At 51.2% G+C, this 230,686-nt stretch carries 223 protein-coding genes, 5 tRNA genes and 5 pseudogenes (2 of these 233 running past the window's edge); 156 read left to right on the forward strand and 77 right to left on the reverse strand.

Going from position 1 to position 230,686, the window contains the following annotated elements:
- The 7 genes and pseudogenes from PUR_RS05355 to PUR_RS05385 all read left to right on the forward strand — a co-directional run.
- A protein-coding gene (locus PUR_RS05355) for a discoidin domain-containing protein (RefSeq protein ID WP_442953766.1) crosses the window boundary here: on the forward strand, positions 1-1,580 show its 3' portion. Its footprint begins 1,087 nt before the window's first position; only the last 1,580 of its 2,667 coding nucleotides appear in the window; its start codon lies off the left edge, out of view; its stop codon occupies positions 1,578-1,580.
- A 62-nt stretch (positions 1,581-1,642) separates the two neighbouring features.
- Positions 1,643-2,812 (forward strand): annotated as a pseudogene (locus tag PUR_RS05360) (potassium/proton antiporter); the annotation flags it as partial.
- A 114-nt stretch (positions 2,813-2,926) separates the two neighbouring features.
- On the forward strand, positions 2,927-3,928 hold the full coding sequence (locus PUR_RS05365) for a LacI family DNA-binding transcriptional regulator (protein ID WP_179034350.1): 1,002 nt from the start codon (positions 2,927-2,929) through the stop codon (positions 3,926-3,928).
- Between the two features lie 111 nt (positions 3,929-4,039).
- Complete coding sequence (locus PUR_RS05370; RefSeq protein ID WP_179034351.1) at positions 4,040-4,498, forward strand: RpiB/LacA/LacB family sugar-phosphate isomerase; 459 nt, start codon at positions 4,040-4,042, stop codon at positions 4,496-4,498.
- Positions 4,499-4,655: 157 nt separating this feature from the next.
- Positions 4,656-5,942, forward strand: coding sequence for an MFS transporter (locus PUR_RS05375; protein ID WP_179034352.1), 1,287 nt, complete (start codon positions 4,656-4,658; stop codon positions 5,940-5,942).
- 43 nt (positions 5,943-5,985) lie between these two features.
- Positions 5,986-6,930, forward strand: a complete 945-nt coding sequence (gene rbsK / locus PUR_RS05380; protein ID WP_179034353.1) for a ribokinase — start codon at positions 5,986-5,988, stop codon at positions 6,928-6,930.
- A 278-nt stretch (positions 6,931-7,208) separates the two neighbouring features.
- A complete protein-coding gene (locus PUR_RS05385) occupies positions 7,209-7,664 on the forward strand; it encodes a Dps family protein (protein ID WP_269474701.1) in 456 nt (151 codons plus the stop codon).
- A 137-nt stretch (positions 7,665-7,801) separates the two neighbouring features.
- Here PUR_RS05385 and PUR_RS05390 read toward each other — a convergent pair whose 3' ends face one another.
- Both PUR_RS05390 and PUR_RS05395 read right to left on the reverse strand, forming a co-directional pair.
- On the reverse strand, positions 7,802-8,506 hold the full coding sequence (locus PUR_RS05390; RefSeq protein ID WP_179034354.1) for an AIM24 family protein: 705 nt from the start codon (positions 8,504-8,506) through the stop codon (positions 7,802-7,804).
- A 51-nt stretch (positions 8,507-8,557) separates the two neighbouring features.
- Positions 8,558-9,043, reverse strand: a complete 486-nt coding sequence (locus PUR_RS05395) for a hypothetical protein (protein WP_179034355.1) — start codon at positions 9,041-9,043, stop codon at positions 8,558-8,560.
- A gap of 169 nt (positions 9,044-9,212) precedes the next feature.
- On the opposite strand from PUR_RS05395, the gene PUR_RS05400 reads away from it, so the two are divergent.
- From PUR_RS05400 to modB, 10 genes are all read left to right on the forward strand, one after another.
- Positions 9,213-9,914, forward strand: a complete 702-nt coding sequence (locus tag PUR_RS05400; RefSeq protein WP_179034356.1) for a M50 family metallopeptidase — start codon at positions 9,213-9,215, stop codon at positions 9,912-9,914.
- 175 nt (positions 9,915-10,089) lie between these two features.
- Positions 10,090-10,791, forward strand: a complete 702-nt coding sequence (locus PUR_RS05405; RefSeq protein WP_179034357.1) for a hypothetical protein — start codon at positions 10,090-10,092, stop codon at positions 10,789-10,791.
- 223 nt (positions 10,792-11,014) lie between these two features.
- Entirely contained in the window at positions 11,015-11,977 is a 963-nt protein-coding gene (locus PUR_RS05410; RefSeq protein ID WP_179034358.1) for a helix-turn-helix transcriptional regulator, read from the forward strand.
- Positions 11,978-12,405: 428 nt separating this feature from the next.
- Complete coding sequence (locus tag PUR_RS05415; RefSeq protein WP_269474702.1) at positions 12,406-13,395, forward strand: ABC transporter ATP-binding protein; 990 nt, start codon at positions 12,406-12,408, stop codon at positions 13,393-13,395.
- Positions 13,392-14,384, forward strand: a complete 993-nt coding sequence (locus PUR_RS05420; RefSeq protein ID WP_179034359.1) for an ABC transporter ATP-binding protein — start codon at positions 13,392-13,394, stop codon at positions 14,382-14,384. Before PUR_RS05415 ends, PUR_RS05420 begins: the two co-directional genes overlap by 4 nt.
- Before the next feature lie 132 nt (positions 14,385-14,516).
- Positions 14,517-16,172, forward strand: a complete 1,656-nt coding sequence (locus PUR_RS05425) for an ABC transporter substrate-binding protein (protein WP_179034360.1) — start codon at positions 14,517-14,519, stop codon at positions 16,170-16,172.
- Between the two features lie 69 nt (positions 16,173-16,241).
- A complete protein-coding gene (locus tag PUR_RS05430; RefSeq protein WP_179034361.1) occupies positions 16,242-17,246 on the forward strand; it encodes an ABC transporter permease in 1,005 nt (334 codons plus the stop codon).
- A gap of 12 nt (positions 17,247-17,258) precedes the next feature.
- Entirely contained in the window at positions 17,259-18,152 is an 894-nt protein-coding gene (gene nikC / locus PUR_RS05435; RefSeq protein WP_179034362.1) for a nickel transporter permease, read from the forward strand.
- Positions 18,153-18,464: 312 nt separating this feature from the next.
- Positions 18,465-19,241 (forward strand): molybdate ABC transporter substrate-binding protein, encoded by a 777-nt coding sequence (gene modA, locus PUR_RS05440; RefSeq protein WP_179034363.1) that lies wholly within the window; start codon positions 18,465-18,467, stop codon positions 19,239-19,241.
- 26 nt (positions 19,242-19,267) lie between these two features.
- Positions 19,268-19,930: a molybdate ABC transporter permease subunit gene (gene modB, locus PUR_RS05445; RefSeq protein ID WP_179034364.1), complete on the forward strand. Its 663-nt coding sequence runs from the start codon at positions 19,268-19,270 to the stop codon at positions 19,928-19,930.
- A gap of 130 nt (positions 19,931-20,060) precedes the next feature.
- Here modB and PUR_RS05450 read toward each other — a convergent pair whose 3' ends face one another.
- Together PUR_RS05450 and PUR_RS05455 are read right to left on the reverse strand one after the other, a co-directional pair.
- Entirely contained in the window at positions 20,061-21,038 is a 978-nt protein-coding gene (locus PUR_RS05450) for a helix-turn-helix transcriptional regulator (RefSeq protein WP_179034365.1), read from the reverse strand.
- A 189-nt stretch (positions 21,039-21,227) separates the two neighbouring features.
- A complete protein-coding gene (locus PUR_RS05455; protein WP_124696813.1) occupies positions 21,228-21,431 on the reverse strand; it encodes a TOBE domain-containing protein in 204 nt (67 codons plus the stop codon).
- 362 nt (positions 21,432-21,793) lie between these two features.
- Here PUR_RS05455 and PUR_RS05460 point away from each other — a divergent pair, with 362 nt between their 5' ends.
- Positions 21,794-23,209 carry a deoxyguanosinetriphosphate triphosphohydrolase family protein gene (locus PUR_RS05460; RefSeq protein WP_179034366.1) on the forward strand — a complete coding sequence of 472 codons (1,416 nt, stop codon included), beginning with the start codon at positions 21,794-21,796 and terminating at the stop codon, positions 23,207-23,209.
- 107 nt (positions 23,210-23,316) lie between these two features.
- Positions 23,317-24,255, forward strand: a complete 939-nt coding sequence (locus PUR_RS05465) for a TRM11 family SAM-dependent methyltransferase (RefSeq protein ID WP_179034367.1) — start codon at positions 23,317-23,319, stop codon at positions 24,253-24,255.
- Here the strand turns inward: PUR_RS05465 and PUR_RS05470 are convergent.
- Positions 24,252-25,208, reverse strand: coding sequence for a D-2-hydroxyacid dehydrogenase (locus PUR_RS05470; RefSeq protein ID WP_179034368.1), 957 nt, complete (start codon positions 25,206-25,208; stop codon positions 24,252-24,254). The genes PUR_RS05465 and PUR_RS05470 overlap by 4 nt on opposite strands.
- Before the next feature lie 89 nt (positions 25,209-25,297).
- Here PUR_RS05470 and thpR point away from each other — a divergent pair, with 89 nt between their 5' ends.
- From thpR to PUR_RS05485, 3 genes are all read left to right on the forward strand, one after another.
- Entirely contained in the window at positions 25,298-25,909 is a 612-nt protein-coding gene (gene thpR, locus PUR_RS05475; RefSeq protein ID WP_179034369.1) for an RNA 2',3'-cyclic phosphodiesterase, read from the forward strand.
- Positions 25,910-25,991: 82 nt separating this feature from the next.
- A complete protein-coding gene (locus tag PUR_RS05480) occupies positions 25,992-26,942 on the forward strand; it encodes a cell wall hydrolase (RefSeq protein WP_232101729.1) in 951 nt (316 codons plus the stop codon).
- Between the two features lie 55 nt (positions 26,943-26,997).
- On the forward strand, positions 26,998-27,681 hold the full coding sequence (locus PUR_RS05485) for a metal-dependent hydrolase (RefSeq protein WP_179034370.1): 684 nt from the start codon (positions 26,998-27,000) through the stop codon (positions 27,679-27,681).
- Positions 27,682-27,877: 196 nt separating this feature from the next.
- Here PUR_RS05485 and PUR_RS05490 read toward each other — a convergent pair whose 3' ends face one another.
- Positions 27,878-29,065, reverse strand: a complete 1,188-nt coding sequence (locus PUR_RS05490; protein ID WP_179034371.1) for an MGDG synthase family glycosyltransferase — start codon at positions 29,063-29,065, stop codon at positions 27,878-27,880.
- Between the two features lie 280 nt (positions 29,066-29,345).
- Between PUR_RS05490 and PUR_RS05495 the strand changes: the two genes are divergently transcribed.
- The 5 genes from PUR_RS05495 (at position 29,346) to PUR_RS05515 (ending at position 39,413) form a co-directional block, all read left to right on the forward strand.
- A complete protein-coding gene (locus tag PUR_RS05495) occupies positions 29,346-29,930 on the forward strand; it encodes a TetR/AcrR family transcriptional regulator (protein WP_179037762.1) in 585 nt (194 codons plus the stop codon).
- 184 nt (positions 29,931-30,114) lie between these two features.
- Positions 30,115-32,469, forward strand: coding sequence for a YhgE/Pip domain-containing protein (locus PUR_RS05500; protein ID WP_179034372.1), 2,355 nt, complete (start codon positions 30,115-30,117; stop codon positions 32,467-32,469).
- A gap of 346 nt (positions 32,470-32,815) precedes the next feature.
- Positions 32,816-37,411: a glutamate synthase large subunit gene (gene gltB / locus PUR_RS05505; protein WP_179034373.1), complete on the forward strand. Its 4,596-nt coding sequence runs from the start codon at positions 32,816-32,818 to the stop codon at positions 37,409-37,411.
- A 297-nt stretch (positions 37,412-37,708) separates the two neighbouring features.
- On the forward strand, positions 37,709-38,638 hold the full coding sequence (locus PUR_RS05510) for an ABC transporter ATP-binding protein (protein ID WP_179034374.1): 930 nt from the start codon (positions 37,709-37,711) through the stop codon (positions 38,636-38,638).
- Entirely contained in the window at positions 38,631-39,413 is a 783-nt protein-coding gene (locus PUR_RS05515) for an ABC transporter permease (protein WP_179034375.1), read from the forward strand. Before PUR_RS05510 ends, PUR_RS05515 begins: the two co-directional genes overlap by 8 nt.
- A gap of 52 nt (positions 39,414-39,465) precedes the next feature.
- Here PUR_RS05515 and PUR_RS05520 read toward each other — a convergent pair whose 3' ends face one another.
- Both PUR_RS05520 and PUR_RS26280 read right to left on the reverse strand, forming a co-directional pair.
- A complete protein-coding gene (locus tag PUR_RS05520; RefSeq protein WP_179034376.1) occupies positions 39,466-39,909 on the reverse strand; it encodes a bactofilin family protein in 444 nt (147 codons plus the stop codon).
- Positions 39,910-39,944: 35 nt separating this feature from the next.
- Positions 39,945-41,081 (reverse strand): M23 family metallopeptidase, encoded by a 1,137-nt coding sequence (locus tag PUR_RS26280; RefSeq protein ID WP_269474703.1) that lies wholly within the window; start codon positions 41,079-41,081, stop codon positions 39,945-39,947.
- 203 nt (positions 41,082-41,284) lie between these two features.
- On the opposite strand from PUR_RS26280, the gene cls reads away from it, so the two are divergent.
- Both cls and PUR_RS05535 read left to right on the forward strand, forming a co-directional pair.
- Complete coding sequence (gene cls, locus PUR_RS05530; protein WP_179034377.1) at positions 41,285-42,715, forward strand: cardiolipin synthase; 1,431 nt, start codon at positions 41,285-41,287, stop codon at positions 42,713-42,715.
- Between the two features lie 125 nt (positions 42,716-42,840).
- Entirely contained in the window at positions 42,841-43,749 is a 909-nt protein-coding gene (locus tag PUR_RS05535; RefSeq protein ID WP_179034378.1) for a YitT family protein, read from the forward strand.
- Positions 43,750-43,847: 98 nt separating this feature from the next.
- Here the strand turns inward: PUR_RS05535 and ligD are convergent, their stop codons facing one another.
- Genes ligD through ku form a run of 3 tightly spaced genes read right to left on the reverse strand, consistent with a single transcriptional unit; the run spans position 43,848 to position 46,722 of the window.
- The gene (gene ligD / locus PUR_RS05540) at positions 43,848-44,732 is read right to left on the reverse strand and encodes a non-homologous end-joining DNA ligase (protein WP_179034379.1); all 885 of its coding nucleotides are present in this window, start codon (positions 44,730-44,732) and stop codon (positions 43,848-43,850) included.
- 37 nt (positions 44,733-44,769) lie between these two features.
- Positions 44,770-45,714, reverse strand: coding sequence for an ATP-dependent DNA ligase (locus tag PUR_RS05545; protein ID WP_179034380.1), 945 nt, complete (start codon positions 45,712-45,714; stop codon positions 44,770-44,772).
- Between the two features lie 9 nt (positions 45,715-45,723).
- Positions 45,724-46,722, reverse strand: a complete 999-nt coding sequence (gene ku, locus PUR_RS05550; RefSeq protein ID WP_179034381.1) for a non-homologous end joining protein Ku — start codon at positions 46,720-46,722, stop codon at positions 45,724-45,726.
- A 195-nt stretch (positions 46,723-46,917) separates the two neighbouring features.
- On the opposite strand from ku, the gene PUR_RS05555 reads away from it, so the two are divergent.
- Both PUR_RS05555 and PUR_RS05560 read left to right on the forward strand, forming a co-directional pair.
- Complete coding sequence (locus PUR_RS05555; protein ID WP_179034382.1) at positions 46,918-47,127, forward strand: hypothetical protein; 210 nt, start codon at positions 46,918-46,920, stop codon at positions 47,125-47,127.
- A 32-nt stretch (positions 47,128-47,159) separates the two neighbouring features.
- Positions 47,160-47,351 (forward strand): H-type small acid-soluble spore protein, encoded by a 192-nt coding sequence (locus PUR_RS05560; RefSeq protein ID WP_179034383.1) that lies wholly within the window; start codon positions 47,160-47,162, stop codon positions 47,349-47,351.
- 179 nt (positions 47,352-47,530) lie between these two features.
- On the opposite strand, the gene PUR_RS05565 is transcribed toward PUR_RS05560, so the two are convergent.
- From PUR_RS05565 to PUR_RS26490, 3 genes and pseudogenes are all read right to left on the reverse strand, one after another.
- The gene (locus PUR_RS05565; RefSeq protein ID WP_179034384.1) at positions 47,531-47,650 is read right to left on the reverse strand and encodes a MerR family DNA-binding transcriptional regulator; all 120 of its coding nucleotides are present in this window, start codon (positions 47,648-47,650) and stop codon (positions 47,531-47,533) included.
- Between the two features lie 23 nt (positions 47,651-47,673).
- Positions 47,674-48,957 carry an MFS transporter gene (locus PUR_RS05570; protein WP_179034385.1) on the reverse strand — a complete coding sequence of 428 codons (1,284 nt, stop codon included), beginning with the start codon at positions 48,955-48,957 and terminating at the stop codon, positions 47,674-47,676.
- 82 nt (positions 48,958-49,039) lie between these two features.
- Positions 49,040-49,153: pseudogene (locus tag PUR_RS26490) on the reverse strand (helix-turn-helix domain-containing protein); the annotation flags it as partial.
- An 85-nt stretch (positions 49,154-49,238) separates the two neighbouring features.
- Between PUR_RS26490 and PUR_RS05580 the strand changes: the two are divergent.
- From PUR_RS05580 to PUR_RS05610, 7 genes and pseudogenes are all read left to right on the forward strand, one after another.
- Positions 49,239-50,234, forward strand: coding sequence for a DMT family transporter (locus tag PUR_RS05580; RefSeq protein WP_179034387.1), 996 nt, complete (start codon positions 49,239-49,241; stop codon positions 50,232-50,234).
- 118 nt (positions 50,235-50,352) lie between these two features.
- Positions 50,353-50,835: a tRNA (adenosine(37)-N6)-threonylcarbamoyltransferase complex ATPase subunit type 1 TsaE gene (gene tsaE, locus PUR_RS05585; protein WP_179034388.1), complete on the forward strand. Its 483-nt coding sequence runs from the start codon at positions 50,353-50,355 to the stop codon at positions 50,833-50,835.
- A gap of 6 nt (positions 50,836-50,841) precedes the next feature.
- Positions 50,842-51,675 (forward strand): tRNA (adenosine(37)-N6)-threonylcarbamoyltransferase complex dimerization subunit type 1 TsaB, encoded by an 834-nt coding sequence (tsaB, locus tag PUR_RS05590; protein WP_179034389.1) that lies wholly within the window; start codon positions 50,842-50,844, stop codon positions 51,673-51,675.
- The gene (gene rimI / locus PUR_RS05595) at positions 51,672-52,166 is read left to right on the forward strand and encodes a ribosomal protein S18-alanine N-acetyltransferase (RefSeq protein ID WP_124696837.1); all 495 of its coding nucleotides are present in this window, start codon (positions 51,672-51,674) and stop codon (positions 52,164-52,166) included. The genes tsaB and rimI overlap by 4 nt, the downstream gene beginning before the upstream one ends.
- A 37-nt stretch (positions 52,167-52,203) precedes the next feature.
- Positions 52,204-53,253 (forward strand): tRNA (adenosine(37)-N6)-threonylcarbamoyltransferase complex transferase subunit TsaD, encoded by a 1,050-nt coding sequence (gene tsaD, locus PUR_RS05600; RefSeq protein WP_179034390.1) that lies wholly within the window; start codon positions 52,204-52,206, stop codon positions 53,251-53,253.
- Between the two features lie 477 nt (positions 53,254-53,730).
- The gene (locus PUR_RS05605) at positions 53,731-53,973 is read left to right on the forward strand and encodes a hypothetical protein (protein WP_179034391.1); all 243 of its coding nucleotides are present in this window, start codon (positions 53,731-53,733) and stop codon (positions 53,971-53,973) included.
- A gap of 317 nt (positions 53,974-54,290) precedes the next feature.
- Positions 54,291-55,457, forward strand: a pseudogene (locus PUR_RS05610) (2-isopropylmalate synthase); the annotation flags it as partial.
- Between the two features lie 496 nt (positions 55,458-55,953).
- Here the strand turns inward: PUR_RS05610 and PUR_RS05615 are convergent.
- Positions 55,954-57,912 (reverse strand): ABC-F family ATP-binding cassette domain-containing protein, encoded by a 1,959-nt coding sequence (locus PUR_RS05615; RefSeq protein ID WP_179034392.1) that lies wholly within the window; start codon positions 57,910-57,912, stop codon positions 55,954-55,956.
- A gap of 314 nt (positions 57,913-58,226) precedes the next feature.
- Between PUR_RS05615 and PUR_RS05620 the strand changes: the two genes are divergently transcribed.
- From PUR_RS05620 to PUR_RS05760, 29 genes are all read left to right on the forward strand, one after another.
- Positions 58,227-58,871: a 5-formyltetrahydrofolate cyclo-ligase gene (locus PUR_RS05620; RefSeq protein ID WP_232101850.1), complete on the forward strand. Its 645-nt coding sequence runs from the start codon at positions 58,227-58,229 to the stop codon at positions 58,869-58,871.
- Positions 58,862-59,338 (forward strand): cyclic pyranopterin monophosphate synthase MoaC, encoded by a 477-nt coding sequence (gene moaC / locus PUR_RS05625; protein WP_179034394.1) that lies wholly within the window; start codon positions 58,862-58,864, stop codon positions 59,336-59,338. Before PUR_RS05620 ends, moaC begins: the two co-directional genes overlap by 10 nt.
- A 42-nt stretch (positions 59,339-59,380) precedes the next feature.
- Positions 59,381-59,866 carry a MogA/MoaB family molybdenum cofactor biosynthesis protein gene (locus PUR_RS05630; protein ID WP_179034395.1) on the forward strand — a complete coding sequence of 162 codons (486 nt, stop codon included), beginning with the start codon at positions 59,381-59,383 and terminating at the stop codon, positions 59,864-59,866.
- Positions 59,867-60,056: 190 nt separating this feature from the next.
- On the forward strand, positions 60,057-60,290 hold the full coding sequence (gene tatA / locus PUR_RS05635) for a twin-arginine translocase TatA/TatE family subunit (protein WP_179034396.1): 234 nt from the start codon (positions 60,057-60,059) through the stop codon (positions 60,288-60,290).
- A gap of 131 nt (positions 60,291-60,421) precedes the next feature.
- Positions 60,422-61,171, forward strand: coding sequence for a twin-arginine translocase subunit TatC (gene tatC, locus PUR_RS05640; RefSeq protein WP_179037764.1), 750 nt, complete (start codon positions 60,422-60,424; stop codon positions 61,169-61,171).
- A gap of 422 nt (positions 61,172-61,593) precedes the next feature.
- Positions 61,594-61,875, forward strand: a complete 282-nt coding sequence (groES, locus tag PUR_RS05645) for a co-chaperone GroES (protein WP_025688079.1) — start codon at positions 61,594-61,596, stop codon at positions 61,873-61,875.
- A gap of 65 nt (positions 61,876-61,940) precedes the next feature.
- On the forward strand, positions 61,941-63,569 hold the full coding sequence (groL, locus tag PUR_RS05650; protein ID WP_179034397.1) for a chaperonin GroEL: 1,629 nt from the start codon (positions 61,941-61,943) through the stop codon (positions 63,567-63,569).
- Between the two features lie 503 nt (positions 63,570-64,072).
- Positions 64,073-64,753 (forward strand): GntR family transcriptional regulator, encoded by a 681-nt coding sequence (locus tag PUR_RS05655; RefSeq protein WP_232101730.1) that lies wholly within the window; start codon positions 64,073-64,075, stop codon positions 64,751-64,753.
- A gap of 5 nt (positions 64,754-64,758) precedes the next feature.
- Positions 64,759-65,973, forward strand: a complete 1,215-nt coding sequence (locus tag PUR_RS05660) for a trans-sulfuration enzyme family protein (RefSeq protein ID WP_179034398.1) — start codon at positions 64,759-64,761, stop codon at positions 65,971-65,973.
- 26 nt (positions 65,974-65,999) lie between these two features.
- Complete coding sequence (locus tag PUR_RS05665; RefSeq protein WP_442953829.1) at positions 66,000-67,151, forward strand: amidohydrolase; 1,152 nt, start codon at positions 66,000-66,002, stop codon at positions 67,149-67,151.
- 34 nt (positions 67,152-67,185) lie between these two features.
- Positions 67,186-68,229: a methionine ABC transporter ATP-binding protein gene (locus tag PUR_RS05670; protein ID WP_179034400.1), complete on the forward strand. Its 1,044-nt coding sequence runs from the start codon at positions 67,186-67,188 to the stop codon at positions 68,227-68,229.
- On the forward strand, positions 68,204-68,863 hold the full coding sequence (locus PUR_RS05675) for a methionine ABC transporter permease (protein ID WP_179034401.1): 660 nt from the start codon (positions 68,204-68,206) through the stop codon (positions 68,861-68,863). The genes PUR_RS05670 and PUR_RS05675 overlap by 26 nt, the downstream gene beginning before the upstream one ends.
- 29 nt (positions 68,864-68,892) lie before the next feature.
- Entirely contained in the window at positions 68,893-69,927 is a 1,035-nt protein-coding gene (locus PUR_RS05680) for a uroporphyrinogen decarboxylase family protein (RefSeq protein ID WP_179034402.1), read from the forward strand.
- Entirely contained in the window at positions 69,924-70,769 is an 846-nt protein-coding gene (locus PUR_RS05685) for a MetQ/NlpA family ABC transporter substrate-binding protein (RefSeq protein WP_179034403.1), read from the forward strand. The genes PUR_RS05680 and PUR_RS05685 overlap by 4 nt, the downstream gene beginning before the upstream one ends.
- 20 nt (positions 70,770-70,789) lie before the next feature.
- On the forward strand, positions 70,790-71,593 hold the full coding sequence (proC, locus tag PUR_RS05690) for a pyrroline-5-carboxylate reductase (protein WP_179037766.1): 804 nt from the start codon (positions 70,790-70,792) through the stop codon (positions 71,591-71,593).
- A gap of 3 nt (positions 71,594-71,596) precedes the next feature.
- Positions 71,597-72,361, forward strand: coding sequence for a VOC family protein (locus PUR_RS05695; RefSeq protein ID WP_179034404.1), 765 nt, complete (start codon positions 71,597-71,599; stop codon positions 72,359-72,361).
- 343 nt (positions 72,362-72,704) lie between these two features.
- Positions 72,705-72,968, forward strand: a complete 264-nt coding sequence (locus PUR_RS05700) for a hypothetical protein (protein WP_179034405.1) — start codon at positions 72,705-72,707, stop codon at positions 72,966-72,968.
- The gene (locus PUR_RS05705; protein WP_179034406.1) at positions 72,913-73,539 is read left to right on the forward strand and encodes a glycoside hydrolase family 66 protein; all 627 of its coding nucleotides are present in this window, start codon (positions 72,913-72,915) and stop codon (positions 73,537-73,539) included. Before PUR_RS05700 ends, PUR_RS05705 begins: the two co-directional genes overlap by 56 nt.
- Before the next feature lie 95 nt (positions 73,540-73,634).
- Positions 73,635-73,796 carry a hypothetical protein gene (locus PUR_RS05710; RefSeq protein ID WP_179034407.1) on the forward strand — a complete coding sequence of 54 codons (162 nt, stop codon included), beginning with the start codon at positions 73,635-73,637 and terminating at the stop codon, positions 73,794-73,796.
- 224 nt (positions 73,797-74,020) lie between these two features.
- Complete coding sequence (locus PUR_RS05715) at positions 74,021-74,731, forward strand: hypothetical protein (RefSeq protein WP_179034408.1); 711 nt, start codon at positions 74,021-74,023, stop codon at positions 74,729-74,731.
- Positions 74,679-75,209 (forward strand): accessory gene regulator B family protein, encoded by a 531-nt coding sequence (locus PUR_RS05720; protein ID WP_179034409.1) that lies wholly within the window; start codon positions 74,679-74,681, stop codon positions 75,207-75,209. The genes PUR_RS05715 and PUR_RS05720 overlap by 53 nt, the downstream gene beginning before the upstream one ends.
- Positions 75,206-75,331 (forward strand): hypothetical protein, encoded by a 126-nt coding sequence (locus tag PUR_RS26285; protein ID WP_269474704.1) that lies wholly within the window; start codon positions 75,206-75,208, stop codon positions 75,329-75,331. Before PUR_RS05720 ends, PUR_RS26285 begins: the two co-directional genes overlap by 4 nt.
- A gap of 4 nt (positions 75,332-75,335) precedes the next feature.
- On the forward strand, positions 75,336-76,073 hold the full coding sequence (locus tag PUR_RS05725) for a hypothetical protein (RefSeq protein WP_179034410.1): 738 nt from the start codon (positions 75,336-75,338) through the stop codon (positions 76,071-76,073).
- A gap of 295 nt (positions 76,074-76,368) precedes the next feature.
- Positions 76,369-76,749 (forward strand): LytTR family transcriptional regulator DNA-binding domain-containing protein, encoded by a 381-nt coding sequence (locus tag PUR_RS05730; RefSeq protein ID WP_179034411.1) that lies wholly within the window; start codon positions 76,369-76,371, stop codon positions 76,747-76,749.
- Positions 76,750-76,946: 197 nt separating this feature from the next.
- Entirely contained in the window at positions 76,947-77,573 is a 627-nt protein-coding gene (locus PUR_RS05735) for a nitroreductase family protein (RefSeq protein ID WP_179034412.1), read from the forward strand.
- Between the two features lie 217 nt (positions 77,574-77,790).
- Positions 77,791-78,627 (forward strand): endonuclease/exonuclease/phosphatase family protein, encoded by an 837-nt coding sequence (locus tag PUR_RS05745; protein ID WP_179034414.1) that lies wholly within the window; start codon positions 77,791-77,793, stop codon positions 78,625-78,627.
- A 38-nt stretch (positions 78,628-78,665) separates the two neighbouring features.
- Positions 78,666-79,772, forward strand: coding sequence for an extracellular solute-binding protein (locus tag PUR_RS05750; RefSeq protein ID WP_179034415.1), 1,107 nt, complete (start codon positions 78,666-78,668; stop codon positions 79,770-79,772).
- Between the two features lie 4 nt (positions 79,773-79,776).
- Complete coding sequence (locus PUR_RS05755) at positions 79,777-80,787, forward strand: ABC transporter ATP-binding protein (RefSeq protein WP_179034416.1); 1,011 nt, start codon at positions 79,777-79,779, stop codon at positions 80,785-80,787.
- A 43-nt stretch (positions 80,788-80,830) separates the two neighbouring features.
- Complete coding sequence (locus PUR_RS05760; RefSeq protein WP_442953830.1) at positions 80,831-82,492, forward strand: ABC transporter permease; 1,662 nt, start codon at positions 80,831-80,833, stop codon at positions 82,490-82,492.
- Positions 82,493-82,598: 106 nt separating this feature from the next.
- Here the strand turns inward: PUR_RS05760 and PUR_RS05765 are convergent, their stop codons facing one another.
- From PUR_RS05765 to PUR_RS05775, 3 genes are all read right to left on the reverse strand, one after another.
- Positions 82,599-83,903 carry an ABC transporter substrate-binding protein gene (locus tag PUR_RS05765; protein WP_179034418.1) on the reverse strand — a complete coding sequence of 435 codons (1,305 nt, stop codon included), beginning with the start codon at positions 83,901-83,903 and terminating at the stop codon, positions 82,599-82,601.
- A gap of 110 nt (positions 83,904-84,013) precedes the next feature.
- Positions 84,014-84,850 (reverse strand): carbohydrate ABC transporter permease, encoded by an 837-nt coding sequence (locus PUR_RS05770; protein WP_179034419.1) that lies wholly within the window; start codon positions 84,848-84,850, stop codon positions 84,014-84,016.
- Complete coding sequence (locus PUR_RS05775) at positions 84,850-85,797, reverse strand: carbohydrate ABC transporter permease (RefSeq protein WP_179034420.1); 948 nt, start codon at positions 85,795-85,797, stop codon at positions 84,850-84,852. The genes PUR_RS05770 and PUR_RS05775 overlap by 1 nt, the downstream gene beginning before the upstream one ends.
- 149 nt (positions 85,798-85,946) lie before the next feature.
- Here PUR_RS05775 and PUR_RS05780 point away from each other — a divergent pair, with 149 nt between their 5' ends.
- From PUR_RS05780 to PUR_RS05790, 3 genes are read left to right on the forward strand one after another with little or no spacing between them, the layout of a single operon-like run.
- Positions 85,947-87,788, forward strand: a complete 1,842-nt coding sequence (locus tag PUR_RS05780) for a sensor histidine kinase (protein ID WP_179034421.1) — start codon at positions 85,947-85,949, stop codon at positions 87,786-87,788.
- A complete protein-coding gene (locus PUR_RS05785; RefSeq protein WP_179034422.1) occupies positions 87,785-89,398 on the forward strand; it encodes a response regulator in 1,614 nt (537 codons plus the stop codon). The genes PUR_RS05780 and PUR_RS05785 overlap by 4 nt, the downstream gene beginning before the upstream one ends.
- Before the next feature lie 49 nt (positions 89,399-89,447).
- Complete coding sequence (locus PUR_RS05790; protein ID WP_179034423.1) at positions 89,448-90,203, forward strand: class I SAM-dependent methyltransferase; 756 nt, start codon at positions 89,448-89,450, stop codon at positions 90,201-90,203.
- 81 nt (positions 90,204-90,284) lie between these two features.
- Here the strand turns inward: PUR_RS05790 and PUR_RS05795 are convergent, their stop codons facing one another.
- From PUR_RS05795 to PUR_RS05805, 3 genes are all read right to left on the reverse strand, one after another.
- Complete coding sequence (locus tag PUR_RS05795) at positions 90,285-91,274, reverse strand: aldo/keto reductase (protein ID WP_179034424.1); 990 nt, start codon at positions 91,272-91,274, stop codon at positions 90,285-90,287.
- 119 nt (positions 91,275-91,393) lie between these two features.
- Positions 91,394-92,236, reverse strand: coding sequence for an AraC family transcriptional regulator (locus PUR_RS05800; protein WP_179034425.1), 843 nt, complete (start codon positions 92,234-92,236; stop codon positions 91,394-91,396).
- 163 nt (positions 92,237-92,399) lie between these two features.
- Positions 92,400-92,711, reverse strand: coding sequence for a (2Fe-2S) ferredoxin domain-containing protein (locus PUR_RS05805; RefSeq protein WP_179034426.1), 312 nt, complete (start codon positions 92,709-92,711; stop codon positions 92,400-92,402).
- Positions 92,712-93,056: 345 nt separating this feature from the next.
- Between PUR_RS05805 and PUR_RS26495 the strand changes: the two genes are divergently transcribed.
- Positions 93,057-94,196, forward strand: coding sequence for a YsnF/AvaK domain-containing protein (locus PUR_RS26495; RefSeq protein WP_179034427.1), 1,140 nt, complete (start codon positions 93,057-93,059; stop codon positions 94,194-94,196).
- Positions 94,197-94,359: 163 nt separating this feature from the next.
- Complete coding sequence (locus PUR_RS05815) at positions 94,360-94,908, forward strand: GNAT family N-acetyltransferase (protein ID WP_179034428.1); 549 nt, start codon at positions 94,360-94,362, stop codon at positions 94,906-94,908.
- 136 nt (positions 94,909-95,044) lie between these two features.
- Here PUR_RS05815 and glpX read toward each other — a convergent pair whose 3' ends face one another.
- From glpX to PUR_RS05835, 4 genes are all read right to left on the reverse strand, one after another.
- Positions 95,045-96,037 carry a class II fructose-bisphosphatase gene (gene glpX / locus PUR_RS05820; protein ID WP_179034429.1) on the reverse strand — a complete coding sequence of 331 codons (993 nt, stop codon included), beginning with the start codon at positions 96,035-96,037 and terminating at the stop codon, positions 95,045-95,047.
- Positions 96,038-96,259: 222 nt separating this feature from the next.
- A complete protein-coding gene (locus PUR_RS05825) occupies positions 96,260-97,060 on the reverse strand; it encodes a pyruvate, water dikinase regulatory protein (RefSeq protein WP_179034430.1) in 801 nt (266 codons plus the stop codon).
- Between the two features lie 19 nt (positions 97,061-97,079).
- Entirely contained in the window at positions 97,080-97,736 is a 657-nt protein-coding gene (locus PUR_RS05830) for a helix-turn-helix transcriptional regulator (RefSeq protein WP_179034431.1), read from the reverse strand.
- A gap of 190 nt (positions 97,737-97,926) precedes the next feature.
- Positions 97,927-98,913 (reverse strand): DMT family transporter, encoded by a 987-nt coding sequence (locus PUR_RS05835; RefSeq protein WP_179034432.1) that lies wholly within the window; start codon positions 98,911-98,913, stop codon positions 97,927-97,929.
- 144 nt (positions 98,914-99,057) lie between these two features.
- Here PUR_RS05835 and PUR_RS05840 point away from each other — a divergent pair, with 144 nt between their 5' ends.
- The 3 genes from PUR_RS05840 (at position 99,058) to PUR_RS05850 (ending at position 104,285) form a co-directional block, all read left to right on the forward strand.
- Positions 99,058-100,485 (forward strand): aminotransferase-like domain-containing protein, encoded by a 1,428-nt coding sequence (locus PUR_RS05840; protein WP_179034433.1) that lies wholly within the window; start codon positions 99,058-99,060, stop codon positions 100,483-100,485.
- A 237-nt stretch (positions 100,486-100,722) separates the two neighbouring features.
- Positions 100,723-103,401, forward strand: a complete 2,679-nt coding sequence (gene ppdK / locus PUR_RS05845; RefSeq protein ID WP_179034434.1) for a pyruvate, phosphate dikinase — start codon at positions 100,723-100,725, stop codon at positions 103,399-103,401.
- Positions 103,402-103,460: 59 nt separating this feature from the next.
- Positions 103,461-104,285, forward strand: a complete 825-nt coding sequence (locus PUR_RS05850; RefSeq protein ID WP_179037767.1) for a pyruvate, water dikinase regulatory protein — start codon at positions 103,461-103,463, stop codon at positions 104,283-104,285.
- Positions 104,286-104,424: 139 nt separating this feature from the next.
- Here PUR_RS05850 and PUR_RS05855 read toward each other — a convergent pair whose 3' ends face one another.
- From PUR_RS05855 to PUR_RS05905, 11 genes are all read right to left on the reverse strand, one after another.
- Positions 104,425-105,831, reverse strand: a complete 1,407-nt coding sequence (locus tag PUR_RS05855; protein ID WP_179034435.1) for a ferrous iron transporter B — start codon at positions 105,829-105,831, stop codon at positions 104,425-104,427.
- Positions 105,809-106,540: a FeoB small GTPase domain-containing protein gene (locus PUR_RS05860; RefSeq protein WP_179034436.1), complete on the reverse strand. Its 732-nt coding sequence runs from the start codon at positions 106,538-106,540 to the stop codon at positions 105,809-105,811. The genes PUR_RS05855 and PUR_RS05860 overlap by 23 nt, the downstream gene beginning before the upstream one ends.
- Positions 106,537-106,791, reverse strand: a complete 255-nt coding sequence (locus PUR_RS05865) for a FeoA family protein (RefSeq protein WP_179037768.1) — start codon at positions 106,789-106,791, stop codon at positions 106,537-106,539. The genes PUR_RS05860 and PUR_RS05865 overlap by 4 nt, the downstream gene beginning before the upstream one ends.
- A 256-nt stretch (positions 106,792-107,047) precedes the next feature.
- Positions 107,048-108,148 carry a GerAB/ArcD/ProY family transporter gene (locus PUR_RS05870; protein WP_232101731.1) on the reverse strand — a complete coding sequence of 367 codons (1,101 nt, stop codon included), beginning with the start codon at positions 108,146-108,148 and terminating at the stop codon, positions 107,048-107,050.
- Positions 108,149-108,152: 4 nt separating this feature from the next.
- Positions 108,153-108,386, reverse strand: a complete 234-nt coding sequence (locus PUR_RS05875) for a hypothetical protein (protein WP_179034437.1) — start codon at positions 108,384-108,386, stop codon at positions 108,153-108,155.
- A 10-nt stretch (positions 108,387-108,396) separates the two neighbouring features.
- Complete coding sequence (locus PUR_RS05880) at positions 108,397-109,653, reverse strand: Ger(x)C family spore germination protein (protein WP_179034438.1); 1,257 nt, start codon at positions 109,651-109,653, stop codon at positions 108,397-108,399.
- Positions 109,650-110,753 (reverse strand): GerAB/ArcD/ProY family transporter, encoded by a 1,104-nt coding sequence (locus PUR_RS05885; protein ID WP_179034439.1) that lies wholly within the window; start codon positions 110,751-110,753, stop codon positions 109,650-109,652. Before PUR_RS05885 ends, PUR_RS05880 begins: the two co-directional genes overlap by 4 nt.
- Complete coding sequence (locus tag PUR_RS05890; protein ID WP_179034440.1) at positions 110,750-112,351, reverse strand: spore germination protein; 1,602 nt, start codon at positions 112,349-112,351, stop codon at positions 110,750-110,752. The genes PUR_RS05885 and PUR_RS05890 overlap by 4 nt, the downstream gene beginning before the upstream one ends.
- A gap of 139 nt (positions 112,352-112,490) precedes the next feature.
- Entirely contained in the window at positions 112,491-113,231 is a 741-nt protein-coding gene (locus tag PUR_RS05895) for a glycerophosphodiester phosphodiesterase (RefSeq protein ID WP_179034441.1), read from the reverse strand.
- A 110-nt stretch (positions 113,232-113,341) separates the two neighbouring features.
- Positions 113,342-115,030 carry a glycoside hydrolase family 13 protein gene (locus tag PUR_RS05900; protein ID WP_179034442.1) on the reverse strand — a complete coding sequence of 563 codons (1,689 nt, stop codon included), beginning with the start codon at positions 115,028-115,030 and terminating at the stop codon, positions 113,342-113,344.
- A gap of 24 nt (positions 115,031-115,054) precedes the next feature.
- Positions 115,055-116,059, reverse strand: a complete 1,005-nt coding sequence (locus PUR_RS05905; protein WP_179034443.1) for a LacI family DNA-binding transcriptional regulator — start codon at positions 116,057-116,059, stop codon at positions 115,055-115,057.
- Positions 116,060-116,462: 403 nt separating this feature from the next.
- Between PUR_RS05905 and PUR_RS05910 the strand changes: the two genes are divergently transcribed.
- On the forward strand, positions 116,463-122,420 hold the full coding sequence (locus PUR_RS05910; protein ID WP_179034444.1) for a glycoside hydrolase family 66 protein: 5,958 nt from the start codon (positions 116,463-116,465) through the stop codon (positions 122,418-122,420).
- A gap of 149 nt (positions 122,421-122,569) precedes the next feature.
- On the opposite strand, the gene PUR_RS05915 is transcribed toward PUR_RS05910, so the two are convergent.
- Both PUR_RS05915 and PUR_RS05920 read right to left on the reverse strand, forming a co-directional pair.
- Complete coding sequence (locus PUR_RS05915) at positions 122,570-123,574, reverse strand: LacI family DNA-binding transcriptional regulator (RefSeq protein WP_179034445.1); 1,005 nt, start codon at positions 123,572-123,574, stop codon at positions 122,570-122,572.
- 222 nt (positions 123,575-123,796) lie between these two features.
- Positions 123,797-124,783 carry a phosphotransferase enzyme family protein gene (locus PUR_RS05920; protein ID WP_232101732.1) on the reverse strand — a complete coding sequence of 329 codons (987 nt, stop codon included), beginning with the start codon at positions 124,781-124,783 and terminating at the stop codon, positions 123,797-123,799.
- 351 nt (positions 124,784-125,134) lie between these two features.
- On the opposite strand from PUR_RS05920, the gene PUR_RS05925 reads away from it, so the two are divergent.
- Positions 125,135-125,650 (forward strand): pilus assembly protein, encoded by a 516-nt coding sequence (locus PUR_RS05925; RefSeq protein ID WP_179034447.1) that lies wholly within the window; start codon positions 125,135-125,137, stop codon positions 125,648-125,650.
- A 250-nt stretch (positions 125,651-125,900) separates the two neighbouring features.
- Here the strand turns inward: PUR_RS05925 and PUR_RS05930 are convergent, their stop codons facing one another.
- Positions 125,901-126,317: an AbrB/MazE/SpoVT family DNA-binding domain-containing protein gene (locus PUR_RS05930; protein WP_179034448.1), complete on the reverse strand. Its 417-nt coding sequence runs from the start codon at positions 126,315-126,317 to the stop codon at positions 125,901-125,903.
- A gap of 380 nt (positions 126,318-126,697) precedes the next feature.
- On the opposite strand from PUR_RS05930, the gene PUR_RS05935 reads away from it, so the two are divergent.
- The 6 genes from PUR_RS05935 (at position 126,698) to PUR_RS05960 (ending at position 135,371) form a co-directional block, all read left to right on the forward strand.
- On the forward strand, positions 126,698-127,666 hold the full coding sequence (locus PUR_RS05935; RefSeq protein ID WP_179034449.1) for a LacI family DNA-binding transcriptional regulator: 969 nt from the start codon (positions 126,698-126,700) through the stop codon (positions 127,664-127,666).
- Positions 127,667-127,837: 171 nt separating this feature from the next.
- Positions 127,838-128,740, forward strand: a complete 903-nt coding sequence (locus PUR_RS05940; RefSeq protein ID WP_197970141.1) for an ABC transporter permease — start codon at positions 127,838-127,840, stop codon at positions 128,738-128,740.
- Positions 128,741-128,755: 15 nt separating this feature from the next.
- On the forward strand, positions 128,756-129,646 hold the full coding sequence (locus tag PUR_RS05945) for a carbohydrate ABC transporter permease (RefSeq protein ID WP_179034450.1): 891 nt from the start codon (positions 128,756-128,758) through the stop codon (positions 129,644-129,646).
- 117 nt (positions 129,647-129,763) lie between these two features.
- A complete protein-coding gene (locus PUR_RS05950; protein WP_232101733.1) occupies positions 129,764-131,422 on the forward strand; it encodes an extracellular solute-binding protein in 1,659 nt (552 codons plus the stop codon).
- Positions 131,423-131,621: 199 nt separating this feature from the next.
- Positions 131,622-133,868, forward strand: coding sequence for a GH32 C-terminal domain-containing protein (locus PUR_RS05955; protein WP_179034451.1), 2,247 nt, complete (start codon positions 131,622-131,624; stop codon positions 133,866-133,868).
- Positions 133,869-133,892: 24 nt separating this feature from the next.
- Positions 133,893-135,371: a glycoside hydrolase family 32 protein gene (locus PUR_RS05960; protein WP_232101734.1), complete on the forward strand. Its 1,479-nt coding sequence runs from the start codon at positions 133,893-133,895 to the stop codon at positions 135,369-135,371.
- A 156-nt stretch (positions 135,372-135,527) separates the two neighbouring features.
- Here PUR_RS05960 and PUR_RS05965 read toward each other — a convergent pair whose 3' ends face one another.
- The 5 genes from PUR_RS05965 to PUR_RS05985 all read right to left on the reverse strand — a co-directional run bounded on the left by PUR_RS05965 (position 135,528) and on the right by PUR_RS05985 (position 138,245).
- Complete coding sequence (locus tag PUR_RS05965) at positions 135,528-135,776, reverse strand: glutaredoxin family protein (RefSeq protein WP_179034452.1); 249 nt, start codon at positions 135,774-135,776, stop codon at positions 135,528-135,530.
- Positions 135,773-136,099 (reverse strand): bacillithiol system redox-active protein YtxJ, encoded by a 327-nt coding sequence (gene ytxJ / locus PUR_RS05970; RefSeq protein WP_179034453.1) that lies wholly within the window; start codon positions 136,097-136,099, stop codon positions 135,773-135,775. The genes PUR_RS05965 and ytxJ overlap by 4 nt, the downstream gene beginning before the upstream one ends.
- 92 nt (positions 136,100-136,191) lie before the next feature.
- Positions 136,192-136,704 carry a GNAT family N-acetyltransferase gene (locus PUR_RS05975; RefSeq protein ID WP_179034454.1) on the reverse strand — a complete coding sequence of 171 codons (513 nt, stop codon included), beginning with the start codon at positions 136,702-136,704 and terminating at the stop codon, positions 136,192-136,194.
- 243 nt (positions 136,705-136,947) lie between these two features.
- Positions 136,948-137,481, reverse strand: a complete 534-nt coding sequence (locus tag PUR_RS26375) for a hypothetical protein (RefSeq protein WP_332107934.1) — start codon at positions 137,479-137,481, stop codon at positions 136,948-136,950.
- A gap of 83 nt (positions 137,482-137,564) precedes the next feature.
- Positions 137,565-138,245, reverse strand: coding sequence for a GntR family transcriptional regulator (locus tag PUR_RS05985; RefSeq protein ID WP_179034455.1), 681 nt, complete (start codon positions 138,243-138,245; stop codon positions 137,565-137,567).
- Between the two features lie 177 nt (positions 138,246-138,422).
- Here PUR_RS05985 and dpaL point away from each other — a divergent pair, with 177 nt between their 5' ends.
- The 6 genes from dpaL (at position 138,423) to PUR_RS06015 (ending at position 143,866) form a co-directional block, all read left to right on the forward strand.
- Entirely contained in the window at positions 138,423-139,631 is a 1,209-nt protein-coding gene (gene dpaL, locus PUR_RS05990) for a diaminopropionate ammonia-lyase (RefSeq protein ID WP_179034456.1), read from the forward strand.
- Between the two features lie 19 nt (positions 139,632-139,650).
- Positions 139,651-140,895: a Zn-dependent hydrolase gene (locus tag PUR_RS05995; protein WP_179034457.1), complete on the forward strand. Its 1,245-nt coding sequence runs from the start codon at positions 139,651-139,653 to the stop codon at positions 140,893-140,895.
- 52 nt (positions 140,896-140,947) lie between these two features.
- Positions 140,948-141,475: a M20/M25/M40 family metallo-hydrolase gene (locus PUR_RS06000; RefSeq protein WP_197970128.1), complete on the forward strand. Its 528-nt coding sequence runs from the start codon at positions 140,948-140,950 to the stop codon at positions 141,473-141,475.
- A 30-nt stretch (positions 141,476-141,505) separates the two neighbouring features.
- Positions 141,506-142,252, forward strand: coding sequence for an SAM-dependent methyltransferase (locus tag PUR_RS06005; RefSeq protein WP_442953775.1), 747 nt, complete (start codon positions 141,506-141,508; stop codon positions 142,250-142,252).
- A gap of 139 nt (positions 142,253-142,391) precedes the next feature.
- Positions 142,392-143,300: a L,D-transpeptidase family protein gene (locus PUR_RS06010; protein WP_442953776.1), complete on the forward strand. Its 909-nt coding sequence runs from the start codon at positions 142,392-142,394 to the stop codon at positions 143,298-143,300.
- Between the two features lie 152 nt (positions 143,301-143,452).
- On the forward strand, positions 143,453-143,866 hold the full coding sequence (locus PUR_RS06015; protein WP_179034458.1) for an RDD family protein: 414 nt from the start codon (positions 143,453-143,455) through the stop codon (positions 143,864-143,866).
- Between the two features lie 4 nt (positions 143,867-143,870).
- Here the strand turns inward: PUR_RS06015 and PUR_RS06020 are convergent, their stop codons facing one another.
- Positions 143,871-144,698: an ATP-grasp domain-containing protein gene (locus PUR_RS06020; RefSeq protein ID WP_179034459.1), complete on the reverse strand. Its 828-nt coding sequence runs from the start codon at positions 144,696-144,698 to the stop codon at positions 143,871-143,873.
- Between the two features lie 199 nt (positions 144,699-144,897).
- Here PUR_RS06020 and PUR_RS06025 point away from each other — a divergent pair, with 199 nt between their 5' ends.
- A complete protein-coding gene (locus tag PUR_RS06025) occupies positions 144,898-145,959 on the forward strand; it encodes a Gfo/Idh/MocA family protein (protein ID WP_179034460.1) in 1,062 nt (353 codons plus the stop codon).
- A gap of 435 nt (positions 145,960-146,394) precedes the next feature.
- Positions 146,395-148,230, forward strand: coding sequence for a ribosomal protection-like ABC-F family protein (gene abc-f / locus PUR_RS06030; RefSeq protein WP_179034461.1), 1,836 nt, complete (start codon positions 146,395-146,397; stop codon positions 148,228-148,230).
- A 312-nt stretch (positions 148,231-148,542) separates the two neighbouring features.
- Here abc-f and PUR_RS06035 read toward each other — a convergent pair whose 3' ends face one another.
- The 3 genes from PUR_RS06035 to PUR_RS06045 are packed head-to-tail and all read right to left on the reverse strand — an operon-like array spanning position 148,543 to position 150,190.
- Complete coding sequence (locus tag PUR_RS06035; protein WP_179034462.1) at positions 148,543-148,938, reverse strand: FMN-binding protein; 396 nt, start codon at positions 148,936-148,938, stop codon at positions 148,543-148,545.
- A 33-nt stretch (positions 148,939-148,971) separates the two neighbouring features.
- Positions 148,972-149,547: a flavodoxin family protein gene (locus PUR_RS06040; protein ID WP_179034463.1), complete on the reverse strand. Its 576-nt coding sequence runs from the start codon at positions 149,545-149,547 to the stop codon at positions 148,972-148,974.
- On the reverse strand, positions 149,519-150,190 hold the full coding sequence (locus PUR_RS06045) for a TetR/AcrR family transcriptional regulator (RefSeq protein WP_179034464.1): 672 nt from the start codon (positions 150,188-150,190) through the stop codon (positions 149,519-149,521). The genes PUR_RS06040 and PUR_RS06045 overlap by 29 nt, the downstream gene beginning before the upstream one ends.
- Before the next feature lie 536 nt (positions 150,191-150,726).
- Here PUR_RS06045 and PUR_RS06050 point away from each other — a divergent pair.
- Positions 150,727-151,314 (forward strand): histidine phosphatase family protein, encoded by a 588-nt coding sequence (locus PUR_RS06050; RefSeq protein WP_179034465.1) that lies wholly within the window; start codon positions 150,727-150,729, stop codon positions 151,312-151,314.
- A gap of 55 nt (positions 151,315-151,369) precedes the next feature.
- Here the strand turns inward: PUR_RS06050 and PUR_RS06055 are convergent, their stop codons facing one another.
- Positions 151,370-151,798 (reverse strand): PH domain-containing protein, encoded by a 429-nt coding sequence (locus PUR_RS06055; protein ID WP_179034466.1) that lies wholly within the window; start codon positions 151,796-151,798, stop codon positions 151,370-151,372.
- A 109-nt stretch (positions 151,799-151,907) separates the two neighbouring features.
- On the reverse strand, positions 151,908-152,378 hold the full coding sequence (locus PUR_RS06060) for a GNAT family N-acetyltransferase (RefSeq protein WP_179034467.1): 471 nt from the start codon (positions 152,376-152,378) through the stop codon (positions 151,908-151,910).
- Positions 152,379-152,405: 27 nt separating this feature from the next.
- Between PUR_RS06060 and PUR_RS06065 the strand changes: the two are divergent.
- Positions 152,406-152,813: pseudogene (locus PUR_RS06065) on the forward strand (IS1634 family transposase); the annotation flags it as partial.
- 276 nt (positions 152,814-153,089) lie between these two features.
- Here PUR_RS06065 and PUR_RS06070 read toward each other — a convergent pair.
- Both PUR_RS06070 and PUR_RS06075 read right to left on the reverse strand, forming a co-directional pair.
- A complete protein-coding gene (locus PUR_RS06070; RefSeq protein WP_269474705.1) occupies positions 153,090-154,484 on the reverse strand; it encodes a tyrosine-type recombinase/integrase in 1,395 nt (464 codons plus the stop codon).
- A protein-coding gene (locus PUR_RS06075; RefSeq protein ID WP_179034470.1) for an IS5 family transposase occupies positions 154,484-155,259 on the reverse strand; the annotation gives its coding sequence in 2 pieces (ribosomal slippage) (positions 154,484-154,932 and positions 154,932-155,259; 777 coding nt in all). The genes PUR_RS06070 and PUR_RS06075 overlap by 1 nt, the downstream gene beginning before the upstream one ends.
- 359 nt (positions 155,260-155,618) lie before the next feature.
- Here PUR_RS06075 and PUR_RS06080 point away from each other — a divergent pair.
- The 7 genes and pseudogenes from PUR_RS06080 to PUR_RS06110 all read left to right on the forward strand — a co-directional run.
- Positions 155,619-155,780, forward strand: a pseudogene (locus PUR_RS06080) (transposase); the annotation flags it as partial.
- Positions 155,781-156,406: 626 nt separating this feature from the next.
- Positions 156,407-157,093, forward strand: coding sequence for a YjgB family protein (locus tag PUR_RS06085; protein ID WP_179034472.1), 687 nt, complete (start codon positions 156,407-156,409; stop codon positions 157,091-157,093).
- A 256-nt stretch (positions 157,094-157,349) separates the two neighbouring features.
- Entirely contained in the window at positions 157,350-157,802 is a 453-nt protein-coding gene (locus PUR_RS06090) for a MarR family winged helix-turn-helix transcriptional regulator (RefSeq protein ID WP_179037775.1), read from the forward strand.
- A gap of 225 nt (positions 157,803-158,027) precedes the next feature.
- A complete protein-coding gene (locus PUR_RS06095) occupies positions 158,028-158,429 on the forward strand; it encodes a DoxX family protein (protein ID WP_179034473.1) in 402 nt (133 codons plus the stop codon).
- A gap of 258 nt (positions 158,430-158,687) precedes the next feature.
- Positions 158,688-159,845, forward strand: coding sequence for a winged helix-turn-helix domain-containing protein (locus PUR_RS06100; RefSeq protein WP_179034474.1), 1,158 nt, complete (start codon positions 158,688-158,690; stop codon positions 159,843-159,845).
- 138 nt (positions 159,846-159,983) lie between these two features.
- Complete coding sequence (locus PUR_RS06105; protein ID WP_179034475.1) at positions 159,984-161,351, forward strand: MFS transporter; 1,368 nt, start codon at positions 159,984-159,986, stop codon at positions 161,349-161,351.
- Positions 161,352-161,476: 125 nt separating this feature from the next.
- Positions 161,477-162,700, forward strand: a complete 1,224-nt coding sequence (locus tag PUR_RS06110) for a glycosyltransferase family 8 protein (RefSeq protein ID WP_179034476.1) — start codon at positions 161,477-161,479, stop codon at positions 162,698-162,700.
- Positions 162,701-162,829: 129 nt separating this feature from the next.
- Here PUR_RS06110 and PUR_RS06115 read toward each other — a convergent pair whose 3' ends face one another.
- Genes PUR_RS06115 through PUR_RS06135 form a run of 5 tightly spaced genes read right to left on the reverse strand, consistent with a single transcriptional unit; the run spans position 162,830 to position 165,148 of the window.
- Complete coding sequence (locus PUR_RS06115) at positions 162,830-163,126, reverse strand: spore coat protein (protein WP_179034477.1); 297 nt, start codon at positions 163,124-163,126, stop codon at positions 162,830-162,832.
- Positions 163,127-163,130: 4 nt separating this feature from the next.
- The gene (locus PUR_RS06120) at positions 163,131-163,337 is read right to left on the reverse strand and encodes a hypothetical protein (RefSeq protein WP_025333609.1); all 207 of its coding nucleotides are present in this window, start codon (positions 163,335-163,337) and stop codon (positions 163,131-163,133) included.
- A 32-nt stretch (positions 163,338-163,369) separates the two neighbouring features.
- Positions 163,370-164,506 carry a zinc-dependent alcohol dehydrogenase gene (locus PUR_RS06125; RefSeq protein WP_179034478.1) on the reverse strand — a complete coding sequence of 379 codons (1,137 nt, stop codon included), beginning with the start codon at positions 164,504-164,506 and terminating at the stop codon, positions 163,370-163,372.
- Complete coding sequence (locus tag PUR_RS06130; RefSeq protein ID WP_179034479.1) at positions 164,503-164,889, reverse strand: spore coat protein; 387 nt, start codon at positions 164,887-164,889, stop codon at positions 164,503-164,505. The genes PUR_RS06125 and PUR_RS06130 overlap by 4 nt, the downstream gene beginning before the upstream one ends.
- Before the next feature lie 13 nt (positions 164,890-164,902).
- Complete coding sequence (locus PUR_RS06135) at positions 164,903-165,148, reverse strand: spore gernimation protein GerQ (protein ID WP_124695360.1); 246 nt, start codon at positions 165,146-165,148, stop codon at positions 164,903-164,905.
- A 235-nt stretch (positions 165,149-165,383) separates the two neighbouring features.
- On the opposite strand from PUR_RS06135, the gene PUR_RS06140 reads away from it, so the two are divergent.
- Together PUR_RS06140 and PUR_RS06145 are read left to right on the forward strand one after the other, a co-directional pair.
- Positions 165,384-165,962: a sigma-70 family RNA polymerase sigma factor gene (locus tag PUR_RS06140; protein ID WP_179034480.1), complete on the forward strand. Its 579-nt coding sequence runs from the start codon at positions 165,384-165,386 to the stop codon at positions 165,960-165,962.
- Positions 165,952-166,926 (forward strand): hypothetical protein, encoded by a 975-nt coding sequence (locus PUR_RS06145; RefSeq protein WP_179034481.1) that lies wholly within the window; start codon positions 165,952-165,954, stop codon positions 166,924-166,926. The genes PUR_RS06140 and PUR_RS06145 overlap by 11 nt, the downstream gene beginning before the upstream one ends.
- Before the next feature lie 59 nt (positions 166,927-166,985).
- Here PUR_RS06145 and PUR_RS06150 read toward each other — a convergent pair whose 3' ends face one another.
- Entirely contained in the window at positions 166,986-170,255 is a 3,270-nt protein-coding gene (locus PUR_RS06150) for a DEAD/DEAH box helicase (RefSeq protein WP_179034482.1), read from the reverse strand.
- Between the two features lie 86 nt (positions 170,256-170,341).
- Positions 170,342-171,082 carry an SDR family NAD(P)-dependent oxidoreductase gene (locus tag PUR_RS06155; RefSeq protein WP_179034483.1) on the reverse strand — a complete coding sequence of 247 codons (741 nt, stop codon included), beginning with the start codon at positions 171,080-171,082 and terminating at the stop codon, positions 170,342-170,344.
- Between the two features lie 94 nt (positions 171,083-171,176).
- On the opposite strand from PUR_RS06155, the gene PUR_RS06160 reads away from it, so the two are divergent.
- Positions 171,177-171,656, forward strand: coding sequence for a LysR family transcriptional regulator substrate-binding protein (locus tag PUR_RS06160; RefSeq protein ID WP_269474706.1), 480 nt, complete (start codon positions 171,177-171,179; stop codon positions 171,654-171,656).
- Positions 171,657-171,839: 183 nt separating this feature from the next.
- On the forward strand, positions 171,840-172,451 hold the full coding sequence (locus PUR_RS06165; RefSeq protein WP_179034485.1) for a hypothetical protein: 612 nt from the start codon (positions 171,840-171,842) through the stop codon (positions 172,449-172,451).
- A gap of 170 nt (positions 172,452-172,621) precedes the next feature.
- On the opposite strand, the gene PUR_RS06170 is transcribed toward PUR_RS06165, so the two are convergent.
- A complete protein-coding gene (locus PUR_RS06170; protein ID WP_179034486.1) occupies positions 172,622-173,536 on the reverse strand; it encodes a phosphatidate cytidylyltransferase in 915 nt (304 codons plus the stop codon).
- 98 nt (positions 173,537-173,634) lie between these two features.
- Between PUR_RS06170 and PUR_RS06175 the strand changes: the two genes are divergently transcribed.
- A complete protein-coding gene (locus PUR_RS06175) occupies positions 173,635-174,177 on the forward strand; it encodes a hypothetical protein (protein ID WP_179034487.1) in 543 nt (180 codons plus the stop codon).
- A gap of 51 nt (positions 174,178-174,228) precedes the next feature.
- Positions 174,229-174,705, forward strand: coding sequence for a DinB family protein (locus PUR_RS06180; RefSeq protein ID WP_179034488.1), 477 nt, complete (start codon positions 174,229-174,231; stop codon positions 174,703-174,705).
- A gap of 49 nt (positions 174,706-174,754) precedes the next feature.
- On the opposite strand, the gene tlp is transcribed toward PUR_RS06180, so the two are convergent.
- Positions 174,755-174,979 (reverse strand): small acid-soluble spore protein Tlp, encoded by a 225-nt coding sequence (tlp, locus tag PUR_RS06185; protein ID WP_179034489.1) that lies wholly within the window; start codon positions 174,977-174,979, stop codon positions 174,755-174,757.
- 162 nt (positions 174,980-175,141) lie between these two features.
- On the opposite strand from tlp, the gene PUR_RS06190 reads away from it, so the two are divergent.
- From PUR_RS06190 to PUR_RS06210, 6 genes are all read left to right on the forward strand, one after another.
- The gene (locus PUR_RS06190; protein ID WP_179034490.1) at positions 175,142-175,948 is read left to right on the forward strand and encodes an alpha/beta hydrolase; all 807 of its coding nucleotides are present in this window, start codon (positions 175,142-175,144) and stop codon (positions 175,946-175,948) included.
- Positions 175,949-176,169: 221 nt separating this feature from the next.
- Positions 176,170-176,871, forward strand: a complete 702-nt coding sequence (locus PUR_RS06195; protein ID WP_179034491.1) for a DMT family transporter — start codon at positions 176,170-176,172, stop codon at positions 176,869-176,871.
- Positions 176,872-177,205: 334 nt separating this feature from the next.
- On the forward strand, positions 177,206-178,372 hold the full coding sequence (locus PUR_RS06200; RefSeq protein WP_179034492.1) for an acyltransferase family protein: 1,167 nt from the start codon (positions 177,206-177,208) through the stop codon (positions 178,370-178,372).
- Positions 178,373-178,758: 386 nt separating this feature from the next.
- Positions 178,759-179,226 carry a hypothetical protein gene (locus tag PUR_RS06205; protein WP_179034493.1) on the forward strand — a complete coding sequence of 156 codons (468 nt, stop codon included), beginning with the start codon at positions 178,759-178,761 and terminating at the stop codon, positions 179,224-179,226.
- A 269-nt stretch (positions 179,227-179,495) separates the two neighbouring features.
- Positions 179,496-179,681, forward strand: coding sequence for a hypothetical protein (locus tag PUR_RS25955; protein WP_232101736.1), 186 nt, complete (start codon positions 179,496-179,498; stop codon positions 179,679-179,681).
- Positions 179,630-179,968, forward strand: a complete 339-nt coding sequence (locus tag PUR_RS06210; RefSeq protein WP_232101853.1) for an IS110 family transposase — start codon at positions 179,630-179,632, stop codon at positions 179,966-179,968. The genes PUR_RS25955 and PUR_RS06210 overlap by 52 nt, the downstream gene beginning before the upstream one ends.
- A gap of 16 nt (positions 179,969-179,984) precedes the next feature.
- Here the strand turns inward: PUR_RS06210 and PUR_RS06215 are convergent, their stop codons facing one another.
- Positions 179,985-181,019 (reverse strand): IS630 family transposase, encoded by a 1,035-nt coding sequence (locus PUR_RS06215; RefSeq protein ID WP_179034494.1) that lies wholly within the window; start codon positions 181,017-181,019, stop codon positions 179,985-179,987.
- Between the two features lie 419 nt (positions 181,020-181,438).
- Here PUR_RS06215 and PUR_RS25960 point away from each other — a divergent pair, with 419 nt between their 5' ends.
- Complete coding sequence (locus tag PUR_RS25960) at positions 181,439-181,840, forward strand: transposase (RefSeq protein WP_232101737.1); 402 nt, start codon at positions 181,439-181,441, stop codon at positions 181,838-181,840.
- Positions 181,841-182,008: 168 nt separating this feature from the next.
- Here PUR_RS25960 and PUR_RS06225 read toward each other — a convergent pair whose 3' ends face one another.
- On the reverse strand, positions 182,009-183,052 hold the full coding sequence (locus tag PUR_RS06225) for a zinc-binding alcohol dehydrogenase family protein (protein WP_179034495.1): 1,044 nt from the start codon (positions 183,050-183,052) through the stop codon (positions 182,009-182,011).
- Between the two features lie 123 nt (positions 183,053-183,175).
- On the opposite strand from PUR_RS06225, the gene PUR_RS06230 reads away from it, so the two are divergent.
- The 4 genes from PUR_RS06230 (at position 183,176) to PUR_RS06245 (ending at position 186,643) form a co-directional block, all read left to right on the forward strand.
- Positions 183,176-183,559, forward strand: a complete 384-nt coding sequence (locus PUR_RS06230) for a winged helix-turn-helix transcriptional regulator (RefSeq protein ID WP_179034496.1) — start codon at positions 183,176-183,178, stop codon at positions 183,557-183,559.
- A 100-nt stretch (positions 183,560-183,659) separates the two neighbouring features.
- Positions 183,660-184,937, forward strand: a complete 1,278-nt coding sequence (locus tag PUR_RS06235) for a B12-binding domain-containing radical SAM protein (RefSeq protein WP_179034497.1) — start codon at positions 183,660-183,662, stop codon at positions 184,935-184,937.
- A gap of 355 nt (positions 184,938-185,292) precedes the next feature.
- Complete coding sequence (locus tag PUR_RS06240) at positions 185,293-185,877, forward strand: sigma-70 family RNA polymerase sigma factor (protein ID WP_179034498.1); 585 nt, start codon at positions 185,293-185,295, stop codon at positions 185,875-185,877.
- Positions 185,867-186,643, forward strand: a complete 777-nt coding sequence (locus PUR_RS06245; RefSeq protein ID WP_179034499.1) for a DUF3600 domain-containing protein — start codon at positions 185,867-185,869, stop codon at positions 186,641-186,643. Before PUR_RS06240 ends, PUR_RS06245 begins: the two co-directional genes overlap by 11 nt.
- A gap of 88 nt (positions 186,644-186,731) precedes the next feature.
- Here PUR_RS06245 and PUR_RS06250 read toward each other — a convergent pair whose 3' ends face one another.
- Positions 186,732-187,310: a TetR/AcrR family transcriptional regulator gene (locus PUR_RS06250; protein ID WP_179034500.1), complete on the reverse strand. Its 579-nt coding sequence runs from the start codon at positions 187,308-187,310 to the stop codon at positions 186,732-186,734.
- Between the two features lie 166 nt (positions 187,311-187,476).
- Between PUR_RS06250 and PUR_RS06255 the strand changes: the two genes are divergently transcribed.
- The 7 genes from PUR_RS06255 (at position 187,477) to PUR_RS06285 (ending at position 196,523) form a co-directional block, all read left to right on the forward strand.
- Positions 187,477-188,712, forward strand: coding sequence for an MFS transporter (locus PUR_RS06255; protein WP_179034501.1), 1,236 nt, complete (start codon positions 187,477-187,479; stop codon positions 188,710-188,712).
- Between the two features lie 637 nt (positions 188,713-189,349).
- Complete coding sequence (locus PUR_RS06260; protein ID WP_179034502.1) at positions 189,350-190,234, forward strand: Abi family protein; 885 nt, start codon at positions 189,350-189,352, stop codon at positions 190,232-190,234.
- A 568-nt stretch (positions 190,235-190,802) separates the two neighbouring features.
- Positions 190,803-191,888, forward strand: coding sequence for an outer membrane lipoprotein-sorting protein (locus PUR_RS06265; RefSeq protein ID WP_179034503.1), 1,086 nt, complete (start codon positions 190,803-190,805; stop codon positions 191,886-191,888).
- Between the two features lie 194 nt (positions 191,889-192,082).
- The gene (gene alr, locus PUR_RS06270; RefSeq protein ID WP_179034504.1) at positions 192,083-193,285 is read left to right on the forward strand and encodes an alanine racemase; all 1,203 of its coding nucleotides are present in this window, start codon (positions 192,083-192,085) and stop codon (positions 193,283-193,285) included.
- A 190-nt stretch (positions 193,286-193,475) separates the two neighbouring features.
- The gene (locus tag PUR_RS06275) at positions 193,476-193,757 is read left to right on the forward strand and encodes a CopG family ribbon-helix-helix protein (RefSeq protein WP_025333624.1); all 282 of its coding nucleotides are present in this window, start codon (positions 193,476-193,478) and stop codon (positions 193,755-193,757) included.
- 3 nt (positions 193,758-193,760) lie between these two features.
- Positions 193,761-194,111, forward strand: a complete 351-nt coding sequence (locus tag PUR_RS06280) for a type II toxin-antitoxin system PemK/MazF family toxin (protein WP_025333625.1) — start codon at positions 193,761-193,763, stop codon at positions 194,109-194,111.
- A gap of 222 nt (positions 194,112-194,333) precedes the next feature.
- On the forward strand, positions 194,334-196,523 hold the full coding sequence (locus PUR_RS06285) for a Tex family protein (RefSeq protein WP_179037776.1): 2,190 nt from the start codon (positions 194,334-194,336) through the stop codon (positions 196,521-196,523).
- Positions 196,524-196,679: 156 nt separating this feature from the next.
- Here PUR_RS06285 and PUR_RS06290 read toward each other — a convergent pair whose 3' ends face one another.
- The gene (locus tag PUR_RS06290; RefSeq protein WP_179034505.1) at positions 196,680-197,657 is read right to left on the reverse strand and encodes an S-layer homology domain-containing protein; all 978 of its coding nucleotides are present in this window, start codon (positions 197,655-197,657) and stop codon (positions 196,680-196,682) included.
- Positions 197,658-197,987: 330 nt separating this feature from the next.
- Between PUR_RS06290 and rpiB the strand changes: the two genes are divergently transcribed.
- Positions 197,988-198,458 (forward strand): ribose 5-phosphate isomerase B, encoded by a 471-nt coding sequence (rpiB, locus tag PUR_RS06295; protein WP_179034506.1) that lies wholly within the window; start codon positions 197,988-197,990, stop codon positions 198,456-198,458.
- A 164-nt stretch (positions 198,459-198,622) separates the two neighbouring features.
- On the opposite strand, the gene PUR_RS06300 is transcribed toward rpiB, so the two are convergent.
- A complete protein-coding gene (locus PUR_RS06300) occupies positions 198,623-198,928 on the reverse strand; it encodes a hypothetical protein (RefSeq protein ID WP_179034507.1) in 306 nt (101 codons plus the stop codon).
- Positions 198,929-199,092: 164 nt separating this feature from the next.
- Here PUR_RS06300 and PUR_RS06305 point away from each other — a divergent pair, with 164 nt between their 5' ends.
- The gene (locus tag PUR_RS06305) at positions 199,093-199,767 is read left to right on the forward strand and encodes a DUF2642 domain-containing protein (RefSeq protein ID WP_179034508.1); all 675 of its coding nucleotides are present in this window, start codon (positions 199,093-199,095) and stop codon (positions 199,765-199,767) included.
- Between the two features lie 113 nt (positions 199,768-199,880).
- Here the strand turns inward: PUR_RS06305 and PUR_RS06310 are convergent, their stop codons facing one another.
- Positions 199,881-201,236: an arsenic transporter gene (locus PUR_RS06310; RefSeq protein ID WP_179034509.1), complete on the reverse strand. Its 1,356-nt coding sequence runs from the start codon at positions 201,234-201,236 to the stop codon at positions 199,881-199,883.
- 285 nt (positions 201,237-201,521) lie between these two features.
- On the opposite strand from PUR_RS06310, the gene PUR_RS06315 reads away from it, so the two are divergent.
- From PUR_RS06315 to PUR_RS06325, 3 genes are all read left to right on the forward strand, one after another.
- Entirely contained in the window at positions 201,522-202,268 is a 747-nt protein-coding gene (locus tag PUR_RS06315; RefSeq protein ID WP_179034510.1) for a DeoR/GlpR family DNA-binding transcription regulator, read from the forward strand.
- Between the two features lie 3 nt (positions 202,269-202,271).
- On the forward strand, positions 202,272-203,183 hold the full coding sequence (gene pfkB, locus PUR_RS06320; protein WP_179034511.1) for a 1-phosphofructokinase: 912 nt from the start codon (positions 202,272-202,274) through the stop codon (positions 203,181-203,183).
- A 70-nt stretch (positions 203,184-203,253) separates the two neighbouring features.
- Positions 203,254-205,218, forward strand: coding sequence for a PTS fructose transporter subunit IIABC (locus tag PUR_RS06325; protein ID WP_179034512.1), 1,965 nt, complete (start codon positions 203,254-203,256; stop codon positions 205,216-205,218).
- A gap of 239 nt (positions 205,219-205,457) precedes the next feature.
- On the opposite strand, the gene PUR_RS06330 is transcribed toward PUR_RS06325, so the two are convergent.
- Positions 205,458-206,009, reverse strand: coding sequence for a CGNR zinc finger domain-containing protein (locus PUR_RS06330; protein ID WP_179034513.1), 552 nt, complete (start codon positions 206,007-206,009; stop codon positions 205,458-205,460).
- A gap of 149 nt (positions 206,010-206,158) precedes the next feature.
- Between PUR_RS06330 and PUR_RS06335 the strand changes: the two genes are divergently transcribed.
- Positions 206,159-206,653: a DinB family protein gene (locus PUR_RS06335; RefSeq protein WP_179034514.1), complete on the forward strand. Its 495-nt coding sequence runs from the start codon at positions 206,159-206,161 to the stop codon at positions 206,651-206,653.
- Between the two features lie 228 nt (positions 206,654-206,881).
- Here PUR_RS06335 and cmpA read toward each other — a convergent pair whose 3' ends face one another.
- Both cmpA and PUR_RS06345 read right to left on the reverse strand, forming a co-directional pair.
- Entirely contained in the window at positions 206,882-206,998 is a 117-nt protein-coding gene (gene cmpA, locus PUR_RS06340; RefSeq protein WP_090834029.1) for a cortex morphogenetic protein CmpA, read from the reverse strand.
- A 113-nt stretch (positions 206,999-207,111) separates the two neighbouring features.
- Complete coding sequence (locus PUR_RS06345; protein ID WP_179037777.1) at positions 207,112-207,468, reverse strand: hydrolase/acyltransferase; 357 nt, start codon at positions 207,466-207,468, stop codon at positions 207,112-207,114.
- Positions 207,469-207,592: 124 nt separating this feature from the next.
- On the opposite strand from PUR_RS06345, the gene PUR_RS06350 reads away from it, so the two are divergent.
- Positions 207,593-208,081, forward strand: coding sequence for a SprT family protein (locus PUR_RS06350; RefSeq protein ID WP_179037778.1), 489 nt, complete (start codon positions 207,593-207,595; stop codon positions 208,079-208,081).
- A 47-nt stretch (positions 208,082-208,128) separates the two neighbouring features.
- Here PUR_RS06350 and PUR_RS06355 read toward each other — a convergent pair whose 3' ends face one another.
- A complete protein-coding gene (locus tag PUR_RS06355) occupies positions 208,129-208,560 on the reverse strand; it encodes an Lrp/AsnC family transcriptional regulator (RefSeq protein WP_442953779.1) in 432 nt (143 codons plus the stop codon).
- A gap of 126 nt (positions 208,561-208,686) precedes the next feature.
- On the opposite strand from PUR_RS06355, the gene PUR_RS06360 reads away from it, so the two are divergent.
- From PUR_RS06360 to PUR_RS06410, 11 genes are all read left to right on the forward strand, one after another.
- Entirely contained in the window at positions 208,687-209,439 is a 753-nt protein-coding gene (locus tag PUR_RS06360; protein ID WP_179034515.1) for an MBL fold metallo-hydrolase, read from the forward strand.
- Between the two features lie 91 nt (positions 209,440-209,530).
- A tRNA-Asn gene (locus tag PUR_RS06365) sits at positions 209,531-209,606 on the forward strand.
- Between the two features lie 7 nt (positions 209,607-209,613).
- Positions 209,614-209,705, forward strand: a tRNA-Ser gene (locus PUR_RS06370).
- A gap of 540 nt (positions 209,706-210,245) precedes the next feature.
- Entirely contained in the window at positions 210,246-211,151 is a 906-nt protein-coding gene (locus tag PUR_RS06375) for a branched-chain amino acid ABC transporter permease (protein ID WP_179037780.1), read from the forward strand.
- A 21-nt stretch (positions 211,152-211,172) separates the two neighbouring features.
- Positions 211,173-212,132, forward strand: a complete 960-nt coding sequence (locus PUR_RS06380) for a branched-chain amino acid ABC transporter permease (protein ID WP_179037781.1) — start codon at positions 211,173-211,175, stop codon at positions 212,130-212,132.
- Positions 212,101-212,883 (forward strand): ABC transporter ATP-binding protein, encoded by a 783-nt coding sequence (locus PUR_RS06385; RefSeq protein WP_179034516.1) that lies wholly within the window; start codon positions 212,101-212,103, stop codon positions 212,881-212,883. The genes PUR_RS06380 and PUR_RS06385 overlap by 32 nt, the downstream gene beginning before the upstream one ends.
- A 5-nt stretch (positions 212,884-212,888) precedes the next feature.
- On the forward strand, positions 212,889-213,590 hold the full coding sequence (locus PUR_RS06390) for an ABC transporter ATP-binding protein (protein ID WP_025333645.1): 702 nt from the start codon (positions 212,889-212,891) through the stop codon (positions 213,588-213,590).
- Positions 213,591-213,661: 71 nt separating this feature from the next.
- Positions 213,662-214,861: an ABC transporter substrate-binding protein gene (locus PUR_RS06395; RefSeq protein ID WP_179034517.1), complete on the forward strand. Its 1,200-nt coding sequence runs from the start codon at positions 213,662-213,664 to the stop codon at positions 214,859-214,861.
- A 169-nt stretch (positions 214,862-215,030) separates the two neighbouring features.
- Positions 215,031-216,164, forward strand: a complete 1,134-nt coding sequence (gene ald / locus PUR_RS06400; RefSeq protein ID WP_179034518.1) for an alanine dehydrogenase — start codon at positions 215,031-215,033, stop codon at positions 216,162-216,164.
- 154 nt (positions 216,165-216,318) lie between these two features.
- A tRNA-Glu gene (locus PUR_RS06405) sits at positions 216,319-216,393 on the forward strand.
- A 3-nt stretch (positions 216,394-216,396) separates the two neighbouring features.
- Positions 216,397-216,479: transfer RNA gene (locus tag PUR_RS06410), tRNA-Leu, on the forward strand.
- A gap of 98 nt (positions 216,480-216,577) precedes the next feature.
- Here the strand turns inward: PUR_RS06410 and PUR_RS06415 are convergent.
- Positions 216,578-217,204 (reverse strand): PAS domain-containing protein, encoded by a 627-nt coding sequence (locus PUR_RS06415; RefSeq protein WP_179034519.1) that lies wholly within the window; start codon positions 217,202-217,204, stop codon positions 216,578-216,580.
- Positions 217,205-217,265: 61 nt separating this feature from the next.
- Positions 217,266-217,487: an XRE family transcriptional regulator gene (locus tag PUR_RS06420; protein ID WP_179034520.1), complete on the reverse strand. Its 222-nt coding sequence runs from the start codon at positions 217,485-217,487 to the stop codon at positions 217,266-217,268.
- 146 nt (positions 217,488-217,633) lie between these two features.
- On the opposite strand from PUR_RS06420, the gene PUR_RS06425 reads away from it, so the two are divergent.
- From PUR_RS06425 to srlD, 9 genes are all read left to right on the forward strand, one after another.
- Positions 217,634-218,002, forward strand: a complete 369-nt coding sequence (locus PUR_RS06425) for a helix-turn-helix domain-containing protein (RefSeq protein ID WP_124695405.1) — start codon at positions 217,634-217,636, stop codon at positions 218,000-218,002.
- A 69-nt stretch (positions 218,003-218,071) separates the two neighbouring features.
- A tRNA-Leu gene (locus PUR_RS06430) sits at positions 218,072-218,154 on the forward strand.
- 157 nt (positions 218,155-218,311) lie between these two features.
- Positions 218,312-219,244 (forward strand): cysteine synthase A, encoded by a 933-nt coding sequence (cysK, locus tag PUR_RS06435; RefSeq protein ID WP_179034521.1) that lies wholly within the window; start codon positions 218,312-218,314, stop codon positions 219,242-219,244.
- 237 nt (positions 219,245-219,481) lie between these two features.
- The gene (locus PUR_RS06440) at positions 219,482-220,459 is read left to right on the forward strand and encodes a sugar-binding transcriptional regulator (RefSeq protein ID WP_179034522.1); all 978 of its coding nucleotides are present in this window, start codon (positions 219,482-219,484) and stop codon (positions 220,457-220,459) included.
- Between the two features lie 15 nt (positions 220,460-220,474).
- Positions 220,475-220,897 carry a transcriptional regulator GutM gene (locus tag PUR_RS06445; protein WP_232101738.1) on the forward strand — a complete coding sequence of 141 codons (423 nt, stop codon included), beginning with the start codon at positions 220,475-220,477 and terminating at the stop codon, positions 220,895-220,897.
- Between the two features lie 17 nt (positions 220,898-220,914).
- Positions 220,915-221,460, forward strand: coding sequence for a PTS glucitol/sorbitol transporter subunit IIC (gene srlA, locus PUR_RS06450; RefSeq protein WP_124695409.1), 546 nt, complete (start codon positions 220,915-220,917; stop codon positions 221,458-221,460).
- A gap of 12 nt (positions 221,461-221,472) precedes the next feature.
- Complete coding sequence (srlE, locus tag PUR_RS06455; protein WP_179034523.1) at positions 221,473-222,477, forward strand: PTS glucitol/sorbitol transporter subunit IIB; 1,005 nt, start codon at positions 221,473-221,475, stop codon at positions 222,475-222,477.
- Between the two features lie 23 nt (positions 222,478-222,500).
- Positions 222,501-222,866, forward strand: coding sequence for a PTS glucitol/sorbitol transporter subunit IIA (locus PUR_RS06460; protein WP_179034524.1), 366 nt, complete (start codon positions 222,501-222,503; stop codon positions 222,864-222,866).
- 27 nt (positions 222,867-222,893) lie between these two features.
- Positions 222,894-223,673: a sorbitol-6-phosphate dehydrogenase gene (srlD, locus tag PUR_RS06465; protein ID WP_179034525.1), complete on the forward strand. Its 780-nt coding sequence runs from the start codon at positions 222,894-222,896 to the stop codon at positions 223,671-223,673.
- Between the two features lie 113 nt (positions 223,674-223,786).
- Here the strand turns inward: srlD and PUR_RS06470 are convergent, their stop codons facing one another.
- Entirely contained in the window at positions 223,787-224,266 is a 480-nt protein-coding gene (locus PUR_RS06470; RefSeq protein ID WP_179034526.1) for a glutathione peroxidase, read from the reverse strand.
- 185 nt (positions 224,267-224,451) lie between these two features.
- On the opposite strand from PUR_RS06470, the gene PUR_RS06475 reads away from it, so the two are divergent.
- Positions 224,452-224,886 (forward strand): organic hydroperoxide resistance protein, encoded by a 435-nt coding sequence (locus PUR_RS06475; protein ID WP_179034527.1) that lies wholly within the window; start codon positions 224,452-224,454, stop codon positions 224,884-224,886.
- 107 nt (positions 224,887-224,993) lie between these two features.
- Here PUR_RS06475 and PUR_RS06480 read toward each other — a convergent pair whose 3' ends face one another.
- From PUR_RS06480 to PUR_RS06490, 3 genes are read right to left on the reverse strand one after another with little or no spacing between them, the layout of a single operon-like run.
- Positions 224,994-226,121, reverse strand: coding sequence for an ABC transporter substrate-binding protein (locus PUR_RS06480; RefSeq protein ID WP_179034528.1), 1,128 nt, complete (start codon positions 226,119-226,121; stop codon positions 224,994-224,996).
- Between the two features lie 37 nt (positions 226,122-226,158).
- Positions 226,159-226,971 carry an ABC transporter ATP-binding protein gene (locus PUR_RS06485; RefSeq protein ID WP_179034529.1) on the reverse strand — a complete coding sequence of 271 codons (813 nt, stop codon included), beginning with the start codon at positions 226,969-226,971 and terminating at the stop codon, positions 226,159-226,161.
- The gene (locus tag PUR_RS06490) at positions 226,968-228,041 is read right to left on the reverse strand and encodes a FecCD family ABC transporter permease (RefSeq protein ID WP_197970129.1); all 1,074 of its coding nucleotides are present in this window, start codon (positions 228,039-228,041) and stop codon (positions 226,968-226,970) included. The genes PUR_RS06485 and PUR_RS06490 overlap by 4 nt, the downstream gene beginning before the upstream one ends.
- A 333-nt stretch (positions 228,042-228,374) precedes the next feature.
- Between PUR_RS06490 and PUR_RS06495 the strand changes: the two genes are divergently transcribed.
- The 4 genes from PUR_RS06495 to PUR_RS06510 form a co-directional block, all read left to right on the forward strand.
- Positions 228,375-228,653 carry a hypothetical protein gene (locus PUR_RS06495; protein ID WP_179034530.1) on the forward strand — a complete coding sequence of 93 codons (279 nt, stop codon included), beginning with the start codon at positions 228,375-228,377 and terminating at the stop codon, positions 228,651-228,653.
- A gap of 139 nt (positions 228,654-228,792) precedes the next feature.
- Positions 228,793-229,230: a thiol-disulfide oxidoreductase DCC family protein gene (locus tag PUR_RS06500; RefSeq protein ID WP_179037784.1), complete on the forward strand. Its 438-nt coding sequence runs from the start codon at positions 228,793-228,795 to the stop codon at positions 229,228-229,230.
- Between the two features lie 221 nt (positions 229,231-229,451).
- Positions 229,452-230,615, forward strand: coding sequence for a P-loop NTPase family protein (locus PUR_RS06505; RefSeq protein WP_179034531.1), 1,164 nt, complete (start codon positions 229,452-229,454; stop codon positions 230,613-230,615).
- A protein-coding gene (locus tag PUR_RS06510) for a TadA family conjugal transfer-associated ATPase (RefSeq protein WP_179034532.1) crosses the window boundary here: on the forward strand, positions 230,612-230,686 show its 5' portion. It continues 1,194 nt past the right edge of the window; the window shows 75 of its 1,269 coding nt (coding positions 1-75); it begins with the start codon at positions 230,612-230,614; its stop codon lies beyond the right edge, outside the window. The genes PUR_RS06505 and PUR_RS06510 overlap by 4 nt, the downstream gene beginning before the upstream one ends.

Below are 230,686 nucleotides of genomic sequence, written 5' to 3' on the forward strand. Positions count from 1 at the left end.
GCAAACAAATCGCGCCCCATCTCAAGACGGTTGCTCCCGGCTGGGCGTATTGGCCGACATACAAGGAAGATTCCTGCGGAAACCAGAGGGGAGACGTCAAGCAATGCGGCGATCCGGACGGCTGGGAACGCGATTCGGCGCAGCGGCTGGAGCTGGAGAAGGTTACCGATCTGACGAACGGACATTCTTACGGAGACTCTTACGTCGCCAAGAACGGCGGCAGCTTTACCGAGAACCTGAAGACGTTCCAAGGCTCGAATGACGGACTTCCCAAAAAAATGCTGGTCTCAGAGTTCGGCACCTCCGACACCCATGTGGACGATTATCATTATGGGGCGAAGGAGCGAACGTCAGCGGTATTCGACCGGATTATGAGAGCCCATATTGGTTATGCGGATATGTTCGTGCAGCACGCCGCCTTTTTCTACAACTTCAGTCTGTTTCAGTTCAAAAACGTCAATCTGAAAACTCATGATCCGGCCAAGACGGAGATTTACTACACGAAAGAAGGCGAGGATTCCCGCGTCCGCATCATGCGCAGAATGAGCTTGGCCTATGCGACTCACGGCGCTCCGCTTACCTACAGTCTTCTGAACAAAAGCATGCTCGCCGATAAGCTGGTATACGTCCGGGCCGTGGATACATCCAAGCTGGCTCCGCTCGCGGGGAGCAACGCGACCTCGAACAAAGTGCTGGTGAACTTCGTCAACTTCGAGAACACGCCGCAGACCGTAAGCGTCAAAGTCAACATGCCCAAGCAAACGGCGTACGAGGGAGAACGTTTCGGAGACGGCGACACGTATGAAGAAGCGCGCCGCTATGTGACCGGGCTGCAAGCAGGACCTGATCTTACCTTTACGGAAACGCTGGCTCCGGGAGAAGCGGTTCAATATATTTTGCAGCCTTCCTCGGCAGTAGGAGAAGCAGCGCCCAAAAGCCTGACTGCCACCGCCGTCAGAGGGACCTCCGTACAGTTGAACTGGCTGGAATCTCCCGGAACCGGCTATGATGTGCTCCGCGCGGAGGGTGCGGAAAGTGAACTGAAACAGATCGCCTCTAAGATTACAACCACTTCTTACACCGACCGTGCGCTGAAAGAGGGAGTTCTTTACACTTACGGGGTGCGGGTAACGGGCAAAACGCTGCTGTCGGCGAAGGCGCAAATTACGGCTACCGGACTTGTGCCGCTGGACCGGACCGGGTGGCAGGTCTCGGACAATATGAATCAGAGCCCAAAAAAGCGTTTTTATATGATCGACGGAGATCCAAGTACCCGGTGGGATAGCGGGAAAAATATGACTTCCGGCGAAACGATTCAGATTGACATGGGAACCTCACATACCATGGAGGCCGTCCAAATGGACACCTCCAAGTCGCCTTACGATTATCCGAGGGTGTACACCATTTATGTATCGGAAGATGCGCAAAACTGGCAGCAGATTGCTTCGGGCAGGGGAAGAAAGGACAACAACATGTATCCTTTTGCTCCGGCAAGGGGGAGGTATATCAGAATCGTTCAGACCGGAGCCGGCGGGAATTTCTGGTCCATCCATGAATTGCAAATATATTCGAGAGAGTAGGCGAAGACGCCGGAGCTTGAATTGGCGGTGCCGATATTCCTGGAAAGGGCGTGATCGACAAGATGACCCATCAGGCCGATTCCATCATTATGCTGCTGGCTGCCCTCATGCTGGTAGGGGTGTTGTCAACCAAATTTTCTTCGCGTTTCGGGTTGCCGTCTCTGGTCCTGTTTATCGCCGTCGGTATGATTCTCAGCCGATTTGTATACTACAATAATGTGCCATTAACTCAGTTTGCGGGCCTGTTCGCCCTCGTCGTCATTTTGTTTGAGGGCGGCATGCAGACACGTTTCAAGGATATAAGGCCGGTTATCGGTCCCTCTTTGGCGCTTTCCACCTTGGGTGTGCTGGTGACAACCGCCGTAGTAGGGCTGTTCGCCACATGGGTCCTGGATGTTTCCTGGGCGGAAGGGCTGTTGTTCGGGGCCATCGTCGGATCGACGGATGCTGCGGCGGTCTTCTCCGTGCTGGGCGGCAAAAATATTGACAAGCGTTTAACTTCGACGCTGGAGGCGGAGTCGGGCAGCAACGACCCGATGGCGGTCTTTCTTACCGTGTCGCTGATCGAATGGATACACCAGCCGGATACCGCGGTATGGAGTCTGCTGCTGTCTTTTATATGGGAGATGGGGATCGGCCTGTTCGTAGGCCTGGCGATGGGCAAAATCACCGTTCAGGCAATCAACCGGATCAACCTGGATTCCTCCGGGCTTTATCCCGTTATGGCCTTCGGGTTTGCAGTGCTGACCTATGGCTCGGCCGCTCTGCTGCACAGCAGCGGTTTGCTTGCGGTATATACGATGGGGCTTGTCCTCGGAAATTCCGAGCTTACCTATCACCGTACGATCATGAGCTTCAATCACGGATTTGGCTGGATGATGCAAATTTTCATGTTCATTCTGCTCGGCTTGCTGGTGTTCCCCCAGGAACTGGCGAATATCGCCTGGGAGGGGCTGCTGCTATCGTTTATTTTGATGCTGGTGGCAAGGCCGGTCGGCGTATTTTTAAGCCTTATCTTCTTTAAATACTCCATTCCCGAAAAAACGCTCATCTCCTGGGCAGGATTGCGGGGTGCCATTCCGATCGTTCTCGCCATGTACCCTCTGCTGGCCGGGCTAGAGCACGGCAGGATGTTCTTTAACGTAGTCTTTTTCGTCGTATTGACTTCGGCCGTCATTCAGGGAACGACCATCTCGCCGCTCGCAATGAAGCTTAAGCTGGCCGGTTCACAAGCGAAAGGCCCTCGTTGACGGAACAGGCGAAATATTCATATTGACAAAATAAAGATTGCTGGTATTATGGAAATGTAAGCGGTTAAACGATTAACAGAGAGTTGGAAGAGATGCGTGAAAGCGACACTAAAAGAAGTTGCAAAGTTAGCCGGGGTATCCACCGCCACCGTCTCCAATGTTATCAATGAAACGAAATATGTAAGCGACGAAGTGAAGAAGCAGGTTTTTGCCGCGATGAAGGAACTGAGCTATGTTCCGAATGATGTGGCTAAAAGTCTTCGGGTTAAAGAATCGCGGCTGATCGGATTAATGATTTCGGATATTACCAATCCTTTTTTCTCATTGGTTGTAAGAGGCATTGAAGATACGCTGGCCAAGGAAGGCTACAATGTTCTGCTATGCAATACCGATTCCAATATCGATAAGGAAAAAGAATACTTAAAGGTTCTGCTTGGCAAGAGAATCGACGGATTAATTGTGTCTTCTTCAGGCGATACCGAGCAATTTTTCAGAGAAATGGCCGATATCGATGTTCCGCTTGTTTTTCTGAACCGCTGCCCGGCTCCGTTAATTTCGGATGTCGTCACAACGGATAATGTCAAAGGGGCTTATCTTGCGACTGAGCATTTAATTGGACACGGCTACCGCAGAATCGGAATCATTACGGGACCTCTTTACATAAGCACTGGAAGAGACCGTTTAAAGGGATTCAAGCAGGCGATGAACGAGTACGGTTTGGAAGTGGATAATAAATTGATTAAAGAAGGTCTTTTCAATGTGCAAAGCGGATACAGTTTAATGAGGGATTTCATGAGCGAGAGCATGAAGCCCGAAGCTGTATTCATATCAAATAATTTCATGACGCTTGGCGCCTATCATTTCTTTCATGATGCCGGCATAAGCGTGCCGGGCGATTTGGCCGTTGTCGGTTTTGATGATCCCGATTGGGCCCGGATCGCCAATCCCCCGTTAACCGCAATCCGGCAGCCGGACTACGAGCAGGGGGAGCGTGTCGCTCAGCTGATTATGCAAAGAATTAAAACCGGAAACCAGAGCGAGCCACAAGAGATTTATTTAAATCCTTCACTCATAGCTAGGAAGTCTTGTGGATGTTGAACCAAGGGAGGAATGAGTATGGACGGATAAGGCTTCCTTAAGGAACAAAGATGATTAATTTTTATGATCAGTTAAACGATTAACTAAAAAATTCGGGGAGATGAAGAATAAATGAATATAGCAGTAGGCGGCGACCATGCAGGTTTCTCTTTGAAAAGCAGCATTATAAGCGCTATACAATCGTTGGGCCATGAAGTTACGGATTATGGCTGTTATGATGAAAATCCTATTGATTTTCCCGATATTACACGGGAGGTATGCGGGGTAGTCCTTGAAGGAAAAGCGGATAGAGCCGTATTGGTATGCGGAACAGGCGTTGGGGCCAGTATAGCGGCGAATAAAATACCCGGAATACGCGCGGCGGTATGCCATGACATCCATTCCGCACATCAATCCGTCGAACATGATGATGTTAATGTGATGTGCATCGGCGCCAAAATCGTCGGCCCGTGGTTGGCCGCGGATCTTGTTGAGCATTTTTTGAAAGCGGAGTTCAGTACGGATGAGGACTGCCGAAGACGTGTTCAGAAGCTTCACGATATGGAAAAGACGCTTTTCACCGGCAAGTAGTTAATCGTTTAACTGGCTGTTTCAAAGAGAATGCGATCCGGCGGTTTTCAATTATAATATATAAATGGGAACGGAATAGGATGCGGTTTTTTAAAACCATATTTGTAAGCGCTTTTAATTAATTGGAGATTACAGAAATACAAGGGAGGACTTCAATATGGTTTATCCAAGCATACCCGCTCAGCGGTGGAAGCGAATCATTCCGATTGCCTTCTTAATGTATACCATAGCCTTTCTGGACCGGAACAATATCAGCTTCGCCTTCTTTGGAATGGAGAAGGATCTAGGCATCGGCTCAACCTATGCCGGACTTGCGGCAGGCGTGTTTTTCTTCGGGTACATGTTTCTTCAGGTGCCGGGCGCACTGCTGGCCCAAAAATGGAGCGCCAAAAAATTCATCATGATTTCGCTCCTGGTTTGGGGCCTCTTATCCGTAATGACGGGTTTTGTTCAGAACTTATCGCAGCTGTTGATCATAAGATTTCTTCTGGGCTTTGCCGAGGGCGGCGTTTCACCGGCAACGATGATCCTGCTGACCAAGTGGTTTCCTTTAAGCGAAAGAGCAAGGGCGAACGGTTACTGGTACCTGTGTATTCCTGCGGCATCGATCATCGCGGCTCCTCTGTCCGGTGTGATTCTTACTTATTTGGACTGGAGATGGTTGTTTATACTTGAAGGTCTGCCGCCGATTATTTTTGCACTCATATGGTGGTTCTTTATTGATGAATCGCCGAGCAAGGCGAAGTGGATATCGAGAGAAGAACGCGAATACCTGGAGAAGACACTGGAAAGTGAAAAACAGGAGATTAAGAAAACGACAGGCAGCTTTAAGGAGGCCATCAAAAACCGGAACGTGATTGTGCTGCTGCTCGTATTCTGCCTGCTGCAAATCGGGTTTTACGGGTTTGGACTCTGGCTGCCGAAATTGATTAAGTCGGTTTCCGACGGAAGCATGATGAAAACGAGTCTCCTTACGGCCATCCCTTGGATTTGCGCGATGTTCGGTTCAATCCTGAACTCCCGGCACTCCGATAAGACGAGAGACTATAAATGGCACATCGCAATCCCGATTTTATCCGGCGGCATCTGTTTGCTGATTTCCATTCTGGCCGGCAGCAGTCATCCTGTCCTGTCGATTGCTTTTCTGAGTCTGTGTCTGGGCTTCATGTTCTGCTATGGCGTCTACTGGTCGGCCGTCACCTCATATTTAACCGATTCCGTATTATCCGTTGCAGTCGGCACGTTCAATGCGATTGGAAATCTGGGCGGTTTCATCGGCCCGTATATTGTCGGCTACCTGATCTCCACCACGGGCAGCTTCATCATGGGAGAAGTATTCTTGGTTGTCTGTCTGGTGTCATCGGGCTTGCTGGCTATGCTGCTTAAGACAAAAGCGACGAAAGAGATACCAGTCTCGACAAACCCGGCGGAAATTAACGCTTAAACAGGGACTGGTCATAAAAGAAAGGAACGGCGGTGAGAATCGGATGGGCGATATTCTTGTAGTAGGCAGCATTAATATGGATATCATTAACAAAGTGGAAAGGCATCCGTCAGTCGGCGAAACCATCTCTGCACTGGAGACGGAGACCGGACCCGGCGGAAAAGGGGCGAATCAGGCGGTTGCCGCATCCCGAATGGGAAGTCAAGTCACCCTGGCAGGCGCAGTCGGAACCGACTCCTACGGCGAGGAACTGTTGGCCTTGCTAAATGGCGAGAACGTGAATACGGAACGGATCATCGTAAAGGAAGGTTTAACGGGGCTGGCGTTTATAACGGTTAACGGCGCGGGCCATAATCATATTATCGTGTCGCCGGGGGCCAATGGGAAATTAAGCGAGGCCGATCTGCTGCCGCTCATGCCGGAACTGAATCAGGCAAAGGCACTAATCGTGCAAAACGAAATCCCATGGGCGGTTTCCGTCTACATTATCAAAGAAGCGCGGGCCAGAAATGTGAAAGTCTTGGCCAATCCGGCGCCCGTTGAGCATTTTCCGGTGACGATCCTTCCCTCCATTGATCTTCTGATTGTAAATCAGCATGAAACGGAAGCGCTTACAGGATTACAGGCCAAGGATCGCGCACAGGCGGTTCAGGCCGCGCAGCGCCTTCTCGATCTGGGCGGAAATGCTGTAGTACTGACTTTGGGTGAACAAGGGGTCATTTACTTGGACCGGAACGGTGAGTATTTTAGGGAAGCGCTCCAAGTTAACGCGGTCGATACGACAGCGGCGGGAGATACCTTCATCGGCGCGCTGGCCTCATCCATTGTTAAAGGTAAAACAACCCAGGAAGCGGTCGATTGGGCATGCGCAGCAGCAGCGATATGTGTGACGCGCAAAGGAGCCATACCATCTATACCTTATTGGGAGGAGGTTCGGGCTCTTATCGAAGAAGCCAATGCCATAGAGCGCGGGCAATCGGTAAAATAAATGAAAACCGGCAAACTTTTCACGGTATTCATATAAAGGATGACGAAAGAAAGGGGGTTCCTCACGGGGCCCCTTTTCCTGTTGCCGCCTGTAAGGCAACAGGAAAAGGGAAACGGGTGTGACCGAATTAACAGTTCCTTCCAAGATAATCGTGGTAAAATATGCACCAATTAAATACGGTTAACGGATTGCAAAACGGAGAGATCTATGTTAAATTAAATATAGATTTAGAATAAGTCTAAATATTAAAATATTTTAAAGACCGGGAGGAATGAATCATGAGTACTGATCTGAAAACTCAAACCGAACTGCATGCCACATTGAACCGTCAAACTGCCAACTGGACACTGCTGGGAATTAAGCTTCATCATTACCACTGGTTTGTTACCGGTACGGACTTCTTCACGCTTCACAGCCAATTCGAAGAGTATTATAACGAAGCTGCTGAATATGTGGATACTGTGGCGGAACGTCTGCTGGCGATCGGCGGCAAGCCCGCTTCCACAATGAAAGAATATTTGGCTCTGTCCAGCCTGCAGGAAGCGACCGGCGGCGAGAGCGCCAAGGAAATGGTGGCGGCTCTGGCCAAAGATTACGCGCTTCTCGCACAAGAGCTGAGCGCCGGCATTACACTGGCAGAGGAGTCCGGCGATCAACCGACAGGCGATCTGTTCATCGGTATCCGGACAAGTGTCGAGAAGCATGTATGGATGCTGAACGCTTACCTCGGCTAAGAACGTATAACGGCCGGCTTCGCGCTGGAAGATTCAAGTATTCCCCAGCATCTTAACAGCGCCAAATGGCCGGTTCCAGTCATGATTCTGACTGGAACCGGCCATTTTGTTTTGCCGCCGCTCTTTTGCGGAGGCGGTTACTTGATGAATACGCCGCCGAAGGGAAGAACTTCCCTCAGGAACCGCTTGAGAATGCCGTCCTCATGGTTCTCCTGTTCAAACCTGCGGTTCTGCCGGCCGGCCTGAAAGAGGACAGGCCCGCTGCCGGTCATTTTCCAGTGATAGCTCATATGCTGGCTGGCCAGATGATTTCCGTAGACGGTCAGTTCCAGCCGGGCATTCTCTGGATAAGCGATCACACTGCCCGCATCGACATACAAAGGCTCCACCGGGTCCAGAGATGCTTCGCATACGGTTCCTTCCGTCAGAATGCCGATGCTGCCGTTGCCGGAGAATTTGACCTTGACGATATCCCGGGTCACGATCATATTTTTTACGCTAAGGACACGGGTCTGCATAGCGATTCCTTTACTGTAATAGAACAGGTGCTTGAAGTCATAGAGCAGGTCGTCCTTGCCCTCCAGCTTAACCGTTTTGACCCGGTAACCCGGCGGCAGCGCCGCCGTGAACCGGCATGGACCGGTCATATCCGCCCGGATCAGCTTGCGTTTGCGGTACATTCCCTTTACATCCATAAACCGGTCGGCCCGTCCGGATGAAGGCCCTTGATAGGCTATGATCTGCTGCGGATGCAGCACATGAATTTCCTCATTCTCCTCCAGCGTGAACGTCAAAGCCTGGCCGCTTGAGGAGTTTCCTTTCTCTTGGACTTCCGCGTTCACCGTGTCGCACTCCTTCCTAATCGTCTAGGCATCCTTCGCCGGACCTGTGTATTAACGCATTCTGTCTCCTCTGCTGGAACGGCTGCGCATGCTGAGGCGGATGACCCTGGTCAGTATAAAATAACCCGCAATCAGTCCGAGCCCTGTAAGTACGGTCACTTTAAGACGGTGCACATAGCTTTCACGGGCGGCGCGCTCGTCTCTCAGCTCATCGACTAACGCGGTAAGCTGCCGATTCTGTTCTTGCAGAGCTGCATTTTCGCTGCGGTACGTTTGCAGTTGATTTTGAGTTTGATCCAGCTGATCTATAGTTTGTCCAAGCTGATCCTTCGTCTGCTCCAGCTCGTTTACAGTCTGATGATAGCTTTCCTGCAGCTCGTCAACCTGATCCGGCAGCTCGGAGAATTGCTCCAGCCCGCGGTACAAATCGCTGAATACATTTGCTTGGGCGGCTGATGCCGGAAGGGTATAAAAAATGGAAGCCATCAAAATAAAGGCGGCCATCAGGCGCGGCAGCGAGGGAAACTTTGATTTCATAAGTTGATCACCGCCTGACATGTAATTAGGTTTCTTCTATACTACTATACTGATTATAACATGTCAGCATCCGGGCAGATTGCGGCAAAAGACGCCCTCCGCCCATCGTTTTGTTGTAGGGAAGCGGTATTTGCCTTATACTTTGGACCTGTAAAGGGGTTGATCTCATTTGAACAATTGGCTGAAGACCATTTTGTTTCTGGCCGGTTCGGCCCTGCTGACAAGATGGATTCCTTTTTCCAGCCTGTTTCGAAATCTGGATACGATGATCCACGAATTCGGCCATGCGCTCGTTACACTGCTCCTGTCGGGGCAGGTGCTGCGGATTGAATTGTACGCAGATCACAGCGGGGTTACTTACTCGGCCGTTCAGGCGGGATTCCGCTCGGTATTGGTGTCGCTCGCAGGTTATCCTTCCGCTTCGCTGTTTGCGCTTCTGCTCTTTTATTTGTATGCAAGAGGCCGCAAGGAATGGGGACTTATATTGGCGGCCGGCATTGCGCTTGTGATGCTTGTGCTCTATGTGCGGAGCGGCTTTGGCATGCTATGGCTGGCTGGATTTGCCGGGCTTAATATCGTCATGCTGTTCCTTGGAAAAGGGGTCCGGAAGTTCTACTATCTGCTTCTGGCTTTTCTGACGCTGGAGGAATCCGTTGCCGGCACGCTCTATTTGGTTTCGGCAGCCCTCTATTCGCCATCGCGGGCGGGCGATGCCGCCAATCTGGCCCATCTTACCGGAATGCCGGCTGTGATTTGGGCGGCTTTGTTTTTTCTCTTTGCGCTGCTTTGCGCCAAGCGGGCGCTGGGTTCGTTTTTTCGATCCGCGCGTCCTGGGCGGGAAAGAGAAAACCTTCAGGGAAGAATGAAATAATTCAATGCATTTATGCAATTTATAGCGGTTGCTCTCCAAGAGCGGTTTACTTTCGGGTGAATTTGCTCTTTTTTTGTCGATAATATCAAACCGAACATACATTCCATGACAAGGAGCTGTCCGCCAATATTGGTACATTATATAGAAGACCCAAAAAAAGAAAGAGGTGGAAATCATGCATGCCAGCATTCAACCGGTTTACACGTGGAGCCGCGATTGCATTTTTTCCGGCAAATCGCAAAAAGCCATTCTGCTCATCGAATGGCGCGGCACCGCACAGCCGATTACCGGGCGGAAGAAGTCTCATACAGTGGCCGCGCGAGATATTGAGCTGCAAATATGGCTTGAGCCCCATGTCAACCTGACCGGGTTGCACGGCTGCCGTAAGGCGGACAGCGGAGACCGGGCGCTCCTCCTCCCGCTGGGGACAATCCGTGCCGGGCAGACTAAGTATATCGCTCTGGATTTTGATTTGGAACCCCGAGCGGCCGGGCGGTATGAAATGCTCTGGCTCCAGTGGCGGTACCGGCAGAAGACAGGTGAACGCGGATGCGAACTGCCTGTACAGAAGCTGACGCTGGAATACAGCCGCCACACCGGATGCATGGATGAGGTCTGCTCTTTTTACGTGGAGAAGCACAGGGAACTGCTGATGGTGGAGGAGTCCATTGCGGAAGCTCTGTCTCTGAGCGCTGACGGGCGGCAGACTGAAGCCCGGGAGAAGCTGCGGCGTCATGCGGACAAGCTGCTGCTGCTGGCTGTACGTTCCGGAGATACCGATCTTACGCGGGAAGCCGAGTCGCTCTATATGCAGAGCGAACGGAAGACGAGTCCATGCTTGGAAGAAAACAGCCCATCCCAATATGCAAGCGGTTGAATTGATAATGAATATAGGGATTAATACCTAATATTTTATTGAGTCTTTATACTTATTATTTTTAGGGATAAACTTAGAAATACACTATTATTTGTGTTAAAATAGTAAAATAGTTCTATTACATATCCCATTATATGGAATTTTATTGATTGGTATAGTGCATATATCCGAATCTGGCTTAAAGACGAATTTATTTTACTAATGTTGGCAAGGAGTAGTTAATATGACAGACCGATTAATTCGTCTGATGCGTGTTATTACGCTCGTTCAGGCCAAGCCCGGCATTCTGGCGCGCGAACTGGCTGAGCGCTGCGGCACCAGTGAGAGAACGATTTATCGGGATATGGATGCCTTGAGCGCCATGCATATTCCAATTACCCATATGGGCCACGGGAAGGGATATGCTTTTATCGGTAATTTTGCGCTGTATCCCCTGGATTGGTCATCGAAAGAAGCGGCCGCTTTTTCGCAGCTTCGCGTCAATATAGATAAGATTAAACCTTGGCTGCCCGAAGGCTTCGAGAGCGCCTATGAAAAGCTGATGGCGGCCGAATATAAATACAGAGCGGATAGGGAAGAGAATATGGAAAGCGCCAAAACAGAAGCCGGTTCTTTCTGGCTGGAGCGGTACGATGCCGGGACGGAACAGCCCCATTTGATTCATATTCTGAACGCTGTGCTGAAACAAAAAAGCATTCGCGTCGATTACTGCGATAATTCACAAGAGGAGAACGGACTTGAGATCGATCCGTACTACCTGGTTCCGCTGGACAATCGTTTTCATCTCATCGGTTACTGTCACAGCTTCAAGGGCATTCGCAGCTTTCACACCCATGATCTGACGAATGTTAAACTGCTGGACAGGGCTTTTTCCAAAGAACCGTTCAATTTGCAGGCGTTCACGAAGCAGAAGTGGTCCGTGGAGGAAGACAGCCTCCGGGTGGAGTTCAAGGTTAGATTTTCTGACAGTGCACTGGAAGAAATCAAACGGGGCAAGCCGGAAATCGCACCTGTAAAAATGAAACCCCAGGGCAAATACGCCTGTTTTGAAGTGTCGCTTGAGCGGGACAGGGAGTTCATTGAATGGGTGGCAAATTTTAAAGAGGAAGCGGAAATTATCGAGCCCTCCCATTACCGGGAGGTTTTCCGCTATCGAATTGAGAAGTGGCTGTCGCTGTATAAATAGCGCAGTCATTTTTTTAAAATATAAGAAAGTATAAGCTTCGCGCTTATCATTTGTCTTATATTTCTACGAGAAACGATACCTAAAAGCGATACTCGTACCGCCACTTCGGAAGCTTAAGCTCCTAACAGGACGGCGCGGCCGTTTCTTCTTGAGTGTTTTTTTTATGTAACCGCATGTAAGTTTATGCAAACTGAAAAAAAAGGATAGTCCGAGTTTCCAAAATTTATTCTTGTCGGGGCAGATTATATATAGTAAAGTCATTAAATATAACACCTTTGCCGGTTTAAAGCGGCATTTCTTTCATGCAATGTTAGGTTAATGCTTTCATGTAATGTCAGGTTCGGTGCTCTCTACAGACTTTTGGAGAGTTTTTATTTTATTCAAATTTGACCCACGTTCAATTTTTTACCGAAAAGAGGTAAACTTCTTTGATCCAACCTATTTTGAAAATTGAGAATCTACATACGCATTTCTTTACTGAAAAAGGGGAAGTGCCTGCGGTTGACGGCGTCGATCTCTACATCAATCCCGGAGAGGTGCTGGGCGTGGTGGGGGAATCGGGCTGCGGAAAAAGCGTCACCTCCCTGTCCGTGCTGAAGCTCGTGCCGAGTCCGCCGGGCCGCATTGTGGACGGCCGCATTGTATTCAAGGGGACGGATATCGTGCCGCTTAAAGAAAAGGAAATGCGGAAAATCCGCGGCAACGCCGTGTCTATGATTTTTCAGGAGCCGATGACCTCTCTCAATCCGCTGTTCACCGTCGGCCAGCAAATTATTGAAACGGTGCGTCTGCACCGGGGACTGTCCAAAAAGGAAGCCCGGGAGCATGCGGTGGAAATGCTGCGTAAGGTCGGCATACCAAGACCGGAAGCCATTATTGACGAATATCCGCATCAATTGTCGGGAGGCATGCGCCAGCGGGTGATGATCGCGATGTCGATCTCCTGCAGTCCGGAGCTGCTGATCGCGGACGAGCCGACAACCGCGCTTGATGTGACGATTCAGGCTCAGATTCTGGATCTGATCCGCCGTCTCAACGAGGAGCAGGGCACGGCCGTTATGATGATTACCCACGATTTGGGCGTCGTTGCGGAAATGTGCCACCGGGTCGCGGTCATGTACGCCGGCAAAGTTGTGGAGGAAGGCTCGGTGCACGATATTTTCAAAAATCCGCTGCATCCTTACACCCAGGGACTCATCGCCTCCGTGCCGAGAATGGACGAGACCCGCGAGCGATTGTATTCCATTCCGGGCAATGTGCCTATTTTGAGCAAAAATATGCAGGGCTGCCGGTTTGCGTCGCGCTGTTCCCATGTTATGGATATATGCCGCCAGTCTCTGCCGGAGCTTACGCTTCAGGAGAACCGGCACAGCTGCAGATGCTGGCTGCATGACGGTAGTCAGGAGGATGCGGTATGAGTGAACATTTGCTGGAAGTTAAGGGACTCAAGAAATACTACCCGATTATAAAAGGGTTTCTGAATAAAACGCAGGGCTACGTCAAGGCGGTGGACGATATTTCGTTCGCGGTCCGCAGAGGCGAGACATTCGGTCTGGTGGGAGAGAGCGGCTGCGGCAAATCGACGACCGGACGCTCGCTGCTTCGGCTGATCGAGCCGACGGCCGGGGAAATCCTTTTTGAGGGGCAGGACATCCGCAAGCTTTCTATGGAAGAATTGCGCAAACGGCGCCGGGATATGCAGATTGTATTCCAGGACCCGTTCTCTTCGCTGGACCCGCGCAACACCGTGGAGCGGATTCTGGAGGAGCCAATGATCGTGCATGGCGTTGGCGACGCGAAAGAGCGCAAGGCCGCCGTTCAGCGGCTGGCCGACGTCGTCGGCCTGTCGAAGGCCCACCTTCAGCGTTACCCGCATCAGTTCTCCGGGGGCCAACGGCAGCGGATCGGCATCGCCCGGGCGCTTGCCCTTCAGCCGAAGCTGATTGTGGCGGATGAGCCCGTCTCCGCGCTGGATGTATCCATCCAGTCGCAGGTGATTAACCTGATGCAGGATTTGCAGCGCGAATTCGGATTAACTTACATATTCATCGCGCATGATCTCAGCGTTGTAAAGCATATTTGCGACCGGGTCGCGGTGATGTACCTGGGACGGATCGTGGAGATTACCGACAAGGAGAAGCTGTATTCCCATCCCCAGCATCCTTATACACAGGCGCTGCTGTCGGCGGTTCCCGAACCCGATCCGGATTTGCGGAAGGAGCGCATCATCCTTCAGGGCGAGGTTCCGAGCCCGGCGAACGCACCGGTCGGCTGCGCCTTTGGTACAAGATGTCCGCATGTGATGGATATATGCCGGAATACGCGCCCGCAGCTTGCGGAGACGGAAGCCGGACACCTGACCGCCTGTTATCTGTACAACAGGGAAGCCAAAACACAGTTGGTATAGGAGAAGGAACCGGCAGGGCATTGCCGGAAACTCTGCCTTTTGCGCAGAGACACGGTTTATGGCCGCCCTTTCAGAGCGGCTCTATATAAACGCATCATAAACATTTGTGGGGAGAAAGGGGTTTTAACGAAAATGAAGAAATGGGGCAGTCTGGCTTTAACACTTACGCTTGGCGCGGGACTCGTGCTCAGCGGCTGCGGCGGCGGCGACAACGCAAGCTCGAATAACGGCGCGGCGGCGACCAGTTCGCCAGCAAGCACGGCATCGGCCGGCGCTTCGACGCAGGATACGCTTGTTGTGGGCCGCGGCGGCGATTCCGCTTCGCTCGATCCCGCGATTATTACCGACGGCGAATCTTTGAAAATCGACCATCAGGTATTCGATTCCCTGCTGGAGTACAAACCGGGAACCTCTGAAGTCCAGCCTTCCCTGGCCGATAGCTGGGAAGTATCGACGGACAGCCTGACCTATACGTTCAAGCTGCATCCGGGCGTAAAGTTCCATGACGGCACGGACTTCAATGCCGAGGCGGTTGTATTCAACTTCCAGCGCTGGAGCGATCCGAAGAGTGAATATAAATTCGAAGGCGATTCCTTCGATTACTATGATTCCATGTTCGGACCGGACGGTGCGCGCGTTATTAAGGAAGTTAAAGCTGTCGACGATCTGACCGTACAGTTTACGCTGAATCAGCCGCAAGCTCCTTTCCTGCAAAACCTTGCGATGACTTCCTTCGGCATCGCAAGCCCGGCGGCGATCAAAGAAAAGAAAGCGAACTTCAAGAACGAGCCGGTCGGCACAGGTCCGTTCGTCTTCAAGGAATGGAAGCATAACGATTCCATTACGCTCGAAAAGAATGCAAGCTACTGGAAAGAAGGACTTCCGAAGCTGAACAAGGTGATCGTCCGTTCCATTCCGGACAACTCCGCTCGCTTCAATGCGCTGCAAAACGGCGAAATCGACCTGATGGAAGATTTGAGCCCGGACGATCTGTCAACGCTCGAAGGCAACAGCGATCTGCAAAAGATCGAACGTCCTCCGTTTAACGTGGCATACCTCGGCTTCAACTTCAAGAAGAAGCCTTTCGACAATGTAAAAGTAAGACAGGCGCTGAACTATGCCGTCAACAAACAGGCGATCATCGACGCATTCTTCGCCGGACAGGCGCAGCCGGCTGTCAATCCGATGCCGCCGTCCCTGTGGGGCTATAACGACCAGGTTAAGGATTATGAGTATAACCTGGACAAAGCGAAGCAGCTGCTGGCGGAAGCCGGTTACCCGAACGGCCTGCCGGATACGGTAACCCTGTACGCTATGCCGGTATCCCGTCCTTACATGCCGGACGGCAAGAAGGTCGCCGAAGCGATTCAGGCGGACTGGGAGAAGATCGGCGTGAAGACCGTCATCGAGTCTCCGGAGTGGGCAACTTATCTGGATGACACGAAAGCCGGCGAGAAGGACGACATCTACATGCTCGGCTGGACAGGCGATAACGGCGACCCTGACAACTTCATTTACACTTTACTTGACAAGGATTCCATTCCGGGCAACAACCGCAACTTCTATGTAAACGAAGACCTGCACAAGATTCTGGTCGAAGCGCAAAAAGAAATCGATCAAAACAAACGCGCCGACCTGTACAAGCAGGCTCAGGTTATCATCAAAGAAGACGCTCCTTGGATTCCGCTTGTTCATACAACTCCGCTGCTTGCAGCCAAAGCAAACTTAAAAGGCTTTGTTCCGAGTCCGACAGGCACGGAATATTACAGCGAAGTTTACTTCGAATAGCTTCATAGCACACGATCTTGCCGCCGCTAAGTCAGCGGCGGCAAGCCCGTGTAAGGAAGGTGATCGTTCTTGAGTTCCTACTTATTAAAACGTGTCATGGTGCTGATTCCCGTCTTGATCGGCATGACGATTATCGTATTTTCTATCATCCATGCCATTCCCGGAGATCCGGCGGAGACGATTCTGGGCCAGAAGGCGACAGAGCAGTCCAAACAGGCGCTGCGGGAACAGCTCGGTCTCGACAAGCCCTGGATTTCGCAGTACTTTGATTACATGGGCGATCTGCTGAAAGGCGATTTGGGGACCTCCATCCGCACCAAGACGCCGATTGCCAAAGAAATCGTTCCTTACCTGGCGGCAACGCTGGAGCTTACGGCGGCCGCGATGCTGTTCGCCACCTTCGTCGGCATAAATGCCGGCATTTTGAGTGCCTGGAAGCAGAACTCATGGTTTGACTATACCGCGATGATTATCGCGCTGATTGGAGTGTCCATGCCGATATTCTGGCTTGGCCTCATGGAACAACTGGTTTTTGCGTTAAAGCTTCACTGGCTGCCCTCGATCGGAAGGATGAATCAGCGGGACCCGGTGGAGAGCATCACCAATTTGTATGTAATCGACAGTATTTTGGCGGGACGCTGGGATCAGCTCTGGACCGTCATCAAGCATTTGATTCTCCCGAGCATCGCGCTTGGAACGATTCCGATGGCGATTATCGCCCGGATGACACGCTCCAGTATGCTGGAGGTCATGAATTCCGACTATATCCGCACGGCCAAAGCCAAGGGACTGTCACAGTTCCTCGTCGTGTACAAGCACGCCCTGAAAAATTCGCTGATTCCCGTGCTGACCGTCGTTGGTCTGCAGACGGGAGCTCTGCTCGGCGGCGCGGTGCTGACAGAGACGATCTTCGCCTGGCCGGGCGTGGGACGGTATATATTTGAAGCGATCAGCTCGCGCGATTATCCGGTTATCCAATCCGGAATTCTCATCATCGCTTTTATTTTCGTTATCATCAATCTGCTTGTGGATCTGCTGTATGCCGCCATCGATCCGCGCATTCAATACAAGTAAGGAGGGAACCTTTTGTCACAGGCATCATTAAACGTAAATTCGGAAGCCGCTTCTGCCGAAAAGGTCTCCAGCCCTTGGCGCGACGCATGGAAGGCATTCCGCAGAAATAAAACGGCGATGCTCGGACTCGGCATTATCGTGTTCTTTATCCTGATCGCGGCGCTGGCACCGTTCATCGCCCCTTACGATTACAAGGAGCAGGTGCTGATGGACCGGCTGAAGGCGCCTTCCGCCGACCATTGGTTCGGAACGGACGACCTCGGCAGAGATATGTTCACCCGTATCCTCTACGGCGCCCGCATTTCGCTTTGGGTGGGCTTTTTCTCCGTCATCGGCTCCATTATCGTCGGCACATTGCTCGGCGTGCTTGCCGGCTTTTACGGCAGATGGATCGACATGCTCATTTCGCGCCTGTTCGATATCCTGCTCGCGTTTCCAAGCATTCTGCTGGCGATCGCCATCGTGGCCATTCTCGGGCCGTCGCTGCAGAACGCCCTTTACGCCATCGCCATCGTCAACATTCCGACTTACGGGCGGCTTGTGCGAGCGAAGGTGCTCAGCCTGAAGTCGGAGGAGTACATTACGGCAGCGAGGGCAATCGGCATGAAGAACACCCGCATTCTGCTCACCCACATCCTGCCGAACAGCCTCACGCCGATTATCGTTCAGGGGACGCTCGGCATCGCCACCGCGATTATCGAAGCGGCCGCGCTCGGCTTTCTCGGGCTCGGCGCCCAGCCTCCGGAACCCGAATGGGGCAAAATGCTGTCGGATTCCCGCCAGTTTATCCAGAAGGCGCCCTGGACGGTCGTCTTCCCGGGTCTGTCCATTATGATGACCGTGCTCGGCTTCAATCTGATGGGCGACGGTCTGCGCGATGTGCTTGATCCCCGGACGAAAAACTAACAGTTTCATAGTTTCCCACACCCTTCAGATCCTTGAGTGCGGCTTTAAGCCAAGCGCCAAGGGCTGGAGGGTATTTTTTTGCGGAAGGATAATCCCGGCTTTGAATCTTGCGAGAAGTGAGGGAGAGATGTGAGAAAGTTGTGTGAGGTTAATTGCCTTGAGTTATCTCATGTTATTTCGACAAGAATTCATAAATTATTTTTAAACTTAACAAAAACACATATATTATAACAAAATATATAGTCGGTTATCGAAATGTGTGCTAGAATAGCTCCTAAATCATATGAATACATACATTGGAGGATTGGGAGAATGTTAAAAAAGCTAGCAATGGTAGTCATGGCGGTGGCATTATTCGCTGCAACGCCCCTGGCCACAAGCGGTAAGGCAGAGGCTGCGGGCAAGACCCAAATTATCGTATCGGCAGCAGCGAGTTTGCAGGACAGCCTGGATAAAATCGCCGTTCAATACGAGAAAGCCCATCCGAATATCGATCTCGTCTTTAACTATGCTGCATCCGGCACATTGCAGAAGCAAATCGAGCAGGGCGCTCCGGCTGATATTTTCTTCTCGGCAGGCGATAAGCAAATGAAAGCTCTCGTTGATGGCGGGCTCATTTCCACCAATAAAGAACTGCTGAAAAATCAACTGGTGGTTGTAGTTCCTGCGAACTCGAAAGCGAAGCTTACCACGATCTCGCAGCTTACGGGCGCTTCGTTCAAGAAAGTGGCAGTAGGCCAGCCGGAATCAGTACCGGCCGGACAATATGCGCAGCAATCGCTGACTTTCAAAAAGATTTGGGACCCGCTGCAAAGCAAACTGGTCTTTGGCAAAGACGTGCGCACTGTGCTCTCCTATGTTGAAACAGGCAATGCGGACGCGGGCTTTGTCTACAAAACCGATGCTCTGACCTCCAGTAAAGTTAAAATAGCTCTGAAAGTAGCCTCTTTCGCCCATAAACCAATTAACTATCCGCTCGGCATCGTTAAGAGCACAGAGCATAAGACCGAAGCCGAAGCGTTCTACGCTTATCTTCAAACAAGCGCGGCAACCAGCGTATTTAAATCATTTGGATTTTTGCTCTACTAATTATTAAATGACTGCGGGTTGAGGACATGGACATCAATTGGACCGACTTTATGGCCCCGGTGTGGCTATCGATTAAAATAGCAGTAATAACCAGCTTGGTTGTATTCATCCTGGCGGCGGCGATTGCCAAAGCGATGGCGAACCGGAAGTTTCCGGGCCACAGCCTAATCGAAACCGTGCTCTTGCTGCCCTTGGTTCTTCCGCCTACGGTTGTGGGTTTTGTACTTCTGGTCGTGTTGGGAAGAAGAAGCTGGCTTGGCGAATGGTACGAAAATTTAACCGGCGGAACGATTCTGTTCACTTGGGGATCGGCGGTAATTGCGTCCGTCGTGGTCGCTTTTCCGCTCGTTTACCGCACACTGAAAGCCGGTTTCGAGGGCGTCGACCGAGATTTGGAAGATGCGGCTCGCGCGCAGGGAGCGGGAGAGTTTCAAGTGCTTCGCTATGTAACGCTTCCGCTCGCCATCCGGACGCTTGCGGCAGGCTATGTCCTTGGCTTCGCCCGCGGACTCGGCGAGTTCGGAGCGACGATCATGGTGGCCGGGAATATTCCTAACCGTACCCAGACGATTCCGACAGCCATTTATGTGGCCGTAGACGGCGGGGACATGACACTAGCGTGGCTGTGGGTTATTTCCATTATCGTCATCTCGGCAATTATGCTGATGTTTGTCAACCGATATTCCTGAAAAGGGACATCTAGCGCAGAAAAACCCTCCTTCATCCAGCAGCGTAGAGGCTTAATGGATAGGGGAGGGTTTATTTTTAAGTGTTCAGCGTTTGAAGATTGGGATAGCTATTTCGTTTCAGCGTGAGGGCTTACGTTTCGTAAATGATGTTCCCGGTTTCGGACAAGTCATATCCGTACAGCGAGCCAAGCTCATTGTGCAGCGCTTTGGAGCGGCATATTTCGAGCACCGCTGAGATCCACTCCCGGTTCTCCGGACGTTTCAGCATAACCAGATCGTACTTTTCCTGGATTAGCGGAATAAAATCCACGCCTTCGACCATACGGGCGGCTTTTTCATTTCCGACGCCGACATCGGCTTCGCCGCGGGCAATCTTGCCGGCAACCGTCAAGTGGCTGATTTCTTCGGTTGAATAACCGTCGATATTCGTACCGTTCACGCTGTTCAGGCGGAGTTGTTCATCCAGAAGCACCCGCGCGCCCGATCCTCTTTCCCGGTTAACGAGCCGCAGACCAGGCTGTCCCAAGTCTTTCCAGGCATGAAGTCCCTTGGGATTGCCCTTCTGTACATACAGGCCGGCTGCTCTTCCCAACAAGCGGACGACAAGGAAGCTGGAACCAACGAGAAGCTTGCGGATATAAGGAATATTATATTCACCCGAATCGCCGTCAAGAAGATGGGTGCTGACGATATCCGATTCTCCTCGATACATGGAAATCAGACTGTCAAGACTTCCCGCGTATGAACGCAGCGGGCGCAGTGAGGGAGAGAACTTTTCCAAATGCTGCGCAATAATATCAAGACTGATATCCTGACCGGTAATGACGATATCGCGCACGGATGAACGGAATCCGCCCGGAAGAGCCTGGTTATGGGCAGGGGGCGCGCTCTGAATCGGCGCCTGCGCCGAAGCGAGCATGGAAGCCTGGCGTCCGATTCCTCTGGACTGCTGCTTGTACATTTCGAGATCCGAGGCGTCCACACGCATTTGTTTGCCGACCCGATAAGAAGAAAGTTCGCCTTTTTTAATAAGGTCATAGACCTTAAGTTTCGATATTTTAAGCAGCTGGGCAACCTCTTCGGTTGTATAGGATGTATTGTCGGACATTAGATAAAGCCTCCTAAAAGTAGGCTGCGCCGGCAGCCGTCGCACTGTGAGTGCATTAACACAAGACTACCTTATTTTTTGCCCGGACGCAATTACTGCGGGGTGGAGAATAGAAAAGAACCGGGCGCACATCAAAGGAGATGTACATCCGGTTCTTTGGCGTCTGATTGTTGAAAGCGGACAGCCACCTTAGGCCATCAACAAAACGGAGGAAGCCTTGAAAAGGGCTGTAACGGTAGAACCTTCTTTGATTCCGAGTTCTTCAAGAGCATCCAGAGAGATAATGGAAGTAATCGTTTGTCCGCCGGCATCAATAACAACCTCTGCATTGATAGGTCCTGATTTTACCAACGTCACACGGCCTTCCAATTGGTTTCTAGCGCTAAGTTTCATTTGTGCATTCTCCTCTCATTTTGGGTAATAAAGAGATATATAGGAAGTGATTCTTGATGTCTAATTATAAATGATTATATCAAAATATAACTAAAACAAACTTGATATAACAAAATTATACTACATAACACTTGGAAAAACAAGGTATTTTGAGTATGGATGATATATTTTGAGAAACCATATCACTTTAGCGGGAAAAAGCGGAAATTTTCCTGAATAAGGGCATATAAGAACGGATAACGGCATTGGAGTTATTCTGACCTCTAACCGGCAAAAATATAAGCGGGATTAGTGAAACTTTTACCGAAAATGAACTATAATGAAGTATTAAAGACAGATCGCCATTAAAAGGGGTGGGGGATATGACACTAGTTGAACAAAGAGAACACCGCCAATATCCGGAGATCACCCGGCAGGAGACGTCGCGGGCCGTTTACGAACGCGATTATTCCCGGCTGATCCATTCGCCTACCTTCCGCAGGCTTCAAGGCAAATCCCAAGTATTCGGCGCAGGCACCGGCGATTATTACCGGACGCGTTTGACCCATTCGCTTGAAGTAGCGCAAATTGCCCGGGAAGCGGCGAAAAGCCTGCTGCGTTCTTATCCGGAAGTGGAGACGGGACAAGCCGAAAATCCGGGACTGGTCATTGATCCGGAGGTGGTCGAATGTGCGGCGATTGCCCATGACTTCGGTCATCCGCCGTTTGGACATAAAGGGGAAGAAGTGCTCGACAGCATTCTGGACCGTATGATTGAGGAGAAGACTACGCAGAAGGCGCTGGTTACAGGAGCGGCGGCGGACCCGGTCCGCAAACTCGAGATTTATAACGAAATGAGAACCAAATATGAGCATTTTGAAGGCAACGCGCACAACTTCAGGCTCATCATGTTTCTGGAAAAGCGCGAAAATATCGACGGACTTAATCTGTCGGATGCGGTGTTGCTCGGAATCAACAAGTATCCTTTTCCCGGAACGGCGCTTAAAAAGGGAATGTATCTGCATGAGTGGGAATACATCTCGCATATCCGCTCGGAATGGGGCATCCCGGTAGGCAAGAAGACGCTTGAAGCCCAGTTGATGGATTTATGCGACGATATCGCTTATTCCGCCCATGACCTTGAGGACGGCATTAAGGCCGGGAAGATCGAGGTTCATGAGTTTTTCATGCATGATCCGTATATTTTGAGGCTGATTGTCGAGAAAATCATGACGCTGGAGGACTCTTTCTGGCACGGATGGACGGAGGAATCGATACGGCCCAAGGTGGAAGAGGTGCTGAATTCGTTCCTGCGCATCTGGAAGGAGAAAATGCCGACCTGCGAAAATGATTATTCTCGGACCCGCCGCGAAGTCAAAGCCTACTGGGTCAGCACTTTTGTCGGCAGCCTCGGCGTCATTTCGGACGGTGACTGGAAGAAGGTTACCTTTATTAAGGAAGGAAAAGAGGACGAGGACCTGCTGCGTACGGTAAGCGTCCTGAAAAGCTTTGCCTGGGTGACGATGATCCGCGACCTGCGCGTACAGCGGCTGCAGAAGCGCAGCGAATGGATTGTGCGGAAGCTGTGGGGCGCTTTTGTCGACCCGGATACGTCGAAGGCAATTATCCCGACCGATTGGCTGCAGCGTTTTGAAAAGGACCAGCGCCGTCCCAGACCAATCTGGACCTGGGAGCATATGGTGATCGACTATATTGCCGGAATGACGGATGCTTTTGCCGAGAAAATTTACAACGAGCTGTTCGGGCTTAAAGTCGGCTCGATCTACGACCTGGATTAAAGAGATGCTCACAATTGATTTACTTTTGACGCCTGGCTCTGCGAAATACAGAGAGGGCGTTTTTTATGGATAATTATGAATGAACGGAAAGGCGGGACAGGTACCGGATGGATTACAAACGGACGCCTTATTTGTATATATACCGCAGTCATGAGAATGAAAGCGGACTGTGTTCACTGGAGCTGGATGTTTTATTGCAGGGAGATGTTCTGTCCCCAGGGGTAATTATTGCCCGGGAAAAGATCAACCCTGGCCGAAGTCCGTTTATTTCGGGCAGAATCGACATTTTATGTGCTTCGGATTCGATGGATACCATCGCGGCGTTTGCCGGGGGGGTTGAGTTTGGAGCAGGAGAGACCTTTAAGCTGTTCTGTCCGAAGGAAGGGGGCGGAACTTATGAAGAACGCAGAGAACTGGAGAAAACAGTCGGCCGTCATATGACCGGCACGGCCGATATGCGGTCGCCAGACCGCGTATTCGGTTTGGTCATACATGAGGGCGTCATTATGCTTGGCGAGTACCATGAGAGCGACAGGAGCTGGCAGCGGCGAAAGCTTAAACCGCATAACTATTCGACGGGGCTTGGCGTGGCGCTGTCCCGGTCGGTCGCCAACATCGCGGCTCCGCGTCCGGAAGGTCTGCGGATTCTCGATCCCTGCTGCGGGATGGGGAACGTCCTGATCGAAGGGCTGTCCATGGGTATGGACATGACCGGCTGCGATCTAAATCCGCTCGCCGTGCGGGGAGCGAGGGGGAATCTTCGCCATTTCGGCTATCCGGAGCATATCGTGACGCTCGGCGACATGAGAAATCTGTCCGGCTGCTATGACGCGGCAGTGCTGGACATGCCTTATAATCTGTGCTCGGTCCTTTCGCCGGCGGACACAAGAGAGATGCTGGAAGCGCTCCGCCGGTTGACCGGCCGCGCGGTCATTATTTCCACGCAGCCGGTAGAGGAGAGTATCGCCGCGGCCGGTTTTGAACTAAAGGGCGGCTGCACGGTGTCCAAAGGCACCTTCAAGCGTTCGCTGTGGCTGTGCCGTTAATATTGGCGGCGGTAGTCAATCACATTGCTCAACGGAGCGCCGGAAACCAAATAAGATTTCATATTTTCGGTAAAAATATCGACGAGGCGGTCGCTGTAATGATCGGTCAATCCGGCGACATGGGGAGTGATGATCACCTGCTTCATGTCCCACAGGGGATGATCTTCCGGCAGAGGTTCCGTTTCGAACACATCCAGTCCCGCGCCGCGAAGCCGTCCGTTCTCCAGCGCTTCGGTCAATGCCTCCGTATCGGTGGTGCCTCCACGGCCAATATTAATATAGTAGGAGCCCTCCTTAAAAGCGGAGAACACGGAGGCATCGAACAAATAGCGCGTCTCATCGGTGAGCGGGAGCGTGTTAATGACAAAATCGCCCTCGATCACGGCCTCTTTCAATCGGCTGGTCGTGTACATGGCGTCGAAGCCGGGCAGCGGATCGTCAATCCGGCGCACGCCTATGGTTCTCATCCCGAAAGCTTTGGCGATTCTCGCCGTTGCAGCTCCGATTTCGCCGGTGCCGGCAATGACAACTGTCTTGCCCGTCAGCTCGGTCTCGGTTTCATCCGAATTCCAGATATGGCGCTCCTGATTGCGGATGGCCGTATGCAGGTTGCGTACGAACATCAGCATAAATCCGAAGATGACCTGGGAGATGGGTTCGGCGTGTACGCCACTGGCGTTGGTCAGCACAATTCCCCGTTGTTCCAGCCGGTCAAGCGGCAGCTTCTCGACGCCCGCGGACCAAGCCTGCACCCAGCGGAGCGGCGTGCCTTCGCGAAGCAGGCAATCGGAGATTCCTTTTGCCCAGCCGATAACGATCTCCGCCTCGGCAAGAGCGTCAAGGTCCGGCTGCTTGGCGTCGCTGTGCACATAGGTATAGCCGGGAGCGGCCTTGCGGATCGCTTCCTCCTGTTCTTTCGTCAAAGACTGCAGACATACAATCGATTTTGCCAAAATGGTTCCCTCCCGACAAAGAATTTCTATATTTAAGAAACAAAATATTCTTTAAGAATATCAAAACCGCGAAGAAAGGTGAAATGACCATGAATGATGGAATGACGGACGGAATGACGGACGGCAAAAAAGACTTGGCTCCCGAGAGGCTGTTCACAGCGGTGAGATTATCCCCCGAACTTCGCGGAGCCGTGGGCGGCATGTGCCGCAGGCTGTCCAGGGAGCTTTCCTTTTCCAAGTGGGTCCATGAAGAGGACTACCATATTACGCTCCAGTTTCTGGGGGATACCGACTCGCGGGCCATTCCGGCGCTTGTATCGGCATTGAGGAAGGCCGCCGCGGACTTCGGGCCGTTCACTTTGTCGCTGCGTGAAGCGGGCGTCTTCGGGGCACCGGCTGCACCGCGCGTCCTGTGGGCGGGATTAGGCGGCGAGACGGACCGGCTGCGGGAACTGCAAGGCCGGATTGTGGCGGCCACGCTGCCGCTGGGATTTCGCGCGGAGGAGCGCGCTTACAAGCCTCATGTGACGCTCGCTCGCAAATACAGGGGAGAAGGGGCTTTCGCCCCCGGACAGCTTGATGAGCTCACACGGGAAGAGGCGGCATTGCATGCGTCCTGGAGAGTTAATCAATTGGTTCTTTTTGCAACTCGGATGCATAATAAACCGATGTATGATATTGTTGAAAAGATAACCATTTAAAAAAATAGGGGAAAAACATGTTCAAACCTCTCATTTTCGGTTACATATAGTTGGAATGTGCCTTAAAACTAGGAGGAATGACATGCACATATTCAAACAAAACCGCTGGGTGATGCCGCTGTTCGGCGTCATACTGGTGTGTTTCTCTGCGATAATTTTACTTTTGCCCAGTCAGGGCCGGAGCGGAGAGCGGGACAAGGTCCATATGGGCCGTTTGCAGTCGCCGCGGCTTTCGTCTGCGCCGGAGACCGGCGATATGGCCGTGAAAACGGCTAATAGGACCAAGCCGGCGGCGGAATCGGGCCTTGCACCCGAAGCCGCCATAGTCCGGCAGGTCCAGCTCAAGCTGTCCACCGTATACCGGGCACCCCGGTCCGCCTGGAAACCGGCGCTCGCCGCTGAATGGCTGAGCGCGAAAGAATGGAACCGAAAGGGTCGAGCCGCCTCGGCCGTAACGGTAAAGGGCGGAACCTTCGCAGCCGCCGCAATGAGAATCCCGCAGAGCGTCCACGAAGCGAGGCGGAAAGCGGCATCCGGGGCAGCGGCGGGTCAGCCTGCGGTCAAGAAGGCTGTCGTATCTCAGCAACATCCCCCCGCAATACTTTACTTCTCACGGAGCAGGCTGTTAAGCCGGGAAGAGCGAGACCAGGCGACCCGGAGCTACGCGGTATCCGAAGAAGATGTGCTTCTGCTGCAGAGAATCGTAATGGCAGAGGCGGAAGGCGAACCGTACGAGGGCAAGGTGGCAGTCGCCAACGTTGTTCTGAACCGGCTGCGGTCAGCCAATTTTCCCAATACAATTAAAAAAGTGATTTACCAAAGATTTCAGTTCAGCCCGGTAGCCAATGGGCGGCTGAACCGGGTCAAGCCGAATCGGGAGTCTGTCAGGGCGGTTGCCGCCGCGCTTACCGGAGTCAAGGCCGTCACCGACGATACCTATTATTTTCTTTCGCTTACGCTGGCCCAGGATCTTACCGTGCACCACTCCCGCACATTTTCCAGGAAAATCGGAAATCATAGCTTCTATAGATAGTTCATCTTTCTGTTATAGGGTAATCTAACTATATGAACAGAGGAGGGGAAATATTATGAAAGTTACCTACTACGGCCATTCCGCGCTGCTGGTTGAAGCTGCCGACGCCAAGATTATTATTGATCCGTTCTTGTCGGGAAATCCCCATTCGGGTATCGCGCCCGGGGATATTCGGGTGGACGCCGTGCTGCTGACTCACGGTCACTCCGATCATCTGGGGGATGCGGTGGAGATTGCCAAGAACAACGACTGCCCGATATTCGCGGTGTATGAGCTTGCCGAATACTGCCGGATTAAAGGCGCTAAAGTCAAGCACCTGAATATAGGCGGCGCGCATACGTATTCGGGATTCACCGTAAAATATACCCCTGCTTTCCACTCCTCCTCCATACAGGAGGGTGACTACTGGATTTATCTTGGCCAGCCTGCGGGAATTCTGCTGAACCTTGAAGGCAAGACGCTGTTCCATGCCGGGGATACCGCGCTGTTCGGAGATATGAGGCTGATCGGAGAGCGCAATGCCATCGACATCGCTGCGCTTCCGATTGGGGATATGCTGACGATGGGACCGGACGATGCGCTGCTTGCTGCGCGCTGGCTGCGGGCCGCCAAGGTCATTCCGGTGCATTACAACACGTTTCCGGCTATCGAGCAGGACGGAACGCAGTTCTGCGACCGGCTGAAGCAGGAAGGCATTGACGGCTATCCGCTCAAAGCCGGGGAAAGCCTGGAGGTTTAGGAAGAAGACGCGGGTGGCACGCAGATTTTCTTTTATCGGGCGCTGCCCTGCCGGGGCTGCACCATAATACCCGAGAGAGCATGCCCAGCCCTTTCCGACGACAAAAAGGATGACCGGCTTAATGGGCCGATCATCCTTTTTTTAAATGCCTCCTTTACGGAGGATGGCGAAGCCGTTTATTCTTATTCGTCCAAGGTTAAGGCGTCAAATATACCGCTTCTTCGGTGCGCGGCTGAGCATGGGCGCTCCGGCTCCCGGACAGATCCTCCGGATTGCCGAGCATTTCCAGTACCGTTACCGCGCAGTGCCGCGGCTGGTAGCGGTCGGGCGAGAGCCGGCGGAGACGCTGTTCCTCAAGCTCCGCGTACTCGCGCCGCAGGAGCCGGAACCACTTATCGACGACCCTCTCGGAGTCCAGCACCTCGGCAAGCCCGAGTTCGACGAAGTATTGGGAGTTTTTCTCTTCCTGCCCGGGAATGGCTTGGTAGAACAGCATCGGAATGCCTTTGGCCAACGCCTCGGTGCAGGTCATGCCGCCCGGCTTCGTAATCAGCAGATCGGCGGCGTCCATCAGCTTGTTGACGTCGCTGCTGTATCCGAGAATGGTAACGTTCGGATGCCGGAGCCGGGGATCGCTGCGCATTTTTTCCACCATTTTATCATTGCTGCCCATGCAGAAGACGAGCTGAATCTGATCCATCTTGGCCGTCAGCGCGTTCATGAACCCTTCGCCGAACATTAGGCCCCAGCCGCCGCCCATAACAAGCACCGTAGGCATATCTGCAAGTCCAAGCTCCTGACGGAGCGTCTCTTTGCTCGATCGTTCCCAGAACTTGGGGTGGACGGGGATGCCTGTTACCGTTACCTGTTCGGCGGGAATACCGCGTCCCGTCAAAATCGACTTGACCCGGGAGGTGGAGACGAGATAGCGGTTCACCTCTGCGTTAACCCAGCTGCCGTGCGCGTCGTAGTCGGTAATCAGCGTGTATAGCGGCACGTTCAGCCCCAGACGCTTCAGCCTGGAAACGACGGCGGCGGGAAGAGGGTGAGTACATATAATAAGATCGGGCTTAAGCTGCTCGATGACTTGCCGGGCATGAGTATAAAAAACCCGGTGCAGCGCCAATTTGGTGAAACGGTTCAGCGATCTGTGATATTGCGTCTTGTACAGCATGCCGACCAGCTTCGGCTGGCTGCTGACAGTCTTGCGGTAGGCGGAAAGAATCCACGGAGCCACCGTCGGGTTCAAAAATTTGCCCAGCTCGATGACCCGGCACTGGACTGCCGGATTGAGGCGCTTGATTCCTTCAGCCAGAGCATAGGCTGCCCCTGTATGGCCAGTGCCAAAGCCTTCCGAAAACAGCAGTACTCTTTTCTTTCGCATAATGTCACCCGCTACTTTCCATATCAATAGAATTGCAAAGTCTGTTACATTCACTATACGCCATATTCGCTCAGAAATTCTGTTCTCTTTTCACATTATACAAATAAGACGTAAATAGAAAGTTAAAACACTGCAAGAAATTAAAAATAAAACATTTGGGAATGTATTGCAATCCGGCGGTCAAAGTGGTAAATTAATCAGTGACTAAATGACCATATTCGTAAAACGGTCAGAATGCTTGAACAGCATTTCACAGAGCGGCGGAAAGGACGTGCAAAGAGTGGCAGTGGTGGACCGAAGGCAGCAGGTGATCAAGGCGGCGGCGAAATCTTTTTCACTATTCGGGTACAAGGCGACAACGATGGATCAGGTGGCGAAAATCGCGAACGTCGGCAAAGGCACCATCTATACTTTTTTTTCGAACAAGGAGCAGTTGTTTGACGAGATTCTTCACACGGTTATCCTCGAAATGAAAAATATCGCCGAACGGGAGATCAGGCGCGACAAGCCTTTCTTCGATAACCTGCAGCGGGTGCTGGACGCCCTGCTTGAATTCCGGAGCGAGCATGAGCTGTTTATCAAGCTTTCCCAGGAAAAGCGCGAATTCGGCACGCCGCAGGCGCAGGAAGGCCTCGACAAGCTTGAGAGTGTCATCCTCGGGTATATAGAACGGGAGGTGGAACACGCCATCGGGAAGGGAGAAGTCAAGCCGTGCGATCCCAAGGTCGTATCGGTGGTTATGCTGAAGCTGTATATCGTGCTGACCTCCGAGTTAAACAAACTGCGCGAGCCTCTGGACAAGGAGCAGATCAAATCGTATTTCCGGCTGTTTCTGGCCGAAGGGCTGGAACAGAAGCAATCGTAAGAGGGGGCGGAAGGCTGCCGGGGTGTAAGGCGCTTTTCGCTGCCGTGCCGATTGGGCGGGACTATCATTGGAAAAGCCGTGTGGGCTTTTTTTATTCCTTTTATTGACCAATCGGGGAAAATAGTCAGCGGTTATTACAGCAATACAGCAAAAACATAAAAAAATTCATAAGGAGAGGACCGGAATGAAATCATTATCTGTCTTTACCAAAGACTTGGGTACGGCATTCAAGAAGCCGATGACGCTGATTACCCTTCTGGTCGTGCTGTTCATTCCGATACTGTACAGCGGAGTGTATCTCAAGGCATTCTGGGACCCTTACGGCAATCTGGATAAGATGCCCATTGCGATCGTCAATGAAGACAAGGGCGCTGACTACGAAGGAACCAGGCTGAATGCCGGGCATGATCTGGTGGAGGAGCTTAAGAAAAGCAAAGATTTCGACTGGAGTTTTGTCAGCCGCGAGCAGGCGGCGGAGGGACTTACGAAAGACGAGTATTATGTGGCGATCATTGTGCCGGAAAATTTCTCCGCCAATGCGACGACGCTGCTGGATGATCATCCGACGCCTGCACAGCTCATTTACGAGCCGAAGCAGGGCGAGAACTTCACGGCAAGCACCATCGCGGGTTCGGCGGCCAAGGAGCTAAAAGCCAAAGTATCCGCGAAGATAACGGAGGCGTATGCGGATTCCGTCTTCGACAAAATCACCGATATCTCAAGCGGGCTTGGCGAAGCCAGCGACGGGGCGTCCAAAATCGCCGACGGCGCCGGCAAGCTGGACGACGGCGCGTCCAAGCTGAAGAGTAATCTGCTTGTCCTGAACGATGGCGCGGGCAAGCTGCTCAGCGGCGTCCAGCCGCTGAAGCAGGGCGCCGCGGCGATCAAGACCGGGGCCGCCCAGCTTCAAACGGGCGGCAGTTCCCTGGCCGGCGGGCTGAACCGGCTGTCCGCCGCCCATAAGCAGCTTGCGGACGGCGCAGCGAAGTCGGCGGCTGGCGCCAAGCAGTTGAGCGGCGGGCTGCAGCAGTCGGCCCAAGGAGCGGCGAAGCTTCAGACCGGAGCGGATTCCGTCGCGGGCGGCAGCGCGAAGCTCCAAAGCGGAGCGGATTCCGTCGCGGGCGGCAGCGGGAAGCTGCAAGCCGGCCTGGCTTCTTCAGTCGACGGCAGCGCGAAGCTGGCAGACGGACTCAAGGCCTCGGCCGACGGCAGCGCGAAGGTAAGCGCCGGGGCCAAGAGCGTCTCGGATGGGCTTCAGCAGCTGGCAGCGGCCAATCCGCAGCTCGCGGCGAGCGCCGATGTGCAGAAGCTGATCGCCGCAAGCAAGGCGGTTGCCGAAGGCAGCGCGCAGCTTCAGCAGAGCCAGGCGCAGCTCGCGCAGGGCGCAAGCGATTTGCACAGCGGCCAGGAGCAGCTGGCGCAGGGCGCCGCGCAGGTGCATGACGGAGCGCAGCGGCTCGCGGCCGGTTCGGGCGAGCTGAACAGCGGAGCACAGCAGCTGAGCGCCGGCGCCTCGCAGCTGGCCGAGGGGCAGCAGCAGCTCGCTCAAGGCGCGTCGGCGCTTGCAGCCGGCGGCGGCAAGCTGTCGGCCGGCATGCAGCAGTTCGGGACCAAGCTCGGCGAAGCGGCCCAGGGCGGCAGCAAGCTGGCGGAAGGCAGCGCCAAGCTAGAATCGGGCGCGTCGGCGCTTGCGGCCGGAGTCGCCAAGCTTGGCGGCGGCATCGGCTCGGTGGCGGAAGGCTCGCAGAAATTGGCCGACGGCGCGGGAGATTTGAAGGACGGTACGACCGACCTGAAGTCCGGATCTGCGGAGCTTGCGGGCAAGCTGGACGATGCGGCGGGTAAGACGGGCGCCGTCAAGAAGACAGACGAGACCGTCGGCATGTTCGCCGAGCCGGTCGAGCTGAATCAGGAAACGCTGAGCGAAGTGCCGAACTACGGTACCGGGCTCGCTCCTTATTTCCTGTCCCTGGGCCTGTTCGTCGGAGCGCTGATCTGCACGATCGTCATCTCGCTCCGTACCACTACGGTTGAGGAGGCAAGCCGGTTTAACCGGTTTGCCAGCCGCACGCTTATTTTCTCCACTATGAGCCTTCTGCAGTCCCTGGTGGCGGCGTCGATCCTGCTCTACGGGCTTGGACTCGAGGTTCAGAGCGTGCCGAGGTTCTATGCGTTTACGTTTATCGTCAGCATCTCGTTCATGTGGCTCATCCAGGCTCTGGTGACCTGGCTGGATCAGCCCGGTAGATTCGTCGCGATTGTGCTGCTGATCTTCCAGCTCACGACAAGCGCGGGCACCTTCCCGCTTGAGGTCATTCCGAAATGGATGCAGTCGATCCATCCGCTGCTTCCGATGAGTTACAGCGTGCAGGGCTTCAGATCGGTCATCTCTACAGGCGATTACGGCAGAATGTGGAGCGATGCGGGTACGCTGGCTATTTATGGCGTCGGCTTCCTTCTTCTGACACTTTTGTACTTTATGACCCGTGGACGCGATTCACAAGTTGAATTAAATAGTGAACAAGTTTTGTCTGTATAACGCCATAATGGAACCGCTGCAAGCGGTTTTCACCGGAGCGCCCTTTTAGGGCGCTTTTTGGTTTATACAGGTAAAAAAAACGCTTTCCCATTAATATTACAAAAGGATTACATGTGTATAGCGCTTTCAATTTATAAGACCTTATTCAATTATTATGTATAAATATTCATCAGGGAGATGATTCAGGCTTTATTTCGCTAAAGCTGTGACGCAAAAGCTAATCTTAATCAGTATAATAAAAAAGTTTAAATTGCGCTCATGTGAGGTCGATGATAAAATAATATAACCACTCTGCGTTGAATAATTATTAATAATGCCCCACTTTATTATAGAAAGGTTGCGTAAGATGAGACACACAGAACTGCCCCCTAAACAGGGCCTTTACGATCCCCAGTTCGAGAAAGATGCCTGCGGCATGGGCTTTGTCGCCCATATCAAAGGAAAGCCTTCTCATGAGATTGTCAGCAACGCCTTAACCATGCTCGCCAATATGGAGCATCGCGGAGGCCAGGGAAGCGAGCCGAATTCCGGCGACGGCGCGGGTATTATGCTGCAAATTCCGCACCTATTCTTCTCCGAAGAAGCGAAAGCGCTCGGCTTTGAACTGCCGGAGGCGGGCCGTTACGGTGTCGGCATGCTTTTTGTGTCTCATAACGAAGGCATCCGCGCAGCTCACGAGCGCATTCTGAGCGACATTATCGCCGAAGAAGGGCAGACGCTGCTGGGCTTCCGCGACGTTCCTACCTGCGACGACATGCTGGGCAAGACGGCAAAGGCCGCCAAACCTTATGTACGCCAGGTATTTATCGGACGCTCCGGCGATGTTCAGGGCGATCTTGCCTTCGAACGCAAACTGTACGTGATCCGCAAACGGGCGGAGCTGGCTGTCCGCTACGGCGGATTGGAAGAGGGAGACTCCTTCTACCTGCCGAGCTTGTCCTGCCGCAAAATCGTTTACAAAGGAATGCTGACCACCGAGCAGGTTGGTCAGTTCTATCTCGATCTTCAGAATGAAAAGCTGGAATCGGCGATCGCACTCGTCCACTCCCGGTTCAGCACCAACACGTTTCCGAGCTGGGAGCGCGCGCATCCGTACCGCTTCATGATTCACAACGGCGAAATCAACACGCTGCGCGGCAACGTGAACTGGATGCACGCCCGCCAGTCGCTGTTCAAGAGCGAAGTGTTCGGCAGCGATCTGGACAAAATCAAGCCGATCATCAACCCGGACGGGTCCGACACGGGGATGTTCGACAACACGTTTGAGTTCTTGTACCTGAGCGGCCGTTCCCTGCCTCATGTGGCGATGATGATGGTTCCTGAGCCGTGGAGCAACCACGACAGCATGGACGAGAAGAAGAAGGCGTTCTATGAATACCACAGCACCCTGATGGAGCCATGGGACGGGCCTGCCGCCATGGGCTTCACCGACGGCGTGCAAATCGGCGCGATCCTTGACCGCAACGGTCTGCGGCCTTCGCGCTATTATGTAACGAAGGACGATTTGATTATTTTGTCCTCCGAAGCGGGCGTACTGGATATCCCGCCGGAAAATGTGCTGTACAAGGACCGGCTGAGACCGGGCCGCATGCTGCTGGTCGACACGCAGGAAGGCCGCATTATTTCCGACGAGGAAGTGAAAGCGTCCATCGCTTCCGAGCATCCGTACCGCGACTGGCTCGACGAGCATCTGATCGGCCTCAGCGAGCTTCCGGATGCTCCGGAGCTGCCGAATCCGAAGCATGACAACGTTCAGCAGCTGCAGCAGTCTTTCGGTTATACGTTCGAGGACCTGCGCAAGGTGCTGGAGCCGATGGCTTCCAGCGGCGCCGAAGCGATCGGCTCGATGGGCTATGACGCTCCGCTGGCGGTGCTGTCCGACCGTCCGCAGCGGCTCTATAACTACTTTAAACAAATGTTCGCCCAGGTAACCAACCCGCCGATCGACGCTATCCGCGAAGAGCTGGTTACTTCGACGACAACGACAATCGGACCGGAGCGCAACCTGCTTAAACCAGAACCGGAAAGCTGTCGACAGATCGCGCTTGAGACACCGATTCTGTCCAATGAGGATTTCGCGAAGATCCGACATGTGCGCCGCGCCGGCTTCAAGGCGATGACTATTCCGATTCTGTTCCCGGCGGAGCTGGGGGCCGAAGGGCTGCGTACCGCGCTTGACCGTCTGAGCGAAGCCGCTGACCGGGTTATCGATAAGGGCCACAATATTCTTATTCTGTCCGACCGCGGAGTAGACCGAGAGAATGCGGCCATTCCGGCTCTACTTGCCGTATCGAGCCTGCATCACCATCTGATCCGTCAAGGTACGCGGACCAAAGTTACGATTTTGCTGGAATCCGGCGAACCGCGCGAAGTGCATCATTATGCGCTTCTGCTCGGCTACGGCGTGAGCGCGGTAAATCCGTACCTGGCGTTCGAGAGCTTGGACGACATGATTGCCCAGGGCTTGCTGAGAGGCGTTTCGCATGAGAAGGCCGTAAAGAACTACATTAAAGCCGCGACCAAGAGCGTCGTCAAAATCCTGTCCAAGATGGGCATTTCCACGATCCAGTCATACCGTGGCGCCCAAATCTTTGAGGCGGTCGGCCTGAATTCTGAGTTCGTTGACCGCTACTTCACCTGGACTCCGTCCCGCATTGGCGGCATCGGTCTGGAAGAAGTGGCTGCGGAGACTCTGGTACATCACAACCGTGCCTTCTCCGATAAGGACGGCAAGGACAAAGTGCTGGATTCCGGCGGTGAATACCAATGGCGCAGCGACGGGGAGGATCATCTGTTTAACCCGCAGACAATCCACATGCTTCAGCATTCCGTACGCAGCGGCGATTACGATATGTACAAGAAATACTCCGCCCTTGTTCAGGGCGAGAGCAAGAAGCATCAGACGCTTCGTTCCCTGCTTGAATTCAAGCAGGTAGGTGAGCCGATTCCGCTGGAAGAAGTGGAACCGGTGGAATCGATCATGAAACGCTTCAAGACCGGAGCCATGTCTTTCGGCTCGATCAGCAAGGAAGCGCATGAGACGCTGGCGATTGCGATGAACCGCATCGGCGGCAAGAGCAATACCGGTGAAGGCGGGGAAGATCCGGCGCGCTTCACTCCGGATGCCAACGGGGATTCCCGCCGCAGTGCGATCAAGCAGGTCGCATCCGGCCGATTCGGCGTAACGTCGAATTACCTGGTGAACGCCGATGAGATTCAAATCAAGATGGCACAGGGCGCGAAGCCGGGCGAAGGTGGACAGCTTCCGGGACGCAAGGTATATCCTTGGGTTGCCGAGGTTCGCGGTTCAACGGCGGGCGTGGGTCTGATCTCGCCTCCTCCTCACCATGACATTTATTCCATCGAGGATTTGGCGGAGCTGATTTACGACCTGAAGAACGCCAACCCGCGCGCGAATATCAACGTGAAGCTGGTATCCGAGGTTGGTGTCGGAACGATTGCCGCAGGTGTGGCAAAAGGCCGTGCCGACGTTATCCTGATCAGCGGATACGATGGAGGAACAGGCGCGTCGCCAATGAACTCCATCCGCCATGCCGGCCTTCCGTGGGAACTGGGTCTTGCCGAAACGCATCAGACGCTGATGCTGAACAATCTGCGCGACCGGGTCGTCCTGGAATCCGACGGCAAAATGCTGAGCGGCCGCGATCTGGCCGTAGCCGCGCTGCTGGGCGCCGAAGAGTTCGGATTCGCCACAGCGCCGCTGGTGGCTGTAGGTTGCATCATGATGCGGGTCTGTCAGATGGACACCTGTCCGGTCGGCGTCGCAACACAGAATCCGGATCTGCGCAAGAACTTTGCTGGCGATCCGCAGCATGTCGTTAACTTTATGACTTTCGTCGCGCAGGATCTGCGCGAAATTATGGCCAGCCTCGGCTTCCGCACCATTCAAGAAATGGTCGGACGCACCGACTGTCTGGATGCTGTTCAAGCTTCGTATCATTGGAAGAAGAAGGGCGTCGACCTCAGCGGATTGCTGCATACGCCTGAACTGCCTGAAGGCAGCACGCGTTTCAACAGCAAGAAACAGAATCACGGGCTGGAAGAGACGCTGGACGTATCCACGCTGCTTTCTCTTGCGGCTCCGGCGATCGAGAACGGAACGGTTGTGGAGGCATCCCTGCCGATTACGAACGTCAACCGCGCCGTCGGCACGATTCTCGGCAGCGAATTGACGCGCAAGTACGGCGCGGTCGGCTTGCCGGAAGATACGATTCGCCTGCATTTCACCGGCTCTGCAGGACAAAGCCTTGGAGCTTTCATGCCGAAGGGCATTACCATTACGGTCGAGGGCGACACGAACGACTACATCGGCAAAGGCCTTTCCGGCGGCAAGCTGATCGTTAAGCCGTCTCCGAAGGCGACATTTGCCGCCGAGGAGAACATCATTGTCGGCAACACCGGATTCTACGGAGCGACAAGCGGTGAAGCCTATATCAGCGGTATTGCCGGCGAACGCTTCGCGGTCCGGAACTCCGGCGCCAAGGTTGTCGTTGAAGGCGTGGGCGACCACGGCTGCGAATACATGACCGGCGGACGCGTTGTCGTCCTGGGCGGAACCGGACGCAACTTCGCGGCGGGAATGTCGGGCGGCATCGCCTATGTATTCGATCCGGACAATACGTTTGTAAACCGCTGCAACCTGGAAATGGTTCTGCTGGAGCGCGTTGAGGAGAGCGAAGAGATCGAAGATCTGCACGGCATGATCGTCCGTCATACAGAGCTGACGAGCAGTGCTCTTGGACAGCGTGTGCTGGATAGCTGGCAGGATAATCTGCCGAAATTTGTCCGTGTCATTCCGAAGGATTACAAACGGATGATGGACCAAATCCGCAAGGTGGAAGAAACCGGCCTGACCGGCGAAGCCGCATTGATGGCCGCTTTTGAAGCGAACATGCGCGAGTTGGCACGGGTTGGCGGCTAAGCGGCAAGCTAACACTTTCTTATATTTTTAAATAACGCAATGCAAGCGGCAGTTTGGAGCAAGGCTCCGAGCTGCCGCTTTTTTTGAAATATCAGGTTAAGGATAAGCTTCGCGCTTATCCTTAACCTGATATTTTTACGAGAAACGGATGCCTTCCTCTTCCAGAGGACGGCGAAGCCGTTTCTTCTTGCTAATCAGAGAAAGATACAGAAAAATTTGCAGTATGTTTACTGTCGGAGTCGTCTAACCTAGTATAGGGAATTTTTGCAAAATTCATAACGGAAGGATGGTGCAATAATGACGGCAAATATAGCGGTTCAGGAACCGGTCGCCCGGCTCCTTGGCGTGACCAAACAAATCGGCAAGAAAACGCTGGTCAGCGACTTGACGCTCGATATCCCAGCGGGACAAATCTTCGGCTTTCTGGGCCCGAATGGCGCGGGCAAGACAACAACCATAAGGATGATGGTTGGGCTGATCTCGATTAGCCGGGGCGACATTATGATTGGCGGAAGAAGCATCAGGACGAATTTTGAAGAGGCGGTGGCGCAGGTCGGAGCGATTGTGGAAAATCCGGAAATGTACAAGTTTTTGACCGGATACCAGAATTTGCGGCAGTATGCGCGTATGGTCAGTGGAGTAACGAAGCAGCGCATTGATGAAGTCATCCAGCTCGTCGGACTGAACAATCGTATTCATGACAAAGTGAAGAGCTATTCGCTCGGCATGCGCCAGCGTCTCGGGGTAGCCCAGGCTTTACTTCACCGTCCCAAGCTGCTCATTCTGGACGAGCCGACCAACGGTCTTGATCCCCAGGGCATCCGTGAACTGCGCGATTATTTGCGGCGGCTCTGCCGGGAAGAAGGAACAAGCGTGTTTGTCTCCAGCCACTTGCTGTCCGAAATGGAACTGATGTGCGACAGCGTGGCGGTCATTCAGAACGGCAAACTGGTCGACGTGCGTCAGCTTAAGAGTGTGGGGGATGCTAATGCAGGGCCGCAGAGCAGGGAGATCTTGTTCGAAGTGAATGATCCGGGAGCCGCACAGGCACTTATCGGCGGAACTGTGGAGGCGGAAGGCCTTGTCGTGAGAGCTCTCCGGAGCGATATTCCCGGGCTGAACGAACGGCTGGTAGGCGGCGGAATTCAAGTATACGGCATAAAAGAAGTTGTCGTTTCGCTTGAGGACCAATTCCTGAAGATGACAGGAGGTGAAGGCATTGAGTAGTTTCTCGGCGCTTGTACATAACGAGAATATTAAAATATACAGCCGCATCCGTACCTGGATCATGCTGTTTCTGCTCGTTGTTTTGAGTATCCTGGTGCCGGTGCTTACGTACGTAACCAGCGAACCGCAGTACCGGCCGACCATGTGGAACAGTTTTCAAATGACGATAAGCGTAATGTTCTTCTTGAATACGATTTTTACAGTTGTCATCGCTTCGGATGCCGTGGCGGGCGAATTCTCTTGGGGAACGATCAAGCTGCTGCTGATCCGGCCCTGGAGCCGCTCGAAAATCCTGCTTTCAAAATATGTTGCGATGGTGCTGTTCAGCATCCTCACGACGGTTCTGCTGGCAGTTTGTGCGTTCGGAGCGTCGCGCATCCTGTTTTCCGCGGAAGGAACGTCCATGCCGCTTGGGGGCTGGAGTCCCGAAACCTACAGCCTGATGGATATCGGCTGCCGATATATCGAACTGTTCCTGACTGCGGCGATTGCCTTTATGGTCTCCAGTGTGTTCCGCGCAAGCGGACTGGCGATCGGCCTGTCGCTGTTTATTATGTTCGCCAAGGATGTATTTACCGCTATTTTCAATCCCGAACGGTATGAATGGGCGCAGTATTTGCTCTTTACCCATATGGACTTAAGCGCCTATCTGGTGGCGGACAAAGGACCCGGAGGCGTGACGCTGGGCTTCTCCATTGCGGTGCTTGTCGTCTATTATGCCGTTTTCCTGCTGTTGTCCTGGGTTGTGTTCAGCCGCAGAGACGTTGCCGGTTGATTGAAAAAAATAAACAAGAAGCCGGGCCTAGCCCTATCCTGGAGGTCTCCTCCTAAGAGGCGTGTCCGTCTTGCTGAAAATCGTCTTCCGCATTTGCGGCGCATTCTGCGGTCCATACTGAACCGTTCGCTCCTTCCGGAGTGGACGGTTCTTCCATTTCCACCAACCCGTTCAAGATTCCTCCCTCCATAATGGAGAGCCTGCCTGCCGCCGCGCTGCCGTGCAGACATCCTGTCGAGGTCAGAATCAGGCTGTGCTTCGCGGTTACATCCCCGAATACTTTACCGGCGATTATAACATCGGCGGCGATAATGCTGGCATGGACGCGTCCTTGCTCGCCAATCGTTAACGTGCCGCTGCAGCGGATTTCTCCCGTAAAACCGCCGTCAATGCGCAAGTTGGTGTCACATTGGACTTTTCCTTCCGGCGTTCCTCCATGGCCGAACAGAGAATCTGTTGAAGGGCTGGGCTTTCCTTTTCCTTTTTTATTCCACATGCTTCATTCCTCCATTTCTTCATCGCGGGTTCATTTCAATTCGGTTGGACATAGGACAAGGGGTTGACGGTCTCGTTCTGTTTGCTGACCTGGAAATGCAGATGAGGGCCGGTGCTTCTTCCGGTGTTGCCGACCTGTCCGATTCGCTGGCCTTTGACGACCTTGTCTCCGGCGGACACCGCCGCACTGCTGAGATGCATGTAGGAGGTCTGCAGCCCGTTTCCGTGGTCAATCACGATGTAATTGCCGCGCGCAGCTGACCATTCTGCGGCAAGGACTGTACCCCTCTGAGCTGCAAATATAAAATCGCCTGTCTGAGCCGCGATGTCGATTCCGGCGTGAAAAGAAGAACTTCCTTTGAAAGGATCGGTACGGTAGCCGAAGCTGGAGGAGACGGTCCGGGAAGAAGTGGGCCACAGGAAAGACTGCGTCTGGCGGGCGTTATGCCGAAGCTTCTGCTGCTCCAGATCCGCCTCCGCTTTGTGGGCATCCAGTACCGTACGGGAAAGGCTCCGGACCATCTCTTCGAGCATGCCGCTTAGTTCCGCAAGCTCGTCCTTTGTCTCCAGGATGGTACGGAGTTCCCCGTTCCCGTAGGTGGCGACATATTCGCCGCCTACCCGTAAGGCGGGGGTGTCCTCGATGGCGGCGGTAAAAGCTCCGATACGGATGGTGATCGCTGAAGGAGAAGCGGAATGGGCAGGTGTCGCGAATATGGCCTTTGACTCGGAGCCTGCGCCGGACGAGGAACGCTTCCCTTGAATTGAAATGTCCGCTGTCGATTCCTTGCCGTTAGCATCCTCCTCTTGTTGATTAATCAGGTTTTGCAGTTCTTTTTCCAGCGCATCTACGCTTTTTAACCGTTCCTTGATCGTTTTGGCTTCTTTCGAGAGCCCGGCGGCTTCACTTTGAACCTGTTGCAGCGTTTTTTCCTTATCCGCGATCTTTGCCTCCAGACGAACATTCTGCGAGGACAGGGCGGCGGCTTCCGCTTCAAGTTCCTGTATGGAGCGGGAAGCATGATAATGCATGGAGCTGATCAGACTGGACAAGGACAGAACGGCGGCGGCCGGGAGGGCCAAAGCCATCGGTCTGGAAAGCTGAAGCTGTCTGACCGGACGCTCGGCATCCCGGACGACGAGAAGGGTAATCTTATCCGATTGACTTTTCATAACATCTCCTTCCTGCGCCCGGACCGTAAGGCTCGCGGCCGGAAGCTTTGTTGTTCACGTTGTCCATATTACTTTATGTATTCCGGCCCGCACGGGATCATGACATGTGATTGATTGAATAAAGCGGGGGAGTTTCGGCAAAACCTGTACTTATGCAGCTTACACGGTCTGTTGCGGACGATAGCAAAGGGGACTCGGACGGCATGAAAATATTCATTGCGGTGCTGTGCTTGATTATTATACAAATCATTGTGATTCTGTTTCTTGAATATCGCCGTCCTCAGAGAGCGATCGCCTGGCTGTTTCTGCTCTTTTGCTGTCCGCCGCTCGGTCTGCTGGTCTATTACTTTTTGGGCCGGGATTACAGGCAGGGCCGCAAGCTTAAAGCCTGCGCCGCAGGAACGCGCCGCGGACTCCACGGGCACGCCGAAGAACGGAGCCATTCCGTAATCCGCGCAGAGGATACCGGTAACCCGGAATTGGCCGGCCGAACCGAACTGCTCCGCCTGCTGTCCGGGCTGTCGGAAAGCCCGGTTACCGGCAGAAACGCCACCCGGATTCTGGTTAACGCGGGCGAAACCTACACTTCCATGCTTGAAGCGATGGAAGCGGCTTCCGAGCATATCCATCTGGAGGTATATATTTTTCGCGATGACGGTATCGGGGAGAGATTCCAGGATGTCATGATCCGAAAAGCCCGGCAGGGTGTAAAAGTCCGTTTGCTGTGCGACGGGCTCGGCAGCCACAAGCTGAGCAGGCGCTTTCTTCGCGCATTATCCGGCGCCGGGGTAGAGACGCATTTGTTTCTGCCGCCGCTCACGTCGCTGCTCGGCGGGCGCTTCAACTACCGCAACCATCGTAAAATCCTTGTGGTGGACGGTCTTGTCGGCTTCACCGGCGGGATCAACATCGGCGACGAATACTTGGGCAAAGACCCGAAAATGGGATTTTGGCGCGATACCCATCTGAAGCTGGAGGGAGACGCCGTCTACTTTATCCAACGCATTTTCCTGAAAGATTGGCGGCTGGCTTCCGGTGAGCGTTTAAGCCATCCGCGCCTGTTCCCCGTCCATGCCTGTGAAGGCAAAGAGGGAGTTCAAATCATCAGCAGCGGTCCGGACGGCGCAATCGACTCCGCGCAGGCCATGATTTTTGCCGGGCTCAGCGCGGCGGAGAAGCGGATTTGGATCGAGACGCCTTATTTTATACCTGATCCGGCAATTTTACGGGCGCTTAAAACCGCCGTTCTGCGAGGAGCGGATGTGCGGATTATCATTCCGGGCAAACCTGACAACGCGTTTGTCTATAACGCCTCTCTTTCGTACTTGGATGATTTGCTGGATGCTGGCGTGAAATTTTACCGTTACCGCAAGGGCTTTATGCATGCAAAGGTATGGATCGCCGACGGTCTGCTGGCTTCTGTTGGCAGTGTCAACCTGGATATGCGGAGCTTCTATTCCAATTTCGAGCTGTCCGCTGTGCTGCTTCAGCCGTTGCGCATCGAAGAACTGGCCGATCAGTTTCGGTGCGACCTGGAGGACAGCGAGGCGGTTGATCCGGATGTTTTCAGCAAACGGGGCAATGCCGCCCGGAGAAAAGAAGAAATTTGCAGCCTGCTTTCTCCGCTTCTGTGAAATGAAATAGGGCAGAAGATCATATTCAGCAAGGGTTATTTGGGTTGTCCATTCATTATCGGGTATTGCAATGTGATATAATATAATGACTATCGAAAAATAACGGCAAAGACAGGGGGAGTTCTATGAGTACGAGTCCACACATTCTAGTTAATGAAGAGCCGAATAAACCCCGGAAATCCGGGACAGCCAAGACAGCCAGACTGGCGCAGCGTACCGTGATGATGGTGATCGGAGCAGGCATGATGGCCGTGGCGCTTGAAATTTTCCTCGTTCCGAATCAGATGGTCGATGGCGGCATAACAGGCATTTCGATTATGCTGTCGCATATTTTTAATATTCCCCTCGGCATTTTGCTAACCCTTCTCAACCTTCCTTTTCTCATCGTCGGATATAAGCAAATCGGCAAGACCTTCGCTTTGTCCACGCTGTTTGCGGTCGTCGTCATGTCGATTGGCACACAACTGCTGCATCCTGTGCAGCCGATTACTGTGGAACCGCTGCTTGCGGCGGTATTTGGCGGCGTTATTCTCGGCGTCGGCGTCGGACTTGTGGTACGCTATGGCGGATCGCTGGACGGGACGGAAATTGTGGCGATTCTGGTTGCCAAAAGACTGCCTTTTTCAGTGGGCGAGGTCGTTATGTTCTTCAATCTGTTTATTTTGACGGGAGCGGGCTTTGTGTTCGGCTGGAATAACGCCATGTTCTCGCTGATTGCCTACTATATTGCATTCAAAATGATCGATGTCACCCTCGAAGGTCTGGATCAGTCGAAGTCGGTCTGGATCATCAGCGATAAATACCGCGATATTGGCGAAGCGCTGACGGAGCGGCTCGGCCGGGGCGTAACTTACCTGCAGGGGGAAGGCGGATTTTCGGGCGAAGACAAGAAAGTTATTTTCGTCGTGATCACCCGTCTGGAAGAAGCCAAGATGAAGGCGATCGTCGAAGACTGGGATTCCGAGGCTTTTGTTGCCGTCGGGAATATTCATGATGTCAAAGGCGGACGCTTCAAAAAGAAATCCATTCACTAAGCACTCATACTCGAAAATACGCATATTCAAAACCTCCGCATCGCAGCCTGCGAAAGACGGAGGTTTTGCCGTTTATGGCGCCAAAGATGGACAATCGCTTACCGCAGGCCGGCGATAACAAGCTCCACCGGCTGCGGAGGCAGCTTCGAGATCAGATCGCCCTTGGCGCGCAGGCGTTCTTCAATATTGAGCAGATGAAAATCCTCCGGCGAGACATTGCTTTCAACCTCGTCCCATGTCAGGGGCGTGGATACGGTAGCCAGCGGACGGGCGCGGGGGGTATAAGGGGCGGCGAGCGTCTTGCCGCCGTAATGCTGAAGGTAATCGAAGTAGATTTTATCTCCGCGCTGTTTCTTGAGCCGCTCCAGTGTGAACAACCCAGGGTGTTTCTCCGTAACATACCGGCCGACAAAATGCCCAACCTTCCGCAGTTCGTCAAACGAAACTCCTTGTTTAATCGGCACAATAATCTGGACGCCGGTCGCTCCCGACGTCTTTGGCACCGAAGCCAGCCCGAGCGAATTCAGCACCTTCCCGACAATCGCCGCCGCTTCCATAATCCTCGGTTCCACCTCACGGGAAGGATCAAGGTCGATCATCCATTCGCAGGGCAGGCTGCTGCCGGCATAATGCAGTGAGGGATGAAACTCCAGGGCGGCCAGATTGCCCAGCCAGAGCAGCCCGGGAAGCCCGTCCAGCGAGATGTAATTAATCTCTTCATGCATAACGGTGCGGACAAAGGGCGGCAGCGGGTCCGGAGCGTTCTTTTGGTAAAAGGACTTGCCCGGGACTCCATGCGGGTAGCGGATCACCGTCAGCAGCCGGTTCTTGAGATAGCGCAGCAAATACGGCGACAGGGCGGCAAGCTTCTCTAGATAGATGCGTTTGGTTATTCCGCGCTCCGGCCACAGCGGTTTATCGGGATTGGTAATGGGGACCGTTTGTCCTTCGATGGTAATGGAGCCTTTGACGGCGGCTGGCATACGGCATTCCTCCAAATGAATGAATACAGGGCGGCAATTAACGATTCGGCAGCAGGCACTCGGAAGGAGAGAGATCGAGCCTGGCTTGAATGCTGGGATGGCGAAGCGTGCCCGATTCGTTCCACTCCAGGAAATGGATTTTGAACACCAGTTCCGGACGAATCCAGAATGCTCCTTTGACCCGCTGGGGGATGGAAGCGAACGGCATGTAGTTCACGGCTAAACTTTGTGAAAGCACGGTCAACTCTTGCCAGTCCTTAACTTTCATCTTCCCGGTGCCCGCGTGTCCGATATAATGCAGACGTCCGTCATCGCCATATAAGCCTAGCAGCAGAGCATTGACCGTGCCGTCCCGGAACGTGACGCCTCCGGCGACGGCATTGAGATCAGAAATGATTTTGCACTTGAGCCAGCGCTTGTCTTTCCCGCCCGGTGTGTAGACGCCGTTCACATCCTTGCAGACAATGCCCTCAAGTCCCTTCTCCCGGACGGCAGCGAGCAGCGCGGCGGAATCGCTGTAGCTCGGAACAGCCTGAACATGCGGATGAGGCAGCAGCATTTCTTCAAGCAGACTCCGGCGCTCGGAGAAGGGCCGGTCCATAGTCCATAACCCGTTGCAGTACAAAATGTCGAATACCATATACAGAACCGGAATTTGCCGGACCGTTGAAGCAATAGCGGAATCGTTCTTCAAACTGTCGCGGCGCATCACTTCGTGAAAAGAAGGTTTTCCCTCACTAAGCGCAATAACCTCACCGTCCAGTATGACGGAATCCGCTTTGCAGTAGCTTTCCGCTGCCGAGATTTCCGGGTACTGCCTTGTGCGGTAATTTTTCCGCCGATTGATCAGCTCCGTGGAACTTCCGTCATAATAGGAGAGCATGCGGACGCCGTCCCATTTAATCTGGGCAATCCACTGCTCTCCGGCAGGCGGCCGGTCTGTTATCATCGGTTCAAACGGAATGATGGGCGTAAATTTCATCGCGCAGCCCTATGATACCGTTTGCTTGCTCTTCGAGCTGCGTCGCTTCGGCTTGGGCGCGATAACAGGCGCCGGGGAAGAAGTGGCGGCCGCTCCGTCGGATGGTATCGTGCTTCCGGCTGCCGCGGCACCCTCTGCCGTGACGCCGGCGGCTTTGGGAGCTGCTTTCTTCCGCTCGCCCGCCGTTTTGCGGGGTTTGGCCGCAGGAGCGCCCGCCGGGCTACCCGGATCGGACGGAATATGCTGCACGGCCTCTATGCTGGCCTGAAGCGCGGCCATCAGATCGATGACATTCGTCTCCTGACGCGCCGGAGCGATGCGGATTTCCTCGCCGGCCACTTTGCTTGAGATCAGGTCCAGCATCCGCTGGCGGTAATCATCCGTATATTTTCCCGGCTCGAACGGCGTCGACAGCTGCGATATAAGCAGTTTGGCCATATCCAGCTCCTTGTCGTTCACCGCACCGGCTTCCGGCAGACTCGGCACCTGGGACACCGGCCGGATCTCGTCCGGGTAGAACATCGTCTCGATCGACAGGCAATTTTCCAGTACCCGAATTGCGGCAAGACTGCTTTTGGAGCGGATGGATATTTTGGCGACACCGATTTTTTCCGTCTGGCGCATTGCTTCCATCAGCAGGCGATAAGCACCTGCCCCGGCTTGGTCCGGAGAAAGGTAATACGTTTTCTGAAAATAAATCGGATCGATTTCCTTCAAATCTACAAAGTCGAGGATCGTAATATTCTTGGTGCTTTCTTCCGTCAGTGTGTCCAGCTCGTCTTTGTCAAAGACGACGAATTTCCCCTTTTCATACTCATAGCCTTTGCCGATTTCTTCCCAGGCCACTTCCTTGTCGCACACCGGACATTTTCGGACATAGGACAAGGGACTGCCGCAAGCCTTATGGATATAACGTAAGGAGACATCCTTATCCTCAGTGGCCGAGAACATTTTGACCGGAACATGCACAAGTCCGAAGCTGATGGCGCCTTTCCAAACGGTATGCATCGAATAACACCTCATTTTCTAAAAAAATTCCGCTTTGACTTAGTATGAACGGCGTCTGTCTTTTTACACCTTGAAGAATTTCGGTTGTGCCTTCCGCCGGATAGAATAGATCTTTTTGCTGCCGGGGAACATAACATTGTCCGGTTTCGGCAAATTCATGGCATGGCGTTATCGCGAATGGAGGCGGGAAGATCGATGTTTCCGGAAAACGGATGGCAGGAGCAAGAGGGATATCCCGACAGATGCGGGACGGCCGTGAACTGGGAAGAGCTTACCGTGCGGCGCCGGGAAGAGGAGATTGTTCCGGGCACGGACAATCTGGATGCGGACCGGACAATCGGCGGACAGACGCAGGACAATCCGGACGATCTGGACGATCGGGATGAGAAGATCAGGATGAGCTGAAACAAGGTTTTGTATAAAAGGGAGGAACAAACATGGACATACAGCGTGCGCAGGATATTTTCGCTTCCAAGGATAACATTTCCGTACATCTGGACGGGGAGCCGGTATGGATCGAGCATGTGGATGCGGCAAACGGCATGGCGACTGTTCAGGTCGGTTCGCGGCCAACCAATGTGCATACGGTTGGCGTGGACCGGCTGGAAGAGCAGAAACGGCAGCGGTAGAATGCCATAGGTGTACTACTGATTAGAGTATCAGAATAGCCATGTTTTTGACGCATGGCTATTCTCAAATTCAGATCCCTTCATTCACACCATCTCGGGATTAGGGGATAGTTTAGTGGAAATATGATGCTGTCCCGATTTCCTTTTTTTTGCAGCGCCTCCCCGATTAATTCCTCCGGTCACCCGTTGAGCTTTCTTTCGGCCAGCGGCAGTGTTCCTATTTTTTCATAGTAACGGATAGTATCCACACTTGTTTGGCATTGTTCCAGAATTTCTTTCATTGTAAAGCTGTAGCTCATTTGGACTCACCTACATAAAATTTTTATTGCCTAATGAACAACGCGCTGACGGCGCCTGCCGCAGCCATGGCAACGCAGATATAGAGCGCTATAATGCCGCTGCCCGCCGCTTCGCTGAAGTAAGCCAGAATGGGCGAGGCCACGGCTCCGCCGCCATTGCCGAATATTGTGTACATGGAGCTGGATCGAATGGCCGCTTTCGAATCGACCAGTTCGGAAGGCAGTGACCAAAAGGGACCGCTGACAATGGACGTCGAGGCGAACGCCAGAATAAGCATGAAGCCCAGCCACTTGATGGAAGTATGCGGTACCGCAACAATCGTGACGACCGACAGCAGGGCTCCGATCAACAGAACGGGATAACGCCGTCCTTTAAACACAAAGTCGGAAATAATCCCGCCCAGAGGCGCGGCCACGAAGGTAACGAAAAAAGTGGCTCCCAGCATCGCTGACGCGGTCTTTTCCGGAATCTCCAAATCGACGGACAGCAGGCGCGGCAGGAAGGAGCTCAGACCGTAAATAAGCCAGCCGTTGACGAATACATAGACGGCAGCCGCCCAAACCCTTGACCGGCGCAGCGCTTCTCTCATGGTTTTAGGCTTGATATACTTCAAATTTCCCGTCGCCGTTCTTGGGTTCTGCTGCGGAACGTTATTTCCGCCCAGCAAATGATCGATCGAAGTCACACCGGGATATACCTCGTTCAAGCCTTTTACAGTGAAAAACACCACAGCGGCCAGGATCATTCCCGGCACGCAGACCATTATCGCGCTAGCCATTTGCCATGACATGCCTGCATCGGTCAGCATCGGGCCGACAATCGAGGGGACGGAAAACCCTACGCCCTGAAACCCGAACAAAATGCCTGAAGCGATGCCTCTCTGCCTTGTAGGAAACCATACCGAAGTCCCGCCGACGATCGCGCCGATGATTAGCCCGCCCGAAATGCCCTGAAAGAAACGCAGCGCCAATATGGCCGTATAGCTGTCTCCCAACACGGGAAAGAGCAACGTTACGGCGGTATTGATCAGAATACCGGCTGTAACGGTTTTACGCGGACCCCATTTTGCGCCCCATGCCCCTCCGATGAGCGGAAATAGGGTATAAGCGATCATGGAGGATGTGATCAGAAGGGTAACCTCCGTCGCCGTAATTTTCCATTCTCTTTGAATGGTAATTCCGAATACGGAAATCAATTGCAGACTCATAAAAAAATGTGCGAAAACAATCACATGGATGATTAATACGTACCAGCGATAGACAGGGGGAGCATCGAGTTTCTTAACTGGATTCTTCGATTGTCTCATATGCTCATCTCCTTTCTCAATATCGGACCGTAACAACATGATGATGATATTTAAAAATTCTCGTTCAGGTGCAAAAATGCTGTTATAATTTTGTTGACCAGAGAGACCGAAAACTTTCCGGTCGCATTTCAGTGAACCGTGGCAGTCGCCAAGACAAGAAATGATTAAACACAAACCGACAGCACCCAAACATCTGTTAAAGTAGGGCTTGCTGCTCCTTAGTTGGTTAAATTTGGTATTTACAAGCTTTAGCTTTATACAAAAAGAAATGAGTTGATCACTTGAAACCTTTGCTTTACGGCGTCTGTTCGGCGCTGTTCTTTGCCATTACCTTTGTACTAAACCGCCGGATGGAGCTGTCCGGAGGAAGCTGGGCATGGAGTTCCTCGCTCAGGTATTTCTTCACACTGCCCTTTTTACTGGCCCTCGTGGCCGGTCGCCGCAGATTGAAGCCGCTCCTTCGGGAGATGGCTGACAAGCCCTGGTCCTGGCTGCTGTGGGGCACGGTCGGCTTCGGCTTGTTTTATGCCCCAATTACCTTTGCGGCGGCTTACGCCCCGGGCTGGCTGACGGCCGGAACGTGGCAAATTACGATTATTTCCGGCTCCTTGCTCGCGCCGCTGTTCGTTACCCGGATACAAGGACCTCAAGGAATTGTGGCTGCAAGGGGCAAAATTCCGCTTCGCGGACTTGGCCTCTCTGTAATCATTCTCGCTGGCGTTGCGGTGCTTCAACTGGAGCATGCCCAGAAGCTGTCGGTTTCACAGGTGCTTCTCGGCATCCTGCCCGTGCTCGTCGCTTCCTTTGCCTATCCGCTCGGCAACCGCAAGACGATGGAGCTGTGCGGCGGCAGGCTGGACGTATTCCAGCGCATTCTTGGAATGACGCTTGCCAGCATGCCCTTCTGGGTATTGGTCGCGCTGTTCGGCTGGAAGGAGTCCGGCCTTCCCTCTCAGGGCCAACTGGTCCAGTCAGCCATTATCGCGCTTTCATCGGGCGTTGTGGCGACGGTGCTGTTCTTCCGGGCCACCGATATGGTCAGACACAGCATGACGGGACTGGCGGCGGTGGAGGCAACGCAGTCGTTTGAGGTGCTGTTTGCTCTGCTTGGGGAAATGCTCATACTGTCCTCTCCTGCTCCGACAATTCTGTCTTGGGCCGGAATTGCCGTTATTATTATTGGCATGATCCTGCACAGCTTATTCTCCCATTCCAAACCGGTGAAGGAACGCACCGGAAAGCAAACTGAACGGGAGAGCGTTTCTGCGGCGCAGTGAGACCCGGGAGGTCCCGGGCGTGTTGCGGTAAGGCTGTGGGACCGATATAATAAAAAGTATTCAAAATTTCGGACGATAGCTGCGGATACGCCGCTCTGTCAAAGGATGGTTGTTGCAGTTGGAAAATAATCCGGAAGCGGTATTTACCTTCCGTTCCCGCAGCCTGCGGGAGACGGAAGCACTGGCGGCGGAGCTGGCCGCAGCGGCAGCTCCGGGCTGGGTCATCGGACTCGACGGCGATTTGGGCGCCGGCAAGACGGCGTTCTCGCAGAGCTTTGCCCGGCATTTGGAAGTCCCGGGTATCGTCAGCAGTCCTACGTTTACTATTATCAAGGAATATGCGGGCCGTGTCCCGCTGTACCATATGGATGTGTACCGGCTGTCTCTTGAGGAGGCGGACGAGCTTGGCTTGGACGAATATTTTTTTGGACAGGGCATTTGCCTGGTGGAATGGAGCAGCATTATTGCGGAGCTGATGCCTGAACGGCATTTGCATATCCGCCTGGAGTCGACCGGGCCGGAGGAACGCGTGATTACAGTGGCCGGAACCGGAGAGCCTTATGCGGGCGTCTGCCGCGGACTGATACAGAAGTGGGGTTAAGAAAGAATGACGAGTGCAAATGAACAGCCGCGCAAGCGGTTTTTGGCGTTGGATACGGCGACGGCATCGCTGGGCGTGGCGGTGACTGAGAGCGGCAGAGTGGTGCATGAAATCAATGCGTCGGGAGAACGCAACCATTCCGTGCATCTTCTGCCGATCATCGGGGAGGCGCTGCAGGCTTCGGGCGGCGCCGAAATGCTGGAAGGCATCACCGTCGGCGTGGGCCCGGGCTCCTATACGGGAACCCGGATTGCCGTGACGGCGGCCAAATCGCTGGCGTGGAGCTGGAAGCTCCCCGTCTGCGGCGTGTCCACCCTTCAGGCGCTGGCCTGGGGCGGCTGGAATGCCGGTGCGGGAAGCCCGGAGGAAGCCGCCGCCGAAAGCGCGCGGCCAGAAGGCGGCTTCGGGCCGGACTGGATTGTTCCGCTGCTCGACGCGCGGCGAGGGCAGGCTTATACGGCGCTGTTCGCCGCAGACGGCGGAAACGCGCCGCTGCGTCTGGCGCCGGACTCGATCCGCCTGATGGCGGACTGGGTGCAGTCCCTTGCGGAGCGCCTGGAGGAAGTGAAGGCGCAGGGTGAACGTCCCCGCCGCCTATGGTTTGTCGGCGAGGCGGCGGTGCATGGCGGGGCGGATTCGCTGAAGCCGCTTGAGGGCGCCGCCGAACTGCGCGTCCTGCCTTATGATCTAGAAGGGCGCTGGATCGGATTTCTGGGGGAAGCTCGGCACGCGTCCGGAGACATCGACGATGTGCACAGCCTGATCCCGAATTATACGCAGCTTGCGGAAGCGGAAGCGAATTTGCTTAAAGCCGGCAAAGGGGGCGTGAAATCGAAATGATGGAAGCTGAACCGGCAAAAGGGCGGGAAGAAGGCCTTGTTTTTCGGCTCATGAAAGTGGAGGATATCCCGGATATTCTCGTAATCGAACGGGAAGCCTTTACGATGCCCTGGACGGAAGAAGCCTTCCGCAATGAGCTGACGCATAACCATTTTGCCAAATACATGATTATGGAATTTGACGGCCGCATTATCGGCTACGCGGGAATGTGGGCGATTGTGGATGAAGCGCATGTCACGAATATCGCGCTGCTGGAGGCGTACCGGGGGCGCAAATGGGGCGAAAGGCTGCTGGACGAGCTGATGAAGACCGCTTCCTATCTCGGGATGAAATCGATCACCCTGGAAGTGCGGGTATCAAACGAAGTCGCCCAGAATTTGTACCGCAAAAAGGGTTTCCGGCCCGCCGGACTCCGCAAAGGATATTACTCCGACAACCGCGAGGATGCGATGATTATGTGGGCGGATCTGCCCTCATATCTGGATATGTAATAGCGTACAGGGTTATGGAAGGAAGAGTGGGATTGGAATGAAGGACGAAACGGGCGCTGAAAAGCCTGTCTATATATTGGCGATTGAAACAAGCTGCGACGAGACGTCGGCGGCTGTCGTAAAGAACGGCTACGAAGTACTGTCAAACATCATTTCCAGCCAAATTGAAACCCACCGCGCTTTCGGCGGGGTAGTGCCCGAAGTGGCCTCCCGCAAGCATGTGGAGGTTATTACCCTGATCGTTGAAGAGGCGCTTGCCCGGGCGGAAATATCGCCGGATAGGCTGGACGCAGTGGCGGTAACGCAGGGCCCGGGCCTGGTCGGAGCTTTGCTGGTCGGCGTTGTGGCCGCCAAAGCGCTCGCGCTGGCCTGGAATAAGCCGCTGATCGGGACGCATCATATCGCCGGACATATTTACGCGGGCCGGCTGGTGAAGGAACTGAAGTACCCGTGCATGGCGCTGGTAGCTTCCGGAGGGCATACGGAGCTGGTCAGTCTGGAATCCGAAGGGCGCTTCCGGATCATCGGGCGCACACGCGACGACGCGGTCGGCGAGGCTTACGACAAGGTAGCCCGGGCGCTCGGGTTCCCTTATCCCGGAGGCCCGCATGTGGATAAGCTGGCGCATGAAGCGGTGGAAGCGGCGGCGCTCCCCCGGGTATGGCTGGAGCCGGACTCCTACGATTTCAGCCTCAGCGGCTTGAAGTCGGCGGTCCTGAATCTCGTGAACCAGAGCCGGATGAAAGGGCAGGAGCCCGATGCGGCAGCTATCGCCCGGGGATTTCAGGAGTCCGTCGTCGAGGTGCTGGTCGAAAAAGCCGTCCGCGCCGTCCGCGCCACCCATGCACGGCAGCTGCTGCTCTGCGGCGGGGTCGCCGCGAACCGGGGTCTGCGTGAAGCGCTGACGGCCCGCTGCGAAGATGAGGGCATCGAACTGATCATCCCTCCCGCCGTCTACTGTACGGATAACGCCGCCATGATTGGCGCTGCGGCCTACACAAAGTGGCGGCATGACGGCGGCACGCCGCTGGATATGGTAGCCGATCCCGGCTTCTCTCTTGAAAATTGGTCGGTACAGACCTATTGACAGCAGGGAAGGTCCGCGCGTATAATCGTGGCAATCATAATGACAAACGCGATGATCGGAAACAGTAGGGTAATTCCGGGGATAAAGAGAGCTGCGGGGCGGTGCGACGCAGCCGAAGGAGACCTGAACTCGTCCGGGAGCGGAGCGGCGGAATAAGTGCATGTCTGGCTGGAATCATCATTAGCCAGGCGTCAACCCGGCAGTGCACGGCCGGGGGGAAGTACGCCGTTACGGGTCGTCCCCGTGAAAGGACGGTCACACGGAAAGGAGGAAGCCTTCAGGCTTTACCGGACCGGATGACAGCAAAGTGGATATCTCGAAGAAACCTGTCTGTTCGCAGGAGAGCTGAGATATCAACAAGAGTGGTACCGCGAAGGCACAGCCTGTCGTCTCTTGAAGAGACGACGGGCTTTTTTTGTTTAAATAAATGATTGCTAAGACAGCATAACGCGATGAACGGGAGCAGTAGAAGGAAAGATGGCATGCAGAGAGCTGCGGGTCGGTGCGACGCAGCGGCCACCACCTTTGAATCTCGCCCGGGAGCGTAAGCGGCGGAAACCGCAGCTTGCAGCCCTGCTGATTTGGAATCCGGGAATGGCCATCCGGGTATTCTGGCAGCAGGCCAAGCAGCGGCGGGTACGCGGCTTACGGATTGTCCCCGTTACCGGACATTCTCTGCAGGACGCCGCTCGAATGGTGCGGCGCTTCAAGAGAAGATAAGCTGGACGCAGCCAGGGAAAATGCATGAATTCCCGTTTAGGCGCGTCAAGAAGAGTGGTACCGCGGAGGGGAAACCCGCCGTCTCTTTGAAGGAGACGGCGGGTTTTTTGCGTTCAAATATAAGAAATGTATAAGCCGTGCGCTTATCATTGGGTCTTATATTTCTACGAGAAACGGTACCTAAAAGCGATACTCGTATCGCTACTTCGGAAGCTTAAGCTCCCTAAAAGGACGGCGAAGCCGTTTCTTCTTGTCAACACAACATGAATATAACGCTTAAAGCAGGCTTAAAACTTTAAATTCGGGAGGAATTCACAATGATTGTACAGCCGCGAAAGAAAATTCATATTTTCGATACGACGCTGAGAGACGGGGAGCAGGCGCCGGGCGCAAGCCTGACACCGGAGCACAAAATGGTGCTCGCCGGCAAGCTCGCCGAGCTTGGGGTGGATGTGCTGGAGCCGGGATTTCCGGTCTCAAGCCCCGGAGATTTTGCGGCGGTGCAGGCGATTTCCCGCCAAATCCGGAACGTGGAAATTTGCGGCTTTGCCAGGGCCGTCAGAGGTGATATCGATGCGGCCGTCAAGGCGACGCAGGATGCGGAGAGACGGCGCATCCATCTGTTTATTTCCTCGTCCGACATCCATCTGCGCCATCAGCTGCGCAAGACCCGGGCCGAGGTCGTTTCGACGGCGCGGGAAATGACCGCATACGCCCGCCAGTTCTGCGATGCCGTGGAGTTTACGGCCATGGACGCCGCGCGCACGGGCATCGACGACCTGATTGAAATGGTCGAGGCGGTCATTGAGGAAGGCGCGACGATTATCAATCTGCCGGACACCGTAGGCTATGCTCTGCCGCAGGAATACGGCGAGATGTTCCGCCGGGTGCGGCAGGGAGCCAGAGGCGGCGATAAGGTCAGCTACAGCGCCCACTGCCATAACGACCTGGGCCTGGCGGTTGCCAATAGCCTTGCCGCGATTGCCGGCGGCGCGACACAGATCGAAGTGACCGTCAACGGGATCGGAGAGCGGACGGGCAACTGCGCAATGGAGGAACTGGCGATGGCGCTGGAAACCCGGGGAGAGGCGCTGAACGCGGCTACGGGGCTGGCACTGGGCAAGTTGTACGAAACTTCGCGCCTTGTCAGCGAGACGATGCATTTTCCGCTTGCTTATAACAAGCCGGTCGTCGGCCGGAACGCCTTCCAGCATGAATCGGGCATTCATCAGGACGGGCTGCTCAAAGACCGCAGCACCTATGAAATTATGGACCCGGAACGTCTCGGCATTCCCCGGAGCATGATCATTCTGGGCAAGCATTCCGGCCGGCACGCCCTGAAGGACCGGGTCGCCAAATACGGCATCACCCTGCAGCCTGCCGAACTGGAGGAATTGTACGAATCCTTCAAGGCGATTGCCGACCGCCAAAAGACCGTTAGCGACGACCAACTGCTGCAAATGGTAAGCCAATCCACCGGCCGGCTTTTACCCTGATCGGCGCATCGCAAGCCGGCGCAGCCCGCTGCCCTTCACAGGGCGGCGGGTTCTTTTTTGAAATATCAGGTTAAGGATAAGCTTCGCGCTTATCCTTAACCTGATATTTTTACGAGAAACGGATGCCTTCCTCTTCCAGAGGACGGCGAAGCCGTTTCTTCTTACATAAATCGCGGATCGGTCCATAGAGGGACGTTTTTTGTCAAGCTGTGGACAAGGTTATCCACATATTCCGTCTAATCTGTGCAAAAATCGTGTAATGTCAGCATTCAAGCCAGTTTTTTTAACACCAGAAACAGGGAATAAGTTTTCAACAGAAAGCTGTAAAAAATGTGGATAATGTGGATAATGCGGTGGATAAAAAAGTCTTGACAGCACAAATAGCGATTTGACGCATAAAAAAGGACCCGAAGGTCCTTTTTTTGGTAATAGTTATACACGATATCTGGGGACAACCTTGTGGATAATTATTTAGGATCTGATCCTAATTCGCATCGTCAGCCAGAACTTCCCATTCGCTAAAAAATTCGGCGAGCCGCTGTTTTTTTTCATTTAAATCCCGTTCATGCTCCTGCAGCGCCATATAGTCCTGGTAAATCTCCGGCTTCGTCATCTCCGTTTCGATTGCCGCGATGTCTTCTTCCAGCTTGGCGATAGCGTTCTCCAGTTCGGTCAGCCGCCGCTGACGGCCCCGTTCCTCGCGTTTGGCCTGTTTGTCGGTTTCGTATGAAGCGGCGCCTCCTTTATCGGCAGCTGCCCCCCCTCTTTCAGCGCTATTCGAAGGAGAAGACGCCACACTCCCGGCATCCTCGCTGGCGAGATCCTCCAGTTCTCCTTTTTTCGCGATATAGTCGTCGTAATTTCCGAGATAAGGGTTGATTCCGTCCGGATGAAGCTCCAGCACACGCTCGGCCATTTTATTCAGGAAATAACGGTCATGGGAGATAAAGAGCAGGGTTCCTTCAAAATCGATCAGCGCGGATTCGAGCACCTCGCGGCTGACAAGGTCGAGATGGTTGGTCGGTTCGTCGAGAATAAGCATGTTCGCGCCCCGCAGCATTAGCTTGGAGAGCGCCACCCGCGCTTTCTCGCCGCCGCTGAGCGCGGCTATTTTCTTCTGCACATCTTCGCCGCTGAACAGGAAATTGCCGAGAATCGTCCGGATTCGCGCCTCCTCCAGCATCGGATATTCGCTCCAGAGCTCCTCCAGTACAGTATTCTTCGGATTCAGCCGGGTCTGTTCCTGGTCGTAGTAGCCGATCTTCACCTTGGCTCCCCAGTTCACGCTTCCGGCGGACGGTTCGCGGGTGCCGATCAGGCATTGCAGCAGAGTCGACTTGCCGATGCCGTTCGGACCGATCAGGGCGGCTGTCTCGCCGCGGCGAAGTTCGAAGGACGCATGCTTGAACAGAGGATCGCCCTCTCCGAAGGCTACGGCGACTTCCCTGACCTGCAGCACTTCCCTGCCTGAATGAAACGCCGGTTCGAAGGAAAAGTTCGCTTTTTTCAGCTCGCCGGGCGGCCGATCGATCCGGTCCATTTTTTCCAGCGCCTTGCGCCGGCTCTGCGCCCGTTTCGTTGTGGAGGCCCGCACGATGTTGCGCTGCACGAATTCCTCCATCTTGGCGATCTCGTCCTGCTGCTTCTCGTACTGTTTGAGCCTGCTCTCATACTCGGCGGCCTTGAGATCCACATAGCGGCTGTAATTGCCCGTATACCGGCGGGACTCATGCCGTTCGATTTCCACAATGGCCGTCACCAGCCGGTCAAGAAAATAGCGGTCATGGGATACGACCAGTATGCCGCCGGAATAACCGCGCAGATAGTCCTCCAGCCAGGTCAGCGTTTCGATGTCCAAATGGTTGGTCGGTTCGTCCAGCATCAGCAGGTCGGGAGCCTGGAGCAGGATGCGGGCGAGCGCGAGGCGGGTCTTCTGCCCTCCGCTTAAGGTCGAAATCGGCGTGTCGGCAGGGAAGTCCCCGAAGCCCATTCCATGAAGTACGCTGCGGATGCGCGTATTCATTTCATAGCCGCCGTGGTCCTTGAACCAGTCCGACCGCATGGCATATCGTTCAAGCAGCTCCTCATAGCGTTTCTCGTTCTCCGCCGCTGCCGGATCGGCAATTTGTTCCTCAAGCTGCCGCAGTTCGGCCTCCGCCTCGATTAGGGGCGCGAATACGGCCAGCATTTCCTCATGAATGGTGCGGTCAGACTGCAGCCCGCTGTTCTGGGCCAGATACCCGACCGTCGTTTCCTTGGATTTATAAATTTGACCGCCGTCATAGGACAGCTCTCCGGCCAAAATTTTAAGCAGGGTCGACTTGCCGGCTCCGTTGACGCCGACGAGCCCGACCCGTTCTTTCTCGTTTACCTGCAGGTTGATGCCTTCCAGCACGGGCTGGATGCCATATAATTTCGTGATTCCTGACGCTTGAAGAAGCATGACAAATGAAACCTCCACCCTATAAGACTTCGCTGCGGCCGGCGATTCTGGCACTGTGCCGCTTTTGGACCTTTATTCCTAATATTAGTGTACATGAAAAGACTTTTTTGCGCGAGGTTAAAGGGTTCCGGGGGCGTCTTGGCGAATTCGGAGCAACAGTGGTAAACTGGAGGTAAGGATTTGCCCTGTAATGAAAGACATTTATTCCGCTTCCGGCCGAGGGATACGGCTTCGCCTTAAGCGGGAATCTATAAATCTTGACCAACGAAGGATAACGGCAAGACGATTATTAAGGAGGCAGAAGGTTGAAAGACGTGGACTTGCAGCTTCCCGCCTACAAGCGCGCGCTGCGCCGAAGCGCCGCCTCTGTCCGTGACGGAATACCTCCGCGGCGAAGAGAGGAGTTGTCCTCGCTCGTATGCCGCCATGCATGGAGATTGCTGGATGAGACTTGCGCGGACTCGCTTATGGTCTACGTTCCGTTCCGCTCCGAGCTGGATACGCGCCCTTTGATTGAGCGGTGCTGGAAGGAGGGGCGCAGAGTCATTCTCCCCCGCGTCCATGGCGATTCCGGGGAGCTGTCCCTGCACGGCGTAGAATCATGGAGCGAGCTTGCCCAGGGAATGTTCGGCATTCCGGAGCCCGCGGAGACCTATTCTGTAATCGAGGAAGGAAGCGAGCCGCCGGTAGTTTTCGTTCCGGGTCTGGCCTTTGATGCCAGGGGAGGGCGGCTTGGATACGGCCGTGGCTATTATGACCGGCTGCGGGCCCGCCTTTCCGGAGCCGCGGCGCCCGGCACGCAGAAGAATTCGGTGTGGATCGGCCTCGCTTACGGAGCGCAGATCTTGCCCGAGGTGCCCATGGAAGCCCATGACGCTTTTATGGACATGCTGATTACCGAGAAAGGAATACTGCACTGCACTGCCGAAGGAAAGGGGGTTGACGCAAGATGGAGTTGACGCATTTCAACGGTCAGGGAAGAGCCCGCATGGTTGACGTGAGCGACAAGGAAGTGACCAAGCGCGAGGCGACCGCGCAGAGCAAGGTGACGATGGCGCCGGAAACGCTGGACGCTATCAAAGCCGGAGCCGTCGGCAAAGGCGATGTGCTTGCCGTCGCCCAGGTCGCCGGCATTATGGCCGCCAAGAAGACGGCCGACTGGATACCGATGTGCCATCCGCTGCCTTTAACGGGCATCGATATCCGATTTTCGGACAACACCAAAGATGAACTATATATAGAAGCGACAGTTAAGACCACCGGCAGGACGGGAGTTGAAATGGAGGCGCTGACAGCCGTCTCCGCCGCCGCGCTGACGGTGTATGACATGTGCAAGGCCCTGCAAAAGGACATGATCATCGGGCCGACGCTGCTTGCGTCCAAGACCGGCGGCAAGAACGGCGACTATGCACGGGAAGAAGCGTAGTTCATATCAGTACATAATGAACATAGAGAGGAAGGAGAACCTATGGCGTGGAAGACAGCAATCCTGACGGCCAGCGACAAGGGGGCCCGGGGCGAGCGGGAGGATACGAGCGCCCAAGTCATCCGCGAACTGGTGGAGGAGGAGCTTGGAGGAGAGATCGTAGAGTACCGGATTGTTCCCGATGAGCCGGATGAAATTATTGCGGCTCTCATCGAATTGACCGATTACTTTCAGGCCGATCTGGTGCTGACCACAGGCGGCACCGAGCTGGCGATCCGGGACGTGACGCCGGAAGCGACGCGCCGGGTTGTTGAACGGGAAGTGCCGGGTATGTCGGAGGCGATGCGCAGTACGGTGATGCAGAAGAATCGCGCCGCCATGCTGTTCCGGGGGATCTGCGGCATCCGCGGCCGAACGCTGATCGTCAATCTTCCGGGCACGCCGAAGGGTGTGCATGAGCATTTAGCCGCCATTATGGATCAACTGCCGGAGGCGCTGCTGATGGTGACCGGACAATACCGGCAGTAACGCTTTCGAATCGTAGAATCGCAGGTTTACTTACAGATCGTAGGGTTGCTGACTATGCCATCTTCTCCAAACAACTGCTTCCGTTTGGGTTTCGACACAGATTACAGATGCAAGTGTGATCTAAGTTATGGTACTATATAATTGTCGAAAACGGTATCACGAACGGAATAGGGAACAAGGAGGAATGAACATGTTAAACGGTATTGGGGCTCCGGGTATTATACTGCTTGTCATTCTGGCGCTGCTGCTCTTTGGTCCGAACAAGCTGCCCGAATTGGGCCGTGCAGTTGGAAGAACCTTCCGTGAGTTCAAGGAAGGGACCCGCGATATGATTGCCGACTCCGAGCCGGAGGTCAAGAGCGAAGCTCCTGCACCGGCGGCGCAGAAGGCACCCGTTTCCCTGGAGAAGCGTTTGCCCGAATAACATCAACATCCGCAAGGTTAAATGATAAGACTGCACGCGGAGGCGCCCTTAAGTCCCCGGACTTTACGGGGTGTCTCTTTTTTTGAACTTGCAGCAGGAAGAGGGGGGGCCTGTTTTTGGAACCCGGAGAAATGACGGTAGTCGAGCATCTCACGGAGCTGCGCAGAAGAATCGTATACGTGCTGGTCGTCTTTGTAATCGGCCTGGTTGGCGGGCTGTTCTGCGCGAAGCCGGTCTATGAGTATCTGATCCATGCCGACATGGCTCAGGGCTTCGTGCTGCACGCATTCGCTTTCTGGGACGGCATCGGCATGTACATGAAGATTGCCATGGCCGTGTCGCTAACGGTATCCGTACCGTTCATCGTCTATCAGTTATGGGCGTTCGTCAGTCCCGCTCTGCGGCCGGCGGAACGGAGTGCAGCCCTGCGGTATGTGCCGTATGCGCTTGTTCTGTTTGTGGCCGGTCTTCTCTTCGCTTATTATATCGTGTTCCCGATGGCGCTTTCCTTCACCGTCTCGGTTACACGCGATTTGGGACTGGAGGAGACATACGGCATTGCGCAGTATTTCAATTTTATGTTCAGCCTGGTGCTGCCGATGGCGCTGCTGTTCGAACTGCCGCTGATCGTCATGTTCCTGACCAAGATCCGGCTTCTGAACCCGCTCCGGCTGCGCAAAGTGCGGCGCTATGCCTATTTTGCGCTGGTCTTTATCGCCGTGGTCATCACGCCGCCCGATTTCATCTCGGATTTTCTGGTCACCGTTCCTCTGCTCGTTCTCTACGAATTCAGCGTGTTTCTGTCCGCGGTTGTTTACCGCAAGCAGCTTGCCGCTGACGCGGCGCTGGAGGCAAGATACGCAGCAGGCGACCATGCCTGACGGCGTCAGCCCCGGACCTTTCGTACCGGCGGATGAAAGCGGCGAGGTGCCTTTTAGTGTTGGTGTCTAATATTGGAAGAATCAGCTGCGATATGCCGTTTGCCCAAAGAAGCAGGCATATTTTGCCGTGCTATGGATAGAATGAAAGAGGGTATAGCCTGGGACAACCTGGCTGGCCGGCTTTTTTCCAAATTCGTGTAGAAAAAAGAGCAAAAGGGCTTGAAATCCGCAGTCAAGTTGAGTAATATAAAAATTGTTGTTAGCACTACTGACTGTCGAGTGCTAACAGACCAAAAAGATATGCTGAGCCGGGCTGCCGACTCTCACATTTCATGAATGCGACGGAATCTTATTTCCGGCAACGTCATTCTCAAACCCTGTGTTCAAGCATAACAACATAATCTAAAAGGAGGCTATTTTTCATGATCAAACCTTTAGGTGAACGCGTATTGGTGGAACCGATCGAGCAGGAGGAAACGACTTCGTTCGGAATCGTGCTTCCGGACTCGGCCAAGGAGAAGCCGCAGGAAGGTAAAATCGTGGCCGTGGGCAGCGGCGCTCTGAAAGACGGAGTTCGTGTACCGCTGGAAGTGAAGGAAGGCGACCGCGTTATTTTCTCGAAGTATGCAGGAACCGAAATCAAATATGAAGGCAAAGAGTATTTGATTATGAAAGAAAGCGACATTCACGCGATTCTGGGTTAATTCCCGAGGACCGTCTATAAGATTTCAATACCGATACTTACAATTCATAGGGAGGTAATTTGACAATGGCAAAAGATATCAAGTTCAGTGAAGACGCCCGCCGCGCTATGCTGCGTGGGGTAGACGCTTTGGCAAATGCGGTTAAAGTGACGCTCGGACCAAAAGGCCGCAACGTGGTGCTGGAGAAGAAATTCGGCAGCCCGCTGATCACGAACGACGGCGTTACGATCGCCAAGGAAATCGAACTGGAAGACGCATTCGAGAACATGGGCGCTCAGCTGGTTAAAGAAGTTGCTACCAAAACTAACGACGTAGCCGGTGACGGTACGACTACTGCTACCGTACTTGCTCAAGCCCTGATCCGCGAAGGTCTGAAGAACGTGACTGCCGGTGCCAGCCCAATCGGACTGCGCAAAGGTATCGACAAAGCGGTTAAAGCGGCTGTAGCCGAACTGCAAAAGATCTCCAAACCGATCGAAAACAAACAATCCATTGCTCAAGTTGCGGCTATCTCAGCAGCCGACGACGAAGTAGGCCAACTGATTGCTGAAGCGATGGAAAAAGTGGGCAAGGACGGCGTTATCACCGTTGAAGAATCCCGCGGCTTCCTGACCGAGCTTGAAGTGGTAGAAGGCATGCAGTTCGACCGCGGATACATCTCCCCGTACATGATTACTGATACGGATAAAATGGAAGCTGTGCTGGATAACCCTTACATCCTCATCACCGACAAAAAAATCAGCAGCACGCAAGAAATCCTGCCGCTGCTTGAAAAAATCGTACAACAAGCCAGACCGCTTGTTATTATCGCCGAAGACATCGAAGGCGAAGCTCAAGCGATGCTGATCGTGAACAAACTGCGCGGAACGTTCAACGCTGTTGCCGTTAAAGCTCCTGGCTTTGGCGACCGCCGCGAAGCGATGCTGCAGGATATTGCCGCTCTGACCGGCGGCCAAGTCATCACCGAGAAGCTCGGTCTTGACCTGAAAAGCGCGACTGTCGAGCAGCTCGGTAACGCCCGTCAAGTGCGCGTAACGAAAGAGAACACAACCATTGTTGACGGAAGCGGCGCGAAGGAAGACATTCAAGCCCGCGTCAGCCAAATCCGCGCCCAACTGGAAGAAACAACTTCCGAGTTCGACAAGGAGAAGCTGCAAGAGCGTCTGGCGAAGCTGTCCGGCGGCGTAGCCGTTGTCAAAGTCGGCGCCGCTACTGAAACCGAACTGAAAGAGCGCAAGCTGCGTATTGAAGACGCCCTGAACGCTACCCGCGCTGCGGTAGAAGAAGGTATCGTATCCGGCGGCGGCACCGCGCTGGTTAACGTATATGCTGCCGTAGCCGCTGTTGAAGCGACAGGCGACGAGAAAACCGGAGTGAACATCGTGCTCCGCTCCCTGGAAGAGCCGATCCGCACGATCGCCGCGAATGCGGGTCAAGAAGGCTCCGTTATCGTTGAGCGTCTGAAGAAAGAAGAAATCGGCGTAGGCTACAACGCCGCTACCGACGAGTGGGTCAACATGATCGACGCCGGTATCGTTGACCCTGCGAAGGTAACCCGCTCCGCGCTGCAGCATGCTGCATCCGTAGCCGGCCTGTTCCTGACCACCGAAGCGGTTATCGCCGACAAGCCTGAGCCTGAAAAAGGCGGCGCGCCTGACATGGGCGGCATGGGCGGTATGGGCGGCATGATGTAATCCCATATGTATATTTTCGAGGCCTCCCAGGATACCCTGGGAGGCCTCTTCATTTTGGTAATAAAATTGACTATTCCAATAGTTATGGTTTAATATACATAAAGTAAGGCTCCAACAAGCAGCTGGCAGTCCTACAGCTAACCGATTCATCACATGTGTATTAGTAAATCTGTAGTTTTGATCTGTCTCCAAATGATTTTTGATATAAATTACATGTTATGAAACATAACATTTTGCAGTGATATTTTTAATATTATTTCTATTTTTTTCGACAATAAACATTATAATGTGATTAAAAATGACACAAAACTGTAGACAATCACGTATTCTGTATGTATTATATAGCTAATTCTACAAGATGATCTGACAGATGTAAGGTTTCGATTTTAGTCGCAAGCTGAGAGAAAATGGACCGGGGTAGACTAATTAAAATAATTGTATACAATTATACAGTTATACTTTTAGAGCCGGAACTAGCAGATTTTTGACTAGGAGATGGATATATGAACAGTTCTGTTATGCGAACACGCAGGTTATCCAAGGATAATACTTATTTTGCGTTAAAACAAAAAATTATTGATAGCGAGTTAAAGCCCGACGAAAATGTACATGAAGAAAGTTTGGCAGCTTTATTGGGAGTTAGCCGCACTCCACTAAGAGAGGCTATCCAAAGGTTGGAGAATGAGGAGTTTCTCGTCCGGCAGCCGAATGGCAGGTTGAAAGTGGCGCCAGTGACAATGGAAGAGGTTAAAGAAATCTTTCTTATTCGCAGCATGCTGGAAGGTTATATTGCCAAGAGTGCGGCCAAAAATGCTACGGATAAAGATATTCAAAATTTAACGGCTATGATTGGGAATATTAAACAGTCGTTTCAGTCAGGCGAGAGTCAGGATTTTGTTTCATATGGCTTTGAGTTCCATGATTATTTATCTGAAATGAGTGATCTTAAAACCTTTGTGAAAATCTTGAATCATCTAAGAGATCATTCGCTTCGCTATTGTCGGTTTGTTTCGCTGCATGGGGATTGGAACAAGCAGGCAGATGAAGAACATAACCTTATCTTACAAATGATAGCCGACAGAAATGAAGACGGCGCTGAAAAAGCGATGCAGGAACATATATTAAGCAGTCTATCCGCTGCATTGGAGAGAATAAAAGGAATTCAAGCAAACAGAGAGGATTGAGTTTTATGAAAACAAAATGGAGTATGGACACGAAGATTATTCATGAAAACCAGTTTCCGGACCCTCAAACGGGGGCCATCTCTCAAAGCATCATACCTGCAGTCGCTTATGCCTTCCCTGATGCAGAAACAGCGGCGGCAGTTGTAGCTGGCGAAGAAGAAGGCGTTTATTACGGCAGATATGGAAATCCCACATCCCGTACATTGGAAAAAAAGATAGCTGCATTAGAGGGTGGAGAAGATGCGTTAGGCGTTTCCAGTGGAATGGCGGCAATCTCCATTGCTCTGCTCGGATTCTTGAAGCATGGCGATCATGTCTTTGTGACTAAGGATGTATATGGAGGCACCTATAGCTTCCTGACTTCTTTGGCGCCCCGATTTGGCATACAATTTGATTTTGTCGATTGTACGGATATAGATTCAATGATTAAGGCAATTAAGCCAAATACAAAAGCAGTATATATTGAAACTCCTTCTAATCCAAGATTAACCATTCTTGATATCGGAAAAATCTCGGAAGTCTGCAAATCGTATCAGCTCCCCGTCATTGTCGATAACACCTTTATGAGCCCTTGCTTGCAGAAGCCTTTGAAGCTTGGGGCCGATGTTGTGGTACACAGCGCTACTAAATATATAAATGGTCATGGGGATGTCTTGGCAGGATTTATTGTTGGAAAAAAAGACATCATCCAGTTTATGAGAAAGAAACTGATGGGCGATTTGGGACAAAATTTAAATGCTTGGGACGCATTCCTGATTTTAAGAGGAATGAAGACCATGGCCTTGCGGGTAGAGAGACATTGCAGCAACGCCCAGAAAATTGCTGAATACCTCGAGTCTCATCCTTTCATCGATAAAGTCTTTTATCCAGGTTTAAAGTCTCATCCTCAACATGAGCTGGCCAAAGAACAAATGAAGGGAATGGGAGGCATTGTTTCTTTCGAAGTAAAGGGAGGCTTAGTTGAAGGGAAGAAATTAATAAACTCGTTGAAATTAGCGATGATTTCTTTCAGCTTGGGAGACCCGGAAACATTAGTTCAGCATCCGGCATCAATGACTCATGCTTCTATTCCAAAGGAAGAAAGAATGAAATTTGGAATCACGGATGGATTAATTCGCGTTTCGGTCGGGTTAGAGGATGCGGATGATATTATCAGCGATTTCGATCAAGCTCTGACCGACTTATTTTCTGCTTCTGAAGTGAAAATAATAACGAAATAAAAGGGAGGAAGTACATGTCTTCTAAACTGGGTGAGATTGAACAAGTTCTAGGTGGTCAGTTAATTGACGTTCGAAGAAACCTTCATCGGGAGCCAGAATTATCTTATGAAGAGTTTAAAACGACAGAGAAACTTCGTAAATGGCTGACAGATGCCAATATTCGCATGTTGGACCTCCCTTTACAAACGGGACTTATCGCAGAAATCGGACAAGGGGAAGGGCCAATCGTAGCCATTCGCTGTGATATCGATGCACTCCCGATTGAAGAACAGACCGGATTGCCTTTTGCGTCAGAGGTTCCAGGGAAAATGCACGCATGCGGTCATGATTTTCACACGGCTGTTATCTTAGGTGCTGCATACTTGCTCAAAGCCCGCGAAGCTGAACTGCCCGGAAGGGTTAGAATATTGTTTCAACCGGCAGAAGAAACCGGTCACGGGGCTGAAAGCGTCTTGGCCTCGGGTGGGCTTGAAGATGTAGCTGCCATATTTGGTCTTCATAACTCACCAGAAATGCCTGCAGGATCGTTTGGAACGAGAACCGGTGCTTTAACAGCCGGGGTTGACCGGTTTGAAATCACGGTGAAAGGCATCGGCGCCCATGCCGCCACTCCGGAGAATGGTGTGGATGCCATTGTAACAGCGGCTCAAATTATTACCGCTCTTCAAACGATTGTAAGCCGCCAGAACAAGGCAGGAGAGCCGGTTGTGCTGAGTGTAACCCGAATCAATGGAGGGTTCACCTGGAATGTGCTACCGGAGATGGTGGAATTGGAAGGCACGGTTCGAACTTATAATGAGGAGATTCGCCGTATTATTCCGGAAAAAATGACCCAAATTATAGAAGGAATTGCCGCGGCAGCCGGGGCGGAGGCCAGCCTGCATTGGTATCCAGGCCCGCCGGCAACGATAAACGACGGATATTGGGCTGATTTTACCAAAGAGATCGCCAAACAGTCAGGTTATGAAGTGCATGATATCGCACCGCAAATGGGAGGTGAAGATTTCTCATTGTATTTACAGAAGATACCCGGTGCTTTTGTGAATATCGGAACGGGTCCCGCTTATGCGCTGCATCATCCGCGTTTCGATGTAGATGAGACTGCATTATTGCCGGCCGCCAAATATTTTGCTTTGTTGGCAGAGCAAGCACTGGTGAAACTGAAAGAGAAAGGTTAGCCCCAAATCCGATAACGAAATGAGAGGAATGTATATGATTGAATTAAAGGATATTTATAAAACGTACACCCGTAAAGGGATCTCGATTGATGCCTTGAAGGGGATAAATGTAAAGGTCGAAAAAGGCGATATATTTGGGGTTATCGGCTATAGCGGTGCCGGAAAGAGTACGTTGATCCGTTTAGTCAATTATTTGGAAAAACCCACAAAAGGACAGGTTTTTGTCGATGGGCATGATTTAGGCAAATACAGCGATAAAGAGCTGCGTGCAGCCAAAAAGAATATCGGCATGATCTTTCAGCATTTTAACCTGCTGGAATCGAAAAAAATATTTGATAATGTGGCCATTCCCCTCGTTTTGTTGAAAAAAAATAAAAATGAAATCCGCAAGCGTGTTCTGGAGCTGCTGGAGTTTGTTGGATTATCCGACAAAGCGAACAGCTATCCGAGTGAATTGTCAGGCGGACAGAAGCAGCGCGTCGGGATTGCAAGAGCGCTTGCCTCGAACCCCTCCATTCTGCTGTGCGACGAAGCGACGTCGGCGCTTGATCCGCAGACGACGCGATCCATTTTACAGCTGCTCAAGAAAATCAATGCGGAATACAATATCACAATTATGATCATCACCCATGAAATGTCGGTCATTCAGGAGATCTGCAACAAGGTGGCGGTCATGGAAGAAGGACGAATTATCGAGCAAGGAAGCGTTCTGGAGGTATTCGGACATCCACAGCATCCGACCACGCAAAATTTTGTGAAGACCGTTATTCAGAACAGCATCACAAGCAGCGTGCAAAAAACGATAAAAAAAGAACCGGGCAGCGGCATTTACAAATTGGAATTTGTCGGGCAAAGCGCTTCTGAGCCGATTTTGTACAAATTGATTCGTTCCTATGATGTGAAGGTCAATATTCTATTTGCCAATATGACCGAGATTCAGGAAACGACATTGGGAAAAGTGATTATTCAGCTGCAAGGAGAGACGGCCGAGGTTAACAAGGCTCTGTCTTTCTTGAAAAATAGCGGAGTCGGTGTAGAGGAGGTGGAAAAGCATGATGTCAACTACAGTTACAACTGAACAATTTATGGAGGCGATCATTGAAACCATTCATATGGTAGGGATGTCCTTGTTCGTAGGGTCATTAATTGGAATACCTATCGGGATTTTACTTGTGGTCACCCGTCCAGGGGGTGTTTTGGAAAGCAAATTGCTGTATTCCATTTTAAATCCCATTATCAACATTATTCGCTCCCTGCCATTTATTATATTGCTCGTCGCCATTATTCCGTTTACCCGGTTGATTGTTCAAACTTCGATTGGGACAAGCGCAGCGATCGTACCGCTTATTCTCTACATTGCACCTTATATCGGGCGGTTGGTAGAGAACTCCATACTTGAAGTCAATCCGGGAATTCTTGAAGCGGCAGAGGCAATGGGGGCTACACCGTTTCAAGTCATTTGGTACTTTTTATTACCCGAGGCAATCGGATCGTTAATCCTGTCCTTGACGACTGCGACCATTGGGTTAATTGGTGCAACTGCGATGGCTGGAACGGTTGGCGGCGGTGGAGTCGGAGACTTGGCTATTGTATATGGATACCAGCGATTTGACACTGTCGTAGTCATTGCCACCGTAATTGTCCTTATTATTTTCGTTCAAGGCATTCAATCATTAGGCAACACTTTGGCGAGAAAGATTCGCCGTTATTAATGATTACTTAACAAGGAGGAAGACAACAAGTGAGTGAATGGAGCAAACAAGACCGATTTAACGCATTATTATCCGGTGAACTCGCGGATCGTCCGATTGTAAGCGGATGGCGTCATTTCATCGACAAAGAACAAAATGCAGAAGATTTGGCAGAAACGACGGTCACCTTTACAAAGAAATATGAATGGGACTGGGTCAAAATTAATCCTAGAGCAACCTATCTGGCGGAAGCTTGGGGAAATGTGTATGACTTTCAGGACTATCAAACCGTATTCCCGAGGCAGCAAACGACGGCTGTTCCAACGGCTGCAAATCTTTGGGATCTTGATGTGAAAAAGGCTGCACAGTCAACGCCGTTATTAGAGCAATTAGAAGCGGTGCGCAAAATTCGTCAAGGGCTGCCTGATACACCTTTGATTCAAACGGTCTTTTCACCTTTAACCGTTTTGCTATTTATTGTAGGCCGGTCTGCATATGTAACAAAAACGGTGTTTGGCATTGAAAATCCTGTCACCCTGGATTCTTTGTTTACAGAGCACAGAGCAGCAGCGCATCATGCGTTGCATGTGATTTCATTAACCTTGGCTGATTATGTAAAAGAGCTGCAGCAAGCAGGATCGGATGGTCTGTTTTATGCAGTGACGGGTACAGCCCATCCTGGCTTATTTGATGAAGCGATGTTTAATGAGTTTTCCAGACCTTATGATTCCATTGTACTCGAGGCTGCGAATTACGGGAAAAATATCCTTCATACTTGTGGAGCATGCTCCCAGCCCGAAAGATTTAACGACTACCGGATAGACGGGATCAGCTGGGACACAAAGGCTGAGGGGAATCCGGACCTGGATGCGGCTTTAACGGCAACCAAGGTAGGCGGCGTCGATCATGCTTTATTTGCGGCAAATGACATTGCTCAAATTGGGAAGCAGGCTGAGGAAGCTTTAAACTTAATGAAAGATCAACCTTTTATTCTCGCTCCAAATTGCGCAATCCCGCTTAACGTAACCGATGAGGCTCTAAAACAACTAAAAAAATCTGTTTTTGAAAAGGAGACAAAAAAATGAAAAAATTACTGCTTATTGTTTTAGTTGGGGTTGTAGTGTTGTTGACGGCTTGTGGCCAAAACTCGGCAAATAGCTCAGATTCAGGTGCAGCGCAAGAAGAAAAGAAAGAGATTACCGTTGGATTTGGCGTTGGGACGTATGAAGAGCAATTCCGCCAATCGATTCTGCCGATTTTAGAGGAAAAAGGCTACAAGGTTGATATTAAAACCTTCTCTCAAAACATGCAGGTAAACCCGGCCATGAAGGAAGGCTCCATTGATGCAAGCATATTCCAAAGTACGGCGTATATGGAGGCGATTAACAAAGAAATTAGTGCGGATATGGTTGGAATCGCCTATGTTCCGGGCGCGCCGCAAGGTCTGTACTCTGTAAAGCACACCACACTTGATGATGTAAAAGATGGCACTACCGTTGCTGTCCCCAATGATCCGGTTAACCAGGAACGTGCTCTTCGTATTCTGGAGGAGCTTGGTTGGGTAAAGATTAAAGAAGGGGCAGGTGTAGAGGACTTTAACATTAACAGCATGGAGCCGGACAAGTTTAACATTGATATTAAAATTCTGGACCCTGCGCAAATCCTGGTATCGCTGGAAGACGTTGATTATGGTGTTGTTAACGGAAACTACATTGCAAACGCCGGCAAAAAAATCACAGACGCATTGAAGATCGAAAACACACCAATGCAGCACAGAATCATCGTATCCATCAATAAGAAAGATGAAAACACCCAATGGGCCAAAGATTTGAAAGCCGCCTATGAGTCAAAGGAGTTTGAAGAATATATCACCGGAATAGAGAAATATGACGGTTTCATTCTGCCTGAAGCTTGGAAAAACAATTAAGTAAGGAAGTGGACGGGTTGATCAACAAACAGATTCACTTTATTGGCGGCGGACAAATGGCCGAGGCCATCATTCGGGCTGTTATCTCCAATCAAACCGTATCCGCAGGTCAGATCAGCGTAACCGACATCAATGAGGCGCGTCTTCAGTTTTTAAGTGAGACTTACGGAGTGAAGACAGAAAGCTCTCCTGAGAAAGGTTTGGCTGAAGCAGAATTGATTGTGGTTGCTGTCCGGCCGCAGGACAATTTGGCTGCATTAGGACAAGCTGTACGGGGATTCGCTGCACCAACCGCCGCAATCGTTTCGATTGTGGCGGGTGTAACGATAGAGAAGCTGGCCGGATTTTTTGGAGCCGAACGCCCCATTATCCGGGTCATTCCAAATACGTTGACCGATACAGGATACGGCTATAGCGGCGTTGCCTTAAATGCCTACGCTACTCAAGGCCAAGTAGACGACTTCTTGCTCGGATTCGGAAAAGTGCAATACTTGGACGAAGCATTGATTGATATCTTTACCGGATATGGTGTGGCCGGACCGAATTACATTTATTATTTTATTGAATCGCTTGCGGATGCCGGTGTCCTCGCCGGGTTGCCGCGGGAACAAGCGTGGAACGTTGCGCTGGAAAATGTCTTTGGAGCTGTCGTCATGCTGAAGCAGACCGGTCTGCATCCAAGACAACTCCTTGACATTAATAACTCGCCCGGCGGTGTAGGCATTCATGGCTTATACGAACTGAACAACAGTGATTTCGCTGCCGGCCTGCAAAGAAGTGTCCTGGCAGCCGTAAAGCGGACGACCGAGTTAGGGGCGGAATAGACAATGGCAAGCAAAAATTGGGATCATCTTGTTCATTACGTCAATGATTTAGACCAATCGGTTGAAATCTTTAAGGATCATGGTTTAGTTGCCTTCAGGGGAGGTTCGCATACGGAATGGGGAACCTTTAATACTTTAAGTTATTTTGGCATAACCTATATCGAGTTTCTGGGCATTGAGAATCTTGAATTGGCGAAGGCGACGGAACATAACCGTGTGGTGAAAGATGCGGTTGACACATTGCCAGACCATGAAGTTTTGAGCAGAGTCGTTATTCGGACCGATGATATCGAAGAAATGGCCGCTTCTTTGGAAGCGGCAGGCTTAAGTCTCTCTCCTATCATGGATGGCAAGCGTCTGGATAACAAGGGCAGATTAATCGAGTGGCGAATGATGACCATTGACGGCGATTTTGGGGGATTGGTCTATCCGTTCATTATTCAATGGAAAGGGACAGATGCGGAAAGATTGGAGCGGTTAACGGAATCCGGCATCATTCAGCCTCATCCTGCCGGTAATGCCGAAATCAAGAGAGCGGTATTCCACGTCTCCGATCCGGCAGCTGCCGCTGAGCATTGGGAAAAGTTATTTGGACTGACTGCCCTAGAGTCAGAAGACAAATCAGTCACCCTTAAGATTGGCGACAAGTTTTTTGATTTCGTAACAGGGGACGAGAACCAATTCAAACAGGTGATTTTTGAAACGGATTCTGAAAAGCTAAAAGGGAAAACTATTCGGATTGGTGAAGGAGAATATGTTTTCGCTTAAAAGCGATGTCCCAGAAAGATTTTGATACTAGAGGCTCTCCCGTTAGGTCACTGAACCTTGGGAAGCCTCTTTCTTTTTTGTATACTGAATTTTCATTCCATAGTCCCAAAACCAATACTTTTCACATAAAAATATTAATCCAAAAGTCCTTCGAAAAGCGTAAATTTACCTTGATTCACAATGAAGAATATGGTAATTTCTTATCGTTGTAAACGCTTACCCAAAAGCGAACAATACAATGTTTAAGCCGCCTTTCCTGCTCTAGTCCCAGTCCTTTCGTACTTGATTTGAAAAATAAACATTGCCTGTTGTAAACCAATTAAACAGGAAAGAAGAGTGATTTATGAAAAAAGCTATGGTTTCCCTGCTCTTGTTTCTTTTAGTTTGTTCCACGCTCGGTTTGTGGGGGGCAGAACCTCAGCAGGCCTATGCGGGTGTAAATAATAAATTGATTAAGCTGGTGAATACGGACAAAGCAAGTTACAGCCCGGGCAATGTGGTTACCGTTTATGTGGATATGTTAAACTCGACCGGAAGTGCCTTCTCGGGAGATGTCTCTTTGTATTTCCGTTATCTCGGCAATTTACACATCCAGTCCCAACGGTGAAGCAGGCAAGATTTGGACGATCTCGAAAGCAAAAGACGGCTACGATATCGTTCACCTAATTAACTTGAAGCAAAACACCTCGACAAGGTGGCGTGATGATAATGCCACCTATGTTGATCCGGGTGTGCTGAGCAATGTTTCCGTAAAAATTTATTATGAAGGTTCCTTGGCTTCAACGCCAAAAGTTTGGTGGGCTACACCCGACTCCATCGGTACGGACCCGGCTAACTTCCAGTACGGAAAGGCTAATCTTCTGACACAAGGCAGCAACTGGACAACGGGAAGCGATGCTAACGGCAACTTCATTACATTGACCGTACCGCAGCTTAACTATTGGGATATGATCTGGATTGAGAAGGATGCGGATGAAACCGTCGGCTCGCAAGTAATGCTGCAGGACTTTGAATCTACAGGTACGCTCCCGTCAAATTGGACCCCGATTACGACATCGGACGCTCCGGCTCCGCTGGGCGGGTCCTGGTCCCTTACCCAGCCGGCCGGATCGACCAAAGAACTGACAGTAGGCTCAGGCGGAGGAATCATCAAGTACGACAAAGGCAGCTGGAGCTGAAAAACGGCACCACATGGGATCTGTATAAGTATAGCGGCACTTCATGGACGCTGCTTGGTTCCGGGGCATTTTCTTATTCGGCAGGGTATCATTACTTGAAATTAAGCTGTGTAGGCAACAAACTGACCGTGGAAGTTGATCTGGCCAACAAAGGATCGTATTGGGACCTGAATGATCCGTTCCTGGATGGAACCGTTGGGGCACGCAGCGAAGTAGGCAATCATCGCTTCGATAATCTGAAAGTCACAGCTTTGTAAGCGGTTTCCCATCTGTGGGAATTCGAGCATCACACTCTACCCGTCAAGCCGAAGGCTCGGCGGGATTTTTTCGTTCAGAAACTTCAGACAAAAATATAGTCTCAATTAGAGATCAACACTGTCAAAATTCGACAAAACATCTGTTCTATCGATGATAAAATAAGGTTGCGGTTCAGTTATGGTTTCGCTTTCCAGGCCCAATTTACGAAGGCGGTGTTGGGAGATTGCATGATTTGATTTTTATAATATTGGGCATATTTGACGCTTTCGCTATGTTAACAATAATACTCAAACTGTATATGCTTCCGGTGCGGGAGTATTTTGTTAGAATACTTCTGTTCGCTTCATTTATTGCTCTATTCTCGTACTTGATGCGAATTGCTATAGGAGTACCGGAGTGGGATTTGCCCTTGCAATATTTGCTCATCATTCTTTTTTTGAGATTGGGTTTGAAAATTAAAGTACATCTGGCATCTTTTATAGCCGGAGCGGGAATTTGCGGATATGCCCTGATTCAAGTGGCCTTGTATTATTTTTATGCCTGGACCAACCTGATGAATGTTGGCGTGTTAAAAGAAAATAGCGGATTCTATATCAGTCTGCTTCAAGTTTCGACCATTGTTGCAGCTTTTGTTTTATCCTGGGCGCTGACCAGATTTAATCTCGGATTCTCTTTTATCATTGTTCCTCCGCATGACTTTCTGGTGAAGGAGAACTACTTCACTAACCGAAATTTAATTCTTGTTATCGGCAGTTTGGCTTCGTTGGCAACAGTCTCCGTAACGATCCTGTTTCTATACAACGCAAATCCGTTGGGGTTACTATTGATAGCGGCTGTGGCTTTTGGATTATCTTTTTATTTCTCGGGTTGGAGTGATCGGGATGATATTAGAAGAGCTCTCGAAGCGTATCGCAATAAAGGTAAAAAAGTATGACCCCGAAGGACCGGGTTCACTGGAAGTATTAAGCTATGGTATCGGATTAAAGCTGAATCTGTTCACAGGGATACTTCTTACGGTTCTGTTCGGCTTATTATTTAGTAGCGTGCTTCACTCACTGTTGGCTCTAGTTTCTTTTATGATCCTGCGGAAATTTTCCGGGGGCTACCATTTGCCTATTACTATCTGCTCGTTCGCTACCGGGCTTACGGCTTCCTTGGTACCGTTGGTCCGTCTTGATCAAGAAGGAACGATTCTGTTAACGGCACTGTCGCTGCTTATTGCGCTTTTTTTTGCGCCTAACAACTATGAAGAGTTATACAATGTGGAGTTTGATTCCTGGTCCAAGGGGATTTCAGTTTTAATTATCTTGTCAAATCTTTATTTTCAATCGACGATTGTGGCGGTGGCATTCCTAATTCAATCCCTGCTGCTGCTGCCGGTATACCCCAGGAAAGGAGGTGTTAACCTATGAAGAAAGCAATGGCGCGTTATTTTGCCGAAAGAATTGTGAAGTCAGCCGTGAAGTCTTCCCGAAGCCGGAAGTCGATTGCTGGTTCTCTGCCAGTTCCCCAAGAATTAAAAAAGGTAAAGTAGTTCCATGGAAGAAGGACAGCGTAACATCGTCGGCGTTCAAGTCTCTGATTCGGCAAACGGGACTTTGAAAAAGGAGTTTCGAGAGAACGAGATTATGAGCATCGAAATGTGGAAGCCGAAAAAAAATTACAGTGTTCCTATTTTCTACACCAGAAGCGGCAACTTTACCGTGTTGACCACTCTGGAGGAATGCGGCTGCGTTTTTTCGGCTTTCGCCTCTTTGGACACCTGGAATCTTGTGAATTTGAAAAAAGGGGAGCGCCTGGAGACCGGAAGCTACGGGGGAAGGCTCTATTTTCAGAACTCATCCATCTATACCGGAGTGAATCTCAAGAGCATGGGGATGTGGGATGACCTCGTTGCCAGGTCGAAAGAGGCGAAGGAAGATGACAGGGATATTCTTGTAAACCGGATCGAATGTTCCGGCAGGCTGGACCAAGGACAATTCATCAAGGCAAGCGAGGTATTCTATATTGACACTTGGGAGCCTAAACGAAATTATCATGTTCCCCGGTTCTACACGGAAGAAGGCTGCTTTACGGCCGGATTGACCTTTCAGAGCTGCAAAGAAGCCTTCCCCCACTTTTTCCCCGCGTATAACGGAAGCCTGGTCAACATGGACTGGATCGACCGTATCGAAGAAAAGATCTATGGAGACACCCTTCTATTTAAAGATTCCGAACATAAGACAGGCATCGCCCGCAATAAAGTGAAGTATCTTAAATCTATTCTTAACCAATAACCCTCTACTCCTTGCGAGAGAGGGTTATTGTCATATTGTGGATAAAAAGTCAAGAAAAATCTATACTAGGAAAGCCCATAATCTTCCGATTTTTTTCGACAAATTATTTGTTTATCATAATGATAAACTAATCATAAAGGCTTTTCATTCAAGCGGCAGAATGATATTATTCGTGGGCTATAACGAGATTTTCGAGCCAGATTACCTGGGACATCCCTCGGAGATTGAGCCAATGTTGATACAAGGTATAATCCCATGAAAATTTTAAGAATAGATAAAAAAGGTGAGGGATTGGATGCTTAACCTGACAGTAACCGAGGACGAACAAGGGGCAGGCATGCAGCAATTGCCGGTCGATGAGATTTTGTTCCTGCAATCGAATGCTAACGATTTTATAGATGTCCACACCAAATACAAACAGTATTTCGTCGTGGGATCTCTAAAATTTTGGGAGAGCGCATTTGAACAAACGGACCTGAATTTTTTGCGTTTGGATCGCGGCGTTCTGACCAATATGGATAAGATTAGATGCATCAATACCTCCTTGAAGGTTGCTTACTTCGATTACCCGCTGAAAAGGGATACCAAGTACTGTACGATTTCCTACGGAAGGTATATAACGATTCTCAATAAACTCCCGCCGGAACTGCCGAAAATCGAGACGACATTGTTATGACCCTACCAAAAGTTAAAGATTTGTGAAAGGTAAGCATTATTCTGCTTAATCTTATATAATATGGATTAATTCATAGTTGACTTGTAGGGATTATAGGTTTAAAGTGTGAGTTAAAGAACAACCGACCATGCAGATGGAGGCATTTTCCTTGGAGAATGCCTCTTTCTGTTAATCAAAATTGAGAGGTGGATGCCCAAATGAGTCAACAAACGTTCAATCCGACCCAGGAGCTTTCTGAAGAAGTAGAAGCCAATCGTCAAGCCGATCACCCGATTAACCCCTTGTTTGTAAACCGTTGGTCACCGCGCTCGTACTCTGACCGTGTCGTGCGCGAAGAGGATCTGCTCACCGTACTGGAAGCTGCTCGCTGGGCGCCGTCCGCCAGAAACGGACAGCCCTGGCGTTTTGTCCTGGCCAAGACGGAGGAGCAGCTGCAAACCTTCCGTGAATTGATCTTCCCCAACAATCGGCTGTGGGCGGACCAGGCTCCCGTCATTATTGCGCTTGCTTCCTACAAATTATGGGATGATGGCCAGCCCAACCGGTTCCATGCGTTTGATTCCGCCGCGGCTTGGCAGGCGCTTGCGCTTCAGGCTTCCCTGCTGGGCTTGTCCACACGAGCCATCGCCAGCTTCGATCAGGAGAAAGCCCGCACCGAACTGAATGTTCCGGACGATTATGACGTTCACCTGCTTATTACGCTCGGCTACAAGGGTGATCCCGATAGCGTTCACCAAGACTATCGCGACCTTGAGAAGCCGAACAAGCGCCGTCCGTTGAATGAAAGCATCATTGAAGGAAAATGGGGTGCGCCGCAAGCTTAAACCCCTTCTCAAACAAAAAAGACAAAAAGGCCGTCCGCCAAGCGATGCTTGGACGGGCGGCTTTTTTTGCGTCTGGAAACGCATCGTCTTTACGGGCGAAGGAAAATACAAAAAAATTAATTAATCTTGCATAAACAAAATTCGACATTACATTTGATACTCTACCCCCAAAATAAGTTTAATACACAATTTGGCAATGAAGGAGGAGAAACAGGGTTTGCAGCACGTACGACTTTCAGAGAAAGAGATGGCAGAGCAGATTCCTGCTTTACCCCCGTCCCGTTACCATGTGGCTTCATTTAATATTCGCTTTGACAATCCCGAGGATCAGGGAAACCGCTGGGAATTTCGCAAGCCCAATCTTCTGGGAATGCTTCATTACTATTCTTGGGACATTATCGGTCTTCAAGAGGTTTGCGGAAATCAGCTGACCGAATTGGCCACGCTCTCCAGCTACCGTTATGAGGGCGAAGGTCGCGATGGAGGGCTGAACGGCGAACATTGTCCCATATTCTATCGCAAGGATATTTTCGAGAAGGAAGCTGGAGGAACGTTTTGGCTTTCCTTGTCTCCGGGAGAACCCTCAATATCCTGGGAGGCGGACTGCCGCCGGATATGCACCTGGGCGAAATTGCGGGACAAGAGAACCGGACAGGCTCTTGTCTTTCTGAATACGCACCTCGACCATATCAGCGAAGAAGCCCGATTTCAAGGGGCGAGATTGATTACCGACTGGATAGCCTCGTATGTCCCGGATACTCCGGTGATCATGACGGGCGACTTTAATGCAGGCCGGGAAGAACGCTGCTACCGTAAATTAAACGGTTTTTTAAGGGATGCCAAATGGGTTTCAGAAGAGATTCCGTACGGTCCTGAAGGCACTTTTTCAAATTTTGATTACCACATGCCGTGGCCGGGAATGAAGGAGATCGACTATATCCTGGTCAGTGAACAAGTCAAGGTTGTCTCGGTGCGAACGGTGACCGACAGCTTTGACGGACAGTACCCGTCCGATCATTTTCCTGTAACCGCTGAGGTGGAAATCCGGAAATAGAACCGAAGACTAACAAACAAAGGGGAATTTCAAAGATTATGAAAAAAACGATAAGCCTGATGATGATTTTTACGCTGTGTTTGCTGCTGGCCGCCTGCGGGAACGGAAATTCTTCCCCTGATCAAGGGGCTTCCTCACCGGCAGCATCCAATGGACAAACGGAGCCGCAGAGCAGCCAGGCTCCTGTAAATGAGAAATTGATTGTCTATACCAATTCCAATTCGGATGGCAGAGGCGAATGGCTGATCGACAAGGCGAAGGCAGCCGGATTCGATATTGAGATTGTGGGTGCGGGCGGCGCCGATCTTACCAACCGTCTGATAGCGGAGAAGAACAATCCTATCGCCGATGTGGTGTATGGCTTGAACTCTATGCTGTATGAAATTCTGACCCAGAACGATGTGCTTGAACCCTTCACTCCGGAGTGGGCCGGTGAGGTTGAAGAGGGTTTGAATGATCCCGACGGTTACTATCACAGTTTGGTGAAGCAGGCCATTTTGCTGGCTTATAATCCGGAAAAATACACGCCGGAAACCGCGCCCAAGGATTGGTCCGATCTGTGGAACAAAGCGGAATACAAGGGCATGTACGAAGCGCCGACCTTGCTGGGACAAGGTACGCCGCGGATCGTCGCAGCGGGCATTCTGACGCGTTATCAGGACCCAAGCGGAGAATACGGCATTTCGAAAGAAGGCTGGGAACAAATCAAGAAGTTCTATGATAACGGCGTTCCCGCAGTGGAAGGAGAGGACTTCTACTCCAAGCTGGCCGGCGGCCAAACGCCGATCGGCGCGATGGTATCGGGCGTATTGGCATCCAAAGAGAAGCAGTACGGCGTTAAATCCGGCATAGTATCACCGGAGATCGGCGTTCCGGTCATTGTTGAACAAACGGCAATCGTAAAAGGGACAAAGAAGCGGGAAACGGCGGAACGTTTCATCAACTGGCTGGGAAGCAATGAGACGCAGGGCGAATTTGCGAAAGAGTTTAACTCGATGCCGGCCAACGTCATAGCCGCGGAACAGGCCAATGAAGATGTGAAAAAACTGTACGACTCCATTAAAACGCAGACGATGGATTGGGCCTTTATCGCCCAGAATATTGACAATTGGGCCGAGAAAATCGAGCTGGAAGTATTGAAATAAGCATATGATTACATTCAAAGATATTCATATTCAGTTCGGAGAACTATCGGTTATTCCCAACCTGAACCTGCAGATCAGGGAAGGTGAGTTTTTTACCTTTCTGGGTCCGTCCGGCTGCGGAAAGACGACCATTCTTCGCAGTCTGGTCGGCTTTATCAACCCGTCGGGCGGACAAATTTTGCTGAACGACCGGGACATCACCAATGTTCCAATCGAAAAGAGAGGGATCAGCATGGTGTTTCAGAGCTATGCGCTGTTTCCCACTTTGAATGTCTATGAGAATATCGCTTTTGGACTGCGGGTGCAGAAGATTCCTTCCGCCCGCTTGGATGAAGAAGTACGCGATATCGCGCGAAAGGTCGACTTAAGCGAAGAACAGCTCTTCAAGAAAGTATCCGAATTGTCCGGCGGACAGCAGCAGCGGGTGGCCATTGCCAGAGCGCTTGTGCTGAAGCCGAGCATTCTGGCTCTGGACGAGCCTTTATCCAATCTGGATGCCAAGCTTCGGGTGCAGCTGCGCAACGAGCTGAAGAGTCTGCAAAAAAAGTTTGGCATCACCACGATTTACGTTACGCATGACCAGGAAGAGGCCTTGACTCTTTCGGACCGGATCGCGGTGTTCCATAAAGGGGTTGCCGAGCAGGTAGGGACGCCGCAGGAGATTTATAACCATTCCGCGACCGAGTTCGTATGCAACTTCATCGGGAGCAGCAATCGGCTGGACCCCGCTCTTGCCGGCGGTCCGTTGAAGCCTTGGGCAGATCCGGGGAAGAACGTGTATATCCGCCATGAAAAAGTCAGCCTTCATCCTTTTTCGAGCGAGGAAACTGCGGTTGTACTCAAAGGCAGAATTGTGGAGCAGGAATTTTACGGTATTTACACCAAGTATACGATAGATACCGGCGGATACGGCATGCTGAAAAGCGTGGAAATCGCTAATAGCCTGAACAGCCGATCGGCCGGAGACGAAGTTGAGGTATATCTCAATGTCCAGGATATTTTGCAGTATGACTAAAATCAGATCCGCCTTGTCGTCGATCCCCGTCGCTGCCTGGCTCATGTATGCTTTTCTTGGATGGTTTATCGTCGCTTTTCTGATTTATCCCAATCTTAATGTTTATTACGAGATTTTTTGGGGCGGCGGTTCATTCTCGCTGGATGCGGTTCACAAATTAATTTCCTCCGAGCGGGCGATGAAAAGTCTGTACAACAGCTTCATTCTTGCCTTATCGCTGGTTGTCACGGTTAATCTGGTCGGCATCTTTCTCGTTCTGGTTACGGAGTATTTTGAGATTAAGGGCGCCAAAATACTGAGGCTCGGTTATTTTACCACATTGGTATACAGCGGGGTTGTCCTGGTATCGGGCTATAAGTTCATATACGGGGACTCCGGCTTTATCACCAGGGTTCTGTCTCATCTGTTTCCTGCTATCAATGTCAACTGGTTTCACGGATATGGGGCGGTGCTGTTTGTCATGACCTTCGCCTGCACCTCCAACCATGTGATCTTCCTGACCAATGCGATCCGCAAGCTGGATTTCCAAACGGTAGAAGCGGCGAGAAATATGGGTGCCTCCACATTGTATATCTTGAGGCGCGTCGTACTGCCGGTGCTGAAACCGACGATTTTTGCACTGACGGTTCTGCTTTTTCTCACCGGGCTTGGAGCGACATCGGCGCCGCTGATTTTGGGCGGTTCCGAATTTCAGACCATTACGCCCATGATTCTTACCTTTGCAAGAAGTGTAACTTCAAAGGATCTGGCGGCTCTTCTGGCCCTTGTCTTGGGAGTGGCCACGCTGCTGCTTCTGACCTTGATGATCCGGATTGAAAAAAACGGGAACTTCATGTCGGTATCCAAGGTGAAATCCGCGCTGGTTAAGCAAAAAATCAACAATAGAATATGCAATGTGCTGGTTCATACCGCCGCGTATCTCTTGTTTGTCATTTATATCATTCCCGTTGTGCTTATTATTTTGTTTTCTTTTACCGATGCCCGGAGTATTTCCACAGCCACGCTGTCTTCCGGCGAATTTACACTGGACAACTATATCACCGTTTTTTCCAATATGACCGCGTTCAAACCGTATTTGGTCAGCATTTGTTATGCGGCGGTTGCTTCATTGGCTGTGGTGGTGCTAACCTTGATGGCTTCCCGAATACTGCATAAATTCAATAATATCTGGAGCCGGACGCTGGAATACGCCTTGCTGATTCCCTGGATGTTGCCCTCCACGCTGATCGCCATCGGACTGATTGTCACCTTTGACACACCCAAGCCAATTTTGGGGAATACCGTGCTGCTGGGCACTTTGTGGCTGCTGCTGATCGCTTATGTGATCGTCCATATTCCGTTTACGCTCCGAATGGTGAAAGCCTCTTTTTTCAGTATTGACGGTAATTTGGAGGATGCCGCTAAAAATCTGGGGGCGCGTTCCTTCTATTCGTTCAGAAGAGTGCTGCTGCCGATTATTCTTCCGTCTGCCTTGGCGGTATTGGCGCTTAATTTCAATAGCATACTGGCGGATTATGATCTTACGGTATTTCTGTACCACCCGTTATATCAGCCGCTCGGCATTGTAATTAAAAACAGCACCGACGCGCAGGCGCTGGCCGACACTCAGGCATTGACCCTGGTGTATTCCGTAATCCTGATGATCATGTCAGCCATTACGCTGTATGGCGTATACGGCAGAAGTAGCCGCAGCAAAACAAAATAAGCCGACATATCATAAAGCGAGCCTCCTTAGCCGGCTGTCCAGGTAAGTGACCTGAACGGCTGCTGCAAGGAGGCTCGCCATGTTATGGGGCTATTTTATAGCTATTTTACTGCTTAACGATATCCTGAATGGCTTTATCCAGCTTCTCAAGCAGTTGGTCGCGGTTGACTTGACCGCCCAGGTATTCCTGCATGGCTGCGCCGAAGCCTTGAGTCACGCCATCCGGGAATCTGTCCCAGTTCCAGCTCAGGGCTGTTGCCGATTTCTCTTGTACGGCTACAGCGACTTGACCGATATCTTCGGCAGTGGTCGAGATATTAGACAGAGCCGGAATGAATTTAAAATCTTTCGTCAAATATTTCTTGCCGGTTTCCGAGCTGACCATCCAATTGAGGAATGCTTTGGCTTCTTCCGGATGAGCTGATTTGCTGTTCACGATCCAGTTGTTCGGCACGCCGACGAAAATTTGTCCTTCTTTGTCGCCTATCGGGATCGGAAGCAGGCCCAGCTTCAGGTTCGGATCGATCTTGTCGATGTCGCCCTGCGTCCAGTTGCCCTGCATCATCATGGCTGCCTTGCCGGAAGCAAAATCGGCGACTTGAGTAGCATAGTCTGTCGTTACTTTATTGTCTTGTGAGTTATTGAAGACAACGTCAACGAAATCCAGCCATTGTTTGAAAATATCATTGCCCTTGATCGTTTGTTTGCCTGCTTTCAGGTCCTCGATATATTGCGCAGGATCGGCTTGGTTGGCCATGGCCACATTCACCATGTGAATACCCAACGACCACCATTCATTGGTTGCTTCGAAAGGCGTGATGCCTGCGGCTTTCAGCTTGGCTGCGGCATCTTTCAGCTGCGGCAGCGTCTTCGGTTCTTCGGTAATGCCGGCTTTGGCGAACAGGTCCTTGTTGTAAATCAGGCCGTAGCCTTCAACGTTCATCGGCAGGCCGTACAGCTTGCCGTCCACCGTTGTCGGGATTTTGGAGGTAGGGATCAGGCTGCTGACCCAAGGTTGATCCGACAGGTCGGTTGCACGGTCCATGTATGGGACGAGAGCAGCGAAACCGCCGTTGTTGAAGATTTCGGGTTCAGAGCCGGATGCGATTTCCGCTTTCAGCAGCGCGCCGTAGTCTTCGCCGCCGCCGTGAGTTTCAACCTGGACTTTGACGCCGGTTTCCTTCTCATACTCTTCGGCCAGCGCATTGATCTGTTCCGCAATTTCAACCTTGAACTGGAACACTTTGATCGTTACGTCTTTTTTGGGCGCTTCCGATGCAGCCGGAGCCGCGGTCTCTGAGGTGCCGCTGTTGGTGCTCTTAGCGGAGGAATTGTTATTTCCGCCATTGCCGCAGCCTGCAACAATCAGGATGCAAACGATTGCGATCAGAAATGCGAATCGTCTCTTCATTTTAGTGCCTCCCTGTATTTTGTAAGTGTTTACATTATGATCGTAAATCAATGTAACCGTAACCAACACTTAATATTTTGTCCGAAAAGGTGGATATTGTTGTCGGCATGTCAGCCTTTAACGGAACCGGCGGTTACTCCTTCTACGATATACCGTTGCAGAATGAGGAAGAACAGCAGAATCGGGGTGATGGCCATCACCAGACCTGCCAGGGCGAGATCCCACTTCTTGGTATACTGCCCGAAAAATTTCGTGACGGCAAGCGGCAGCGTCGTCAAATCCTTGTTGCCCCCGATAATCAGAACGGGCAGAAGGTAGTCGTTCCAGATCCACAGCGTATTCAGGATAACAACCGTGACCATAATAGGCATCAGCAGCGGAAAGACAATCCGGAAAAAGACGCCGTACGGATTGGAGCCGTCCACCCGGGCTGCTTCTTCCAGCTCAAACGGTACGGTCTTGATGAAGCCGTGGAACAGGAAGACCGACAGCGGCATGCCGAAACCGAGATAACAGGCGACGATCCCGTACAGTTCTCCGCGGAGCTCAAGCAAACTGGTAACCCTTACAAGTTGAAGCATCAGCGATTGAAAAGGAATGATCATGGCCGAAACCAGCAGCAGGAAGACAAACGAGTTGAATTTCGTAGGTTTTCTAACGATCTGGTAGGCGGCCATCGAGCTGAACAGAACGATGAGTAAGACGCTAAGCAGCGAAATTTGCACGGAATTCCAGAACGCCTGCGGGAAATCGATCATTTTCCAAACACTAGTATAGTTGCTCCAGTGAAAAAGCTGGGGAAACGAGGCGGCGTCCAGCAGAATTTCCTTTAACGTTTTTACCGAGTTCGTCAGCACCAGGTAGAAGGGCGCCAGAAACACGAAAGCAAGCAGGATGGCAAGAACTTCGAGAACAAAGGTTTTGGTCTTGTACTGGCTGACTTTCATTATGCGGATACCTCCTTGCGCTTCGTAATCAGTACCTGGGTGATCGTAATCAGCGATACGGCGGCGAAGAACAGCAGCGCCTTGGCAGTGCCCAGGCCGTAGCGGTTATTGATCAGGGCTTCCGAGTAGATGTTATACGCCAGCGACTGTGTCGAGGTTCCCGGTCCGCCTTTGGTCAGCGACAGGTTGAGGTCGAACATTTTGAACGCGTTGGAGATCGTCAGGAACAGGCAAATCGTGATGGCCGGCATGATCAGCGGCACGTACACGCTTGTAAAGAGCTGATAGGGACGCGCACCGTCAATTTTGGCGGCTTCGATCAAATCCTTAGGAATGCCTGCGAGCGACGCGATATAAATGATCATCATATATCCCGCGGTCTGCCAGACGAATACGATGACGAGTCCCCAGAATCCGGTGTTCGGCGTTCCAAGCCACGGAAGCTTGAAGAAAGCAATGTTCGTCAGGTCGCCGATTGTGGCGAAGCCTTTAGTAAAGATGAACTGCCAAATGTAGCCGAGCAGAATGCCGCCGATGACATTGGGCATGAAGAAGACGGTCCGGAGCACATTCTTGGTCTTGAGCGAAGCCATCAGCAGGAAGGCCAGCACCAGCGCCAAGATATTGGCGATCACTACGGAAATGACGGTAAACCGGAGCGTGAAAAATAACGATTTCCAGAAATTGTCGTCATGCAGAATTCGGCTCCAGTTGGCCGAGCCTGTCCACACCGCTTTATCCAAATCAAGCCCGTTCCAGTCGGTGGAAGAGTAATAAAAGCCGAGAATAAAGGGGGTTATCACAATGGTCAGAAAGAACAGCAGGCAGGGTCCCAAAAATACGATCTGCTGGCTCCAGCCTTTACGTGTACCGAAAGCTCTTTTTACAGCGGTTCTCCTATTTACGGACTGTTCCCAGCCCTCTTGAATGCCGATCGCTTTTTTCATGGCGGATCTCCTTTGTACGTAGTATCATTGCCTTACACCTTCATTATAGGTAGGGTGGGGAGCCGTCAACACTCAATTTGATGACATTTAAGGTGGATTATATTGCTGCTTGTGAAAGCAGGGCGGAAGAGCCAAGGAGGAATAGACACTTGTTCAAACACAGTATCCGCAATCGGCTGATGGCTCTTGTGCTGCTGGCTGCCGTTATTCCCGCCGGCGTCTCGGTCATGTTCTCATACCTTTATACGAAGCAGTCGGTTACCGAGCAGTCCGTGGGACAGAACCGCAAGCTGCTGACGCTGGGAACAGCTAATCTGGATAATTATTTCCAGGGGATCAACCAGCGGGCGCTGAGCATATACAGCGGAATTAATATACAGAGTTCATTCTATACCTCCATCCTGGAGGTCAAAGATCCGAACGGGCTTCCCAAAGGAACCGTCCAACCGGATAACCGGAATGTCGTATTATCGCAGTTGTACAATCTTTTTTTGTCCGACCGGAATATTTTTAAAATCCATCTATATATAAGAGCAAATAAACAGTCCAATATGCTGTTGAAAGGGCAATTCCGCCGGGAGATCAACACCTTGTATTTGCCGCTTTCCAACCCGAACGGCTCGAACCGCCCTTTCGTGGAAGTGACCCATCCGGATTATTCCTACGACATGAAATCGGGATTTCCGAACTTCAAGCCCGGGGAGACGCCGGTATTCAGCGCCCATTTCCCGATATACAAAACGCCCAGCGACGAGGTGATCGCCGATTTGTCGATCGACTTCCGGCTGTCGGACCTGGAGAAAATTGCAAAATCCATGTACAACTCCGACACCGAGCTTCTCTATATAGCCAATGAACAGGGAAAGATTCTGTACGCTCCGGGCAGCGATTGGATCGGAGGGGCAATTGACAATGAATGGAGAAAGCGGTTTCAGGGAGGGGGGAGCGGACATTTTTCCTGGAGAGATAAGGAATTTAAGGGTATTGTTATGTATAGGCATATTGACTCGGCAATCTTTAAAGGCGATATTATTAAACTGGTGCCCTATGAAACTCTGTACAGCGACGCAAGGACCATTAGCCGCATCAATACCGGAATCGGCGTGCTTTTTCTGATTATAGCGGGCATCGCGGGCGTATTGATCTCCATCGGCTTTACAAGACCGATCAAGAAGCTGATTTCCTATACGCAGAAGGTGCAGATCGGACAGCTGGACGCTTCCGTCGATTCGGTGAGCGAGGATGAGTTCGGGCTGCTGGCCCGTAAAATTACCGATATGACCCGGACGATCAACGATTTGATCCTGCAGGAATACCGGCTGGAAATCGCCAATAAGACCAATCAGTTGAAGGTTCTTCAGGCCCAGGTCAACCCGCATTTTCTGTATAATGCGCTGCAGTCCATCGCCAGCTTGTCCCTGCGGTACAACGCTCCCAAAATCTATGATCTCATTTATTCGCTGGGCAGCATGATGCGGTATTCCATGACGACGGACGGGAACCAGGTGACGCTTCAGAACGAGATCGAGCATGTGGAGAATTACGTCATTCTGCAAAGGGAGCGCTTCGGGGAAGAGAACTTGCGGATGGATGTTGATATCGGGGAAAGCGCCCGCGCCGTGATCGTGCCCAAAATGATTCTGCAGCCGCTCGTCGAGAACATATTCAAGCACGGTTTCCGGGACGGCATCAAGGACGGCATAATTTCAATCGCCGCCAAGCTGGATGATGAAGGTCGGCTGGTCATCACGGTCCGGGATAACGGCATGGGCATTGCGGGCGAACGCCTGGACGAAGTGAGAAACTGCCTTAAGCGGGTGGAGCCCGGCGGGTTCTGCGGAATCGGACTCCGCAATGTACTCGCAAGACTTCGGCTTCAGATCAGTGAGAGATCACAGCTTCTGCTGCAAGGCGGCGAAGGCGGAGCGGAAGTCGTCTTGATTATCCCTCTTGATAATACAGGCAACAGGAAGGAGAAGGGAACGGAATGAAGGTACTGATTGTAGATGACGAAAAACATGTACGGGAAGCCATCCGCTACTTTGTTCCTTGGGAAAAATACGATGTTCGCGATATATACGAAGCCACGAATGGCCAGGAAGCGATGGAGATCATTCTGGAACAGCAGCCGGCGGTCGTGTTTACGGATATGCGCATGCCGCTCATGGACGGCGCCGAGCTGCTGGAATGGCTGCACCGCTACTCACCGTATACAAAGACGATTGTAATCAGCGGATACCAGGATTTCAGCTATGTGAAGCCTGCCATCGTATACGGGGGAATCGACTATCTGCTTAAGCCGCTGAACAGCAAGCAGCTGATATCCGCAGCCGAGCGCGCCTTTCAGAAATGGAAGGAGGAGAAGCAGGAGCGGGAGCGGACCTTCCGCCAAAATATTCAACTGAACATCCTTCGTCCGCTGTATTGGGACAAGAAGCTGTCGGAGCTGGCGGGCGGCACGGTTTCCTTTCAGGAGCTGGAGGAAGCGCTGATTGAGGAACTGGGGCTTCCGAGGAACGCGAAGCGCTGCCGGATTGCCGTTATTTCGCTCCAGTCTTCGGGCGGCCTGCTGCTGAAAAAGTTCCGCGGCGATATCCAGCTGACATCTTTCGTTCTGGCCAATGTCTGCAATGAGACGGTCAGCTTGCGGAAGCAGGGCTTTGCCTTCCGCTACTGGCATGAAGGCGCGGATGTGGTCGTTCTGTTCTGGGACGGCGTGGAAGAGGCCGCGGACCGGCTGCTTGAGATTAATGAATCGGTCAAACAGGCATACTGCATTCCGCTCGATGTCGGTCTGAGCCGGATTCTCCCCTTTCCGGAGGGGGTCAGCGACGCTTTCACGCAGGCGAGACAGAGCCTTGCGGAGCGTAACCTTTTGCTATTAGGTAAACGTATACATGAGTACCGCGAGGATTCCTCGGAAGCTGAACGGACAGGCGGGGCGAAGGCCGCGGCTCTTCTGGAGAAGCTTGGACTTTCACTTTTGTCGGGCGATATCGATAAATTTATCCGGAGTTTTGAAGAGTGGGCTAATTCCATTGCCGGAACGGGCGTGCTGACCGTGAGCGGACTGCGGGATTGGGAAGAGCGGTTGCGGAATGTGCTGACCAAGTGGAGGCAGGAATGGGCCGACAGTGAGGAAGCGTCAATAGCTGAGCCGGTCTTCCCGGCCGGAATGGATGAAGGCGGCAATTTCTCTTTTGAACGCTGGAGAGAAGGTCTGAAGGCGCATATTTTGAAAATGTTCAGTGAAAGCAAGCTTTCCCGTTCCTCGGACAGCCGGATTGTGCGGGAAATCAGGGATTACCTGGACAAGAATTACCAGCAGGAAATTACACTTCAGCATATCGCGGACCGCTTCTTCCTCAGCCGTGAGAACGTCTCGCGCAAGTTCAAACAGGTTACGGGCGAGAATCTGTCCGATTATTTAACGAATTTGCGGATCGACAAGGCCAAGGAGCTGCTGCAAAATTCCGATATGCGTCTGTCGCGGATTTCTGAACTGATCGGTTACGAAGACGAGAAGTATTTCAGCCGCGTCTTCAAGAAAGCGACGGGACTCACGCCGCGGGAATACCGGAAGCGGGAAGAAGAGTCGTGAAGTCGATTTAGCCGGTTTTGGGATGTTGTACAGCAGAAGGGAGATTTCGATGAAAATAATTGAGGAAAAATACAATCGTTATGGTGAAAAGGATTACGATATCAGCTATATCAATTGGGGATTTGATGATCTCGAAACTCAAACCATGATGGCTGAGAAAATGCAGAAGCTGTTTCCTTCCGGCGCCAGGGCCATCCTGGATATCGCTTGCGGAATCTCGAGATATCATCAAGTCTGGCTGAAATCGGGTTATATGGTTACGGGGATAGATCTGTCCGAAACATTTATAGAATACTCCCGAAGCTATAACCAGGCTTTTGAGAAGGCCAATTATTTTGTATGCGATTGCAATCATTTGGATTTTGATAATCAGTATGATATTGCGATCTGGACCGATCCGGTTGAATTAACCGGGCTGTCGGCGAACAGGATTTTCAAAGCGCTGAAATCCGGCGGCGTATTCATCTATGAAATGTGGAATGACAACTATTACAAATATCATGCGGATGATCGGCATAATGACTGTCAGACTTGGACCTGTAAAGATGGGGTTTATCGCCTGGTCCTGCACAAATATAATAGAGCAACCTGTGTTACCGAACATGAGGAAATCATATTTGACGTTCCCAATGAAACGATGATCCATAAAACGGGATTGGCGGCCAAAAATATAAACAGCCATGCCAGTATTCAAATCCTGGAGGCGGCCGGGTTTACAAATATACGATTTGTCGATTACGAGGGGCAGCCTTTTTCTACAGAGAATCAACAAATACAGCGATTTTTCATGATTGGTGAAAAATAATCATACGGCCATATACCTGCCGCCGCCCGAAGGCTGCCGCAGGTATATGGTCGTTCTGCCGTTCCGGCTAATAGCGCCAAACTATCCTCGCAGTATGTCCTCAATCTTCGCCAGTTCTTCCGCGCTTAGATCAGGCGCCGCCAGGGCGCCGACGGCGTCCTCGATCTGGCTGACCTTGCTTGCACCGATCAGCGCCGAGGTCACCTTGCCGCCGCGCAGAACCCAGGACAAGGCGAGCTGGGACATTTTCTGCCCGCGCGCCGCAGCTACTTCGTTCAGACGGCGGACCTTGCCGATCAGCTCTTCCGTGAGTTCCTTCTCGGACAGGAACACACTCGGTCCAGCCGCACGGGAATCCGGAGCGATGCCGTTCAGGTAACGGTCGGTCAGGATACCCTTCTGAAGCGGCGAGAAAGCGATCGTGCCCACGCCTTCTTCTTCGAGCACATCCTGAAGTCCATCCTCAATCCAGCGTGACAGCATGGAGTAATTCGGCTGGTGAATCAGACAAGGGGTACCGAGCCGCCGCAGAATGCGTATCGCTTCCCGGGCTTCTTCGGCGCGGTAATTGGAAATGCCGACGTAGAGCGCCTTGCCTTGACGAACGATCAGGTCCAGTGCGGCCATCGTTTCTTCAAGCGGCGTATCGGGATCGGGACGGTGATGATAGAAAATATCAACATAATCCAGGCCCATCCGTTTCAGGCTTTGATCGAGACTTGAGACGATGTATTTCTTCGAGCCCCATTCTCCGTACGGTCCCGGCCACATATAAAAACCGGCTTTGCTGGAAATGATCATCTCATCCCGGTAAGGAAGGAAATCCTTTTTCAAAATGGTTCCGAAATTCTCCTCGGCGGAGCCTGGGGGCGGCCCGTAATTATTGGCCAGGTCGAAATGCGTAATTCCCAGATCGAATGCTCTGCGGATCATGGCTCTGCCGTTCTCCAGCACGTTGATCCCGCCGAAGTTGTGCCAAAGGCCGAGCGAAATCGCCGGCAGGCGCAGGCCGCTGCGTCCGCAGCGGTTATAAGTCATGCTCTCGTATCTTTCCGTTTGTGCGGTGTACATATTATCTGTCCTCCTGCAATGAAATGGCGTCCGCCCCTAGCGGGCGAGCGGTTATTGCTGCGCTTTCATTGTAGCGGAAATGAAGAGGCGAACGAATGTCAGCAAGGGAGGAATTTATGTCATAATGTCAGATTTACATGCCTTTCCCGGTAACTCTTGGGAGAGCAGCCCTGGACTTTCTTGAACATCCGCGAGAACAGGAGAGCGTCCTCATAACCGATGGAACGGGCGATTTCTCCGATGGTGCAGTCGGTTCGAGTGAGCAGCTCGCAAGCTTTGGCCATGCGGAAACCGAGCAAATATTGGCGCGGGGGCATGCCCACAACCTGCTTAAAGAGCGCGGACACGTACTTGCGGTCAAGCTGCAGCATCTCGGACATCATTTCCATTGTGATATTCTCGCAGTAGTGAGACTGCAGGTAATGCAGGCACTTCTCTACATGCTGGTTCTTGCGTCCGTGTAGGACGGTAGCAGCGGCCGCTGCAGGAACGGTGCGGAGAAGCGCCGCCAAAAACTCGTACAGAACCGCCGTTAACTCCAGATCGAGAGCGCCGGTAGTTTGGGCCGCCTCCGTTAACCGGTCATAAACCCCGTTCATCATCTCGCCAACCATAGGAAATACGGGGTTTTCCGGCGATAGAGTTGTTCTGGACAGGAGATGCTTCGCTCGCTCTCCCGAAAAAGCGATCCAGGAGTAGTTCCACGGATCGCTCTCATCCGCGGTGTAGGCAGACACGACCTGGGGATAGGTTAAAAAAGCCTGCCTCGCGGTCAATGTATAGGAATGCCCGCCCGCAAAGACCTTTCCGGCCCCTTTATGGACAAAGTGAATTTTGTAGTAATCCCTGACACCGGGACCGAAGGAATGTCCGGGAGCGCATTGCTCGCGGCCCCAGAACATCAGATGAAGATCCGGGGAGTCCCTGAAGGGCTGTTCCGCGTTGTAATGAAAAATGGCCATGTTCTTCAGACCCCTTTCTAAAGGTTGAAGTATAGCGCCAAGCGCTTTTTCATTATACTTCAAGAGTCGCCGCAGGTCTGTAAACGCAAAAATAAAACCGGCTTTCCAAAAGGAGCCGGCGAACGATTTATGAGACCTAATCTTGTATTCGGGAACGGAAAGCTTAAGCTTCCATTTTCAGCATGACCAGTTCATCCACAGGATTGCCATCGATCAGGTGCTCCTTAACGATACGCGATACATCATCAGTGGTCACATTGTAGTACCATACTCCGTCCGGATAGACAATGAGAAACGGGCCGTTGCCGCAAAGGCCAAGACAGCTGGTCTTGTTGATCTTAACCGTCTTGTTGATTCCCTGCTCGACAAGCTCTTCCTTGAAAGCCTGCATAACGTCTTCCACATCCTGATTGTTGCAGTGCTCGCTGCAGCAAAACAGCAAATGCTTCTTTAGAACCTTGAGCCGCATGTTCATGGTTTGTGTTTTCCTCCTTGGGTTTGCGTTGCTTTTATTTACATCTTTAGCATGAAGTATAGTCCTTTTGCTTGTGTTTGTAAGGGAAAAGAGAAGAGTGTTCCGAAAGATTTAATAAATCGAAAATTACATAACTCATTGCGTTAGATATAGCGACATAACTATGACTCACAGTAGATTTTGTGACAATTTTTTATTGGAATCACCGTGTATTTCCTGTTTGAGATTTTTATCTGAGGATTCACTGTCCGGAACTGCAATTCTCAGTTTATGCCGGATTGAATTGGTTAAGTATGCAATGAACACAGAACCTAAATTTTTAAATTAAATTAGGAGGTAATCGATATGAATAAGAGGATTGTGGGCGTCTTTACGAACGAGCACGAGGCTTCTCAGGCGATCGGCGATTTAAAGAGTCATGGTTTTCGGACAGAGGATATCTCCGTTATTGCGAGAAATAAAGACGATATGAATGCAATCAGTGACGAGACGGGGACGAAGGCTCCTGAAGGAATGGCTTCCGGAGCGGCGACGGGCGGCCTGCTCGGCGGAGTAACCGGACTGCTTGCCGGCATCGGAGCGCTGGCGATCCCGGGTATTGGGCCGATCATTGCGGCCGGTCCTATTGCGGCGACATTGGCCGGAGCGGCGGTGGGCGCCGGGACCGGAGGTCTTGTCGGAGGCCTGATCGGCCTCGGCATACCGGAAGACGAAGCGGAAACGTATGACCGTTATGTCGATGAAGGCCGTATTTTGGTCATGGTCGATGCGGACACATCGCAGGTAAGTGATGTGTATGAAACGTTCCGGGCGCACAATTCGCAGAACAGTCACTATTATGGGGCGAATGATACGCTGCCCGGCGAAACGGTGACTGACGCCTCAATGAGCGATGATCCGTCAGCCGTTGATCCGACGGACGATAGAGCCGACAGATCGGTCGGGGATTCGGTGGATGCTGTATTCAATGGTTCTGGCCTGGAAGGCAAGCATGATACCGGACTGGATACGATTAATTCGAATCCGGTGAGCGCGACTTCGGCCGATATGGACGAGGACCGCAAGCTGCGTCTGCACGAAGAGCAGCTCAATGTCTCCAAGGATAAGGTGCAGACCGGCGAAGTTTCGATTCATAAAGAAGTCGTCGAGGAGCAAAAAACAATCAATGTGCCGGTAACGCATGAGGAAGTCGTGATTGAACGGCGCGCCGTGCATGACGGCTCGACAACCGAACCGATCGGCAAGGATGAAACGATCCGCATCCCGGTCAGCGAAGAGCGTGTGGAAGTGAACAAGAACACGGTTGTCACCGGCGAAGTAGGGATCGGCAAGCGGGAAGTTCAAGGAACCGAGCGGGTTCGGGACACGGTCCGCCGGGAGGAAGCCCGGGTGGATAAGACGGGCGAAGCGAAGGTAACCGGCGACAAAACCGCCGATGTGAAGAGCCGGATGGAAGAAGACGAATCCATGTTCAACAAGCGTTAAATTGACGCATGAATAATAAGAGTGGAAATAAGCTTTAACAGCAAAGAGCGGCCTCAAGCCCGAAAGGGCTCGGAGGCCGCTCTTTGCTGCGGCTGGCGACTTCTTGAAGGAGAAATCGATGATTCTTTTCTGTACGACGAAGATTTAAGCGCTTTTCAGCCGGATGCGGAGAATCCCGCCTCTGGATTTTACGGTGGAGCGGTACTCCTGTCTGCTTGTAAGCCGCTGTCTGGAGACGAAGGAAATCCGTCTGCCGGAAGGCTATGATATTCGTCCTTTTCGGTCGGAGAGCGATGCGGAAATTTGGAGCGGAGTCCGAAATGCGGGATTCGACGGACTTCAGGGCAGCGAGACCCCCGTTACACCGGAAATGGTGCTGAAGATGGCAGAGGAGGAGGATAGCCTTGAGGGCGGAATGATGATTCTTTATGACGGAGAAAATCCGGCGGGTATCGTCAGGGGAAGCGCGGACGAGTATGAGGGCTCGCCGATTATGAATATCGGTCCGCTAACTCTTCTGCCGGAGTACCAGGGAAGAGGATTGGGCCGAATTCTGCTGAGAGCCGCCTTGCAGTTTGCCAAGGAAAAAGGCTACCCGAAAGCGATTCTGTGCGTCAATGCGGAAAATGAACGGGCGAAGGCCCTGTATCTTCAGGAGGGGTTCAAGCAGGTCGAATCCGCCGTATGCTACAAATACGATTTAAACGTGTAGCCATGCATGGGATTTCCGTCCTTTGACTGTGGTGCGGGCATGAAGCTTGATGAAGGGATTGATGCGCGCAAAAAAATCCAACAAGACCTTGCCCCTCATGCCGACGGGCAGGGTCTTGTTGGATGCGGAAAAGCGGTTATAAAGAAGCGACTTTTCTTCCCGGCGAAACTTGCGGAATTTCCTTGCCCGGAAGGAAGTGGATGCTTCGGATGTAGCGGATCGTCCGGCTTTGCGCCCGCATGATGACGGAATGCGTCTCGGCGCGTTCTTTCCCGATGAAGCGGACGCCGTTCAGAAATTCGCCGGAAGTTACCCCGGTGGCGGCAAAAATGACGTCGCCCGTGCCGACCATATCGTCCATGTACAGCACGCGCGTCGGATTGGCGATGCCCATCCGCATGCAGCGCTGGAGCTCGAACGGGCCTTGCGGCAACAGTTGGCCCTGCATTTCGCCGCCAAGGCATTTCAGCGCGGCTGCGGCAAGCACGCCTTCCGGAGCGCCGCCGGACCCGAGGTACAAGTCCACGTCGCTGTCCGGCAGAGCGGCCGCGATCGCTCCGGCCACATCGCCGTGGCTGAGCAGCTGGATGCGTACTCCCGCCTGACGGAGGGTGTTAATCAGCTCCTTGTGCCGGTCACGGTCCAGTACCATAACGGTCATCTCGGACAGAGATTTGCCAAGATGATGGGAGGCTTTGGTCAGGGTAATTTCAACCGGGTCCTCAAGGCTGAGCTTGCCGGCCAGTTCGGGACCGCAGGCCAGCTTCTGCATGTAGATGTCCGGCGCATGCAGCAGGCTGCCTTTGTCAGCAATGGCGATGACCGATTGGGCGTTTTGCAGCCCGGCGGCAACGACCTCCGTTCCTTCCAGCGGATCGACAGCCACATCGACAAGCGGGCCGCGTTTGTTGCCTACTTTCTCGCCGATATACAGCATGGGGGCGTCGTCCATTTCGCCTTCGCCGATTACGACGGTCCCGTCGATGGAGACGGAATCGAACATGGAGCGAATGGCCGTTGTCGCCGCATCATCGGCGGCATCCTTATCTCCCCGGCCAATCCAGCTTGCCGAAGCCAAAGCACCCAGTTCCGTCACCCGTACAATCTCAAGAGCCAATTCGCGTTCCATAGTTAATTCCCTCCAGTCCAATATTTGAATTTCTGTATATCGGAATTATCGTCAGAGCCATAACTTCACTTTGTTGATCATGAATCCCTAGGGGTCCCCGCAAAGTACTCGGAATTTCCATCGCAGCTTCCACTTCACTTTGTGGGGTTATGATCCCTTGGGGTCCCCGCAAAGTATTCGGAATTATCGTCAGAGCCATAACTTCACTTTGTGGGGTAACTTTTAGATGTAGCCCATAATAAGTCCGGCTGTTTCTTCAATCGCCTTGTCTGTAATGTCAATTACGGGGCAGCCCAGCCGCTTGAACAGAGCTTCGCCGTATTCGATCTCTTCCTTGATGCGTTCCAGGCTTGCATACTGGGAATCGACAGGCAGCCCCAGCACCTTAAGACGCTCCGACCGGATCTTAAGCATATGCTCCGGCTCCATCGTGAGTCCGATCATCCGCTGGGGCGGAAGCTTGAACAGCTGGCCCGGCGGGCTGATCTCCGGCACGATCGGATAATTGACCACCTTCTTGCCGCGGTGGGCAAGAAAGATGCTGAGCGGCGTCTTCGAGGTACGCGACATGCCCAACAGCACGATGTCCGCTTTCAGCATGGCTCCGAGATCGCGTCCGTCGTCGGAGGCAACGGTAAATTCGATCGCCTCGATCCGCCGGAAATAATTCTCGTCCAGCTGATGCAGCAGGCCGGGTCTTTGCCGGGGCGCATCGTCGAACGTATCGATGAACGCCTGCATCATCGGCCCCATGATGTCCACGGTGCGCAGATCCAGCCGGACTGCTTCCTCGCGGATCGTCTCCCGCAGCTCCGGCTGCACCAGCGTATAAGCGACAAAGCCGTTATGTCTGGCGGCTTCCTCCATCACTTTGCGCAGCTCGTCCTCATGTCTTACATTGCCGTACCGTTTGATCGTGACACGCTGATTCTCGAATTGGTGTAAGACGGCCTGAACGACTGCTTCCGCCGTATCCCCTAAAGAATCCGAGCATATCGTAATGAAATGTGAAGGCTCATCCATGCTCTCTCGATTCCTCCCGTTATCCATTGGCTTCGGTATCGAGGAGAAGTTTTACGATGGAAGTTTTGGTCAGCCGCCCTACCACGTCCAGCTTTCCGACGGCTCCTTCTCCTTCGCAGGGGACAACCACCGGCAAACTGTCTACCTCGTGAAAAATCATTTTATGCGCGGCGTCAAGCACCGGGTCGTCAGGCCCAATCGTAATCACTTTGGGCTGGCGCGTCATCACCATGCTGACTGGCATGGATGCGGCGCCGGGATTGCCAAGGGTGACTTTCAAGAAATCTTTGCGCGAGGCGACCCCGGTCAGCTTGCCGTCCCCGTCGCAAATGATGAGTGTGCCGACATCCTGGAGGAACAGCGTAACGACCGCATCGTGAATCGTCGTCGTCTCCCGGATAATAATGGGCACGCTTTGAATATCCTTGACCTTCGTTTCCTGAAGCAGATAGCCGCTGCCAAGGCCTCGGGAGGATTTCCCGCCCGGGAAATATCCGACCTTCGGCTTGGCGTCGATATAGTCGAGCATGACCAGAAGCGAGAGGTCCGCTCGGATGGTCGGGCGGCTGAGCCGCAGGGCTTCGGCAATCATTTCGCCAGTGATTGGAGCGTTCTTTTTTACAATGTCGATAATTTGTAGTTGCCGGGACGTAAGTTCGATTGCAAATCCCTCCACTTTCCTGATGCAACAAAGCGATCCTCCGTTAGAAAAGGGCCGCCGTATTTGACTCCCCCTTCCCTTAATGCGTCATGCTTGGAAGGATAATCCCTTTCGTTGCTTATATAATACGCAATATTAATCAATAATGCAACTATTAGTACGTACTATTTCCGATTTTTTTGAAAAATGAGCAATACAACGGTAATTAATCCTCATTGTTAACCTTTTGGTGCATACGGAAACCTTGCCCTATAACGGCACTCCTGGCAAAACGTCTCTTTATAGAAGGACTGGCAATCAACTTGGCGAGCAGCTGCTTTAAGGCTCCCGCGTTGACAAGCATGGTTCCGCCGATAATCGTTATTACACCCGCCAGCGTTATCCATGAAACCGTCTCGCCGTAAAAAAGGATTCCCACACCAACCGCGATCGGCGGCGAGACGTAGAGCCAGGTGGACGGGAAGACAGGGTCCGTCTTAGCAATGAGCCAGTAGTACAGGCTGTGGCCGACCATCGAACCGACGACGGTGAGATAGAGAAAGGAACCGGCAGCCGGCCAGGAGAGCAGGAAGCCAGCGCTCGGACGCTCCGTGAACAGGGAGAGAAGCAGCATTGCCGCGCCGCCATAGATCATTTGCGCCGCATTCAGCGCGATGGGATGAACGTCCGGTAGGCGGGCGGTTACGGTCCGGGTATACAGCGTACCCGAAGCGTAGGCGCATTCCCCGATCAGAACGACGGCGCAGCCGGCAAACCAGAGCGGAGAAACATCGAGCGACAGACTGGGCAGGACAAGCAGCAGCACGCCCGTAAAGCCGACGAGACAGCCGGCCAGAGACAGGGAAGAGGCCTTTTGACGAAGCAGGAACGTCTGAAGCAGCAGAATCATCATCGGCCCGGTGGCGGAGAGGACAGCGGCAAGACCCGAGGATACATATTGCTCTGCCCAATACAGCGCGGCGAATGTGCCGAAGGTCAGCCCAAGTCCGGTGAGCGCCGTCTCTTTGCGAAGCAGCAGGGAGAAGGAAGCTTTGCGTTTCCAGCACATCCACAGCAGCAGAGCCGTTCCCGCGGCAAAAAACCGCAGTCCGGCGGAGAAAAAGGGAGGGGATCCGGCGTCAACGCCGATTTTAATCGCCAAAAAGGTGGTGCCGAAGATCAGACATACGAGGCTGTAAGCCAAAATAATCATGTTCATTGCTCCTTTGCTTATGCGCATTTTCTTTTTGTCCATCATATCCGCCTTGGAATAGAACAGATGAAATAGGGCAGAACAGATGACCGCAAAATGAGGTACAATGGATGATAACAATGAATGTGGAAAAGAGGCTTGGCAATGAACGAGTTATCCGGCAACGGGCGGCATCCGCTGTTCCGGCAGGTATATGAATATTTGACCGTCCGGATCGACCGCGGCGAGTGGCGGGCGCATGACAAGCTCCCGTCGGTCCGGCTGCTGGCTGAGGAGCTGAGGATTCACCGCTTGACCGTGTTTAAAGCCTACTGCCGGCTGAAAGAGGACGGCCGGGTGTACGTGAAGGACAAGTCCGGCTATTATGTGGCTCCCGCGGCTGTGCCCGGAGGCGCGCCGTCTACTGAGGGGAGCGCGAAAGCGGTGCCGGGATACGACTGTCCGAGCCCTATGCCGGCTCTCTCGGATATTCAGCGCATGCCGGTCAAATACCAGTTCTCCCAGGCGCTGATCGATCCCAATCTGCTGCCGAATCTGTATTTGTCCGATTATGTCAAAGAGGTGTTCGACCGGTACCCGAAAGTGATGGGCACTTACTCCGGTGTGGAGGGCGACGATGAGCTGCGCGAGTTCTTAAGCGGACATTTCCGCGTGAGCCGGCTGCTTCAGGCTGAACCGGGTGAACTGCTGATTACATCGGGCGCACAGCAGGCGATTAATCTGATCGCAAGCATCATGCTTACGCCGATGGACTGCGTGCTCGTGGAGCGGCCGACCTACGGCGTGGCGCTGGATATTTTTCGCCAGAGGGGCGCGCGTCTGCTCTCCGTCGACATTACGCCAAGCGGTTATGATATGGACGAAATCCGGCGGTTGATGGAGCAGTACCGGCCCCGGCTGTTCTATATCAATCCCACGCATCATAATCCGACCGGATTTACGGTTCCGGTATGGCAGCGCAAGCGGCTTGTCGAGCTGGCCGAGCGTTACCGCTGCCTGATCGTCGAGGACGATCCTTTTCGCGATATGTATTTCGCCGCCGAACCGCCGCCGCCGATCTTTTCCTATGACACGGAGGGCTGGGTCGTGTATCTTGGCAGCTTCAGCAAATATGTGGCGCCGGGCCTGCGCATTTGCGCCGTAATCTGCCGGTTTCCTCTTATGGAGAAGCTGATCGCGGCGAAGTTTATGGCGGATAACGGGACTCCGCTGCTGAACCAGAAGATTTTTCTGCACTACTTTACCTCGCCTCGGCTTCAAGGGCATCTGGCCAAGCTCCGCATCGCGCTGCAGGTGCATAAGGAAATCGCGGAACGGGAGCTCGCGGGAACTGGATGCGTCTGGACACCTCCGGAGGGAGGGCTGAACCTGTGGGTGAAGCTGCCGGAGCATATTCCGCCCGAAATGCTGTTCCGCAAAAGCAAGGAGCAGTCAATCTCGTTCGTGCCCGGTGAAATCTGCGATCCGCACGGAGAAATGAAGTCATGGATTCGCCTCAGCTACTCATTCGCCGCCGAAGATGTCCTGCGCGAAGGGATGAGAAAGCTTGCGGAAATCGCGCGGGGTCTTTAAGTCGGTCATACATGAACCGCATACGGCAGGCATTCAAGAGAAGTTCTCTCTTGGATGCCTGTTTTTGTTTGAATGGGGTTGAATAAATGCGACATATATAAATTAAACAGATAAATAGTACGTCATATATATTGCCAAAAACCGGTATTCATGCTACAACCTTAATTAAGCGTTACTCCTATTCTCAGTCTGGCGGGCAGTTTTGTACCATACTTCATTTACGGAGGGATTGTTCAAATGCTGAAACGCGTGTATCGGTTTGAAGAAGGAAATGCGGAGATGAAGAATCTGCTGGGAGGAAAAGGAGCGAATCTGGCGGAAATGACGGCTCTCGGCCTTCCGATTCCCCCGGGATTTACGGTAACCACGGAAGCTTGTCAGGCTTATTACGCTGCCGGAGGAAAGATGCCCGAAGGGCTGATGCAGGAGATTCATCACGCGCTGCGCGGTCTGGAGGCGGGCAAATCCGCGGAATTCGGAGGCTTAAACCGGCCGCTGCTCGTCTCCGTGCGTTCAGGGTCGGTAACATCCATGCCGGGCATGATGGACACGATTCTGAACCTTGGCCTCAATGACGATACGGTCAAGGGTCTTGCGGAGCAGACAGGCAACGAAAGATTCGCCTATGATTGCTACCGGAGATTTATCCAGATGTTCGGAGACGTTGTGCTGGGCATTCACTCGATTTATTTTGAACGGCTGATAGAACAATCCAGAAAGGAAAATGGGCGATCCTGCGATCAGGAGATCAGCGCCGGCGAGTGGAAGGAGCTTATCGCCAAATACAAATGGATTGTGGAGGACCGGACCGGGCAGCCGTTTCCGCAGGATGTGCGCGTTCAATTGAAGCTGGCGGTGGAAGCCGTATTCCGCAGCTGGAACAACATGAGAGCCAAGGTATACCGGAAAGCGTACGGGATTCCGGATGAGCAGGGAACGGCGGTCAATATCCAGGCGATGGTATTCGGCAATCTCGGTTCCGGGAGCGGAACCGGCGTGTTGTTTACCCGCAATCCCTCTACGGGAGAGCGGGAACTGTACGGTGAATATTTGGCGGACGCCCAAGGCGAAGACGTGGTAGCCGGAGTGCGCACGCCGAGGCCTGTCAGCGAGCTGCGCGAGGAACTGCCTCTCGTCTATGAACAGCTCTCGGCTGCCGCCGGGCTTCTGGAAATTCACTACCGGGATATGCAGGATATCGAGTTCACCGTCGAGAACGGCATCCTGTACCTTCTGCAGACCCGGAGCGGCAAACGGACGGCCCAGGCCTCCGTCAAGATCGCCGTGGATTTAACGAAGGAGGGTATCCTCTCCAAGGAGGAAGCCGTCAGCCGAATCGAGCCGGGACATCTGGATCAACTGCTGCACCGCTCCATCGCCATCCCGCCGGAGCTTGCGCCGATTGCCAAAGGTCTGCCGGCCTCCCCGGGAGCGGCCGTCGGCTTGATTGCGCTGGATGCCGATACCGCCGAGCGGTGGGCCAAGGACGGCCGCAAGGTTGTGCTGGTCAGTACGGAGACCTCGCCGGACGATATTCACGGCATTTTGGCGGCGGAAGGCGTGCTGACGAGCCGGGGCGGCATGACCAGCCATGCCGCGGTCGTGGCGAGAGGCATGGGCAAGCCGTGCATTTGCGGATGCGAGGCGCTGAGCATCGACCATGCGGACCGCAGCGTACGCATTGGAGAGCTTACACTGGCGGAAGGCGAAGAAATTTCGCTGGACGCTTCCGGCGGAGAGGTGTTCCGGGGAGGGCTGTCGCTCAGCGATCCGGAAATAACGCCGGAGCTGCTCACGCTGCTGGACTATGCGGACGAGATCCGCAAGCTTCGCATCTATGCGAACGCAGATACGCCGCATGACGCCCGGAAGGCGCGGGAATTCGGCGCGGAGGGGATCGGGCTGTGCCGGACGGAGCATATGTTTTTCTCGGGCAGCCGCCTTCCCATCGTCCAGTCGATGATTCTCGCAGGCGGCAGAGAGGAACGGATGCTCTATCTGGACCGGCTGCTGCCGATGCAGCAGGCCGATTTTGAAGACATGTTCCTGGCGATGGACGGCCTGCCGGTGACGGTCCGGCTGCTGGACCCGCCGCTGCATGAGTTTTTGCCGAACCCGGATCAGCTTCGGGAGCAGTGCCGCAAGCTTGAGGAGACCGGGGAGAACGGAGAAGAAGTCCGGAAGCTGAAGCAAATGATCTCCAAAGTGAATGAACTGCGGGAGGTCAATCCGATGCTCGGCCTCAGAGGGGTCAGACTGGGCATTTTGTTTCCGGAAATTTACGAAATGCAGATCGAGGCGATCTTTAAGGCCGCTCAATCGGCCCAACGCCGGGGAGTGGATGTGCGCCCGGAAATTATGATTCCGCTTGTCGGGCATCCGGATGAGCTTAAACGCATGAGAGCGCTGGTCGACGAAATCGCCGGCCAGGTGCTCAGCGAGGAGTTTAGAGGGCTCATCTACCGGGTGGGGACGATGATTGAAGTGCCCAGAGCCGCGCTGCTGGCGGATACCATTGCGCAGCATGCTGATTTTTTCTCCTTCGGCACGAACGATTTGACTCAGATGACTTTCGGATACAGCCGCGACGATGCGGAAGGGAAATTCCTGAATTCCTATCTGGACGGGAATATCCTCAAGGACAATCCGTTCCAGGTGCTGGATCAGGACGGCGTCGGCCAATTGATAGAGTGGGCCGTTACTCGGGGCAAGGCGGTGAAGTCGTTCCTGAAGACGGGAATATGCGGCGAGCATGGCGGCGACCGGGAATCGATCTCGTTCTGCCACCGCACGGGGCTTGAATATGTCAGCTGCTCCCCGTACCGGATTCCGTTCGCCCGCATAGCGGCGGCGCAGGCCGCTCTCCTTGACAGAGCGGAGAGCCCGCAGAGTCCGGCCGAGAAGCAGGTCGTTTAAGCGGGGCGCAGGGCCGTCCGGAAGAGGGGATCGAAATGGAAAATCAAAGCAGCCGGAGTATGATAGATACCGAAGGGGAAGGGGCGGAACACGGCCGCTGGATCGTCATCTGCTCGGACGCCGTAGGGGAAACGGCCGAAGCCGTTGTAAGCGCGGCCTTGCGCCAGTTCGAGGCCCGAACCGCCCGGATCAAACGCTTCAGCCATATTTCCGGCGGAAGGGAAATCCGCGAGGCGGTGCGGGAAGCCGCCGAGCGGCGGACGTTCGTTGCCTATACCTTTGCGCAGCCGGAGCTGACCGAAATGATGATCGGGGAAGCCGCCACTCACGGCGTAAGGGCCGTGGATATCATGGGTCCCGTCATTTCGGCGATCTCGGACACCTTCCACAACCCTCCCCTTGCCCGGCCCGGGCTGGAAGGCAGAATGAATGAAGCGTATTTTCGCCGGGTTGAGGCCATGGAATTTGCGGTCAAATATGACGACGGCCGGGATTCGCAGGGAATCGGCCTGGCCGAAATTGTGCTGATCGGCGTCTCCCGCACCTCGAAGACCCCGCTTAGTATTTACTTGGCCCATAAGGGCTACAAAGTTGCGAACTATCCATTGACGCCGGAGGTTCAGGCTCCGCCGGAGCTGTTTCAGATTCCGAGCCGCCGCATTTTCGGGCTGACGATGGAGCTGGAGGACATTCTGAAGATCCGTACCGAACGGCTAAGATCGCTTGGGCTGCAAGCGGATGCGGACTACGCGGCAGCCCACCGAGTAGTGGAGGAGTTCACTAACGCCGAGGAACTGATGAGGAGGATCGGCTGCAAGGTGATCGACGTGTCCGATAAATCCATCGAGGAAACCGCGGGTTTGATTATCGACTGCATACAATAGCCACGAATAGCAACGAATAGCAACGAATAACAACGGACCAAGGGCCGTTTCCCGGCTGCGGATGATGCGCAGGGGAGACGGCCCTTGGCGTGTCTTGAGGCTGTACTTTCTGGAAAAGAGGATTCCTGCCGCCCTACAACTACACCCAGCCGAAGGCGTACGCCGCCTGCGCCACCGCGTAGGTGACGGCAATGGCGATGCCCAGCGGGATGACGGCCGACAGGACCGCCCACTTCACGCTTTTCGTTTCTTTGTAGATGTTAACAAGCGTTGTGCCGCACGGGTAATGCAGCAGCGAGAACAGCATCATATTAAGCGCCGTCAACCACGTCCAGCCGTGCTGGAGAAAGATATCTTTAATATTTCCGAGACTGTCGACATCGACCATGGCTCCCGATGACATGTAGCCCATCATCAGGATCGGCAGCACAATTTCGTTCGCGGGCAGGCCGAGGATGAACGCCATGATAATATAACCATCCAGTCCGAGCAGATGCGCGAAGGGATCGAAGAAAGACGCCATATGGTTCAAGACGCTGTCCCCGCCGACGACAATATTGCCCAGTATCCAGGTGGCGATTCCAGCCGGCGCGGCAATCACGATGGCCCGCGTCAGCACGTTCAGGGACTTATCCTTCGAAGAAACCAGGATCGTCTTCCAGACTTGCGGCTTCCGGTATGGAGGCAGCTCCAGGGTGTAATGCGTCGGCACGCCGCGCAGCGCCGTCTTGGACATGATCCAGGAGACGGTCAGCGTGACGACGATGCCCAGCAGCACAAGCCCCATGAGGATGCCCGCAGTGGTCAGGGATTTCAGCGCTCCGGTCGTCGCGGCTCCCGCCATGAACAGGGACGCCAGCAGGATCAGCGTCGGCCACCGTCCGTTGCAGGGCACGAAATTATTGGTCAGAATCGCCAGCATCCGTTCGCGGGGCGACTCAATGATTCGCGTGGAGAGGATGGCGGCGGCGTTGCAGCCGAAGCCCATCGACATGGTCAAGGCCTGCTTGCCGTGTCCGCCCGATTTCTTGAACAGGCGGTCCATGTTGAAGGCGACGCGCGGGAGATAGCCAAAGTTCTCGAGCAGGGCGAAGACGGGGAAGAAGATCGCCATCGGCGGCAGCATGACGCTGATGACCCAGGACGTTCCCCGGTATAAGCCGAGCACGAGCACGCCGTGCAGCCAGGCTGGAGCGCCCACCGCCTGGAATCCGGCGGTCAGATAGCCCTCGATGTAGCCGAAGAAGGAGGCCAGCCAGCCCGAGGGGTAGTTCGCTCCGGCGATCGTTATCCAGAAGACTGCGCCGAGTATGGCGAGCATGATCGGGAAGCCCCAAATTTTCGAGGTTACCACTTGATCGAGCTTATGGGTGCTCTTCAGTTTGCCGCGGTCGCGGTAGGTGACAGCCTCCCGGCAGATGCTTGCGGAGACGCCGTAGATGCCGCCGACAATATCGTCGCGGATGCCGCCGCTCGTCAGCTTTTCGGCGGAGGCAATCAGTGAATCCAGCGCGCTGTTTCCTTTAATGGCAGACTGTTGCTCCATGGCCGGGCACCTCCTTTGAAATCGTGCTCTTTATGCCCAAGCTCGCCTTGCGCAGAGAAGCCAGCAGGCTCTCATCGCCGTCCAGCAGCCGCAGCGCGATCCAGCGGGCCGGGTAATCGGCTCCAAGGGACTGCTCCACGAGCGGGAGGAGCTCGGCGATGCCGCGCTCGATTTCCTCACTGTACTGAATCCGCAAGGGCTCTGCGGCGAATGCGCCGGAGGCGACGCGTTCCACCTGATTCAGCAGCTCTTTTATTCCGGTGTTGTTTCTGGCGGATATGGCGGTCACCGGTACACCCAGCCGCGCGGATATGGCCTTCAGGTCGATGTCGATGCCCAGCCTGCGCGCCTCGTCAATCAGGTTGATGCAGATTACGGTCCGGCCGGTAATCTCCAGCACTTGCAGGGCGAGGTTCAGATTCCGTTCCAGCGAAGTGGCGTCCAGTACAACAAGCGTCACTTCCGGTTTCTCAAAAATGATATAATCGCGGGCCGCCTCTTCATCGGCCGAGTTGGAGTACAGGGAGTAGGTACCCGGAAGATCGACGGCGCGGTATTCCTTGCCGTTATGCGTAAACGTTCCTTCGGCGGTAATGACCGTCTTGCCGGCCCAGTTTCCGGTGTGCTGCCGCATTCCGGTCAGCAGATTGAACAGTGTGCTTTTTCCTGTATTCGGGTTGCCGGCAAAGGCTACAGTATAAGATTTCATTCACTTTCCCCTCCAATCGGTTCTCCGTAAATGAGTGAGCTTTCTTCTCTGCGCAGTGCAATCATTGTATTGCTTATTCGGAATGCGGTAGGGTCGCCCAAAGGACTGCGGCGAACCACTTCAACCGTATTGCCAGGGACAAAGCCGAGATCCAGCAGTCTTCTTCGCATTACGCCCTGCACGCTCATCCCGCTGATTTGAAGGAAGCTTCCTTTAGCAGCTTCGGATAACGGTATGCCGGTTGCAGCCATAACGATCACCCTTTCTTTTTGCATATACACGAATTGTTGAGCTGTTCCATGATATTAGTATACGCGAACAAATTTGTCCTAGCAACAAAAAAGTTTCCCCAAGGAAACTTAAATTTTAATAAAATACCCTCGTAAAAAAGAATCGCTTCTTCTAAGCGAGGGTATTAGTGAGCGCCGGACGCGTCGAGGCAGCTCGGCGAAAAGGAAGATGCACAGTCCCCGTAATGCACCGCAATTGCCGAATCTCTGCCGGCGTTCACGCCGACGAGCGGGAGGACCGTCCGCGCAGTACGGCTGCCAACGCCAGGATCAGCGGAATGGCGATTTGAAAAATGGTATCGATTCGGGTGCTGGGCCCGAGGCCGATGGTAATATGCTGGGTATAGCTCCTTTCAATGAAGGATGCCGCATAAATAAGTGCCCCGAACGGGAAAACCCACCGTTTTGCGGATGTGTTTGTCAGGCTTGCCGCCACCTCCACCGCGCAGTAGAACCAAATCAGCATTTTGATAAACAATCCGATAAAAATCATGAGGGTGACCAGAATATCGAGCCGTTCGATAAACCTCAAACTGGACAGTGTTCGGACCGAATGGAGAAACGGGAGATAGGAGCTTCCGGCCAGAACCGGACCGAGGATGGCCATGTTCAGCGCATTCATGAATATCAGAAACAGGCTGACCCCGATATAGGCCCAAACCGCATGTTTTACGGGAACGCCGGACTTCTCCCAAAGTGGCCATAGCACCAGAAAGACGATCATTTGGCCGAAAGGAAAAGAGAGGATTTCGGGCAGCGCCGCCTGCAGAATCGGCCAAAGCCCATTCTCGGCTACAGGCGTCAGCCGCCTGATATCGACGTTCCCCATAAGTAAGAATAGGATGATCAGCAGGAAATAACAAAACAGCAGACCCGGAAGCAAAATCTCCGGAAGCCGGAAGATGATCTCCGCTCCCTTCCAAATCGCATAACCCGCAATAATCACAAACACCAGCATTGTGATGGATATGGGGGTTGCTTCCAGCATGATCAACGCGGTCAGTTCGCCAAAATCGCGTAGATTGCGCATGGATTGATAGGCAAAATAGCAGCTATATACTATGCCAAAGAAGGTGCCAGCGATGCGGCCGAAGCCGAAACGGAGCATTTCAGGCAGTTCCATTTCAGGCAGGCGCTGCTGAAGCCACATGAAGAGGAGAAGAAGCGCGAACCCGGCCGCGGCCCCGGCGCTCATCGCCAGCCAGGAATCCTGCTTGGCGTCGGCGCCCAGAAGAAACAGGGGGGTGCTGCCAATTTCAAACAGGATCACCATTAACGAGATTTGCAGGCCCGTGACCCGCTTTTTTATCCGTGACAATGCTCTAACCTCCTAACCATCTGATAATCGCTCTACCGACAGGCTGGAAAAACACAATATAGGCGGATGAGGTGCTGAGATGCGGAACCATGGCTATGCCCGCAACGTTGACATAAGCGGCCCATACGAGCAAACCGCCGAGTATCAGCCGGTGCAGACCGCTTCCTTTTCCCCGCAGCTGCCGCCATCCCCAGAAGAAGACGGCGGCGTAGAACACGATGACCGCAGCCACCTTCATAACATCAGCCTCATTTCAGTTCGAGTGATTTATAGGATCTGCCGCTAAGGCCGATCCGCTCGATTTTCACTTTCACATGCGGCCGGATTTCAACCTTCTGAAATACGGTATCCCAACTGTCTTCCTGTTTAATTCGCTTCCACTGCTTCGGATGATTGCGGTGAATGGAAACGGCAAAGCCGGTCACATCGGCATTCAGTTTTTTGACTGCATGCCATGAATTATCTATGATTTCAAGAATGTTGTTTTCGATGGAGCGCTCCATTTGGCGCATAGAGGATGCTTTTTCCAGATCCAGTTCGCTTCCAATTTCGGTCAATGTACCGCCTGCTTTAATATCGATATCCATGACGTAATGATCGTTCTCCCAGATCGGATGGACAGAGGTTGAGGAATGCAGCAGCGTAACGGAAGCATCGGCCCTGTCGCTTTTTTCCGGTATGGAGGGAAAAGAGATGTTCGCCGTTTTAATCTTGTCCGTCATAAATGACAATCCGAACGCCTCACGCTGGGACAGCCATCCGACAAAACGGTCTTCTTTGAGCACGCCCAATCTCCCGAAGGCGATCCGGGAAGGAAGATCGGTCTGGGCTGTGTCGTCCGTCCGGTCCATCACCCGATTGCCGGTCAGCTTGATTTCCGGTACCGTCGTGCTTCCCGAGTCGGAGGTCAGCTGCATCGCCAGCTCATACATCCGTGTTCCGGGAAAATAGGATGTCAATTTGGCCTCCTGCTCAATCATGAGCTGGATGCCCGCGCCCTGATTTTTGGTAAGCTGCATCAGCTGATCCAGAATCCGGCCCGCTTCTCCTTCGGTTATGAATACGTAGACCGTCTCACGGGCGTCGGGTTTTCGCAAAAACAGATCGATGAGCTGGCTGAATCCTCGTTTCGCCAACGATTCGCCGATCACTGTAACCCGGGAGTGGGAGAAGAACAGCTGGCGTGTGCTGGTGAGATTGGTACGCTCGACGGCTTGTATAATGGTAGTTCCCTTTACCGTATAGGTCAAAAAGGGAGGGGAGCTTGTGCTGCCTCCGCCGCTGCCCCCCATGCTGCTGGAACCGGACGAAGGGTTGATTACCTGATAGGTCGCTTTCCATTGGTCATCCTCCCAGTCATAGGCGGAACCCGAAACGATGCCCAGCTCATTCAGCTCCCTGTCATCCCAGCAGCCGCCAACCAGGAGCGACAGGAGGGAAAGAACCAATAGGAAGCTTCGCCCTTTAAGGTGTAATTTACGACGTATTTGTTTCTTCTCGCTCATGTCTTATACTCCTTTCTTTTGATGACCGGTTCTTTAATCCGGGTCCATAGCAGAACTCCCAGCGGCAGCAGAATATTAAAGAGTAAAAAAACGATAATTCTGCCCTCTTCGTTAAAAATGTTCAACTTCTCCGGTTCCCGCCAGGTATATAGGCACTCCGTGATAACAGCTATCGAAAGCGCCACGGTATACGGTTTGTCGTTCCGGATGCGGAAGGTCTGCTTAAAGCACTGTACAGTTGCAAACATAAAAATGGCGATCTTCATATAGACGGACATCGTCCAGTAAGAAATGAACAAAACATCCAGATTCTCGATAAACCGACCGACCTGAATGATACTGATTGTCGAAAATATCGGATAAGCGATGTCCTTCATGTACTGGGGCCCAAAAACCACCAAAGTCATAAAAATCTCCACAAACATAGCCAGCGTCACGAGGCATATGCCGATCACGCCGATAAATGTGCTTTTTTGCGGAAACTTCAAATAAGGGGCGATAAAAAGCAGTACGGAGACTTCCGACATCCATCCGATCGGTGTAAGGGAGGCAAGCGCTAGGGAAGCCGCTGAATGATCGAATATAGGCAGCAGCCGATGCAGGTTAATATGCTTCGTCAATCCCCAGATATACAGCGGAAAGACCGTGAGAAGTATAAGGTTCACAATGCTGTTTATCCGGGAAATGGCTTCAATGCCCCGGTTGATCATATACAAGGTGACAAGCATAATAATAACGGCCGTTATAACCGTGGGCGTGCTCGGCAGCACGTTGTCCTTGATGAAGTTTACATATACGCGCAAAATGTTCGTCGTCAGGTCTAGATAATACTGAAGCAGAAAAATGCCGATCAAGACAGCGAAGACGGGCGAGATTTTATTGCCTACCCATTCCAAAAAAGGCGCGCCGCCCGTGGCCTTGATTACAGTTCCGATAAGCCAGGCTATGCCAAGTCCGATTAACCCCGAAAATATGACCGCAAGCGGCGAATCCTGTTCTAGGTATTTCCCTATAATGACGGGAAGCACCACGATAGCCGTGGGGAAAATGGCGCTGAAGACGAGCAGGATTGCCTGGAAGGTGCCGATTTTTCCTTTCAAGAGTTATCACTTCCCTGCGGGTTGGATCGGTTTTCGGAAACCTGCTGCTCTTTCGCAGGCGGACTCTGTCTTGGCGTTTCTTGGCTTCCGTAAGTGCTCGGGCGCATCTTCATTTTCCACATTGGCAAACGGATAAAAATATCTTTCAGATAACGCGGCTTCATCGGAGCCACCGGAGATAAATACGGAATGCCGAACGATTGAAGCCCGGCCATGTGGATGAGGAGCACCATCAAAAAGGACATAATGCCGAACAGGCCCATGGTACCGGCGATCAGCATCATCAGGAATCGGATGAGCCGGATGGAGTTGGCGATGGCCAGCGACGGGATGACAAAATTTGAAATCGCCGTGAAGGACACCACGATGACCATGGCAGCGGACACAAGGCCCGCCTGAACGGCGGACTGTCCCAGTACAAGCGCGCCCACGATGGAGATTGCCGGTCCGATGGCCCGCGGCATCCGCACCCCGGCTTCGCGCAGAACGTCGAAGGTCAGTTCCATGATTAGCGCTTCGACCAACGCGGGGAAGGGCACGCTTTCTCGCTGGGCCGCCAAGCTGATCAGCAGCGTGGTCGGCAGCATCTCCTGATGGAAGGTTGTGATGGCGATATAGAGCGCAGGCAGCAGCAGGGACACGAAAAAGGCGATAAAGCGAATTATACGCAGGAAAGAGGAAATGTCATACCGCTGGTAGTAGTCCTCGCATGATTGAAAAAAGCTGAAAAAAGTCGCCGGAGCCAGGAGGGCGAAAGGCGTTCCGTCAATAAGGATGCCGATCTGTCCCTCCAGAATGCCTCCTACCATGGCATCGGGACGCTCTGTATTCTGAATGGTCGGAAAAGGCGTCATTCCGCCGTCCTCAATCAGTTCCTCAATGTAATTGCTCTCCAAAATGCTGTCCGTGTCAATGGCATCCAGCCTTTTTCGAATCTCGGCAAGCACCTGCTCATTTGCGATGCCATGAAGATAGACCAGGGCGATGCCGGTCTGAGTCTGGCGGCCGATTTTATATTCTTCGACCCGCAGATTGGCATTCTTCAGTCTCCGTCGCAGCATGGAGGTGCCTGTCCGAAGGCTTTCGGTGAAGCCTTCTTTGGGACCGCGGATCACTCCCTGCGAGGTCGGTTCATTGATGCTCCGCGTCTCCCAGCCGGAAGTATTGGCGGCCAGCGCAGTATTGGCTCCGTCAAGCAGGATAATCGTATTCCCTTCGAACAGCATGCTGAGCAGGATTTCCACCGTCTTGCACTCTTTGATTCCGCCAACGGGCAGAATTTGCTCCTTGATCAGAAGAAGGGCTTTCTCATTCTCCATGCCCTGTTCCTGCAAGTCCTGGCTGTCCGTCAGGGGCTGAATAACGCTTTGGGTGACCAAATCGGCATTGATCAGTCCGTCAATATAGATGAAAGTCAGGGAGGGGGAACCGGAGGCCGGATTGGATAACGACCGGAACACAACATCGGAGCTGCCTCCGATACGCCGTTTAATTTCCGCCACATTGGCGTCCAAAGAGGATTCCAGCGGCCGGGATGAAGCTGTAACGGTTTCCGGTTTGGATGCGGCTTTATGGTTTGACAGGAATTTCAGCTTCATGGCAGCTCCCTCCAGGGCACAGCTTTTGACTATTCCGCTGTATTATGCCCAGGAAGGGATTCCTTATTCTGGCTTTGGAAGAGCCGTAAATACGCGAAAAGTCCGGTCGCCCATTATGGGAACCGGACTTTCTTTCAATTTATCTGCCTTTGCGCGCAAGCAGCCTGGCAAGGACATCGGGCACGTCCGTGATGATGCCGGCCACGCCCGCATCGATCAGGAACTCCATCCGCTTCGGATCGTTCACCGTAAACGGATGATAGACAACACCGTTCTGCGCCGCCTCCCTCACGAATTCCGGCAGCACCGCCAGATGGTTGGCGTGCAGCGCCTCCGCTCCGACGGTGGCGGCATAGTTCCAGGGGCGGTACAGGCCTTCCATATACAGGATGCCCGTCTCGATGTCCGGAGCCAGCGTCTTGAAGTGAACGAGCGAATAATGATTGAAACTGGAGATGACGACCCGGCTGCTCATGCCGTAAGCCCTGACGGCGGCAATCACTTTTTCCTCCATACCCGGGTATGGGAAGATACCGTTCTTAAGCTCGATGTTGAGTACCGTGTCCCTTTCGAGCAGCAGCTCCAGCAGCTCCTCCAGCCGCGGAATTTTCTCTCCCGCGAAGCTGCCATCCCCGAACCATGCGCCCGCGTCGAGCGCCCGCAGCTCTTCCAGCGTCTTGTCCTTCACATAACCGCTGCCGTTTGTGGTCCGGCTAAGCTCCTCATCATGGATGAGCACAAGCTGTCCGTCCCGGGTCATCTGCACATCGGTTTCGATGCCCGTCGCGCCAAGATCAAGGCTTCGGCGGAATGCCGCCATCGTATTTTCCGGGCATACCGCCGAAGCGCCCCGGTGCGCGAAATTCAATATTTTTGCCACCTGCTCATTCCTCCGTCTTCTTATTTCTGCCTATTATTATAGATCAACATTGATTCGGGAGAATAAGCGGAGAGTAAAATATTTCTGTTCACGTACTCGGCCGGAGCGGCTTAAACCGTAAATTTATAGACTCTGGCTTCATAAGGACGAAGCTCCAGGCTGCGGACATCCGCGGTTTGATCCACATCATAATTGCTGATGAGCAGCTGCGTTTCGCGGGCCTCGACCTCCGCCGGAAGCTCGAATTTTGCAGGCTCGCCGAAGAAATTGAGGACGACCAGCAGTCTTTCACTGCCGAGTGTGCGGAGGTACGAGAATACCTGCTCATTCTCTTCCGCCAGAATCGTGTAATCTCCGTACACGATAATATCATGCTCTTTGCGCAGCTCGATGAGCCGTTTGTAATAATGGAAGATGGAGCCCGGATCGAGCAAAGCCTGCTCCACATTGATCTCCGTATAATTCGGATTTACCGCCAGCCAAGGCGTGCCGGTCGTGAACCCGGCCTGCGGCTCGCTGTTCCACTGCATCGGCGTGCGGCCGTTGTCGCGGCCCTTGATGTATATCGAGTTCATGATGGCTTCTTCCGTATGGCCTGCGTCCAGGTATTCCTTATGCATATTGATGATTTCTATATCTTTATAGTGGCTGATCGAATCGAACTTCACATTCGTCATGCCGATTTCTTCACCCTGATAAATGTAAGGCGTGCCTTGCAGCGTATGGAGCAGGGTGGCGAGCATTTTGCCCGATTCTTTATGATAGTCCGTATCGTTGCCGAATCTGGAGAGCATCCGCGGCTGGTCGTGATTGTTCAAATAGAGGCTGTTCCAGCCCTTGCCGCTCAGCAAGGTCTGCCATTTGGTGATTATGTCTTTAATGTCTTTCAGCACCCAGGGCTTGCAGTCCCATTTGCCGCCCGGGCCGGAATCGACGCCCATCAGCTCGAAATGGAATACCATGCTCAGCTCGTCCCGGTCTTCGCCGACATATAAAGACGCGTCTTCCGGCGTAACGTCGACCGCTTCTCCGACGGTCATAATGTCGTACTTGGATAATACTTCCCGGTTCATTTCCTGCAAATATTCGTGCACGCGCGGACCGTTGACGAAATAGTCACCGCCGAAGTGATACGGCCGGCTCTCGCCGTCTTCAACCGGCACGCTGGGCAGCCCGGGAACTTTGGAAATCAAATTAATGACATCCATGCGGAACCCGTCGATTCCTTTGTCCAGCCACCAGGTCATCATGTCGTAGACCTCCCGGCGAACCTTCTCATTATCCCAGTTCAGATCGGGCTGCTTCTTGGAGAACAGATGGAGAAAGTATTCGTCTGTCGCTTCATCATGCTGCCAGGCCGAGCCGCTGAAGAATGAGCCCCAGTTGTTCGGTTCCCGTCCGTCCTTGCCCGGACGCCAAATGTAATAATCGCGGTACGGATTGTCCTTCGATTTGCGGGATTCCGCGAACCAGGCGTGCTCGTCGGAGGAATGGTTCACGACAAGGTCCATAATCAGCTTCATCCCCCGGTCGTGCAGGCCTTGAAGCAGGATTTCCCAATCGGCGATTGTTCCGAAGTCATCCATGATATCCTGATAGTTGCTGATATCGTATCCGTTATCGTCATTGGGAGACTTGTACACGGGACACAGCCAAACTACGTCCACGCCCAGCGTCTTCAGATAATCCAGCTTGGAGATGATGCCTTGCAGATCCCCGATTCCGTCGCCGTTGCTGTCCTTGAAGCTTCGCGGATAGATTTGATAAACTACGCTTTCTTTCCACCATTTTCTCTCCATTGCCATTCTCCTTTTCCTGAATAATTAGGCAAGAGTCCGCACCGTCTGTCTTTCCACAATCGAATGGGAGACGATCCGGCTGTTGACGTTCTCATGTGTGTCGATCATGCAGATCAGCTTTTCACAGGCGATTTTCCCCATCCCATAGAGAGGCTGGCTGATCGTAGTCAAGGGAGGTACGACCATTTGGGCAAGCCTGAGATCATCGTATCCCATAATGGACAGGTCACCCGGAATCTTGAGTCCGTGCTTCGCGGCGACCGTCAGGGCGGCAATCGCCATCTCATCGCTGGCCGCGAATACGGCCGTACAATCCGAAGCCGTCTTTAATAGCGCTTCCATCGCATGGCAGCCGCTGAGAAAACCAAAATCTCCGTAGGCCAGATAGCTTGGTTTAAAAGGAATGCCGTGCTCTTCAAGCGCCTTCTTATATCCTTCCACCCGGGGGATTCCGGCGATCGTATCATTTTTGGTCCCGCTGATCATGGCAATTTTTCGATGCCCTTTTAGAATCAAATATTCGACTGCATCGAATGCGGCCTGATAATCATCGACCTTTACATACGGAACCTTGCTAAACCGGGATTCAGAGGAAATAAGTACAACTGGAATTTGCATTCTCTCCAGCACGGCGTAGTATTCCTTTTTCAATACCTCACTGGAAAAAATAAGCCCGTCAATCTGCTTCTCCCGCAGCACCTGCAAATACTTCATTGTACGCTTCCCGTCCGAATCGGTGTTGCATACCATGACGCTATAATTATGATCATGGGCGAATTCTTCGATCCCTTGGAGAATATCCGAAGAAAAAGCGCTGGAAACACTGGGGAACATCACGCCGATTGTGTGGGTCCGCTTGTTGATGAGCCCCCGGGCGATGGCATTGGGCTGGTATCCGATCTCCTCGATGGCTTGATACACTTTTTGTTTCGTTTTGTCCGAGTATCCCGGTAAATGGTTCAATACTCTGGAGACGGTTGCAATAGAGACATTAGCTCTTCGGGCAACATCCTTAATCGTTGGATTCATAGTGAAATCAAGTCCCGCTCGATTTAGATTAAACGTTTACGTAGAAAAATAAAAAAAAATTTTCATTTGGAGAAAACGCTTACCTAGATAGTAATTGTAACGGTTATATTTGTCAACTCGAAAAAATAAAGGCTGAATTCCAAGGAGGGATCATCCGTTGACAAAAGAAATTTCAAGCGCTATATTCGGGGTAAGCGTTTACGCCATGAGACAGGTATAATGAAAAGTCCGGGAAAGAGTCGCTTGCGGTATTTTACGTAAACGTTTACATTCCAGATCGAGGAAATTAAGGAGGTTAAAAATGATAGATTAGACGAAGTAACAGCGAATTGAAGTAAACGTTTACGTTAGGTGAAGTCATTCTATACAACATATATCAGTCAATCGACAAGGAGGAAAGCTCATGAAACACAAAAAGGCGATTGCGTATTTCTGTCTGCTGCTGCTCCTGGTTCAGACCTGCACACTCGGTTACGGCCGTTTTGGAACGGCTGCCGCCGCTGGAGAGGATAAGCCGGCAGAACATAAAATCTTACAGATGGTTCCTTCCAAGGCGCGGTTTGCTCCGGGTGAAAAGGCCGAACTCATTCTTACGATGAATCAATCCGCCGACTGGAGCGGCAAGCTTCATATGCAAATTTATCAATTAAACACTTTGGTGGCGGAAGGCGCAAAGGACCTGACCATACTGAAAGACGGCAGCGCCGAGCTCAAGGTGTATTGGACTCCGCCTGCGGACGATTTTACAGGCTATATCGCCAAGGCATGGATAGAGGGCGCGGGGGCAGACGATTACGTTACGGCGGCCGTGGACGTTTCCAGCGATTGGACGCATTTCCCGAGATACGGCTATGTCGCCGATTTTCCGAAGGAGACGGCTGCGGAGAGCGACGCCAAACTTAAGCAGCTGTCCCAGGAGTATTATCTCAACGGTTACCAGTTCTATGACTGGATGTGGCGCCATGACGTATCCGTCTACTCGAAGACGGACGAGAACGGGAAGCCGGTGAAAGACGAGAAGGGCAACTTTATTACTGAGCCTGTAAACGCGGATTCAAGCTATACGGATCTGCTCGGACGGCTACTGTTTCCGCTGACGATCAAGCAGTCCGTGTCGGCAGCGCAGAAATACGGCTCAGCTGCCATGGCATACGAAATGAACTATGCCGCGCGCGAGCATTATCAGGATTTCGGCGTCAAGCCGGAGTGGGGGCTGTATAACAAGACATCCACCGCCCCAAGAACGCCGGAGAAGGATCAGGTCGGCTTTTATTTCGACGGCGTGAAGCCGAATCCGACGGCACTGTATCTGCAGGACCCCGGAAATCCGGAGTGGCGGTCCTACATCACAAAGGAATATGTCCGGGCGGTCAACGATTTCGGCTTTGACGGCATCCATCTGGACCAGTGGGGAGCTAACGACAAAGATTATTTGCTTGGCTACGATGGAACCCCGCGTTACTACTCGTTGGATTTCGATAAAATCATCAATTCGACCAAGGACGCTCTTGTGGCAAACAATGCGGACAAAAGCCATGTGGCCTTCAACATGGTCGGTGGTAATCAGGGCTACAGCGCCGTACCGAATCCGGATACGAAGACCGATTTCGACTACAGCGAAATTTGGCAGGATAAGGACAAGTACAAGGATCTTCAGGAGGTCGTGAATCAGACCCGTGAAGCCGACGGCGGCAAAGCGATGGTCATCGCCGGCTATATGAACTACAAGCAGGCTACGGGCGTTCATTATGACGGTTCCGAGGCGAAAGATGTTCCGAATACAGTCGTGTTCCAATCCCGGATTGCCAAGGCGGCGGGCTGGGTAGGGGACTTTGGCAAGAAGGATGAAGACCAGATCATATTTACAGTCGATGCTCCCGAAGACGGCGATTATAATCTGACTCTTCAATACGGGCACGGCAACGGCGGCGGCAACCCTGAAGGGTATTTGACCGTCAATGGCGAGGCTGCGGCCGATCATATCGTGTTCGATCAGAAGACTGGCTGGGGCCACCCGACGGGCCAGGCGAAACTGACCGGCATCAAGCTGAATAAAGGCGAGAACAAGGTCAAGCTTCAGCTATCTTCCAACGACCTGTGGCTGAATATCGGAAGCCTGGTTGTTGACGGCGGAAGCGGCTTCCATAAGCAGTACGAAGCCGTATTCGCGGAATTAATCAGCTGCAAGGCCGACCAATACGGCAATGTTTACTATTTTGAAACTGATGGAGATTATGTGACCTTCCATGTCAACGTCCCCGCAGCCGGTGATTATCCGCTGGGAATGAGCTACGGCGTTGACAGTTCGGCAGTAGGCCGGGAGCTGTACGTAAACGGAGTCAAGTCGTCCAATGTGAATTTCCCGGCGACGGGCGGATGGGACAGCTTCAAGGAAATTCCCGCTGGTCTCGTTCCTTTGAAGACGGGCGACAATACGATCACCCTGAAAGCAGCCGTTAACGATCCAGGCATGAAGCTGCAGTATCTGAATCTGGACGGACAGCGGTATATGGCCGAGCACGCCGATATCGGCTGGCAGCCGACGAGAGATACCCAGATCGAGACGGTTTCGAACGAGTCTGCTGATCCTACCGTAATTTTGGTCAACGACAGTTCCAGAGTTGCTCTAACCGGTGAAGTGAAAATCTCCAGTCCTTCGGATAATGAAAAAACAAGAACGGATTCTCACAACGCTGGGTCAACCGTTACCTTTAAAGCGGCCAGTGACAAGAATATGAAGGCAACCTTAAGAATTTACTATCACTCCGGAAACAGCGTAGAGCTGAAATCTACCGTATCTAACGCTGTATATGATGTAGTAGGGACTTACAGCACCAATCTGCCGGACAACGGGTGGTATGACGAAAATAATAACAAGGAATGGGGCTTTGTTGATCAGGAGATTCAGCTGGATGCGGGAGTGAATGATATCAAGATGGAAATGACCGATCCATCAGATTATCTGAATCTCCATGGCATTCAGTTGAGCGAAGTGAATGAGAGTGCGGTGCCCGGTTATATTACGAAATTCAAGCAGCAGGGGGATTACCTAAGCTTCGGGTTCCCGGCGGTTCAGGCGAACAGCTATCCGGTTGCCGTAACGTACAAGAACAGCGGAACAGATACGGCGGAGCGGACACTGTATGTCAACGGAAAGAAAGCCGGATTGTTCCAACTCCCGTCCACCGGAGAGGCTTGGGAGACGGTAACTCAGAACGTCTACCTGAATTCAGGCGCTGAAAATCAGGCAATGCTCAAGAAGGATAGCGATACACTGGAGCAAGACAGCATCGCTGTCGATAATATCACAGCAAACGGGACAAAAATAGAAGCGGAAAACGCGGAAACCGGCTGGTCCCCAGTCATTCCCCGTACGGGAAGCGTGGATACTTCGTTTGGAAAGACGGACGACTTTGGACAGCAGGGTCAATCTGTAACCTTTACGGTTAACCCTGATCAGGCTGTTTCCGATTTCTCCATTCTCTATCGCAGCGGAAATGACAGTGTCGTTTCAGTGAGCGTTGACGGCAACGTGGTTGACGGCAGCTTGGCTCTGCCTGTTACACAGGCCGATTGGGGCGGTCCAATAAAAGCCAAGACGGTTAAAGCCGCGCTGACTCCGGGCCCTCACGAGATCAAAGTGGAAATGCAATCGAGCGGCCAGTACACCAACCTTAGCAGCCTGCTGGTCGATGATGTAAACTATGCGGTTGCGGGCTCTGTGGCGGCTGGCGGAGTCACGACATCCGTCGGTTATGTAAGCAATTTTGCCGAAGACGGAGACTTTGTGGCTTTCAATGTGAAAGCTCCCGCGGACGGAAACTACAATCTGGATTGGAACTATAAAAATACCGATGCGGCTGTGAAAAGAAATGTCAGCGTAAATGGAGCCGAAAACCAGGAAGTGGCATTCCCGAAAACAGAGGGTGACGCTTGGGCGGTTGTCGCCCAGAATGGGGTCCACCTGAATCAGGGACTCAATTCCATCAAGATTGCTGTCAGCGGGCTGGACGACCGGGGAATTTTGCTGGATAGCCTGAAGGTCACTTCAGATAATCAGGATTTCTCCAGAACGATTGAAGCGGAAAATGCAGATTTCCTGGCCCCTATGGTGCTGTATAAGGATACGGTGTTGAACTTCGGCCACCCGAATGACGCCGTATCGTTCGATGTTAACGTTCCGCAGTCAGGCGAAATCTCCTTGATCTACACGTACTCCAACGCGGGAACGGGAACCAGCCGCGCCGTGTATATCGACGGAGTACGGGTGAGTGATCTGGGCGGAAATCCTGGACGAATCTACTTTGACCCGACCAGCGACATAAATACCTACAGCCAGGACGGATATTTCATCGTTCCGTATCTGGAAAAAGGAAATCATAAGGTAACGCTCAAAGTGGATGAGGAAAGCGGCAAGGGCACTGTCAATATCAAGGGCTTGACGCTGGGGTATTTCAATGAGTCCTCGCTGCGCCTGATGGACGCCGGCCTCGCTGCTCTGGGAGCCACGCATATCGAGCTCGGCACCGCCGAGAATTTTGAAGATGGCCCGAGCATGCTCGCCCATGAGTACTATCCGAACAAAAGCAAAAAGATGCTGGAGTCTACCAAGGAATCTATGAAGGAGTACTACAAATTTAACGCGGCGTACGAGAACTTGCTGTTTGACAGCAAGGCTGATCCGAATGCGACGATAGCGGTGGAGGCGAACGGAAGCAGCCTGGCGACCAGCAGCAATGGAACCCAGGATGCCATCTGGACGACCGTGCGGAAGAACGCATCAAATGAGGGCTTTGAACGTTACGATGTGCTGCATCTGATCAACCTGCTTAACAATGATGATAACTGGAGAAACGCCGCCAATGAGCCGGTACAGCAGAGCAATCTTAAAGTAACCTATGACATCGGTATGTCACAAGAACAAGCTCCGAACCTGAAAGTGTATGCGGCCACTCCGGATGCCGATCATGGCATGTCGCAGGAGCTTAAGTTCACATGGGATGGAGATCGGCTGATCATCGAGCTTCCTTCGCTGAAGTACTGGACGATGATTTATATCGACAAAGCGCCGAAATCGGCGGACGTTCAGCCGCTCTTCGGCACGGTGCCGGGCCAGACTCCAAGTTCGGCACCAAGTCCAAGTTCGGCACCAAGCCAAAGTGCAGCACCAAGCCAGACTCCGTCCCCGGCGGCAACGCCGGCACCGGTTGGCGGCGCAGCTCCATCACCGTCGCCGTCGCCATCCGCTTCACCGGCTGTTATGGAGCTGAAGAAGGAGGATCTGGAAAAGACGGTAAACGGCAAGGTCACGATTGCGCTGGACGAAGACAAGTACAACCGGATCGCAATTCCCGCTTCCCTGGCGGACGGATTGAAGGGTAAGAGCCTGGTTGTCCAGGGCAAGGGTTTTGCCTTGACGGTGGGGTACGATACCCTTGCGCAGCTTGTGGAGGAGAACAAAGGAACATTGGCTGCCAATGCGCAGATTGTGCTCTCTTTCCGTAAGATAGAGGCAAAGGATGCGGCTCTGCCAGACATTAAGCCTTGGGCGGCGGCCGGCTCCGTTTACGACTTGCAGCTGGGCCTTGCGGCGGAGAATGGGGAGCTTGCGAAGCTTTCATCTTTCAGAGTTCCTTTACAGCTCTCCCTGAACGTAGACGGACAGGGATACCCCGCCGAGCTGCTCGGAATTTATTACTACAATGAAACCCTGAAGCAGTGGCAGCATATCGGCGGCAAGACGGACGTCGCGGGCCATACGATAAGCGCAGACTTAAGCCATTTGAGCCGGTACACCGTGTTTGCTTACGACAAGTCTTATACAGACGTGAAGGCAAGCCACTGGGCTTACGGCGCAATCCGGTCCTTGACGGCGAAGCATGTCATTAACGGAATGACGGATAACACCTTTGCGCCGTCGGCCAACGTAACACGCGCCCAGTTCGCCGCGCTGCTCACCAAAGCTTTCCATTTGCAGAGCGCCGGTCACACTCCATTCCGTGACGTGGCGGCGGGTGCATGGTACTCAGCCGATGTCGCCGCCGCTTATGAAGCCGGAATCATTACCGGGCGCAGCGCAGCTGTGTTTGCCCCTAATGAAGAGATTACCCGGCAGGAGATGGCGGTTATGCTGTCCAAAGCGTTCAAGCGGGCGGGTGGAAGTTGGACCGCGAATGGGCAAAGCCTGACGTTCCGGGATCGTGAACAGATTGCGGTATGGGCGCTCCCGGCCGTGCAGGCCGTAGGCAGCGCCGGGCTTATGGCCGGACAGGCGGACGGACGCTTCGCTCCCGCACAGATGGCAACACGGGCGGAAGCGGCTCAGACGATCGCGAATTTGTTGAACAAAACAGGCAACTGAATAGATTGAGCGGCAGATTCCTATTACAGAGAGGCAGTCCAATTTTAGATTCGGTGACAAGTCAAAAACAGCACGTTTCCCAGGTTATTGGGAACGTGCTGTTCTTCTTTTTCGCTCTATGGCGGGTTTGATTTATTTTAAAAAGACTCTCAGGCAAGCGTCCTTACCGACTGTCTTTCTACAATAGAATGGTCGACTATTTTCCCTTTGGCAGCTTCGCTGGTTTCAATCATTTGAATCAGAATTTCCGAAGCCATTTGGCCCATTTCAACCAGCGGCTGCCGGACCGTTGTCAAAGGGGGGACCACCATGCTGGACAGCTGCAGCCCGTCAAATCCGATGACGGAAATATCGTCCGGAACCTTGAGCCCATGCTTGTAAGCGGCGGACAGCACCCCAATCGCCATTTCATCACTGGCCGCAAAGACGGCGGTTAGATCGGGAACGGTGCGAAGCAAAGTTTCAAATTCCCGGTACCCGCTTTCAAACCGGAAATCCCCGTATACGAGATACCGTTCGTCGAAAGGAATCCCATGCTTCTGAAGCGCTCTCAAATATCCTTGTACGCGCGGGCTGCCGGTTAAGACATCATCCTTGCCGCCGCTGATCATGGCGATTTTGCGATGCCCTTTGGCCACCAGGTAATCCACTGCGTCGTATGCGGCCAGAGAATCGTCGATTTTCACGTAGGGAATGGCAGCATCATTGCCCTGTGAAGAGATAAGCACAACCGGAATTTTCATATGCCCGATAGCTTCCCGGTACTCATCCTTTAACACGCTGCTGGAAAAAATAATTCCGTCCACCTGCTTTTCCCGCAATAGCTGCAAATACTTCATCGTCCGCTTCCCGTCATCGTCCGTGTTGCAGACCACAATACTGTAATTGCGGCTATGGGCGAAATCTTCAACCCCCTGCAAAATATCGGAGGAGAAGGAGCTGGACACATTGGGAAACAAAACTCCAATCGTCTGCGTCCGCTTATTGATTAAACCGCGTGCGATCGCATTGGGCTGATAACCGATTTCTTTAATGACCTCGTTAACCCGTTGTTTTGTCTTGTCGGTGTAACCACCCAAATTGTTCAGCACCCGGGAAACCGTGGCGATGGAAACGTTTGCCATCTTGGCGACATCTTTAATCGTGGGATTCATTCAGGTTCCTCCAGAAATATGGCTGGCAGCAGCTTTTAAGCGCTTTGGGCTTAAGTTGTCTCGGCCTGGGTCAAGATGTGTTATCGAAACGAAAATTAACGTAAACGCTTTACTGCAACTATAAAGCCGGTGCTTGGCCCTGTCAATTGACAGAGTAAAAGTTCAGAATGGATAAAAGGGGAGATCCGCATTTAAACGAGATCACTAAGCGGAAATGATTCTCTAGATTTGAATATCGCAACCATCAAAAAGCAAACTTCTTTCAATAAGTTTAACAGCATTATTGATTGCATTCCGTTGGTCCTCTGTAAGACGACTCTCATCACCATCCCATTCACCTAACCACCAGAAGAAAGAACAAATATTCCGATACTCCATAAACATGGGGATTGTTTGTAACCAGTATTCTGAGAGATGATTTTCTTTACCGTAACCCATTAAAAATTCACGTAAGAACAGTTGAGCAAACTCGTTTTTAGCAACACGTTCATCTTTTTGCACTCCCCACCAGACGGCATGAGTGGCAGCAATCGCAATGTCTAATGAAAACCAACCAAAGATACTGTCGTCAAAATCAAAGACGGTTATTTCACTGTCGTCGATAAAAAAATTATAAGGGTGGAAATCATTATGAATCAGTCCAAACGAGTCTCTATCCCTTGGGAGTAAATGAATCCTACGCTCCATGGAGATCAATTTTTCAAGGAGTACATAGAAACTGCCGCGCTGCAGATGAGGGTTATTGATGTTGCTTATGCTCCAGCAATCTCTTTTCACAAGGACGTCTGAAGCTCCGTAAGATTTCGAAAGCCGATGCATTCTCCCCATTGTTTCTCCCCAATTCCTGAATACCTTTGGCCCCCAATATTGATCATCGTTTTTATCAAAAAAGCGGCCTGGAGCCGCGTAAAAAGCTGTTGCAATATAACACTTATCTTCATCATGGTAAACTGCTGTTAATTGATTTTCTCTTGTTTTGATTGGTAATGAAGCACGTAAACCGTTCTCCACCAAATAATAGACCCAATCCACCTCAGCTCTTATCTTCTCTACGTATTCCTGTGGTTTCTGAGATAACCGTAAGATATAGGACAGATCACCCTTGGTAAACCGGTACACTTCATTTGTTGAGTTGCTCAGGAAGACTAACGTTTCTGCATTAAATTCAAATGATTTTGCAGCTTTAAGCAATATTCTCGAGCTTGCCATTAAGAATGCCCCCATCTTTTAGAATCTCCCGGCCAGGTATAACCAAACCATATATGAAAATTCTAGAAAGATATAGACTTATCTTTTCTCCAGATATAAACTCATAATTAGATAAGGAGTTATTTTCTGTTGGATAGACGTTAATCTTCAATTGTTTATTAAAAGGCGACCTTCATAAGAAGGTCGCCTTTGTTGCGTTATCTTGCCCGTCAGCTTAACGAAGTGCGACTAAATTCGCCATTAAGCTAACAGGATGTTTTGGGTAGCGTCATTAATGACGAGGAACACATCTTATAGGTTGTATTATGAGCAACTATACTAGATAATTGTAAAAATGGGAGGAATTAAGCTATGAAGAAAAAAGGGGATTACTTTGCCTTAATAACTTTAGCTTTGGCAACTGCAGCGGTGATTGCTTGGGTTTCACTAAGTACAACTAAAAAGAATGCGTCTACTCCAAAATCTAGTGCAGTAGAAAGTCAATCAGTAGATAAGACCAATCCTAATCTTTCTAGCGCAAACACCAGAAGCCCTAAGACTGTAGGTAAAGAAATTAAAGATAAGGCAAGTGGGGACGCAAACGTACCAAATTCATTTACCGTAAATGCGAATTATGGCCAACTGAAACTTCTTTTGAAGAATTATAGCAGCTATGAAGTCCATGTTACTTTAACGCACATTGTCACCCGTAAAGTGTATTTCGCGAAGGACATTGCGGGCGGCGGTTCTCTGGAATGGAACAGTTGGACTGAAGGTTATACACAAGGCATGCGTATTGGACACTATATCCTTGAGTGGAGTGGCCGCGGATATAACGTTAATGCGGGAGTGGAGGGACAACTTGCTTCAAGCACGAAGGATTTCTAAAAAGTTTGCTGGGGGAGCTCCCATTAAAATTGGGGGCTTTTTCTTGCTTGAAGCTCCCCACAAAAGCCTGAATTAAGATAATACTGCTGGGCGTCGTTCTAACGGGACACTATAGTTTAATCATTCTCTTCAAACCGAAAAACAAAATAGCGGAGTGGAAAACGGAAGAAAGTGATATCCTTTTTTGGGATCATCGGTAATAATTTTTTGATGATTCAGTAGTTCAGTGTGGAGTGCCGGCACTTTCTTGTTAAGTGCTTTGAGAAGCTTCTCCATTTTCTTCGTTGAAGAACACGTCCAGGCCATTGAAATCGAGATCCCCTTTGTCATCATCCGATCCCAAATCAGCCATATCTTCCTTAAACTCATGAACCCGATCGGCCAATAAGCGATTGTATTCATTTATGCGGCGTGTCAATTCCATTGCTAGCTCTTCCTCAGAGAGACCCTCTGCAAGGGTTTTGCGAACAATAGACTGAATGTCCTTCTCTTGGAGTGTTTCTTTCGTTCGCACCGGTTTCAGGAATATGCCATCATCCAACAAGTACGCTTGGACCTCGTCTTCCAAGTTTAGGGCATCAAAATAGCTTTTCGGAATCGTAAGTTGTCGTTTACTGGTAATTTTGATATCCCGGTACTCGTTAACCCCCGTTAACTTATTCATCATTATCAAATTCACCTTTTCTACCCATGTCGTCTATAGTCAGTTCATCATCAGTTAATTATCAATTCAACATTATTAATAACGCTCTCACAGTAACGCATCTACATTTATATTCTACAGTGTCATCTACTCATCTATTGGGGGGATTAAAATAAGCACCTTGGAATATTTCCTTACTCGGTAAGGAAAATGTATCATGGTTAATGCAGGAATTCAATCCTTACTCCGTAAGGATATGCATTTAATATGCCCGGCTGCTGCAAAACGATACATAACTTCCACCCGGAAAAAATAAAGTGGAAACGATTCAAAATTTCTATTGAAACGTTTCCAAACCCATGTTATGATAGCGCTATCAAAGAGGTTGAGGCGGAGGAAGACACATGGCCAGTATCAAAGATGTAGCCAATTTAGCAGGGGTCGCCGTGGGCACGGTATCGAGAGTCATAAACAATGCGGGAGCGGTGAAACCGGCTACGCGCGACAAGGTTAAGGCGGCTATTGAGCAATTGAACTATGTGCCGGATGAGGTGGCCCGCAACTTCAAAATGCAGAAATCGAAGATGATTGCACTTCTCTTGCCGAGTATCTGGCATCCTTTCTTTTCCGAGCTTGCCTATTATATTGAAGATGAGCTCGACCGGGAGGGCTACAAGCTGATACTCTGCAACAGCGGGGGCAAGCCCGAGAAGGAATTGTATTACTTCGATATGCTGAAGCAGAACAAGGTTGCGGGGGTTGTCGGAATCACTTATAACGATATTGAGAACAGCGTAAGCACAGACATTCCGATGATCAGCATCGACCGGCATTTCAACAAGAAGATCACCTGCGTGACCTCGGACAACTTCGAGGGAGGGCGGATCGCGCTAAGAGAACTGGTCAAGGCCGGCGTGAAGAAACCCGCTTTCCTCGGCAATGTGCCTTTCGTATATAGCGAGACCATGCTTCGGAAGGAAGGCTTCGTACATGAAGCCAAAATCCTGGGCATACCTTATGAAGTGTACGAGGAACCCGATCCGCTCCGGGATGAGGATAAATACTACAGCACGTTTCTTAACCGTTACCAAGACATCGACGGCGTATTCGCCATCACGGATATGGCCGCAGCCAAATATATCGAGAAAGCCAAGCAAGCGGGCATTCGCGTTCCGGACGATGTGAAGGTCATCGGTTATGACGGCATACAGGACCATCCTTTTTTTCATCCTCTGCTCTCCACGATTCGCCAGCCTGTCGAGGAGATGGCAAGAACGGCCGTAAGGCTGCTGCTGAGGAAAGTGGAAGGAGAAACCTTGGACCGTGAAGTCTACCAAATCCCTGTAAAATATAGAGCAGGGGAGACAACCTGATTTTTTTAGCATCAATTGGAAACGTTTCAAAAAAATAAGGGGGGAACAAGCTCAATGGAACCTAAATCGAAAATATCAATGGAAGCCTCTAGCGGAAATCCGATGACCGCGCCGGTCCGGGCGCTTCCGAACCTGCCGGGACGGCGCGCCGGGGCCAGATGGAAGTCGCACATGAGAAAGCTGAAATCTGCCCGGAAAAATTGGGAACTGTACTTGCTGCTAGTTCTGCCTGTGGCCTACTTCATAATTTTTCGTTACATCCCGATGTACGGCGTGCAGATCGCTTTCAAGGATTTTACGCCGCGCGCCGGAATTTGGGGAAGCCCCTGGGTGGGATTACAGTATTTCAAGGAGTTTTTTGAATCGTATAACTTCTGGACGATTATCAAGAACACGGTTCTGCTCAGCCTCTTGAACCTACTGATCTCCTTCCCCATTCCCGTGATCATCGCGATTCTGCTGAATCAATTAGCACGGGAGAAGCTGAAGAAGTTCGTCCAAACTGTGATTTACGCACCTTATTTCATCTCTACCGTGGTGCTTGCCGGTATGATTATGGTGTTCCTTTCGCCCAACAGCGGTCTGGTCAATCATATCATCGGAGCGTTTGGCGGGAAGCCGGTTCTGTTCATGTCCGAAGCCGGCTGGTTCCGCCCGATTTATATCATGAGCACCGTTTGGCAGGAGACCGGGTTCGCCACCATTATTTATCTGGCCGCGCTGGCCGGCATCGACCCGCATCTTCATGAGGCCGCCGTCGTGGACGGAGCGAACAAATGGCAAAGAATCCGGCATATTGACTTGACCGGCATTCTTCCCACCATTACCGTGCTGTTTATTCTGGCGGTGGGCAACTTGATGAACGTTGGTTTTGAAAAGGCTTTCTTGCTGCAAACCGACCTTAATATCGACTCCTCGGAGATCATTTCGACCTATGTGTACAAAATCGGCATCCAGCGCGCGCAGTACAGCTTCTCTGCAGCGATCGGTCTGTTCAACGCGGCCATCAATCTGGTGCTTCTGCTCATCGTCAATCGGACGGCCAAAAAAATAAGCGGAAACGGATTATTTTAGAAAGGGGGATCGGACATGTTTCGAATGAAAAATAAGCTCAAAAGCGATATTGCCTTCGATGTGTTCAACTTTATCGTGCTGGGCGGGTTTACGCTGATCATTTTGTATCCGCTTTACTTTATCGTAATCGCTTCCATCAGTGATCCGAACCAAATTTATGCGGGCAATGTATGGCTGTGGCCCAAGGCGATTACCTTCGACGGCTATCAGCGGATTTTCAGCGACAACACGATTTGGACCGGTTACCGAAACTCCTTGTTTTACGCCGCTCTCACGGCTGTCATCAGCTCGGTTCTGACCGTCATGGCGGCTTACCCGCTGTCGCGAAAAGATCTTTACGGCCGGAACGCCTTCATGATGATTTTTGCCGTCACGCTCTTTTTTAACGGGGGAATTATCCCGACCTATCTGCTGGTCAAAGATCTTCACATGATCAACACGATTTGGGCGGTTGTGCTTCCCGGAGCGGTGGACGCGTTCGCTATCATTATCGCACGGACGTTCTTCCAGAGCTTGCCCGATGAGCTCCGGGAGGCGGCGGCCATCGACGGGTGCACCAATCTGCGGTATATCTGGAGCGTTGTCGTGCCGCTGTCGAAACCCATCATCGCCGTGCTTGTGCTGCTCGCCGTGGTCCGGCAGTGGAACGGATTCTTTGACGCTCTGATCTATGTGAACGATTCCCATCTGTATCCGCTGCAGCTGATCCTGAGAAACATCCTGATCCAGAACCAGCCATCCGGGGATATGCTGACGGATATTACGACACTGGTAGCCCAGCAAAAGGTGACCGAGCTGATTAAATTCGGCGTGATTATTGTGGCGGCTCTCCCTTTGCTTATGCTCTATCCATTGCTCCAACGCTATTTCGTAAAGGGAGTCATGATCGGTTCGGTCAAGGGATGACCATACGGCTCTAAGCCGTTCGATCATGAGCTGCAAGGGGGGTGAGGCCCGGAGAATGTAAAGGTGGCAAGGTTCTTTAATAGGGCAAGTCATCACTAAAGGGAGGTTTGATTGTCAATGAATAGAAAAATGTCCATAGTTCTCAGTTCGCTCCTGTGCGCTTCCGTCGTAATGACGGCATGCAGCGGCAATAACGCTTCAAACAATACTCCGGCGGCATCGAAGGCCCCGTCGGCCTCGAGTCCGGCGGGTGATGCAAGCGGCAACGCCGCAGGCTTCCCGCTTAAGGACAAATTGACGATTAAGGCGGTGGCGAAGCGTCCGGCGCTCGCGCCAAGCGATTTCAACGATTTTGAACTGGCCAAGAGACTGGAGTCGGATACCAATGTCCATGTGGACTGGACGACGATCGTCGATACGGACTACGACCAGAAGAAAAACCTGCTGCTGGCAAGCGGAGATTTGCCGGATATGTTCTACGGAGCCGGCTTTACGGACACCGAGCTGCTGCATTACGGCCAGGACGGCACCATTATTCCGCTTAACGATCTGATCGACAAGCATATGCCCAACCTGAAGGCCCTTTTTGACAAACGGCCGGATATTAAAGCGCTCGTCACGGCTCCCGACGGCAATATCTACTCTCTGCCGGTGGGCGAGGAGCTGGGAAGCGGGCAGGAGGACATCGGCGCGAACCCGGACTTCCTCTATATCAACTCGGATTGGCTGAAGAATCTTGGACTTGAGATCCCCAAGACTTTGGAAGAATACCACAACGTTTTGAAAGCGTTTAAAGATAAAGACCCGAACAAGAACGGCAAGAAAGACGAAATTCCGCTCTCCTTCATCAACGCTTATTGGACCGGGGATATCGGCTATCTGTTCGGCGCTTTCGGAGAACCCGACAAGACGTATCAGCCGGGCAACAACACCTTCTCCGAGCATCTGAACGTCAAGGACGGCAAAGTATACTATGCCGCTATGCAGCCGGGATACAAAGAGGCGGTAAAATATTTCCACACCTGGTTTGAAGAAGGTCTGGTCGATATCGAATCCTTCACGCATAACGACGCGCAGTACCTAGCCAAAGGCAAGACGGAAGATGAATCGCTGGGCTCGTTCCTTTGGTGGGACCATACCGACGTAGTGGGCGGGGAGCGGGATGATCATTACCCGATCGTGCCTCCGTTCAAAGACATGGTAGTGAAATGGAACAATGGTTCGGCGATTGGCAGAGGTGGCACGGTCATTACGGAAGCGAACAAGAATCCGGATATTACCGCCGAGTGGCTCGACAGACTGTACGATCCGGTCACGGCCGCGGAAGTTCACTGGGGACCGATCGGCACATGGTTTGAGAAAGACGCGAACGGACTGCTCGTTCAGAAGAAAGATATCGAGAACCCGGGCGAATTCCGGCGGACGGTCGCTTTGGGCGGGGCAGGCGTTATTACGGGAGAAGATTTCGAGAAGGTAGTCGCTCCGGAACCGCGTGCGAAACAACGGATGGACGACATCAAGAATATTTTCGTTCCGCAGATGGAAAAAGAGCATTTTCCGCTTATCTTCTTCACGGATCAAGAACTGCAGACGATTGACCGCCTGAAACCGGAAATTCAGACTTACACCAACAAAATGCGCGCCCAATTCCTGATGGACGGCGGCGTGGATGAAGGCTGGGACAAATACCTCGGCGATCTGAAAAAAATGGGCATCGAGGATCTGATGAAGGTGTATCAGGACGGCTACGACCGCTACATGAAAGCTCAGAAATAACAGCTGATAAGAAGAAACGCCTGACGGCGTCTTTTTAAGACGCAGATACGATTCTCGTGAAAATATAAGACCAAACGATAGGCGCGAAGCTTATAAAGTCTTAAATTTTGAGAAATCCGCATCTTATGGGGCAAGCCGGAACGTCAGAACGCTCTGGCTTGTCTCTTCTTAAAAACGCGGAAAGAATGGAGAGAACAAGGTGAAGAAGCCGATTGCATACTGGACTTTTGACGAAGGCCAGGGAAATCAAGCCACGGAATCGGTATCCGGCCAAGCCGATACTGTACAATTCGCACTCGGCAAAGGGCGTTTCCAGGCTCCGAGGGACCCGGTCTGGGCTGAAGGAATTAAGGGAAAAGCATTGTCTTTTGACGGCTATTCCACGTTCATTCGCCGCTTGGCCGGGCAAACCCCGCAGCCGGTGGAGAATCTTACGATAACGGCGTGGATTGCCCCGAGAACGTATGATTACGGAGCGGAGAACCGGCTTTCGGCCATCGTGAACCAGCATAACCGGGAGAAGAAGGAAGGCTATATTCTGGGTCTGTTCAGATACGGGGCCTTGTCGCTCCAGGCAGGAGTGGACGGCAGGTGGCTGGAGGCGTGGTCATCCGAGCCGGTCCCTCTGCACAGGTGGTCTTTTGTGAGCGCCGTCTTCGCGGGAAGCGAAGGGCGGATATCGCTTTATCTCAACGGACGCAAAACAGCGGAGACTCTTCTCGATCAACCTTTGAAAATCACGCCCAGCAGCGCCGACCTGCTCATCGGGCGCAATAATAACGGCGTCGTTCTGGCGGAGTCTTTTATTATGAACCACTACGACGGCTGGATGGACGAGCTGGCTATTTATGATTCGGCGCTAACGGAAGACGAGATCCGCCGGCAGTATGAGCAGGATCTTCAGCCCTATGACGGCGTTATCCCTTTCATCGAACGGGAGGCCATGGAAATCCCGCGTCCGTATTTCGCCGCCGACCGGCACCGGCCGCAGTTTCATATGAATCCGCCCGGACACTGGATGAATGAGCCCCACGCGCCGCTTTATTTCGGCGGCCAGTATCATCTGTTCTACCAGCAGAATCCCAATGGCCCGTTCTACCACCATATTCACTGGGGACACGCGGTTAGCCCGGACCTCGTTCACTGGCGGGATTTGCCGACCGCGCTCAGCCCGGAGGAAGGGCTGGACCCGGACGGAATCTGGTCGGGCAGCGCCGCCTATGATCCACATGGCATACCGGTGCTGTTCTATACCATTGGAAACAATGGAGAGACCCCGAATCAGTCCATTGGTCTTGCGCAAAGCGCCTACCCCGCCGATGGCGATAACGATTTGAAAACCTGGATCAAGCATCCTTCCCCGATTGTCAGGCAGGAGAGGGGAGCCGGATTGTTCGGGGAATTCCGCGATCCTTTTGTCTGGAGGGAAGAAGGAATCTATTATATGCTTGTCGGAACGGGTGCGGGCGGAGAAGAAGAGGGCGGGACGGCTCTCGTCTACGTCTCCTCCGACATGCTCAACTGGGAGTGCCGCGGGCCTTTATATATCAGCGATTACGCCAAATACCCGTATCTCGGCAAGGCCTGGGAGCTTCCCGTTCTGCTTCCGCTTCCGCTGGAAGGGAAAGAAGCGGCAAGTTCGGGCAAGCATGTCCTGCTCATCAGTCCTTGGGGAGAAGGCGCCAAGGTTGAGGTCAACTACTGGATTGGAGTGTGGGACCGCGAGACGTGCAGATTTACGCCGGATGATGATGAGCCGGGATTGATTGACGTCGGCGATTTTCATTTCACGGGACCAAGCGGGATGGTTGATCCCCGGACCGGACGCTCGCTCGTCTTTACGATTGCCCAAGGCGAACGGACGCCGGAAATCGACTATGATTGCGGCTGGGCGCACGGCGCGGGCATGCCGGTATCGCTGTTTCTGCGGGCCGACGGGCGGCTTGGCGTAGAGCCGGTGGAAGAAACCGAGCGGCTTCGGGGCAGACGGCTGTTATCCGCGGCCGGAAGCAGTCTGGAAGAGATTAACTGGCAATTGGCCGATGTGAGCGGAGACCTGCTGGAAATCAAACTGAGCTTTCATTCCTGCCGGGCGGAGCAGTTCGGCATTTCCCTTCGCCGATCGCCGGACGGTGCGGAGGAGACAGTGATCCGGTTCAATCGCCCGGAGCAGTGGCTTGAGGTAGACCGGACCAAGACGACGCTCGATGAGAGGGAGCGGACACGGGGAATACAGGGAGGACTGCTTCCGATAGGAGAAGAAGACCTGCATCTGCATATTTTTGTGGACCGGTCGCTGATCGAATGCTACGCCAATGGGCTGAAGAGTCTGACCACCCGGGCTTACCCGTCAAGGCTGGATGCGCTTGGCCTGCTGCTCTGGGCAGATGGACCGGCGGAGCACGTCGATATGGAAGTCTGGGAGATGACTCCGGCGTATTCCTGATTAAAGAGAAAAGGAGATGAAGTTGTGATAACAAAATCATACTGTGAAACGTTTCGCCCGCAATTTCATTATTCGTCTGCAGCGAACTGGCTGAACGATCCCAACGGCATGGTTTGGTACGAGGGTGAATATCACCTGTTCTATCAACATCATCCTCACAGCTCGGTGTGGGGTCCCATGCACTGGGGGCATGCCGTCAGCAAGGACCTTGTCTTCTGGGAAGAGCTCCCCATTGCGCTGCGGCCCGATCATAACGGGGCGATCTTCTCGGGCAGTGCGGTAGTGGATCGGCATGATACTACGGGCTTTTTTAACGGAGGCTCCGGTCTGGTGGCGATATTTACCCATCACGATGTGAATCCGGAAAGCGGAGGGCCGCGCCAGAGACAGAGCCTTGCATATAGCACTGACAAGGGACGGACCTGGACGATGTATGAGGGCAATCCGGTTCTTGAGGATGAGCGGCACATCGATTACCGCGATCCCAAAGTGTTCTGGGACGGTGAGCGGGAACGGTGGGCGATGGTGCTCGCCGCCGGACAGCGTGTGTTGTTCTACCACTCTCCCGACTTGATTCATTGGTCTTTCGGCAGTGAATTCGGCGCGTCGGAAGGCTCGCATGACGGCGTGTGGGAATGCCCCGATCTGTTCAAGCTTCCGGTCGAAGAAAGCGGCGGAGAGTCCAAATGGGTGCTCATCGTCAGTATTGGCCCGAATGAAGCGCTGGCGGAAGGCTCGCGGACCCAGTATTTCATAGGGGAATACGACGGTATCTCCTTTGTCAACGACAATGCGCCGGATACGGTGCTGTGGCTGGATCACGGCAGGGATAACTATGCAGGAGTGAGCTGGTCTGACGTTCCCGCTCAGGATGGGCGCAGGCTGTTCATCGGCTGGATGAACAACTGGAAATACGCCAATCTGCTGCCGACCGAAGCCTGGAGAGGCGCGATGACGCTGCCGAGGGAGCTGGGACTTGCCGATTCCGAAGACGGCATTCGGCTCCGCCAGTTGCCGGTAAAAGAGCTTGAGACGCTCAGAGAACCGAAGCTTCGGATGGAGGATTTGGCGGTCCAAGCCGGGGACGGAAATCTTTTGCAAGGAATTCACGGCAGTACGCTGGAAATTGAAGCAGAAATCAAAATAGCGGACTCTTCTTCGTTCGGCTTTCGAATTCATGGCTCCGGCGGCCAGGGAACGGTGATCGGCTATGACGCCGGCCGCAGCTATCTGTCCATCGACCGCAGAAATGCCGGCATCACGGACTTCCATCCCGATTTCTCCTGTGAGCACGGAGTGGCCCTGAAGCCTTCCGGCGGCATCATCAAGCTCCGGATATTCGCCGACCATTCCTCTGTCGAAGTGTTCGCAAATGACGGAAGTGTCGTGCTGACGGATCAGGTTTTTCCAGACCCGGCCCATCAGGAAGTGGAACTGTACGTCCAGGAAGGAAGCATTGAAATCATCTCTTTGCATATATACACCTTGAAATCCATCTGGTGATAGTTCGATAAAAAAAAGCGAAGCCCTCCCTTAAGGCGTCAAACTAAAAGGAGCCTATTCCCCGGTAGGAATAAGGCTCCTTTAAGATGCATTGATCATTTGGCTAATCAGGTGATTCAATGCGGAGAAACGGATGATTAATCATCCGTGATAAGCTTATTGGTTCAAACCTGCCGCGGCAATCAATTCCTTCAGTTCGCCGTGGTTGAATCCCTTGACCGCTCTGCCGCCCGCTACGGTAACCGGAATGCCCATGAAGCCAAGACTTTCCACTTCCTGCTGGTAGGCCTGGCTTGTCATGATGTCCCTGACCTCGAACGGGATGCCTTCGCTCTGAAGCATCCGCTTCACCCGGCTGCAGTCTCCGCAGCCCTCGGTGGAATAAACGATGACTTGGGTGTTCATTGGCTTACAGCCTCTTTGATGCTCGACTGCGTGATTTTCCAGTGGGATGTATTCCAGCGCACTTCGCCGTCTTCCAGCAGGAAGATTTGCGGAGACTCATGCTTGATGCCGAAATCTTCGGCAATTTTGTTGGAAACCGGACGGTCCTCGATCACGAGCACGACGGCGGCGTCGGTATCATTGTCTTTTAGATACGTTTGAAACTCCTCGAACGCCTTTGCGCTGATCGGACAGGTGGTGCTGTGCTTGAACAGCAGCTTTTTTCCGGGCTTTGCAATATACTGCTCCAGCTCATCGGCGGAGTGTAAATTCTGAATGGACATGGTATCACCTTCCTTAATATAGTTGCTATTTAACTGTAATTGTAACTTCGATTGTAACAATGTTTCAAAATTAAAGCAATCCGTATTATTGCCTATGTGAGCTTCTTATAATAAAATACCGTCTCATGCAGTTCCCCGCTTGCCGACCGCGCATAGTCCGGAATTCTGCCGGCTTCCGCGAAGCCGAGCGATTGGTACAGGAGGTTGGAGGGATCGCCTCCGCGGGTATCCAGTACTAGCAAGGTTTTGCCTTCAGAAGCCGCGCAGGCTTCGGCCGTTTCCATCAGCATACGCGCAATGCCCTGCCGGCGGCGCTCCGGATGGACCATAAGCTTGGCGATTTCCGCCCGGTGGAGCCCGTTAGGCTTCAGGGCAAGATGGAGCTGAACACTACCGGCAATCTCTCCGTCTTCCATAGCGACCCACAATATAACCCCATCGCCGGGTACACCGCGCCAATAATCCACAGCTTCCTCTTCAGAAAGCGGTGGCAAAAAACCGACGGATGCTCCGTCGTCGACGACCCGAACGAGCAGATCTCCCAGCTGCCGCTCCAGTTCCTCTTCTATTCCGTTGATTTTTTCAATAGTAACTCCAATTGTCATGCGTGATGTCTCCTCTCCGTTGGTCGCCCTGCTGAAAATCATCAGTATACGCTATCCATTATACCGGAGAGAAGGAAGGCTCACCCAGTCTATATTTGCAAGTTACGATTTGCGCTGCCCTCTGAAAGACGGAATAAAAGCACTGAAATATTCCAGTTAAAAAATAGGGACTGTCCTGGCTCTTTACAGCCGAGTGAACAGTCCCTGCCTTAGTTTAACCGGACTTTAGAGCCGGCTCCCTTTTTATTGCTGGAAGCTGCGGCCCGGCATCGAAGAAAACTGCACCGGAGTGTGCAAAGAGCCGGCGCCGAAGGAAGAAGATCCGGTAAACGAAGATCCGATTGGCGAAGAACCGATCGAAGAAGATCCGATCGAAGAAGAACCGATCGAAGAAGAACCGATCGGAGAAGACCCTATCGGAGAACCGAAGGATGAAGAACCATAGGACAGGCCGGACGGGATTGCCGGGTTATGGAATACCGGCTGGCTGTAGGACGAGCCTATTGCTCCGGTTTGGACCGATTGCTGCTCTACCTGACGGAAAACTTGGGAGATCTGCTGCAGCTGCTGAATGGCTGTTTGGTGGCCTTGCAGAGCCGTCTGGATCGTTTGGGACGCTCTACGCTCGCGGTTTGCCAGGTCCTCCAGCTGTCTTGCATTTTGCTCCTCCTGCTGAAGCAGTTGTTGATACAGTTGGCTGGCTTGCTGTGTTTCGTTGATAAGCCGTTGAACCAGCTGCTCACCTTGGTTTACTTGATTGGAAATGTTCGTATTCAATGGTGTATCCTCCTAGTGAAATAAATTGAAAACCGAAGTTTATTATGCTTGAACTTCATGTGAATTATTCATGCTCTTGATATTTAAATTTCGGTCTCTTCCGTTTCGGATGCGGCGAAGCGGCGCCGGAAGCTGTTGGTCCAATTCGATTCAATGAATTCAGCGGCAGCGGCGAAATCCTCCTCTTTTAGCGCGCCGATAATTTTCTTATGTTCCTCCACCGATTGCTCCGCTCCCAAAAAGCCTTTAAAATACGTAACCTCATAACGCCGGAGCTTTTTCTTAAGCCCATCCAACACACTGATAAGCTCTTCATTTGCAGACAAATCGATGATTACCTGATGGAACCGGGCGTCGCATTGCTGGGCTTCCAGTGCATTTTCCTGTTTAAGAGCGCGTTCCAGTTCTTCGTTGATTGTATCCAACTGCCGGATATGCTCCGGCTTAATATTTGCTTTGGCAAAAGAAACGGCAAGCTTCTCAAGTGACTGGATGATCGGATACAAACGGTGTGCCTGATAAATATCAACAGGAGCAACCTGTGTCCAGCTATTGGCCTTGGTCTGCACCATTCCTTCTTCTTCCAGTCTTAATAAAGCTTCGCGGATAGGGGTGCGGCTTGCGCCCATCGCGTCCGCTAATTGCTGATCTTTCAGCTTGTCGCCCGGCTTTAATTCTCCGCTGATAATCCATTCTTGTATTTGAAGGTACACTTGCTCACGAATCGATGTGCGTTTGACTTTGGTTGTAGATTTTGGCAGCAATAGGGCGCCTCCTCAATTCTTTTGTATGTAATATATCATGTGCAATTTAGCAGTATCAAATCTCGCTTTGCTTCAGCGTGGAAAGACTTGATTGACAGCAAAATATATGGAATGTAACATGTGATATATTACATTACAATGGATACAAAAGGGTTATGAAAAGAAAGGAGTCTGATGATGGATACTGCGGATTTTCAGTATATTGCGAACGAACGGGCGCGTAAGATGAATGGCGATAGAACGCCGGTGCGGTTCATTGACCGTGAAGCGGCTGCAAAAGTGAGAAACTTCCACAGGAGTTTTGCTGAATATGAGCCTACGCCCCTGCACAGCCTGAAAGCTTTATCTCACAAATTAAACGTGGGCGGCATATGGATCAAGGACGAATCGTACAGATTCGGACTGAACGCTTTTAAAGTGCTGGGCGGCTCTTATGCTGTCGGCAAGTATTTGGCGGAGCGGCTAAATCTGGATATCTCGGAGCTTGATTTTGAGAAACTGCAATGCAGGGAGATCAAAGAGCGGTTGGGAGAACTTACTTTTGTTACGGCAACAGACGGAAATCACGGCAGAGGGATTGCCTGGGCGGCCAATCAGCTGGGACAGAAATCAGTGGTGTTCATGCCCAAAGGCTCTTCGGCAGCAAGGTTGCAAAATATCAGAAAGGAAGGAGCGGAAGCCTCCATTACGGAGCTGAATTATGATGACACGGTAAAAATGGCCGCCCGGTACGCCGCCGATCATCACGGATTTCTGGTTCAGGACAGCGCGTGGGAGGGCTATGAAGACATCCCTACCTGGATTATGCAGGGATACTGCACTCTGATTCATGAAGCAATGGAGCAAATGAAGGGGGACGGAAAGGGCTGTCCAACCCATGTATTTCTTCAGGCGGGTGTCGGTTCCTTCGCGGCAAGCGTGCTGGGCTATTTCGTGGCGGAATTCGGCGGCGAACGTCCGATAACGATCATTGTCGAGCCGAATGAAGCAGCGTGCATCTATAAATCCGCCGTGAAAAATGACGGGAAGCCCCATGCGGTAACCGGCGATCTGCCGACGATTATGGCGGGATTGGCCTGCGGGGAGCCCAGCTCGGTGGCTTGGGAGATTTTAAGGGATTATGCGGATATGTACATTTCCTGTCCGGATGCGGTGTCGGCCAAAGCCATGCGAATGCTCGGCAATCCTTTGCCCGGCGATCCGCGGGTCGTTTCCGGAAAATCCGGCGCTGTGGGATTGGGAGTTCTGAGCCTGATTCAGGAGGAACAAGCGCTGCGGGAAGTGGGGGAACGGCTTCAATTGAACGAGAAATCGAGAGTTCTCATCATCAGCACAGAAGGCGATACGGACCCGGAGGGGTACAGGGACATCGTATGGGGCGGCTAAGTGAAAGGAGGAAATGAAGATGACATTCAGCAGTTTGAACTTATCTATTCATGCCGACCGATTGCTTAGACATATTCAGCAGCTTGGACAAATCGGCCGTGACCCGGGCAATCAGTTGACCAGGTTGGCGGCTTCGGACAATGACAAGAACGGCCGCGACGCGCTGATCGCATGGATTAAGGAGGCCGGCCTGGAGGCGGCGGTTGACCGGATCGGCAACATCTTCGGCATTTGGCGTGTTCCAGACCAAGATCATCAAGCACCGGTCCTGATTGGCTCGCATATTGATACCGTCATAAATGCCGGCGTGTACGACGGCTGTTATGGTGTTCTTGCCGGCCTTGAGGTCATTCGGACACTGCGGGAGGCCGAATTCATCCCTTCCCGTCCTATAGCAGTCGCGGCATTCACGAACGAGGAAGGCGTGCGCTATGCCCCCGATATGATGGGGTCGCTCGTGTATGCGGGCGGGCTGCCGGTTGAGGAGGCTCTGGCCTCTGTAGGGACGGACGGAAGCGTACTTGGTGAGGAATTGGCTCGTATAGGCTATGCAGGTACCGAGGAGCCGGGCTTCATGATGCCTCATGCTTATGTGGAGCTTCACATTGAACAAGGACCTGTGCTGGAAAGTATGGACATTCCAATCGGTGCGGTCGAGAATCTTCAGGGGATTTCGTGGCAGCGGATCACCATTGAGGGTGTCGCCAACCATGCGGGTACGACTCCGATGTCGATGCGCAAAGATGCGGGATATGTGGCAGCCCGTGTCATTACATTTTTACGCGACCGTGCGATCCGTTCGCAGACGCCTGCCGTGGCGACAGTTGGCTGCATCCGCTTTGAGCCTGATGCGATCAATGTCATCCCTTCAAGGGCCACTTTTACTGTTGACCTGCGTAATCCGGACGAGCAGAGTTTACAGGCTGAAGAAGCGGCGCTTGCGGGCTACCTCACTGAACTTGCCTCTGCCGAGGGGGTGACCATTCTTACAGAGCGCATGGCGCGTTTTGAGCCGGTCACTTTCAACGCTGCTATTGTCGGGATGGTGGAAGCCGCCGCCAAGCAGCGCGGTCTGACCTCCAAGCGGATGACGTCCGGTGCCGGTCATGACGCTCAGATGATTGCCCGCATATGTCCGGCAGCGATGATTTTTGTTCCGAGCATCGGCGGCATCAGTCATAACCCGCAGGAGCACACGCCGTGGCCCGACCTGGTTGCCGGAGCCAACGTACTTCTTGATGTTATAGCCGATCTTGCCCGGTAAGGCACGAAATTTAGGCATGGCCCGTCTACATTTGCGAAAGAAGGGGAAGCGCGTGCAGACGGTCATTTCCCGTAATCTGGACCCGAATATTCCGGCCGTAATTTCATGTACCGAGCTCCATACGGACGGCATCCGGAATGCGATTCCGACGCATGTAGAGATCAAGGGGGACACCCGCAGCTACACACCCGAGGTTCAACAGATGCTGGAAGAAAGAATGCGGGCCATAGTCGAGGGAATATGCGGCATGCATGGTGCGGGATGCGAATTTCACTATACCCATGAGTTTGCGCCGACGGTGAACTGGATGGAATGCGTGGATGTCGCCGTAAAGGCGGGCTTGAATGTGGCGGGGGAAGCCAAGGTCGACGCAAATGTGCAGCAGGTGAAGGTTTCAGAGGATTTTTCCGCATTTTTGCAAAATATCCCGGGCTGCTTCGTTTTCATTGGAAACGGCGCTGCTTCGGACGGTAAGGGCAATATCCCGCTCCATAACCCGCTCTATGATTTCAATGACAATATTTTGAAAATTGGAGCGGAGTATTTCGCAGAATTAATAAGAATTCGGCTGCCCGAATAGCCTTAATATGGTAAAGTGGAAGAAGCGGTCATGGCCGCTATAGACGAGACGAGTGAAGATGAGAAAGGAAGAGACGAGATGAGCTTAGAAGAGAATCGATTGGATTTAAGCCGCATTATTTTTATCGGAAGAACCTATGAGGAGTATATGGCGATGTTCGGTCTGTCCGAAGAGGAGCTTCAAGGGCGGACCGTTCTGGATTGTCCGGGCGGCGCATGCGCGTTTACGGCCCGGGCGAATGCGCTCGGAGTGGGGGCGGTGTCGATCGACATTGCCTACGGGTATCCTGCCCGGAGTCTTGAAGAGAAAGGGCTGGAGGATATCCGGCATGCGATGGACCAAATGGAAAAAGCCCGGGCCGGTTTCAAGTGGGACTATTTCTCCTCCGTGGAGGAGCTTCGGGAGCATCGGGAACGTGCTCTGCAGGAATGTACGGCCGATATGGCGCGTTACCCGGAGCGGTATGTTCCAGCGGTTCTGCCCGTTCTGCCGTTCGATGACGGCCGGTTCGATCTGACGCTGTCCGCGCATTTTTTGTTCATGTACGGCGACCGGCTCGATTATGACTTTCATCTGAAGACGCTGCGGGAACTGCTGCGTGTGACCCGAAAGGAACTGCGCATTTATCCGCTGGTCGGCCTGTCGGGAGAACGGTACGGCAAAATGGACGACCTGCTGGCTCAAATTGCGCAGGATGGCTGCACTGCAGAGGAAATCCGGGTGCCCTACGAGTTTCAAAAAGGTACGGGACGCATGCTGAGAATTGTAAAAGGCTGACGCATATCAAACGGGCAATCCGGTCTCCGGTGAGGAGGCCGGAATTTTTTTGCGCAAAAGTGGCAACATTTCCCTCCGGAATCCGTTAATTAAATAAAGAGATACAAAATTTAGCAGTCCAGGCTGGAGGGGAACATGAATGAAAAATAACAAGGGAGAGGGTCAAAGAGGAAGGGGCTGGCTCAATTGGCGCAGAGCGCTCGGTCTGATGCTTGCGCTAGTTCTGCTGTGTACCGGCCTGTTCGCGGGAGAGGCGAAGGCGGCTGGCACACAAATGCTCGTGATAAACAAAAAGGTCAACAAGCTGGCCTTTTTCGATGGCGGCAAGCTGGTTAAGGTATTCCCGGTGGCTACCGGCAAGGAGAAGAGTTTGACCCCGGAAGGCAGCTTCAAGATTTTCAATAAAATTAAAAACCGGCCTTATTACAAAGATCATATTCCCGGCGGCGATCCCGCCAATCCGCTTGGCGACCGCTGGCTCGGGCTGGATGCGTACGGCACAAGAGGAACGACTTACGCCATTCACGGCAACAACAGAGAGTCTTCGATCGGCAAGTATGTCAGCGCGGGCTGCATCCGGATGCATAATGACGACATCCACTGGCTGTTTCCGCAGGTGCAGAGAAATACGACGGTGGTTATCACTTCCACAACGCTCGATATGGAGAGCGTCGCCCGGAAATACGGCTATGTGCTGGAGCAAAAGACGGTAGAGGGTACGATTATTATTGACGGAACGGCGATTAAGCTGAGCCGGCCTTTTCTGCTCAAAGACTCCCGCGTGTATGTTCCGCTCAGAGAGACGGCATCCGTGCTAGGCGCCAAGCTGGGGCTGGACTCCGCAGGGGCGCTGACGATCACGGCAGGCGGCCGGACGGCGTCGCACAAGCCGCTGACCGACTACGCCACCGTGAACGGGACGAAAGTACCGATGCTTGCGTCGCGCAATGAGAGCGGGACGCTGATGATTCCGCTGAGCAGCGTTCCGCTGTTGTTCGGCGTTCAGATCCAGTGGACCGGGTCGAGCAGCACCGTTACGATTTTATAGGCATACGGTTCCTTATAGCAGACGAAAGAAGCTAATCCTGAGTACCGGATTAGCTTTTTATGTTTCGCAACATTGGCAACAGCCATCGAAGCTTGTTCTGTGATACTCTATCTCCGAACATTTTATTCCAGGCACTTCAAAGGAGCGTTTTTATGGACGAAAAGAATGCAGGCTTTTGGATTAGACTGGGCGCCCAAGTGTTGGACGGTCTCTGCTTCGGGCTCCCGGCGGCGATCATTTACTTTCTCATCACTGGCGGAAACACAGAGGGAAGACTTTCACGAGATATTCTGACCACCGCCTATATGGTGCTTGTGCCGGTATTCTGGAACGGCCGCACAATCGGCAAAAGAATTTGCGGAATCCGTATTCAAAAGCTCGATGGAACTTCACCCGGTATCGGATCGATGCTGCTGCGTAACGGGCTATGCTGGCTGTTGTACAGCTACACTTACGGGATTGCCATTATTATCAGCATCGTGATGGTGATTGTCCGGAAGGACCGGAGGGCGATTCACGATTTCGCTGGCGGAACGGAAGTCGTCTATGACAACCCTGGACTATAAAGAATCAGGCCTGAAGCGCTTTTTTCAGCGAATCCTTTAAGTGTTCAACGAACCTTCGACGGATGTCCGGCGTTAATTCCAGCAGGGAGAGATAGGGATTCAAATCTTCAAGTTCAACCAGCAGAAGCTCTCCTTGTTTCGTCCGGCATGCATCTACCCGCTGTATTCCCCAATCCAGATTGTTCCACTCAATGAACCGATTCGCGAAATTCAAATCCTCTTTGGTCGGGGCATACTCCGTCAGGATCCATCTCTTTGTTTGGTCCGGCGCATACAGCGCGTATTGAAATTCATGATCAATAAAATAAAACGAGACCTCATATTCGAAATCAATGAACGGTTGAATCAGAATACTCCGCTCTTCGGCGGCATCCAGTTTGGATTGCAGATCCTTGAAGGATACAATCTCAAGACCTATGGAATCTGCCCCGTCCTTCGGCTTGGAAATATAGCTCGGGGCTTGCGGCAAATCGACAATCCGCTCAATATCATCAATGGTCGGGATGACGGGATATCCTGCCTTGGTAAGCTCCAATAGATATTCCTTCCCGTTCATATCGCCTTTGCCGTTAAACGAATTATACGTTTTGTATGAATGGGTGGCAGCTCTTTCGCGAAACGACCAATACTTGTCCTTGAAATGGGCGACGGGCCCGGCATTTCGGATAACGATGAGATCATAATTTTTCTCAAAAGAATGAATGTCCTGCGGATGGCAAATCGTGAGCGCGAACGACTCTCTGAGCCGGGAAGTCAGAAACAAATCTTCCTCATAGTAAGTGCGCCCTTTGGCTTCGTAATACAAATCCGTGACAAATAATAGAGTGTTCATATACGTTCGCATCCTTCCAAGGGGATAGTCGGGTCTTTAATTGTTTTGAACCAAGTATAATGGCTGTTCCAAGCGGAGGCATCTATTTTTTGTGGATTGGTACAATTCCTGTACGAATGGAAACGGTGTAAAATGTAATGGAGCAAAAATAGAACTTGCGAAAGTTCCAGTACCACACGCGGAAAGGAAAGGATAAAGAATGGAGCAGAAAACGTACAGTCTTGTCATCGTAGGGTTCGGGGGAATGGGCAGCTACCATGTGCAGTTAATTGAGCCGTCCGAGCATCTGGCGGTAACCGGCGTTTATGATTTGGTCGACTACCGGATGGAACTGGCTGCGGCCAAGGGCTTTAAGACTTATGACAGTTTGGAAGCGGTCTTATCTGATGAAACCGTCGATGTCGTGCTGATTGCGACCCCTAACGATGTCCACAAGACCATCGCCATTCAGGCGTTGAAATCAGGAAAGCATGTGATCTGTGAAAAACCGGTGACTATAAACAGCGCCGATCTGCTTGATATTATCGCTGTAGCCGAGGAAGAGGACCGGATCTTCATGGTGCACCAGAACCGGCGCTGGGACGAAGATTTCCTCATTATTCAGGATATCATCCAGAAGAAAAAGATCGGCGAGGTGTTTCATCTGGAGTCCCGCGTTCAGGGAGCCAACGGCATTCCCGGCGACTGGCGCCAGCTCAAGGCGTACGGCGGCGGCATGCTGCTGGATTGGGGCGTCCATCTGCTCGATCAGCTTCTGCTGCTCACCGGCAGCAAAATCGACAGCGTCAGCGCCGAATTAAGCACCATTCTCGGAACCGAGGTGGATGATGGGTTCACCGGCTTGATCCGGTTCAAAGACGGCCTGTCCGCTGTAATCGAGGTCGGAACGACCAACTTCATCAAGCTGCCCCGCTGGTATGTCAAGGGCACGGAAGGAACCGCCATTATCCGCGACTGGGATCTCAGCGGGGAGATCGTGGTGAATAATCCGGATGTAGTCAAGGTCGAGCCGAAGCCGATTCAGGCGGGCCAAGGGCTCACGAAGACGATGGCGCCTCCTTCGGAGGAATCGACTTTGCGCTTGCCGATCGAGAACCCTGAGAGCACGAAGCAGAGCTTCTATGATAATTTTGTCTCGGTGATCGAAGGAAAGAGCGAGCCGCTGGTCAAGAACGGGGAGGTCCACCGTGTGCTGCGGTTGATTGAAACGATTTTTGAAGCGGCGGAGAAGCAGGTCATCCTTAAAGGTCTGGAGCTGTAAATCAGCCTAATCGTTCCGAAGCTCGCCGCCCTTGCCAGCCGGGACCGGGCCGGTTTATAATGGGAATAATTCAAATTCGGACAATTGACGGAGGATCTCCCCTACGATGAAGAACTAATGCGTTTCCTGAGAAGACCAGCCAACTTGTGATAAGCATATGCACAAGCCGCGGTGCGCCCATGAGGGCGGATGGTCAGGGATACGTATGTCTTCGGGAGATTCAAGGGATCGCTAATCGTTTCGTTTAAAAAGGCTAAGGAACAGTTGCCGCGGATCGCCCCGGCAATGATCCTGTTCATGGCTGTTGCCGTTCGGCAGTAGGCCTGCCATTGGTTGAACGTTGAACGAACCGCGCCATTCCGTCTTCCTTTCATACGATATTTTTGACCGCAGCGGCAGCTGCGGTTTTTTATTTTGAATTTGGAGGGATGACGGATGCCGGTACTGAGTGTGAAAGAGGTAAGCAAGGAATGGAACGGGAACGTCCTGTTTCAGAATTTGTCGTTTGAACTGGCAGAAGGAGAACGCATGGCGCTCTTCGGTCGCAACGGGGCGGGGAAGACTACGCTGCTTAAGGGACTGATGGGCAGTGTGCCCTTGGAATCGGGCACGGTGTACCGCGGTCTGCCCGTACAGGAATGGGGGCTACTGGATCAGCAGCTTGAGCCCCGGGAAGGAGTGACCGCCCGCCGGCTTGTCCTGGAAGGGAACGCCGAAGCGGCGCGGCTGAAAGCCCGGCTGGAACAGCTCGGCGGCAGACTCCAAAGCGGCGGAGGAGCAGGGGAGGCCGTGCTGGCCGAATACGGCGAGGCCTACGAGGACTATCTGCGGGTGGACGGCTACGGTTGGGAGGCGAAGGCGGAAAAAGCGCTGCGGCAGCTGAATCTTCCGCAGGAAATCTGGGATCTGCCCTACCGGTCCTTGAGCGGCGGGCAGAAGACGCGGGTGCAGCTTGCCCAACTGCTAGCCCGTCAGCCGAAACTGCTGATGCTGGATGAGCCGACCAATCATCTTGACGCGGAAACGATGGAATGGCTGGAAGGGTGGGTATCTGGCTATTCCGGCACTGTGCTGTACGTCTCGCATGACCGCCGCTTTATCGACCGCACGGCGACCTCCGTGCTGGAGCTGAGGCCGGACGGCGGCAGACGTTACTCCGGGGGGTATACGCAGTACCGCGAACAGAAGGCCGTGGAGGCCAGAGAACAGGAAGCGCGGTACAAGAAACAAGAGCTGGAGAAGAAAAAGCTCGAAGAAGCCATCCGGCGTTATGCGGAATGGTTTCAGCAGGCGCACCGCTCCGCCGGGCAGAACGATTTTCTGCGGGCGAAGTCGAAGAAGAACGTGTCCCGGCTGCATGCGAAAGAAACGGCGCTGGAGCGACTGAACCGGGACCGCACGGCGGAGCCGCGGGAGAGCGCCAAGCTGAACATGCGGCTCACAGGAGGGGAATTCACCGCTGGAACGCTGCTGAGAACGGAACATGCGGAATTCGCGTATCCGGGCGAAGGTCCTTTGCTGAAGGACTTCAGCTTTACGGTCCGCCGGGGGGACCGGATCGGCGTAATCGGACCGAACGGGTCCGGCAAGTCGACCCTGCTGAAGCTGTTGGCGGGAATATACACGCCGACCGGCGGGACGGTCGCTCTGCATCCGCAGACGACGGTCGGTTATTTTGCCCAGGAGCTGGAGCAGCTTGACCCCTCCTCTACTCTTCTGGACAGTCTGCTTCAGCTCCCCGAAATGACGGTGACGGAGGCAAGGACGATTTTGGGCTGCTTCTTATTTTCACGGGAAGACGCCTTCAAGCTTATCGGCAATTTAAGCCTGGGGGAGAAATGCCGCGTTGCCTTCCTGCGTCTATATTTCGGCAGGGTCAATCTCCTGGTGCTGGACGAACCGACCAATTATCTCGACATTGAGACAAGAGAGGTCATTGAGGAGGCTTTACAGTCCTATCCGGGCGCGCTGCTGCTCGTCACGCATGACCGGTATTTACTATCGAATATCGCCAACCGGCTGGCGGTGCTGGAGCGCGGACGCTTTCCGAAGCAGTTTCCCGGAACCTATGAAGAGTATCTGTCCAAAGACCGGGAGCGCGCGATGACGGAACGGGAACGGGCCGCAGAGGATGAGCTTGGCCTGCTGCAGCTTAGGCTTACACAGCTCATTCAGGCCGAAACGCCGGAGAGCGACGATGAGAACGCGGCGCTGCTGGAGGAGATTAAGCGGCTGCGCCGGAGGATCGGGGAGCTGATGAAGGAGGGCTAAAATAAGCTGCTGTTGATAAAAAGAAGCTGCCCAGCCGTTAATAGGCTGAAGGCAGCTTCTTTTGTTCAAATATAAGAATGTATAAGCCGGGGGCTTAACATTTTGACTTATATTTCTACGAGAAACGTACTTGCGTCTTATAAAGACGCCGTCAGGCGTTTCTTCTTGAAATATCAGAAAGTATAAGCTTCGCGCTTATCCTTAACCTGATATTTTTACGAGAAACGGATGCCTTCCTCTTCCAGAGGACGGCGAAGCCGTTTCTTCTTAGGAAGCGTGCAGGTCTTCTTGGCAGAAGGGAATTTGAGAAGATTATTTCTCGCCTTGAACAAGCGCGATCTCTACCGCCTTTTTCAAAACCTTGCTGGAATTGCTCGCGCCGCTGACGGCATCCACCTCCAGCGTCTGTTTCGCGACGATTTCTTTAAGAATAGCTTCGGCGGGAGCACCATGCCCGTTCTTATGTTTCAGCAGGTCGATCTTGGTCACTTTGCCGTTCTGCACGCTAACCTGAACTTTGGCGTCGATAAAACGCACATCGTATTCTCCGACATAAGTGCCATCGGCCAGACGGGAGAAGGGGACATCGGATATGGTGAGATTCTTAATCTTGTTTTGATAGCTGCGCACCTGATACAGATAAGTAAGCCCCGAACCAATCCCTATGAGCAGAACAAGACCAACGACTATCAACAGTTTCTTCTTCACAGATTAACCTCCTAAATGAATGGCTATATTGGATTAAAAAAAGCTTTGAATACGCGAAGCCAGCTTGGCTGGAACCTCCGTCAGCTTCTTGGCGCCCGGACAGACGACCTTTCCTCGGCAGGTCATACCTGAGATATGGAAAAACTCGTTCATGGCGGCGAGGCAGGCCGAGCTCTGACGGAGAACCCGGTTGAACGGGTACGGCGTGTTGCACGCGGTCATCAGCAGGTACTGCTGGCTTTTGGACAGAGTAGGCCTTGGAGCAATGCCCCCGCCGCTGCGGTCCATCGCCTTGCCCGCAAGCCTGTCGAACATGAGCTTGACCTGTCCAGGCACATTGGCGTAATAGGTGGGCGCGGACAATATAACCAGATCGCTGGAAGCCAGCCGCTCCCACAGCGCGGCAAGCTCGCCGCCGGGAGGGCAGATACCGGTTGCCCGGCACTCCGGGCAGCCTTTGCAGGCGGTAATGTTCACCTTGTACAAGTCGCAGATGTCCGTCTCCCAGCCCGCCGTCTTCGCCGCCTGAACGGCAATACGAAGCATCTTCGCCGTGATTCCGTCCGGTCTGGGGCCGCCCTTAATGGCCAGCAGCCGTTTTGTCGCCATGTTCCTCCTCCTTCACAAGCATACGCAGCATCAGATTGCAGCCGTATTCTAGCAGCCCTTTCGGCGTCGTGCCCATCGTCTCGGAAATATAGCTGCTTTTTCGGTTAGCCAAAATAATAAGCGAGGACAAGCTGCTCCAATAAATCAGAATGGTTTCCTTGATTCGCGTACACGGCATCACCGTGCCTTCTGCGATTCCCAGCCAGACCATCTCCCCCAGTGCGGCGTTAATCTCCTCCCCGACATTGAAAATATCCTTCTTCACCTGAGGCAAATCCGGGCAGTGCAACGGCTGGGTCTGAAAATCGACAATCCGGCCGAAGAGAAAGGGAGATGCCTCATAGAAAGCCATCAGGCTGGCGCAAAGGACGCGATATTTGAGCAAAAAGCCCTCATGGCCGTCAAGGCTCCGCAGAATATGGTCCTTGAGCTGCAAGAACCCTTTTAAGACGATCCGGTCGTGAATTTCCTCCTTGCTCGGGAACTGAAGGTACACCGTGCGCTTGCTGTATTCGGCGCTCCTCGCAATATCGTCCATCGTCGTGGCCGCAATGCCTTTTTCCGCGAACAACTGCTCCGCGGCATGCAAAATATTCTCTTGATGAAGAGCCGAGATGGTCTCTTTGCGTGTTGCCCGATCCATTCGTACACCTCCGGTTCTAAAAGTAAACTGTTAGTTTACTTAAATCGTATCATCTTTATTGTAAGGTGTAAATCCATTATTTCACATTTAATTTTCATTTTACATTTCAAACTCCTTTCACATTCATTTTACAGGAGCAGGGTAGGGCAGAATCCTTGCGGTAGGGCCCAAAGAAACGGAGTTAGCTTGACGAACGGGAATAGCTCCATCTATTTTCTTGTTTTTCTGCTGTTTTGAGTGATTAGCGGGAATTCCTCCGTCTTATTCACCGTACCTTCACATCTGTGGGCTAAAATGGCAAAATAAGGTGGAGAAATTCCGCTTTATCGGATAGAAGGCGCTGAAATGGGGAGGATGAACGGGAGATTTTCCGGTTCATGGAGAGAGGGGGACGTGTCTGGACAGCCCAAGGATCGATTTCAAAGCTTAAGGAATGGACTAGTAGGCTATCCGCAGGAAATGCGGCCGCACCGCCGAATGTAGTAAACGGAATACTTTGGAAAAAATGGCCGGATCACCAAAAGGAGTTATCAAGAATGCATACCACTATTTATATGATCAGACATGCTGTTTCGCCGTATCTGACCGGTCAGGAACGAACCCGTGGCCTTTCGCAGCAAGGGGCCGCCGATGCGGGCAGAGTGAAGGAGATTTTGAAGAACGAGGATATTGCGCATTTTGTATCCAGTCCATATACGAGGGCGGTCGCTACCCTACAGCCTTTGGCGGAAGCGGCGGGGAAGGAGATTATTTTATATGAAGAATTGAAGGAAAGGGAATTTGGAGCTCTGAACAGGGAATTTGGAGATGAAGAATTGCTTGTTGCGCTCCGCCGTTCTTTTGAAGACACTCACTTTAAGCTTGACGGCGGAGAAAGCCACAAAGAAGCCGAGGAACGAGCCGTGCCGATTATGGAGCGGCTGCTTCGGGAGTATGTGGTGAGCAACATTGCAATTGGAACCCACGGCAATATCATGGCGATTATCATGCACTATTACGATAAAGCGTACGGATTTGATTTCTTGTTGTCGACGACCAAGCCGGATATTTATAAGCTGAAGTTCGATGGGACGCGGCTTGTGAATGTGGAGCGGCTATGGGAGTCGCAGCCAGGCTTAAAATAAAAGCCATCCCGCAAGGGACGGCGTTAGGCAGCATTTTTTCAGGATAAGTTCTAATTTAAGCGTTCAGACGCTTGTGGTTCTGATGCGCCAGTGTGAGCAGAGCGACGTAGATCGGCTGGACGTTGAATTTTTTGCCGAACTCGAATTTGTAGGAGCCGATTTGTACGTTGTTGGTTTTAAAATACGGCGATTGAATGTAGTGGATGGTGATTTCGCTGTCGTCAAAGCCGGTGCCGCCTGTCTCCATCGTAACTTCGTAAATCGATTCGAGGGAGATGGAGGCGACCCGAGTTTTTTTGCCGGTCACGCCTTGATGATCGATAAAAATCAGCCGTTCGTCCGTAATGATAAACGTATCCCGCACCAGACGAAATCCCATTTCAATCTTCTCTTCCGGCATCAGATACGCTCCGTACTGACTCTTCAGCTCCGGAATGGATACCTCGGAATAATTACCCAGCAGCCCGCTTAACAAATTGGCCATTTCAATACCTCCTGATTGTAAGAATTAACAGTGTATGCACTGTTTGTAATTCGGCGTTCAGGGCGGTTTTCCCTCCAGACTGCCGTCAAAATGCCGGTTAACTATGGATCTATAGAACCTTGTAAACCACCCGGAACACCGTCTCTTTAAAAAAGGCAAATTGACGTTCCTCCAGAAGTCCGGGATAGCTCATAATGTGGAGCGGAAGCGCCGACTGACCCACCCGAAGGGGCGGCTGCGCATAGGGGTAAGGATTAAGCGTAAAACCGAGCCGCTCATAGAATCCGATTCTTCTTCTCGGCCATTCCGAGTCGGGAGGCTCCACTTCCAGCAGGACAAGCCCGGGCGATTTCTCTAGATAGGATTTCAGAAGACGTTCGCCCAAACCTCTACCGCGCATTGCCGGAACTACCGCAAAATGCTCCACGAAGCGGAATTCGGGGAATTCCCAGACGGCCATGAAGGCGCTGAGTCCGCTTTCGCTCTCCCGCTCCGTAATCAGGCGGTAACGGGGGGCGGCAAGCAGCGCCCTCTGACCCTCATAGGTCCGAAACTCGGAAGGGGGAAACGAGGCTTCCATAAGAGAGTATACAGATTTGAAGTCATTGCAATCGATACCGCTGCCAAGAACTACGGGTATTTCGCACTGCTGAGCAATGAGATCAAAGATCCGATGGAAGCGCTCGGCGTGTATCGTAACAAGGATGTGATTGAAAAAGCCTTTGGCAACTTGAAAGAACGCCTGAATTTCCGTCGTATGGAAGTTTCCTCCGAACGAAGTTTGGATGGGAAACTGTTTGTAGAGTTCGTAGCCCTCATCTATTTATCCTATATGAAGAAAGTGTTGCAGGAGAAAAACCTATTCCAGCGCTATACGATGCAGGGACTGCTCGATGAACTCGATGTGATCGAGTGTTATGAACGTCCTGGCTACGATTTGCAATTCGGTGAGATCACCAAACGTCAGATTGAACTTTACGATGCACTGGGCGTTCCTTCGCCTACCTCGTTATAATTTGACCGGGAATTTAGGATTAATATGATAGCTTTCATTCCCAATAACTCAAAGTAAAGAAGCGAAAGTAATTAGCTAAATTCATAAGAGGTGGGAACTATATGAATAAACTTATCTATGAAGCATTTAAAAACAAACAGTTAATCCGTTTCGAATATGATTTCGGGACTTCGCGATGCTAACCAGCTTATCATGTCCGCCTCTCCATATAAAATCGCTATCTACATTATCCACTCGTATAGCGAAGAGGGGTTATTTTTATTTACCGAAATTAAATTACCACTGGAATTTAAGTAAATTATTGATATTTTCATTAGTTATTTTTACGTATGTTTCTGAAGAGCTAGCGTTTCTATACCCTAATAAGGATTGTAAAACATTTAACTCGCAACCTTTTTCCAGCATTCTTTTTGCAAAGGTATGGCGAAATGTACGTGGAGATATTTTTTTATTAATATTTGTTCTTCCTGCAACTATTGTTATTTGTCTTTGTATTCCTCTATTACTCAATAACCTGTACGGCTTTCTTTCTGTTACGAATAAATAATTCATTTCATCCTCTCTAACCTCTAAATACTTCTTTAAATAATATTCTGCTTGCTTTGTTAATAAAATTATTCTATCTCTTTTATTAGTCCCGTTAATCTTAATGGTATTTTTATTCCAATTGATATCCTTTAATTGAATTTTTTCTATTTCTCCTAAATGACATCCCGTTGATAGAAGTATTTCAATTAAAGCTCTTTCTCTTTCGTTTGTACATGCATTTTGAACTTCCAATACTTCAACCTCTTCTAATGCTTCATTTGTTACATCTTGAGCCTTAAATGTATTTACTTTTCTTACAGGATTTCTATCAATAATTTTTTCCTCAACAAGCCAGTCAAAGAACAAATTTAAAATCCCTCTTATTGTCCCCATAGTATTTTTGCTATTTACTCTATATTTATCTTCTCTATATATGAGGAAATTTTTAATATGTTGTGAATCAATATCAGAAATCAACTTATCTTCAGAATATTCTTGAAAAATTCTAAGTTGAGTTTGATAGGTATTAAGTGTTACCTGAACTAAACCTTGCCTTTTTTTATCTTCTAAAAAATTTTTAATATTATTTTCAATGCTATAATCAAGATTATCCATTGTCTTATACATTGAAATCGTATTCAATGAAGTATGGTCTGAGCGTACCCATCCGACCCTAGGATTAATCATAAATTCTTTATTTAAAGCAATTGAAACTTTCGAAGCAAGTTCTTCTACTGTATTCCAAAAATCACACATCCTACTTTTCATTGCTTTGTTAACAAAATCGTCAAGTCTTTTTTGTAAAATTAAATCACTTTCTCTTTCAAATGGTTTCGTTGATGCATCTCTATTTCTAATAAATGACAAAATAGGTAAACCACTTTCTAAAGCATAATCATATTCTTTTTCTGTATAAGATATCCCTTCTTCTGTAACGGAACCATAGCGATGACCTATTATCAAAACATAATAATCACTAATATCTATAGTTTTCTTAATAATTGTCCATTGGTCATAATTACCCGCACTAAACATTTCCATACCGATTGGAAAATGATACATTGATAACACTGTTTCCGTTACTTTATCTCTAGCCATTATTAAATCTGAATAAGTTGAACTAGAGCGTGTCTGAAAACTCATCACTGAGTCAATTTGAAAATGGCGGCTATGTATACAAATGACAAGAATGATTTTGCCAGTTTGTCATAACGAGTTGCCACGCGGCGAAAATGCTTGATTTTATTGAAAAAGCACTCAACCAAGTGGCGTTCTTTGTATCGATACCAATCAACTTTCCATGGATTTTGACTATTCGCCTTAGGCGGAATGGTGTAGGATGCCTGCTTAGCCGTAATCCAATTCCGAATCGCTTCTGAGCCATAGGCTTTGTCGCCAAGAATATGACTTCCTGTAATATCAAATCCTTCAAGTAAATCGATCGCTGGAACGGAATCATAGACTTGACCACCTGTCAGAAGAAAAGCGAGGGGATTCCCTAATCCATCGACGACTGTATGAAGTTTGGTTGTCTTTCCACCACGACTGACGCCGATATGCTGATTTACTTCGTGTCCTTCTGCGTTTTTTTAGCACCGGCACTGTGTTGATGGGCTTTAACCGACGTAGAATCGATGCTCAAGTTTTCAAAATCAGGCTCTACGTGAAGCGCTTGGAAGATGGCGACAAGTAATCCTGTATCTCTCCATTTGCAGAAACGACTGTAGGTCGTTTTCCATGAACCGTAACGTTCTTCCGGTAAATCACGCCAGGCAGCACCACTTCGAGCGATCCATAGAATAGCATTAAACATGGTTCGATCACTTAATTTTGACGGACGTCCTGTTTTATATGATGGAAACATGCCCTTAATTTGTTCCCACTGCTCATCGCTTATTTCGTACCGTCTTTGAATCATGCTTGATGCTCCATTCGTTTTTCTCAAATCTTACCACATTATTCTTTAGTTTTCAGACACGTCCTAATAAATATTTGATATTTTTTATTTAAGTCCATATATACACCCCTCAACAACTCTATGTAATAATAATAAAAATATAAATTATTCAGAATCCATCTCCGGATTTTACAAACATTAACAACATTTAGATGGGTTTATTATATCAAATTCATTAAAGTTATTGCCTCTTGTTATTCTATCATTTAAGTACAAATTTAATTTCAAAATACCGAGAAAATCATAAAAAGATGTTTAGTGAATTTTCAAGCAATACAAAGCAATCAATCCAACTAAATATACAATAAAATTACTGTGTGAATCTAATTTTGCAATACTTTATAACGCCTTATACAAATGGTCGAACAGAGGGCACTAACCATAGATTAAGAATAATCAAACGACTAATGTACGGTTACAGAAGTTGAGAATGATTTAGAACACGTGTATTTCTGAAGAGTACAGGAAGTAAAAACTTATAATAAACAGGTGTTTAGCCTCCCTTCTTCATAATCTTAGTTTCAAGTCTGTAAAATGAAGAAGGGAAGAGTTTAGAGAGGCATCAAATCTAGCTTAATTACTGTTAGAATGTGAATCGCAAACAATGGTGAAGAGGCAAAAGAATTAACTGCTCAAGCTACAGCAGTTTTTACTTTTACGAGCAATACTAACACATCTCACTATTTATTATTCCATCAATATTACACATTTAAAATGCATTGAGTTAGTAACTACTTAAGTCACCGACACGCTCAAATTTAGCCATGATGGTATCGACAGTTAATTCTAATATCCGCTTTTATACAATTTGTGATCGCCTTATCTCAAGTAAAACACAAGTAATGTCCGCAAAGTACTCCTTCTTGGAAATCATTCTCAATTACTCAATCTAAAAACACCATGCTATCTATAGTTTCACTTACTTTTGTTCGGCGTGTTTCAAACCACATCTCCTTGGAGATGTGATTGCGTAATCACATTATAACCGAAGCCAGAGCTTCGGACAGGAACTCCCGCAAATCGTAACTGCAACCTTTTCATGTGTGTTCCGTCTGTTAAGAACAGGCTTGGAACCAGGACTGTCAGAGTCAACAAGGAGATGACACATATGAAAAAGTATATAAAAATGATAGCGGCAAGCATCATGCTCACGGGAATGATAGGCCTTGCCGCATGCAGTTCCGGAGACAGCGGAGAAGCCTCCCCGCCGCCATCCGAGGCCGCGCCGTCACCCGCCGCAGCGACTGCTCCGGCGACTGCCGCAGCCTCTCCTGCGGCCAGCGAAGCTGCCCCGTCGGGCAGTCCGGGCGCTTCCGCTGCACCGACGGCGGCTTCATCGCCTGCCCCAGGCGGCGATGCGAATACGGCTGCGCAGCTCCAAGAGCTGCTTGAGCTTGCCAAGCAGGGCAAAGCGCCGGGCATTCCGTTCGCCGCCCATACGGATCTCATCGACGATGTGAAGAAGACTTGGGGCGAGCCGGACAAGGAAGAGGGAGCGGGCAAAGGCATCTACGCCACGTACAGCGTGAGGCATGCGGTGATCGGGTTCAACAAGGGCAGTCTGATCTTTGATGTCCGTTCCAGCGCCGCCGAGCTGCGGCAGCTGACACTGCAGCAGATTGAAGACGCGCTCGGCAAGCCGGACGACACGAAGACCAGCGGGAACGACAGTATCTATATTTACAAGGCGGGTACCCAGTACCAATTGAAATTCGTGATTCCGAAATCTAAGGGTAAAGTCGACCACATTTCCGTCTTCTCCGAACAGGATTCGATTAACAATATGGCCGGATAATAAAAGGTGCGGCATGACCGATAAATTCGGCCTTTTAAGAGCAGTCAGGCGGGACTTTCCGCCTGGCTGTTTTTTTTTGACACTGGTGATCGCTTGCCATTAGTCGAGTTGAAACGCAGCGTACGTTAAGTTTTTCTCATATTGTTGTTGACAATAACGGATTCACGCCGTATATTTATCTTAAATCAAAGACATTTTAAGTGAAGATGTTTTGGATAAAGATACTTCGATCGAAGATATAACGGGAGATGATTCAATGCCCAATCAATTGGACGACGCTCAGGCGACTTCCCTTAAGCTGTTTGTTGTTCTATCCAAGGCTTACAGAGCGATTTCGGATCAAGCTATAAAGGATGTCAGGCAGTACGGATTGTCACCTTCCGAATTTGCGATTCTCGAAGTGCTGTATGCCAAGGGGAAAATTCCCATGCAGCAGATTGGAGAAAAGATTTTAATCACAAGCGGAAGTATAACCTACAACATCGACAAGCTGGAGAAGAAAAATCTGTTAAGGCGCGTGCCATCCCATGAAGACAGAAGAGTAATCTACGCTGAAATCACGGACGCCGGAAGTGAATGGTTTAATCGAATCTTTCCCGACCATGCCGATAAAATCCATTCTCTAATGAAGGGGATTTCCCAAGATGAACAGCAAGAAGCAATTGTACTGCTCAAAAAATTTGGGAAACAGGCGAAAGGTTTAGGCTAACCGCTGCTATAGTCACAAAGATTTCATCATTAAAGCCGTGGAAGCCGATACGGAGGTGGAAATCATGAACTCGTCTGATCAAGACACGCTGCGCCTGATTTTCATCAAGGTTCCTTCCAAGGTGAGTTATCCTCTTTACCCTAAAAGATAAGTGATTTCTATCGATTTTTGTCAAATATCTTTAAATAAAGATTATTAAACCCAAAACAATAGGAGATGATTTAAATGGTAGCATTAGGATTATTGTTGGTTCGTTTGATAGTGGGGCTGTTGTTCATCGGGCATGGCGCTCAAAAGCTGTTTGGCTGGTTCGGCGGTTATGGCCCGAAAGGAACGGGGGGCTGGATGGATTCCATTGGCATTAAGCCGGGCGTATTCATGGCAGTGCTGGCGGGACTGCTGGAGCTGCTCGGAGGTGTTCTTTTTGCTCTCGGACTATTTACTCCGCTTGCCGCCTTGTTCATTACGCTGACCATGCTCGGCGCCATCGTTAAAGTGCATGGCAAAAATGGATTGTGGGTAACGGCCAACGGCTATGAATATAACGCTGTCTTGATCGTGGTAGCCATCGGCATTGCTTTAATTGGTGCAGGTGCATATTCTCTGGATGCGATATTGAATATTTAACCAAGAACGATCCCGGAAGCGACGTGGACAAATCCATTATAGGGCAGGCTTGAACTGTACTCCATTGTGGACAACCGAAATAAATAAAGTCATGCTGACCAAAGGCGGCTCCTGAATTTATCAGGAGTCATCTTTTTGTTCAAATATTCTTGCGTCCTTCAAGGACGCCGTTAGGCTTTTCTTCTTGGTTGGAGCCTTCCGGCAGGCGCCTGTTATAATAGCGGGAAGAGAGTCTCGGCTGGGAAGGGGGGGATAGGCATGATTCTGGAATTGAACGAAAACGGGTACACGGTATCCGCTAATGGAATAACGGTAGACTTGTTCGCCAAGGAGTTTGCCCTGCTGCGGTTCCTGTACCGCAACCGGGGGCGCGCGTTCAGCCGGGAGCAGCTTCTGGACAGCGTATGGCCGCTCGAATATCCGGTGGAGCGCACAGTGGACGACCACATCTACCGATTGCGCAAGAAGCTTGGCCCCATTGAGGGCATTACAATCCGCACGGTTCGGGGGTTCGGATACTGCCTGACCATGCGGGAGCCTGCCACGGGCGTCGACGCCAGCCCATCCGCGCATGACGCGGAGCTGCGGGAAAAGATGCGGGAGGTCTTCGCCAAATACCATCAATACGGGCAGGGGAAATCGATGCTGGCGCTTGCCCGTCAGCAGGATGTATTGGGCTATGAGATGGACCCGTTTTACTCCGTTTACTTGCGTTTTGTGCAAGGCGATCTGGAGTGGCTGCTCAGCGGCGGGGAAATACCGGGTTCTGAGCGGGTATACTGGCTGCTGCTGTTCTATATGTTCGCGGGGGAACCCGAGGACGGTTTGAATTATTGCGAGCGGGTGCTTGCGGAGAAACGGCTGCCTTCATCCCAGCAGCGCGAAATGGAAATTCTCAATATTCTCGATCTGTATGCGCTGACGGGGGTGCCGGAGAAAGCGCTGGAGCGGTTGAAGCTGACCCGGAAGGTCATTACGGAGCCGGGCTATGAAAACTTCGACACGCCTGTTGCCAACGTCGAACTGTACATCCACCTGATGATGGGAACTCCGGACGGGGAGATGCAAAGAATGGCGGAAGCGATTGAGGGCCTTCTCAAGATAAAGCCATTCCTGCGGGAAATCGGCAGCTTTTTGATTCTCAAAGGGCTTTGGCTGCTGAGAAAAAATGAAAGACGTACGGGTGAATCGCTGCTGGATGAGGGGCTCGGCGTATTGGATCTTTCCGGGTTCGTGCCTATCCGGCTGTTTGGACTTTACAGGATCGCGCATTTTTGCCGGAAGTTTGCTTTCAAAGGCAGGGAGGAGCTGCGGGGGAAGTACGGGGCATTGTTCGCGGAAGAGCAGGCGCGCTGCGGTCTACCCGAAAATATGGTGCGGATCGAAGCGGCGCTGAACGACTTTTTTAAAATGTGATGGCGAAGAAAAAAGTCCGGACGGGGTTAGTGGCGCAGCTGAACTGAGGGGCGTTCCGTCTTCTGATATTTCTCTGACAAACCGGCGCTATACTCGGCGTAATGAAAGGCGGGTACAGCCGGATGGAGGAATATATAAATGAGTATCGAAGCCCCATTGACCCAAACGGAGGCACGCGCCGGGCGTGGCCTGCTTGGCAACAAAATCTTTATACGCGTATATACGGCATATGCGTTAGCGGAATTTGGCAGCTGGTTCGACAGTCTGGCGATTCAGGTGCTGGTCGCCTACCGCTGGCAGGTCGGTCCGCTCATGCTGGCGCTCATTCCCGTCAGTCTGGCGCTGCCGGGCATTGTGCTTGGCTCTGTGGCGGGAGTGGCCGCCGACCGGCTGAACAAGCTGAAGCTGATGCGCCTGTGCGATCTGCTTACCGCCGTGCTTACCGCTGCGGTGCTGTTGGCTCCCGGCATACTCTGGCTGCTGCCGCTGCTTGCGCTGCGGTCGGCCGTCTCCGCGCTGAATGTGCCGGCTCAGCAGTCGCTCACCCGAAGCATTGTCCGAGAGGACCAGCTGCTGCAAGCCGCTTCTCTTAACGGCTTCGTCACGCAGGGCTCCAAAATCGCCGGTCCCCTGCTGGGCGGAGTGGCCCTGGCAGCCCTCTCGCCCGCCTGGTGCATTGCGCTGAATGCCTGCATGAGGCTGTTTTCGTATGTGCTGCTGCTGTCCGTAAAGAACGCTGATGCAAAAGGGAGCACGGGCGCAGATATGGATGTAAAGATGAAAGCAGGGGACCAAGCTGACGTGAAATCAAGAGAACAAAATACCGGCGGACAGCCGCTTTCGGCTCGGTCAATGTGGAAGGAAGGTTGGAGCTTTATTTTCCGCAGCAGGCTGCTGCGCAATACGATGCTGTTCGGTCTGCTGGGCGCCTTGTCGATCCAGATGGTTGATTTTCAGTTCGCCAGTCTGTTCCGCACTCTTGCCCCGGATAAGGAATATCTGCTCGGCTGGCTGGTGTCGGCGGCGGGGGCGGGAGCGGTGCTGACGATCGCCGCCATGAACAAGGTGGGGCGCGGCGCAAGTTACGGCGCCAGATTGGGTGGTGGCTATGCGCTGATCGGCGCGGCCATCGGAGGGCTGGGCCTGCTTCCGATTGGCGTCTCCCCGCTTCCCGTGCTGCTGCTGGGACTGATTATGGGCGCCGGAAACGGGATGTTCATGATCGCCTTCAATTACTGCCTGCAAAAAGAAACGCCTCCACATATGACGGGCAGGGTATTCGGAATTCAGAGCATGGTGCTGAGTGCCGTAATGATTGTCGCTCCGCTGCTGGGCGGCGCGCTGGTCGATCTGGCGGGACCGCGGCGAATCTTCGCCGGCTTCGGCCTCGTGATCGCGCTGATCGGTGCGGCGGGAATGCTTCTCGGGCGCTTGCTGTGGCCGGCAAAGAAGAAGGAAAACAGGGCAACAGCTGCAAGCTTCAATGCAGGTTCACAGAATGATTAAAAATAAATCGGGCAGCTATTGGGGATTAGTCCAAACTAGTTTCTGGGTTTAACATACACTTAAAGGGTCAAATGCATCATGTGACTATGCAGAAGTATACTTTAAGGGTAGGTGAACCTGGAAAAATGATTGAGCTGGTTCTGACAATCAACGATAGGGACGGAAGCTACACAGAGCATGCGGGTGTTGTTCTTGCATCCATTTTCTCCAATACCCAGCAAACGATCAATGTCCACATTGTCCATGATGATTCACTAAGCGATGAGAACAAGTTAAGACTTACTCAGCTCGTGGATGCGTTTCATCACAACATCTTTTTTTATCATGTTGCAATTCCCGGAGATTTTCTTGAAGTTGCGGCCGGCGTGAATAAAATCGACTATTGGACAATAGCCAGTATGTACCGTCTGCTGCTCCCCCAGATTATTCAGGCTGACAGGGTTATTTATCTGGACTGCGACATTCTGGTCAATATGGATATTAACGAATTGTGGAGTGTTGATCTGGGAGGAAGGTATTTAGGCGCAGTTCGGGATCAGGGCGTAAATTTAATGGAGTACTTTGTTTCGCTTGGGCTTAACGCGGAGCTGTATTTTAACTCGGGAGTCATTCTGTTTCATTTGAACAATATCCGCAGCAGAGAGACCTGGTATCAAGAAATGCTCGGTTTCATGCGCACTTTTCCGTCGATAACGATGCCTGACCAGGATATTCTGAATGCCCTGTACAGCTTAAACTATGTGCAGCTAGATCTGCGGTTTAATACGTTCGCTCACCCCGAGCTCGATTTGGAGAATAAAATAGTACATTTCGCCGGGGACGGAAAATGGTGGAATGAAGATTCGCCCGCTGCGCCGCTCTACCAAAAATTTCTTGCCATGACCCCCTGGGCCCCGGGATTTATACCAGCACCTGCTCCTGTCCCGGAATCAATCATTCCGTTAGACCCGCCGCCCCCGCCGCAGGAAGAACAGTCGATTGCGCCGCCGGAGCCGCCCGCTCCGGAAATTCAGATTCCCGATCCGCCGGTTCTTGAAATCCCCGCCCCGCAAGTGGAAGTACCGGAGATAGCTCCCGTGAAGCCGCACGGACGGAAACGCCGTAGATTGGTTCGGTTACGGAGAAGATTGAGACTGAGAAGGAAATTACGGCTGCGGCGAAGATTAAGACTGAGACTGAAAAAGTTCAGATTGATTCGCGCGAAATACCGTTCCCGTAAGCGGGTAAAACTGCTCAAGCGTCGGCGCGCAGCGAAGAGTAAAGCCCTGAAACCGGCCAGAAAGAGGCTGCGGCGGGTCAGAACCATTCACACATCCCGTTCGAAGCGTCCATTGAAACGCACCTCATAATCGTTGGTTTCTCACTCGTCCGAAGCCTTCAGGCCGGAGCGTCAGATAAAGAATATGTAAATTTGGATAGGATGGATTGTTGCGGATAAGCCCGACTGCTCCATTAGTGAAAAGGAGCAGTCGGTGCGTTCAGGACGGAATATTTAGAGCGGTCTCAATGTTTTGCAGATCCAGTTGAACTTGATCTTTAAGATTGTATGGGTGATACAAGCCTCGCCGCACCGTATAATCGGCAATCAATTCATACAGGTCTATGGCTTCTTCAAGCTGCTTGATCAGAACGGATTTGAATTCAGGCGTGGCGCATTCGGTGACGGCCATGGCGTAGTTTCGGACTCCGCTTTTGGCAGTGATCAGAAAATCCATGGCAATAACTTCATCGGTCAGGGTATTCATCCCTGTCATGCGTTCCAGGATCGGGTTCATCGTATCATCTCCCCTGCTGCGATTTGGATAAAAGTGTGCTTAGATCCTGAAGGTGCTGCGTGGATACTTGAACGTCATGCTTCAGGATTTGCTGCAGTTCCGGGTCGGACACCAGAACCTGCATCGTTTTAGATTTCGTCAGGCAGACGGTCTTGAACGCCGCTATTTCATGGACCTCGAGCGTTTCGTGTAAAGCGTATGATGGATTCATTTTTGATTAATCACCCCTTGTCGGATCAGTCATTACGGTTTTAGAATCACTTTAATGCAATCGTCCGTCTTCGTGTCGAAGACCTCATAGCCGCGCTTCGCATCGCTAAGCGGAATGACGTGCGTAATAATGTCTCCCGGGTCCACTTTACCGGAGGTTACCAGCTCGTACATATAGGGCATATAATGAATAACAGGAGCCTGTCCGGAGCGGATGTTGATGTTGCGCTGCATGATATCGCCAAGCGGAAACCCGTTATAGCGCCCGCCATATACTCCTGTTATTTGGATCGTTCCGCCTTTGCGTACCGCTTGAGACGCGATGACCAGAGGACTCAATGTTCCGCCTTGCAGCTTGAGGCCGCTTGCGAGGAATTCCAGATCGCTCATTTTTCCGTCCATTCCGACGGCGTCAATCACGACATCGGCTCCGCCTTTGGTAAGCTCCTTGAGGTGGTTGCCGATATTTTGCTGCTCCTCGAAATTGACAATTTCCACTTTATTCGTAAGCTTTGCATGCCGCAGGCGGTAATCGACGTAGTCGACGGCTATGACCCTTTTTGCGCCTTTCAGCCAGGCAAACTTCTGGGCAAGAAGTCCCACCGGGCCGCAGCCCAGTACGATCACGGTATCTCCATCCTTCACACCGGCGTTGTCGATGCTCCAGAACGCGGTCGTCATCGCATCGGCTATCAGGCAGAGCTTTTCATCCGATTCTTCACAGCTTTTGGGGATTTTGAAGTGGGTAAAGTTCGCGAAAGGAACGCGTAAATACTCGGCTTGTCCGCCAGGATACCCGCCAGTTGTTCCGGAGTAGCCGAAATACGCGCCGATTTCCCCGTTTTCGTTGGAATGGTCGCATTGGCTTTCCAGATGGTTTTTACAGTAAAAGCACTCTCCGCAGGCGATGTTGAACGGAATAATCACCCGGTCGCCTTTCTTCAGCTTGGTTACTCCGGAGCCAACCTCTTCCACAATTCCCATAGGCTCATGCCCGATGACATAATCCTCCTGAAGATTGGGAATCATCCCGTGGATCAGGTGGAGGTCGGAGCCGCAGATGGCCGTGCTGGTCAATCTGACAATCATGTCGTCAGGCTTCTCTATTTCAGGGTCCGGGACCTCTTTTACGGCAATATTTTTAATGCCTTGATACGTTACGGCCTTCATGCCTGAGTCCCCCTAAGGTGTTCATCCGGCGTCCTGTCGAACAAGCCTTTGCGCCGCGTATCATCCGGGAACAAATTCATTTGCCCGATCATGACCGTGTTGTTCGCCGAGAGCTGGTCCAGCTGGTATTGCTCATTAAGTTCATAAGGATGGAACCATTTCTTGCGCATCATGAGGTCGGAAATCTCCTGGTGCATCGCGATTCCTTGTCTCAATTGATTGCGCAGCAGCGCTCTTGCATCCAGAGAAGCCGTCTCGGTGAGAGCAATCGCCGTATTTCTTACTCCCTCTTTGGCACGAATAAGGAAGTCCATGGCAAAGGTAGTGTCCGCCATTTCCGGCATATTTAACGCGTTTATCGGGTCTAAATAATCCGGGTTCATTGGGTTTCCTCCTCTAGTTTAGAATGGGCGTGGGACGATTGGTAGGGACGGGTGCCTGGAAAGGAGCTCTGGCATAGACGGCCTGCAGCTCCGCAATTGCCTGGATGGACTGCTCGACATCTTTTTGCATCAAGTCTTTGAGCTCCTGATCAAACACGATTCCCTGCATAAGCTTGGATTTGGCCAAGCAGAGCGTTTTAAAATTAAGCGCTTCGTGAAGTTCCATCGATTCATGCGGCGCCAGAATTTGTGCAGTCATATGTGATATAATCCCCTCCTTATTGGTTTTCTGGGATAGCATTTCCCGGACCTACGGAATTATGCTTAAAAATAAGAAACCGGCGTGGGGGGCTCCGGTCGTAGCCCCGTAGATTCTAATCATCCACTCCTTGTGTGAACCGATGATCGTTGTAATCACATTTTTTCATACCGAATGAACCTTTTTGGTAAAATGAGCCAATATCCATTGTAAGACCCGAATGGAGGCCGGCCCTATGAAGGAGTTAGACTTGAACCCGTGGCTTATCCGGATGAGCCAGGGTGATGAACAAGCGTTCCAGGTTGTTTACGAATCAACGCGCGATCATGCTTACAGATTGATCAGCTATCTCGCTCCCGCCAAGCAGGATATTGGAGATATTATGAGCGAAGTGTATTTCGAACTGTACAGAAGCTTGAGTAAGTATGATCCGGAGCAAAATTTCTCATCATGGTTTAACGGTTTGATTGTCAGACAAGTACGAAATTGGAAGCGGAAAGAGTGGCGCCTTTTTCGCATTGCGGAAAAGCTGAGACTCAGCACCTCCAAATCATCCGACCCAGCTGCAGAGTTACGGTTGACGGCTCTGAACGACCGGTTGGACTTGCTTCCGATCCTGCAGACGCTATCGCTCAAATTCAAGGAGGTTATCGTCCTCCGCTACTATCAGGATTGCTCTCTGGAGGAAATTGCCGAATTGTTGAAGATTCCGTTAGGCACAGTAAAATCCAGGCATCATCATGCGCTTAAGCATTTACGCCGCCGATTGGATCAACAGGGTTTGCGAAAGGAGGGGGATGGCTTTGTATATTGAGCGGCAACTGGTAGAAGAGTTCGAACGAGATTCCCGGAAGTGTCCTTCCGACCTGGATACCCGAATTGCGGCGGAATACAGGCAGCGGGTGATGCAACAAAAGGGAGTACCGTTCATGTTCAGAAAAAGAAGAATGCCGAAAGTCGCCTTGATCGCCGTCATCTTTATGGTCATTTGCGGATTCGGCTATGCGGGGAACAAGCTCCTTTTTGAAGATCAGAAGGAGAAGTTGTCCATAAGCTATCGAACCGAGCAGCAGCTGCATTTTGAAAAGGGCGATGTGGAGAAGATTCGCAGTTCGTTCCAGGAAGTTAAAGCACAATTAAACCCCGGAGATACGGCAGTTGTATATCTTCAAGATTATGACATTCAGGTTCAGGGAACGCCGATTGTCTTCGGCATCAATAAACCGGTTCCTATCCCGTTAGAGGCATGGAAAGCGACATTGCAGCAGCGCAGCATCAAGGAGAAGCTTCCCGAATCCATTCTGGGAACATACAAGTTCGTGGAAGGCATGGAAACTTCGCCATACCAATTTAATTTCGGCCCGGATGCTTACCGGCTCCTGGATGAAATGAAGGCTGAAAGCAAGGAGATGGGAAGCAAGGTATTATGGCGTAAAACAAATCTATCCGAAGCTGATCCTATTGCCCCCTATACTTCCGTATACCGTAATTCAGCCAATGACACGATCTATTTGACTTGGCAAATTGCAGGCGGTGACACCAGTGTTAAGATGTTTCAAGCAGCTCCGCTGGGCACAGCATACGAGGAGATCGATATAGGCGGCCTAACGGCACATTATATGAAGGACGATCATTCGCTGTACGGGCAGAGCACTATTCATCAGGACGTGATGTGGCTCAAAGAAAGCGGAGGCAAGACGGTCGTCTATCATGTACAGACCGATTCCCAGAACATGACCAAAGAACAATTAGTAGAAGTGGCAAAGAGCTTGTTATAAGCTAAGCATTCAAAATAAGAACGGCTGATTCCATGAATAATGGCGTCAGCCGTTCTTATTCAAATCATCAAGATCTCGCGAAGCTCTTGTTCGGTAAGCGTGGGCATCGCCTCCTGATCTGGCCCCATCACTTCGTCGATCAGGTGTTTCTTTTTGTGCTGGAGCTCGTACATTTTTTCCTCCATCGTGCCTTGGGTGATGAGGCGGATGACTTGGACGACATTTTTTTGGCCCATACGATGGGCGCGGTCGGCGGCTTGCTGCTCCACTGCAGGGTTCCACCACAGATCATACAGGACAACGGTATCCGCTCCGGTCAAATTCAGACCAGTTCCTCCTGCCTTCAAGGAAATGAGGAAGACGTCCATTTCGCCATCGTTAAACCGGTCGCACAGCTCGACACGCTCGCGGGCCCGTGTAGATCCGTCCAAATAAAAAAATGAAATGCCTTGATCGCTCAGCGCGTGGCCGATGAGGCCGAGCATCTCCGTGAATTGAGAGAAGATCAGCATGCGTTTCCGATTGGCCAGGCACTCATCCACGATCTCCATCAGCTGCGTAAGCTTCGCGGAGCTTCCCTTGTATCCTTCGACAAATAGGGCGGGGTGACAGCAAATTTGCCGAAGCCGGGTGAGACCGGCCAAGATTTTGATACGGCTCTTGTGATAACCGTCTACGCTTAAATGCTTTAAAGTTTCCTGCTGCAGCTTGGCCAAATATGCGGCGTACAATTTCTTTTGTTCCGGAAGAAGCTCGGTCGGCTTGATTGACTCCATTTTATCCGGAAGGTCTTGAAGCACCTCGCTCTTCCATCTGCGCAGCATGAAAGGCCGCGCCCGTATGGACACCTCTTGGCGTGTTAAGTTTCCGAACGCCTTCCGGTCCTGGAACAAGGCCGGGAAGACGACGCTAAAGATCGACCACAGTTCTTCGATCCGGTTCTCGACAGGCGTTCCGGTCAAGGCGAACCGGTAACCGGCCTGGATCGATTTGACCGCCTGAGCCGTCTGGGTCGCATGGTTTTTGAAGGCTTGCGCCTCGTCCAGGATAAGGGTGTGGAACGGCTGCTTGGCATAGAGTTCCACATCTCGCAGCAATAGCGGGTATGACGTGATGACGACGTCGGCCTCCGCCAGCTTTTGCATTTTCTCCGCCCGCTCGCTTTGGCTGCCGTCCGCAATCAGCACGCGAATGTCCGGCGCGAACTTCCGCAGCTCATTTCGCCAATTGTAGACCAGCGACCCCGGCGAGATGACGAGTGCGGGGATGCGCTGCTGCCGAATCTCCGGCAGAACGGAAGTGATAAAAGCGATGCTCTGCAGGGTCTTTCCGAGCCCCATGTCATCCGCCAAAATGCCGCCGAACCCATAATGGGCGAGCGTCTTCAGCCATTGGTAGCCTATTTTTTGATAATCCCGCAGCATATCCGCAAGAGAAGCGGGGACCTCGAAGTCGAGATTATCCGGATTCCGCAGGTTATCGAGGAGCTGGCGGACCGGCCTGTCGAGCTTCAAGGCATTGAAGTCTTGATCGATCAAATGAATGCCGCGTGCGACGGGGACACGGATCTTCGTTCCCGCTATGTCCGAATAGAGAAGCCCCGTGTCCTTCAGGAACTTCGATAGCTCCTGAAGCTCGGCGCTGTCCAGCGGCAGTAAGGAACCGTTCGGCAGGCGGTAATATCGCCGTTTTTCCTCCAAGGATTTCACAAGGCTGCGGATTTCCGTTTCCGGAATCCAGCCCATGTCCAAGCGGAATTCGAGCCAATTCATTTGCTCGGCTGCGGATACCTGCACACTGACCTTCGGCAGTGTATCCAATTTGTGCAGCCGGAGCTTCACCGCCGTCGTTGCGTACACCTTCATCAGCTTCTCCAGCTGCGGAACAACCGTATACAGGAAGTCGAACTCGGCTTCTTCGTCGCTCATGAAGTATCCGGCTTCCGTCTTCGTGAACGGACATTGTTCGATCACTTCGATGATCTGCCGCTCCCGCTCAAGGTCCCGGACGAGAATACGAGGGGAGTCCTGCTGCTTCCGGCTATCCTCCAGGGGATTAATGACGACCTCATTATATTGAAATTCCACGGCAGCCAGAAGACGATCCTTCACCCGGTCCAGATACAGCTTGGCTAGAAGAGGGGAATGCGTGACCCGCTCGGCAATGGCCGGGGCGATGCTGACGCTGCCAAGCTTCTTGAAGCCGGGTATGGCTTTTTCAATAAAAGACTCCATTTGACCGCTATGAATCGGAATGTCGTCCGTGCCCGATTCTTCGAGAATCGCCTTTAGTTCTGCAAGCCTTCTGCCTTGTTTCGCCGGAAGCGTAAGCAGCTTCCCCTGAAGGAAGGCCGCTCCATAGGGCTCCATAACCGTCAATTGCTCAAGGCCGTGAACCCGCAAAGAGCAGTCCCCTGAACTCGTTTCATCGAACTCAAAGCGAAGAGGCAGGGGTTCATCAGATAAGCAAATGCCGTCATATTTGAGGTTCCCATCCATAATAGTAACCTTCGGCGCCTGTGTCAGCAGGGGAAGCAGGCCTGCCCATGCCTGCGGCGGAATCAGCAGCATGCGGTCGCTGCTTCTGCCGGAGACATAAACGGCATGCAAGCGGTCCGTTTCGCGATAGGCGGCCCGATCTCGTACCGTTTCGATTAAAGCTCGAAGGACGGCCTCGTTTTCTTTCGCAAAGCTGTGGAGCTCGGGATCGTAGCTGAACCTCGGTGAGAAAGGGTAGCGCTCCCCCCGTACAAGCTGATCCAGGAAGGAGGCGATATTTTGCACGATATATAAGGCTTTGGGGCCTACTTTAAGCTCGATGCCGAACAGGGCGGTGCTTTTGTTATAGGACAAGAGCTTAAGAATGAACTCCACGTCAAGAGGCGTTCTCGTTTCCACGAGCGTTCGATTGTGGATAGGGCGTATGGGCTTATCGTCGAACAGTCCGAGAATACGCTCGGCGAGCTGGACATTTTCCACATGATCGGGAGTTTCTCCGGGCTGCTCATCGGCAGCAATCGGTGGAGCGGCTGAATCGCCCGTTAGCTGCAGCTCATATATACGGATCAGAACAGCGGCAATATGGTGGCAAAAGGGTTCGAATGAGCCCAAGGTTGGGCAGGTGCACCGTGCATTCGGCTTGCCGTTCCAGTCAAACGTAAGTTGAACCTCATGATGGCTGGCGCCCTTCACTTCGGCCGTATATTCATTCGTTTCGGGATCGAATCGTGTAAAATGGATCTTATTCGCGCGGCATAACCGTTCGCCTTTTTGATAAGCATAAGGGCCGCACCATTGTTTGATCGATTTTTTGGTTAACGTTACGCTCATTTAAACGGCACCTTCCTGAAATTATAGAACGGATGTTTGTATGTCCATTGTAGCATAAATCCCTCCCGCATCTATAATTGCACTACCTACAAGGTCTGACCGCAGTCCACCGTGATGATCTGACCGGTCATCGCTTCCTGTTCCAAGGCTGCGCAGATCATGGATGCGATATCTTCGGGTGTTGAAATGCGCTGTAATACAAGATTGGGAGCAAGCCGGTTCATTTGTTCTTCCTTTCCGGCCCACCATCTTGTCGCGACGGCTCCCGGCACGATACAGTTGACCCGAATATCGGGAGCCAAAGCCCGGGCCAACGATTTCGTCAGACCGTGAACGGCTGCTTTCGATACGGCGTAGGGAAGCGAGGAGCCGAGTCCTGTTTGTCCGGCGATGCTGCCTATGTTGACGATCGCTCCCTGTTTATTTTTCTTCATGTAGGGGGCAACAGCCCGCGCGCAGTAAAACATACCTTTTACATTCACATCGAACAATTCATCCCATATTTCTTCGGTTGCCGCCTCCAGATTGTCCATCGGAATGTGCTTGGTGATGCTGGCATTATTGACGAGCAAATCCACTGTCCCGAATTGCTGAACGATGGTTTCGATCATGTTCCGGACTTCGTTATCTTGGGATACATCGGCTTGTATGGTTGCAGCCCTCCCGCCCTGATTGATGATCCATTGCACGGTTTCTTCCGCATCGGACTGAGAACGTGAATAATTCACGATAACGGTTGCCCCCCGTTTGGCCAGCGCGAAACTGGTTGCTCTGCCAATTCCCGTACCGCCGCCTGTAACAAGAACCACTTGGTTATTTAATTCCATAATACATTCACTCCCTATGCCGTGTTTAATCGTTATCCTTGTAGATATTGTAAATTACCTTATTCGATTTGTATAATTGAACTGATTGAAGCTTTTGTTCAAAAATGGTGAAACGGGGCATATTCGAATAGGGGTCACCGAGCCAACCGCGAGTTATCGTTTGCCGGGTATTCTGAAAGGATTTATGTCCAGATACCCGAATATCCGCATTTCCGTGGAGTTCGCGAACACTCCGATGCTGAGCGAGCGAATTCTTATCACATCGGCAACCTGTCCGTACCGGAGGAAGCTGGAGATGGTTATGCAGGAAACGGGGAATCTGATGCTCGACACGATGGAAATCGGGAGCATGACAGCCTTGAAATTTTTCGTCGAGAGCGGCTTGGGCATCGCCCTTGTCCCGAAGATTATAGCGGAACCCGTTTCGGCAGGGACAACAATACGAACCATCTACGGAAGCTTGATACACATGACTTTCGGACTCCTGTGCAAAGCATCGGCATACCCGCCGCAATTGGCCGGTCACAAGCTTTATCTATATCTCAAGCAGCATCTGAAAGAAGAATCCTCTTGATATGCAAAATAACCTGCCGTTACAGATTTCTAACGGGGAAAGTGTTAAAGTAACTAACGAAATCCTTCTGTCTAGTGGCAGAGGGATTTTTTTAGTTTATTTATGCACTGTTACAAGAATACAAGAAATCATTTTATTTCTACGTACAATGAATGATGATCAATATGCTTAGGAGGGATGAGCATGATTTTAAGAGGGCTTGTTGATATTAACATCTCGCCAGATCTAGATCCAAATACTATTTTTATTAATGAATGCGGGGGAGGACCCGCAGCCAGTTTGTTTAGAATCCCTGATGGGACTATGGTTATTCTCCAGAGGGGGGACATTAAGAAGAAGGTTCGTGTAGTTAAAGGAGATGCCTCGGAATGCGATTTCCATACCGCTGCATTAAATACGAATACAGCCCGACTGTTCAGAGTTAAAGAGGAACAGCGTTTTTTGCTCGTTTTCAATCAGAGAACGAAAGTAATGAGAATGTTAAGATCACCTGTGACCCGTGACACGGCTCAATTCGTTCTTGACCGGAATAGACTTCACGAGAACATAATTACTTTAGGTGGCCCATTTATTGATGACTTAGGGATTTACAGTACTAGAAAAACGATAACCGTCATACGTGGAGGAGTATGCAAAACATTCAGAATCTTGAAAAGCAGAGTAGAGACTCCGGACATTTTCTTTCAGTTAACAGCAAAGAACGCAGCAAAATTTACGCTAAAGAACGGAAAAAGATATCGATTAACTTATAATCAAATAACAAACAGACTTGTAATTGGAACGCAAGTGACATAAACCTATAACAAGGCACCTATGGATCCGTTTTCGAATGAAGAAATGGACAGAGTAGAAAGTATTTGCATAGATAAATGCAGCCATTTCCACCTTGACTAAAGGAAAGGGCTGCGCTGTTTAACTTACAAATGTGATCTGCCGGTAGCGTCAACCATCTGGAAAGTTGACAGCTACATGAAATCGAAAAAATAACGGATCACATGGAAAAAGACCGGCGAGGTGTAGGTCAGGCTATCGACCCGGCTTAAGTAGCTTTTTTTCAAAGCATCGAACTTATCGTCATCGCCAATTAACAAATCCCGCTTCAGTACGGAAACCGTTAAGCTGCCGAAGAAACCGCTCAAGCTGATCAGCATGCCGGAAAAGATACCGAAAGTCAGGTCAAGCGGCGTCAGGTAGGGGTAGATCAGATACGAAGCCCCTGTCGTTACGAGAAAAGCACATGCGAAGCCTTCCCAAGTCAAATTCGGGTTGGCGGTCGGGACCACCTTCCGCTTGCCGAAATAGATCGATGCCAGATAGTGTACGACATCACCTAGCTGCGTCAACACCACTAGAAAAAGTACAAGTCCCCCTCCGTACTGCGGTGTAGCAAATTGGAAATAGGCCAGGTGGCTAAGTCCGAAAACCATCAGCATGAGTCCCCATTGGACCCGGCTGACGCTGCGCAGAAATCCGACCGTTCCTTTGTTGATCAACCTCGGGAGCGGCAGGAACAAGAATACATAAATAGGGATAAAGACAATGAACATCCCGTACCACCCGATATAAATCAAATAGAACTGCACGGGAATCGACAAATACGCCCACAGAAACAGCCTGCGGTCGGCTTTTTTCGATCTAATCATGGAGAAATATTCTCTCAGCGCGAAGAAGGCGAGCACCATTAAGGAAAGGAGCGAAACGACCGGGTTGAAAAGGGTGGCCAAGCAAAAAATGAGGAGCATGCCCCACCAGGTCTTGATGCGAAATCCAATGCCCGAGTAGTCTTTGTGCGGCTGTATTCTGCCCATCACATAATATAGCAGATGGATGGCTGATAAGACTGAAAAAATAAGGACGATCGTTAATAGCGAACTGTTCATTGCCAATCACCAACTTGCCTGCAGGGTAGGAATCCATAAAAGGGATCTTATGTTATTATGAAGGAAACGTTTAAACTTGATAAGGGGAAAATTTGTAAATGGAAGCTGATCAATCGGTTTTTATCTTGCTTACGAATACCGGAACGCTTTTTACGAAAATCATTCAAGGCTACACGAAAGCGCCTTACAATCACGCCTCGATTTCCTTCAACCGGGAACTTTCGGAGCTGTATAGCTTCGGGAGAAAGCACCCGAGCAACCCCCTGAATGGCGGATTCGTGAAGGAGGATCTGAGGACAGGCACATTCAGCAAGTATCCGAATACGACATGTGTCATCTACGAGCTTCAAGTAACAGGCCGGGAAGTTGAGAAAATGAGACGGGTTCTGCAAATCTTTATCCGAAGCCGCCAAAAGTATCTCTATAACATTCTGGGCGTGATCGGCATCGTATTAAAAGAACCGGTCGAATTCAGCAACTCTTACTTTTGTTCGCAATTCGTCGCGGAAATTCTGGAGCGGTCCGGCATAAAGCTGTGGAATAAGCTGCCTGCGCTCGTTACGCCGGATGATTTTCGGCAAAACGACCGGCTGCATTTGATCTACGCAGGGAAATTAAGCGAGTACGAGCCGGAGCTCTGAATAGCGAGTACGGCGAATTCTTATCACTCTGGTGTTGAAATGGGGGAGAAAATGGTTCATGCAAAGGATGTCCTTAGCAATCAATTATTAGCCAATGCCAATGACCCGAGCTGGCATATCCCGTTCATGCAGGCGGCCCTAGACATCACGGAGGAAGAAGCCTTTTGGAAGCCTGACCAAGGCAGCAGCAGTATCGCTGAGCTTACACAGCATTTGCTGTATTGGAATGAAACGTGGCAGACCAGATACCGGCAGCGCCGGATGGATGCTGTGCCCCCTGTAGGAGATAACAACAGCTTTGTTATACCGGAGAACACCACATTTCATGACTTGAGTGCAGAGCTTCTGAAGGTGCTTTTAGGGTGGCAGGAGCTGCTGACCGAAGAAAGCCTTGAAGCCGAGGTGGCAGGATTTCCAGCACCGGCTAAATGGTGGGAGATTATCAGCAACGCGGTAACCCACAATGCCTATCATATCGGCCAAATGGTTTATATCCGCAAGCTGCGGATGGCGAATATGAGAGAATAAACGCAGATCCAGCTTCGTTTGAATATTGGGCTGGATCTGCGTTTTTTAACTATTCCTTCGAATGTGCCGCTTCGTCCTTAACTTCTTCCCGAAAGCTTTTAATGCTTTCTTGACGGCGCTCATTCTTATCTTCGATTTGCTTACGTTCCTCGCTGCTGATTTCAGAGGCAAATTCATTTAAATAGTCTTCAGCTTCATGAAGATTTTTCTGTGTATTCTGAATACTCTGCTGTAAATGCTCGACATTATCCGCCCGATTATCCGGTTTTGCCATTAGTTTATCGCCTCCTGGAATATTGAAGTGCCCGTTGGAGCACTAACAGGTAGCTTGAACGCTGTTGGAGGATTTTATGCAAATCATGAATGAATTTAGGAGGGGGTCCAACTGGTCTACGTAAATCCATCTCAATATCCCGTACCCGAGCTGCAGCCTTACGTGACCCGGAACAGGAGCGAACTTTACTATCGATACTATCCTAGCGCCGCTAAAACGGCGACGGCGATTATTCTTCTTCATGGAATATCGGAAGACAGCAAATACTTATACCCGTATTCTCAAAAGGTTTCATCAACAGGGCTCGCCCATGTTTTCACGCCTGACCTTCGGGGCTATGGACCAAAAGCCGCCAACCTCGGCGACATTGACTATATCGGCCAGCTAGAGGATGATCTTGCGGATCTGATTCAGTACATTAAAGACAAGCTCCCTCACGTCAAGCAAGTCGTGATGGCAGGTCACTCAGCAGGTGGCGGAACGGCCATACGTTTTGCCGGGAGCCGATATGCCGACTGCGCAGACTCGTACCTGCTGCTCGCGCCACATCTAGGTCCGGGTAACCCGACTGAGCGCCCAGCGGATGGGCATCGCAAGCTACATATGGGAGTAGTGATCATCCTCAGCATGCTAAATTCGATAGGGATCAAAGGCTGGCACGGGCTCCCCGCCATGGAATTATACAAGCGGCCCGAGGAGTTGCATGACGGAATAGCTACAAAGCTCAGCTTTCGACTTCTGCTGTCTCGCTCGCCGATGAAGTACAAACGCGATTTGACGAAGCTGACGAAGCCGACTCTTGTACTTGTTGGAGCGGAGGACGAGGTCTTTTATGCAGATCGCTATGAGGAGTTGCTTAGTACGTATACCAAAGCACATGTTCACATCGTCCCTGGAGCGAACCATGACGGACTGCTAGCAAGCCCGGTTGCTTATATACATACTGCCAATTGGCTGAAATCGGAGTGAAGACGATAGTTCATACACAAAAGGGTCATCCCGCAAAGGATGGCCCTAAACTTGCCGTTACAGACTAAAGAAGCTTACCCCCGGGATACAAATTTCTTGGCGATTCGTGCAGGTAATATTGGAAACTCCCCGTATCGGAGATCTTAACGATCAGTTGCAATCCTGTTTTATTCAAGTCGATCAAGCAAAGCCAATCCAATTTGAATAAAGGGGGAAATATTATGAAATATAAGGCTTGGATTTTATTAATATTAGCCAATCTATTTTGGTCTGGTAATATGATTTTCGGCAAATTCAGCTCAACTGAATTTCCTGCGGTATGGACAGCTTTTCTAAGATGGGTTGTTGCATTGATTCTCCTTATTCCCATTGCCCAAATTGTGGAGAAACCTTTGTGGCTTCAAATATGGAAAAAAAACCGGGGGATTATCATTTCGTTAGCTGTTTTAGCCATTGTCGTCTATAGCTATCTCATGTATGCTTCACTACAATTCACATCTGTTGTAAAAAAAGCAAAGGGTATCCCGCCCATTACATTGGTAGCGATGATAGCGATTGTCGGTACTATTCTGTTGATTCCTTTTTTATTCATGCAACCTCTTCAGTATAAGGAAGTAACATCTTTCGGTATTATGGGGATTATTTATTTGGGTGTGTTCCCGGCAGTCGGCTCGTTTATCTTTTGGAATCAAGGCATTAAGATGTTAGGAGCGGGTAAAGCTGGCATAACCATGAATTTGCTGCCTGTCTTTACAGCTATAATTTCGGTTATCTTGGGTCAGGGTCTGGTGATTTCACAAATTGTCGGGGGACTCCTTACGATTGCCGGTATGATATTAACTTCGTTAAAACTGAAACAAGTTTCTCCCGAACCGAAACAAATTTCTCCCGAAAAGAGTATGGCGCCTCAGTTGAATCCATGAGCAATCAACAAAATGACCGAACAAGCCTCTACTTGTCCGGTCATTTTCAGATTGTCGAGAAACCCATGTCTTTGAGACGTTGGGTTTCTCTTTTTTCACTCGTAGTGTGCTCAAAGACCAAAAGATTATGCATATTCCAGCTAATCTCCAAACCATGCAGGTACAGCTACTACACATGTGGAGCCATGTGCAAGACATGCTATCCAAATGAACCCATTCAGCAGAAGACGGTAACCTACTATAAACAACAAGGGCACGATATGCTACATGCGTTCCAATTTCAACCGCACATCGCATGTTATAATATCCTCATTAATGGAAAAAGAGGGAAAAAATGAATAAAGAGACATTTGAAAAAAAGCTATTCTATTTGGATGGCATTAGGGGCCTCGCGGCATTTGCCGTGGTTATTTCGCACTACATACAAGTATTTTATCCAGCTGCGTTAAATGGAAGACCGCAACAAGCTCATTTTAAATGGGATATCTGGTACGGACATTCTCCGATTAATTTATTTTATAATGGACAATTTGCCGTTTGTTTGTTTTTTGTGCTAAGTGGTTATGTGCTCAGTGTCAAAATGTTTGAAAATGAGCTCGATAGTGAGACCTTTCTAAAATTGTTGCATTCCAGCGCCCTACGAAGGTACATTCGGCTTGCCGTGCCGGCAGCGGTATCCGTATTGCTTGTGTATCTAGCTATTATTACGAATGCCTTTTATCTCCAAGATATATGGGGGACAACATGGACGGATATGAAAAAGAACTACTACGCTTTAGATACAAATATATATACCGTTATCAAGGCTGCTATTTTTGATCCGTTTTTCCGTTTTGAAGCACATCCATACAATCCAGTTCTATGGACAATGAGCTATGAGCTATTAGGTTCTTTTTTGATTTTTGGATTTCTTGCTTTATTTGGACGAGTAAAGAAAAGATGGATTGTGTATGTGGTGTTATCCTTTGCTTTTATTCAAACCTATTTTGTCGCTTTTTTGTGGGGAATGCTGCTTGCCGATTTGCTCAAGCACAAATGGGTCCAAAGTATACTAATGAAAGTACTTGTGCTTTTAATGGGGATTTACTTAGGTTCGGCGCCTTATACTTCATTAATGGGGACTATGTACGAACCTATAGAAGTGTGGACAAAAAATTTTGACATCGACCCACGACTTCTTGCACGAACCCTAGGTGCTGCTATGATTTTGTTTGCTCTGCTTCGTTCAAAATTGCTGCAGCATGTGTTTGGATGGAAACCGTTTGTTTATTTAGGACAGATTTCATTTTCCCTTTACCTCATTCATTTCACTTTCCTAAATACGTTCTCAGCGTTCCTGTTTAGTAAAGTAATTCATTATTTTACTTATAATCTTGCCTATGCAATTACATTTCTGGTTTCCATGTTGCCCTTATTTATTTTATCGCATTATTATATGAAATATATTGATCAAGGTGCATTAAAACTAGCTCGAAAAGTTGAAAAAAAGATGACCGAATAACCCCAAACGCAGAGTTGAAATCAACAATTCTGCGTTTTTTTGGTAGATTACCTACTTTTGTACGGAAAATATAGGTGAATAATTATAGAGACATAGGGGGAAATAGCAAAAATAAAGCTCGTTCCAGACCTTCATGGCGAAGAACCTCAAAACAACCGATTCACTGAGCGTGAACTTGTTGACAAGGATCTTGTCGAACAATGTAAGAGTCTCGTTTTATAAGAGAAATTTTTCGAAAAAGTGAAAGGGAAATTAGTTCTTAGTGTATAGGGAATAAATGTCATTAAATGACGTAATATTGGTTATTTGGAATTATATACCTTGTTATTTTATGTATGTTAAGATAACAGCGTATTCAAAAATTATATGGAGAGGAAGTTAAGAGAATGACAAACAAATTTATGAAGATTATTGGTGCTGGTGCATTATCTATTTCACTTATTACTGGAGTTGCTAGTGCTGTTTCGGCAAAAGACGATACAGCATCCAAAGAAGGAAATAAGGTCATTAATATTACTCCTTTTGCAATCCAACAAAGTGTACTAAATTGGGATTTAACAAATAATACTGTTGCAGACCCAAATACTTCATGGACAGTACAGATTGGATATCCAAATATTAACTTGTATTTAAAAAATACAGGGTCAAATTCTTTTAGAGTTGAAGTAAAGCATAATACTAAGGGTACAGTTATCTTTAATCAAACCATTGCAGCAGATGGAGTAGGAAGAAATTTCATAAATAATGATAGTAATCCACTTGTTCCTTCAGGTACATACACAGTGACTGTTTACGGTGGATCAGCTGTACCAAAAGGAACAGTTGTACTTAAAGCTTCTGACACTCCTTGGTAAGCGTTATAATCTTGTAATGGGCTGTCCCAAACTAACATGGCCTGACGGCCACTACCATGAATGAAAATGTCTTGGCTTGTGACTCCGAAGCTTCCATAATGGAAGTGCAGAGCACAGGCCGAGGCTTTTTTTGTAGGACACACTCTGAGTCCCAAACCGACCGATTGTATCCCACGAGTACCGCCAATTGTGCTATGAGCACGAGTATAAAAATCCTTTTACTTGAGGGTACATGGCCTACATCAAACTGAATCTCAGGAGTGATGTGGATGGAGGCGATTTTGGAAAGATGCGCAGGGCTAGACGTTCATCAAGAGAACGTGGTGGCTTGTCTCTTGTATGATGAATTAGAACGTAACCGAAGCAAGAAATCCGTACTTTTTCAACAACTACAAAAGGATTACTGGCACTCCATGATTGGCTCAGTGGTTGGGAATGCACTCACGTTGCCATAGAAAGTACTGGGGTATACTGGAAACCTGTTTGGAACATCTTAGAAGGGGCACTCACGCTGATTCTGGCGAATGCCAAACGCATTAAACATGTGCCCGGACGTAAAACAGATATAGCTGATGCGACTTGGATTGCACAATTGCTTCGTTCCGGCCTCATTACCCCTAGCTTTGTCCCTCCAGCCGACATTCGAAATCTGCGGGATTTGACACGTTACCGACGCAAGCTGCTTCGGGACGCAACCGCAGAGAAGAATCGAATTCACAAGATTTTGCAGAATGCTATATAAGTTGAACTAAAAATCTTTATACCTGAAGAAGTAAGCGGTCAATTACTGCTTGAGGAGTTCGATTGATGCTTTTCATAAAAGCAGTCACATGGTAACGAATGACGTAGAACTTTTGGAAAAAGACATTGTTCACGACATCGTGCTTTAGCCATTTCCATAAATCTTCCGTAGGATTGAGTTCCGGGCTGTACTTGGGTAAATAGACCAACTGCAATCGGGCGTGCTCCTTGAGAAAAGGCTGAATTTCATCGGCATGATGAATGTGGGCATTATCCAGTACAACCACGACCTTGCCGGAATACGTCTGTAAAATGTCGGCCAAGAAGCGTTGGAACGCTTTCGCATCCAGTTTTTCTTCTTCCCGGTGAAGGACATGGCCGGTTTCGTAATCGATCGCTGCAAACAGCTTGGCACCCTGATGCTGGCCATACGTCTTGATTTTTCGCTGTTGTCCTTTCGGAAACCAATTGTACTGTAAGGCTAGATAGGCCCGAATAGCCGATTCGTCTTCAAACAGCAGGTGATCCACTTTTCCTTGATCTAACTGGTCTTTGAGCTCAGGTAGCGTGACTTGGCGAAACTGCTCTTGCTCCTCTGGATTGGCCTTTGCCAAAGTATAGGTGGCCTTCGTGTAGCTGAAGCCAAGGCGGTTCAGCATTTTGGAGACGCCTTTGAGCGTGTAGTCTTCGCTATACTCCCGAAGAATCCAGGCACGAATGAGTTTTAACGTCCAGGTATACTTCGCTTCAAAGCCAACATCGACAGGGCGTTTCTCGGCGATGACTTGCTTCAGCCGTTCCTCTTGCTCATTCGAAAGTCGCTTGGAACCACCCGGATATTCACCCAATTCGAGACCTTGCAGTCCGTTCTTACGGTAGTTCTTCCAGTATCCGCTGATGGCCGGAAATGATCTGCCCAAAATATCGGCAATTTCGGTGAGGGTCCGGCCCTCTAGATGCAGCCTTATCGCCAAATATCTTTCATACATCCGGGTACTTTCCGTTTCCTTCATGGCTTCTGTCAGTTTTACGATCTCTTGTTCTGTAGTCATTTAAATCTCCGCCTTTTCAGGTTCTTTCTTACCTTTTACCCGATTCTGGCGGTCCTTAATGTTACGAGTTCAATTTATATAATTGATATTTTTGGGACATCGGGTCGTGCTTTAATAGAATCGGTCATTAACGGAGAAGTCCTGGTTGCTGAAGAAGTCAGGAATAAAGTAAAGACCTCCCTCAAACGCAAAGTTCCAGAGCTTCTTGAGGCATTGGACGGACGCCTGAGGAAACATCATCGCATGATGCTCGGACTGCATTTCGACCATTTCAGCTATGTGGAAAGTCAACTAGCGACGGTAGAGTCAGAAATTGATCGGTTACTAGAACCCCACTTAACATCGGTTGAGCTACTGGTTACCATCCCGGAATCCAGAAAGATGCAGCGGCGGTCATCTTAGCGGAGATCGGGAATGATATGTCTTGTTTTGGAGGCGATCCACAAATAGCAGCTTGGGCTGGGCTAAGTCCAGGCAATAATGAGAGTGCAGGAAAAAAGAAAAGTTCGAGAATAGCGAAGGGAAATAAAAGTCTGAAGGCAGTACTTTGCCAAGCAGCCTGGGCAGCATGTAAATCCAAGGGCACACGACTTGCCTCTTTCTTTTATCGCATACAGAAACGACGAGGACAGAAAAAGGCAACCATAGCGACAGCCCATCTGATACTTAGAAAGATCTACAAAATGCTCAAAGACAAGGTACCTTACCAAGAAACAGGTTGGGACTATCTGACCTCTTCAACATCTTCCGTGGAGTATTGGATTAAAAAAATTGAGGCTCAGGGATTCAACGTGAAGTTAGAATCCACCGAAGCCTCTTAACATAAAATTTTTTGACTTTCATTTTTAAATGGAGGAGAGTCTTTTTTCGCTTTTTCAGATGTTCATTTTCGTATAAAAAGTCTAAAATGACTTGGGACACCCCCTGAAAATGACCGAACAAGCATCCACTTGTCCGGTCATTATTTTTATGTGTGTGAATGGACTGGATTAAAAATTCTCCAGAACAATCTTTCCTATCGACCTTCCGGTCTCCATTTTTTCATGGGCTAGACGCAGGCTTGCCGCATTAATCGGTTCCAGGCGTTCGGCCAGAGTCGTCTTCAGCTTGCCATTATCGATCAGTTCAGCCAGTTGATTCAGGATATCGTGTTGTTTGATGATATCTTTGGTCTGGAACATGGCACGGGTGAACATGAGCTCCCATACAAACGTGACACTTTTATAAAAGAGCAGATCCATATCCAAGCTTACCGCCTGGGAAGCCTTCGCTATAGGAACGATTGAGCAAATCTTGCCCTGGGGGGCGATAACTTCCGCCATATTCGCAAAATGCTGCACCGTATCATTCAGGCAAAATATATAATCCACGCTCTCAAACCCAATTTCCTTGAGCTGCGCTGCAAAAGGGTTGTTGTGGTTGATTGTGTAATCCGCACCGTGATCTTTGGCCCACTGCACTGACTCCGGACGCGAAGCGGTGCCAATTACAGTTAATCCTGCTAATTTGGCAAGCTGCGTAGCTATTGATCCTACTCCTCCTGCCGCACCGATAATGAGTATGCTTTCGTTTTCCTCTGCGCTATGACTGAGTCCTAAACGATCAAATAAGCCCTCCCAAGCCGTAAGCGAGGTCAGCGGCAGGGCAGCCGCTTGCGCGAAATCCAGGCTCTTCGGCTTGTTTCCCGCAATGCGTTCATCCACCAGGTGAAATTCACTGTTAGCGCCTGGACGAGTGACACTGCCCGCATAAAACACCTCGTCTCCCGGCTTGAACAATTGGCATTCAGGCCCAATCTGCTCCACGATTCCAGATACATCCCACCCCAAAATTTTCGGCGATTCTGCCTCATAGTTATTATTCTTGCGAATATCCAGGTCGGCTGGGTTGACTGAGACTGCTTTGACTTTGACAAGCAGATCGCGGCCTGTGGGCACCGGTTTTTCTATATGCAGATCAACAAGGCTTTCCGGATCGGATAAAGGGAGATACCGATAAGAGCCGACTGCTTTCATTTTTTGGCGATTGCTCATTTCTTCCTTCCTTTCAACATGGTTTATCGTACATACGAATTATATATTGTATACTTACGTTAATTAAGTACGCATATTTTTAGTATATAGTATTAAAAATCATACCATTGGAGGAGACGCTTAATGGGAGATCGAAGAAACAAATACGGGGCTAAGCCAAACATTGAAAGCTGTCCTGTGGAAACAACCCTGGATGTCATCGGCGGCAAATGGAAAGGGATTATTCTCTATCAACTCATTGGCGGAACGAAAAGATTTAATGAATTCCGGCGTCTCAATCCGGGGATTACGCAGTTTATGCTCACCTTGCAGCTTAGGGAGCTTGAGCGGGACGGCATTGTTCACAGAGAAGTGTATAAAGAAGTTCCGCCCAAAGTGGAATACTCGCTCACCGATTTTGGCAGGACGCTCGAGCCGATTATCGTCTCCATGAAAGCATGGGGAGAGTCTTATAAAATCAGACTTAACGAAATTAGAACAGGGCAAGAGGAAGATACCTCTCATTAAACTCGATAACTTCGGATACGCCTTCTTTTATATGGATACAAAGGGTTGTCTTTCCATGCTATACTGAACACATTCATTGGATTTATATGGAAGGTGAACCATGAGGAAAAAGATTCTGCTGATTCAGCCGGAGAACGAGAAAATCAATCGGTTCAGAAGGAAGCAGTTTAACAACTTCGTCCAGATTACGATGCCGTATTTGGCGGGATTCATCGATGAGAGCAAGTATCAGATCACGCTTGTGGATGAGTACCGGCAAAGAATCCCTTTCCGTCAGTCTTTTGATCTGGTAGCCATCACGGTGAATACGCCGAACGCCTACCACTGCTACCAAATTGCAGAGAAGTTCCGGGCAAAAGGGGCTAAGGTGGTCATGGGCGGGCCGCATGTCACGCTGCTTCCGGAGGAGGCTTCCCGGCATTGCGACAGTGTTCTGATCGGCGAAGCAGAGGAGACCTGGCCGGAGTTTTTGGAAGATTTTCATTTAGGAAAGGAACGGGCTGTATACCGGTCGGAGGGCATTCCAGACCTGAAGAACCTCCCTCTGCCGAGATGGGATCTTTTAAAGAGAAACGGACTGATGAAAGGCGCGGTGTTTGCGACACGGGGCTGCCCTTACCGCTGTGCTTACTGCAATCTGAAGCAGATTTACCACGACCGCTTCCGTGTCCGTCCGATTCCGGAAGTTATCCGCGAAATCTCGCTGATGAAATCGAAATTTTTCGTGTTTTGGGATGATAATTTTTTCGCGGATAAGGCCCATGCCATCGAATTGATGGAGAGTCTAAAGCCATTGGGCAAAAAATGGGCGGCGCAGGTGACCCTCGCAGATTGCAATGACGATGAACTGCTGAAGCGGGCAAGGGAAGCGGGCTGTCTGTATCTGTTCGTCGGGCTGGAGTCCTTTTCGCCGTCAGCGCTGCGGGGCGTCAATAAAGGGATCAACCGGGTCCATTCGTACCGTGATATCGTCGGAAAGCTGCATAAGCACAGGATCATGATTCAGGCCGGCATTGTGTTCGGCTTTGACGAGGATACTCCGGCAACCTTCGGGCATACGCTTGAGGCCTGCGAGGAGCTTGGGATCGACGGGGTTACCGTCAGCCTGCTTACGCCGCTCCCCCGGACACCCGTCTATGCCGGGATGAAGGAACAGCGGCGGCTGCTGAATGAAGACTGGAGCATGTACAACGGCAAGACGGACGTCGTGTTCAATCCGCGGAATATGACTTCGGAGCAGCTGTTCGAGGGCTATCTGAATTTCCGCCGCAGGTTCTATTCGCTGCCTTCTTTTATCAGACGGATGAAGGTCTCAAGGACGCATCTCTTCTATAATTTTATTATGAATTTGGGATACCGGTTGGCTCTTAAACGATAGGGGAAGTCCGCGGAAGCTGCGGGCTTTTTTGCGTTGATTTTATGTATCGTTACGCCTGTAAGGAGAAGTGCTTGGATTGTGGGCTAACTTGAGAGCTGAGCGGGAAAAAGCGGAGCTTATCAGAGCCAAAACCGGGTATCCACGCGAATAAAAGGGATTTTATCCCTCTTAATAGGAGCAATTCCTTTGAATAGGCCCTTTTCTCGGAAATAAGATGGAGCTTTTCCCGTTTGTTTCTCTGAATACGTCCCCGAGGGGAGGATAAACGGGAGCTTTTCCAGTCTAATTTCTAAAAAACGAACGAAATATCCGGTACTCTCCAATATAGAGTGTAAGACCGAAGGGGGAATGGCGGATGAACCATCCGAACGAAGAATCGCAGCTCGCAGCGCTTGTGCTTGCCGGCAGCCGTGAAGCGTACAGCCAGCTGTATGAGAGGACAATAACCGAGGTGTACCGAACCGTCCGTTTCCTCATTGGCGGGTCATCCGATACGGATGATGTCGTCCAGGAGATCTATATCCAGATGTACCGGTCGCTTGGGCAGTATGATGCGGCCCGGCCTTTCCGTCCGTGGCTGATGGGGGTGGCTATGCGACAGATCCGGGCTTACCGGAGAAAGAGGTGGAATCATATCCGCCTGATTAAAAAAGCGCAGCAGAGCGGAATGATCGCGGATCACGATTTTTCAGGGGAGGTGGCTGACAAATTATCGTACCGCCCCCTGATCGCAAGCGTGGAACGCCTTCCGTACAAGCTGAAGCAGGTCGTGATTCTGCATTACTTGAACGAGTACAATCAGGAGGAAATTGCGGATGCACTCGGCATCCCTCTCGGAACGGTAAAGTCCCGTATTCACGCCGCTTTAAAGAAGCTGCGCAGCAAGCGGAGCAGCGAGATTTTGCATATGGGAAAGGTGGAGGACTTGCATGAAGCTTGAGGAAGAGCTGCGGGAGGCATTGCGGGAAGAAACCAGAGGCTGGGCCGCTCCGCCGGAACTGAAGGACAGGTTGTTCAATCACCAATCAATGAAACCGGGGGGAAGAAGAATGAAAAAATGGATTGCGGCAGGCATTCTGGCGGCCGTGCTGCTCGTTCCTACGGGAGCCTATGCCGGATATCATTATCTGGCGGACTCCATTTACAGCTCGCATGAGCAGATGGAGCAGTTTGGCGGAACACGGGAGCAATATGACCATCTTGAGGAGAAGCTGCAAGCGGCGAAACAGAGCTTTGAGCCGCAGGAGTTCGCGAAGCTGATGTCCCTGCTTAAAAAATTGGTCGATTATAACCTGCAAGTGGCCGATGACAAAGGAGTGCTGCATCCCGAGCGGCTTAGCCCGGAAGATCAGGAAGCCTATAAGAAGCTTAACGCGGAGCTGGAGCCTTATTTTGCGAAGCTGAATGCGGGGGGAGACTCGAAGGGAAGCGCGAAGGGAAGCGCGAAGGAAACCGGGCAACGGGCGGACAACGCAGTGTCATGGAAAGAGGTGCTTGCCACTGGAGAGAAAAACCTCAGCAGCCAGGATTTTGCCAAAGTGAAAGAAATCATCGGCGAAATTCAAAAACTGCAAGCCCAAGTGGCCCGGCCGGACGGCAGTTATCGCGCGTTTACGGCCCAAGAAGGTGAGCATCTAAAAGAACTGATCCGGCAGCTGGAGCCCTATCAAGATCAAATGGGAATTATGCTGAAGCCGGCATCCTGAATTCCCCCCGCGTAATTTGTTCTTATCCATAAACGTTGCCCATGCAGCCTGCAATCAGTTAGGCACATGGGCTTTTTACTGCTTACGTTTAGCGTGATTTGATCCCCTCGAATGCATAGGTGATTAATTTTTTTATAATCGTTTCTTCCAGATTTTCGCCGGTGACTAACAATCTATAAAAGATCGGTCCGTACAAGAGATCAATACTTAATGGGATATCCAGGTCTTCTATCAGTTCGCCCCGCTGGGCTCCCCGCTCCAGAAGCTGCCGCGCCTCAAGCCGCCGAGGATGGAAAAATTCCGCCCGGTAGGCTTCAGCCAGCCCCGAATCAAATTGTCCCTCGCCAATTAGCTCGGTTATGACTTTGCCTTCTCGGCTTGTCAGAAACTTGGCTAAATTAGTGGAATGAATGAGAATATCACTGAATACCGATCCGGTATCGGGTATAGGCAGCCTTGCGGAAGCGGCAAATAGGAAGCCGGCCATGACAACGGCAGCCTTATTCGGCCACCACTTATAAATTGTGGCTTTGCTGACCTTGGCCCGTTCTGCAATTTTTTCAACCGTTACGGCACCGAAGCCTGTTTCGAGCAGCAAGTCATAAGAGGCGTTGAGAATAGCCTTCTCGGCTTCGATATTACGTGGACGTCCTCTTTTTGTATTCATGGAAATTCCTCCTCATTAAAAATTCCATCAAGCATTGCCCAAGATATACTGTACGTATATTATACAAAATATTTATGGGTTGGAAAAACTATTTACAATACTGAACGTTCAGTATATTATATAGGTGTGGATTATAAAACCGTCTAACCATTAAGGAGGAATTAGGATGAATCATTCGCAGTCTGAAGTTAAACGTGTGCCGAACTGGATCATGCTTCTGCTGGCCATATCGTGTGGCCTTATCGTTGCCAATCTTTATTATGCTCAACCTTTGGTGGGACCCATCAGCGCAGCTACGGGTTTGTCGCCCGGCGCAGCGGGATTAATTGTAACGTTGACTCAAATCGGTTATGTATTGGGATTGCTGTTCATCGTTCCGCTTAGTGATCTTATCGAAAATCGGCGTTTGGCGGTTTCCGCATTGATCGTCGTCGTGTGTGGTCTGATTGCAGCGGCGCTGGCGACGAACGCATCGATTTTTCTGGCGGCGTCTTTATTTATCGGACTTGGATCTGTGACAGCGCAAATTCTCGTTCCTTATGCCGCTTATCTGGCATCGGAAGAGCAGCGCGGCCGTGTCGTAGGCAATGTAATGAGCGGACTGCTGCTGGGGATTATGTTCGCCCGTCCAGCGGCAAGCTTTCTGGCCGACCTCTTTGGATGGAAATTTATATTTTGGCTGTCGGCTGGAATCATTGCCTTGCTGACCCTTCTTCTGTCTCGCGCACTTCCTGAGCGCAAGCCCGCGCCAACTTTAAAGTATATGGAATTGATAGGCTCATTGGGAGCTCTGTTTAGAGGAACGCCTGTTTTGCGCCGCAGAGCCTTTTATCAAGCTTTTTTATTTGGCTCCTTCAGTCTTTTTTGGACCGTTGTCCCGCTGCGGTTATCCGAATATTTTCATTTGTCGCAGCAAGGAATTGCCTTATTTGCCCTGGCCGGTGTGGCTGGAGCTGTAGCTGCGCCTATCGCCGGGAGACTGGCTGACCGGGGCTGGACCCGAATGCTGACCGGTCTGGCTATAACGATTGCCGCTGTATCTCTTTTACTCGCGTATCTGGTCCGTGGCAATTCTGCCGTGTCTCTGGCATTGCTGCTTCTTGCCGCGATCGTGCTGGATATGGGAGTTTCCGGAAATCTCGTGCTGGGGCAGCGTGCGATCTATTCCTTGGGCAGTGAGTCCAGAGGGCGTCTGAATGGCCTGTTTATGGCTATATTCTTTGTCGGGGGGGCATTAGGCTCCTTCTTGGGGGGCTGGTCTTATGCTTATGGCGGATGGTCCTCGGCAGCCTTGTTGGGCTTCCTGATGCCGGTTCTGGCCCTGCTGTACTTTTTTACGGAACAAAAGCAGCCGGAGGCTGCGCTGGTTAACCATGGCGGCGGAACCGTCGCCAATAAATAAACACCCTCAGATGTCCGTGTTGAAAGCATTCTATGTTGGGATTTATCAAAGTATAGTGGATATGTTACCCCCACGCGGATCGTTGTGTACAGAAGCGTCAGCCCCATAATATAAGAATTAGACTCTACTCAAAAAATAGAAACAGCGGCAGCCTTACGGGAAAATAAAGTCCTTGACTGCCGCCGTTTTATTGAACTATCGTTACCCGTTAGCGTAATGATCCGCCTCATTAATTAATCCAGGTGAATTGGCTAATTACTAGTCAAAATTGATAATAATAAGTGATTTTGGGGCTATTTCTTTTAATCATTAAAGTAATCTATGGAAAATCATCTACCGATCTCCCAATAGCCCCAACAATCTTGATAAATATCCTCAATCTTATGCTTGGGTTCACCGCTTGTTCCTAGTCATATAAGTTGGGCTCACAGAGATGCCCAACTGGACGAAATCAGGTTTTTAGCTCACCAGTTCTTTGCGAGTTCGCAGTTTAAGAATCAGTGTTGTTGCTTATAGTCAACAAATCGTTGACTATAAGCAACATTCCAGGGTATAATATAAACAAGAGATCTCGCCCGCACGTTGCTTCGGCAAGTGGAACAGGGCGAGACATTTTTTGTATATGGGGGTTTTTTTATTGTCCGAACCACGAATCTTAAAAAAACCAACTACTTTTCGTGAACAACTAGATATACTAATTGATAGAGGAATGGTAGTTGAAGATGAAACTAAAGCATTGACCATTCTTCAAAGAATTAATTATTACAGGTTCACTGCATATACTCTCACTTTCAAGAAAGATGATAAATTTTTTTCTGATACTACGTTTGATAAAATCTACAATCATTATCAATTTGACACTAAATTCCGAAATCTTTTGATGGAAATAATAGAATACATAGAAATTTCATTTAGAACTCAGATTTCTAACTTGATCGCAATAAAATATGGAAGTCTAGGGCACGAAAACAAAGATAATTTTAGAATTGAACAATTTCATACATCATTTATGGAAGAACTGCAGAGGCTTATTGATAAATCCAAACGCGAGCTTGCTATTGCTCATTATCGCGAAAACTATGAAGGTCAGTATCCGATTTGGGTGGTAAGTGAAATTATTACGTTTGGTATCATTTCAAAACTTTATAAAAACATGAAGACAGCAGACCAGAAAAATATAGCTCGTACATATTATCTGCAAGTGGATTATAGAGATCTGGACAACTGGTTAGAAGTACTAACGATTGTTAGGAATCGATGTGCCCATTACAGCAGATTATTTAATTATAAGATGCCTAAAATCATAAAATATCATAAGGATGAAACAGCCGATCTTAGAAATAATCTGATTTTCGGAATTATATATAATTCAAAATTTTTAGTAACTGATCGAGATACTTGGAGAAGTTGGGTTACGAAACTGGAAAGCTTGATTAGTGAATATACAGAAGTAGATATTCGATTAATGGGTTTTCCGGAAAAATGGCATTCTCTACTTATAGATCAGAGCAGAAGAAAATAAAAACTAGACCCATTAGGGTCTTTCTTTTGCCATCTTCATTAGCGGTGACAAAGAATTACGAGCATATCCTCGAAGTTGCAGTTCCTTTTAATCCGTATTTCTGGATGTTTATATTTATTATTAGTTAACGAATTTCATGCAATGATGACAGTAATTATCAATAGACTAAAAAGGACCCTCATGTGTCAATGTCTTGTTAAACTATCCTGCCCGTCAGCTTAACGTCACTGCCAGATTAAAACTTTATTTTCTCGAAACACATACTCGATCGCCCAGCAAGTCCGTTCCACTTCATTTCGTATTACAGAAAGCCTCCAGGTGTGGAACATTAAGTGAGTACTTTCATAATATGTATTTTGCCAGAATAGCAAGAAACCACCTTCAAAAACGGTCAGTGATCGAGGTCCTTCATCATTAAAAGTCCGCGTCTGACGCGGGCTTTTTGCTGAAATGTCCACTCCTTCTGACCTCACCTCCACGCTTGTCACGCCCGTCTGCATATTGCGGTCAAGTCCCTCATAGACATGTACTAGTCAATGCATTCAAAACAGGTTAAGGGGATGATGTCATGCGCCGGATTGCATGGGTACTAGCGGTCATTATGAGCGTTACCCTGATCATGACGGGGTGCGGAAAGAAGGACTCCGCGTCCGTGGTCAAGGATTTGAACGACGTGGCCGACAAGCTGGAGAGCAAGACAGGAGCTTATCAGGGGGCGGGCACGATGACCCTGTATACCGGAGAGCAGCCTCAGGAGTACAAGGTTGAGGTATGGTATAAAAATCCGTCGTACTACCGGATCAGTCTGGCCAACGTGCAGAAGAACATTACGCAGATCGTGCTGCGCAACGATGAAGGCGTGTTCGTGCTGACGCCGAGCCTCGGCAAGAGCTTCCGGTTCCAGAGCGACTGGCCGGACAATCAGGGGCAGGTCTACCTGTACCAGACGCTGGTCAAAGGCATCGTCGCCGACGACAACCGCCAGTTTGTGGCTGACAAGGACAGCTACATATTCGACGTAGCGGCCAATTATCAGAGCAGCGCCTTGGTGCGCCAGAAGATTTGGTTGAACAAAAAGACATATGAGCCCAAAGAGGTACAGGTTTCGGACTCCGAAGCCAAGGTCGTGGTAGATGTGAAATTCGACAAGTTCACCTTCAATCCCGAGTTCACCGCCGATTCTTTCGATATGCAAAAGAATATGGCTTCCCAGGGAGCTTCGGAAAATACGGTGGCCCAGGTCGATGAGAACGGCAATCCGCTGCCGGCAGCAGAAACCCAAGAGGGGACGCAGGCTCAGGCCAGCGCGGAGCTCGGCGATTTCGGCATCATCGAGCCGGGCTACACTCCGGAGGGTGTGAAGTTCAAGGATTCCAATAAAGTCGAGAACAGCGATGACCATGCAGTGCTTCTGCGGTACAACGGAATTTACCAATACACCATCATGGAATCGCGTCCGCTGGATCAAGCTGTGTCGCTTGCGCCGGGAACGGGCGTTGATCTTGGCTTTACACTCGGTCTTCTGACCGGGGATGAGCAGCAGACTCTGACCTGGATGAGCGACGGACTTCAGTACCGGATTACAAGCGCGAACCTTCCTCTTAGTGAAATGATGGAAATCGCCGCGTCTATGCAGGATCAAGCGGGTAAATAATTAGTTGTAGGCGGATACTGCTTATTGTGGGATGATTTCCTCTACAATGTAGTATCCGTTTTGCTTTCATTCGGTGAACGTCAAACCCTTGCTTACATTGACAGTCCCTTCCGTTAGCATTACCATTACGAATAAGAAAGAGATCAATGCAATCCATGACAGACTGCTTATCACAAACGAGAAGGTGACTGGAAGTGCAAGAAAGCTATCGACCGACCGTAGCCGAGATTGATTTGGACGCTTTACGTGCCAATTACGAGAGCTTCCGGCGGCATTTGCCGGCGGGAGTGAAGTTTATGGCATGCGTCAAAGGAAATGCTTACGGTCATGGGGCAGTGGAAGTGACGCGGGAACTGGAACGTCTGGGCGCGGATTATGTCAGTGTGGCTTTTCTGGACGAGGCGATTGAGCTTCGTCAGGCGGGAATACTCCTGCCGATTCTGGTGCTCGGCTATACGCCGCCGGAAGCCATTGCCGCCGCCTGGGAGAACGACGTAACCGTGACGCTTTTTACCCCCGAAGTGCTGGAGGCGGTATCGAAGCTTCCCTTGAAAGACAGCCGGAAGCTGAAGGCGCACATCAAGATCGACAGCGGCATGGGCCGACTCGGACTTCTTCCGGCCGAAGCGCCGCGGTTCATTGAAGAGGCGCAGCACGTCCGGCAGTTAGAATTGGAGGGGATGTTTACCCATTTTGCCAAAGCGGATGAAGCAGACAAAAGCTATACACTGGAGCAGTACCGACGGTTCATGAGCGTGACGGAAGCGCTTCGGGAAAGACAGATCCATATCCCGATCATACATACGGGCAATAGCGCTACGGCCATTGATACCCCGCATTTATCTCCGAACATGGTTCGTGTGGGCGTCAGCATATACGGATTCTACCCGTCGACCGAGGTTAACCGGCAGCAGGTCAAGCTGTACCCGGTCATGACGCTGAAGACGAAGGCTGTCTATGTAAAAAGCCTGCCGGAGAGCTGGGGCATCAGCTACGGCACCCGCTACCGCGCCGAAAGCGACGAATATATCGCCACGCTGCCCATAGGGTACGCAGACGGATATTCCCGCATGCTGAGCGGTAAGGCAGAGGTGTTAATACGCGGCCGCCGCGTTCCTGTCGTCGGAACCATCTGCATGGACCAGTGTATGGTATCGCTCAAATCTTTCGCCAATGAGGCGGAACAAATCAAAGCCGGCGAAGAGGTTGTACTCATCGGCCGTCAGGCTGGCGTCTCCATTACGGCAGACGAGCTGGCTCTCCATCTTGGAACGATACACTACGAGGTGACCTGCATGCTGGCCCATCGGGTGCCGCGCGTCTATATTCGCGAAGGCTCGGCTCCCCGCCTGGTAAATGCCTTACTGCAAACCGGAAGCCCCAATCCTGTAGGTTAGCGGGGAATATCAAGGAATATGAATTCGTGGACAATGATATGACTTATGGTCTATACGAACCGCCGTTTCTAGTTTATAATTGGATGCAGCATACTTGATATACTGACGGCATATATTCCTTGTATAAAATTCCTTGCATAATGCTACACTGGAATACAAGGGCAGAAGGTTTGTGGGGGTGGAAGAGAAGTTGGCCAATTTGCAAAACACCAAAAGAATCATGATCAGCTTGCCCGATCATCTCTTGCAGGAGGTGGACGGAATTGTCCAGATGGAGAATTCCAACCGCAGTGAATTGATCCGGCAGGCCATGAAGCTGTATCTCAGCGAACGGAGGAAGCGTTCCATACGGGAGTCCATGCAGCGTGGATACATGGAAATGGCCAAGATCAACTTGACCATGGCATGCGAAGCGTTCTTAGCCGAGGAAGATGCAGACAGCACTCTTGGCCGCTTAGTAAGCGGGGTGTAAATATTGATCGTAAAACGCGGCGACGTTTTTTTTGCCGACCTTTCGCCAGTAGTGGGTTCGGAGCAGGGCGGAGTAAGGCCCGTTCTTGTCATTCAGAACGATATTGGCAATCGCTTCAGTCCTACGGTAATTGTCGCGGCAATTACCGCACAAATTCAAAAGGCCAAGCTGCCTACTCATGTAGAGATTGAAGCGGCGTCCCATGGCTTTGACCGGGATTCCGTCATTCTGCTGGAGCAGGTTCGGACGATCGACAAGCAGCGCTTAACGGATAAGATCACCCACCTGGATGACGAAACGATGAAAAAGGTGGATGACTCGCTGCAGATCAGCTTGGGTCTGATTGATTTTTAAGCAGAATAGGCCTAGCCATTTCATAGAAAATGTTAGGAAGGCTCACCGTGGTTTGCGGTGAGCCTTTTTGGCGGTCTGCCCGGCCGTTTGGAGCCGGTTAGACGTATTCAAGCTCCCGGCTTACCCAGGGAGGGACAGGCTGGAACGTCTTCGGGCAAATATGATACTATTTGACGTAACGGATTTATGATTTGAGGAGGAAGCTCATTGATCGAACAGGATATGAATACCGTTTCGGAGGAAACGGCGCGCCGGGAGCGGCAAACGATGATCGGCCAGATCGCCAAGGAGCTCGGCCTGTCGGAGAAGCAGGTAGGGACAACGGCGGGACTGCTGGACGAGGGCAATACGATTCCGTTCATCGCCCGGTACCGCAAGGAGATGACCGGAGAGCTGGACGAGAACGCGCTTCGGGATATCGAGGAACGGCTCGGCTATTTACGCTCTCTCGGCGAACGCAAACGCGAAGTCATCCGCATCATCGAGGAGCAGGGCAAGCTGACGGAGGAGCTGCGGGAGCAAATAACAAAAGCGGTCAAGCTTCAGGAAGTGGAAGACCTGTACCGGCCGTACCGCCAGAAGCGCAAGACCCGGGCGAGCGTCGCGAAGGAGAAAGGGCTTGAGCCGCTGGCCGACTGGATCATGGAGCAGCGGCGCGGCGGAAACCCGGAAGCGGAGGCGGGCAAATATATCGACGCCGCCAAAGGCGTGGAGTCGGCCGAGCAGGCCCTTCAGGGCGCGCAGGATATTATTGCCGAAGCGATAGCCGACGACGCGGCAGTCCGTTCCTGGGTGCGCCAGTTTACGGCCTCACAGGGCATTCTCGTCTCCGAAGCGAAAGACAAGGAGCAGGAATCCGTATACGAGAATTATTACAGCTACCGCGAGCCGGTTCACAAAATGCCGCCGCACCGCATTCTTGCCATTAACCGCGGGGAACGGGAGAACGTGCTGAAGGTGGGCATTGAGGTAGATGCAGCGCGTATTCATGCGCATATCACGCGCAAGCTGGTCAAGGGCCCGTCACCGGTCAAGGACCTGCTGGAAGCCGTAGCCGAGGATGCCTATAAGCGGCTTATCGCTCCCTCGGTAGAGCGCGAAGTGCGCGGGGAGATGACCGAGAAAGGCGAGAATCAAGCCATTTCGATCTTCTCCGGCAACCTGCGGAGCCTGCTGCTCCAGCCGCCGGTCAAGGGACGCCGCGTGCTCGGCGTCGACCCCGCCTACCGCACCGGCTGCAAGCTGGCGGTCGTCGATGAGACCGGCAAGCTGCTGGAGGTGGCGGTAACCTACCCGACGCCGCCGCATAACAAGAAGCGCGAGGCGGCGGAGAAGTTCAAGGAGCTGATCGCCAAGTACGGCATTCAGCTCATCGTCATCGGCAACGGCACCGGCTCGCGGGAGACGGAGCAGTTCACCGCCGAGGTCATTGCCGACATCGGCGACCAAGGGCTGGCCTACCTCATCGTCAATGAGGCCGGGGCCAGCGTGTACTCCGCCTCCAAGCTGGCGCAGGAGGAGTTCCCGGACCTCGATGTGGCCGAGCGCAGCGCCGCATCCATTGCCCGCCGCGTGCAGGACCCGCTCGCGGAGCTGGTCAAGATCGAACCGAAGGCGATCGGAGTCGGGCAATACCAGCATGATGTGTCGCAGAAGCATCTGGACGAGAGCCTTAAGGCGGTGGTGGAATCGGCGGTTAACCATGTCGGCGTCGACGTGAATACCGCTTCTCCGTCGCTGCTCTCCTACGTGGCGGGCATCAACTCGACCATCGCCAAGAATATTGTCAAATACCGCGAAGAGAACGGCAGTTTCAAGAACCGCAAACAGCTGCAAAAGGTGCCGCGTCTCGGCGCAAAATCCTACGAACAGTGCATCGGCTTCCTGCGCATTCCGGAGGGCGAGAATACGCTCGACCGCACGCCGATTCATCCCGAGTCGTATGCCGTGGTCAGCAGCCTGTTTCAGGAGCTGGGACTTACGCTGTCGCAAATCGGCAGCAAAGAGCTGGTGCCGGTGCTCTCGGCTCAGAACCCCGAGGAACTGGCCGCGAATCTGGATGTCGGAGTGCCCACGCTGCGCGACATCCTCGAAAGCCTCCAGCGCCCCGGGCGAGATCCCCGCGAGGAGCTGCCGCCGCCGATCTTCCGCACCGATGTGCTGAAGATTGAGGATTTGGCGCCCGGCATGGAGCTGCAGGGCACGGTGCGCAACGTCATCGACTTTGGCGCCTTCGTCGATATCGGCATCAAGAATGACGGGCTGGTGCATATCTCCCAGCTCAGTTCAAGCTTTGTCAAGCATCCGATGGACGTTGTGTCCGTCGGCGACAATGTGACCGTCTGGGTGCTCAGCGTCGATCTGAAGAAAGGCCGGGTCAGCCTGACCATGCGCCCGCCGCGCGGCGAATAAACAAACCTCCAAACGCTCCCGGTCCAACCTGAAAGCAGGTTCGGACCGGGAAGCGGTCTGGAGGTTTTTTTGGTTTCTGCCGTTTACTGCCGGGAAAAATCCCGTCCCAAGAAGCCGGTGCAACCGCAGCCTCCACACATTGTCTGGCGCGGCGCCCTAGAACTGCGGGTTATCCGGCTCCGGCGGCGTATACGAACCGGGCAGCGGCTTCGCGCTTGCCGTATAGCCTTCCGGCAGATAAGCGACAGCTGTCGCTTTGGATATAACCTGCGGATACATGCCCGGCCCCGGCTTGGTGATTTCATAGTAAATGACAGCCTTTTTCCCATCGCCAAAGTCGATTCTCGCAATCGTCAGGCCGTAACCCGGATTTGGCAGATTGCCGACTGTAACCGATACTTTGTTCACGCCGTCTGCCGCTTTTTCCACTTTGATGTCTGCGCCCTGGCTTGTACTTGAGGAATCGTCTCCACCGACCGTTCCCAGCATGCGCTGGACGTAGGCTCTTGCATCATGAACCCAAGCGGCCGCCTCCGAGCGGGTAACGGCGTCATTCGGGCGAAACTTGCCCCCCGTTTCCAGTGAAAGGATACGCATATTAAGGAGCGTCTGGAGACTGCCGTCCACCTCAGCGCTCAGTTTGCCGCCGTCGGCGATATTGAAATACATCTCCGTTACAGGAAAATCACCCTTGGCTTTCAGCGCTTCATCCAGCAGCTGTGCGAACTTGGCGCGGGTAACCGCAGCGTTCGGGTCAGTGGCCTTATCCAGCGAGAGGCTGTTCTGAACCGCTATCAGAAAAGATGAGGCATACCAGGACTTGTCGTCGATCTTGGCAAAATAATCGCTTGCGTTGGAAGGACTGCCTGCCGCCGGATTTTGTTCAAGCGCAAGCCCGTGGACGAGAAGCTGGATGGCTTGGCCGTATGTCATTTTGGACTTGGGAGCAAAAAGTTGACTGGTCACTCCATTGATCACCCCGGCTTCATGCAGTGCGTTGATTTTGGTCTCCGCCGGATCTCCTTTAAGGTCGGAAAAAGCGAACACCGACGCTCCAAAAGATACCGAGGCGGCCAAAATGCCGCATGCTATGGTCATTTTTTTGACGCTGTGCATAAATGTCTGTCTGTTCATAATTATCACCTCTTAACCTTCTAGATGCCCGATTGCGCCAAAAAGTTGCAGGCAGATCTAGGTTTGTCCAAAAACAGCCCCCGGCAGTCCCGCCGTAAATCGCGGAATACCGGGGGCCTGAACGGACCGCACAGGGCTGACTAGTATGCGTTCCATGCTAAAAACATGATTTGACCACTTTTACTTAATACCCCTTGGGTTCAAGATGAAACCGGGAGGGAGGGGAGGGACACGGAAGAAAAGCTGCTGGAAATCTTAGTAATGAAGCGATAAGATAGAGAAGCTGAATAGTATATCGTTGAAAATCAATGAATTGGAGGCGTTTCATAAATGAAGATTGCGGTTGCATGCGATCATGCAGGTTTGTCCTTAAAAGAAGAAGTAAAGGCTTATCTGACCAGTCAAGGGCATGAGGTTCTCGATTTCGGAACGAACAATGAGGAAGCTTGCGATTTGCCCGATTATATCTATCCTGCGTCTTTGGCGGTGGCTGAGGGGAAAGCGGACCGCGGAATTTTCGTTGACGGGGTAGGCTATGGAAGCGCGATGATTGCCAATAAAATTTACGGCGTATATGCTGCGGTATGTCAGGACCCGTTCTGCGCGGAATTGGCGCGGTCCCATTCCAATACCAATGTGCTGTGCATCGGCGGGAAAATCATCGGCTCGGCGATTGCACTCGAAACCGTAAAGGTGTGGATGACGACCGAACATCTGGGCGGCGTTGAGAAGTACAAGCGGCGCGTGGACAAGGTGATTGAAATATCCGAGAAGCATCTGAAGAAGTTGTCCGAAATATAAGAGGCTGGGAATTCTGCCGGCATTCTTTGCCTTTAGGGATTTACTGCTGTCCTCGCATTAATTATGGTGAACTCAAAAATATCGCATTTCTCCTGAAAATGATCAGGTGAGTGCGATATTTTTGTGTAATTAGTATTTTCGTCAGGACTCTCTTTGACTATGGGTTATACAAGATTGATATTTGAGAAATTAGGAATGATAATTAACCGGCCTTTTCCCCGTTCCCCGTTGTCCGGAACGAAGATCCCTACCGTTTGAATATTACTAACTTCCACTGCAAAATCAGTATGCGGCCCAACATCAAACGTAAGGGAAGGTGCATTGAATCGCGTAATAATAAGCTGAACCGCCACCTCTTTGCTTTCGTTTTTCAACTGCACCAATGCATTAACTCCAGGGGGGATTTCTTCTATAAAATAACCCTGCCCAACGCCAGCACGCTGTTCGAAATGCAAATCTACATGTTTCATACTTTTGACTCCCTTCCAATGTAATAATACATATTATTCCTTTCTCTGAAGTTGCGACTAGTTGTTCGACTATTATTTAATAAGTAGTTAAAACAACCAAAACCTTTACCTATAAAGTACATATAGTTACATTAACCTCATCTGAAATGAAGGAGAGATGTCGCATGAACTTGCTGAAGGATCTATTAGGCAAACAAGTTATTGCAATGGTTTCGGGAGTACTCCAGCCTTTAGAAGGATCCTTGATAGATTTTGGCCCGGATGTTGTTATCATTAATAATGGAGTCAAATACTTGTACATCCCGGCTGCCCACATTAGATTTTTAATGCACAATACAGAAGCTGTCTTCGAACCGGATGATATTCCCCAATCCCTGCCTTCCAGTCATGAAACAACCATCTCACTTCGGCCGCTTTTGGAGAATAGCAAGGGTATTTTCACAGAAATTTATATTACTGGAGTCCATGTACTTCATGGTTATATTCAGAACATACTGGACGATTATATCCTCTTCTATTCTCCTGTTTTTGATACCGTACTCGTTCATATGAAACATCTTAAATATTTGATCCCCTATCCTCTCGAAGTTGTCCCTTACTCTTTGGAGAAAGATAAGCTCCTGACCCATATTTCTGCTGTATCGACAGAACCTAACTTCATTCAGCAGCTTGAAAAAATGGAGGGGAATTTCATTGCGATGGATATGGTTAACGACCCTCAGAAGGTCGGATTATTAAAAAAAGTTCAGGCTCCTATGTTTGAGCTTGTCGCTCCAAATGGTGAAAGTATATTTGCACTGATAGACCATATTCAGACAGTGAACTACCCAAGAAAATAAACTGCGCCAAGAAAACAAACTTCAACCGTTCATGCTGCTGTATGAACGGTTGAAGCTCTTCGGTAACGTACGGATGCCGCATTGTGCATGAACGGCTCTTCTTCGCTCCAGTATTAAGAAAAAATCAGTTGAACCCAATAGTATAATAGAAACAAGGTTACAATGGTTGTTAATGGGACAACGATCAACGTAACATGTAAATAATCTTTCCATTTAATTTTAATCTTCTTTTGTCTAAGGATATGCATCCAAATAAGAGAGGCAAGTGTTCCAATAGGAAATAGCAAGGAACCTATGTCGCTTCCTATAATATTGGCAAGATAGATGGTTTTTAATGTGATAGGATCAAGCTTCATTTCTGTTAAAGTAATGGTTCCGATCATCAAAGCGGGATGGTTGTTAAAAACGTTAGACAGAATGGAAACCAATCCGCCCATAATCAAGCTTGCTTGCAGTAATCCTTGAGCTACAATTGGAGTACATATTCTTACCAGTACTGTTGTCAGTCCGGTATTATGAAGTCCGTAAATAATAACGTACATAGAGAAGGCGAAGACCAGAATGTGCCACGGTATTTTCTTTAGTATATCGACAGGATTCGTGCCGAGTTGGTACCATCTCCATGAAAGTAAACAGGTTGAACCCAATACGGCAACCCATTCAATTGGAATGGAGAAGAAAGATGCAACAAAGAGGAGACAACGCATTGCTAAAACAAACAGTAATATTTTCAACATAAAAAGGGTTCGTTTCTTCTTGGTTTCTACGGAAATTTTCCCCTTTAACGGATGGAAATTTGTAGTGAAAAATTGTTCCTCTAAGTCATAGGCTGCAGCTGGCAATGTCTCTGGCAGTTTCTTTTTTACTACAAGAAATATTAGAAACGACATAAACAATAATCCCAGAGTCGCAGGTATAAACATCATTGCTGTATACATAAATAGGCTCATATTAACAATTTTCAACGCGATTAAATTAACAATATTACTTACCCCGATAGGAGCACTGGAAGCTGTTGCGATTAAAGCTCCGCTTAATAGATACGGAATCATTTGATGTGGTTTTAGCCGCAGATTTTTTAGCAATAATATTAATATGGGGGTTGTAATCAGGATGCTTCCGTCATTATTAAATAAAAAGGTCATTAAAAAGCATAATATTTGAATGTACCAATATAAGCGATAGCCGGAGCCTTTAGACATAGTGGCTAGCCTTACAGCGGCCCAGTTGAAAAATCCGAAACTTTCCAAGATGACCGCCATGATAATCGTCGCCATAATGGTAACAGACGCCCCTCCAATTTTATGGATGATATCTGCAACATCATTACCAGAAACGATTCCTGTAAGTAATATTAGTCCGGCCCCAATGGATGCTGGCCAAGCTTCATTTATACCTCCAGGTCTCCAGAAAATAGCTAGCATAGTCATAAGGAAAACAAAGCTAGTAAATCCGATGTCGAATGTCATAACTCCCCTCCTTCATGCCTTATAAAATAAGGCAACGCTGCATTTCCTATTCTCTATATTTATATTCACAGCGAATTAGTAGGGTCTGGTTAATAAACCAAACCTTTGAATATGTACTTTTTTAAACTGTGGTTGGATGAGGAACACCTACTTCACAAAAAAAGTAAGCGTTCACAAAATTGCAATATTTGCCTAAAAATTTTGAAGGTTTTTGAGGGAATATGAATAATAATGATTGTTTTTTGCTGAGGATATGTTACTATATGGTCAGTTGGAGGAATGTAAATGCTTACGGAAGAACGCTGCGGATTGATAATACAGCGCTTACAAGAGAAGGGCGTCGTCAAGATACAGGAGCTTATGGATTTGCTCGAAGCTTCGGAATCGACGGTACGGCGGGATTTAATCGATCTTGAGAGCCGTAATTTGCTGAAGAGGGTACATGGCGGAGCATGTTTGCTGCCTCATAAAAGCCAGGAACCCGGCATGGATGAAAAAACATTCAAAAACATTCAGCCCAAAAATATCATCGCCCGGTTGGCCGCCAGCGAACTGCTCGATGGTGAATGTATTTATCTGGATGCGGGAACAACTACGTTAGCCATGATTCCCCACATTAATGCCAAGGGCGTAACCGTCGTGACCAACGGCTTGTCGCATGTCGAAGCACTTGTAAGTAAGCGTATACCGAGTTATCTTCTCGGCGGCATGATGAAGAGCCACACCAAAGCCGTTATCGGAAGCATCGCACTTCAAAACATGGACAATTTTCGTTTCGATAAATGCTTTTTGGGTACAAATGGCGTAGATGCGGAGTGGGGATATACGACACCTGACCCTGAGGAAGCGCTGATTAAGAGACGGGCCCATCAGTTATCCGGCAAAACTTACGTGCTTGCGGACTCCAGCAAATTCGGCGAGGTTGCTTTTGCCAAACTGTTCGATTTGTACGAGGCTACCGTGATCACGGATGCCGTTCCGGAATGGCTTCGCCAATCCATTGCAAGTAAAACCAAAATAATTGAGGGATGAACGATGATCTATACTGTGACGCTTAACCCTTCCATCGATTACATCGTGGAGGTTGAAGACCTGAAGCTTGGCGACTTGAACCGGATGAAGCGTGATTTGAAGCTTCCCGGCGGCAAAGGAATTAACGTATCCCGTGTGCTTGACCAGCTTGGGGTAGGGAATACGGCTCTGGGCTTTCTTGGAGGATTTACCGGCAGGTATATCGCGGACAAATTGCGTGAAGACTCGATCCAAAGCGATTTCGTATTCGTGGCGGATGATACCCGTATTAACATCAAGCTTAAACATGGAGACGAGACGGAGATTAACGGACTGGGGCCGGTCATTCGTGACGAGGAAGCCCAGCAGCTGCTGGATAAACTGTCCCATTTGCAGGAGAACGACATTGTCATTTTGTCCGGAAGCGCGCCTCCTTCTCTGGGAGGAGATTTCTATCAGAAGCTGATCCAGGCATGCGGGCAGTCCGGAGCGGAATTCGTCATCGACACCACCGGCAAGGCGCTGATGGACGCGCTGGTTCACAAACCGCTGCTGGTCAAACCGAATCATCATGAACTCGCCGAACTGTACGGTGTTACGATTCACTCTGTGGAAGAGATCGTCACTTACGGCCGCAAGCTCCTGGAAGAGGGCGCAAAGAATGTGCTGATTTCCATGGCAGGCGAGGGAGCTTTGCTTATTACCAAAAATGAGGTGTACCGCGCTACTGTACCGTCCGGGACGGTGAAGAATTCCGTAGGCGCGGGCGATTCGATGATAGCCGGATTTGTCGGCACACTGTTCCTTACGGGAAATCCGATTGAAGCTTTCCGCACGGGAGTCGCGTCGGGAAGCGCTACCGCATTTTCGGATGACCTGGCAACAAAGGAGGAGATCGAGCGGCTGCGTCCGCAGGTTGAGATTATAACCCTTTAATATGCAGGATCGTCAAAATGACAAAACGTGCAATACGTTCATTTATGAATTTACGGGGAGTTGAACTTAAATGAAAATTACAGATCTGATGATTAAAGAGACCATGGTCATGGACCTGAAAGCTACAACCAAGGAAGCTGCGATCGATGAACTGATTGCCAGCCTTGCCGAAAGCGGCCGCATCAACGATCAAGTGTTGTTTAAGGAAATGATTTTGAAGCGCGAAGGAGAGTCCAGCACCGGTATCGGCGGCGGGATTGCCATGCCACACGCGAAGACCAAAGCGGTCAATGAACCGACTGTCGTATTTGCCAAAAGCGCCAAAGGCGTGGACTACGATACTCTGGACGGAGAGCCGGCGCATCTGTTCTTCATGATCGCCGCTCCTGAAGGCGCGGGCAACACGCACCTGCGTACGCTTGCCGCTCTTTCCCGGCTGCTGATCGATGCCGAATTCATCGACGAGCTGAAGAATACCCGGACACCGGATGAAGTGACGGCGCTCTTCGACGCCAAGCAGGCACAGCAGGAAGCGGCCAAACAAGCGGAAGAGGCCAAAAAAGCCCAAGCCGAACAACCGTCTGCAGCCGGAATGATCGTAGGCAACCCGAGCAACTTGGAAGCGTTTGTAGTCGCAGTTACCGCGTGTCCTACAGGCATTGCCCATACGTTCATGGCCGAAGACGCTCTTAAGAAGAAGGCCAAAGAACTCGGAATCAATATCCGCGTGGAAACCAACGGTTCCGAGGGTGCGAAGAATGTGTTGACTCCCGACGAAATCCGGCGGGCAAGCGGTGTTATCGTAGCCGCCGACAAACAGGTGGAAATGGCCCGCTTTGACGGCAAACCGCTGCTGCAAAGACCGGTAAGCGACGGTATCCGCAAGTCGGAAGAGCTGATCCGCAAAGCGGCGGCCGGTGATGCTCCGATTTACCGCAACGACGGCAAGGCCGCTTCGGATGCGCCATCCGCGGGCAAGACCAGCGTCGGCAGCAAGATTTATAAAGATTTGATGAACGGCATCTCCCACATGCTGCCGTTTGTAGTCGGCGGAGGCATTTTGCTCGCAATCTCTTTCTTGTTTGAGCAAGTTGCAAGCGTAGATAATCCGATTGTCAAGCTTCTGCAGACCATCGGCGGCGGTGACGGAGCGTTCCACTTCCTGATTCCGATCCTGGCCGGCTTCATCGCAATGAGCATCGGTGACCGCCCGGCGCTGATGCCAGGTATGGTCGGCGGCTTTATGGCCGCAAGTTCCAATGCCGGTTTCCTTGGCGGTCTTGCCGCCGGTTTCCTGGCCGGTTATATCGTTATCGGCCTGCGCAAAGTGTTCGCCGGTCTGCCTAAGACGCTCGACGGTCTCAAACCGATTCTGCTGTACCCGGTATTCGGTCTTCTCGTTACCGGCGCCATTATGTTCTACCTGTTCGATCCGGTCTTTAGCTGGATCAATGCAGGTCTTATCAGCGGTCTGAACAACCTCGGAACCGGCAACGCCATTCTGCTTGGGCTGATTCTCGGCGGAATGATGGCAATTGACATGGGCGGTCCCTTCAATAAAGCGGCTTACACGTTTGCTATTGGCGTCTTCACATCCAGCGGCAATACGAACGGTCTGATGATGGCGGCTGTTATGGCCGGCGGTATGGTTCCTCCGCTTGCGATCGCATTGGCAACCACGTTCTTCAAGAATAAATTCACGGAAGATGAGCGCAAATCCGGTGTCACGAACTATGTGCTTGGCCTGTCCTTCATTACCGAGGGCGCAATCCCGTTTGCGGCTGCTGACCCAATGCGCGTTCTGACTTCCTGTATCCTGGGTTCGGCTGTTGCCGGAGGATTGACTCAGCTGTGGCATATTAATATTCCGGCTCCGCACGGCGGCATTTTTGTAGCGGCGCTTGCAAACAACGCCCTGCTGTTCCTGCTGTCGGTTGCGATCGGTTCGGTTATCTCCGCTCTGGTGTTCGGATTGTGGAAGAAACCGCTCGAAGTGAAGCAAGTCGAAGTAAAAGCTGAACGCTCTATCGTTTAACATAGGATCAGAATGAGGGAATTGGCTCTATAAAATAACAACGGCCTGGAGATCCAGGCCGTTTTTTCGTGGAAATATCAGAAAGTATAAGCTTCGCGCTTATCCTTAACCTGATATTTTTACGAGAAACGGATGCCTTCCTCTTCCAGAGGACGGCGAAGCCGTTTCTTCTTAGCTGTATTAATTGACGGTTCCGTTAGGTGGATTCGCCACGCCATGTTTTGGAATAGGCCCATTTCTTACTGCTCCGCTTTCTTCCGGGCCCGGAACCTTCGGACCTTCATCAGGTTGCCGCAGGCTTTATCGTCGCAGTAGCGCTTGGAACGGTTGCGCGTATCGTCATAGTAGACCCAAAGACAGTCGGGATTGTCGCATATGCGAAATCTCGACTCTTCTTTTTCCGCCAGAGCCGAGGCAAAAGAGGCGGCGATTTCCGCCATCACCTGCTCCCAATCGGCCCGCAGCGGCAGCAGCGCCACCTTAATCCGTCCTTCTTCGTCCGTAGCCGCCCGCCGCATCACAGGTCCAGCAGCCATGTAGGGGTTCAAGCGCTCCGGCAGCAGAGCAGGCTCTTTCCCATCCACAATTTCCCGGACCGCATCAAAAAGACAGCCGCGCAGCTTCTTGAGCTCATGCAATTGTGCGGAGTCCGGGTCGGGGATGGCAGGCAGTCCATGGGCGGAAAGCCAGGACGTAAGCCACTCTGAATCTTCCAGACGGTCCCGGTCTTTGGTCTTGTCTCCGGTTCTCCAATCCCGCCAGTAGCTGTTAATAAAATCATCCCACAGCATAATCTATCCTTCCTTTCATACAGTTACATTGTAACAGTTAAAACTAAGTTTTGCTAGTTACTTGAACTGCGATCCATATTATGCTACATTTTTGATGTAACCATTGTTATCGTTATAGATAGTTACAATGCACATTGAGGAGGCTTTACATGCAAAACAAAATTAGTGAGGTTCTGCTCCAAAACTGGGATTATGCGATGGATCAGGAGGACTGGGCGCCGCCGCTGAGGGATGCGCTGGATGGCGTTAACAGCGAACAGGCGCTATGGAAGCCGCAGGGAGAAGCCGCCAACTCGATTTGGGAGACGGTCAATCATCTCACTTATTATAAGGACCGGCTGCTGCGGAAGCTGAAGGGTCTGCCCAAGCTGCCAAATTTGGAGAGCAACGACGCTACGTTTACGGTGTCGGAAAGCGGTGAAGAAGCTTGGGGGCAGGCTGTTTCCCGCCTCAAAAAAACCCATGCCGATCTGCGTGAAGTTATCGAGGCGCTGGGGGAAGGTGCGTACGATTGGGGAGGCTCGGGGCATGCTCCCGGAGAGGAGGTCATGAGCCTTATCCTGCATGATGCCTATCATACGGGACAAATTGTGCTGGTCCGCAAGCTGCAGGGCTCCTGGCCGTCCAAACGAAGCTTCGGTTAGACAACCAAGTAGGCCGCCTATATTATTATTTTCTTCGGATTTCTGTATTTCCTGGTCCGATATGTATTCCCGAAATTCTGATTGCTTCCTTAAGCTGGGCAAAACAAAATCCATCCCTTTAGAGAAGAGATGGATCTGATCTGAATTTAGGGCATTCATAAGGCTTGCCGGCACGGCAAACCGGTAACGGCTCTTAGACAGCTCGGCGCCAAACCGGACGGACTGAGCTTAACGCTTGACTGCGGAATCCCGGTAGAAGAACCAGCATTCGTTCAGCAGCTTGATTTGTCGCCGGTCTTTTTTGTAATAAGCTTTCATCAGCTGATGGCTGAGCCACTGCGGCAAGGGAACCCCTCCTCTGCGTGCTTAGGTATGTTAACATATGTGAGGAGTTGGGCAATGGTGCGCCTCAAGCCGAAGATGAATGCTGCCGCGTTCCGGCTGCCGGGAAGTCTTTTTCACAATATAAGATTTTCTTCTTCATACCACTGCTCAAGCTGCGCCTGCAGCGCCCGGATTTCCGTCAGCAGGGAAATAAGCGGATAGTTCTGCTCCTGAATGGAGGCGAAAGCCCGCTCCAGCCGGTTGATATAATCGAGTCCGGATTCCAGCGAATACTGCTCGCGAAGCAGCTCCAGGGAATCGCATTCAGCCACCGCAAGCGGCAGATCGGGCACATTCTCGGCCGTCAGCTTGTCGATCTCCTTATTCAGTCTAAGATTGAGCGCACTGAGCTGATACGCGTAATCCTCCGGCATTTCCACGAATTGAAGCTCCTGATTTTGCTGCAAAATTACATACCGCATTTTCGGCATAGTCATTCTCCCTCCGTCCTTGTCTTCCTTCTTGAAGTGTAGCGTATGCGCAAGTTACAATTCAAGTACAGATTGCAGCAAGCGCCGAGCGCGTTAAAGAAACGGAGCCGCCAAAATCATGAGCATGACCAACGAAGAACTGCAGCGCTGGATTGAGCGGGTGTCGCGGGAAAGCTTCGGATTGCCTTTTCGCCATAAAGCGTCGTTTAACGGCAGGCTGTCCTCCACGGGAGGACGCTATTTTATGAAGAGTCATAACATAGAGATCAATCCCCACCAGCTTGCGGCGTACGGACCAGAAGAAACGGAGAAGATCATCAAGCATGAACTCTGCCACTACCATCTCCATCTGGCAAAAAGAGGGTACCGGCACCGCGACGCCGACTTCAAGGCGCTGCTCGCCCGGGTGGGAGGAAGCCGGTACTGTCAGAACCTTCCCGGAGCGAAGGCGAGAAAGCCGCTGCCTTACCGCTACAAGCTTATTTGCAAGCAGTGCAGCACGGAGTATCTCCGCAAGCGCAAGGTGAATCCGCAGCGCTACCGCTGCGGGAATTGCGCCGGACCGCTCCAGCTTGCGGCTATTGAAGGTGCCGAGCCTAAAGGGAAGCAATAGGGGAGGGAGCAGGAACCGTCAGTCGACAGGCGAGTTAACGCCGCTGCCTATTTGATCTGGCCGATGGCGAGGCTTACCTTATAGTTGCCATACTTGAGCAGCCGGTCGAGCAGAGCGTTAAGCCGTTCCGGACTTTGCGTGCGCGCCCTCATCCAATAACAGCCCTCGCCGCTGACACGGTGAGCCTCTTCAATCTCTTCCTCGGCTTCAACGAACTGCAGGAATGTCCGGTGGGCGCCGCCTGAATTTAAGAATACGGTTATCAAGGCGTGTACGTGAAGTCCCAGCTTTTCCGGATTCCAACCGACCGAATATCCCGTAATGACGCCCAGTTCCCGCAGCCTGCGAATACGCGCCCCCACAGCCTGCCCCGTCATATGAACCGTCATGCCGATCTCCTTATGGCTAAGTGTGGAGTCGTGTATCAGCTGCCGCAGAATGAGCAGATCGGTCTCGTCTATATGCTCTTGGCCCATCATCAATGAATTCCTTTCTGTATGAAAATAAATCCGGATTAATCCTTTCACCGGATGATGTACTCCAAACCATGAGGAAAATTATACTTAATTGTAGCAGAACTCATGGAAAAGAAGGAGTGCATCCCTATGAAGCTTCAATTGATAAGAAATGCGTCACTTTGGCTGGAATACGGGGGATCGACCTTTTTGATCGATCCGATGCTCGGTGGACAAGGCTCATATCCGCCGATCATGAAAAGTGGCAATGACCGGAGAAATCCGCTCGTCGATCTTCCCGGCCCGGTGGGAGGGTGGCTAAAACCGGACGCCGTAATCGTGACCCATCTTCACAATGACCATTGGGACCCCGCGGCGGCGTCTCTGCTTCCCAAAGACGTCCCGCTGTTCTGCCAGCACGAGGACGGGGAAGCGGTCGCTTCTCAAGGCTTTACCGCAGCAGTTTCTATTGAGCATGAGGCGGAATTCCGGGGTGTGAGGGTGACTCGGACCGGAGGGAGACATGGCACCGGAATCATCGGACGGCAGATGGGCCCGGTATCCGGCTTTGTATTCCGTGCGCCTGATGAGCCTGTGCTCTATGTCGCCGGAGATACGATCTGGTGCGAAGAGGTGCGGGAGGCGCTTGACTCGCATCGGCCGGAAGTTGCAGTCGTAAATGCGGGCGAAGCGAGGTTTGCTGTTGGGTGTCCCATTACCATGAGCGAACAAGATATCGTGCATTTATGCGGCCATGCTCCCGGAACGAAAGTGGTAGCCGTCCACATGGATGCGATTAACCACTGTCTGCTAACCAGGGATAAACTTCGGGAAAGGCTCGAACAGAAAGGGTTGCTCGGCGGCGTGCTCATTCCATCGGACGGAGAGCAGCTTCATTTTTAAGCAGCCTTCGTAAGCGATTTCCCAGGTTTTCCCCCGCTCTTGACTGTAGTGTGAAATCGTGATAAATTATGTCTTGTTCACATTAAAATGTTCCCTGATAGCTCAGTTGGTAGAGCACTCGACTGTTAATCGAGTTGTCACAGGTTCGAGTCCTGTTCGGGGAGCCATTTTCTTGGAGAGATACCCAAGTGGCTATAAGGGGACCCTCTGCTAAGGGGTTAGACTGCGTAAGCGGTGCGAGGGTTCGAATCCCTCTCTCTCCGCCATATTTCATCTGAAATGTGCGGCTGTTTTAAACTTGGCAGGTTTGATGAACACGATACATATATAATAGAAGAAAGAGTTCCCGAGAGGGGGCTTTTTTTGTTCTCAAGCGGCTTTCAAGCATAACGAGAGAAGAATCAAGCATATTTCACCTTTTTTAAAGGAAGGGTCATCGAAAAATGTGATGAATTAACTCTTTAATAATTTGAAGGAATAGTGCTTTAAAGAGAGAAATGTTATATTAAATGCTACAAAATAAAGCTTTATATTCGTTTAGGGAAAAAATTCCACGTTCGGCCCACATTGATTTATCTCCGTTTTTCTCCATAATGCTCTGCTTTTCTAATAAATTGTTACACTATATAACACAAAGTTTACATTTAAAGTTGCCAAACATCACATTGAATTTCGAAATTTCTTGGAATGCACCAAAATCTTAGTGACGAAAAAAAGGACATATGTTAATATAGGTAACATCATTAAAAAGAAAGAATGTAAGAGAGAAGAGGGATTGACGATGAAAAAGGGAAAAGGGGATGGCGATGGAGTATTTTATTCAACAGTTAATTAACGGGATTTCCGTAGGCAGCATTTATGCGCTGATCGCCTTGGGTTATACCATGGTTTACGGGATCATCAAGCTGATCAACTTTGCACATGGGGATGTGTTTATGGTTGGTTCGTTTATTGGACTGTTCAGTGCCAGATATCTGGCATCGGCCGGCCTTCCTCCGGTTTTGGTTCTCATAATATCTCTGATTTTTTCCATGACGGTCAGTGCGCTGCTTGGCATCACAATTGAACGTTTGGCCTATAAGCCGCTGCGTAAATCCACACGGATTGCTGCGCTGATTACGGCAATCGGCGTATCCTTTTTGCTGGAATATACCGGAGTGCTCGTGCTTGGACCGCAAGCTCAAGGTTTCCCGGACATTCTGGCGAAGAAGCAGTACCAATTGTTCGGTACTTCTATCCAGGTGGAATCGAACCAGGTCATGATTTTGATTACAACGATTATTCTGATGATTATTTTGCAATACATCGTACGTTATACCAAGACCGGCAAAGCGATGCGGGCGGTATCGTTCGATATGGAAGCGGCGCGTTTGATGGGGATCAACGTAGACCGTACCATTTCGGCAACCTTCGCCATCGGATCGGCGCTTGCGGCAGCGGCCGGCGTGATTTTCGGCATGACTTACAACTCTGTTGATCCGCTGATGGGCGTTATGCCGGGGCTGAAAGCTTTCGTCGCTGCAGTGCTTGGAGGCATCGGAAGCATTCCGGGTGCGCTTGTAGGCGGCCTGCTGTTAGGAACGGTAGAGACAGAAATTTCCTCGCTCGGATATTCCTCCTGGCGTGACGGCGTAGCCTTTGCCGTACTGATCCTGATCCTTATCTTTAAACCATCCGGGCTGTTCGGCAAGAATGTCCGGGAGAAAGTGTAGGAGGGAAACGGTGTGAAAAAGATGAACAAAAAATTCTGGCTGGGCATTATCGCTGCCCTGGCTTTATATGGGGTCGTACAAGTTCTGTTAACAACGGGAGTTCTTAATGATGTATCGAAATCGATGCTTCTTTTGATCTGCGTTAACGTTATGCTGGCGGTATCGCTCAACCTAATTAACGGGATTACCGGACAGTTTTCCATCGGCCATGCCGGGTTTATGTCCGTAGGTGCATATACTTCGGCGATTCTTACGCTTGACTATGACGCGCCTTTCGTTGTGGCGATTATTATTGGCGGATTGGTGGCCGCGTTATGCGGCGTGCTGATCGGAATCCCGACCCTGCGGCTGAACGGCGACTATCTGGCTATCGCGACGCTTGGCTTCGGCGAGATTATTCGTATTATTATGCTGAATACGGAATACGTTGGCGGCGCTTCGGGTCTCAGCGGCATTCCTGCGAAGTCGACATGGACCATCCTGTTCCTGTTTACGTTGGTTACGGTCGTTCTGATTAATAACTTTATCCGATCCACACACGGCCGGGCTTGTCTCGCCATCCGCGAGAACGAAATCGCAGCGGAAGCCATGGGTATCAATACGACGCTGTACAAGGTTATTGCCTTTACGATCGGCGCCCTGTTCGCCGGGATGGCCGGAGGTCTGTCGGCTCATACCTTCTACGTCATCACTCCGGGCAGTTTCAACTTCCTGAAGTCGTTCGAGATTCTTGTTATGGTCGTTCTCGGAGGGCTCGGCAGCACGGCCGGTTCGATCGTCGGCGCTGTATTCGTCACCCTTCTGTATACTTACCTTCGGGATTTCCCGGAATGGCGCATGATTATTTATTCGATCGTTCTGATTCTGATGATGATTTTCCGTCCAGGCGGTCTGCTTGGAAGCACGAAATTCTCTCTCAAGAAGTTCGGCAAAAAGGAGGCGAAGGCAAATGGCGGCATCGGCGACAGCAGTGCTTCTTGATGTTAAGGAAGCCAGCCGTTCCTTCGGGGGACTAAAGGCGCTCAGCGAGGTTTCTCTTCATATCAATAAAGGCGAATTGATTGGTCTGATCGGACCGAACGGCGCCGGCAAAACGACGCTGTTCAATCTCTTGACCGGTGTTTACCCGCCTTCCACAGGTAGTATTATCCTTAACAATGAGTCGGTCGGCGGCATGAAACCATACAAGATCAATCACAAGGGAGCAGCACGCACCTTTCAGAACATCCGCCTGTTTACAGCTATGACAGTGCTCGATAACGTCAAAATTGCCTTTCACCAGCATGCCAAGCACTCCATGTTCACCTCTATGCTTCGCCTGCCGAAGCATTTCAATGGGGAGGGCGAAATTACGCAGAAGGCGATGGATATTCTGAAAATATTCAATCTCGATGATCAAAGCGAAGAGCTTGCCGGCAATCTCAGCTACGGCAACCAGCGGCGCCTTGAAATCGCGCGTGCGCTTGCGGCCGGACCGAAGCTGCTGCTGCTCGACGAGCCGGCGGCCGGTATGAATCCGAACGAGACGCGCGATTTGATGAATCTCATCGCCTGGATCCGCAAGGAATTTGACCTTACGATTCTTCTCATCGAGCATGACATGTCGCTTGTTATGGGAGTCTGCGACCGGATTTATGTACTTGACCGCGGAATACTCATCGCAAACGGTACGCCGTCCGAGATCCGGAGCAATCCGAAGGTTATCGAAGCGTATTTGGGACAGGAGGCGTAAAGGCTATGCTTACAGTACAGGGAATCAACGTATACTACGGAGCCATTCACGCTCTGAAGGACCTCAGCATCAACGTCAACCAGGGAGAGATCGTTACGCTGATCGGAGCCAACGGCGCCGGCAAGTCGACGCTTCTCAAGACGCTTTCGGGATTGCTTAAGCCGAAGACCGGAAGCATTGAATTTCTGGGGAAATCCATTACGAACCAGAGCGTTCAGGCGATCGTCAAGCAGGGGCTGATCCATTGCCCCGAAGGACGACGCGTGTTTGCCAATATGTCTGTAGAGGAAAATCTGGAGCTCGGCGCTTATTTGCAGGATTCCAGCAATTTGGCGGCCGATTTCGAGAAGGTCTACAACACCTTCCCGCGTCTTCGGGAACGCAAGAAGCAGCAGGCCGGAACACTGTCCGGCGGCGAACAGCAGATGCTCGCTATGGGACGCGCCATTATGGGACATCCGAAGCTGCTGCTGCTGGATGAACCGTCCATGGGCCTTGCCCCGCTTCTGGTACAGGATATTTTTAAGATTATCCAGGAAGTGAACGCGGCCGGAACGACCGTGCTGCTGGTTGAACAAAATGCGCATCAGGCACTCAAAATCGCCCACCGCGCTTATGTGCTGGAAACCGGCAGAGTCGTACTGGAAGGAGACGCCAAGGAATTGGCGGATTCGGAAGAAATCAAAATGGCTTATCTCGGGCACTAACGCGGTTAGTTCTAATCATGGCATCACAGAACCAACATATAAATTAAATTATCTGGGAGGCTGGGAGAACAATGAAGAAAATCGGGGCCATTATTTTGTCGACAGTACTGACTGCTGTATTGGCAGCAGGCTGCGGCAGCAACAAGACAGAGAACAGCGGAAATTCCGCAAGCGGCAGCAACTCTGCCGGAGACACTATCAAAATCGGGGCTGTCCTTGAGCTCACGGGCGGCCAGGCTTCCTTCGGCGACTCGGCTCTGAAAGGCGCGAAGCTCGCAGTTAAAGAAATCAATGATGCAGGCGGTGTCCTCGGCAAGAAGCTTGAATTGATTGAAGCCGATAACGCTTCGAAATCCGAAGAAGCAACACAAGCCGCGCAAAAGCTGATTACCAACGACAAAGTGGTAACCATTATCGGTTCAACGACTTCCACTAACACATTGGGAATCGTTCCGGTTGCTCAAGAGAAACAAATTCCGCTCGTAAGCTCCTCTGCAACCAACCCGAAAGTTACGGTTGATGAGCGTTCCGGCAAAGTGAATGAGTGGGTGTTCCGCGCTTCCTTTATCGATCCTTTCCAAGGACAAGTAATGGCTAACTTTGCAAGCAACACGCTGAAAGCAAAAACGGCTGTTATCTACACAGATACTTCGAGTGACTACTCTAAAGGTCTGCAAACCTTCTTTGAAGAGACTTTCACAAAGAACGGCGGACAAATCCTGAGCAAAGAGTCTTACCAACAAAAGGACTCTGACTTCAAAGCCGTACTGACACGTATTAAAGAAGCTAACCCGGATGTTATCTACCTGCCAGGCTACTATGAAGAAGTCGGCAAAATCCTGAAACAGGCCCGCGAAATGGGAATTACGGTTCCGTTCATGGGCGGCGACGGCTGGGATTCTCCACAGCTTGCAGAAATCGCAGGTGCAGCAGCTTTGGACAACACTTACATGTCCAACCACTATTCGCCGGAAGATACTGCTCCTGAAGTTAAGTCCTTCGTTGACGCATACAAAGCGGGCAACGGTGATGCAGTACCGGACGGCATGGCAGCCCTTGGCTATGACGCTGTTAAGCTGGTAGCCGACGCTATTACCCGCGCAGGGGAAGCCACTCCGGCCAAGATCAAAGATGCTCTGGCAGCGACCAAAGATCTGCAGCTTGCCACTGGCAAAATTTCGATGAACGAATCGCATGACCCGGTTAAAGCGGCTGTTGTACTGAAATTCGTAGGCGGCAAGCAAACTTTCGAAACCAAGGTTAATCCGTAAGTTTGCAGCACTTCAGCAGCTGATGGGATAACGGCAAATTCGATTTGATCTCTCTTTCGTAAAAGACAATTCATTTCCAAAATATCGCTAGGCTGCTCAGGAAGCCGCTCCATTTGTCAATGGGGCGGCTGTCCTGCTATCTTGCCATATACGAGAAGGAGGAATAAGCATGATTGTCGGTATACCGAAAGAAATCAAGAATAACGAAAACCGTGTGGGTATCACACCGGCGGGAGTCGAAGCGCTAAAAAAGGCGGGGCACACTGTGCTGATTGAGACTTCCGCCGGTACTGGCAGCGGATTCGACGATTCGGAATACCGGAATAAAGGGGCTGAAATTCTCTCCGCCCCTTCGGAGGTTTGGTCCAGAGCGGAGATGGTGATCAAGGTGAAGGAGCCTCTGCCGGAAGAGTATGGCTTCTTCCGCCGGAATCTGATCCTGTTCACTTATCTTCATCTTGCTCCCGAAGCGGGTCTTACAAAGGCGCTGGTGGACAGTGGAGTTGTCGCCGTCGGCTACGAAACGATTCAGCTTCCAGACGGCTCGCTGCCGCTGCTGACGCCTATGAGCGAAGTAGCGGGACGGATGGCCGTTCAGATCGGCGCAGGGCTGCTGGAGAAGCCGCATGGCGGTAAAGGCATCTTAATGGGCGGCGTACCGGGAGTGAGGCCCGCAGAAGTCGTTATCGTTGGAGGAGGCGTTGTCGGAACGAACGCGGCAAAGGTCGCGATCGGCATGGGCGCCAGGGTTACCATCCTCGATTTGAATGCGAACCGGCTTCGGGAGCTGGACGATATTTTCGGCGGACGGCTGATCACCATCATGTCGGATTCCTATCATCTCGAGGAGGCGGTCCGTAAAGCCGATTTGCTGATTGGCGCCGTGTTGATTCCGGGCGCCCGCGCGCCGAAGCTGATCACGGAATATATGGTCCGGCAGATGACGGAAGGCTCGGTTATCGTTGACGTCGCTATCGACCAGGGAGGTTCAATTGAGACCATCGACCGGATTACCACTCATGAGAATCCGACCTATATCAAACATGGGGTTGTTCATTATGCAGTCGCCAATATGCCGGGAGCGGTCGCCCGAACATCGACGCTGGCGCTGACAAATGTAACGATTCCATACGCGCTGCGAATTTCGAATTTCGGCATGCGTGAGGCGGCGGAAGGCAATGCCGCGCTCGCACGAGGCATCAATGTGGCAGCCGGACAAGTCACCAATCAGGCAGTGGCCGAAAGTTTAGGCTATGAATTTAAGGACGGATTGGAAGCTTTGAAGGAGACGGGCCTCTTTTAAAACAGGCCTTCCTTCTTTCTCCGCGGGAAGGGCGGAGAAAGGGGGACGGCGGTTTGCATCCATGTGGCAAGCCGCCGTATTTTATTCTAAAAAATAATGCTTGTCAGATGAATGAGGATTTGTTATACTCATTTTTGTTGTGACACTAAAGTAAGGCCCGTTGGTCAAGGGGTTAAGACACCTCCCTTTCACGGAGGTAACAGGGGTTCGAATCCCCTACGGGTCACCATAAGCGGTAGTGGTGGAATGGCAGACACGCTATCTTGAGGGGGTAGTGGGCGTACGCTCGTGGAGGTTCGAGTCCTCTCTACCGCATAATAACCAAGAAAGAGAATCCTGAGAGATCAGGGTTCTTTTTTTGTATCAAGGGAATTTTTGAGATGAGGCCGGACCAATATATTGCGAGCTCAGAACTACTCCGCCAACCAATTCAAAGCGCCGGCATATTGGGGATACAGCTGGGTGATGCAAGCCGGACAAATATCATGGGTTAATTCGACATGAAGCTCTTGTTGGAGGAAGCGTTCGACAGGAACCCAATGCCCGCCCTTGCGGACGGATTTGCAGGAAGCACAGATCGGCAGGAAAGGAAGCGGCTTTCGGTATGGAGACTTGACCGGCGGCTTGGAAGGCAGCGAGTCGGTGACAGAAGGGACATGACGGTGGGACAGCAGAACAAAAGAGGTCGCTCCATTCGTCTCTTCCGGTATGGGGAAAGCCTCGATCTGAAACCATTTTCCTCCCCTCAGAAAAGGAGGTTTGGGAAACCGGCCGCTGAAAACGAGACGCTCACCCAGAAAGATGGACTGAAGGGCCTGAATAAGCTCGGTCATATAGTCCGGCGGCAGAATCAGCTCCCGCATCAGTTCAAAATAATCGATTCCCATCCACTCAAAGCCCGCTGAGAGGCCCGCGGCGATACCGTAGGCTTTCCATGAGTCGTTCGCAGCGGTGATGTGACCTCGTTTGTCGATAGCCAGTACGCTGCCGGGCAGAGTGTAAGTCAGTCGGGTAACAAGGGACAAAGCGCTTTCAGACAAAGGGATCGCTCCTTGACATGATCAGGATGGAATACTAAGATTAAGCAGATTAAATGGAAGCTCAATCATTTTCCGGTTCACCCGGAATGTTCGGAGGTATCTCCAGCAGTTGGTCGACTTGCCGGCGGTAGCGCATGGCTCTGCGTGTTCCGTAAATGAGATTGGACAGGCGGTAGGGCGGAATGCCGTACTTTTGGCAAAAGTCCTTCTGACTCAGCATCATCTCCGCCAGGCGCTGCTTGATCGCCCATCCGTAAGGGGTTATGGGCTTTTTGCTGCTCATCTCGCTCACCTCTTATCGACATTCCAGCCGTATGATATAATGGGATAAGGCATAAGATTAGTTAATTATATACTTTTTTACGTCATTTTACAACGATAGATGACTTTTATAAGTAATTTGTCATAATTTCGGAAGGCGGTTTGGAAATGCAGTCCATTTATGATCGAATTGAGCTTTTGATTAACAAAAAAGGTATTACCAAAAAATCGTTCTGTGAGCAGCTCGGCATCAGTACAGGCAATATGGGAGACTGGAAACGGGGCAAGTCCACGCCCGGAACGCATAAATTAATCGAAATCGGCGCTTTTTTCGGCGTCAGTCTGGACTGGCTCATTCTGGGCAAGACCTCTCCGTCCATACTGCGTGAAGGGAGCGAGGATTATTTTTTTGAACATATACGGCAATCCAATTGCCATTTCGATGAGCTGGAGCCTCGCGAGAAGGAATTTATTAAAGAATATCTCGCTTTTTCTAAATACCGCAGACGGATACAGGATGAACAGCTTCCCGAATAATTTAGCTTTACTTTTGCAGAATAAGCGAGTATAATAACATGTGTTGGTCTCAAAAAGATCATTCACCGCGCGGTAGTGGTGGAATGGCAGACACGCTATCTTGAGGGGGTAGTGGGCGTACGCCCGTGGAGGTTCGAGTCCTCTCTACCGCATACAGTAAAGAAGCCTTGCGCAGCAGGGCTTTTTTTATTTTTTCTGCAAATGGCGATTTTACAAGTGATGGGAATTCCAGTATGATCTTAATACCGAGTTTTTGCATTGGAATAGATGAGCGTACGGTTTGAAAACTTAATTTTGGAGGCTGTGCAAATGGTGAAAATCGCTAAGAACTTGACCGAACTGATTGGAAATACACCGCTTCTCGAATTGTCCAGTTTCAAAGAGGATGGCGCTGCAGCGAACATTCTGGCCAAGCTGGAGTATTTCAATCCGGCGGGCAGTGTAAAGGACCGGATCGGCTACGCCATGATCAAGGATGCCGAAGACAAGGGACTCATCAATAAAGACACGACCCTCATCGAGCCGACCAGCGGAAATACCGGCATCGGTCTTGCGTTTGCGGCGGCGGCTCTCGGCTACCGCTTGATTATTATTTTGCCCGAATCCTTCAGTACGGAGCGCCGAAAGCTTCTGAAACAGCTCGGGGCGGAACTCGTGCTGACCCAGGCTTCGGAGGGCATGGCGGGCGCGATCCGCAAAGCGGAAGAGATATCCGCCGAGATACCTAATTCCTACATCCCGCAGCAGTTTGAAAATCCGGCCAACCCCGATATTCACCGGAAGTCGACGGCCGAAGAAATCTGGAACGATACCGAGGGAAAAGTGGATATTTTCGTCGCCGGTGTAGGTACCGGAGGAACGGTCACGGGGGTCGGCGAGGTTCTTAAGCAGCGCAATCCGCAAGTGCGCATAGTGGCCGTGGAACCGGCCGGTTCGCCTGTTCTATCCGGCGGGCAGCGAGGTCCTCATGCGATACAGGGCATCGGAGCGGGCTTCGTGCCGGCTAACTTTAACCGGGCCGCGGTGGATGAGATCATCACGGTGAAGAATGAAGAGGCGATACAAACGGCGCAAAAGCTGGCAAGGAAGGAAGGGCTGCTTGTCGGGATTTCTTCCGGGGCCGCGGCATTCGCCGCTTACCAGCTGGCCAAAAGACCGGAGAATCAAGGCAAGAACATCGTCGTCATTCTGCCGGACACCGGTGAACGGTACATTTCAACCGATTTGTTTCCCGAAGAGTAAAAATGAGAGCGGCATTCGAGCCGTGTAAGGAAGCGGTCAGAGGGACCGGTCGACGAGCAGAAATGCCCGTTGACCGGTCTTTTTTTAAAATATATGAATGTATAAGCTGTGCTAAAAAAGCCTTCCCGCCCGTATTGACGAAAAGAAGCTGTAAGCGTATACTAAATCCATGAAGCACAAATGATAAATAAAAAAGCACATATGTGCAAGAATATAAAGGGTCTGGAGAGAAAGCTGATGACAATCCATGATGAAGATAGAAGGCTGTTGGCTCAAATCGCCCGAATGTATTATCTCGATGACATGACGCAAAGCGAAATCTCAAAGGCGCTGGGCATATACCGCACTTCAATTAGCCGTCTGCTGAAGAGAGCTCGGGAAGAAGGCGTGGTTCAGATCAAGATTACGGAGGGTGAAGGCAAGTACGAAATTGAGGAACATTTGGAAAGCGTATTTCAACTGAAAAGGGTAGTTGTCGTGCCCTCCAACCCTGAATTGTCCGAGTCGGGACGGAAAAAGGCCGTGGCCAGAGCGGGGGCAGAGCTGATGAAAAATGTAATAGTGGACGGCGATGTCGTAGGATTTGCCTGGGGCACCACCATGGGAAGTCTGATCGGAGAATTTACCGATTGCGAACAGCGTTCCGCGCATTTCGTTCCCCTGGTTGGGGGGCCCGGACCGATGGAAACGAAGTACCACGTCAATGCCATCGTGTACAGCATCGCGAATGACTACGGAGGAGAAGCGTATCTGATTGACGCAGCGGCCGTTGTGGAACGCAAGGAAACGAGAGACGAAATCGTGCAAGCGCATTATTTTCGCAAAATATCCGATCTGTGGGATCGTCTTACGGTCGCTGTAGTCGGCATCGGTGCTCCCATCAGCAATTCCAACATGATCTGGACCGGATTTTACGGCGACAAGGAGATTGCCGACCTAAACCGGCATAACGCGATCGGCGATATTTGTTCTAGGTTCTACGACTCGGAAGGGAATTTAATTGAATCTGAACTAACCGAGCGAACGATTGCAATTCCTCTGGAACGGCTTCGGAACACCCGGTATACAATTGCTCTGGCAGAATCGGCAGAGAAGGCACCTTCCATTATCGGGGCCATCAAGGGCAAATATATCAACACCTTGGTTACCAATGAAGAAACCGCGGTAGAGATACTCCGTCTGGCGGCTCAAGATCAATCGCACGCAATGAATTGAAGGGGGTGATTAATCATGGGATTTATCATTATTGTGATTGCGTTGTCATGGCTCTTGCAAAGTGTGCTCGGGTTCCTGCAAATCAGACATTTCAATCGGCATTACACGGAACTGAGGCGGATCGGGCGAGTTGCCATTGGCAAAAAGACGGGAAGGTTCAGGGCAGGCACTGTTGTTATGCTCGCAATCGACTCGCATGGAAACATTCTGAAAGCCGCCAAGATGCAGGGAGTTACGGTCTTTTCCAGAGTGCGATCCTTGAAAGGTCTGGAAGGCAAGCCGCTTCCGAAGCTGGAAGAGGAAGACCTCGCGGGGTTCGACAAGCTGACAAAAGGCGCTATCAGGGATGCCATAAGCAGCTATAAGATTATTTCAAATGGAGGTGAATTGAAGCTTAAGAAGACCTGGCTCGAAAGACTAATACCGGCTAAAAAATAGCAAAATGGGGTGAAAGTATGGATATTGTAACAAACCTGGCCAACGGCTTTATGAATCTGTTCAGGCAGGGAGGCGTGACCTTCACCAATCTGGTTACAGGAATTGTCCCGCTGCTGATTATGCTGCTGGTGGCCATGAATGCGCTGATTCAACTGATCGGCCAGGAACGAGTGGAGCGAGTCGCAAGGAAATCGGCAAAAAATCCGTTCACGCGCTATTTTATCCTTCCGATTGTAGGCACTTTTATTCTTGCCAATCCGATGACCCTCTCGCTGGGAAGATTCCTGCCCGAAAAATACAAACCCAGCTACTATGCCGCGGCCTCTTATTCCTGCCACACGCATAACGGATTGTTCCCGCATGTGAATCCTGGAGAACTGTTCGTATTCCTGGGAATCGCTGCAGGCATCACTACACTGGGCCTCAACACGACGGAGCTGGCGCTGCGGTACTTCCTGGTAGGGATTGTAACGAACTTTTTCAGAGGCTGGGTAACCGACCTTACCACTTCCATCGTCGAGAAGCAGCAGAAAGTAAAACTGAAAGAAACCGTTAATTTGTAGGAGGTGGTAAACATGAGTCATTACAATGCGGTTATTATCAAAGCGGGAACAGGCGGGTTTGGTGGTCCGCTCATTATCAGGCCGACTGAGGGAAAAAACAAGGTGGTCTACATAACAGGGGGGACGAAACCGGATATTGCCGACCGCATCGCGGAGCTTACCGGGGCCGAACTGGTAGACGGCTTTAAAACAAGCGTGCCTGAAAAGGAAATCGCCTGCGTGATCATCGACTGTGGAGGGACACTGCGCTGCGGCGTGTATCCGCAAAAAGGGATCTTGACCATTAATGTGCTCCCGACGGGGAAGAGCGGACCGCTGGCAAAGCATATTACCGAGGAAATCTATGTATCCGGAGTGAAGGTTTCGGACATTGAGCCGTATGAAGGTGCTGCAACACCCCATACAGCCCAGCCCGAAAAAAGTGATGCAGAAATAAAAACTCAACCTAAGTATAGCGCAAACCAAAAAATAAGTGAACAGCAAAAGCCGAAAGGCTTGCTGGCACGGGTCGGCATGGCAATGGGCTCCATTGTAAGCGTGTTCTATCAGGCGGGACGGGAAGCGATCGAGACGGTTATCAAGACCATTCTGCCTTTCATGGCCTTTGTGGCGATGTTGATCGGGATTATTAACGCCTCGGGAATCGGCGACGTATTCGCCAAATTCCTCTCGCCGTTCGCGGGCTCTCTGCCCGGCTTGCTCCTGATCTCGCTGGTATGCTCATTTCCGTTGCTGTCTCCTTTTTTGGGACCGGGTTCGGTTATCGCGCAGGTTGTCGGCACTCTCATCGGAGTTGAAATCGGCAAAGGAAATATCCCGCCGCATCTGGCGCTGCCCGCCCTGTTCGCCATCAATTCTCAGGCTGCCGCCGATTTCGTTCCCGTGGGACTGGGGCTGGCGGAGGCTGAGGTGGAGACGATCGAAGTAGGTGTGCCAGCCGTATTGTACGGCCGGTTTCTTACCGGGGCACCCACGGTCTTTATCGCTTGGTTGGCCAGCTTCGGCCTGTACAGTTAATGACCTGAATGGAGGACTTTGTTATGCAAACCGTTTATCAAACCCGGATTACGCAGATCGGTTCGTCGGTGTTTGATTTTATTGAAGATAAAATCTTTGTGCTGTTCGGTGAGAACGCGCCTTCGGATGTGGCGGATTATTGTCTTCTGATCCATATAAACGATGTTGAAGGCGAAATCGAAAAGGGAGATGTTCTGCTCCTGGATGGCATCGAGTATACGATCACTTCGGTCGGAAGCAAAGTGTCCAGAAATTTAAAGCTGCTGGGGCATATCACCCTTCAGTTTGATGGAAGAGAAACGGAAGGGCTGCCCGGCACGCTGTATTTGGAGGACAAGGATTTTCACAAACCGGGAATCGGCGGCGAAATTAAAATTATCAAAAAATAAAAAGATCGATAAAGGAGAGTTAAGGATATGAGTAAACGTAAAGTGGCAATAGTTGCCGGCGGAGGCCAAAGTTTGGGAGAAACGCTTTGCTATCGTCTCGCTGACGAAGGCTATGATATTGTAGTGGCTGATTTAAACGGTGAACAGGCGGAGAGCGTGGCCCGGACCGTGAAAGAACATCATGGACAAAAAGCGCTGGCTGTAGCGGTAAATTTCATCCATGAACACGAAGTAATCGAGATGGTGGGCAAGGCAACGGAAGCCTTGGGGCGCATTGATCTGCTTGTTTATGTGGCGGGTGTCGCCAAGAGCCGTAAAATTACCGACTTTGGCCTGGAAGATTGGAATTTAACCGTCGACGTAAATCTCACCGGATACTTTTTGTGCGCAAGAGAAGTGTCGCGAGTAATGATCGGGCAGGGCGGGGGAAATATCATCCAAATCAATTCGAAATCGGGCAAGGTCGGCAGCAAGCATAATTCGGCATATTCCGCTTCCAAATTCGGCGGGGTGGGGCTGACGCAAAGCCTTGCGCTTGATCTGGCGGAGCACAATATCCGTGTCAACTCAATTATGCCGGGCAATCTGCTGAAATCGCCGATGTTCCAGAGCCTGATTCCCCAATATGCCCAAAAACTTGGCATCAAACCGGAAGAGGTGGAGCAGGTATATACGGATAAAGTGCCGCTGAAGCGGGGCTGCACGTATGATGATATCGCCAATGCCGTTATCTTTTACGCATCCGATAAAGCGTCTTATATGACGGGGCAATCCATTAACGTGACGGGCGGCCAGGTCATGCACTAACCGGGGAGTGCCTCAGGAACGAATGCTGATAGAATAACGAAAAGGATTGAGCAGGAGAGTAATGCTGCGCAATCCTTTTTTCTTTTTTCGGGAAATGCCGGCTGTAGTGTTATTCAATCAAGCAGACTCTTAATTTCATCTTCAATGCTTTCCGGCGTCGTTGTCGGGGCAAAACGTTTCAGCACGCGCCCTTCGCTGTCGACCAGGAATTTGGTGAAGTTCCATTTTACGCTTTTAGAGCCGAGCGCGCCGGGAGCCTCCTTCGTTAAATATTTGTATAAAGGATGGGCATTGTCGCCGTTGACATCGATTTTTTCATACATCGGAAAGGAGACACCGTAGTTGAGCTGGCAAAATTCCTGGATTTCCGCACTGCTGCCGGGTTCCTGTGATGCAAACTGATTGCTCGGAAAGCCGAGCACTTCGAAGCCACGGTCCTTAAATTTTTCGTACAACTTCTGCAGACCTTCATACTGGGGGGTGAAGCCGCACTTGCTCGCCGTATTCACAATAAGCAGCACCTTGCCTTCATACTTGGACAATGATTCTTCTTGACCGCGCAGGGTATTGGCTTGGTAATCATAAACGCTCATGAATTAGGGCCTCCTCTAAACCATATTGTATTTATAACAATTTAATTTTAAACAATTTACAATCACAATCAAGACCTTTTGAGTAAATTTAAAATTTTTTGTATTTTCCCGTTTCAAATCGCGCCTCAAGTTTAATTAAAGGTAGTGTCAGGGTGGGAAATTGGATTATAAAGGAGACGATATTAATGAAAGCACTGTATACAGCTACTGCAACGGTTCGCGGCGGACGTGAAGGCTCATTTGAATCCTCCGACGGCGCCTTGAAGCATAATCTGAGCATGCCCAGAGAACTGGGCGGTTCGGGAGGAACGGGCACGAATCCTGAGCAGCTGTTTGCTGCAGGATACGGCGCCTGCTATGAAAGTGCGCTAGCCAATGTTGCCCGTAAGGAAGGTGTCAAGCTTCAGGATGTGGAGGTTACGTCGAACGTATCCATCGGCAAAGATGAGAGCGACGGTGGATTTAAGCTGTCTGTACGGCTTGATGTGAAAATGTCGGGTGTTGACCATGACAAAGCGGAGGATTTGGCGAAGAAAGCCCATGATTTCTGTCCGTACTCCAAAGCGACGAGGGGAAATATCGAGGTGGAGCTAAATGTGCTGGAAATGAGCCGTCAGTAATTCCTTCGCTAAGCTGGCAGACGAAATATGCATAAAAAAGACTCGTTTCCGCGTTGGCGAAAGCGAGTCTTTTTTGAATGACCCAATGGCTGGAGTTTAGAAGGATCTTACTTTGCCGGAGGCTTGCTGTCAATGATCAGCTGAGCTTCGTCGTTCGTAAGGTCGTAATTCAAAAACTGCTTGTAGAAACTTACGGTTTCCTGAACCATGTTCAGATCGGGGAACAGGTCGGGATGAAGCGTCTTGGCCGCCCATTGGATTTGCAGCGCGGCTTCGGCGCCGTAGCGGTCCCAAAGGAACGCGCCGCTCGGGTTGTTATAGACATGGCCGTTCTTGACGGCATTCAGCGTCTTCCAAGCGGGATCGTCCATAATGTGGTCGGTATCCGTCAAACCGCTGCCGATCATAATGTAATCCGGATTCCAGGAAATAATCTGCTCCAGGCTCACTGGCTTCATGTTGCCGCTCAGCTCTTGAGCGGCGTTGATGCCCCCTGCTACTTCAATCCAGTTCTGGATCATCGTATCCTTGCCGTCCACTTGAAGCGGTGACAGGGACTGAATATGCAGCACTTTGGGCTTGTCCGATTCGGCAATTTTGGACGTTACGGCCGTAATATCTTTCAGTTTGCCGTCCAGATAGCCGATAAAGGAGTCGGCCCGCTGGCTTGCGTCATCTCCAAGGATTTGTCCCGTCAGGCGGAAACATTCTTTCATCTCGTCAAAATTCGTAAAGTTCAGCGTTACTGTGGGAATCCCAGCATTCTCCAGAAGCTGAATCAGCGGAGAACCAGTTGACGCGAAGGCGATGTCAGGCTTGTTCTTCAGCACCTCTTCCATTTGCACCTCAGATTTGGTGAAGGCGGTCACGGCATTGTTCATCTGCGGATTTACTTTGTACAGCCAGGGGACCGACTTGGGAGTAGAGATCGTGGACACGATTTTGTCTCCTGCTCCGAGAATCGTCACGACCTCGTTATGAGCCGGCCAGGCATCAGCAATTTTATTAATTTGCGAAGGAACTGTCACCTGGCGTCCGTCGGTATCCGTAATGGTCTTGCCTGCCTCGGCTGTCTGCGAGGAAGTCGTCTGCGGAGAAGCTGCCGGCGATGCTGCGGTTCCGGTGTCACCGGCATTCCCATTTGTATTATTGCTTCCGCATCCTGACAGAACCAGGATTAATGCCGCCGTTAGTATGAACGCCAGCAAGCTTTTTTCTTTGAATCTTCTTTGCATGATAGTACCTCCTATGTTTGTGAATGATGAAGTTTGGTTAAGAGAGCTCCTCAAGCATATGACTTTCCGTTCGCATAAGCGGTATGCAGGTCTTTACTTTCTGTCCTGTGGCGGCGGTGAACTCCGCTACCTCGACATCAATGCCATACGCGGATCTCAGATTTCCGGACGTGACGACTTCTTTTACGGACCCTGCCAAAAAAGGGAGTCCGCGGCGCAGAAGCGCTGCCCTGTCGGAGCATAAAAAAGCGTGGTCCGGAAAATGCGACGTCATGACGACCGTCATTCCCCGGTTGCTGAGCAGCCTGATCTGTTCCAGCATCCGGATCTGATTGCCGAAATCGAGATTGGACGTCGGCTCGTCCATAATCAGAATGTCAGGCTGCTGCGCCAGTGCCCGGGCGATCAGGACCATCTGCCGCTCTCCTCCGCTGAGCTCCGTATAGATCCGGTCCCGGAGCGAGTCGATTTGAAGGCTGTCCAAGGCCTCATCGGCAATGCTCTTGTCCTTGGAATTCGGTGCGGCGAACAAACCGAGATGGGCGGTGCGGCCCATTGTTACCACATCGATGACACTGAAAGGAAATGGGGCGCTGTGCGCCTGGGGAACATAGCCTACAGCCCGGGCCAGCATCTGTCTGGACCATCCCGCCGTGCTTTGCCCATTGATTTTGACGGTTCCTCCCAAGGGCCTCAGAAAAGAAAGCAGGGTTTTGAATAAGGTTGTTTTTCCCGCGCCGTTGGGACCGAGCAGGCACATAATTTCTCCGGCCCGAACCGAAAAGGAAACGTCCGTGACCACCGGCTTGTCGCCGTATCCGCAGGAGAGGTTTTCGATTTCCAGCATCATTCCCAGCCCCTTTTTCCGGTAATGAGCAGCACTATGAAAAAGGGAGCCCCGATGAGAGCAGTCAGAATCCCCAATGGAATTTCCATGGTAAGAGCACTGCGGGCAATATCATCGACAAGCAGCAAATATGTTGCGCCGAAAAGTGCGGAGACGGGCAGCAGCACTTTGTAATTCGGCCCGACGACCATGCGGGAGAGATGCGGCACGATCAGACCTACCCAACCGATCATGCCGCTGACGGAAACGGCGGTCGCTGTCAGCAGGGTTGAGCAGATAATGGTGACAATCCGGATTCTGGTTGTATTGACACCGAGCGCCTGGGCTTCCTCCTCGCCAAAAGACAGCACATTCAGCTTCCAGCGCAGGAGGAGCAGCGGCGTCAAGCCGATGAGCACAAGCGGGGCAAGAATAGCCAGATCATTCAATCCGACGAGAGCCAAGCCGCCCATCAGCCAAAAGGTGATGGCGGGAAGTTTGTTGTCGGGATCGGCGGCCAGCTTGATGATCGACGTGAACGAGCTGAACACGGTGGAAATGACGATTCCGGTCAGTACGAGGGAAAGCACCGCTCCGCCTCTGCGGCTGACAAGCGATCCTATGGAGTAGGTCAGCGCCACCGCCCCCATGCCCAGCAGGAACGATAGGAGCTGAATGCCCGCAGGCCCAAGCGACAGCAGCATCGCGAGCGCCGCGCCGAATCCCGCACCGGCGGAAGCGCCCAAAATATCCGGCGATACCATCGGATTGCGGAACAAGCCCTGGTACGAAGCCCCGGCGGCGGCCAGCGCTCCGCCGACCAGCAGAGCGGCGGCGATTCGCGGAATGCGCACATGGAGCAGGACGATGCTTACGGAAGCTGGTCCCGGATCGGGCAATCCGAGCAGATGGGCCCGGATGATGTCCGCCATCTGCGGCAGCGAAACGCTGTAACGCCCTACCGTAAAGGATAGGAGCAGCACGACAATCGGCAGCCCGGCGATCAGAATGATGCGGAAAGCCCGTTTGTGCTTGTCGGCAGATTCCGCCGGTTGAGCGGGCATTGCGGAAGGTTGATTCCTCTTCGGGTTCATTCTGCAGCCCCCTTTTCTGAAAATATTCTGAAACCGAAGGTTTTTTACATTTTGATATAAATAGAAAAGTTTCGTTATGACATTTTGCATACATAGATTATATTTATATATATTTACTTATGATTTGAATGAATAGAAATGGGACCCTAGCTTGCCTGACGACAGCTTTTGTCATAATTTGAACATTTCCGGATTTTTTTGATTTTTTCTTCAATAATCGCATTTCGGCTTCGGTTGACATCACTCCTAAAATTCTTTAAGATGTCTAAGTATCTGAACATTCGAACATGATTATATTGGACGAGCCAAAATTTAAAATAATAGGTGATGAACATGTCTTATAAACCGGTAATTACGAACGTGACGAAGGCCAGCAGCAACGACAAGGAAGGGCTCTACGAATTCATTATCAAGCTAGCCGACGGAACGGAGTGCCGCGCGTTTTACAATCGGTTTCCGGAATGGAGAATGACGAACATCAGCCGCCTGCTCAAGACTCCCTGCCCGATTTGCCGCAAGGATTTTATCTGTAAATGTATGGAGGCCTTTACCGGTGAGCTCGAGGATCAAATGATCGGTGATAACTGGATTGAGAAGACGACCGCCGAGTAATTAAGGCAGCGGTCAGAACTGGAGACGCGGGAAAATTCCCGCGTTTTTGTTTTGCCGAAAAATGGGGAAGGATAGAGTATATCGAAAGGAGCGGAGCCGGATGAGCAATACCAAAAGGAAGGAAGCCGCCGCGTGTGAGATGCCGGTAGAACGGGGAAATTCCAAAAGTTCCGCGGATCCCGAAGAGGCATCCATCGTGCTGATTGACGGTGTGTGCCATCTGTGCGGGTGGCTGGTGACCTTTATTATTCCCCGCGACCCCCTAGGGCGGTTTCGTTTCGCGCCGCTGCAGAGTGATATTGGGCGCAGGCTGCTGGAAAAAGGCGGACTTGATGCTGATGGACTGGATACGGTAGTGCTTGTGGAAAAAGGGGAGTATTATACGGAGTCGGCTGCGGCCCTCCGCATTCTGCGCGGGCTCCGCTTTCCCTGGTCGGCGGCCTATCTGCTAATCGCCGTGCCGGCTCCGCTGCGCAACAGGCTGTACCGGTACGTAGCCAAGAACCGCTACCGGTGGTTTGGACGCGACGATCAATGCCTCGTGCCTACGCCGGATATCAGGCGGCGTTTTTTGTAAGGCCGGAGAATTGCAGTTCAATTATTCCGATTTTTAAATATTGCCGCTTCTCGATAAGTATGCTAGTATAACTGTAAATTATAGGAATAGTGACGGAAGCACCGTTCATTAACCGTTTTGTCGCGGTTATGGGCGGTGCTTTTTTGCTGTTTCCTTACAATTAACGGATATAAATATCCGAATTCCCGCAAAACGGGACTTTAGGGGAGGGGGAAGGTTAAATGACCGCTAGCCTAGTGCTCGCCGTGCGTGAAACCCAGTACATCGAACCGCTGCTGCATTATGTTCACCATAGCGAGTATGGCGAAATGCTGAATATTAAGGCGTTCAGCCGAATGGATGCTTTTACCGAGTACATGAAGGGCGGGGAGACGCCGGACGCGGTTGTCGGCGATCCTGCATTCATCGAAGCGTGGCTGCTTGGGGGCCGGGCGGCGGTGCCATGGGCGATTTTGGAAGAAGCGGGCGGCATGGCGTCCGCGAAGAACAAGAGTGCTCTAGGCGGCAAAAGAATTACAAAATATCAGGCGCTGCCGGCACTGCTCTCCTCCATGCTGCAGCTGTGTGACGTTCGGCGAAGCCGTACGGCTTCCACCCTGAGCGAAGGCACCTTGCTGCTGGGAGTTGTGTCGGGAAGCGGCAGCAGCGGCAAAACGACGGTTGCGATGAACATGGCCAAGCAGCTCGGAAGCCAGGGATTGTCCGTATTTTATTTGAATCTTGAGACGGTAGACAGCAGGGGGCTGTTTCTCAGGCCTTCAGGGGGGAATGGTCCAGGTCTTGAGCGACTTCTGTACGAGATTCAGGCGTCGAGAGACACCGGGAATGCTTCGGCGATCGGCTTAGGACATTATACGGCCAGGCTGGATGCGCTGCACTGCGATACTTTCAGGCCTGTCGGCAATGTAAAGGAAATGCTGCAGATGAGCGCCAGGGATGCGCAGGAACTGATGGAACTTCTGGCTGCGGATGGCGGCTACGACATCGTTATCGTTGATACGGGCAATATCGGGGAAGAACGGGCCGAAGCCGTGGTGCAGCGCTGCGGACACCTTGTTTGGGTGCTGCGTGACGACGAGGTGAGCATCTACAAAATGGGGAAATGGTTCCTTCACTTCACATCCCCCCATTCCGGGATGAATGCCGATTTGCCCGGAAAGAGCCTGTTCGCAGTGAACTTCGTGAGGGAGAATGTCCAGCAGGCGCCATTACCGGAAGGCTTGGAGCCCGATGTCCTGCTGCCCTTTATCTCTTCGTGGAGCTTGCCGCACAGGGGAGAGCTAAGTCTCAATTCGCCGCTGTTTCAGCGTGGTATTCTGCAGCTGTGCGGGATGATTACGGGAATGGAGCTGCCGGGCCCTCCGTCAAATGGAGAGAATGCATGAATGATGAACTGTTCCGGGAACTCCGCGGCGATATACGCTCAGGGCTGGATGTGACCTCTTCCGTGGGAAAC

This window comes from Paenibacillus sp. URB8-2 (genome assembly GCF_013393385.1).
In the GTDB taxonomy this organism is placed as follows: domain Bacteria; phylum Bacillota; class Bacilli; order Paenibacillales; family Paenibacillaceae; genus Paenibacillus_AQ.

What these genes read in the sequence shown, in the direction of transcription:
- PUR_RS05605 (WP_179034391.1), top strand. Translation starts at nt 53,731, where the DNA reads ATGGCATGCAGAGAGCTGCGGGTCGGTGCGACGCAGCGGCCACCACCT.
- PUR_RS05555 (WP_179034382.1), top strand. Translation starts at nt 46,918, where the DNA reads ATGTTTCCGGAAAACGGATGGCAGGAGCAAGAGGGATATCCCGACAGA.
- tatC (WP_179037764.1), top strand. Translation starts at nt 60,422, where the DNA reads ATGACGGTAGTCGAGCATCTCACGGAGCTGCGCAGAAGAATCGTATAC.
- PUR_RS06050 (WP_179034465.1), top strand. Translation starts at nt 150,727, where the DNA reads ATGCATACCACTATTTATATGATCAGACATGCTGTTTCGCCGTATCTG.
- PUR_RS05500 (WP_179034372.1), top strand. Translation starts at nt 30,115, where the DNA reads ATGAAATCATTATCTGTCTTTACCAAAGACTTGGGTACGGCATTCAAG.
- PUR_RS05565 (WP_179034384.1), bottom strand. Translation starts at nt 47,650, where the DNA reads ATGAGCTACAGCTTTACAATGAAAGAAATTCTGGAACAATGCCAAACA.
- PUR_RS06195 (WP_179034491.1), top strand. Translation starts at nt 176,170, where the DNA reads ATGAAATATAAGGCTTGGATTTTATTAATATTAGCCAATCTATTTTGG.
- PUR_RS06350 (WP_179037778.1), top strand. Translation starts at nt 207,593, where the DNA reads ATGACCAACGAAGAACTGCAGCGCTGGATTGAGCGGGTGTCGCGGGAA.
- PUR_RS05660 (WP_179034398.1), top strand. Translation starts at nt 64,759, where the DNA reads ATGAAAACAAAATGGAGTATGGACACGAAGATTATTCATGAAAACCAG.
- PUR_RS06425 (WP_124695405.1), top strand. Translation starts at nt 217,634, where the DNA reads ATGCAGTCCATTTATGATCGAATTGAGCTTTTGATTAACAAAAAAGGT.
- PUR_RS26280 (WP_269474703.1), bottom strand. Translation starts at nt 41,081, where the DNA reads ATGAAAAGTCAATCGGATAAGATTACCCTTCTCGTCGTCCGGGATGCC.
- PUR_RS05930 (WP_179034448.1), bottom strand. Translation starts at nt 126,317, where the DNA reads ATGATGAATAAGTTAACGGGGGTTAACGAGTACCGGGATATCAAAATT.
- PUR_RS06245 (WP_179034499.1), top strand. Translation starts at nt 185,867, where the DNA reads ATGAAGCTTGAGGAAGAGCTGCGGGAGGCATTGCGGGAAGAAACCAGA.
- PUR_RS06180 (WP_179034488.1), top strand. Translation starts at nt 174,229, where the DNA reads ATGGTTCATGCAAAGGATGTCCTTAGCAATCAATTATTAGCCAATGCC.
- PUR_RS06155 (WP_179034483.1), bottom strand. Translation starts at nt 171,082, where the DNA reads ATGGAATTAAATAACCAAGTGGTTCTTGTTACAGGCGGCGGTACGGGA.
- PUR_RS05785 (WP_179034422.1), top strand. Translation starts at nt 87,785, where the DNA reads ATGAAGGTACTGATTGTAGATGACGAAAAACATGTACGGGAAGCCATC.
- modA (WP_179034363.1), top strand. Translation starts at nt 18,465, where the DNA reads ATGTTAAAAAAGCTAGCAATGGTAGTCATGGCGGTGGCATTATTCGCT.
- PUR_RS05860 (WP_179034436.1), bottom strand. Translation starts at nt 106,540, where the DNA reads ATGAAATCTTATACTGTAGCCTTTGCCGGCAACCCGAATACAGGAAAA.
- PUR_RS06110 (WP_179034476.1), top strand. Translation starts at nt 161,477, where the DNA reads ATGATTGAGCTGGTTCTGACAATCAACGATAGGGACGGAAGCTACACA.
- PUR_RS06020 (WP_179034459.1), bottom strand. Translation starts at nt 144,698, where the DNA reads ATGAACACTCTATTATTTGTCACGGATTTGTATTACGAAGCCAAAGGG.
- PUR_RS25960 (WP_232101737.1), top strand. Translation starts at nt 181,439, where the DNA reads ATGTCTTGTTTTGGAGGCGATCCACAAATAGCAGCTTGGGCTGGGCTA.
- pfkB (WP_179034511.1), top strand. Translation starts at nt 202,272, where the DNA reads ATGATCTATACTGTGACGCTTAACCCTTCCATCGATTACATCGTGGAG.
- PUR_RS06015 (WP_179034458.1), top strand. Translation starts at nt 143,453, where the DNA reads ATGGACGAAAAGAATGCAGGCTTTTGGATTAGACTGGGCGCCCAAGTG.
- PUR_RS06010 (WP_442953776.1), top strand. Translation starts at nt 142,392, where the DNA reads ATGAAAAATAACAAGGGAGAGGGTCAAAGAGGAAGGGGCTGGCTCAAT.
- PUR_RS05835 (WP_179034432.1), bottom strand. Translation starts at nt 98,913, where the DNA reads ATGATTATTTTGGCTTACAGCCTCGTATGTCTGATCTTCGGCACCACC.
- PUR_RS05840 (WP_179034433.1), top strand. Translation starts at nt 99,058, where the DNA reads ATGAACGAGTTATCCGGCAACGGGCGGCATCCGCTGTTCCGGCAGGTA.
- PUR_RS06140 (WP_179034480.1), top strand. Translation starts at nt 165,384, where the DNA reads ATGAAGGAGTTAGACTTGAACCCGTGGCTTATCCGGATGAGCCAGGGT.
- PUR_RS05420 (WP_179034359.1), top strand. Translation starts at nt 13,392, where the DNA reads ATGAGTGAACATTTGCTGGAAGTTAAGGGACTCAAGAAATACTACCCG.
- PUR_RS05925 (WP_179034447.1), top strand. Translation starts at nt 125,135, where the DNA reads ATGAAGAAAAAAGGGGATTACTTTGCCTTAATAACTTTAGCTTTGGCA.
- PUR_RS06325 (WP_179034512.1), top strand. Translation starts at nt 203,254, where the DNA reads ATGAAAATTACAGATCTGATGATTAAAGAGACCATGGTCATGGACCTG.
- PUR_RS05700 (WP_179034405.1), top strand. Translation starts at nt 72,705, where the DNA reads ATGAAAAAAGCTATGGTTTCCCTGCTCTTGTTTCTTTTAGTTTGTTCC.
- PUR_RS06290 (WP_179034505.1), bottom strand. Translation starts at nt 197,657, where the DNA reads ATGAACAGACAGACATTTATGCACAGCGTCAAAAAAATGACCATAGCA.
- moaC (WP_179034394.1), top strand. Translation starts at nt 58,862, where the DNA reads ATGGAGTTGACGCATTTCAACGGTCAGGGAAGAGCCCGCATGGTTGAC.
- glpX (WP_179034429.1), bottom strand. Translation starts at nt 96,037, where the DNA reads ATGGAACGCGAATTGGCTCTTGAGATTGTACGGGTGACGGAACTGGGT.
- tsaB (WP_179034389.1), top strand. Translation starts at nt 50,842, where the DNA reads ATGACGAGTGCAAATGAACAGCCGCGCAAGCGGTTTTTGGCGTTGGAT.
- PUR_RS06235 (WP_179034497.1), top strand. Translation starts at nt 183,660, where the DNA reads ATGAGGAAAAAGATTCTGCTGATTCAGCCGGAGAACGAGAAAATCAAT.
- PUR_RS05760 (WP_442953830.1), top strand. Translation starts at nt 80,831, where the DNA reads ATGTATGCTTTTCTTGGATGGTTTATCGTCGCTTTTCTGATTTATCCC.
- PUR_RS05910 (WP_179034444.1), top strand. Translation starts at nt 116,463, where the DNA reads ATGAAACACAAAAAGGCGATTGCGTATTTCTGTCTGCTGCTGCTCCTG.
- PUR_RS06115 (WP_179034477.1), bottom strand. Translation starts at nt 163,126, where the DNA reads ATGAACCCGATCCTGGAACGCATGACAGGGATGAATACCCTGACCGAT.
- PUR_RS06460 (WP_179034524.1), top strand. Translation starts at nt 222,501, where the DNA reads ATGCAAACCGTTTATCAAACCCGGATTACGCAGATCGGTTCGTCGGTG.
- PUR_RS25955 (WP_232101736.1), top strand. Translation starts at nt 179,496, where the DNA reads ATGGAGGCGATTTTGGAAAGATGCGCAGGGCTAGACGTTCATCAAGAG.
- PUR_RS05410 (WP_179034358.1), top strand. Translation starts at nt 11,015, where the DNA reads ATGACAGACCGATTAATTCGTCTGATGCGTGTTATTACGCTCGTTCAG.
- PUR_RS05730 (WP_179034411.1), top strand. Translation starts at nt 76,369, where the DNA reads ATGCTTAACCTGACAGTAACCGAGGACGAACAAGGGGCAGGCATGCAG.
- PUR_RS06130 (WP_179034479.1), bottom strand. Translation starts at nt 164,889, where the DNA reads ATGAACCCGGATTATTTAGACCCGATAAACGCGTTAAATATGCCGGAA.
- PUR_RS06170 (WP_179034486.1), bottom strand. Translation starts at nt 173,536, where the DNA reads ATGAACAGTTCGCTATTAACGATCGTCCTTATTTTTTCAGTCTTATCA.
- PUR_RS05765 (WP_179034418.1), bottom strand. Translation starts at nt 83,903, where the DNA reads ATGAAGAGACGATTCGCATTTCTGATCGCAATCGTTTGCATCCTGATT.
- PUR_RS06475 (WP_179034527.1), top strand. Translation starts at nt 224,452, where the DNA reads ATGAAAGCACTGTATACAGCTACTGCAACGGTTCGCGGCGGACGTGAA.
- PUR_RS05920 (WP_232101732.1), bottom strand. Translation starts at nt 124,783, where the DNA reads ATGGCAAGCTCGAGAATATTGCTTAAAGCTGCAAAATCATTTGAATTT.
- PUR_RS26285 (WP_269474704.1), top strand. Translation starts at nt 75,206, where the DNA reads ATGAAGAAAGCAATGGCGCGTTATTTTGCCGAAAGAATTGTGAAGTCA.
- PUR_RS05465 (WP_179034367.1), top strand. Translation starts at nt 23,317, where the DNA reads ATGGATTACAAACGGACGCCTTATTTGTATATATACCGCAGTCATGAG.
- dpaL (WP_179034456.1), top strand. Translation starts at nt 138,423, where the DNA reads ATGGATACTGCGGATTTTCAGTATATTGCGAACGAACGGGCGCGTAAG.
- PUR_RS06200 (WP_179034492.1), top strand. Translation starts at nt 177,206, where the DNA reads ATGAATAAAGAGACATTTGAAAAAAAGCTATTCTATTTGGATGGCATT.
- PUR_RS05890 (WP_179034440.1), bottom strand. Translation starts at nt 112,351, where the DNA reads ATGAAGCTGAAATTCCTGTCAAACCATAAAGCCGCATCCAAACCGGAA.
- PUR_RS05905 (WP_179034443.1), bottom strand. Translation starts at nt 116,059, where the DNA reads ATGAATCCAACGATTAAGGATGTTGCCCGAAGAGCTAATGTCTCTATT.
- PUR_RS05695 (WP_179034404.1), top strand. Translation starts at nt 71,597, where the DNA reads ATGGCAAGCAAAAATTGGGATCATCTTGTTCATTACGTCAATGATTTA.
- groL (WP_179034397.1), top strand. Translation starts at nt 61,941, where the DNA reads ATGGCAAAAGATATCAAGTTCAGTGAAGACGCCCGCCGCGCTATGCTG.
- modB (WP_179034364.1), top strand. Translation starts at nt 19,268, where the DNA reads ATGGACATCAATTGGACCGACTTTATGGCCCCGGTGTGGCTATCGATT.
- gltB (WP_179034373.1), top strand. Translation starts at nt 32,816, where the DNA reads ATGAGACACACAGAACTGCCCCCTAAACAGGGCCTTTACGATCCCCAG.
- PUR_RS05670 (WP_179034400.1), top strand. Translation starts at nt 67,186, where the DNA reads ATGATTGAATTAAAGGATATTTATAAAACGTACACCCGTAAAGGGATC.
- PUR_RS06005 (WP_442953775.1), top strand. Translation starts at nt 141,506, where the DNA reads ATGGCCGCTATAGACGAGACGAGTGAAGATGAGAAAGGAAGAGACGAG.
- PUR_RS05480 (WP_232101729.1), top strand. Translation starts at nt 25,992, where the DNA reads ATGCACATATTCAAACAAAACCGCTGGGTGATGCCGCTGTTCGGCGTC.
- PUR_RS05850 (WP_179037767.1), top strand. Translation starts at nt 103,461, where the DNA reads ATGATAGATACCGAAGGGGAAGGGGCGGAACACGGCCGCTGGATCGTC.
- ytxJ (WP_179034453.1), bottom strand. Translation starts at nt 136,099, where the DNA reads ATGTCCATTCAGAATTTACACTCCGCCGATGAGCTGGAGCAGTATATT.
- PUR_RS05520 (WP_179034376.1), bottom strand. Translation starts at nt 39,909, where the DNA reads ATGTGGAATAAAAAAGGAAAAGGAAAGCCCAGCCCTTCAACAGATTCT.
- PUR_RS06100 (WP_179034474.1), top strand. Translation starts at nt 158,688, where the DNA reads ATGATTCTGGAATTGAACGAAAACGGGTACACGGTATCCGCTAATGGA.
- PUR_RS05825 (WP_179034430.1), bottom strand. Translation starts at nt 97,060, where the DNA reads ATGGATGAGCCTTCACATTTCATTACGATATGCTCGGATTCTTTAGGG.
- srlD (WP_179034525.1), top strand. Translation starts at nt 222,894, where the DNA reads ATGAGTAAACGTAAAGTGGCAATAGTTGCCGGCGGAGGCCAAAGTTTG.
- tatA (WP_179034396.1), top strand. Translation starts at nt 60,057, where the DNA reads ATGTTAAACGGTATTGGGGCTCCGGGTATTATACTGCTTGTCATTCTG.
- PUR_RS05770 (WP_179034419.1), bottom strand. Translation starts at nt 84,850, where the DNA reads ATGAAAGTCAGCCAGTACAAGACCAAAACCTTTGTTCTCGAAGTTCTT.
- PUR_RS06120 (WP_025333609.1), bottom strand. Translation starts at nt 163,337, where the DNA reads ATGAATCCATCATACGCTTTACACGAAACGCTCGAGGTCCATGAAATA.
- PUR_RS06420 (WP_179034520.1), bottom strand. Translation starts at nt 217,487, where the DNA reads ATGAGCAGCAAAAAGCCCATAACCCCTTACGGATGGGCGATCAAGCAG.
- PUR_RS06480 (WP_179034528.1), bottom strand. Translation starts at nt 226,121, where the DNA reads ATGCAAAGAAGATTCAAAGAAAAAAGCTTGCTGGCGTTCATACTAACG.
- ligD (WP_179034379.1), bottom strand. Translation starts at nt 44,732, where the DNA reads ATGCCAGCCGCCGTCAAAGGCTCCATTACCATCGAAGGACAAACGGTC.
- PUR_RS05675 (WP_179034401.1), top strand. Translation starts at nt 68,204, where the DNA reads ATGATGTCAACTACAGTTACAACTGAACAATTTATGGAGGCGATCATT.
- rpiB (WP_179034506.1), top strand. Translation starts at nt 197,988, where the DNA reads ATGAAGATTGCGGTTGCATGCGATCATGCAGGTTTGTCCTTAAAAGAA.
- PUR_RS05880 (WP_179034438.1), bottom strand. Translation starts at nt 109,653, where the DNA reads ATGAGCGAGAAGAAACAAATACGTCGTAAATTACACCTTAAAGGGCGA.
- PUR_RS05405 (WP_179034357.1), top strand. Translation starts at nt 10,090, where the DNA reads ATGCATGCCAGCATTCAACCGGTTTACACGTGGAGCCGCGATTGCATT.
- PUR_RS05370 (WP_179034351.1), top strand. Translation starts at nt 4,040, where the DNA reads ATGAATATAGCAGTAGGCGGCGACCATGCAGGTTTCTCTTTGAAAAGC.
- PUR_RS06040 (WP_179034463.1), bottom strand. Translation starts at nt 149,547, where the DNA reads ATGGCGACAAAACGGCTGCTGGCCATTAAGGGCGGCCCCAGACCGGAC.
- PUR_RS05720 (WP_179034409.1), top strand. Translation starts at nt 74,679, where the DNA reads ATGATATTAGAAGAGCTCTCGAAGCGTATCGCAATAAAGGTAAAAAAG.
- PUR_RS05395 (WP_179034355.1), bottom strand. Translation starts at nt 9,043, where the DNA reads ATGAAATCAAAGTTTCCCTCGCTGCCGCGCCTGATGGCCGCCTTTATT.
- cls (WP_179034377.1), top strand. Translation starts at nt 41,285, where the DNA reads ATGAAAATATTCATTGCGGTGCTGTGCTTGATTATTATACAAATCATT.
- PUR_RS06045 (WP_179034464.1), bottom strand. Translation starts at nt 150,190, where the DNA reads ATGGATCGGGCAACACGCAAAGAGACCATCTCGGCTCTTCATCAAGAG.
- tsaD (WP_179034390.1), top strand. Translation starts at nt 52,204, where the DNA reads ATGAAGGACGAAACGGGCGCTGAAAAGCCTGTCTATATATTGGCGATT.
- srlA (WP_124695409.1), top strand. Translation starts at nt 220,915, where the DNA reads ATGGATATTGTAACAAACCTGGCCAACGGCTTTATGAATCTGTTCAGG.
- PUR_RS06090 (WP_179037775.1), top strand. Translation starts at nt 157,350, where the DNA reads ATGCCCAATCAATTGGACGACGCTCAGGCGACTTCCCTTAAGCTGTTT.
- PUR_RS06335 (WP_179034514.1), top strand. Translation starts at nt 206,159, where the DNA reads ATGCAAAACAAAATTAGTGAGGTTCTGCTCCAAAACTGGGATTATGCG.
- PUR_RS06025 (WP_179034460.1), top strand. Translation starts at nt 144,898, where the DNA reads ATGGAGCAGAAAACGTACAGTCTTGTCATCGTAGGGTTCGGGGGAATG.
- PUR_RS05450 (WP_179034365.1), bottom strand. Translation starts at nt 21,038, where the DNA reads ATGTCCGACAATACATCCTATACAACCGAAGAGGTTGCCCAGCTGCTT.
- PUR_RS05385 (WP_269474701.1), top strand. Translation starts at nt 7,209, where the DNA reads ATGAGTACTGATCTGAAAACTCAAACCGAACTGCATGCCACATTGAAC.
- thpR (WP_179034369.1), top strand. Translation starts at nt 25,298, where the DNA reads ATGAATGATGGAATGACGGACGGAATGACGGACGGCAAAAAAGACTTG.
- PUR_RS06310 (WP_179034509.1), bottom strand. Translation starts at nt 201,236, where the DNA reads ATGACATTCGACATCGGATTTACTAGCTTTGTTTTCCTTATGACTATG.
- PUR_RS05545 (WP_179034380.1), bottom strand. Translation starts at nt 45,714, where the DNA reads ATGAAATTTACGCCCATCATTCCGTTTGAACCGATGATAACAGACCGG.
- PUR_RS05815 (WP_179034428.1), top strand. Translation starts at nt 94,360, where the DNA reads ATGCGGAGAATCCCGCCTCTGGATTTTACGGTGGAGCGGTACTCCTGT.
- PUR_RS05750 (WP_179034415.1), top strand. Translation starts at nt 78,666, where the DNA reads ATGAAAAAAACGATAAGCCTGATGATGATTTTTACGCTGTGTTTGCTG.
- PUR_RS06345 (WP_179037777.1), bottom strand. Translation starts at nt 207,468, where the DNA reads ATGCCGAAAATGCGGTATGTAATTTTGCAGCAAAATCAGGAGCTTCAA.
- PUR_RS06135 (WP_124695360.1), bottom strand. Translation starts at nt 165,148, where the DNA reads ATGACTGCACAAATTCTGGCGCCGCATGAATCGATGGAACTTCACGAA.
- ku (WP_179034381.1), bottom strand. Translation starts at nt 46,722, where the DNA reads ATGCATACCGTTTGGAAAGGCGCCATCAGCTTCGGACTTGTGCATGTT.
- rbsK (WP_179034353.1), top strand. Translation starts at nt 5,986, where the DNA reads ATGGGCGATATTCTTGTAGTAGGCAGCATTAATATGGATATCATTAAC.
- PUR_RS06385 (WP_179034516.1), top strand. Translation starts at nt 212,101, where the DNA reads ATGGCGGCATCGGCGACAGCAGTGCTTCTTGATGTTAAGGAAGCCAGC.
- PUR_RS05735 (WP_179034412.1), top strand. Translation starts at nt 76,947, where the DNA reads ATGAGTCAACAAACGTTCAATCCGACCCAGGAGCTTTCTGAAGAAGTA.
- PUR_RS05795 (WP_179034424.1), bottom strand. Translation starts at nt 91,274, where the DNA reads ATGTACACCGCACAAACGGAAAGATACGAGAGCATGACTTATAACCGC.
- PUR_RS06240 (WP_179034498.1), top strand. Translation starts at nt 185,293, where the DNA reads ATGAACCATCCGAACGAAGAATCGCAGCTCGCAGCGCTTGTGCTTGCC.
- PUR_RS06470 (WP_179034526.1), bottom strand. Translation starts at nt 224,266, where the DNA reads ATGAGCGTTTATGATTACCAAGCCAATACCCTGCGCGGTCAAGAAGAA.
- PUR_RS06250 (WP_179034500.1), bottom strand. Translation starts at nt 187,310, where the DNA reads ATGAATACAAAAAGAGGACGTCCACGTAATATCGAAGCCGAGAAGGCT.
- PUR_RS06125 (WP_179034478.1), bottom strand. Translation starts at nt 164,506, where the DNA reads ATGAAGGCCGTAACGTATCAAGGCATTAAAAATATTGCCGTAAAAGAG.
- PUR_RS05485 (WP_179034370.1), top strand. Translation starts at nt 26,998, where the DNA reads ATGAAAGTTACCTACTACGGCCATTCCGCGCTGCTGGTTGAAGCTGCC.
- tlp (WP_179034489.1), bottom strand. Translation starts at nt 174,979, where the DNA reads ATGGCAAAACCGGATAATCGGGCGGATAATGTCGAGCATTTACAGCAG.
- PUR_RS06485 (WP_179034529.1), bottom strand. Translation starts at nt 226,971, where the DNA reads ATGATGCTGGAAATCGAAAACCTCTCCTGCGGATACGGCGACAAGCCG.
- PUR_RS06225 (WP_179034495.1), bottom strand. Translation starts at nt 183,052, where the DNA reads ATGAGCAATCGCCAAAAAATGAAAGCAGTCGGCTCTTATCGGTATCTC.
- PUR_RS06285 (WP_179037776.1), top strand. Translation starts at nt 194,334, where the DNA reads ATGAATACCGTTTCGGAGGAAACGGCGCGCCGGGAGCGGCAAACGATG.
- PUR_RS06440 (WP_179034522.1), top strand. Translation starts at nt 219,482, where the DNA reads ATGACAATCCATGATGAAGATAGAAGGCTGTTGGCTCAAATCGCCCGA.
- PUR_RS05375 (WP_179034352.1), top strand. Translation starts at nt 4,656, where the DNA reads ATGGTTTATCCAAGCATACCCGCTCAGCGGTGGAAGCGAATCATTCCG.
- PUR_RS05630 (WP_179034395.1), top strand. Translation starts at nt 59,381, where the DNA reads ATGGCGTGGAAGACAGCAATCCTGACGGCCAGCGACAAGGGGGCCCGG.
- PUR_RS06500 (WP_179037784.1), top strand. Translation starts at nt 228,793, where the DNA reads ATGCCGGTAGAACGGGGAAATTCCAAAAGTTCCGCGGATCCCGAAGAG.
- PUR_RS06165 (WP_179034485.1), top strand. Translation starts at nt 171,840, where the DNA reads ATGATTTTAAGAGGGCTTGTTGATATTAACATCTCGCCAGATCTAGAT.
- PUR_RS26495 (WP_179034427.1), top strand. Translation starts at nt 93,057, where the DNA reads ATGAATAAGAGGATTGTGGGCGTCTTTACGAACGAGCACGAGGCTTCT.
- PUR_RS05800 (WP_179034425.1), bottom strand. Translation starts at nt 92,236, where the DNA reads ATGGCCATTTTTCATTACAACGCGGAACAGCCCTTCAGGGACTCCCCG.
- PUR_RS06495 (WP_179034530.1), top strand. Translation starts at nt 228,375, where the DNA reads ATGTCTTATAAACCGGTAATTACGAACGTGACGAAGGCCAGCAGCAAC.
- PUR_RS06175 (WP_179034487.1), top strand. Translation starts at nt 173,635, where the DNA reads ATGGAAGCTGATCAATCGGTTTTTATCTTGCTTACGAATACCGGAACG.
- PUR_RS06505 (WP_179034531.1), top strand. Translation starts at nt 229,452, where the DNA reads ATGACCGCTAGCCTAGTGCTCGCCGTGCGTGAAACCCAGTACATCGAA.
- PUR_RS05755 (WP_179034416.1), top strand. Translation starts at nt 79,777, where the DNA reads ATGATTACATTCAAAGATATTCATATTCAGTTCGGAGAACTATCGGTT.
- PUR_RS06105 (WP_179034475.1), top strand. Translation starts at nt 159,984, where the DNA reads ATGAGTATCGAAGCCCCATTGACCCAAACGGAGGCACGCGCCGGGCGT.
- PUR_RS05570 (WP_179034385.1), bottom strand. Translation starts at nt 48,957, where the DNA reads ATGAGACAATCGAAGAATCCAGTTAAGAAACTCGATGCTCCCCCTGTC.
- PUR_RS06375 (WP_179037780.1), top strand. Translation starts at nt 210,246, where the DNA reads ATGGAGTATTTTATTCAACAGTTAATTAACGGGATTTCCGTAGGCAGC.
- PUR_RS06230 (WP_179034496.1), top strand. Translation starts at nt 183,176, where the DNA reads ATGGGAGATCGAAGAAACAAATACGGGGCTAAGCCAAACATTGAAAGC.
- PUR_RS05490 (WP_179034371.1), bottom strand. Translation starts at nt 29,065, where the DNA reads ATGCGAAAGAAAAGAGTACTGCTGTTTTCGGAAGGCTTTGGCACTGGC.
- PUR_RS05875 (WP_179034437.1), bottom strand. Translation starts at nt 108,386, where the DNA reads ATGAAGGTGGCTGCGGTCATCGTGTTCTACGCCGCCGTCTTCTTCTGG.
- PUR_RS05725 (WP_179034410.1), top strand. Translation starts at nt 75,336, where the DNA reads ATGGAAGAAGGACAGCGTAACATCGTCGGCGTTCAAGTCTCTGATTCG.
- PUR_RS05560 (WP_179034383.1), top strand. Translation starts at nt 47,160, where the DNA reads ATGGACATACAGCGTGCGCAGGATATTTTCGCTTCCAAGGATAACATT.
- PUR_RS06300 (WP_179034507.1), bottom strand. Translation starts at nt 198,928, where the DNA reads ATGAAACATGTAGATTTGCATTTCGAACAGCGTGCTGGCGTTGGGCAG.
- PUR_RS06085 (WP_179034472.1), top strand. Translation starts at nt 156,407, where the DNA reads ATGAAAAAGTATATAAAAATGATAGCGGCAAGCATCATGCTCACGGGA.
- PUR_RS06215 (WP_179034494.1), bottom strand. Translation starts at nt 181,019, where the DNA reads ATGACTACAGAACAAGAGATCGTAAAACTGACAGAAGCCATGAAGGAA.
- PUR_RS05855 (WP_179034435.1), bottom strand. Translation starts at nt 105,831, where the DNA reads ATGGAGCAACAGTCTGCCATTAAAGGAAACAGCGCGCTGGATTCACTG.
- PUR_RS05510 (WP_179034374.1), top strand. Translation starts at nt 37,709, where the DNA reads ATGACGGCAAATATAGCGGTTCAGGAACCGGTCGCCCGGCTCCTTGGC.
- PUR_RS05775 (WP_179034420.1), bottom strand. Translation starts at nt 85,797, where the DNA reads ATGAAAAAAGCGATCGGCATTCAAGAGGGCTGGGAACAGTCCGTAAAT.
- PUR_RS06060 (WP_179034467.1), bottom strand. Translation starts at nt 152,378, where the DNA reads ATGGAAGCCTCGTTTCCCCCTTCCGAGTTTCGGACCTATGAGGGTCAG.
- PUR_RS06095 (WP_179034473.1), top strand. Translation starts at nt 158,028, where the DNA reads ATGGTAGCATTAGGATTATTGTTGGTTCGTTTGATAGTGGGGCTGTTG.
- PUR_RS06360 (WP_179034515.1), top strand. Translation starts at nt 208,687, where the DNA reads ATGAAGCTTCAATTGATAAGAAATGCGTCACTTTGGCTGGAATACGGG.
- PUR_RS06255 (WP_179034501.1), top strand. Translation starts at nt 187,477, where the DNA reads ATGAATCATTCGCAGTCTGAAGTTAAACGTGTGCCGAACTGGATCATG.
- PUR_RS06055 (WP_179034466.1), bottom strand. Translation starts at nt 151,798, where the DNA reads ATGGCCAATTTGTTAAGCGGGCTGCTGGGTAATTATTCCGAGGTATCC.
- ald (WP_179034518.1), top strand. Translation starts at nt 215,031, where the DNA reads ATGATTGTCGGTATACCGAAAGAAATCAAGAATAACGAAAACCGTGTG.
- PUR_RS05915 (WP_179034445.1), bottom strand. Translation starts at nt 123,574, where the DNA reads ATGAATCCCACGATTAAAGATGTCGCCAAGATGGCAAACGTTTCCATC.
- PUR_RS05535 (WP_179034378.1), top strand. Translation starts at nt 42,841, where the DNA reads ATGAGTACGAGTCCACACATTCTAGTTAATGAAGAGCCGAATAAACCC.
- PUR_RS06390 (WP_025333645.1), top strand. Translation starts at nt 212,889, where the DNA reads ATGCTTACAGTACAGGGAATCAACGTATACTACGGAGCCATTCACGCT.
- PUR_RS05705 (WP_179034406.1), top strand. Translation starts at nt 72,913, where the DNA reads ATGTCTCTTTGTATTTCCGTTATCTCGGCAATTTACACATCCAGTCCC.
- PUR_RS05940 (WP_197970141.1), top strand. Translation starts at nt 127,838, where the DNA reads ATGAGAAAGCTGAAATCTGCCCGGAAAAATTGGGAACTGTACTTGCTG.
- PUR_RS05790 (WP_179034423.1), top strand. Translation starts at nt 89,448, where the DNA reads ATGAAAATAATTGAGGAAAAATACAATCGTTATGGTGAAAAGGATTAC.
- groES (WP_025688079.1), top strand. Translation starts at nt 61,594, where the DNA reads ATGATCAAACCTTTAGGTGAACGCGTATTGGTGGAACCGATCGAGCAG.
- PUR_RS06355 (WP_442953779.1), bottom strand. Translation starts at nt 208,560, where the DNA reads ATGATGGGCCAAGAGCATATAGACGAGACCGATCTGCTCATTCTGCGG.
- PUR_RS06205 (WP_179034493.1), top strand. Translation starts at nt 178,759, where the DNA reads ATGACAAACAAATTTATGAAGATTATTGGTGCTGGTGCATTATCTATT.
- PUR_RS05945 (WP_179034450.1), top strand. Translation starts at nt 128,756, where the DNA reads ATGTTTCGAATGAAAAATAAGCTCAAAAGCGATATTGCCTTCGATGTG.
- PUR_RS05615 (WP_179034392.1), bottom strand. Translation starts at nt 57,912, where the DNA reads ATGCTTCTTCAAGCGTCAGGAATCACGAAATTATATGGCATCCAGCCC.
- srlE (WP_179034523.1), top strand. Translation starts at nt 221,473, where the DNA reads ATGAGTCATTACAATGCGGTTATTATCAAAGCGGGAACAGGCGGGTTT.
- PUR_RS06315 (WP_179034510.1), top strand. Translation starts at nt 201,522, where the DNA reads ATGCTTACGGAAGAACGCTGCGGATTGATAATACAGCGCTTACAAGAG.
- PUR_RS06150 (WP_179034482.1), bottom strand. Translation starts at nt 170,255, where the DNA reads ATGAGCGTAACGTTAACCAAAAAATCGATCAAACAATGGTGCGGCCCT.
- PUR_RS05950 (WP_232101733.1), top strand. Translation starts at nt 129,764, where the DNA reads ATGAATAGAAAAATGTCCATAGTTCTCAGTTCGCTCCTGTGCGCTTCC.
- PUR_RS05460 (WP_179034366.1), top strand. Translation starts at nt 21,794, where the DNA reads ATGACACTAGTTGAACAAAGAGAACACCGCCAATATCCGGAGATCACC.
- abc-f (WP_179034461.1), top strand. Translation starts at nt 146,395, where the DNA reads ATGCCGGTACTGAGTGTGAAAGAGGTAAGCAAGGAATGGAACGGGAAC.
- PUR_RS06490 (WP_197970129.1), bottom strand. Translation starts at nt 228,041, where the DNA reads ATGAACCCGAAGAGGAATCAACCTTCCGCAATGCCCGCTCAACCGGCG.
- PUR_RS05965 (WP_179034452.1), bottom strand. Translation starts at nt 135,776, where the DNA reads ATGAACACCCAAGTCATCGTTTATTCCACCGAGGGCTGCGGAGACTGC.
- PUR_RS05655 (WP_232101730.1), top strand. Translation starts at nt 64,073, where the DNA reads ATGAACAGTTCTGTTATGCGAACACGCAGGTTATCCAAGGATAATACT.
- cysK (WP_179034521.1), top strand. Translation starts at nt 218,312, where the DNA reads ATGGTGAAAATCGCTAAGAACTTGACCGAACTGATTGGAAATACACCG.
- PUR_RS06305 (WP_179034508.1), top strand. Translation starts at nt 199,093, where the DNA reads ATGAACTTGCTGAAGGATCTATTAGGCAAACAAGTTATTGCAATGGTT.
- PUR_RS06445 (WP_232101738.1), top strand. Translation starts at nt 220,475, where the DNA reads ATGGGATTTATCATTATTGTGATTGCGTTGTCATGGCTCTTGCAAAGT.
- PUR_RS05995 (WP_179034457.1), top strand. Translation starts at nt 139,651, where the DNA reads ATGACATTCAGCAGTTTGAACTTATCTATTCATGCCGACCGATTGCTT.
- PUR_RS06395 (WP_179034517.1), top strand. Translation starts at nt 213,662, where the DNA reads ATGAAGAAAATCGGGGCCATTATTTTGTCGACAGTACTGACTGCTGTA.
- PUR_RS05685 (WP_179034403.1), top strand. Translation starts at nt 69,924, where the DNA reads ATGAAAAAATTACTGCTTATTGTTTTAGTTGGGGTTGTAGTGTTGTTG.
- PUR_RS05425 (WP_179034360.1), top strand. Translation starts at nt 14,517, where the DNA reads ATGAAGAAATGGGGCAGTCTGGCTTTAACACTTACGCTTGGCGCGGGA.
- PUR_RS06330 (WP_179034513.1), bottom strand. Translation starts at nt 206,009, where the DNA reads ATGCTGTGGGATGATTTTATTAACAGCTACTGGCGGGATTGGAGAACC.
- PUR_RS05975 (WP_179034454.1), bottom strand. Translation starts at nt 136,704, where the DNA reads ATGACAATTGGAGTTACTATTGAAAAAATCAACGGAATAGAAGAGGAA.
- PUR_RS05935 (WP_179034449.1), top strand. Translation starts at nt 126,698, where the DNA reads ATGGCCAGTATCAAAGATGTAGCCAATTTAGCAGGGGTCGCCGTGGGC.
- ppdK (WP_179034434.1), top strand. Translation starts at nt 100,723, where the DNA reads ATGCTGAAACGCGTGTATCGGTTTGAAGAAGGAAATGCGGAGATGAAG.
- PUR_RS05865 (WP_179037768.1), bottom strand. Translation starts at nt 106,791, where the DNA reads ATGGCTGCAACCGGCATACCGTTATCCGAAGCTGCTAAAGGAAGCTTC.
- PUR_RS05455 (WP_124696813.1), bottom strand. Translation starts at nt 21,431, where the DNA reads ATGAAACTTAGCGCTAGAAACCAATTGGAAGGCCGTGTGACGTTGGTA.
- PUR_RS06070 (WP_269474705.1), bottom strand. Translation starts at nt 154,484, where the DNA reads ATGAGTTTTCAGACACGCTCTAGTTCAACTTATTCAGATTTAATAATG.
- PUR_RS06265 (WP_179034503.1), top strand. Translation starts at nt 190,803, where the DNA reads ATGCGCCGGATTGCATGGGTACTAGCGGTCATTATGAGCGTTACCCTG.
- PUR_RS05900 (WP_179034442.1), bottom strand. Translation starts at nt 115,030, where the DNA reads ATGGAGAGAAAATGGTGGAAAGAAAGCGTAGTTTATCAAATCTATCCG.
- rimI (WP_124696837.1), top strand. Translation starts at nt 51,672, where the DNA reads ATGATGGAAGCTGAACCGGCAAAAGGGCGGGAAGAAGGCCTTGTTTTT.
- PUR_RS05805 (WP_179034426.1), bottom strand. Translation starts at nt 92,711, where the DNA reads ATGAACATGCGGCTCAAGGTTCTAAAGAAGCATTTGCTGTTTTGCTGC.
- PUR_RS06380 (WP_179037781.1), top strand. Translation starts at nt 211,173, where the DNA reads ATGAACAAAAAATTCTGGCTGGGCATTATCGCTGCCCTGGCTTTATAT.